Below are 196,800 nucleotides of genomic sequence, written 5' to 3' on the forward strand. Positions count from 1 at the left end.
TCGGCCTCCTCGGCCGACGTCTCCCGACTCGGCGCCCGGCTGCGCCAGCGGGGAGCCGCTCTCGTCGTCCTCGGCGAGTGGCCCCAGGCCGAGGCCCGGCTCAGCATCCGCAGCAACCGGTGGGAGGGGCTCGGGGCCGGCCACGGCTACCTGCGCTCCCGGGAGGCTCTGGTCGATGTGGTCGGTCGAGCCGGCACCCGGGTCCGCACGGTGCGGATGAGCATGCCGGGAGCCGATCCGGCCTTCGGAGTGCTCGACGAGCGCTCGCGCCTGCGAGAGCAGGCGGTCTGACATGACGACCGCACCCGAGCTGCGCCGCACGATCCTCGTGTGGTGCCCGGACTGGCCGCTGCTGGCCGCAGCGGGGGACGCCGGGATGCCGTTCGAGGCGCCGCTGGCGCTCACCGAGAAGAGCCGCGTCTTCGCCTGCTCCCCGGCGGCACGGTCCGAGGGCGTGCGACGGGGCATGCGGATCCGCGAGGCGCAGTCGCGCTGCACGGGCCTGACCGTCCTGCCCTACGACCCGGTCCTCGATCACCGCGCCTTCGAACCGCTCGTGCAGGCTCTGGAGGAGATCACCCCCGGTGTCCAGCTGATCCGCCCCGGACTGTGCGCGATCCGCGCTCGAGGGCCCCGCCGCTACTACGGGAGCGAGCAGTCCGCCGCCGAGGCGATCCTCCGCCGCCTGGCCGGGCTCGGGGTCGAGCGCGCCCGCATCGGCATCGCCGACGGGCTCTTCGCCTCGGAGCTCGCCGCCAAGCACTCGGGCGAGCCGGTCGCGATCGTGGCGGCCGGAGCCACCGCGGAGTTCCTCGCACCGCTGCCCCTGGAGGCACTCGGCACGGAGGCCGTCGGAGCACCCGTCGTCCGCCCGAAGCCGGTGCGGGGCGAGGATCTGGTGACCCTCCTGCGCCGGCTCGGGGTGCGCACCCTCGGAGCCTTCGCGGCGCTGCCGGCCGAGGACGTCGCGGCCAGGTTCGGTCCCGAGGGCGCGCGCTCCCACCTCCTCGCCCGAGGAGCCGAGACGGAGGCCGTCGTCCCGCGGCTGCCCCCCGAGAGGCTGGACCGGTTCCTCGAGTTCGAGCCCCCGCTCGACCGCATCGACCAGGCCGCCTTCGCCTTCCGCATCGCGGCGGAGGAGTTCGTCGCGGGCCTCACCCGATCTCAGCTGGTGGCCACGGCGATCCGCATCGACGTCACCAGTGATCGTGGCGAGCTCTCGACCCGCACCTGGCTGCACCCGCGCTGGTTCACCCCGGGAGACGTCCTCGACCGGGTGCGCTGGCAGCTGCAGGGCAGTGGAGCGATCGACACCGGCCTGCGCTCCCCGATCGCCCGCATCGGCGTCGAGCCCGAGGCCGTCGATGCGATCGGCAACCACGAGCAGGGACTCTGGGGCACTGCACCCGAGGAGCGGGTCCACCACGGCCTCAGCCGGGTGCAGAGCATGCTCGGGCACGAGGCGGTCGTGACCGCGTCGATCGGGGGCGGCCGGGCGCTCCGCGACCGGCAGCACCTCGTGCCCTGGGGCGATCGGGAGCCCGGGGACGCCCGGCCCAAGGAGCTGCCCTGGCCGGGCTCGCTCCCGCCGCCCCTGCCTCCCACGGTGTTCACCGAGCCCTCAGCGGCCCTGGTGCGCGGCCCGCGGGGCGAGCCCGTGTCGGTGGACGATCGCGGCGCGCTCGTCTCCGTCCCCGTCTACTTCGCGCTCGGAACCTCGCAGGCACGGCTCGAGCCCATCAGTGGCTGGGCCGGCCCCTGGCCCGTGGACGAGCGGTGGTGGGACGCACGGACGGCCACGCGCTACGACCGGTTCCAGGTCGTCGATGCGGCCGGCACCGCCTGGCTCCTGCTCTGCCGCGACGGGGAGTGGGCCGCGGAGGCCCGGTACGACTGACGGCCCTCCTCCTCCTCCTCCTCCGACCGCGCTCGACCCCACCTCTCAGAAGGAGCCCCATGGGCTGGAACAACCCGCCGATCCCCTGGTCGGAGTTCGAACGACGCCTCTCCTCGGGACGCAGGGCCGATGGCAGCCCCGTCCAGGGGGACGGAGGGGACAGCCCCGCATGGTCGCACAAGCGGCCGGCCTACACGGCGGGCGACGACGTCCGCTCCCCCGATCGGAAGGTGCCCTACGCCGAGCTGCACGCCCACTCCAACTTCAGCTTCCTCGACGGAGCGAACCGGCCCGAGCAGCTGGTCGAGGAGGCGGTCCGTCTCGGCATCGACACCCTCGCCCTGACCGACCACGACGGCCTGTACGGGATCGTCCGGATGGCCGAGGCGGCGCAGGGGCACCCCGTCCGGACCGCGTTCGGCGCCGAGCTCTCGCTCGGACTGCGCGCTCCCCAGAACGGCGTCGCCGATCCCGAGGGCTCCCACCTGCTGGTGCTCGCGCGTCGCGAGGAGGGCTACCACCGGCTCGCCCGCGCCCTGACGACCGCTCAGCTCGCCGGCGCCGAGAAGGGCAAGCCCAGCTACGACCTCGAGGAGCTCGCCCGGGCGGCAGGGGGCCACTGGATCGTCCTCACCGGATGCCGGAAGGGCGCTGTGCGCCAGGCGCTGGTCGCGAGCGGGGAGTCGGCGGCCGAGGAGGAGGTGCGCGAGCTCGTCCGCCTCTTCGGAGCCGCCAACGTGATCGTCGAGCTGTACGACCACGGCGATCCGCTCGCCTCGCTGCACAACGACCAGCTCGCCGGAATCGCGGAGCGCCTCGGACTGCGACGGGTGGCGACCGGGAACGTCCACTACGCCCGCCCCGAGGACCGTCCGCTGCAGACCGCGCTGGCGGCCGTCCGAGCACGGCGCAGCCTCGACGAGATGGACGGCTGGCTGCCCGCCGCCGCAGGAGCGCACCTGCGCTCCGGAGCCGAGATGGCCGAGCGGTTCGCGCGCTACCCGGGCTCCGTCGAGACAACGGTCCTCGTGGCCGACGAGATCGCCTTCGAGCTGGGCCGGGTCAGACCCCGGCTGCCCCGCCAGGAGGTCGGGGACGGGCACACGCCGATGAGCTGGCTGCGCGAGCTCGTGCGCCGCGCCGTGCCCGAGAAGTACCCGCAGGCCGACTCCGACGTGCTCGACCGGCTCGAGAAGGAGCTGGCGGTCATCGAGGCCAAGGACTTCCCCGGCTACTTCCTGATCGTCCACGACATCGTGCACTTCGCCAAGGGGAAGGGGATCCTCTGCCAGGGCCGCGGCTCCGCCGCGAACTCCGCGGTCTGCTACGTCCTGGGCATCACGGCGGTGGACTCGATCTTCTACGACCTCCCGTTCGAGCGCTTCCTCTCGAGCATCCGCGATGAGGAGCCCGACATCGACGTCGACTTCGACTCGGAGCGGCGCGAGGAGGTCATCCAGCACGTCTACGAGAAGTACGGCCGGCTGAACGCCGCGCAGGTGGCCAACGTCATCACCTACCGACCCAAGTTCGCCGTCCGCGACATGGCGAAGGCCCTGGGCTACAGCCCGGGCCAGCAGGACGGCTGGTCGAAGCAGGTCGAGTCCTGGGGTGCGATCGTCGAGAGCACCGACCACGACATCCCCGACGACGTCGTCGCCCTCGCCACCCGCGTCCTCGGCGCACCCCGGCACCTCGGGATCCACTCCGGCGGCATGGTGCTCACCGATCGCCCGGTGGGCGAGGTGTGCCCGATCGAGCCCGCGCGGATGGAGAAGCGGACCGTGCTGCAGTGGGACAAGGACGACTGCGCCTGGATGGGCCTCGTCAAGTTCGACCTGCTCGGTCTCGGGATGCTCGCCGCCCTGCAGTACACCTTCGACCTCGTCGCCGAGCACGTCGGCGAGAAGTGGGACCTCTCCACCCTCCCGCGGGAGGAGAAGGGCGTCTACGACCAGCTCTGCCGCGCCGACTCGATCGGGGTGTTCCAGGTCGAGAGCCGCGCCCAGATGGGCACCCTCCCCCGGCTGCAGCCGCGCCGCTTCTACGACCTGGTGATCGAGGTCGCCCTCATCCGTCCCGGCCCCATCCAGGGCGGAGCGGTGCACCCCTACATCCGGCGCAAGCTCGGCGAGGAGCCGGTGACGTACCAGCACCCCCTCCTCGTCACCCCTCTCAAGCGCACCCTGGGCGTCCCGCTCTTCCAGGAGCAGCTCATGCAGGTGGCCGTCGCGGTGGGCGACTGCAACGCCGAGGACGCCGACCTCCTGAGGCGGGCCATGGGGTCCAAGAGGGGCACGGAGAAGATCGAGACCCTGCGCGAGCGGCTCTACCAGGGCATGGAGCGCAACGGCATCACCGGCGAGGTGGCCGACGACATCTACACCCGGATCCAGGCCTTCGCGAACTTCGGCTTCGCCGAGAGCCACGCGATCAGCTTCGCCCTGCTCGTCTACGCGAGCGCGTGGCTCCGGCTCCACTACCCGGCGGCGTTCACGGCGGCCCTGCTCCGCGCGCAGCCGATGGGGTTCTACGCCCCGCACACGCTCGTCGCCGACGCCCGGCGGCACGGGGTGCGCGTCGAGTCGCCCGACGTGAACCGCTCGCTCGCGCACCCCGGACTCGAGGCGGCGGAGGAGGCGCCGCGTCCCCGACGTCGCGGGGCGGGGTACGGCCGGGAGGAGTGCCTCTCCCCTCATCAGCCGCCGACGGGTCTCTTCGACAGGTCGGAGCACTTCGACACCGACGACCACCGCCGTGACGCGCACTTCGTCATCCGGCTCGGGCTGGCCGGCGTGAAGGGCATCGGGGACGCCCTCGCCGAGCGCATCGTGGCCGAGCGCGAGCGGGGAGGCGCGTACGCGAGCATGTCCGACCTCTCGAGGAGGGTGGGGGCGAACGCGACCCAGCTCGAGGCGCTCGGCGCGGCGGGGGCGTTCGACTCGCTCGGCCTCGATCGTCGCCAGGCCCTCTGGGAGGCCGGGACGGCCGCCTCGGACCGCGAGGAGTTCCTCGCGGGATCGGTGGTCGCGGTCCAGCCCCCGCTGCTGCCGATGCTCTCCGCACAGGAGCGCGTCGTCTTCGACTTCTGGGCGACCGGCGTCTCGCCCGACGACCATCCGCTCCGTCACCTCCGCACCGATCTGCAGGCTCGTGGAGCGCGCTCCACGGCCGACCTCCCCGGCACCTCCTCCGGAACGCGGATCGAGGTCGCCGGGGTGGTGATCCACCGCCAACGTCCCTCCACAGCCGGCGGAGTGACCTTCATGAACCTCGAGGACGAGCACGGGATCCTCAACGTGATCTGCTCCGTCGGAGTATGGAACCGCTACCGGCGCATCGCCCGGGAAGCGCCCGCTCTGCTCGTCCGCGGAGTCCTCGAGCGCTCCCGGGAAGGCGTCACCAACCTGATCGCCGACCGCTTCGAACCCCTCTCGGTCGGCGCTCGAACGACCTCCCGCAACTTCCGATGACCACTGGCACCCGGCGACGACCGCTCCCGCGATCGCACGCTCCACGAGAAAGCGATCCGATGACCACCACCCACTCCGCCGGTCCGCTCCCGCACCTGGATGCGCCGCTGCTCGACGACAGGGATCTGCGCGAGCGGGTGTCCTCGCTGATCGGCCCGGCCTACCGCCGAGCCCTCTGGCCGATCCTCCTCGACCGCGAGGGCTTCCAGCTGCCGATCCTCTATCCCGTCGACGGGCTCCCGGTGCACCCCGACGAGGCGCGCACCGAGAGGATCGTCGCGACGCTCGCCAAGGCGGTCGCCCATCAGGAGGTCGGCTCGCTCGCCTTCGCGCTCGAACGGCCGGGCCGGGCCTTCCTCGGCGAGACCGACCGGGTGCTCGCCCGCTACCTGGCCGCCGCTTGCCACCGCCGCGCCATCCCGCTCCGAGCGCTGCTGCTCGTGCACGACGACGGCGTGCGCGTCGTCGCCGCCGCCGAGTACACGGCGACGCTGCGCTGACCGCCGACGACGGAGGGACGACCCGCCGCGAGGCGAGCCGTCCCTCCGCGGCGGTTCGAGGAGCCCCGGATCAGTCCGCGGTCGTGAGGGTGATCAGCAGCGAGGAGGCGCCGAGATCGACCTCGGTGTCGCCCGGCTGCACCGCGTACTCGCCGACGCCCAGGAGCGACTCGGCGACCTCGGGCAGCGGCACGCGCGTCGCCGCGTCGCCGACGTTGATCGCGATCGTCACCCGGCCGCGGCCCAGGGTCAGCCAGCGCTGCTCCTCATCGACGTCGACGACGAGCGAGCCGAACCGCGGATCGGTCAGCTCGGGGAATCGACGACGCAGGGCGCCGAGCTCGCGGTACACGCCGAGGATCCGGGCGTGCCGCCCCTCCTCGGCCTCGGACCAGTCGAGCCGCGATCGGGTGAAGGTCTCCGGATCCTGCGGGTCGGGAACGACCTCGGGGTCCCAGCCCATCTTCGCGAACTCCGCGATGCGGCCCTTCGCCGTCGCCTCGCCCAGGTCCTTCTCGGGGTGCGAGGTGAAGAACTGCCAGGGAGTCGACGCGGCCCACTCCTCGCCCATGAAGAGCATCGGAGTGAACGGGCCGAGCAGGGTGAGCGCCGCAGCGATCGCGAGCCGGCCCTCGTCGAGGGTCGCCGTGAGGCGGTCGCCGATCGCCCGGTTGCCGATCTGGTCGTGGTTCTGGCTGCAGACCACGAGACGCCAGGCGGGCATCCGCTCGGTGTCGATCGGCCGACCGTGGTGACGACCCCGGAAGGTCGAGAGGGTGCCGTCGTGGAAGAACCCGCGGGTCAGCACCTTCTCGAGGGCTCCGAGCGGGGCGAAGTCCTCGTAGTAGCCGGTGGTCTCGCCGGTCAGGGCGACGTGCACCGCGTGGTGGAAGTCGTCGCTCCACTGGGCGTCGAGACCGTAGCCGCCCGCCTCGCGCGGGGTGATCAGCGTCGGATCGTTGAGGTCGGATTCGGCGATCAGCGTGAGCGGGCGTCCCACGTGCGCCGAGAGGACCGCCACCTCCGACGCCATCTCCTCGAGCACGTGCACCGCCCGCTCGTCGACCAGCGCGTGGACCGCGTCCAGCCGCAGCGCGTCGACGTGGTAGTCGCGCAGCCACATCAGGGCGTTGTCGATGATGTAGCCGCGGACGACGTCCGAGCCCTCACCGTCGAGGTTGACGGAGCTGCCCCACGTGTTGGCCTTCTCGCTCTTGAGGTAGGGGCCGAACTCGGGGAGGTAGTTGCCGCTGGGACCGAGGTGGTTGTAGACCACGTCCTGGATCACGCCCATGCCGGCGCGGTGCGCCGCGTCGACGAACCGCTGGTACGCCTCCGGTCCCCCGTACGGCTCGTGGACGGCGTACCAGAGCACACCGTCGTAGCCCCAGTTGTGCGTGCCGTTCACCGCGTTGACCGGCAGGATCTCGATGAAGTCCACGCCCAGCGAGCGCAGGTGGTCGAGCTTGCCCGCCGCGGCGTCCAGCGTCCCCTCGGGGGTGAACGTGCCGATGTGCAGCTCGTAGATCACCGCTCCGGCCAGCTGGCGGCCCGTCCAGGCTCCGTCCTGCCACGCGTGCGCGGCCGGGTCGTAGGTGCGCGACAGCTCGTGCACCCCGCCGGGCTGGCGTCGCGAGCGCGGGTCCGGGAACGGCCCGGAGCCGTCGACGCGGTAGCCGTAGTCGACCTCACCGTCGGGAACGGAGCCGGAGACGCGCCACCAGCCCTCCTCGCCCCTCCTCGTCATCGCGACGGGGTCGCCGCCCTCGATCACGAGCTCGACGGCCGAGGCCTCGGGGGCCCAGACGTCGAAGCGGTCCGGCCCGGTGGTGGCGAGGGCGTAGCGGTAGGGGGTCGTACTGATCACGGGGAGCTCCTGAGCGGTTCGGCAGACGGGAGGAGGGGTGCCGGCCGGGGCGGAGAGCCCCGGCCGGAGGGTCAGGCGACCGGGACGAGCAGCGCGACCGGGAGTCCGCCGCCGAGGATCTCGGCGACGGGAGTGGTGCCTCCCGCGAAGGTGCGCCCGGTGAGCAGGTCCTGCACGGGGTGCCCCGGCAGCACGAGCACGGTCCCGCCCCACCCGCCGGACTGCTCGAGGCCGTGCGGGAGCCGCGTGGCGACGGTCAGGGCGCCTCCGCGATCGAAGGCGATGACGTGCTCCCGCGCCTCTCCGATGGCGAGGACCGGGGCGTAGCGCGTGAACAGCTCCGGACGGTCGCGGCGCAGTCGCAGCGCCCGCGAGGTGACGAGCAGCTTCGCGGCGCCCTCCTCGTCGATCCCGGGGACCCATCCTCCGTCGATCCGCTCGAGCAGGGAGCGCCGCTCGGCGAAGTCGACCGGACGGCGGTTGTCCGGATCGACGAGGGAGGTCTCCCAGAGCTCGCTGCCCTGGTAGACGTCCGGGATGCCGGGCGCCGTCAGCTGCACGAGCTTGGCGGAGAGGCTGTTCGACCAGCCCGTCGCCTGCACGCGGGCGACGGTCTCCTCGACGAGACGGCGGACCTCCGCGTCGTCGAACGCGGCGTCGACCGCCGCGTGCATCCGCTTCTCGAACGCCTCGTCGGGAGCGGTCCACTTCGTCGAGCTGCCCGCCTCCCGCGAGGCCTTCTCGGCGTAGGCGTGCAGGCGCTCGCGCGACGCGGGCCACGATCCGACGATCGCCTCCCAGAGGAGGTGCTCGACGGGTCCGTCCCCGAATCCGACCAGCGAGTGCAGCGCTCGCAGGGTCCCGGCCCAGACCTCGGGCTCCTCCGCGAGGGCCGTGATGCGCGCCCTCGTGTCCTCGCCCCGCTTCGTGTCGTGCGTCGAGAGGGTGGTGAGCGACGCCGGGAAGGAGGCCTGGCGCACGCCCTGACGGCGGTGGAACTCCTCGAGCTCGATGGAGAACTCCTCGGGGTCCGCCCCGACCTCGTTCAGCGACGTGAGCCGGCTGTACCGGTAGAAGGCCGTGTCCTCGACGCCCTTCGCCATCACCATGCCGGAGGTCTGCTGGAAGCGGACGGAGACGGGAGTGCCGGTCTCGCCGAGCAGCTCCGCGACCCGGTCGATCGTGCGGGCGATCTCCGGGCGGCGGTGCACGGCGTCGACGCGGGCGTGCTCGAGGTGCTCCGCTCCGTACGGGAGATAGCTGCGGTACACCGGGAACGTCGCGAGCAGCTCGGCGAGCGCGTCGTCCGCCCCGTCGACCTCGGGGATCAGGCGGGCGAGCCGCAGGACCTCGGAGCGGAGGATCCCGTCCGCGATGCCGCGCTTGGTGTCGTGGATCAGATCGGCCCAGACGACGGGCGAGCCGCCGCCGCCGAGCTCCGCGTCCAGTCCCTCCAGCACGGGCCGCGAGTCGGCGTCCACCAGGACCCGGTCGATGTCGGCGAGTGCGTCGTAGCCGGTCGTGCCCACGGTGGCCCAGTGCGCCGGAAGCGTCTCGTCGCCCTCGAGGATCTTCTCGACCCAGACCGGCGCTCCGCCGATGGCGCGCGCGAGGTCGTCGAGGTACCCGCCCGGGTCGGCGAGGCCGTCCGGGTGATCGACCCGGAGGCCGTCGGCCAGCCCCTCCGCGAACCAGCGGACGATCTCGCGGTGCGAGGCGTCGAACACCTCGGGTCGCTCGACGGTGATCGCGGCGAGGGTGTTCACCGCGAAGAAGCGGCGGTAGTTGAGCTCCGCGTCCGCCCGGCGCCAGTTCACCAGCTCGTAGCTCTGACGCTCGTGCACCACCCGACCGGAGTCGCCGGGCTCGGCGGTGCCGGGCGCGATCGGCAGGCGGTTCTCGTAGTAGTGCAGCTCGTCGCCGACGACCTCGAGGGCGTCGAGCTCGCTGTCGCTGTCGCCCTCGCTCGCGCCGTCTCCCAGGATCGGGACGCGCAGCTTGCCGCCGCCCGCCTCCCAGTCGACGTCGAACGCCGTCGCGTAGCGGGACGACGTCCCGTTCTTCAGGAGGTCCCACCACCAGGAGTTCTCGCTCGGCGTCGCGACGCCCATGTGGTTCGGCACGATGTCGATCAGGACGCCGAGGCCCTCGGCCCTGGCGGCGGCCGCGGCGCGGGCCAGGCCCTCGCCTCCGCCGCGCGCCGGATCGACCTGCGAGTGGTCGACGACGTCGTAGCCGTGGTCGGAGCCGGACTCGGCCGTCAGCAGCGGGGAGAAGTAGAGCCAGTCGGCGCCGAGCGAGCGCACGTAGTCGGCGATCTGCGCCGCCTCGTCGAGATCGAAGCCGGAGCGGATCTGGAGTCGGTAGGTCGAAGCGGGCAGTCGCACGTCAGGCTCCTGTCGAAGAGGCGGTCGCGGAGTCGGTCGACTCCGCGTGGGGGCTGGTGGTTCCGACGATCGGGATCGCCGAGGTGGCGGCGAGCGAGGCGAGGGAGGCGGCGACGGAGTGGTCGACCTCGGGCTCGGGCGCGCTGTGCTCCTGGAGGATCACGAGCGACTTCGCCTGGACGGTGAGCATCGCCCCCGCCGGACGCGGCACGGAGTCGGCCTCGGCACCCGCCGTGTCGACGAGCACCGCCCACGCCAGCGCGTACTCGTCGCTCGGGATCGTGAACTCGACGTCGACGTCATCGGCGTTGAAGTAGAGGAGGAAGCTGTCGTCGGTCACCGGCTGGCCGCGCTCGTCGCGCTCGCGGATGCCGTTGCCGTTGAGGTAGATGCCCACCGAGCGGTCCAGACCGGAGTCCCAGTCCGACGGCGTCATCTCGGTGCCGTCCGACTTGAACCAGACGATGTCGGGCAGGGGCTCCTCGGAGCCGCGCAGCACGGGGCGTCCGTCGAAGAAGCGGCCGCGGCGGAACGTCGGGTGCTCGGCGCGGAGGCGGATCAGCGCCGCCGTGAACTCCAGCAGCGGGCGGTCGGCGGTCGACCAGTCGATCCAGGTCAGCTCGCTGTCCTGGGCGTAGGTGTTGTTGTTGCCGTTCTGGGTGCGCCCGAGCTCGTCTCCGTGCAGGATCATCGGGACGCCCTGCGAGATGAGCATGGTCGCCAGGAAGTTGCGCTGCTGCCGCGCACGCAGTCCGAGCACGGTCGGGTCGTCGGTGGGGCCCTCGACGCCGTGGTTCCACGAGCGGTTGTGGGACTCGCCGTCGTTGCCGTCCTCCCCGTTCGCCTCGTTGTGCTTCTCGTTGTACGAGACCAGGTCGCGCAGGGTGAAGCCGTCGTGAGCGGTGACGAAGTTGATCGACGCGACCGGGTAGCGGCCCGATCGGGCGTAGAGGTCGGCCGACCCCGTGAGGCGCGAGGCGAACTCGCCCATCGTGGAGGGCTCCCCGCGCCAGAAGTCGCGCACCGTGTCGCGGTACTTGCCGTTCCACTCCGTCCACTGCGGGGGGAAGTTGCCCACCTGGTACCCGCCGGGGCCCACGTCCCAGGGCTCGGCGATGAGCTTCACCTGCGAGACCACGGGGTCCTGCTGCACGAGCTCGAAGAAGGTGGAGAGGCGGTCGACGTCGTAGAACTCCCGGGCGAGCGCCGAGGCGAGGTCGAAGCGGAATCCGTCGACGCGCATCTCGGTGACCCAGTACCGCAGCGAGTCCATGATCAGCTGCAGCGAGTGCGGGTGCCGGACGTTGAGGGTGTTCCCCGTGCCGGTGTAGTCCATGTAGTAGCGCTTGTCGTCGTCCACGAGGCGGTAGTACGCCTCGTTGTCGATGCCGCGGAAGGACAGCGACGGACCGAGGTGGTTGCCCTCGGCGGTGTGGTTGTACACCACGTCGAGGATGACCTCGATGCCGGCCGCGTGCAGAGCGCGCACCATGCTCTTGAACTCCTGGACCTGCTGGCCCTGGTCGCCCGTGGAGGAGTAGGTGTTCTGCGGCGCGAAGAAGCCGATGGTGTTGTAGCCCCAGTAGTTCGACAGCCCCTTCTCGATCAGCGTCGAGTCGTTGACGAACTGGTGCACGGGCATCAGCTCGATCGCCGTGATGCCCAGGTGCTTGAGGTGCGCGATGACCGCGGGGTGAGCGACGCCCGCGTACGTGCCGCGCAGCTCCTCCGGGATGTCGGGGTGGCTCTTGGTGAGGCCCTTCACATGCGCCTCGTAGATGACCGTGCGGTCGTACGAGATGCGCGGTCGGCGATCGCCGGCCCAGTCGAAGAACGGGTTGATGACGACGCCCATCATCATGTGCGGCGCCGAGTCCTCGTCGTTCGTCGAGTCGGGATCGCCGAAGGTGTACGAGAAGAGCGACTGGTCCCAGTCGATCTCGCCCGCGACGGCCTTCGCGTAGGGGTCGAGCAGCAGCTTGTTCGGGTTGCAGCGCTGACCGGCGGCCGGGTCGTACGGACCGTGGATGCGGTAGCCGTACTTCTGACCGGGCTGCACCTGCGGCAGGTAGCAGTGCCAGACGTAGGCGTCCGACTCGAGCACGTCGACTCGCGTCTCGGTGCCGTCGTCGTCGAAGAGGCAGAGCTCGACGCGATCGGCGATCTCGCTGAAGAGAGCGAAGTTCGTGCCGCTTCCGTCGAAAGTGGCGCCCAAGGGGTAGGCGGTTCCGGGCCAGGTCTCCACGAGACTCCTCTGGGGTGTGGTCTCGGGCGATCCGGATGAGGCCGTCGTTCGGTCCGCGGATGCCCGACGTCGGGGGTGGTGGTCCCTCGCCTCAGCGACGGACCGACTGCCCACCTTAGCGAGGGACTCCTCCGCCTCAGCCGGGAGGCCCGGGCCGGCGGCGGTCACGAGCGGCCGTCCTCGTCACCGATCGCGGAGGCCGGGCGGGGGCGCGACGATCGGATCGGGAGGAGCGGCGAGGTCACGCTTGGAACAGTACGGGCGGTGCCGATCCTGCCGGAGGGGCTGGCGCCGCGCCCGGATGATCGGCTAGCGGGGCGCTCCGGGTCAGTGCGAGCCGATCCTGCGCCGCAGCAGGTCGATGCGGGCCTGCAGCTGCGTCACGCTGGCCTGCGCGACCGCCGGGCCGCCGCAGAGCCGGCGCAGCTCGGTGTGGACCTGCCCGTGGGTCTCCCCCGTGTTGCGGGCCCACAGCCCGACGAGCGAGTTCAGGAGGCTCCGCTGCTCCTTGAGCGTGCGGTAGAGGGGGGCCGGGATCTCGCTCTCCTTCGCCTCGGGCGCGGCCGCAGCCGCACCCGGGCGGGTGCCCGCGCGCTTCGCCTGCCGCTGCTGGCGGTGCTGCAGGAGCTCGCGCACCTGATCCGGCTCCAGGAGCCCGGGCAGGCCGATGAAGTCGAGCTCCTCCTCGCTCTCGACCTCGACCTCCATCCCGAACTCGGCGCCCTCGTAGACGACCCGGTCGAACGTCGCGGCGGAGCCGAGCGACTCGAAGCGCCCCTCCTCGAGGAGCTCGGAGGACGCCTTCTCCTGCCGCTCGGCGTCGGCCATCAGGTCGGCCTCGGGGTACTCCTCGTCGTCCGAGCTCTTGCGGTCCAGCGCGTGGTCGCGCTGCTGCTCCATCGAGCTCGCCAGCGCCAGCAGACCCGGCACGTTGGGGAGGAAGATCGACGCGGTCTCGCCGCGGCGGCGGGCGCGCACGAATCGGCCGATCGCCTGGGCGAAGAACAGCGGAGTCGAGGCCGACGTCGCGTACACGCCGACGGCGAGTCGCGGCACGTCGACGCCCTCGGACACCATGCGCACGGCGACCATCCACCGGCTCGTGTCCTTCGAGAACTCCTCGATCCGGTCGCTCGCCTCCTTCTCGTCCGAGAGGACGACGGTGACGGGCTCGCCGCTGATCTCGCGGAGCATCGCGGCGTAGGCGCGGGCCGCGTAGTGATCGGTGGCGATGATCAGGCCGCCGGCGTCGGGGATCGCCCGGCGCACCTCGCTCAACCGGGTGTTCGCGGCCCGCAGCACCGAGGGGATCCAGTCGCCCTTGGGGTCCAGCGCCGTCCGCCAGGCCTGCGAGGTGATGTCCTTCGTGTTGCCCTCGCCGAGGCGCGCCTCCATCTCGTCGCCCGCCTTCGACTTCCAGCGCATCTGCCCGGCGTAGACCATGAACAGGACGGGACGGACGACTCCGTCGGCGAGTGCGCGGCCGTAGCCGTAGGCGTAGTCCGTCAGGGACGTGCGGATGCCCTCCTCGTCGGGGAGGTAGCTGACGAAGGGGATCGGCGCGGTGTCGGAGCGGAACGGCGTGCCCGTCAGGGAGAGCCGGCGCACCGCGGGCTCGAACGCCTCGCGGATCGCGTCGCCCCAGCTGAGCGCGTCGCCGCCGTGGTGCACCTCGTCGAGGATCACGAGGGAGCGCCCCGAGAGCGTGAGCTCGCGGTGCAGCTCGGGGCGGACCGCGATCTGGGCGTACGTCACGGCGACGCCGTGGTAGTGACGGGCGTGGCGCCCCATCCTGTTCGTGAAGGTGGGGTCGAGCCGGATGCCGACCCTGTGCGCGGCCTCCGCCCACTGTCGCTTGAGGTGCTCGGTCGGCGCGACCACCGTGATGCGGTCGACGGTGCGGTTGTGCAGGAGCTCGGCCGCGAGTCGGAGCGCGAAGGTGGTCTTGCCGGCGCCCGGCGTCGCCGCGGCGAGGAAATCGCGCGGCTCGGTCTGGAAGTAGGCCTCGAGGGCCTCCGCCTGCCACGCGCGCAGCTTGTTCGCCGTGCCCCACGGAGCGCGTCCGGGGAACGACGGGGACAGGTGCTCCGCAGCGGAGGTGCCGACCTGATGACCGAAGCTCGAGGGACTGTTCACGTGCGCCAACGCTAGCCGACGGCACCGACACCGGCTCCCCGGCCGCGCGATCGAGCGCCGCTCGGCGCGGTGGGCGGGCGTGTCGCGATCGTCCGCACGACGGATCCCGCCGCGCCGGTCCCGGAGCAGAATGGAGGGATGGTCGAGCAGCGTCATCCGTGGTCCCGCTACGTCGCCCTCGGCGACTCCTTCACCGAGGGGATCGGCGATCCGGAGCCCGCGAGCCCCGGCGGGCACCGCGGCTGGGCCGACCGGGTGGCCGAGGTCCTCGGCAGCCAGGTCGACGACTTCGCCTACGCCAACCTCGCCGTCCGGGGGAAGCTGCTGCAGCAGATCCTCGACGAGCAGATCGAGCCGGCGCTGGCGCTGCGTCCCGACCTCGTCACGATCTCCGCGGGCGGCAACGACGTCATCCGCCCGGGGACCGACCCGGACGACATCGCGTCGCGGTTCGAGGCGGGGCTCGCCCGCCTGCGCTCGGACGACGCCACGGTGGTGCTCTTCACGGGCGTCGACGTCGGCTTCTCCCCCGTCTTCGGCCGGATCCGGGGCAAGGTCGCGATCTACAACGAGAACCTGCGCGCTCTCGCGAAGCGCTACGACTGCATCGTCGCCGACCAGTGGTCGCTCCAGGAGATCCAGGACGTGCGGATGTGGGCGCCCGACCGCCTGCACCTCAACCCGCACGGGCACCACGAGGTCGCGCGCATGGTCCTCGACGCGCTCGCCGTCGAGAACTCCCTGCGGCCCCTCGCACCCGAGCCGCTGCCGACGCCCACCTGGCGCGCCGCGCGGACGGAGGACGTCAAGTGGGCGAGGGAGTACCTCGTCCCGTGGGTCCTGCGCCGGGTGCGGCACCAGTCCTCGGGCGACTTCATCACGGCCAAGCGGCCGTCGGCCGAGCCCTACCGCAGCGATGCCGACCGGGCGCAGCCCGCTCCGTCGGCCCCCGGGTCCGCCGCTCCCGGCAACGCGACGCCCGAGCAGGTCGCCGCCGACATCGCGACCGCCGGCGTCCGCATCGTCGTCGACGGCGCCGATTAGCCGAGCAGCTCGGCCGGGTGCGTCAGGCGCCAGCCGAATCCGGGGTCCTCGATCGCGCCGTCGGCCACGAGGGGCAGCTCGTACGGCGTGCCGTCGACCTCGACGGTGACGGTCCCGACGCTCGATCCGTCCGAGACGGTCTCGAGCGGATCGAGGGCGACGGTCGTGCTCGTCGTCGCGGCGCCCCAGGTCAGCACGGACCGCGCCTCTGCGGTCTCCGCCACCGCCGAGTCCCCCCAGAGGCTGGTGTACGAGCCGAAGTCCTGCCCGTCGGCCGCCAGCGGGAGCGTGCGGAACCCCGCCTCCACGCTCGGGAGCAGCGTCAGGATGTCGGCGGCGAGCTGAGGATGCGTGCGCGCACCCACGACGACTCCCACGAGCGTGACCGGCTGACCCTCGACCGTCGTGTCGACCGAGAACAGCAGGCAGGACCCCGCCTCGTCCGTCGTCCCGGTCTTGATCCCGTCCACTCCCCCGCGGCCGAGCAGCGTGTTCGTGTTCTCGATCGTGCCCACTCCGGGGATGTCCGCGGTGGGCAGGGCGACGATCGGCGCCAGCACCGGATCGGCGACGAGGAGCTCGCCCAGCCGCACCATGTCGGCGGTCGTGCTCACGGTCTCCGGGGAGAGCCCGCTCGTGTCGGTGACGACCGTGCGGGCGAGGCCCTGCCCGTCGAGCCAGGCGCGCGCGGCGGCGAGGTACGCCTCCTCCGACCCGAACGCCCAGATCGCGAGCGACTTGGAGTAGTTGTTCGCGGAGGGGAGCATCAGCACGGTCAGCGCCTCGCGCTGGGTGAGCTCGAGTCCGGCCGACACCGGGGCGACCGAGCCGTTCTCGGCCAGTGACTCGGCGTAGTAGCCGACGTCCGCGTCGGTGAACGTGATCGTCTCCCCGTCGGTCCCCTCGGCGATCGGCTTCGCGGAGAGGATCACGAGCGCCGTGACGACCTTCGCGATGCTGCCCGTCGGCACCGGATCGGCGGAGCCGTAGCGCGCGAGGACGCCGTCCTGCTCCGCGCCGTCGAAGCCGAGCGCGGTGATCGCTCCCGAGCCGTACGACGGCCACGCGAGGGCGGGATCCTCGAGCACCGTGGGGGACGTCCGCGCCACCAGGGCGGTGGCCTCCGGCAGATCGGCGCTCGCCGCCGTCGCCGCGTACGCCCCGCCACCGCCGACGACGACCGCGGCGAGCACCGCGGCCACGATCGCCGCCGGGCGGACGCGGCGGCGCGGGGCGGAGGCGGGAGGGGCCGGGTTCTCGGCCTCCACTGCTCCGAAGACGTCGAGCGGCGAGTTGTCGGGTCGCGTCGGGGAGCTCACCCCGTCATCGTAGGCGGGGCGCGCCGCGCTGCCGGGGACCCCGCCGGGACGGTCGCGCCTCAGCGTGCGCCCGGTCGCGTCAGCGCCCAGAGCGCCACGGCGCCCGCGGACGCCACGTTGAGCGAGTCGACCCCGTGCAGCATCGGGATCGTGACGACGGTGTCCGCCGCGTCCAGCGCCGCGCGGCTCAGTCCGTCGCCCTCGGCCCCGAGCACGACGGCGACCCGCTCGGGCCGACCGGCCGCGTACGCGTCCAGCGGCACCGCGTCGGGGGCGAGCGCGAGCGCGGCGATGGAGAAGCCCGCCGCCAGCAGCTCCTCGCGCGCCGGTCCCCACTCGGGCGTCCTGGTCCACGGCACCTGCAGGACGGTTCCCATGCTGACCCGGACGCTCCGGCGGTAGAGCGGATCGGCGCAGCGCGGCGTGACGAGGACCGCGTCGGCCCCCATCCCCGCGGCCGCGCGGAACACCGCGCCGACGTTCGTGTGGTCGACCAGGTCCTCCAGGATCACGACGAGCCGCGCGTCCGCGAGCAGCTCCGTCACGGAGGGGAGCACGGGCCGGTGCATCGAGGCCAGCGCCCCGCGGTGCAGGTGGAAGCCGGTGAGCTCCTCGATCATCGCGTCCGGGGCGACGAAGACGGGGACCTCGGGGAAGCGCTCGAGCACCTCCGCGGCGTCCGGCAGCCGCTTCTCCTGGACCAGGACCGACCGCGGACGGTGCCCCGCGTCGAGCGCGCGGCCGATCACCTTCGACGACTCCGCGATGTAGAGGCCGCCCTCCGGCTCCAGCACCCGCCGCAGGGCGACATCGGTCAGCCGGTGGTAGTCGGCGAGGAGGGGGTGGTCGAGGTCCGCGATGTGCACGATCGGCATCCCGGCACCCTAGGGCACCGGGGCGCTCTAGACTTCGAGACGGGCCCGTCGCACTCGCGGGGCCCGCTGACGGGAGGCGCGGATGGAGTCGAGTCCGACACCGGACGCCGACGGCACGCGTGCCGAGGCTATCGAGCAGGCCGTCGAACTCCTCAGCGGACGCCGCATCGCCGCCGTCACGGGGGCGGGCGTCAGCACCGACTCCGGCATCCCGGACTACCGCGGGGCGGGAGCGCCCGTGCGCACTCCGATGACCTACTCGCAGTTCGTCGCCGACCCGGAGTACCGCAAGCGCTACTGGGCGGGCAGCCAGATCGGCTGGCGGCGCTTCACGAGCACCCTGCCCAACGACGGGCACCGCGCGCTGGCGCGCCTGGAGGAGAACGGCGTGCTCACCGGGGTCGTCACGCAGAACGTCGACGGTCTGCACGTGCGCGCCGGGTCCCGACGCGTGGTCGATCTCCACGGCTCCGCCGACCGCGTGCGCTGCATGACCTGCGGGCAGTACTTCGCCCGCGACGCCGTGGCCGACCGCATCGCCGAGGCGAACCCCTGGCTCGACGACCCGGGAGTCTCCTCCCTGAACCCCGACGGCGACGCCGAGGTCCACGACGTCTCGGCCATGACCGTGCCCGCGTGCACCGTCTGCGGCGGGATCCTCAAGCCGGACATCGTCTTCTTCGGCGAGTTCATCCCGACGGAGCGGTTCCAGGAGGCGCGCGCCATCGTCGCGGGCGCCGACGCCCTCCTCGTGGCCGGCTCGTCCCTCGTCGTGAACTCGGGCATCCGCTTCCTCGAGATCGCCCGTCGCGGCAAGATGCCGATCGTCATCGTCAACCGCGGCACCACCAAGGGCGACTCCCGCGCCGCGATCAAGATCGACGGCGGCACGAGCGAGGTCCTCCGCGCCCTCGCCGACCGCCTGCCCGCCCGCTGACGAGGGCGTCGCCCTCCCCGCTCCTCGAGAGGCTCCCCGTGACCCAGCTCACCCTCGTCCGCCACGGTCAGACCGACTGGAACGCCGCCCGCCGCATCCAGGGCGCCAGCGACATCCCCTTGAACGACACCGGCCGGTCCCAGGCTCGCGCCGCCGCGCGGATCCTGGGCGAGCGCTCCTGGGACGCGGTCGTCTCGAGCCCGCTGCAGCGCGCCCACGAGACCGGCGCGATCATCGCCCGCGGACTCGGACTGCCCGAGCCGGTCGTGGTGCCCGGCCTCGCCGAGCGCGCCTACGGCGAGGCGGAGGGGATGACCGGCGACGACCTCCGGGCGCTCTTCCCGGGCGGCATCGAAGGAGCGCGGATCCCCGGCTGCGAGACGCGGTCCGAGGTGGTCGCCCGGGCCACGGAGGCTCTGCTCGAGGTCGCCGAGCGCTTCCCCGACCAGCGGGTGATCGTCGCGACGCACGGAGCCGTGATCGGCAGCCTCCTCCGCTCGCTCAGCGAGGACGCTCTGCCGCCCCAGGGCATCACCGTCGGCAACGGCTCGCGGCACGACTTCGCGATCGTCGACGGCGCGCTGCGGATCGTCGCGTTCGACGACTCCGGCGACGTGGTCGTGGTGGACGCCGATCTCGACGACGTCCTGAGCCCGACCGCGGGCTGAGGACCCCGGCTCTCAGCGGCGGCCGAGGTCCGTCAGCAGCTCGAAGAGCGTGCGGGCGGAGTGCCGCCACGAGTACGCCGCGGCGCGCTCGCGCGAGCGGGCGGATCGCTCCCGCCAGAGCACCGGGTCCTCGAGGGTCCGCACGCCCCGCGCGACATCCTCGGCGCTCGTGGGATCGACCAGCACCGCGGCGTCTCCGGCGATCTCGCGGAAGATCGGGATGTCGCTCACTACGACCGGCGTGCCGAGCGCCATGGCCTCGACCAGGGGGATCCCGAATCCCTCGTCCCGGCTCGCGCTGACGAGCGCGCTCGCCCGGGCGAGCACCGAGCGGTAGGTGGCGTCGTCCGCCCCCTGGTGGAACACCAGCTTCGCCGTGGGCGCGAGCGAGCGCAGCGTCTCGACGGTCTCCTCGCTCGCCCGGCTCATCAGGTGCAGCTCGTAGTCGGGCAGGAGGCGCATGGCGCGCGCCAGCGTCTCGACGTTCTTGTAGGGCATGTACGAGCCCATGTAGACGAGCGAGCGCGCCCCCGAGCGATCGGGCAGCGAGGCGGCGAGGGCTGCGCTGGCCTCGTCCGGAGCCGACGCGGCGTTCGGGACGACGACGACGGGTCGCGTGGTGAGGCGGTGCTCCCGGATCAGGGTGCGGGTCGTCTCCGACACCGTCACCACGGCGTCCGCGCGCTGCAGGAGCCGGCGCTGCGGCCACCAGGCGAGGTGGTACAGCCGCCACAGTCCCCGCACGGGCAGCGGCAGATCGCGCGGAGGCGTGCGGTGGCGGTAGTAGATGAGGTCGTGGACCGTGAGCACGAGCCGGTAGCGGCGACCGAGCGACCCCATGGTCTGCATCGGCGAGAAGACCACGTCGGGTTTCAGCCGGTTCACGAGCAGCGCGACGAACGGCTCGAACGGGCCCGTCGGGGACGTCACCCTCTCCCACGGCAGATCGGGCAGCATCGCGAGCTGCCGGCGATCGCTGATCAGCATCGTCACGTCGTGCAGGGCCGACAGCTCGCGCACGAGCTCGGCCGTGTAGCGGCTGATGCCGTCGTGGCGCTCGAGGCGGGTGTACCGGCAGTCGACGACGATCCTCATCGGTCGATCCCCTCCTCGAGGGCGCGGCGGACGACGGCGGCGGCCTCGTCGGGGGTCTCGTAGTGGATGAGGTGGCCGACGCCGTCGATCACGTGCAGGCGCGCGTGGGGCAGCGCCTCGAGGAGCCGGTGCTGCGCGGCGATCGGCGTGATGTCGTCCTGCGCGGCGGCGATGAGCTGCGTCGGCACCGTGATCCGGGCGGCGTACTCGCCGACATCGTGCGAGACGGAGGCGCGGAAGGCCTCCAGCACCGTGTCGCGCGACGCGAACGCGCTGAAGTAGCGGTCGTGCTGATCGTGCACGAAGCGCCGCAGAGCCGGCTCCCTCGTCTTCACCATCGAGAGGCTCATGATCCGCACGACGAGCGGATCGCGCAGGAGCCGGTAGCCCAGCGCCCGCGGGAGCACGGCGCCGAGCCGGTAGTAGAGAACGGCCAGCCGGGTGAGCACCCCGCGGGGCCCGGCGAGCGCGGGGGCGGAGATCGGATTCACCAGCACGAGCAGGGGGGTCGGCAGCCCGCCCGCGACGGCCGCGGCCGCGACGATCGAGCCGAAGGAGTGACCGAGCACGACCGCCTCGCCGCGCAGCCCCAGCGCGCCGAGGAACTCCCCGAGCCAGGCCGCGTAACCGTCGACGTCGTGCGCGTGGGCGGTCATCGGCGGCGAGGCGCCGAAGCCGGGCAGGTCAGGGGCGATAACCCGGACGTCCGCCCCGCCGGCCAGCAGCCGGGCGATCACGGGCTCGAGGCCGTGGTGCTCGCCGCGGAAGCCGTGCACCAGGACGATCACCGTCGCAGCATCGTCGGAACCGTAGGTCCAGTAGGCGGTGGACGCCCCGGAGACGGCCGCGGAGGCCTCCCGGATCGGGAGTCGTCCGAGGTCGGCGGCGTAGGGCGAAGCGACGGTCATCTCGGTACCCCATCGTAGGCAAAGCTCCCCGAACTTCTCGCCGCAACGCCTTGCGTGGCCGCGATCCGAGCCGGGAGCATGAACACGCGCTCGCATCGCGACGCACCGCCCCGTCCTCGTGACGGTCATCCGCTCAGGCAGCAGCAGAAGGAGCACCGTGAGCTTCACGTCGCCGATCCAACTCCCCGGACTCGCCCTCGATCCCCAGTGGTACCGCCGTGCGGTGTTCTACGAGGTCATGATCCGGTCGTACTACGACTCGAACGGGGACGGCGCCGGCGACATCAACGGACTGGCGTCCAAGCTCGACTACCTGCAGTGGCTCGGCATCGACGCGCTCTGGCTGCCGCCCTTCTACATGTCGCCGCTGCGCGACGGCGGCTACGACGTCTCGGACTTCAAGGCGATCCTCCCCGAGTTCGGCACGATGGAGGACTTCCGCGATCTGGTGCGCAAGGCGCACGAGCGCAACATGCGCATCGTCATGGACTTCCCGCTGAACCACACCAGCGACCAGCACGAGTGGTTCCAGCAGTCGCGATCCGACCCCGAGGGCCCCTACGGCGACTTCTACGTCTGGAACGACACCGACGACCGCTACCCCGACATCCGCATCATCTTCGTCGACACCGAGGACTCGAACTGGGCCTTCGACTCCGAGCGCCGCCAGTTCTACTTCCACCGCTTCTTCTCGCACCAGCCGGACCTCAACTTCGAGAACCCGGCCGTGCACGAGGCGATCCACGACGTGGTCAAGTTCTGGCTCGACCTCGGTGTCGACGGCATCCGCCTGGACGCGATCCCGTACCTCTACGAGTCCGACGAGGGCAACGGCGAGGGCGAGCCGCCGACGCACGACTTCATCAAGAACCTCCGCCAGATGGTCGACCGCGACTACCCCGGCCGGATCCTGATCGCGGAGGCGAACCAGTGGCCGCGCGAGGTCGCCGCGTTCTTCGGCACCGAGGAGGAGCCGGAGTGCCACATGGCCTTCGACTTCCCGGTCATGCCCCGCATCTTCTACTCGCTCCGCGCGCAGACGGCCAACGAGCTGAAGAAGGTCCTGTCCGAGACCTTCGACATCCCCACCGGAGCCGCGTGGGGCGTGTTCCTGCGCAACCACGACGAGCTCACGCTCGAGATGGTCTCCGAGGAGTACCGCCAGGCGATGTACGGCTGGTACGCCTACGACCCGCGGATGCGCTCCAACATCGGCATCCGGCGCCGCCTCGCGCCGCTGCTCGACAACTCCCGCGCCGAGCTCGAGCTGATCAACGCCCTGCTCTTCTCGCTCGCGGGCAGCCCGTTCCTCTACTACGGCGACGAGATCGGGATGGGCGACAACATCTGGCTCAACGACCGCGACGCCTCCCGCACGCCGATGCAGTGGACGCCCGACCGCAACGCCGGCTTCTCGGCTGCCGACCCCGGCAAGCTCGTGCAGCCGATCGTGCAGTCGCTCGTCTACCACTACAACCAGGTCAACGTGGAGGCGCAGCTCGCCCAGTCCCGCTCCCTCCTGCACTGGATGCGGAACGTGCTGCACGTGCGCCGCGGGCACCCGGCCTTCGGCCTGGGCTCCATGCGCGTGCTCGAGACCGACCACGAGTCGGTGCTCGCCTTCGTCCGCGACTACGCGGGCTCCGGGAGCGCCATGGGCGACCAGCCGGAGGAGGTGCTCTGCGTCTTCAGCTTCAACCACAACCCGGTGTCGGTCACCATCACCGACCCCGAGAACCCGGGATCGACGCTGAGCGATCTCTTCGGCGGCGGCCGCTTCCCCGGCTTCTCCGAGGACGGCACGCTGACCATGACGCTTGGCACACAGGGCTTCTTCTGGCTCCACGTCGCCAAGGCGGGTCACGAGCGCTGACCCGCGCCCGCGGGGCTTCCGGCCGATGTCGGAGGCCCCGCCTAGGCTGTCCGCGTGAGCATCACCGCAGCGACCGAGCCGACCCTGTTCGATCACGACGCGTTCACCGACGGAGTCCTCGGGCACGATGCCGCACCTCTCCGGGGCGGCGCGGAGCTCGCTCCCGCGGAGGGTGCGCCCTGGTTCGATCTGCTGGCCGTCTTCGACCTCGAGACCACGGGCATCGACGTGCGCACGAGTCGCATCGTCACCGCGCACGTGGGCGTGATCGGAGCCGACGGCGAGCCGATCGAGGGCACCACCTGGCTCGCCGATCCCGGCGTCGAGATCCCCGCGGGCGCCAGCGCGGTCCACGGCATCAGCACCGAGCACGCCCGGGCGCACGGCCGCCCCGCGGGCGAGGTCGTCGCCGAGGTGTCGGAGGCCCTGCGCTCCCTGCTCGCTCGGGGCGTCCCGGTCGTCGTCTACAACGCCCCCTACGACCTCTCGCTCCTGGCGCACGAGGCGCGCCGGTGGGGCGTGCCGGTGCTCATCGATCCGAGCCCCGTCATCGACCCGCTCGTCATCGACAAGGCGGTCGACCGCTACCGCAGGGGCAAGCGCACGCTCACCCTCGCCGCCGAGCACTACGGAGTGAGCCTCACCGAGGCGCACGACGCCGGAGCCGACGCCGTCGCCGCCGGTCGGGTCGCCCAGGCGCTGGGCCGCGCGTTCGCCGACGAGCTCGGAGTCGGCGCCGACGCCCTGCACTCCCTGCAGATCGACTGGTGCCGCGACCAGGCCGAGTCGTTCCAGGAGTACATGCGCCGGGTGCGCGACGAGTCGTTCGTCGCCGACGGGGAGTGGCCCGTCCGCCACTGAGCCGCCGCGCTCAGGTGAGCGTGCGGCCGTCGTGCAGCAGCTCGACGTACTCCCTGATCCTGCGCTCACGCGACTCCGGGCGCTTGAGCTGCTGCAGCCGGAAGAGGAACGCGAAGCGCTTCTGCCCGCCGACCGTGTCGAAGAAGGCGCGGGCCGTCGGATCCGCCTCGAGGGCCGCGAGCAGGTCGGGAGGCACCTCCGCGCCCTTCTGCCGATACGCCGCGTCCCAGCGCCCGTCGGTCTTCGCCCGCTCGATCTCAGCGAGTCCGGCGGGCCGGATGCGTCCCTCCTCGAGCAGTCGGGCGACGTGCTCGCGGTTCACCTGCGACCAGGGGCTCGCCCGCCGGCGAGGAGTGAACGCCTGGAGCTTGAACTGCTCGTCGAAGGCTCCCGCCTGCCCGTCGATCCAGCCGTGGCAGAGAGCGACGTCGAGCGCCTCGGCGTAGGTCAGGCCGGGTTCGACGGCCGCCTTCTTCCGCAGCTTCAGCCGCACGCCGCCGGGGTCGGGGGCGTCCGCGAGGTACTCGTCCCACTGCGCGGCGGTGACGAACGGCAGGATCGGCTTGTCGGCGAAGGACACCATGCCCGGACGCTACCACCGCCCGACGGGACGACGAAGGGCCCCCGACCGCGAGGTCGAGGGCCCTTCGGAGGACGTGCTACTTGCCGAAGTTCTTGTAGCGGCTGTTGAACTTCTCGACGCGGCCGGCGGAGTCCATGATGCGCTGCTTGCCCGTGTAGAACGGGTGCGAGGCCGACGAGATCTCGACGTCGATGACCGGGTAGGTGACGCCGTCGAGCTCGATGGTCTTGCTGCTCTTCGCGGTCGAGCGGGTGAGGAAGGTCTCACCGGAGGCGAGGTCGCGGAAGACGATCGCGGAGTACTCGGGGTGGATATCGGTCTTCATGGTCGTGTCCTGTCGCTCGTTGGTCCTGAACCGCACCTGTCGTCGACGGGAACGGGTGGAAGAGGTGGTGGGCGCACGAGAACGGGCCCGAACCAGCTACCGAGAATAGCAGATCGGAGCGGCCCCCAGAAGGAGCGCCCGACCCGATGTCGGCGGGGCGCTCAGCTGCGGGCGCGAGCGGAGTAGCGGCCGTCCTCGCGGGTGAGGGCGATGTCGAGGCCGAAGGTGTCCGACAGGGTCTGCTCGGTGAGGGCCTCGGCCAGCGGACCGGAGGCGACGACCGCGCCATCGCGCAGCAGGAGTGCGTGGGTGAAGCCCTCGGGGATCTCCTCGACGTGGTGCGTGACCATGACGATCGCCGGGGAGGCCGGATCCTTCGCGAAGCCTCCGAGCAGCTGCACGAGCTCCTCGCGGGCGCCGAGGTCGAGGCTCGCAGCGGGCTCGTCGAGCAGGAGGAGCTCGGGGTCGGTCATGATGGCGCGCGCGATCTGCACGCGCTTCTGCTCACCGTCCGAGAGAGTGCCGAAGGTGCGCTCCGCGAGGTGGTCGAGCTTCCACTCGGCCAGCACCCGGCGCGCGCGCCGCTCGTCGACCGCGTCGTACGACTCTTTCCAGCGCCCGGTGACCGAGTAGGCGGCGGTCATCACGACGTCGAGCACCGACTCGTCGGCCGGCAGGCGACGCGCCATCGCAGTCGACGCGTAGCCGATCCGCGGGCGCAGCTCGAAGACGTCGACGCGGCCGAGGGTCTCGTCGAGGATCTGCGCCGTGCCGCTGGACGGGTAGTTCTGCGCCGCGGCGATCTGGAGGATCGACGTCTTGCCCGCCCCGTTGGGTCCGAGGACGACCCAGCGGTCCTCCTCGGCCACGGCCCACTCGATGTGATCGAGGATCCGCTTGCCGTTCCGGACGAAGGAGACATCGGAGAACGAGACGACGCTGGGCATGCGTCCAATCCTAAAGGGAGCGGGCGGAGGGATCAGACGAGCGACTCGTAGATCGCCCGGGTGTCGCGCGCGATCTGCGTCCAGCTGAAGTCGCTCTGCGCGCGCTCGCGACCCGCCGCACCCATGCGCTTGGCGGCTTCCGGGTCCGCCACGACCTCGGCGAGGACCGCCGCGAGGTCGGCGACGTACCTGTCGGGGTCCACCGGCGTGCCGGTGCCGTCGGTCACCTGCTCGATCGGGACCAGGCGCCCGGTGACGCCGTCGACGACGACCTCCGGGATGCCTCCGGTCGCGGTGCCCACGACAGCGGCTCCGCACGCCATCGCCTCGAGGTTCACGATGCCCAGCGGCTCGTAGATCGAGGGGCAGACGAACGTCGTCGCCGCGGTCAGCACAGCGGAGAGCTCGTGGCGGGGCAGGTGGCGGTCGATCCAGACGACGCCGGTCCGCTCCTCCTGGAGCCCGCGCACCAGGGCGGTGACCTCCGCCATGATCTCGGGGGTGTCGGGAGCACCCGCGCAGAGCACGAGCTGCACCTCGGGAGGCAGGGTCGCCGCCGCGCGCAGGAGGTAGGGCAGCCCCTTCTGCCGGGTGATGCGGCCGACGAACACCACGGAGGGGCGAGACGGATCGATGCCGAGTCCCTCGAGCACGGCCGTGTCGTCGACGGGGTGCCAGGCGTCGAGGTCGATGCCGTTGTAGACCACGTGCACCTTCGCCGGGTCCAGCGCGGGGTAGGAGCGGAGGATGTCCGCGCGCATCCCGCCCGAGACGGCGATCACCGCGTCGGCGCTCTCGTACGCCTCGCGCTCGATCCAGCTCGACACGCGGTACCCGCCGCCGAGCTGCTCGGCCTTCCAGGGTCGCAGCGGCTCGAGGCTGTGGGCCGAGACGACGTGCGGGATGCCGTGGAGCAGCTGCGCCAGGCGGCCGGCCGCGTTCGCGTACCAGGTGTGGGAGTGGACGAGGTCGGCGCCCGCCGCGTCCTGCGCGATCTGCAGATCGACGCCCAGGGTCTGCAGCGCTCCGTTGGCCTGCGCGAGCTCCGCCGGCACGGGGTACGCGAACGCCCCGGGCTCGTCCCGCGGGGCACCGAAGCAGCGGACCACGACCTCGAGGTCGCTGCGCAGCGCCTTGGTGAGCTCGGCGACATGGACGCCCGCTCCCCCGTACACCTCGGGCGGATATTCCTTGGTCAGCAGATCGACTCGCACACCCGAACCGTAGTACAGCGGATTCCCCGGCGACAGCCGTGGTCCCGCGCGCGGCCCCACCCCCTACTGTTGAGCCATGCAGTCAAAGAAGATCTTCGGCATCGTCCTCGCCGGCGGCGAGGGCAAGCGGCTCATGCCCCTGACGGCCGACCGGGCGAAGCCCGCGGTCCCGTTCGGCGGCCAGTACCGTCTGATCGACTTCGCGCTGTCGAATCTCATCAACTCGGGGCTCACGCAGATCGTCGTGCTGACGCAGTACAAGTCGCACTCGCTCGACCGCCACGTCTCGCAGACCTGGCGCCTGTCCGGCCTCCTCAACTCGTACGTCGCCTCCGTGCCGGCGCAGCAGCGGCTGGGCAAGCGGTGGTTCAGCGGCTCGGCCGACGCGATCCTGCAGAGCCTCAACCTCATTCGCGACGAGAAGCCCGACATCGTCGTCGTGGTCGGCGCCGATCACGTGTACCGGATGGACTTCTCGCAGATGATCGCCGCGCACATCGCGTCGGGCGCGAAGGCCACGGTCGCCGCGATCCGCCAGCCGATCGAGCTCGCCGACCAGTTCGGCGTCATCCAGCTCGCGGGCGACGAGGCGGGCGACGGGATCGTCCCCACGAAGATCGCCGAGTTCCTCGAGAAGCCCAAGGACCCGGTCGGCCTGGCCGACTCCCCTCACGAGGTCCTGGCCTCGATGGGCAACTACGTCTTCGACGCCGACGCCCTCATCGACGCGGTCATCCGCGACGGCGAGCTCTCGACCTCCGCGCACGACATGGGCGGCGACATCATCCCCGACTTCGTCGCACGCGGCGAGGCGGGCGTCTACGACCTCAAGCTCAACGAGGTCCCCGGGTCCACCGACCGCGACCGCTACTACTGGCGCGACGTGGGCACCATCGACTCCTTCTTCGAGGCGCACCAGGACCTCATCTCGGCCCTGCCCGTCTTCAACCTCTACAACCAGCAGTGGCCCATTTTCTCGTCGCAGCTCAACTCGCCGCCGGCGAAGATCGTCCGCGACGGCAAGGGCAACATGGGCTCGACCGTCGACTCCGTCGTCTCGCTCGGCACGGTGATCTCCGGAGCGCACATCGAGCGCAGCGTCGTGGGCCCGTGGACCGTCATCGAGTCGAACGCGACCGTGAGCGACTCCGTGGTCTTCGACAAGGTCCGCATCGGCCCGGACGCCCTGGTGGTGCGCGCTATCCTCGACAAGGACGTCGTCGTCGAGCCCGGCGCGCGTGTCGGCGTCGACCACGACCACGATCGCGAGCGCGGGTTCACCGTCACCGACTCGGGGATCACCGTCGTCGGCAAGGGCGTCGTCGTCCGCCCGTAGCACCCCAGCGGGCCGAGAGCACTGCGCCTCCGCGCGACCGGCGAGACCGGCGCGCGGCCGACCGATTGGCCCCTCATGAGTGAGCGTCCCGCGACGCCTGCCCGCTTCCTCGTCGTCCTCGACGCCGATTCGACCCTCCTGCAGGACGAGGTGATCGAGCTGCTCGCCGCTCACGCGGGCTCCGAGGAGCAGGTCGCCGAGGTCACCGCGCGCGCCATGCGCGGCGAGATCGACTTCGGCGAGAGCCTGCGCGAGCGTGTCGCGACGCTGGCGGGCGTCCCCGAGAGCGTCTGCGCGAGCGTCCGGGCCGGGCTTCGGGTCACTCCCGGCGTGCAGGAGCTGGTCGCGGGGGTGCACGCGGCGGGCGGCCGCATCGGCGTCGTCTCCGGCGGGTTCCACGAGGTGCTCGATCCCGTCGCCGAGGAGCTCGGGCTCGACTACGCCCGGGCGAACCGCCTCGCCCAGCGCGACGGCGTGCTGACCGGAGCGGTCGACGGGCCGGTCGTCGATGCCCATGCGAAGGCGGCCGCCCTCCTCGAGTGGGCGGCGGACGCCGGCGTGCCCGTACGGCGCACCGTCGCGATCGGCGACGGGGCGAACGACCTCGAGATGATGGCCACCGCCGCCCTCGCCGTCGCCTTCAACGCCAAGCCGCTGGTGCGCGAGCGCGCGGACCTGGTGGTGGACGGCATCGACCTCAGCCAGCTGCTGCCGGTCCTGGGCCTGCGGGGCTGAGGGTGCGCGTCACTCTCCCGCGAGGGCGACGAGCGCGGCGCACGCCAGGGCCAGCGTCCAGCTGACGAGCGAGCCGACCAGGAAGTACTCGGCCTTCGAGCCGCGATCGCCGTCCCGGGAGATCTCGGGGAAGCGCACGATGCCCTTGGCGGCGAAGACGGCGCCGGCGAGCCCGATCGCGCCGGACAGGGTGAGTCCGGCGACCAGGATCCGCTCGAGGGGGCCGATCGCACGACCGCCGCGGAGGTCGGGCTGCGGCACCTCCTGCTCGGCAGGACGTGCGAACCGGGCCCGGAGCGAGAAGCCGCGGCGGACGGTCGCACGCTCGGCGCCCGGCACGGTCTCGCGGTAGAGGGCGGCGCGCACGATCACGTTCCCGGTCTCGAGCAGGAGCAGTGCGGCGCCGACGGCGAGGAGGACCTGCTCGAGCGATCGGCCGCGAGCGGGAGGATCGAGAGCGGTCCAGGCATCGACGAGGGGACCCTCGAGGCCGGGCGCGGCGCGGTCGACGACGGTGAGCGCGAGAACGGCGACCGCCAGGCCGACGACGGCCCGCACCCCTCCGGGCGGGCGGCGCCCGGCCTCGGTGGTGGAGACGAGGAGCCAGAGGGCGGCGAGGCCGACGACGACCACCGCTCCGACGACCGGGGCGCCCAGGCCCGCCACCGCGGCGACCGCCACCGCCGCGCCGAGGACGACGATCGCGATCGTCGCCGCCGTGCGGCCGAGGTGGGTGCGCAGCACGTCCGACCCGCCGACCAGGACGAGCAGCAGGGCCGTCAGCACGCGTCCTCCAGCAGCCTCGACCCGGTGAGCAGAGCCTGTGCGCCGGCCCGGCGCAGGGCCTGCGACACCGCGGACTGCGAGATCGACTCCTGCTCCGCGAGGACCTTCTGCGGGACCGCACGCGCGGTCCCGAGGACGAGCCGGCGGTCACGCGGACTCAGGGGGGCGACGAGCGCGTCCCGTGCGAGCAGGTACGCGTTGACGGCGGCCTCCTCCGGGCCCGGTGAATCGGAGCCGACGAACCATCCGCGTGCGGTGGGCACGGCGCCGTCCTCGAGCCGGTGCGCACGGTCGATCGCCTCTCTCGCCCGCCACCAGCCCGGACCGTCCTGCAGCCCTCCGGCGACTCCGGTCCCGATGACGCGGACCTCGCCTCGGCCGAGGCCGATCCGGCAGTCGACTCCCGCAGGCAGCGAGAGCCGCGCCAGGAGGGTGGCGGCCAGCGCCGCCGGGAGGGTCGAGTAGACGGCCTGGAACTCGTCGCCCACCGTCGGATGGAGCGGCTCGAGCGGCGGTACCGCCTCGTCGACCTCGGCGAACCCGCGCTCGACCTCCCGCTGGACGGCCTCGCGGTCCTCGATGCGGCGCGACCCGACCAGGTCGACCAGGACGGTGATGACCTCGGCTGCGCTCATCGCATCAGCTTAGGGCTGATATCCGACCGATATAAGCCCTGACCTGATCGGTCAGTGGCCCATTCCGAGGCCGCCGTCGACGGGGATGACGGCTCCGGAGATGTACGCCGCCTCGTCCCCCGCGAGCCAGCGCGTGACCTTCGCCACCTCGGCCGCGGTCCCGTAGCGGCCGAGCGGGATGTTCCTCCGGTACTCGGCCTGCTGCTCGGCCGGGAGCTCGGCCGTCATGTCGGTCTCGATGAACCCGGGCGCGACGACGTTCGCGGTGATGTTCCGCGCACCCAGCTCGCGGGTGAGCGACCGCGCGAAGCCCACCAGGGCCGCCTTGGACGAGGAGTAGTTGATCTGCCCGGGCGAGCCGTACAGGCCCACGACGCTCGAGATCAGCACGACACGGCCGAACCGCTGCTTGAGCATGCCCTTCGACGCGCGCTTGACGACTCGGAACGCCCCGGTGAGGTTCGTGTCGAGGACCGAGGTGAAGTCGTCCTCGCTCATGCGCAGCAGGAGCGTGTCGCGGGTGATGCCCGCGTTCGCGACGACGACCTCGACCGGGCCCAGCTCCGCCTCCACCTGGGTGAACGCGGCGTCGACGGAGGCGGAGTCGGTGACATCGGCGACGACGGTCAGCGAGCCGGCCGGTCCCGACCCGGAGCGGGCGGTGACCGCGACCCGGTGCCCCGCGGCCACGAACTCCTCGGCGATCGCGTAGCCGATCCCTCGGTTGCCTCCGGTGACGAGGACGGTGCGGGGCGTGGTCATGGTGTCCCTCCTGCCGACGCGCAGGTGACGCCGGACGACCCGTACATCCTAGGGGCGACCTGCGCAACACATCCGGAGATCCCGTCCTCACCGCTCCGCTCCCACGCGCGCGACGTAGGCTTGTACAGCTGTGAAACCTCGCGAATCGCTCACCTCCCTCCCGCCGTCACCGACCGCGGAGCGCCGTGCGCGCGCGATCAGGTACTCCATCGCGATGGGCATCCGCATGGTCTGCGTGATCTGCCTCATCTTCGCCCAGGGCTGGTGGCTCGCCTTCTTCGCGATCGGCGCGATCGTCCTCCCCTACTTCGCCGTCGTGCTCGCCAACGTGGGCGGGGTCGGCGAGAGCGGGAACGTCCAGCGCCCCGGGGCGATCGTCCTCTCCCGACCCGTGCCGCCGCCCGCACCCGTGCCCGACAGCAGCCCGAGCGCCGAGGGCGGCGAGCCGCCGGCGGACAGGCCGTGATCCCGCTCGGCATGACGCCCGATCAGCACACCTGCTCGCGAGCGGGCTGCACCACGACGGCGACCTGGGCCGTAGAGTGGCGGAATCCGCGGATCCACGCGGAGGACCGGCGCAAGACCTGGCTCGCCTGCGGTGAGCACCTCGAGTTCCTCCGCGAGTTCCTCGCCGCACGGGAGTTCCCGCTCGAGGTGAGACCGCTCTACACGACCGACCGGGGGACGACGCGTTGACCGCTTCCGCGCCGAGGCCCTCCTGGCGCTTCGTCCTCTCCCGTCGGTGGTTCGGCTACCTCGCGCTGGCCGTGGTGTTCGCGGTCGCCTGCGTGCTGCTCTCGCGCTGGCAGGTCGCGCGCCTGGACGAGGCCGCGACGACGAACCGGCTGGTCACCGAGAACTGGACTGCGGATCCCGTTCCGCTGGACGGCCTGATCGGCCGCGACGACCCGTGGGACGACGCGCTCGAGTACCGCCCCGTCGAGGTGACGGGGGTGTACGAGACGCAGGACGAGACGCTCGTCCGCAACCGCCCGTACAACGGCAACCCCGGCTTCGAGGTGCTCACGCCGCTACGGCTCGGCGACGGCAGCGTCTTCGTCGTCGATCGCGGCTGGGTCCCGGTCGGCCAGGAGCAGGACTCCCCCGACGCGGTGCCCGCTCCGCCCGACGGAGAGGTGACCGTCACCGCCCGCCTCCAGCCGAGCGAGGGTCGCATCGAGGGCCGCTCGGCTCCCGCGGGGCAGATCGCGACCATCCAGCTCGAGGACCTCGGCGCGCAGCTGGACGAACCCGTCCGCACGAGTGCTTTCGGCCTGCTCGTCGCGGAGGATCCGCAGCCGATCGACACTCCCCCGCTCGCCGAGCTGAAGCCGGTCGCCGACGAGGGACTGCACATCAGCTACGCCATCCAGTGGGTGCTGTTCGCACTGATGGGCTTCGGCGGTCTCGGTTGGGCGGTGCGGCACGAGTACCGACTGCGCAACGCCGACGATCCCGAGGTCGTGGCGGCAGAGCAGCGGCGGGAGCAGCGGCGCCTGAAGCGCGGCCGCAGCGACGCCGAGATCGAGGACGAGCTCCTCGACGCGCGCCGCTGACCCCGCCCGCTGGCGCGACCGGGCGGCCCGGGCCGTCCTCAGGCCAGCATGATCAGGTCGAGGTAGTCCGAGGTCCAGTGGTCCTCGGTGCCCTCGGGCATGATGAGCACCCGCTCGGGGTTCAGCGCCTCGACGGCACCCTCGTCGTGGCTGACCAGGACGACCGCTCCCTCGTAGTGCGCCAGAGCGTCGAGGATCTCGTCGCGGCTCGCAGGGTCGAGGTTGTTGGTCGGCTCGTCGAGCAGCAGCACGTTGGCACCCGAGACGACGATCATCGCGAGCGCGAGGCGGGTCTTCTCCCCGCCCGAGAGCACGCCCGCCGGCTTGTGGGAGTCGTCGCCCGTGAACAGGAACGAGCCCAGCACGCGGCGCGCCTCGGTCTCGGTGAGGTTCGGGCTGCTCGACACCATGTTCTCGAGCACCGAGCGCTTCACGTCGATGGTCTCGTGCTCCTGCGCGTAGTAGCCGATGCGCAGCCCGTGGCCCGCCTCGATGACCCCGGTGTCAGGAGCGTCCACGCCCCCGAGGATCCGGAGCAGCGTGGTCTTGCCCGCGCCGTTCAGTCCGAGGATCACGACCTTCGAGCCGCGGTCGATCGCCAGATCGACGGCGGTGAAGATCTCGAGCGAGCCGTAGCTCTTCGAGAGGTTCTCCGCCTGGAGCGGGGTGCGGCCGCAGGGCATCGGAGTCGGGAAGCGCAGCTTCGCGACACGATCGACGGCGCGCACCTCCTCGAGGCCGCTCATCATCTTCTCGGCGCGCGCCACCATCTGGTGGGCCGCGGCGGCCTTCGACGCCTTCGCCCCGAAGCGGGCCGCCTGGAGCTGCAGCGCACCGGCCTTCTTCTCGACGTTCGCGCGCTCCTTCTTGCGACGCTCCTCGTCGGCGGCGCGCTGGCGCTGGTAGTTCTTCCAGTTCATGTTGTAGACGTCGATGACCTGGCGGTTGGCGTCGAGGTAGAACACGCGGTTGACCGTCTCGCCGACGAGCTCGATGTCGTGGCTGATCACGATGAATCCGCCGCGGTAGTTCTTGAGGAACTCCCGCAGCCAGACGACGGAGTCCGCGTCGAGGTGGTTGGTCGGCTCGTCGAGGATCAGGGTGCTGGCGTCTGAGAAGAGGATGCGCGCGAGCTCGATGCGCCGCCGCTGACCACCCGACAGCGTCTTCAACGGCTGGTCGAGGATGCGGTCCGGCAGGTTGAGGTTGCTCGCGATGGACGCGGCCTCGGCCTCGGCCGCGTACCCGCCCAGGGCGAGGAAGCGGTCGGTGAGGTTGCCGTACTTCTTCATGCCCGCCGCGCTCACGACCGGGTCGCTGCTCGACATCGCCTCGGTCGCCTCCGTCATGCCGACCACCAGCGAGCCGAGGCCGCGGGCGTCGAGGATGCGCGTGCGGGCAAGCTCCTCCGGGTCTCCCGAGCGCGGGTCCTGCGGGAGGTACCCGATCTCGCCGCCGCGGTCGACCGTGCCCTTCGCGGCGATCAGGTCGCCCGCGAGGACCTTCGTCAGCGTCGTCTTCCCCGCTCCGTTGCGGCCGACGAGGCCCACCTTGTCGCCGTCGCCCACCCGGAAGGAGACGTTCTCCATCAGGAGTCGGGCGCCGACTCGGAGTTCGAGATCGTGCACGCTCAGCACAGTGCTGTCCGTTCTCGCCAAGAATTGGCGGTCGCTTCGGGAGGTCTGGGGCAAAGGGCCGCGATGCGGCAGCCCCCTAGTATATTTCCTGAGCCGCGGAGCGGGTTCACGTCCGCTCAGCGCGGACGGGTGTCCCGTCCTCGGCCGCTCTCGTTCCCCGCTCCTGCGCGACACGGCCTTTGGAGACACTCATGTCCAGCTATTCGCTCGCTCCGTCGCGACCGGTCCTCGCCGACCGCCTGTTCGCACGCTCGATCGTCACCGATCTCGTTCTCGTCGTCGCCGCGGCGGCGCTCACCGCCGGGATGGCGCAGCTCTACATCCCGATGTGGCCCGTCCCGATCACCGGGCAGACCTTCGCCGTGCTGCTCGTGGGCACCACGCTCGGCGCCGTCCGCGGCGCGCTCTCGATGGGCGTCTACGCCCTCGTCGGCGCTCTCGGAGTCCCGGTCTTCACCGAGGGCTCGAGCGGCTGGGCCGTCCTCGCCGGCCCGACGGGCGGGTACATCGTCGGCTTCGTCCTCGCCGCGATCGTGACCGGATGGCTCGCGCAGCGGCAGTGGGACCGTCGCGTGGTCGGCACGCTCGTCACCTTCCTCGCCGGAACGGCGACCATCTACCTGGTCGGTCTCCCCTGGCTGGCGACCGCGCTGAGCTCGCTCGGCTACCCGGCAGACCTCGGCTCGGTGCTGAACGCCGGACTCGTGCCGTTCCTCGTCGGCGACGCCCTCAAGATCCTGGTCGCGGCGGCCCTGCTGCCGACGACCTGGGCGCTGCTGCGACGCCGCTCGAGCTGACACCGCTCGCGGGTACGGCGGAGGGCCGGGAGGATGATCCTCCCGGCCCTTCGCCGTACCCGCCTCAGATCGAGAAGCCGAGCGCGCGCATCATGTCGCGGCCGTCGTCCGTGATCCGCTCGGGACCCCACGGCGGCATCCAGACCCAGTTGATCCGGAACGCCTCGACGATGCCGTCGAGCGACTCGGCGGTCTGCTCCTCGAGCACGTCGGTCAGCGGGCAGCCCGCCGAGGTGAGCGTCATGTGGATGACCAGGGCGTCGTTCTCGTCGTCCCAGCCGAGGTCGTAGATCAGGCCCAGGTCGACGACGTTGATCCCGAGCTCGGGATCCATGACGTCCTTGAGGGCTTCCTCGACCTGGTCGAAGAGCTTCGGCTCGAGCGTCGTGACGGCCATGGTCAGGCCGTCGCCGTCGTGAGGAAGCGGTCGTAGCCCTCGTCCTCGAGTCGCGTCGCGAGCTCCTTGCCGCCCTGCTCGGCGACGCGGCCGGCGACGAAGACGTGCACGAAGTCGGGCTGGATGTAGCGGAGGATCCGCGTGTAGTGCGTGATCAGCAGCACGCCGAGCCCGGTGGTCGAGTGGGCGCGGTTCACGCCCTCCGACACGATCTTGAGCGCGTCGACGTCGAGTCCGGAGTCGGTCTCGTCCAGGACGGCGAACTGCGGGGCGAGCAGCTCCAGCTGGAGGATCTCGTTGCGCTTCTTCTCGCCGCCCGAGAAGCCCTCGTTGACGTTGCGCGCCGCGAAGGACGGGTCCATCCGCAGGTTGCCCATGGCCGCCTTGACGTCCTTGGTCCAGGTGCGGATCGCCGGCGCCTCGCCCGCGATCGCGGTCTTGGCGGTGCGGAGGAAGTTGGTGTTGGTCACTCCCGGGATCTCGACCGGGTACTGCATCGCGAGGAAGAGGCCGGCGCGGGCACGCTCGTCGACGGACATGTCGAGGACCTCGACGCCGTCGAGCGTGATGGAGCCGCCGTCGACGTGGTACTTGGGGTGCCCTGCGATCGTGTACGCGAGGGTGGACTTGCCGGACCCGTTCGGGCCCATGATCGCGTGGATCTCACCCTGGTTGATGGTGAGGTCGACACCGCGGAGGATCTGCTTGGTCCCCTGCTCGGTCTCGACACTGACGTGGAGATCGCTGATCTGGAGAACGGACATTCAGACTTCCTTCGTGACGGTCGGGTCGATGTAGACGTCGCCGTCGATGATCTCGACGACGAAGACGGGGACCGGCTCGTAGGCCGGCAGGTTCAGAGGCGTCCCGGTGCGGAGCGAGAACTGGGACCCGTGCGCCCAGCACTCGAGACTGTCGCCCTCGACGAAGCCCTCGGACAGCGATATCTCGCCGTGCGTGCAGGTGTCGCCGATGGCGTGGATCTCGCCGGCCGAGTCCTGAACGACGGCGATCGCGACCCCGTCGACCTCGACGCGCATGGCCTGGTTCGGGATGAGCTCCGAGACGGAGCAGATCATCGCGGCGTTGCTCATGCGGTCACCGCCGCAGCGTGCGAGGAGCCCGTCTGGCCGGCGCTGCCGGCGAGCTCGGCCTCGATCGCGAGCTGGAGGCGGTCCTCGAGCTCGGCGACCTTGATCTGCTGGACGATCTCGCTCAGGAAGCCGCGGACGACGAGGCGTCGCGCCTCGTCCTCGCGGATGCCGCGGGACTGCAGGTAGAAGAGCTGCTCGTCGTCGAAGCGGCCGGTCGCCGACGCGTGGCCCGCTCCGGCGATGTCGCCCGTCTCGATCTCGAGGTTCGGGATGGAGTCCGCACGGGTGCCGTCGGACAGGACCAGGTTGCGGTTCTGCTCGTAGCTGTCGGTGCCGGTCGCGCTGTTGCGGATGAGCACGTCGCCGATCCAGACGGTGCGCGCGCCCTGACCCTGCAGCGCGCCCTTGTAGGTCACGCGGCTCCGGGTGTCGGGAGCGTCGTGATCGACGTACACCTGCTGTTCGAGGTGCTGCCCGCCGTCGGCGAAGTAGAGGCCGAAGAGCTCGCCGTCGGCGCCGCGCTCGACGAGGTGCGCCGAGGGGTTCACGCGCACGATCGAGCCGCCGAGGGTGACGACGATGTGCTTGAGCTTCGCGTCTCGACCGACGCGGATGAAGTGGTTCGCCAGGTGGCGCGCCTCGTCGTCCCACTCCTGCACCGTGACGACGGTGAGCTGCGCACCCTCGCCGACCAGAATCTCGACGTTCTCGGCGAGCGTCGCCGCGCCCTCGTTCTGCAGGACGACGACCGCACGGGCGTAGGGCGCCGCCTCGATGATCGTGTGCGCGGCGCGGGGAGCGGAGCCGAGACCCGAGCGGACCAGGGTCGCGACCTTCTCGTCCTCGCCCGTGACGCGCACGGAGAGGGCCTGCTCGAAGCTCGACCAGGCGTTGGCCGCGGCGCGGTCCTCGGGGAGTCCGGCGGTGCCGATCCGCTGGTCGTCGCGGCCGACCCACGAGACGTCCACGCCGTCCACCGCGGTGTGCTCGAACGCGGTCGGGGAGCCGTCGAGGGCTCCGTCGATGAGGTCGGCGAGCCGTGCGACGGGCGTCAGCTTCCAGGCGATCTCGCGTCCGGTGACGGCCTCGAAGGCGTCGACGTCAGCCGATGCGAAGCGCTCCGACCGGGTCTGCACGGGCGTGAAGGCCCCGTCGGAGTGGGCGCTGATGCCCAGGCGCTCGGCAGCGGCAGCGCCGTCGATCTCGGGGGTCGCGGCGCTCGTGGGGACCGTCATCAGGCGGTGGTTCCTTTCGGTGGGTGCGGGGCGCCCCGTTCGGGCGCCCCTTCGAGGGGGGAGGCGGGCGTCAACCGACGCTGCCCTCCATCCCCATCTCGATGAGCTTGTTGAGCTCGAGTGCGTACTCCATGGGCAGCTCGCGCGCGATCGGCTCGATGAAGCCGCGGACGATCATGGCCATGGCCTCGTCCTCGGGCAGGCCTCGCGACATCAGGTAGAAGAGCTGCTCCTCGCTGACCTTCGACACGGTGGCCTCGTGGCCGAGCTGGACGTCGTCCACGCGGATGTCGATCGCCGGGTAGGTGTCCGACCGCGAGATGGTGTCGACCAGCAGGGCGTCGCAGCGCACGGTGTTGGCGGAGTGGTGCGCGTTGGCGTCCACTCGCACCTCGCCGCGGTAGCCCGCGCGTCCGCCGCCGCGGGCGATGGACTTGGAGACGATCGACGACTGCGTGTACGGCGCCATGTGGACCATCTTCGCGCCGGCGTCCTGGTGCTGGCCGGGGCCCGCGAACGCGACGGAGAGGGTCTCGCCCTTGGCGTGCTCGCCGACCAGGAAGATCGACGGGTACTTCATCGTGACCTTCGAGCCGATGTTGCCGTCGATCCACTCCATGGTCGCGCCCTCGTGCGCGATCGCGCGCTTGGTGACGAGGTTGTAGACGTTGTTCGACCAGTTCTGGATCGTCGTGTACCGCACGCGGGCGTTCTTCTTGACGATGATCTCGACGACGGCCGAGTGCAGCGAGTCCGACTTGTAGATCGGAGCCGTGCAGCCCTCGATGTAGTGGACGTAGCTGTCCTCGTCGGCGATGATCAGCGTCCGCTCGAACTGGCCCATGTTCTCGGTGTTGATCCGGAAGTAGGCCTGCAGCGGGATGTCGACGTGCACGCCCTTGGGGACGTAGACGAACGAGCCGCCGGACCAGACCGCGGTGTTCAGCGCCGCGAACTTGTTGTCGCCCGCGGGGATGACCGTGCCGAAGTACTCCTCGAAGATCTCGGGGTGCTCGCGCAGGGCGGTGTCGGTGTCCATGAAGATGACGCCCTGCTCCTCCAGGTCCTCGCGGATCTGGTGGTAGACGACCTCGGACTCGTACTGCGCGGCGACGCCGCCGACGAGGCGCTGGCGCTCCGCCTCCGGGATGCCGAGCTTCTCGTACGTGTTCTTGATGTCGTCGGGGAGGTCGTCCCAGGTCTGCGCCTGCTTCTCCGTGGAGCGGACGAAGTACTTGATGTTGTCGAAGTCGATGTCCGACAGATCGGCACCCCACGTCGGCATGGGCTTGCGCTCGAAGAGCTTCAGCGCCTTCATGCGGCGATCGCGCATCCAGGCGGGCTCGTTCTTGAGCGCGGAGATGTCGGAGACGACCTCGGGGGAGATCCCGCGGCGCGCGGACGCGCCTGCGGAGTCGGAGTCGGCCCAGCCGAACTCGTAGACGCCGAGGCTCTCGAGCTCGGGGCGGTCGATCAGGATGTCTGACATGTGTACCTCGTTTCCTACCCACTGCTAACCGGTCGGGTTCCGGAGTCATTCCCCGTGGGGCGACCCGGAGCACATTCCGGCTGGTCGCGATCGTGGTGATGCGCGGGGGCGGTTGATGTGCGTGCCTGAGATGTCCTAAGGAAGTGCTGCGGCGCGTCATCGGGCCGGTGGTCCCGCACGGCGCCGTGTCCGCGCGGATGCCGGGGTCTCACGTCGTGCCTGAACCAACTACTCATTCTACAGAGGAGCGCCGGGATGGGAACCCGCGCACCTGGGTGTCGGCCGGGTACGACGTCCCGCGCCACCAGACCGCGGTGACCATACGGGTGTCGGTGGTCCGTGATGAGGTCTCGGCATGTCGAACGACGATCCGATCCCGCTCCCCGCCCGCCTGCTCCTGGCCGTCGCCCGGCGAGGACTCCCGCCCGCGCAGGCCGACGTCCTCGCCCGTCTCGGAGCGCTGCTCGCGCTCGAGCTGGCGCCCACGGCGCTGCCGATGGCCCTCCTCCGGCTCCGGAGGCACGTGCGCAGCGATCGGCCCGGTCGCTGAGCGCGCCGGCCGGGGTCTCAGCCGACGGGCTGGAGCTCCTCCGCGGCACGGCGGCGCTGCGCTCGCACGGTGAAGAGACGGGGATTCACGTCCAGGAGCACCCGGACCGTGCCGACCCAGACCAGGGCGGATCCGAGCAGGTGGACCGCGACGAGCGCCTCGGGCAGCGCGAGGAGCGACTGCGCGACTCCGACGAGGGCCTGCAGCACCACGACCACGATGTAGGTCGTCACCCGACGGCGCGCGAGCTCCGATCCCGGCGCGCGGCGCAGGAGCGCCAGCAGCGCGATGCCGAGGACGAGCGAGGCCGTTCCGAGGACGCCGTGCACGAGGGTCACGCTCTCCCAGTGGAACCGCATGCGCGGCACCTCGGCGGAGTCGCCGGCGTGCGGGCCTGTCCCGGTGACGAGGGTGCCCACCAGGATCACGAGGAGGGTGACCGCCACCAGCGCGATGCTCACCGAGCGGGTGAGGGCGTCGGGCTCGAACGCCGTCGACTGCGAGCGGTGCGCCCGATGCCAGGTGAGCGAGGTCGTCGTGAGCAGGGCGATCGCCAGCACGAAGTGCCCGGCGACGATGTACGGGTTGAGCCCCGAGTGCACCGTGGCGCCCCCCGCCAGAGCGTTCGCGACCACCAGCCAGAACTGCGACCAGGCCAGTCGCGTCATCGTGCGGTCCCGGGGGCTCTGCAGCCGTGCGGCCGTGATGGCCCACCCGACCGCCACGATCAGTACTCCGGTGAACGCGCGATTGGTGAACTCGATGAAGCCGTGGATCCCGAGCTCGGGCGTCGACGTGAGCGACCCGGCGTCGCAGGCGGGCCAGGTCGGGCAGCCGAGCCCGGAGCCGGTGAGGCGCACCACTCCCCCGAAGAAGATGATGAGGATGCTCGCCACGAGAGCGGCGGTGGTGCCCCAGCGCAGCGCGCGGGGAGACAGGGTGACCCGCTCGGCGAGGAACGAGAAGGGCGTCACCATCAGAACGGCAGCAGGGGGTCGACGCCGACGGCGAGGAACAGCAGCGTGAGGTACCCGATCGAGCCGTGGAAGACCCGCATCGGAGAGACGTGCTCGTGACGGATCGCGAGGCTGTACAGGCGGTGGGTCTCGGCGATGAACCAGACACCGCTCGCCAGGGCGACGACCGTGTAGACGACGCCCATCCCGGCCACGGGGATCAGCAGCAGCGAGCACGCCACGGTCGCCCAGGCGTACAGGATCACCTGCAGTCCGACGATGGTGCGTCCGCGCACCACGGCCAGCATCGGCACTCCGGCCGCCTGGTAGTCGTCGCGGTACTTCATCGACAGGGGCCAGTAGTGCGGCGGGGTCCACAGGAAGATGACCGTGAAGAGGATCACCGGCGCCCAGTCGAGCGAGTTCGTGACGGCGGCCCACCCGATGAGCACGGGCATGCAGCCGGCGATCCCGCCCCAGACGATGTTCTGCGGAGTGCGGCGCTTGAGGAACAGCGTGTAGAAGACGACGTAGATGAGGATCGCCGCGAGCGAGAGTCCGGCCGCGAGCCAATTGGCGGTCAGGCCGAGCCAGACGATCGAGAGCACGCCGATCGTCGTCGCGAAGACCAGCGCCGCGCGATCCGAGATCTCGCCCGTCACGAGCGGACGGTTCTTCGTCCGGTTCATGATGCGGTCGATGTCGCGGTCGAAGTAGCAGTTGAACGCGCCCGCCGAGCCGGCGCTCAGGGCGCCGCCGATGAGGACGTTGAGGACGAGCAGGAGATCCGGGATCCCGCCCTGGGCGAGGATCATCGTCGGCGCCGTCACCACGAGGAGGAGCTCGATCACGCGAGGCTTCGTCAGGGCCACGTAGGCCCTCACCTTGCGCGAGAGGGCCGCTCTGGACGGCTCGCCCCGCTCGATCGCGGTGGTCTCTACGGCTACGTCCATTGCTCCTCTAACGTTCGACAATCCCGAACGAGTGTAATGCGCCCGCCCTGTGCACGGGCCCCGTTCGTCGAGTCCGTCGCAGCGCTCCCCCGGCATGCACGCTTGCCCAAACGACTCCCTACATATGCGACCCCGCAACCCCCGGTCGCGAGGACACCCCCCTCCGTATACTCGGGACTGCTCGCCAGAGCGCCCGGCACGCACCCGAGCCCGCCCGACCGATCGGTCGTGTCGAGGCCCAGAGGGTCGTCGCCGGAGCATCGTGCCGAAGTCGTCGCGCGGCGTGCTCCACCATGCGAGAGGACGGACGGTCTGCGTCTGCCCCACGTCTCGAGAAGGGTCAGTACCAAGTGTCAGAACTGCAATGGGAATCCATTGACGAGAAGGCAGTCGACACGGCGAGGGTCCTCGCCGCGGATGCCGTGGAGAAGGTCGGCAACGGCCATCCCGGGACCGCCATGAGCCTCGCCCCGGCCGCGTACCTGCTCTTCCAGAAGGTCATGCGCCGCGACCCCTCCGACAGCACGTGGATCGGCCGCGACCGCTTCATCCTGTCGGTCGGCCACTCGTCGCTGACCCAGTACGTCCAGTTCTACCTGGGCGGCTACGGTCTCGAGCTCGACGACCTGAAGGCGCTGCGCACCTGGGGGTCGAAGACCCCCGGCCACCCCGAGTACGGCCACACCGACGGCGTCGAGATCACGACCGGGCCGCTGGGCCAGGGTCTCGCCTCGGCCGTCGGCTTCGCCTACGCCTCGCGCTTCGAGCGCGATCTGTTCGACCCCGAGGCCGCCGCCGGCACCTCGCCGTTCGACCACTTCGTCTACGTCATCGCGGGCGACGGCGACCTGCAGGAGGGCGTCACCAGCGAGGCCTCCTCGCTGGCCGGCCACCAGCAGCTCGGCAACCTCGTCGTGATCTACGACTCCAACCAGATCTCGATCGAGGACGACACCAACATCGCCTTCACCGAGGACGTCAAGGCGCGCTACGAGGCGTACGACTGGCAGGTCCAGGTCGTCGACTGGAAGAAGACCGGCGAGTACCACGAGGACGTCGCCGAGCTCCACGCCGCGATCGAGGCCGCGAAGGGCGAGACCGACAAGCCGTCGCTCATCATCCTGCGCACGATCATCGGCTGGCCCTCGCCGAAGAAGCAGAACACCGGCAAGATCCACGGCTCCGCCCTCGGCGCCGACGAGCTCCGGGGCCTCAAGGAGGTGCTCGGCTTCGACCCCGAGAAGACCTTCGACGTGGCCGACGAGGTCATCGAGCACACCCGCAAGGCCGTCGAGCGCGGTCAGGCGCAGCACGCCGAGTGGACCGAGCAGTTCGACGCGTGGGCCGCGGCCAACCCCGAGAAGAAGGTCCTGCTCGACCGCGTGCTCAGCGGCGACCTCCCCGAGGGCGTCGACGACGCGCTGCCCGTGTTCGAGCCCGGCAAGGAGGTCTCGACCCGCGCCGCGTCCGGCAAGGTCATCAACGCCCTCGCCGGCGTCGTCCCCGAGCTGTGGGGCGGGTCCGCCGACCTCGCGGAGTCGAACAACACCACCATCGAGGGAGCGGGCTCCTTCGTGCCGTCCGAGTTCTCGACGCACGAGTGGACCGGCAAGAAGGGCGGCCGCGTGCTGCACTTCGGCATCCGCGAGCACGCCATGGGCTCGATCCTCAACGGCATCGTGCTGCACGGCAACACGCGCCCGTTCGGCGGCACCTTCCTGATCTTCTCCGACTACATGCGTCCGGCGGTCCGTCTCGCCGCGCTCATGAAGGCGCCGGCGATCTACGTCTGGACCCACGACTCCGTGGCCCTGGGCGAGGACGGCCCGACGCACCAGCCGGTCGAGCAGCTGGCCTCCCTCCGCGCGATCCCGGGACTCGACATCGTCCGCCCCGGCGACGCCAACGAGGTGTCCTACGCCTGGAAGACGATCCTCGAGCGCCGCGAGGGCCCCGCGGGCCTCGCGCTGACCCGCCAGAACATCCCGGTGTTCGAGCGCGGCGAGGGCGACGCCGAGGGCGAGACCTTCGCGCACGCCTCGAACGTCGCGAAGGGCGCGTACATCCTGGCCGAGGCTCCCGGCGGCACGCCCGACGTGATCCTCATCGCGACCGGCTCCGAGCTCCAGATCGCCGTCGAGACGCGCGAGAAGCTGAAGGGCGAGGGCGTCAACGCCCGCGTCGTCTCGGCTCCGTCGCTCGAGTGGTTCGAGGAGCAGGACGCCGAGTACCGCGAGAAGGTGCTCCCCGCGTCGGTGAAGGCCCGCGTCTCCATCGAGGCCGGCCTGAGCCTGGGCTGGCAGAAGTACGTCGGCGACGCCGGCCGCTCGGTCTCGATCGAGCACTTCGGCGCCTCGGCCGACTACAAGACCCTGTTCCGCGAGTTCGGGATCACCACGGAGGCGGCACTCGCCGCCGCCAAGGAGTCGCTCGCAGCCTCCTGAGCCGAAGGCCGCGTCCCCACGGACGCGGCCTTCGCCGTCGGGGCTCCGGCTCCTCCCCCGCATCACCTCCGAACGAAGAAGAGAAGAAGAGACATGACCGAGAACACCCCCACCGCAGACCTTTCCGCCGCCGGCGTCAGCATCTGGCTCGACGACCTCTCCCGCACCCGGATCTCCTCCGGCGGGCTCCAGAAGCTCATCGACGAGAAGAACGTCGTCGGAGTGACGACGAACCCCACGATCTTCGCCGCCGCCCTCGCGAACGGCGAGTCCTACGACGCGCAGGTCCGCGAGCTGGCCGCTTCCGGCACCTCCGTGACCGACGCGGTCTTCGAGATCACCACCGACGACGTGGCCGCCGCGTCGGACGTCTTCCGCCCGATCTACGACGCGAGCAACGGCTACGACGGCCGCGTCTCGATCGAGGTCGAGCCGGGCCTCGCCCACGACGCCCAGGGCACCATCGAGCAGGCCAAGGCCCTCTGGGCCAAGGTCGACCGCCCGAACGCGATGATCAAGATCCCCGCGACGGTCGAGGGCCTCGAGGCGATCACCGAGGTCATCGGCTCCGGCATCTCCGTGAACGTCACCCTGATCTTCTCCCTCGCCCGCTACCGCGCGGTCATCAACGCCTACCTCGCCGGGCTCGAGAAGGCCAAGGACGCCGGCATCGACCTGTCGACGATCCACTCCGTCGCCTCGTTCTTCGTGTCGCGCGTCGACACCGAGATCGACAAGCGCCTCGACGCGGTCGGCACCGACGAGGCGAAAGCCCTCAAGAGCAAGTCGGGCGTCGCGAACGCCCAGCTCGCCTACGAGGTCTTCGTCGAGGCGTTCGCCACGGAGCGCGCGCTCCTGCTCCAGGAGTCCGGCGCCAACCGCCAGCGTCCCCTCTGGGCCTCGACCGGCGTGAAGTCGACCGAGCTCCCCGACACCCTCTACGTGACCGAGCTCGTCGCGGCGGGCGTCGTCAACACGATGCCCGAGAAGACCCTTGAGGCGACCTTCGACCACGGCGTGATCACCGGCGACACCGTCACCGGCTCCTACGCCGATGCGAACGCCGTCCTCGACGCCGTCGCCGCTCAGGGCGTCTCGTACGCCGAGGTCACGGAGCTGCTCGAGAAGGAGGGCGTCGAGAAGTTCATCGTGTCCTGGAACGAGCTGCTCGACACCGTCACCACCGCCCTCGAGGGCGCGAAGGCGCAGGCCTGATCATGTCGATCCAGATCCACGTCAGCGGAGACGCCGAGAAGGCCGTCGACCGCGTCGTGCCCGACCTCGTCGCCGACGAGGTCGCCTCGGGCATCACCGCGCAGGTCCCCACCTTCTGGGGAGCCGCCGCGGAGGAGGAGTCGGCCAAGCGCCTCGGCTGGACCGAGTCGACCACCGTCTCCCGTCCGCTCATCCCCGAGATCCTCGCCCTGCGCGAGGAGTTCGCGGCGAAGGGCATCGACCACATCGTCCTGGGCGGCATGGGCGGCTCGTCCCTCGCGCCCGAGGTGATCACCCGGACCGCCGGCGTCGAGCTGACCGTCCTCGATTCGACCGCCCCCGGTCAGGTGCTCGCGGCGCTGAACGACCGCCTCGCCTCGACCGCGGTCGTGATCTCGTCGAAGTCCGGGTCGACCGTCGAGACCGCGAGCCAGAAGAAGGCCTACGAGAAGGCGTTCGCCGACGCGGGCATCGACCCGCTCGAGCGCATCGTGATCGTGACCGACCCCGGTTCGCCGCTGGACCGGTCCTCCCGCGAGGCGGGCTACCGCGTCTTCAACGCCGACCCGAACATCGGCGGACGCTTCTCGGCGCTCTCCGCGTTCGGGCTCGTCCCCTCCGGCCTCGCCGGCGCCGACATCGAGGCCCTCCTCGACGAGGCGGCGGAGGCGTCGCTCGGCCTCGCGGTCGACTCCCCGGAGAACCCCGGACTCGTGCTCGGCGCGGCGATCGCGGCGACCAGCCCGCGTCGCGACAAGCTCGCGATCGTCGCCGACGGGACCCACATCGTGGGCTTCGCCGACTGGGCGGAGCAGCTCATCGCCGAGTCGACCGGCAAGGACGGCACGGGCATCCTCCCCGTCGTCCTCGGGACCCTCGCCCCCGAGCTGTCGGAGGACCTCGCCGACGTGCAGGTCGTCCGGCTCGTCGACGACGCCTCCGCGCTGCACCTGTTCCCGCGCGACCGCCACGAGGGCGAGATCCTGCTCTCCGGTTCGCTCGGAGCGCAGATGCTGACGTGGGAGTACGCGGTCGCCGTGGCGGGACGGCTGCTCGGCATCAACCCGTTCGACCAGCCCGACGTCGAGTCGGCGAAGATCGCGACCCGGGCCCTGCTCGAGAAGCGCCCCGAGCCCGAGGCACCGGCGTTCACCGACTCCGGCATCGAGGTCACGGGCAGCCCCGTCGTCACCGAGGGCGTCTCCACCGTCGCCGAGGCCGTCGACCGCCTCCTCGCCCAGCTGGGCGAGGGCGGCTACGTCGCGATCCAGGCCTACGTCGACCGCCTCGCCCTCCCGCAGCTGGAGGGCGTCCGCGACCTCCTGGCCGCGCAGGCGCAGCGTCCCGTCACCTTCGGCTGGGGACCCCGGTTCCTGCACTCGACCGGTCAGTACCACAAGGGCGGCGCCCCGACCGGCGTCTTCCTGCAGATCACCGAGCGCGCGAGCACGGATCTCGCGATCCCGGACAGCCCGTTCACGTTCGGCCAGCTGATCCTCGCCCAGGCGGCGGGCGACGCGAGCGTGCTCGCCGAGCACGGCCGTCCGGTTCTGACGGTCACGCTGACCGATCCCGACGCCGACCTCGTCGCACTCTTCGAGGCGCTCAACACCTGATCCACCGCGCGCGCCGCTCCGTCCCCCCGCGGGGCGGGGCGGCGCGCGCGTGATCGCACCCCACCCACCTCGTCACCGAGAGCAGTGCGCCGGAGCATCCGGCACACAGAAGGACACTGCACATGTCTGTGGACATCACCCCCGAGTTCAACCCCCTGCGGTTGAGCTTCGACCGGCGGTTGAACCGGATCGCGGGCCCCAGCGGCCTCGTGATCTTCGGCGTCACCGGCGATCTCTCGCGCAAGAAGCTGATGCCGGCGGTCTACGACCTCGCCAACCGCGGCCTCCTGCCCCCCGGATTCGCGCTCGTCGGCTTCGCCCGTCGCGACTGGGACGACCAGGACTTCGAGCAGGTGGTGCACGACTCCGTCAAGAAGTACGCGCGCACCGAGTTCCACGAGGAGGTCTGGACCCAGCTGGCCCAGGGCATCCGCTTCGTGCAGGGCGAGTTCGACGACCCCGAGGCGTTCACCCGCCTCAAGACCGTGGTCGACGAGCTCGACCGCGAGCGCGGCACGATGGGCAACTTCGCGTTCTACCTCTCGATCCCGCCGAAGTCCTTCCCCCAGGTCACCGAGCAGCTGCGCAGCTCGGGCCTCGCGGAGCAGAAGGAGGGCCAGTGGCGCCGCGTCGTCATCGAGAAGCCCTTCGGCAGCGACCTCACCACCGCCCGTGAGCTGAACGCGGTCGTCGAGTCGGTCTTCCCGCCGGACTCGGTCTTCCGCATCGACCACTACCTCGGCAAGGAGACCGTCCAGAACATCCTGGCTCTCCGCTTCGCCAACATGATGTACGAGCCCCTCTGGAACTCGAACTACGTCGACCACGTGCAGATCACCATGGCCGAGGACATCGGAGTGGGCGGCCGCGCCGGCTACTACGACGGCATCGGCGCCGCGCGCGACGTGATCCAGAACCACCTCCTCCAGCTCCTCGCCCTCACGGCGATGGAGGAGCCGATCTCGTTCGATGCCGCCGACCTGCGCGCCGAGAAGGAGAAGGTCCTCGCGGCCGTCCGCCTCCCGAAGGACCTGTCCACCGCCACCGCGCGCGGACAGTACGCCGGTGGCTGGCAGGGCGGCGAGAAGGTGCTCGGCTTCCTCGAGGAGGACGGCATGAGCCCGACCTCGACGACCGAGACCTTCGCCGCGATGCGTCTGGACATCGGCACGCGCCGCTGGGCCGGCGTCCCGTTCTACCTCCGCGCCGGCAAGCGCCTCGGGCGCCGCGTCACCGAGATCGCGGTCGTCTTCAAGCGCGCGCCCCAGCAGCTGTTCGCCGAGAGCCAGACCACCTCGCTCGGTCAGAACGCGCTCGTGATCCGCGTCCAGCCCGACGAGGGCGTCACGATGCGCTTCGGCTCCAAGGTGCCCGGCGCCGGGATGCAGGTGCGCGACGTCACGATGGACTTCGGCTACGGCCACGCCTTCACCGAGGCGAGCCCGGAGGCCTACGAGCGTCTGATCCTCGACGTCCTCCTGGGCGAGCCGCCGCTGTTCCCCCGCCACGAGGAGGTCGAGCTCTCGTGGAAGATCCTCGACCCGATCGAGGAGTTCTGGGAGACCCAGGGCCAGCCCGAGCAGTACCGCCCCGGAACCTGGGGCCCCGAATCCGCCGACGAGCTCCTCGCCCGCGACGGCCGTACCTGGAGGCGTCCATGATCGTCGATCTGCCCGACACCACGACCAGCGAGGTCTCCAAGACCCTCGTCAAGATCCGCGAGGAGGGCGGCGCCGTCGCCCTCGGCCGCGTGCTCACCCTCATCATCGCGACCTCCCGCGGACACGAGGAGGAGGCGATCGACGCGGCGAACGACGCCTCGCGCGAGCACCCCATGCGCGTCATCGTCGTCTCGAAGGACGACGGGCTGACGACCGTGCCCGTCAACGCCGCGCCGCGGGTCGATGCGCAGATCCGGGTCGGCGGCGACGCCGGCGCGAGCGAGGTCGTCGTGCTCCGTCCGTTCGGCGACGCCGCGAACGACGAGGAGAGCCTCGTGACGGGGCTCCTGCTCCCGGACGCGCCCGTCGTCGCCTGGTGGCCGAACAGCGCGCCCGAGAGCGCGTCGAAGTCGCCCATCGGCCGCATCGCCCAGCGGCGCATCACCGACGCCTCGGCCCAGTCGAACCCGGCGGAGGCGCTGCACCACCTCGCCTCCACCTACGCCCCCGGCGACACCGACTTCGCGTGGACGCGGCTCACGCTGTGGCGCGCCCAGCTCGCCGCCGTCCTCGACCAGCCGCCGTACGAGCCCATCACGGCCGTGGAGGTGTCCGGAGCGCCGGACTCGCCGTCGACGATCCTGCTCGCCGCGTGGCTCCAGCTCGAGCTCGACATCCCCGTCGACCACGAGCTCACGATCAGCGCGACCGGCTCCAGCGGCATCCACGGCGTCAAGCTGGTCCGCGCCTCGGGGACCATCGAGCTCGAGCGCTCGGTCCCCAATGTGGCGACGCTGACGCAGCCGGACCAGCCCGTGCACGACATCTCCCTCCCCCGCCGCAGCCTGCGCGACTGCCTGGCCGAGGAGCTGCGCAGGCTCGACCCGGATGACCTGTACGGTGAAGTCATCTCGCGCGGTGTCGACATGCTCACGGAGCAGACCGGCGCCCGCAGCGCTTCCTGACACGGAGCCGACCATCCGCCGATCGGCATTCGAACCCGAAGGAGACCCCTCATGACCACCGAACGTCGAGTGCTCGTCCACCGCGACAAGCAGACCCTCGCCGGGTCGGTCGCCGCCCGCTTCATCACGAAGACGATCGACATCCTCGACGATCTGGGCTCCGCCAACGTGATCCTGACCGGCGGGACGATGGGGGCGGCGACGCTCGCCGAGATCGCGACGTCGTCCGCCTCGGGCAACGTCGACTGGTCGAGGGTCCACTTCTGGTGGGGGGACGAGCGCTGGGTGCCCCGCGGCCACGAGGACCGCAACGACGTCCAGGCGGGCGACCTGTTCACCCGGCTCGACGTCCCGTCCGAGAACGTGCACTCGCTGCCCGCCTCGGACGACGGCATCGAGCTCGACGCGGCGGCGGCCCTGTACGACGCCGAGCTGCGCGCTCACGCGACCGAGGGCCGCGACTACCCGCGGTTCGACATCACGTTCCTCGGTGTCGGGCCCGACGGCCACATCGCGTCGCTCTTCCCCGAGCGCTCCGCGATCCGGTTCGCCGAGCCGGGGGTCCTCGCCGTGCGCAACTCCCCCAAGCCGCCACCCGAGCGCCTCACCCTGACCCTGCCGCTGATCAACCAGTCGGACCGGATCTGGATGGTGCTCGCCGGTGCCGACAAGGCCTCGGCGCTGGGCCTCGCGCTCGCGGGCGCGAACACGAACGAGGTGCCGGTGGCAGGCGCCTTCGGCCGCAAGCGCACCGTGTTCTTCGTCGACCAGGAGGCGGCGGCCGAGGTCCCGGAGTCGCTCATCGCACCGAGCTACTGAGCGGAGCGGGCTGCACGCCCCGCACCGTGGAACGACGAAGGGCCCGATCCGATGGATCGGGCCCTTCGTCGTTCCGGACGGATCCGGATCAGGAGGGGGTGGCGGTGCCGCGTCGTGCGCGCAGCTGCTGCAGCGCCTCCTCGAGGAGCTGAGCCGCCTCCGCCTCGGTGCGGCGCTCCTTCACGTACGCGAGGTGCGTCTTGTAGGGCTCGGTCTTCGCGACCTGCGGGGGGTTGTCGCGATCGCGACCGGCCGGGAGACCGGACTGCGGGGAGTCGATGACCTCGGGGATCTCGTCCTCGGGGAGGGCCGCCGAGAAGTGGCGCACCGTCTCGTTGCCGAGGGCGTCCCAGTAGGACACCGCCACGCGCTCCGCGTGGAAGCCCCGGTCCTGCTCGCCCATGGGTCCCGCGCCGACGCGCGAACCGCGGATTGCACTGCCGCCTGATGCCATTCCGTGTACCCCTATGCTCCGGTGTCGAACTTGGTGATGAGACCGAGCACCACGATGCACGCCAGCCAGACGAGGCCGAGGATCACGGTGATGCGGTTCAGGTTGCGCTCCGCGACGCCCGAGGCGCCGAGGTTGGAGGTGACTCCACCGCCGAACATGTCGGACAGTCCGCCGCCGCGCCCCTTGTGGAGCAGGATCAGCATGGTGAGCAGGAGGCTCGTGATGCCCAGGACGACCTGGAGCACGACCTGGAGGATGTCCACGCGGTACCTTTCGAAGTTCCGGCGCGTTGCGCGCCCCGTCGAGTATAACGGCGCCTGCGAATCTCCGCGGAATCACGACGCCCTGTGTTCTGTCCGCTGTATACGTCGGCGCTGCGACCTCTGAAGACGGGCGGAGGGGGTGGCCTCGTCGCAGCGCCTTCCCGCGCCCTTCGGTCGCCCGCCAGACCCGAGCCGGTCGCCGCGACGAGGCCACCCCCTCCGCCCGCGCCGAGCGCGACGCCCCGACCCCGACCAGAAAGGCGAACATCGAGGAGAAGAGGGTTGGGGGAAGATGGGCCCCGTCCGGACGGTCGGTCGGACGACGGCTCTCGCGCCGCGAGGCCAACCGGCGATTCGCGTGCCAGCGAATCGTCGTGGCCGGACGCAACACGCTCTGCAGAACGGAACCACCCCGACCCGCCGACCGCGCCACGCCGCGCGAAGAGCGGCGTGGAAACAAGCACAGCCGGCGGCGTGGACGACAGAAGGGGCGGGCCCGACGGGCCCGCCCCTTCTGTCGCAGGAACTCAGACCCCGACGTGGTTCCGGAAGCGCGCGATCGCGGCGAACTCGTCGACCTGGAGGCTCGCGCCTCCGACGAGGGCGCCGTCGACGTCGGGCTCGCGCATGAAGCCGGCGATGTTGCCCGACTTCACCGAGCCGCCGTAGAGGATCCGGGTCTTCGCCGCGGTCTCGGCTCCGAGGATGTCGGAGACGACGCCGCGCAGCGCCTTGCAGACCTGCTGGGCCTGCTCGGGCGTCGCGGCCTGACCGGAGCCGATGGCCCAGACGGGCTCGTAGGCCACGACCAGGTCGGCGTCGGCGGGGAGACCGGTGAGGGCCTCCTTCAGCTGCGCGACCGGGACCGCGGACGGTCCGTGCTTCTCGAGGTCCTCGGCGGTCTCCCCGACGCAGACGATCGGCGGGACGCCGTGCTTGACGGCCGCAGCCGTCTTCGCAGCGATGTCCGCGTCCGTCTCGCCGTGGAGCGTGCGGCGCTCCGAGTGGCCCACGATCACGTAGTCGCAGTCGAGCTGCTTCAGGAACTGACCCGAGATCTCGCCGGTGTAGGCCCCGCTGTCGAACTTCGACAGGTCCTGCGCGCCGTACTTGAGCGGCAGCTTGTCGGAGTCGACGAGGATCTGCACCGGACGCAGGTCGGTGAAGGGCGGGAACACCGCGACCTCGACGCCGTCGAAGTCGTGATCCGCGTCCTTCAGGCTCCACGCGAGCTTCTGGACGAAAGCGATGGCCTGGAGGTGGTCCAGGTTCATCTTCCAGTTGCCGGCGATGAGCGGGGTGCGGGTGTCTACTGCCATCCGAGGACCTCCAGTCCGGGGAGGCGCTTGCCCTCGAGGAATTCGAGGCTCGCTCCGCCTCCCGTCGAGATGTGGCCGAACTGCTCGTCCTCGAAGCCGAGGGCGCGCACTGCGGCGGCCGAGTCACCGCCGCCGACGACGCTGAGTCCGTCGACCTCGGTGAGGGCCTGGGCGACGGCCTTCGTGCCGGCCGCGAACGGCTCGATCTCGAAGACGCCCATGGGACCGTTCCAGAACACCGTCTTGGACGCGGCGACGATCTCGGCGAAGCGCGTCGCGGTGTCCGGACCGATGTCGAGGCCGAGACCGGAGGAACCCCACGGGGTGCCCTCGATCGCGTCCGCGGCAGCGGTCTCGTACTCCGCGTCGGCTCCGAACTTCGACGCCACGACGACGTCGGTGGGCAGCACGATCTCGACGCCCAGCTCCTGGGCCTTCGAGAGGTAGCCGAGCACGGTGTCGATCTGATCGGCCTCGAGCAGGCTGGATCCGACCTCGTGGCCCTGGGCCTTGAGGAAGGTGAACAGCATGCCGCCGCCGATGAGGATCGAGTCGACCCGCGGGAGCAGGTGGTCGATGACGCCGAGCTTGTCCGACACCTTCGAGCCGCCGAGCACGACCGTGTAGGGGCGCTCCGGCTTCTCGGTCAGGCGGTCGAGCACCTCGAGCTCGGCGGCGATGAGCGTGCCCGCGGCGCTGGGGAGCAGCTCCGCCAGCTCGTAGACGCTGGCCTGCTTGCGGTGGACGACGCCGAAGCCGTCCGAGACGAAGGCGTCGCCGAAGGCGGCCAGCTTCTCAGCGAAGGCGCGTCGCTCGGTCTCGTCCTTGCTCGTCTCCCCCGGGTTGAACCGGAGGTTCTCGAGCACGACGACCTCGCCCGCGGCGAGGCCCTCGACGGACGCCGCTGCGGACTCGCCGACGGTGTCCTCGGCGAAGGAGACGGGGGCGTCGAGCAGCTCGCCGAGCCGCGCGGCGACCGGAGCCAGGCTGTACTTCGGGTTCGGCTCCCCGTCGGGGCGCCCGAGGTGGCTCACGACCACGACTCGAGCGCCCTCGGAGACGAGCCGCTGGAGGGTGGGCACCGACGCGCGCACGCGGCCGTCGTCCGTGATCGTTCCGTCCTTCAGGGGGACGTTCAGATCGCAGCGGACGACGACGCGCTTGCCTGCGAGGGAGCCCAGCGAGTCCAGAGTGCGGAACGTCACTGGTTCGGGGCCTTAGAGCTTGCCGGCGACGAACTCGGTGACGTCGACGAGGCGGTTGGAGTAGCCCCACTCGTTGTCGTACCAGGAGGCGACCTTGACCTGGCTGCCGATGACCTTCGTCAGGCCGGCGTCGAAGATCGAGGAGTGCGGGTCGGTCACGATGTCGCTCGAGACGATCGGGTCCTCGGTGTACTTGAGGATGCCCTTGAGGTCGCCCTCGGCTGCTGCCTTGTAGGCCGCGTTGATCTCCTCGACCGTGGCGGGCTTCGAGAGCTCGACGGTGAGGTCGGTGATCGAGCCGGTCGGGACCGGGACGCGCAGGGCGTAGCCGTCGAGCTTGCCGACGAGCTCGGGGATGACGAGGCCGAGCGCCTTGGCGGCACCGGTCGACGTCGGGATGATGTTCACCGCGGCGGCGCGCGCGCGGCGCAGGTCGCTGTGCGGGCCGTCCTGCAGGTTCTGGTCGGCGGTGTACGCGTGGACCGTCGTCATGAGACCGCGCTCGATGCCGAAGTTGTCGAGCAGCACCTTGGCGAGCGGCGCGAGGCAGTTCGTGGTGCAGGACGCGTTCGAGATGATGTCGTGTGTGGCGGGGTCGTAGGTGCCCTCGTTCACGCCCAGGACCAGGGTCGCGACGTCGCTGCCGGTGGCGGGAGCGGAGACGATGACCTTCTTGGCGCCGGCGGTGATGTGCTTGCGCGCGTCCTCCGACTTGGTGAAACGGCCGGTCGACTCGATGACGACGTCGACTCCCAGCTCGCCCCAGGGGAGGTTGGCGGGGTCGCGCTCCTCGAGCACGATGATGGGCTTGCCGTTGACGACGATCTTGTCGCCGTCGAGCTCCACCGTGGCGTCCAGACGGCCGGTGATGGAGTCGTACTTCAGGAGGTGCGCGAGCGCCTTGTTGTCGGTGAGGTCGTTGACCGCGACGATCTCGAGGTCGCTGCCCTTGGCGAGGGCCGCACGGAAGAAGTTACGGCCGATACGGCCGAAGCCGTTGATGCCGATCTTTACGGACACAGATTTCTCCTGGTGAGGAAGGGCACCCGGACGGTGCAGTGGAGGGTGGTGACGCAGTGAGGGCGTCCCGGGCCGGGCCCGGGACGCCGACATCGCTACGACAGTAGCAGCAGGCCCGAAGTCTTCTCGCGGGCCTTCTCGAAGCGCGCGGAGACGTCCGCCCAGTTCACGATGTTCCAGAACGCCTTGACGTAGTCGGCCTTCACGTTGACGTAGTCGAGGTAGAAGGCGTGCTCCCACATGTCGAGCAGGAGCACCGGCACGGTCGCCGCGGCCAGGTTGCCCTGGTGGTCGTAGAGCTGCTCGATGATGAGCTTCTCGCCGAGGCTGTCCCAGGCGAGGATCGACCAGCCGGAGCCCTGGATGCCGAGGGCGGACGCGGTGAAGTGAGCGCGGAACTTGTCGAAGGATCCGAACGAGTCGTCGATCGCCGCAGCGAGTTCTCCGACGGGCTTGTCGCCTCCGTCGGGCGAGAGGTTGTTCCAGAAGACCGTGTGGTTCACGTGACCGGCGAGGTTGAACGCGAGGTCCTTCTGCAGCTTGTTCACGTTCGCGAGGTTGTCGCTGTCGCGAGCGTCCTGGAGCGCGGCGAGGGCGGTGTTGGCGCCCGTCACGTAGGTGGCGTGGTGCTTGTCGTGGTGGAGCTCCATGATCCGTCCACTGATGTTCGGCTCGAGAGCCGAGTAGTCGTAGGGCAGTTCGGCGAGCGTGTAGTCAGCCATTCGCAATCTCCTGTTCGTGATCGTCGATCTCGAGGGGTCGACCGGCCTCGATCCGCCTCCCCGCGGAGGGGAGAACGGGCGCCGGAGGCGACCTGAGCGACGTGCCCAGTCTAGTGAGGAGGCCCCTTCGCACTCGGAGTCCCTCCGCCGTTCAACCAGCAGACACTCAGCGTTCGCACGATCGGGAGGACCGCGGATCCGCGGGTCAGAGGTCCTGGAGCTCCGGCGGGAGGTTCGCGTCGGTGCCCGGGATGTCGAGCTCGGAGGCGCGCTTGTCGGCCATCGCGAGCAGACGGCGGATACGCCCCGCCACGGCGTCCTTCGTCATCGGCGGGTCGGCGTGGTGGCCGAGCTCGTCGAGGCTGGCGTCGCGGTGCGACAGGCGGAGCCGGCCCGCGTAGCGCAGGTGCTCGGGGATGTCGTCGCCCAGGATCTCCATCGCGCGCTCGACCCGGGCGCAGGCGGCGACAGCGGCCTGCGCGGAACGGCGCAGGTTGGCGTCGTCGAAGTTGACCAGGCGGTTCGCCGTCGCCCGGACCTCGCGGCGCTGACGCAGCTCCTCCCAGCTCGCGACGGTCGCCGTCGCGCCCATGAGCGTGAGCATCGCGCTGATGCTCTCGCCGTCGCGGACGACGACCCGGTGGACGCCGCGCACCTCGCGCGACTTGGCCTGCACTCCGAGGCGACCCGCCGCTCCGACGATGGCCATCGCCGCCTCGTTGCCGGGGCAGATGATCTCGAGCGCGGCCGAGCGCCCGGGGTCGGTCAGCGACCCCTGCGCCAGGAAGGCGCCGCGCCAGACGGCCGCCAGCTCCTCGCGGGAGCCGGTGGTCAGCCGGTTCGGGAGGCCGCGGACGGGACGCCCGCGCTGGTCGAGGAGGCCGGTCTGGCGCGCGAGGGTGTCGCCGCCCTCGACCACGCGGACGAGCCAGCTGGTCGTGCGACGGGAGCCGCCGGCCGAGACGATGCTCCCCTCGCTGCGGACGCCGTAGAGCTCGGCGAGGTCGCGGCGGACCCGGGTCGCGAGAGGAGCCGAATCGAGCTCGACCTCCACGGCGAGCCGGTTCGAGATGATGTGCAGTCCGCCGGAGAAGCGGAGGACGGTCGCCAGTTCAGCGGCGCGGACGGTGTTCTTGCGCGAGACGATCGCGACCAGTTCGCCCTTGACGTCTGCGGTGAGGGCCACGGAGTCTTCCTTACGTCGGGTGCGCGGCGGAGCGCGCGGGGATCATTCTCGGCCGAGGTCGCGGTGCGCCACGTTGACGGCGACTCCCGGGAGCTCGGCCAGCCGGGCCGCGACACGGCCGGCCACGGCGACCGAGCGGTGCTTCCCGCCCGTGCATCCGACGGCGATGGTCGCGTGGCGCTTGTTCTCGCGCTGGTAGCCGTCGAGCACCGGGCGGAGTGCGCGCGAGTAGGAGTCGATGAACTCCTCCGCACCCTGCTGGGCCAGCACGTAGTCTCTCACCTCTTCGTCGAGGCCGGTGTGCGGGCGGAGCTCGGGGATCCAGTAGGGGTTGGGGAGGAAGCGCGCGTCGGCGACCATGTCGGCGTCGGTCGGCAGACCGTACTTGAAGCCGAAGCTCATGACGGTGACCTGCAGTCCCGCGCGGCCCGCCTCGGCGAAGCGCTCGGTGATCGAGGTCGCCAGCTGGTGGATGTTGAGGTCGGACGTGTCGATGACGATGTCGGCCGATTCACGCAGCTGCGCGAGGCGCGTCCTCTCGGCCGTGATGCCGTCGAGGAGGGTCCCTCGTCCCTGCAGGGGGTGGGGACGACGCACCTGCTCGAACCGGCGCACGAGGGCCGCGTCCGTGGCTTCGAGGAAGACGACCCGGAGGTCGACCCCCGCGCGCAGCTCGCGGACGATCTCGCCGAGGTCGGCGAAGAAGTCGCGGCCGCGGACGTCGACGACGGCGGCGATCTTGGGCAGGGTGTCCCCCGCGCGCTGCGCCAGATCGACGAGCGGCCGCAGCATCTGCGGCGGGAGGTTGTCGACGACGTACCAGCCCAGGTCCTCCAGGGCGTTCGCGGCGGTCGACCGGCCTGCGCCGGACATCCCCGTGACGATCAGCACGTCCTGCTGCTCGCTCTCCGTGCTCATGCGGTCTCCGTGCTCGTGTGTGGGATCTCGGGCCCTCGGTCGGGGCGCGCCCTGGTCTCCAGCCTAGGGCGTGCCTCCTGCGAGGCCGTCCGTCAGGGGTGCAGGTGGGTGTGGATCGCCGCCGCCAGCGTCGGGCCGATGCCCTTCACCTCGGCGATCTCGGCGTCGCTCGCCTCGCGCAGTCGCGCGACCGAGCCGAAGTGCTTCAGCAGGTCGCGGACGCGGGTGCCGCCGAGGCCGGGGACCTCGCTCAGCTGGGAGGAGATGTCGCGCTTGCGGCGCTGCCTCTGGTGCGTGATGGCGAACCTGTGCGCCTCGTCGCGGATCCTCTGGAAGAGGAACAGCGCATCGCTGTTGCGCGGCAGGATCACCGGGAAGTCCGAGTCGGGCAGCCAGATCTCCTCGAGCCGCTTCGCGATGCCGCAGAGCGTGATGCCGGTGACTCCGGACTCGTCGAGAGCCCGCTGCGCCGCGGCGACCTGCGGCTGGCCGCCGTCGACGATCAGGAGGTTCGGCGGATAGGAGAACTTGCGGCGCTTGGCCTCCCCCGTCTCGGGATCGACCGCCGCGGCCTCCACCGGCTCCTTCAGATAGGCGAGCCGGCGGGTCAGGACCTGGTGCAGCGACTCGGTGTCGTCGGTGGAGTCGGCGATGGAGAACCGGCGGTACTGGTCCTTGCGCGCCAGGCCGTCCTCGAACACGACCATCGAGGCGACGATGTTCGTGCCGCTGAGGTGGGAGACGTCGTAGCACTCCATCCGCAGCGGCGCCTCCTCCATGCCGAGGGCGTCGCGGATGTCCTCGAGGGCCTGCGTGCGCGCGGTGAAGTCGGCGGAGCGGCGGGGCTTGTAGAGCATCAGCGAGTGGCCGGCGTTCTGGGTGGCGGTCTCGAGCAGCGCGGCCTTGTCGCCGCGCTGAGCCGCGCGCAGGCGCACGTTAGCGCCGCGCAGTCCGCTCAGCCACTCCTCGAGCGCCTCCGAGTCCTCGGGCAGCTCGGGCACGACGACCTCCCGCGGCGGGATGTCGCCCGTCTCGTAGGCGGCCTGGAGCGCCGTGTCGACGAGCTCCGCGGTCGTCATGTCGAGCTCCTTGTCGACGACCCAGCCGCGCTCGCCCCGGATGCGGCCTCCGCGGACCCGGAACTGCTGGACCGAGGCGGCGAGCTCGTCGTGCACGATCGCGTAGAGGTCGACGTCGACGTTGTCCTTGAGGACGACCGCGCTCTTCGCGAGGACGGCGTCCAGAGCGGACGCCTGGTCGCGGAGCTTCGCCGCGCGCTCGTACTGGAAGTCGGCGGCCGCCTCGCGCATCTCCTTCTCGAGCTCTCCGATCATCCGGCGGTCGTGGCTGCCCATGAACGCCACGAAGCGGTCGACCATCGCGCGGTGCTCGGCGAACGTGACCCGGTGCGAGCACGGTCCGCCGCAGCGCCCGATCTGCGAGGCGAAGCAGGGCTTGCCGCTCTGCATCGCGCGCTTGTAGTTCGAGTCGTTGCAGGTCCTGATCGGGAAGGCCTTGATCATCAGATCGATGGTCTCGTGGATCGCCCAGATCTTGGGGTACGGACCGAAGTAGCGCGCCCCGCGGATCTTGGAGTTGCGGGTCACCATCACCCGCGGCGCCTCGTCGCCCAGGGTCACCGCCATGTAGGGGTACGACTTGTCGTCGCGGAACTTGACGTTGAAGGGCGGGTCGAACTCGTTGATCCAGGTGAACTCGAGCTGCAGCGCCTCGACGTCGGTGCCCACGACGGTCCACTCGACGCCGGACGCCGAGAGCACCATCCGCCGGGTGCGCTCGTGCAGGCTCGGCAGGGGCGCGAAGTAGTTGCTCAGCCGGGCGCGGAGGTTCTTGGCCTTGCCCACGTAGAGGACCCGGCCCCGGGCGTCCTTGAATCGGTAGACGCCCGGGAGGGTTGGTATCTCGCCGGCCTTGGGCCGGTAGTCGACGGTCTGCGTCATGCCTCGGTCTGTCCGTCCACCCCGGTCACTCGAGGATCTCGGCGAGGAACGAGCCGGTGTGGCTCTCGGGCACCTTCGCGACCTTCTCGGGGGTGCCGATCGCGACGACCTGGCCACCGCCCGCACCGCCCTCGGGTCCCATGTCGATCAGCCAGTCGGCCGACTTGATGACGTCGAGGTTGTGCTCGATGGTGATGACCGTGTTGCCCTTGTCGACCAGGCCGTTGAGCACGAGCAGGAGCTTGCGGACGTCCTCGAAGTGCAGACCGGTGGTCGGCTCGTCGAGCACGTAGACGCTCCGCCCGTTGGAGCGGCGCTGCAGCTCGGTCGCGAGCTTCACGCGCTGCGCCTCGCCGCCCGAGAGCGTGGTGGCGCTCTGCCCGAGCCGGACGTAGCCGAGGCCGACGTCGACGAGGGTCTTCAGGAAGCGGTGGATCGCCGTGATCGGCTCGAAGAACTCGGCCGCCTCGGCGATCGGCATGTCGAGGACCTCGGCGATGCTCTTGCCCTTGTAGTGCACGGTCAGGGTGTCGCGGTTGTACCGCGCTCCCCCGCACACCTCGCAGGAGACGTAGACGTCGGGCAGGAAGTTCATCTCGATCTTGATCGTGCCGTCGCCCGAGCACGCCTCGCAGCGGCCGCCCTTGACGTTGAAGCTGAACCGGCCCGGCAGGTATCCGCGCGCCTTGGCCTCGGTCGTCTCGGCGAACAGATTGCGGATGCGGTCGAAGACGCCCGTGTAGGTCGCCGGGTTGGAGCGCGGGGTGCGGCCGATCGGGTTCTGGTCGACGTGCACCACCTTGTCGAGGTTCTCGAGCCCGGTGACGCGGGTGTGCTTGCCCGGCACCTTGCGGGCGCCGTTGAGCTGGTTGGCGAGCACCCGGTAGAGGATGTCGTTGACGAGCGTGCTCTTGCCGGAGCCCGAGACCCCCGTGACCGCGACGAACGCGCCGAGGGGGAACTCGACGTCGACCTTCTGCAGGTTGTTCGCCGAGGCCCCGACCACCTTGATGACGCGCTTGCGGTCGATCTTCCGGCGCTTCTTCGGCACCTCGATCGACTTGCGCCCCGAGACGTAGTCGCCCGTGAGGGAGTGCGTGTTCTCGAGCAGCTCGGCGTAGGAGCCCGAGTGCACGACCTTGCCGCCGTTGACGCCCGCGCCCGGTCCGATGTCGACGATCCAGTCCGCGGTGCGGATGGTGTCCTCGTCGTGCTCGACGACGATGAGCGTGTTGCCCAGATCGCGCAGCTTGATGAGGGTGTCGATGAGGCGGCGGTTGTCGCGCTGGTGCAGGCCGATGCTCGGCTCGTCGAGCACGTAGAGCACGCCGGTGAGGCCGGAGCCGATCTGCGTGGCCAGGCGGATGCGCTGCGCCTCGCCGCCCGAGAGCGACCCCGCGGCCCGCGAGAGGTTGAGGTAGTTGAGCCCCACCTCGATCAGGAAGTCGAGGCGGGCCTTGATCTCGCGGAGCACCTGCGCGGCGATGTGCGCCTCGCGGTCGGTCAGCTCGAGCCTGCCCATGAACTCCTGCGCGTCGCCGAGGCTCAGGTCGGCGACATCGGCGATGCTCGCCCCGTGCACGAGGACCGCGAGGACCTCGGGCTTGAGGCGCGTGCCCTTGCAGACCGGGCAGGCGACCTCGCGGAGGAACTCGGCCCAGCGCGAGCGCTGGACGTCGGTCTCGGCCTGCACGTACTGCCGCTCGATGTAGGGGACCACGCCCTCGAAGCCGGACGTGTAGCTCATCTCGCGGCCGTAGCGGTTCTTCCACTTGACCTTGACCTCGAAGTTGTCGCCGTGGAGGACGGCCTGCTGGACCTCGGAGCTCAGTCGCTTCCACGGGGTGGACAGCGAGAACCCGAGATCGCGCGAGAGGCCGTCGAGCAGCTTCTCGTAGTACTGGAAGAGGCCCTTGCCCTGGGTGGTCCAGGGGATGATGACGCCCTCGGCGATGCTGAGGTCGGGGTCGCCGAGCAGGAGCTCGTCGTCGACGGACATGCGGGTGCCGAGGCCGGAGCACTCGGGGCACGCTCCGAACGGCGCGTTGAACGAGAAGGTGCGCGGCTCGATCTCGGTGAGCGAGATCGGGTGGTTGTTGGGGCAGGAGAGCTTCTCGGAGTAGGTGGTCCACGCGCCGTCGCCCTCGCCGTCGACGAAGTTGATCTGCACGATGCCGTCGGTGAGGCGCAGCGCGGTCTCGAGCGAGTCGGTGAGCCGCCCGAGGATGTCGGGCCCGGCGACCAGGCGGTCGACCACGACCGAGATGTCGTGCTTGAACTGCTTCTTGAGCGTCGGCGGGTCGCTGAGCTGGATCAGCTTGCCGTCGACCATGGCGCGCGAGTAGCCGCCGGCGGTGAGCTCCTTGAACAGGTCGACGAACTCGCCCTTCTTCTGCGAGACGACGGGGCTGAGGATCTGGTAGCGCGTGCCGGCGTCGAGCTCCATGAGCTGATCGGCGATCTGCTGGACGGTCTGGGCCGAGATCCTCTCGCCGCAGACCGGGCAGTGCGGGACTCCGATGCGCGCCCAGAGCAGGCGCATGTAGTCGAAGATCTCGGTGATCGTGCCGACCGTGGAGCGCGGGTTGCGGTTGGTCGACTTCTGGTCGATCGACACCGCCGGGCTAAGGCCCTCGATGAAGTCGACGTCCGGTCGGTCGACCTGGCCGAGGAACTGACGCGCGTACGCGGAGAGCGACTCGACGTAGCGGCGCTGACCCTCCGCGAAGATCGTGTCGAACGCGAGGGAGGACTTGCCGGACCCGGAGAGTCCCGTGAAGACCACCATCGAGTCGCGGGGGATCTCGAGATCGACGTCCTGCAGGTTGTGCACCCGGGCGCCGCTGACCACCAGCTTCGAGACGGAGTCGTCCAGCTGGGAGACGAACCGGTGGGGGTGGTGGGAGTGCTCGGAAGGGGCGGGAGCGGGGTCTTTGACAGCGTTCGAGATCGACACCTCGAAAGTGTATGCGGAGCCACCGACATCGCCGGCTGGCGTTCGCTGGGCGCTGATCCGCCCCCTCCGAGCTTGCGGATCAGGTCAGGTGACCGGCCTTCTCCATCTGCCGCAGCTCGCGCTTGAGTTCCGACACCTCGTCGCGAAGTCGCGCTGCGAGCTCGAACTTCAGCTCCCCGGCCGCCTGCAGCATCTGGCCGTTGAGGTCGCCGATGATCGCCTCGAGGTCGTTGCCCCCGTTGGCGGCGAGACCCTGGCGTCGCAGGTTCGGGGTGGGGCTCTTCTTCTTGGCGTCGCGACCCGCGAGCAGCTTCGCGGTGTCGGCGCCCTCGCGGGCGAGGACCTCGGTGATGTCGGCGATCTTCTTGCGCAGCGGAGTCGGATCGATGCCGTGCTCGAGGTTGTACGCCACCTGCTTCTCGCGTCGGCGATCGGTCTCGTCGATGGCGAGCCGCATCGAGTCCGTCACCTTGTCGGCGTACATGTGCACCTCGCCCGACACGTTGCGCGCCGCGCGCCCGATGGTCTGGATGAGCGACGTCGAGGAGCGCAGGAACCCCTCCTTGTCGGCGTCGAGGATCGCGACGAGCGAGACCTCGGGCAGGTCGAGCCCCTCGCGCAGCAGGTTGATGCCGACGAGGACGTCGTAGACGCCGGCGCGGAGCTCGGACAGCAGCTCGACACGGCGGAGGGTGTCGACGTCGGAGTGCAGGTAGCGCACGCGGACGCCCGCCTCCGTCAGGAAGTCGGTGAGCTCCTCGGCCATGCGCTTGGTGAGCGTGGTGACGAGGATGCGCTCGTCGCGCTCGGTGCGGCGCGTGATCTCCTCGAGGAGGTCGTCGATCTGGCCCTTCGTCGGCTTCACCACGATCTCGGGGTCGATCAGGCCGGTCGGGCGGATGATCTGCTCGACGATGCCGTCGGCGATTCCCATCTCGTAGCGTCCCGGGGTCGCGGAGAGGTAGACCGTCTGACCCACGCGCTCCTTGAACTCCTCCCACTTCAGCGGGCGGTTGTCCATCGCGGAGGGGAGGCGGAAGCCGTGCTCGACGAGCGTGCGCTTGCGGGACGCGTCGCCCTCGTACATTGCGCCGATCTGGGGCACGGTGACGTGCGACTCGTCGATGACGACGAGGAAGTCGTCGGGGAAGTAGTCGAGCAGGCAGTGGGGGGCCTCTCCCGACTGGCGCCCGTCGATGTGGCGCGAGTAGTTCTCGATGCCCGAGCAGAAGCCGATCTGCTGCATCATCTCGAGGTCGAAGGTGGTGCGCATGCGCAGGCGCTGGGCCTCGAGGAGCTTGTTCTGCTTCTCGAGGTCGGCCAGCCGCACCTCGAGCTCCTGCTGGATCGTGTCGATGGCGCGGTGCATGACGTCCTGGCTGGCGACGTAGTGCGAACCGGGGAAGACCGAGACGGAGTCGAGCTTGCGCACGATGTCACCGGTCAGCGGGTGCAGCGTGTAGAGCGCCTCGATCTCGTCGCCGAACATCTCGATGCGGATCGCGAGCTCCTCGTACATCGGGATGATCTCGATCGTGTCGCCGCGGACGCGGAAGGTGCCGCGGGCGAAGTCGACGTCGTTGCGCGCGTACTGCATCGACACGAACTTGCGGATGAGGCGGTCGCGGTCGACCCGCTGGCCGACCTGCAGCGCCACCATCGCCTCGAGGTACTGCTCGGGCTGGCCGAGGCCGTAGATGCACGAGACCGTGGAGACGACGATGACGTCGCGGCGGCTGAGCAGCGAGTTGGTCGTCGAGTGCCGCAGGCGCTCGACCTCGGCGTTGACCGAGCTGTCCTTCTCGATGAAGGTGTCGGTCTGCGGGACGTACGCCTCGGGCTGGTAGTAGTCGTAGTACGAGACGAAGTACTCGACGGCGTTGTTCGGGAAGAGCTCGCGGAACTCGTTCGCGAGCTGAGCGGCAAGGGTCTTGTTGTGCGCCAGGACGAGCGTGGGGCGCTGCACGGCCTCGACGAGCCAGGCGGTGGTCGCGGACTTGCCGGTGCCGGTGGCGCCGAGGAGGACCACGTCGGTCTCGCCTGCGGTGATGCGGGCGCTCAGATCGGCGATGGCGCGGGGCTGGTCACCGCTCGGCTTGTATTCGCTGACGACCTCGAACGGGTGCACGGCACGGGTTGGCTCCATGAGTCGAAGCGTAGCCGCGACCACCGACACCGGATGCGGCGTGCGCTCCGGGCGAACGCCTCCTCCGCCGGCGCGGGGCGCTCACCGCGCCCGGCTCAGCTCCGCCCACAGCTCGTCGGCCCGGGCGAGCGTCTGCTCCAGCGATCCGCTCGAGTCGAGGACGCGGTCGGCCAGCGCCAGCCGCTCCTCATCGCTCGCCTGGGCGGTGACGCGCGAGCGCGCCTCCGTCTCGGTGAGACCCCTCAGGGCGATCAGCCTCTCGATGCGCGTCTGCTGCGGAGCGTGCACGACCACGACCTCGTCGAACTCGGCCGAGCCCCTGCCCTCGGCGAGCAGGGGGACGTCGTAGACGACGACCGCCGCCGGATCCGCCGCACCCGCCTCGGCGAAAAGCCGCTGCGACCGGGCCGTGACCGCCGGATGGGTGATGGCGTTCAGATCGGCGCGTGCCGCGGAGTCCGAGAAGATCACCGCCCCGAGGGCCGGGCGGTCGAGCGTGCCGTCCTCCCGGATCATCGATGCGCCGAACCGCTCGGCGATGGCCTCGAGAGCCGGCTCCCCCGGCTCGACGACCTCGCGGGCGAGACGATCGGCGTCGACCACCACGGCTCCGTGCTCGGCGAGGCGGCGGGCGACGGTCGACTTGCCCGAGGCGATGCCTCCGGTCAGGGCTACGAGATGCACGCGGCCACCCTACCCAGCCCTCCCGGAGCGTCTCCCCGCAACGCCGAACGGCCGGCCCCCGTGAGGGGACCGGCCGTTCGTGGAGTGCACTCGATCAGTTGTTCGAGGACAGCTTCTCGCGCAGCGCGGCGAGCGACTCGTCGTCGGCGAGGGTGCCGCCGGTGGTCGACTCGTTGGTGAAGCCGCCGCCGACCGAGACGCCCTCGGAGACGGTGGCCGCCTCCTCCTGCGACTTGGCGACCTGAGCCTTGTGGGCCTCCCAGCGGGCCTGCGCCGCTGCGTACTCGAGCTCCCAGGCCTCGCGCTGGGACTCGAAGCCCTCGCGCCACTCGTTGGTCTCCGGGTCGAAGCCCTCGGGGTACTTGTAGTTCCCCTGGTCGTCGTACTCGGTGGCCATGCCGTAGAGCGCCGGGTCGAACTCGGTGCCCTCGGGGTCGACGTTCTCGTTCGCCTGCTTGAGCGAGAGCGAGATGCGACGGCGGTCGAGGTCGATGTCGATGACCTTGACGAACACCTCTTCACCGACCGACACGACCTGCTCGGCGAGCTCGACGTGCTTGCCCGACAGCTCGGAGATGTGGACGAGGCCCTCGATGCCGTCCGCGACGCGGACGAACGCACCGAACGGCACCAGCTTCGTGACCTTGCCCGGGGCGACCTGACCGATCGCGTGGGTGCGGGCGAAGACCTGCCACGGGTCCTCCTGGGTCGCCTTGAGCGAGAGCGACACGCGCTCGCGGTCGAGGTCGACCTCGAGGATCTCGACGGTGACCTCCTGGCCCACCTCGACGACCTCGGAGGCGTGCTCGATGTGCTTCCAGGAGAGCTCGGAGACGTGGACGAGACCGTCGACGCCGCCGAGGTCGACGAACGCGCCGAAGTTGACGATCGAGGACACGACGCCCTTGCGGACCTGACCCTTGTGCAGGTTGTTCAGGAACGTGGTGCGGCTCTCGGACTGGGTCTGCTCGAGGAGCGCACGACGCGACAGGACCACGTTGTTGCGGTTCTTGTCGAGCTCGAGGATCTTCGCCTCGATCTCCTGGCCGAGGTACGGCGTGAGGTCGCGGACGCGGCGCAGCTCGATGAGCGAGGCCGGGAGGAAGCCGCGGAGGCCGATGTCGACGATGAGCCCGCCCTTGACGACCTCGATGACCGAACCGGTGACGACACCGTCGGACTCCTTGATCTTCTCGACGTCGCCCCATGCGCGCTCGTACTGCGCACGCTTCTTCGAGAGGATCAGGCGACCCTCCTTGTCCTCCTTCTGCAGGACGAGGGCTTCGACGCTGTCGCCCACGTTGACGACCTCGGAGGGGTCGACGTCGTGCTTGATGGAGAGTTCGCGCGAGGGGATGACGCCCTCGGTCTTGTAGCCGACGTCGAGGAGGACCTCGTCGCGGTCGATCTTCACGACGGTGCCTTCGATGAGGTCTCCGTCGTTGAAGAACTTCAGAGTCTTTTCGACCGCGGCAAGAAAGTCTTCAGCAGACCCGATGTCGTTGATCGCGACCTGCTTGGCTGCCTTTTCGGTCGTTGCGGTTGTCATTAAGGGATGCTCCAGGATGGATGGGTATCGGGCGGCGGGCACCGGCGCGGCTCTCGACGCGAGCGAGTGGTGACCACCGCGGTGTATGAGGGGATGTGCCGTCGTCCGGCGGCGGCTCCGACGCGACCGGGCCGTGACCCGGAGCCTCTTCGCACGCCGTGGCACGGCGGCGCCACAAACGTGACGGTCAAGCCTATCGAACCCGGGAGCGCAGTGGCAATCGCCCGCGGTTCCGCTCGGAGCGATCCGGGAGTGGCACCCCGGACCGGATCAGGACGCGAGACTCGCGCGCAGAGTGTCCAGACCGACCCCGCCGAGGTCGAGCGCCCGCCGGTGGAACGCCGAGAGCGAGAACGCCTCCCCCTCGCGGGCCGCGGCGTCGTCGCGCAGCTGCTCCCAGATCCGCTGGCCGACCTTGTAGGACGGCGCCTGTCCCGGCCAGCCGAGGTAGCGGTTCACCTCGAAGCGGATGAACGCGTCGTCCATGTTCACGTTCCGCCTCATGAAGGCGAGGGCCGAGTCCGCGGTCCAGATCTCGTCCGTCCCCGGCATCCGCTTGCCCAGGTGCACGCCGATGTCCAGGACCACGCGCGCGGCGCGCATCCGCTGGCCGTCGAGCATGCCGAGACGGTCGGCCGGGTCGTCGAGGTACCCGAAGCCCTCCATCAGCCGCTCGGCGTAGAGCGCCCAGCCCTCGGCGTGGCCCGAGCTCCCGGCGAGCTGGCGCCGCCAGGTGTTCAGGCTGGCGCGGTTGCAGACGGCCTGACCCACCTGCAGGTGGTGCCCGGGGACGCCCTCGTGGTACACGGTCGTCAGCTCCCGCCAGGTGGCGAACTCCGTCACGCCCTCGGGCACCGACCACCACATCCGGCCCGGCCGAGCGAAGTCGTCGCTCGGGCCCGTGTAGTAGATGCCGCCCTCGTGCGTCGGCGCGATGAGGCACTCGAGTCGGAGCAGCTCCTCCGGGATGTCGAACGCCGTTCCGGCGAGCTCGCGGACGGCGCGGTCGCTCGTCTCCTGCATCCAGCGCTGCAGGGCGTCGACGCCGTGCAGGGTGCGGGAGGGGTCGGCGTCGAGGTGCGCGATAGCCTCGGCGACGGAGGCCCCCGGCAGGATCTCCCGGGCGATCGCCTCCTGCTCGGACGTCATCCGGGCCAGCTCCTCGATCCCCCACTCGTACGTCTCGTCCAGGTCGACGACCGCTCCGAGGAAGCGGCGGGACTGGAGCGCGTAGTGCTCGCGGCCGACGGCGTCCTGCTCGGTCGCGGCAGGAGCGAGCTCGCTGCGGAGGAATCGCTCGAGCTCGCCGTAGGCGGCGGCGGCGCGCCTCGCGCCCTCCTCGAGCCGACCGGCGAGCGAGGCGGGCAGGGATCCCCGGGTCGGCGCCGCGTCGGCGGCGAGCTCGGCGAAGAAGCCGCGGGGCGCCGCGATCTTCGCGGCCTGCTCGGCGACGAGGCCGACCTGGCGACGAGCGGGGACCACTCCCCTGCGGATCCCTTCGCGGAGGGTCTCGGCGTACCCGGTGAGCGCGGCCGGCAGAGCGTGGAGGCGCTCGGCCACGTCCTCCCAGTCGCGGACCTCGGCGACGGGCATGAGATCGAAGACGTCGCGCAGCTCCTGGACCGGTGAGGCGATGACGTTGAGATCGCGCAGCGGCAGACCCGCCTCGTGCGCCTCGAGCGTCAGCCGGAGCTCGGCACCGAGATCGGCGACGGTGACGCGGTCGACGGCGTCGACGGGGGCGGTGGACTCCAGCTCGGCCAGCGCGGTCGCGGTCGCGGCACGGGCGCGTTCGAGCCCGTCGGGCGAGAGATCGGCGAGGCCTCCCCCCGGCCGTCCGAGCCAGGTCCCCACCGCGGGGTCGAGCTCGACGAGGGTGTCGACCCAGCGCTCGGCGACCTGGTCGACGGCGGAGGGCTCACGGAGGTCTGCAGTCATGCTCCGAGCCTAGCCAGGACGCGTGGACGCCCGCCGCGAGCCGTCAGTGCGCGGCGGCGTCCCAGTTCGCTCCGTGCCCGACCTGGACCTCGAGCGGGACCGAGAGATCCGCGGCGTGCGCCATCCGGTTCCGCACGACCACCTCGAGCGCGTCCTCCTCGCCGGGGGCGACGTCGAAGATGAGCTCGTCGTGCACCTGCAGGAGCATCCGCGAGCCCAGGCCCTGCTCGTCGAGATCGGACTGCACGCCGATCATCGCGATCTTCATGATGTCCGCGGCGGAGCCCTGGATCGGCGAGTTCAGCGCCGCGCGCTCCGCGTTGTCGCGGAGCACGCGGTTGGCGCTCTGCAGGTCGGGGAACGGACGGCGGCGGCCGAAGATCGTCTCGGTGTAGCCTGTCTCGCGCGCCTGCTCGACGACGCTGCGCAGGTAGTCGCGCACCGCGCCGAAGCGCACGAAGTAGTCGGTCATCAGCTGCTTGGCCTCCGCGCTCGAGATGCGGAGCTGCTTCGACAGGCCGAACGCGCTGAGGCCGTAGGCGAGCCCGTAGGACATCGCCTTGACCTTGTTGCGCATCGCCGAGGTGACGTCGCCCGGCTCGACGCCGAAGATCCGCGAGCCGACGAAGCGGTGCAGGTCCTCGCCGCTGTGGAACGCCTCGATCAGCCCGGCGTCGCCCGAGAGGTGCGCCATGATCCGCATCTCGATCTGCGAGTAGTCGGCGGTGAGCAGAGTGCTCGCGTCGTCGCTGTGCACGAAGGCGGTGCGGATGCGGCGCCCGACCTCGCTGCGCACCGGGATGTTCTGCAGGTTGGGATCGTTCGAGGAGATGCGGCCGGTGGCCGTGCCCGTCTGGTCGTAGCTGGTGTGGATCCGGCGGTCGGGCGTCACCGACTTCTCGAGGGTCTCGATGATCTGCTTGAGCTTGGTCGCGTCCCGGTGCTCGAGCAGGAGGCCGAGGAACGGGTGCGGGTGCGACTCCTGCAGGTCGGCGAGAGCGGAGGCGTCGGTCGTGTAGCCCGTCTTCGTCGCCCGGGTCTTCGGCATCGCGAGCTCCTCGAAGAGGACCTGCTGGAGCTGCTTCGGCGAGCCGAGGTTCATCTCGTGGCCGATCTCGGCGAACGCGCGGCTCGCGAGGTCGGCGGACGTCGTGGTCAGCTCGCCCCGGAGTCGCGCGAGCACCTCGGGATCGATCGCGACGCCGGTCAGCTCGACGGTCGCGAGGACCTGCACGATCGGCAGCTCGATGTCGACGAGGACCGACAGCATGCCCTCTCCGAGCATCTCGGTGAGGACCCCGACGAGGCGGAACGCGTACCACGCCTCGGTGGCGGGGCTCATCGGCTCGACGGTCGGCACGAGCTGGTTCGGGTCGCCCTGCGCCATCGTCTCGTCGAGGTACTGGGAGACCTGCGCCGGCAGCGTCGCCGCATGGCCGGTGGGCTGCAGGAGCCACGCCGCGATGCGGGTGTCGAACGCGAGGCCTGCGACCGGGAGGCCGGCGGTGCGCAGTGCCTTCACCTGCGGCTTGGCGTCGGCGAAGTACTTGGGAGCATCGCTCGCGAGCCACTGCTCGAGACCGGTGTAGTCGGGACGGTCCGCCGCCCACGGGACGAACGCCGACTCCTTCTCGACCGACAGGCCGATGCCCTCGAGGCCGTCGGGACCGACCTGCGCCTGCACGGCGACGGGGGTCGTGCCCTTCGCGGAGACGGTGTCGAGCCAGTGCGCGAGCTCCTCGTCGACCATCGTCCGCACCGCGGGCGCCGCGGTCGTGACGGTGTCGCCCGCGAGAGCGGCGGCCGCTCCCTCGACGCCCTCGTCGGCGGCGATCGTGAGGACGCGCTCCTGGAGGGTCTTGAACTCCAGGCGCGAGAAGATCTCGCGGACCGCGTCGGGATCGATCGGCTGCCGCGCCAGATCGGTGGGACCGAGCGGGAGCTCGACATCGGTGACGAGGCGGTTCAGCCTGCGGTTGCGGAGGGCGTTCTCCTTCTGCTCCCGCAGCTTCTCTCCGACGACGCCCTTGATCTCGTCGGCGTGGGCGATGATGTCGGCGACCGTGCCGTACTGGTTGACCCACTTGGCCGCGGTCTTCGGACCGACCTTGTCGACTCCGGGCAGGTTGTCGCTCGTCTCGCCGACCAGGGCCGCGATCTCGGGGTACTGGTGGGGCTCGACGCCGTACTTCTCGAACACCTTGTCGCGGTCGTAGCGGGTGAGCTGCGAGACGCCCTGCGTCGACGGGTAGAGGAGGGTCACGTCGGGGGTGACGAGCTGGATCGTGTCGCGATCGCCCGAGACGACGAGCACCCGGTAGCCGGCCTCCGCGCCCTGCTTCGCGAGCGTGGCGAGGATGTCGTCGGCCTCGAAGTCCTCCTTCGAGACGGTGCGGATGTTCATCGCGTGCAGCGCCTGCTCGAGGAGCGGGACCTGCCCCTTGAACTCGGGCGGGGTCTCACCGCGCGTGCCCTTGTACTCGGGGTACTCGCGGGTGCGGAACGAGTAGCGCGAGATGTCGAACGCCACGCCGAGGTGGGTGGGCTTCTCGTTCTTCAGCAGCAGGATCAGCATCGACAGGAAGCCGTGGATGGCGTTCGTGTGCTGGCCGTCGCGGGTCTGGAAACTGTCGACCGGGAGCGCGTAGAACGCCCGGAACGCCAGGGAATGGCCGTCGACGAGCAGGAGGGTAGGCTGTTCCGGATCTGACACACGGCAAGACTACACAGCGCCTCCGACACCGGATCCGGACGGCTCCGAGCCGCTGGTCGAGGGCCTCGCAGGACGCGACGACGAGGAGATCCGTGACCGACTCAGCCCCCCTCGACACCCCCTGGGTCCGTCCCCCCGCGATCGACCTCGTGGCCGGCATCGGCCGCGGCATGGGCGAGCTCGCCGAGCGGATGGGCATCGTCTGGCACGAGCTCTCGCCGCAGCACTCCGTCGCCTCCATGCCGGTCGAGGGCAACCGCCAGCCCGTCGGGATCCTCCACGGCGGGGCGCACGTCGTGCTGGCCGAGTCGATGGGCTCGATCGCCGCGAACATCCACGCGGGCGAGGGCCGGATCGCGATGGGGATCGAGCTGAACGCGAGCCACAGCCGCTCGGTCCGCTCCGGCTTCGTCATCGCCACCTGCGACGCGATCCACCTCGGGGGCACGCTGGCGACCCACGAGATCGTCGTCCGCGACGAGGCCGGTCGCCGGCTCTCGACGGTGCGGATCACCAACATCCTGCGCTGAGGCGACCGGCAGCGGCTCGGTCCGCAAGCCCCGGTCGTGTCGCGGTCCGGAGCCTAGGCTCGCTGCGTGACCTTCCGCGACCTCCTCAAGAGCCTCCCGTCCATGCCCTCCGAGCTGCCGTCCTTCGACGCCGACGCCGCGCCGGACGAGCCGCTCGACCTGTTCGGCCGGTGGCTGCAGGACGCCGCGTCCGCCGGCCAGCTGCTCCCCCACGGCGCCACCCTCTCGACGGCCGGCGCCGACGGCAGGGTCGGCGCCAGGGTGCTCGTCCTCAGGAACGTCGACGAGCAGGGCTGGGCCTTCTCCACCCACGCCACGAGCCCCAAGGGGCGGGAGATGGAGGAGAACCCGCACGCGGCGCTCACCTTCTTCTGGCCCGTGCAGGGCCGTCAGGTGCGCGTCGAGGGGCGGGTCGTGCGCGGCTCCGCGGCCGAGTCGGCCGAGGACTTCCGTCGCCGATCGGAGGCGGGCCGCACCGCGCTGCTCGTCGGACGGCAGAGCGAGCCGATGGCGACCGCCGCCGACTTCGGCCTCGTCACGCTGCAGACCAGCGTCGTCGTCGGGTGCTCCCCCGCGACGATCGACCGCGAGTGGGCCGTCTACCGGGTCGTGCCCGAGCGGATCGAGTTCTGGCAGGGCTCCTCCGCGCCCGAGCAGGACCACGTCCGCCTCGAGTACCGACCGGGAACGACGGAGGCGGGCGGCTCCCCGTGGGGGCGCACCCGCCTCTGGCCGTGATCGGGGCTGACGCCCCGACGGCTACTTCTTCGGACTGAGCTGCTCGATGATCGCCTGCGCGACGTCGTGCATGGTGAGCCGGCGGTCCATCGACGCCTTCTGGATCCAGCGGAACGCCTCGGGCTCGGTGAGGCCCATCTTCTCGTTGAGCAGGCCCTTGGCCCGGTCGACGAGCTTGCGGGTCTCGAAGCGCTCGACCATGTCGGCGACCTCGGCCTCGAGGGTCAGGATCTGGGCGTATCGAGAGAGGGCGATCTCGATCGCGGGCAGCAGGTCGTTCGGGGTGAACGGCTTGACCACGTAGGCCAGCGCGCCGGCCTCGCTCGCGCGCTCGACGAGCTCCTTCTGGCTGAACGCCGTGAGGAGGACGACCGGCGCGATGTGCGCCTTCGAGAGGCGCTCGGCGGCGGAGATGCCGTCCAGCTGGGGCATCTTCACGTCCATGATCACCAGGTCGGGCCGGAGCTCGGTGGCGAGGGCCACGGCGGTCTCGCCGTCGCCCGCCTCGCCCACGACCTCGAAGCCGTTGTCGCGGAGGATCTCCACGATGTCGAGGCGGATGAGCGATTCGTCTTCGGCGACGACGACCCGACGGGGTGCGGTCGGCGCGGTTTCCTGGTCTGTCACGCCGATGAGCCTACGGTATTCTCGACGGGCTCGTGATGAGCCGGTGTGGCGGAATGGCAGACGCGGGGCACTCAAAATGCTCTGTCCGAGAGGGCTTGTGGGTTCGAGTCCCACCACCGGTACCACCCGATCGCGTGCCTCCCCGGGGTCCGCTAGCGTCGTCGGATGACCGCCCCGGCACCCCTCTGGCCCCTGTTCGATCTGGTGCTGCGCACTCCCCGGCTGGAGCTGCGCCCGGTGCGGGACGAGGATCTCGCCGGTCTCGCGGCCGCCGCACTCGCCGGGATCCACGAGCCGGGGCGATCGCCGTTCCCGGCTCCGTGGGCCGAGGCGCCCGCCGGTGAGCTGCCCGCGAACCTCGCCCGGTACCACTGGTCGCTCCGCGCCGAGACCACGCCGGACGCCTGGCGGATCGCGTTCGCGATCCTCGAGGACGGAGTCGTGATCGGCTGCCAGGACCTCCTGGCCGACCGGTTCGCGGCCACGCGCTCCGTCGCCTCCGGATCGTGGCTCACGCGGTCCGCCCACGGTCGGGGTCTCGGCCGGGAGATGCGGGCGGCCGTGCTGATGCTGGCCTTCGACCACCTCGGGGCGGAGGTCGCCGAGAGCAGTGCACTGGCGTGGAACACCGCCTCGATCCGCGTGTCGACGGCGCTCGGCTACGAGCGCAACGGCAGCAGCCGCACGGTGGGCGCAGACGGGGCGGGCGTCGAGGAGACGCGGTTCCGCGTCACTCCGGAGACCTTCGTGCGACCCGGATGGGGACTCGGGGTCGAGGGGGTCGAGGCCGCGCGCCGGCTCCTGCTCGGCTCCGCAGCCGGTTAGACGCCGCCCAGGCTCCTCCGCAGCCCGCCGCCCGGATGCGCGCGACGCAGGATCCCGCGGCGGCGCAGGATCGGGACGAGCTCGTCGAGCATCCGGTGCAGCGTCACGGGGTGGAAGTCCCCCGAGAAGGCGACGCCGTCGTTGTCGGCGTCCTCGCCCAGCTCCTCGATGAAGTCGGCGATCTCCTCCGCGGTGCCGACGAGGCCCCGCCGGTCGGCGACGAGCCCGAGCCGGGCCTTCGCCGTCAGCAGCTCGCGCAGCGGAGCGTCCGGACCGGCCGAGCCGTAGAGGCCCGAGATGCTCCCCCGCGAGACGTGCCCGCCGAAGACGGCCGGATCGATCGGCCGATCGAGGTCCAGCGCGGTGAGGTCGGTCTCGAGGTCGCTCGAGTAGGCGGAGGCGAGCGCGAGCAGAGCGGACTCGTCGGGATGAGCGGACGCGGCGACGAGCCGCTCCGCCTCCTCCCGGCTCGAGACGACGATCGGCTTCACGACGAAGAGGACGGTCAGGCCGTCCGGGTCGCGCCCGTGCGAGGCCGCTGCGGCGCGCGCCCGCTCCCGGTAGGCGCGGACGGTGGCGACGTCGAGCGACGCGAGTGCCAGCTGGACGTCGGACTGCGCGCCGGCGAAGTCGATGCCGCGGGGCGAGCCCCCGGGAGAGACGACGACGGGCTCGCCCGTCTCGAACGGCAGCGCGTTCAACGGGCCGTCGAAGGAGTAGTGCTCCCCGCGGTGCCGGACCGGGCGCAGGCGCGTCCCGTCGGCGAAGAGGCCGGTCGCGGCGTCCTGGAGGAGCGCGCCGTCGTCCCAGCTGCGCCACAGCTCGCGGATCGAGTCCAGCCACTCGTGCGCCCGGTCGTAGGCGCGGTCGTGCGGAAGCGGCTCCAGCCCGAAGTGGCGGCTGCTGCCCACGTCGGTGACGACGTTGATGCCGAGGCGGCCCCCGCTGAGGTGCTGCAGCGTCGAGAACTGGCGCGCCGCCTGGTAGGGGCTCCACGCCATCGGATTCACGGTCGGCGCGACGCCCAGGTGCCGGGTCGCCTCGAACAGGTACGGCGCGAGCAGGAGCGGATCGTGCTTGGGTCCGCCGTAGGCGCGGCGCACCCGCAGGTCGAGGGTGTCGGCACTGCCCAGCGACAGCGCGTCTTCGATGATCACGAGGTCGAAGCCGGCCTGCTCGAGCTCGCGCGCGCTCTGCCGATAGAGCTCCGGCTCCGTCCAGCGGCGGTCCCAGTCCCAGTCCGGCCGCCCCCACGCCTGCGGTCCGAAGCCGCGCGAGAGGAACCAGGCGAAGTGCTGCAGCCGGCTCACGACGCCGCCGCCAGCACGAGCGGAGCGGCGGAGGCGAGGAGCCCGGTCTCGAGGTCGTCGATCAGATCCTCGACGTCCTCGATGCCGATGGAGAGCCGCAGCAGGCCCGGTCCGATGCCGGCCGCCTCGCGCTCCTGGACCGTGCGGCGGGTGTGGGTCGTGCTGGCGGGATGCAGGACGAGCGACCGCACGTCGCCGAGGTGGGTCATCCGCGTGAACAGCCCGAGGGCGTCCGTGAAGCGGCGTGCCGCCTCCAGTCCCCCGCGCAGGGTGAAGGAGAAGACCGAGCCCTGTCCGCGCGGCAGGTACCGCCGCGCGAGGTCGTGCGACGGGCTGGACGCCAGGCCGCTGTAGTCGACGCTCTCGACCTCGGGTCGCGCCTCGAGCCACTGGGCGATCTGCAGAGCGCTGCGCGACTGGTGCCGCACGCGCAGCGACAGCGTCTCGAGCCCCTGCTCGAGGAGGAACGCGGTGAGCGGGGAGACGGTCGGGCCCATCCGGCCGGCGACGACGTCACGGGCGTAGTCGAGGAGCGCCCGCTCGGGAGCGGCCCCCGCGTCGGCGAGGTGCGGGAACCGGTCGGCCTCGGCGCGCCAGTCGAAGCGGCCCGCGTCCACGACGGCACCCGCGATGACCGCGCCGTGGCCCGCGAGGAACTTGCTGGCGGAGTGCACCACGACATCCGCCCCGTGCTCGATCGGACGGAGCAGGTAGGGGGTCGCGAAGGTGTTGTCGACGACGAGGGGCACGCCGTGGCGGTGCGCGACGTCGGCGACGAGCCGCAGGTCCACCACGTCGTTCCGCGGATTCGGGATCGACTCGACGAGCACCGCCCGGGTCCGCACGGTGATCGCGTCCTCCCAGGCCAGCGGGTCGTCGGCGTCCTCGACGAAGGTCGTGGTGATGCCCAGGCGCGCCAGGTTCTCGAGGAGCAGATTCCGTGTGCCCTCGTAGAGGCTCGCCGCGGCGACGACGTGCTCGCCCGCCGAGACGAGGGCGAGCAGGGCGACGGACAGAGCCGCCTGGCCGCTGCCCACGAGGAGCGCCCCGGAGCCGCCCTCGAGCGCGGCGAGACGGCGCTCGACCGCGTCCGTCGTCGGGTTCCCGACCCGGGTGTAGGTGTAGCCGTCGGCACCGGCGAAGCGGTCGCGCGCGTCGTCGAACGAGTCGAAGCTGAAGCCCGCGGTGAGGTAGATCGGGGTGCGCCGCGCGTGGAGCGCGTCCTCGGCCGATCCCGCGTGCAGCTGGCGGGTCGAGAACCCCCAGGCGTCCGTCCGCTCGCTCATCCCGCTCCGCCTCCCGCCCCGTCGCTCGGGGTGCCCCACGATGACACGGAGGTGCTCCGCCGGTCGCGGAGGTTACCCGGCGTGACGCTCACAGCACCGCCCCACCGCTCTGCGCCAGGCTGTCGGCGGTGCCGTCGGCGCCGGAGGGCGGACACATGGCAGGCGCACGAGGGATCACGGTCCCCACTCTCGGGCTGGCGGCGGAGCGGGGCAGGGAGCCTGCGAAGCCGGCCGTCGGTCGGGGTCGGCGCTTCGTCGAGCTGGTGCGGCTCGCGCGGCGCAACGGCCTGCTCCCCTGGACGGATCTGGACTTCGGCACCGATCCGTCCCGCTCGTCGCTGCGCCGCGAGCAGGCGGAGGGTCTCCGCAGCGCTCTCGAGGAGGCGGGCGGTGCCTTCGTCAAGCTCGGCCAGCTGCTCTCCACCCGATCGGATCTGCTGCCCGAGGAGTGGGTGAGCGCCCTCTCCGCTCTGCAGCGCGATGTGGAGCCGGCCCCGTGGCCCGAGGTGCGGGCCGAGCTCGAGGCGTCGTTCTCCGGCCCGCTCGAGCGCGTCTTCTCCTCGTTCGAGGAGGTGCCGGTGGCGGCGGCCTCGATCGGCCAGGTCCACCGCGCCCGCCTGCACGACGGGCGGCTCGTCGCGGTGAAGGTCCTCCGCCCCGGGATCACCCCCGAGGTGCGCCGCGACGTCGACGTCGCACTGCGCGCCGTGCGGCTGATCGAGCGCGCGTCGCCGCAGGCTCGGCAGCTCGGGATGCGCGCGATCGCCGAGCAGTACGGCGCCGACCTGATCCGCCAGCTCGACTTCCGCCTCGAGGCCCTGAATCTGCAGGCCCTGCGCGCGGTCCAGGCGCGGTCACCCCGCTCCGACGAGCTGGTCCTGCCCGAGCTGGTCGAGGAGCTCTCGGACCACCGCGTGCTGGTGATGGACTTCGTCGAGGGCGAGACGATCACGTCCGTGACCGCGAGGGGCGGGGAGTCGCCCCGGGTCCTCGAACCCGCGCTGCGGTCGGTCCTGCGCGCCTTCGTGCGGCAGGTGGTGCTCGACGGCGTCTACCACTCCGATCTGCACCCCGGGAACATCCTGCTGCTGCCCGACGGCCGTCCCGCCCTCGTCGACTTCGGCTCCGTGGGACGGCTGGACCGCGAGCTGCGCGAGCGCGCCCAGGATCTGCTGATCGCCTACCTGCAGTCCGACAACCGTGCGTTCGCGGACGCCCTGCTGGGCGTGGCCTCGCTCGAGGAGGGCGCGGACGAGGACGCGTTCCGGCGGGAGCTGAGCGCCTTCCTGACCCTCGAGCTCGGGCCCGGTGCGCGCGTCGACGTCGCGACCGTGGACGCCCTCGTCAAGGTCGTCACCGCGTACGGGCTGGCGGTCCCGGCGGAGGTGGTCGCTGCGGGACGTGGAGCCGCGGTGCTCGAGGGCACCCTCCGAACGTCGGTCCCGCAGATCGACCTGCTCGACGAGGCGAAGGCGCTCGCCGCCGAGCAGATCCGCGACCGCCTCGCTCCGACCGCCCTGCGCGAGACGCTCGCGGGCGAGGCCCTGGCGCTGCTGCCGGGCCTGCGGCGCCTCCCCCGCCGCCTCGAGCGGATCGGCGCCGCCGTCGAGGACGGAGAGCTCACGGTCAACATCCGGGTCCTCGCCGACAGCAGGACGCGGCGCCTGGTCGCCGCGGCGGTCCGCCAGGCGCTGCTCGTCGCGGTCGGCGCGGTCGGCGGAGTCACCGCGCTGGGCTACCTGACGTCGCCCGGCTCGGGAGGCGGGGTGCTCGACCCCGCGACCGTCGGCACCTGGCTCGGCGCGGGCTCGCTGGTCGCGCTCGCCGCGGCGGCCGTGGACGTGGTCCGCAGCCGGCGCTGACGGCGCACGGGGCGGATCACCAGAACATCGTGCCCGGGGCCCCCTTGAAGGGACCGACGACGCGGGACGGGATCCAGCCGCCGTAGAAGTCGCCCGGCTGCGGCTGGACGGTCTCGCCGTCGACGGTGCAGGAGTCCATCCGACCCGGGTAGAGCGCGACGGTGCCGCGCAGCTCCTCGAAGCCCGCCATCGGCTCCGGGTAGGTCCAGCCGGCGCTCTCGGCGACCGCCGAGCCCCCTCGCACGCTCAGGTAGGACGCCGCGCCCTTGAACTCGCAGATGCTGCGGCCCGGAGCCGGCTCGAGCGCCCCGTCGACGAACGCGTCGCGAGGGAGGTAGTAGACGGGCGGATGGCTGGTCTCGAGCACCCGGAGCGCCTCGCGGCTCTCGGCGACGACCACGCCGCCGAGCCGGACGATCACGTGCTCGGAGGTGGGCTCGACCCGCGGGGGCCTCGGGTAGTCCCAGACGGATTCCTGGCCCTCAGCGGGCGGTACGCGCTTCATCCCTCCACGCTACGCGCCGTCCGCCCGAGGTCGCCGAGAACCCGGCGAACGCCCGGCGGGTCCGCGTCCGACGACCGCGGATCACCGCCGGGGCGGCACGCGGGCCCCGCGGTCGCGTAACGTCGTCCTTGCGCCGGACCCCCCGAGACCGTGCGCAGAAGGATCCAGCGTGCCCACCGAATGCATCCACGGCCTCGACATCGCGCTCTGCGACGTCTGCTCCCCCGCCAAGGCTCCCGAGCCCGCGGCCGGGCGCACGCGCACCCCCGCGCGCGTTCCCGGGACCTCCCGCGCGGCCACCGCGCGAGCGGCGGCACGGGGCACGGCCCGCGAGAAGCCGCTGCCCAAGGTCGACATCGCCGCCCAGCGCATCTACCACGTCACGCACATCGACAACCTGGCCGCGATCGTGGCCGCCGGCGCCATCATCGCCGACGAGCAGCTGCCCGAGCGCCCCGCGATGGACGTGAGCGCCGAGACCACGCGCGAGCACCGCCGCGCGGTGCAGGTGCGCGACGGAGCGAGCGTCGCCGGATTCGTCCCCTTCTTCCTCTCCCCCGACGCCGCGCTCTGGGCCGATCTGCGCGGGGAGCGCGTCGCTCCGCACTGGTCGCCCCGCGCGCACGACACGACCGCGTCGCAGTACGTCGTCCTCGTCGGGTCGCTGGCCTCGGCTCCGGTGCTCAGCGACGGCGACGCCTCGCACGTCCTCACCCGCTTCACCGAGGGCGACGCCCTGGTGCGGACCTTCGCGCGTCTGCTCGTCGACGAGCCCGCGCTCCGCAGCGCCGAGGCGCTCGTGCCCGAGCGCTTCCCGCTCGAGGAGATCGCGGTCGTCGGAGTCCCGTCGGTGACGACGCGCAACAAGGTCAAGGCGCTCTTCGAGGGCAGCTCCGCCTCGCCCCGGGTCGCGGTCTACCCGCCGTGGTTCCACCCGGTGGCCGAGGAGGAGTGACCCCTCAGGGGCCGGACTGCAGATCGATGCGCTCCGAGAGGTAGCGCTCGATCGGCATCAGTCCCTGCTCGCCGAGTCCCGGCGCCCAGCGCACCATGACCTCATCGTGGCGCAGCGCCAGCGGCTCGGGGTCCGCGAGCAGCCCGTCGGCGTCCAGCGCGAGCCTCCGCCAGCCGTAGTTGACGATCTCCCCCTCGCGGAACGGGCCGTCGAAGGCGGCGCGACGGATCTCGCGGCGCGCCTCCTGCGACTCCGACTGGTTGTTCGCATGCAGCGGTGCGACCGCGCGCGTCACCGAGCCGGTGGCGAAGAGCGCGCCGGAGCGATCGAGCAGCAGGACGCCGACCCGCCAGGCGCGCGTCACCGGGGCCATCACCGGTGCGCGGCGGAAGCCGAGGATCGCCCTCGGGCGCCGCAGCTCGGCCAGAGCCTGGTCCTCGGCTCCGCGCTCCACGAGCTCGGCGACCGCCGAGGCCAGCACCTCGGTGAGCCGGGCGGCCGCCCGGGTCGCCTGCGTCGCGTCCGTCATGCGCCTCCTCCGTGCATCGCCACCAGCCTAGAACGGGTGGCACGCGCGCTCCGAATCGCGCAGCCCGGTCCGCAGGCCCGGCTACGATCGCCTGACGACACCGAGGGAGGACGAGCGATGCGCGTCATCATGATGGGGCCGCCCGGCGTGGGCAAGGGTACGCAGGCGGCGATCCTGGCCGACTCGCTCGGCGTGCCGGCGATCTCGACGGGAGAGCTGTTCCGCGCGCACGTCGCCGATGGGACCGACCTCGGCAGACGCCTGCGGACGATCGTCGAAGCCGGTCAGTACGTGCCGGACGAGATCACGAACACCCTGGTCGCCGAACGGCTGGACGAGCCCGACGCTCACGACGGCTTCATCCTCGACGGCTATCCCCGCACGCTCGCGCAGGTCGGCGAGCTGGACCGGATGCTCGAGGAGCGCGGTGCGGAGCTCGCGCGGGTGGTGCTGCTGACCGCCGCCACCGAGACGGTGGTGGGCCGGCTGCTCTCGCGCGCCGCCCAGCAGAAGAGGGCCGACGACGACGCCGAGGTGATCCGTCACCGGATCTCGGTCTACGAGCAGGAGACGGCACCGCTCGAGGGGGTCTACGCCGAGGCGGGGCTGCTCGTGCGGGTCGACGGGAGCGCCGACCAGGACGAGGTCGCCCGGCGGGTGGCCGCGGCGTGCCGGACCGAATGACCGGTCACGCCGCGGCGTCGGATCAGATCGCCGAGGCGAGGACCTCGTCGAGCTTGGCCGAGGCCTCCTCGTCGGTGCCCTTGAGCGCGAGCGACAGCTCGGACACCAGGATCTGACGGGCCTTCAGCAGCATGCGCTTCTCGCCCGCCGAGACTCCGCCGGCCTGCTCGCGGCGCCACAGGTCGCGGACGACCTCGCTGACGCGGTAGACGCTGCCGCTGGCCATCTTCTCCTGGTTGGCCTTGAAGCGGCGGGACCAGTTGCTGGCCTCCTCCGCGACATCGCTGCGCAGGACGTCGTAGACGGCCTGGACACCGGCGTCGTCGATGATCTCGCGGACGCCGACGAGCTCGGCGTTCTCGACGGGCAGGGTGATCGTGAGCTCGCTGGTGTGCACGTTCATCGTCATGAACGTCTTCTCGACGCCCTTGACCGAGCGCTTCTCGAGCCCGGTGATCGTCACCGCTCCGTGGTGCGGGTAGACCAGGGTCTCGCCGACCTCGAATGTCATCATGTCGTGCCTTTCATCGTGGGGCCTTCAGTGGGAGGAACAGGGGATCCGAGCGGCGCATCGGCCAGCCACGGAGGAAGGAGGGCGACGAGCTGCTCGACGAGCTCCTCGTCGGTGCCGTCGAGGGAGCCGGCGAGCCACGCTCCGACGACGGCGAGCACTCCGCCGGCGGCGAAGGTCGCGGTCAGCTCCGGATCGACGCTCGCGGGGACGTCCACCCGGGCGAGGACCTCGCGGTGCAGGGCCAGGACGGTGCCGAGCACCGCGTCGTCGGAGGCGACGCGCGCCGAGGCGCGGGCGCGCAGCCGTGCGTGGAACGCATGGCGGTCGACGAGCCGCTCGACGAGCCGCGCGTAGCCGCGGCGCAGAGCCGTCGCTCCGCTGCGGTCCTCGGCGTCGCCCTCGGCGACCTCGGCGACGACCAGGTCCTCGCGCAGCAGGGCGGAGGCGACGGCGGCCGCGTCCTCGAAGTGCGCGTAGAAGGAGCTGCGGCTGATGCCGGCCTCGCGGACGATGTCGCTGACGGCGATGCCCTCGGTGCGCTCCTCGCCGTCGTGCATCACGAGGCGCTCGACGGCGTCGAAGACGCGGCGGCGGGTGCGCCGCGCGCGCGGATCGGCCGAGGTGGGCGTCGAGGAGGGACCCGCTCCGTGCAGGGAGGCGACGCGAGCGGAAGTCATCGACGACAGTCTACCACTTCCCGGACAGGTGTTCGGGAGTCGGGTCGAAGACGTCGATCAGGGCAGCCGGTCGGCCTGCGAGCGGTCGAGGCGGGCGCGCGCCGCCCGTTCGCTGGGCGAGACGGAGCCGAGGTACGACTCGAGGCCGCGCATCAGGAGCCGGTTCGCCGTGATCGCGGGCCACCAGGGGCGGCGCAGCCCCAGGAGGCGTCGGATCTCCGGACGCAGCGATGCGACGGCGCCGGCGAAGAGGAGCGGGTACACGAGACCGGCCTCGCCGGGGAGGCGGACCGCGCGCAGGAACCCGACGGCTTCACGGACCCGCGCGTCGGGCTTGAGCTCCGAGGCGAAGCCGTCCAGCTGCGCCCGCAGCTCCGCGACGCTCTCGGGCGGGTTCGGGACCCCCAGGAGCCGACCGGACTCGGCCCACTCGCGGACGTAGGCGTCGGGTCCGCCGGGGATCGGACCGCCCCAGATCGCGTGCGTGCCGAGGAACGCGTCGGTGAAGGCGTCGTGCACCCAGAGCAGCAGACGCGGATCCTGCGCGGAGTAGGGTCGCTCGGAGCCGGCGGCGTCCTCGTACGTGCCCGTGATCCGCCCGTGGACGCCGGTCACCCAGCGGGCGGCTCCGGCAGCGGCGGCGCGATCGCCGAAGCTGGTCGTCAGCACCCAGCGCACCGTGTTGTCGAGGCGGCCCATCGGGTCCTCGCGGTAGCGGGAGTGGTCGTGCACACCGGCCATGGCGCCCGCGTGCAGGGTCTGCATCAGCAGGGCGCGGACCCCCGCGATCATCGTGGGCATCGCGCCGTTGACGGCCCAGACCGCGCTGCCGGGGCCGAAGAGGCCGGGACCCTCGCCCTGCTCCAGCGCGAGGACCCAGTCCGGTCGGGGGCGGGGTCGGCGAGGGCTCATCGGGTCAGTGTGCGCGCGCATCCTGTGCCGGGGCTGTCTGTCCCCCCTCCGGGGCGGGCCGGCCGTCCTCCGGGGCGGGCCGATCACGCGCCACCTGCCGGTCAGGCGCGGGGTCACTCCGCCAGCAGCTCGCGCACGTCGTCCGCGGTGAGCGCCTGCGCGAACAGCTCGCCGTCGTCGAGAGTCGCCGCCCCCAGGCGGGCCTTGCGCTCCTTCAGTCGCACGATCTTCTCCTCGATCGTGTCGCTGGCCACGAGGCGGTACACGTTGACACGGCGCTCCTGCCCGATGCGGTGCGCCCGGTCGACCGCCTGCGCCTCGGCGGCGGGGTTCCACCAGGGATCGAGGATGAAGACGTGGTCCGCCTCGGTGAGGGTGAGCCCGGTCCCGCCCGCCTTCAGGCTGATCAGGAACACCGGAGCGTCGCCCGAGCGGAACGCGTCGATCACCCCGGCCCGGTCGCGCGTCGAGCCGTCGAGCTGCACGAACGGGACGCCCCTGGCGCGCAGCCGCTCCGCCGCGCGCTCGAGGTAGGAGGTGAAGGTGCTGAAGACGAGGGCGCGGCGCCCCTCGGCGAGGACGTCGTCCAGGTGCTCCACGAGCGCGTCGAGCTTGGCCGAGGGGACGTGGCGGTAGGACGGATCGACGAGGGAGGCGTCCAGGGCCAGCAGGCGCAGCAGGGTGAGCGAGCGGAACACGGTGAAGCGCTGCCGGTCGAGGTCCTCGACCAGCCCGAGCAGCTTCCTCCGCTCGCGCTGCAGGTACCCGTCGTAGAGGACCCGGTGCGCTGGGGCGAGAGCGACCTCGATCGTCTGCTCCTGCTTCTCGGGGAGCTCCGGCGCGACCGCCTCCTTGGTCCGCCGCAGCAGGAACGGCCGGATGCGCCGGCGGAGGCGGTCGAGACGGCGTCCGGCCCCCTCCTCCTGCGAGAGGGTGCGGCCCTCGGAGAGATCGGGTGAGACGATGCCGACCGGTGCCTGGGCGTGCTGGATCGGCCGGGTGTACTCCTCCTGGAACCGGCGCAGCGGAGGAAGCAGGCCCGGGGCCGTGAGCGCGAGGATCGCCCAGAGCTCGTCGAGGGAGTTCTCGAGCGGCGTGCCCGTCAGCGCGAGCGTGATCGGCGCGGCGATCGAGCGGGCCGCCCGGTGCGTCTGCGACGAGGAGTTCTTGACGAACTGGGCCTCGTCGAGGATCAGGGCCGACCAGGACCGGGTCGACCACTCCTCGGCGGCGAGCCGGAGGACGGCGTAGCTGGTGAGCACCACGTCGACGTCGTCGGGGATCCCGGCGAGACCGGCCCGGGTGCTCGACACGGTGTGCACCCGCAGATCGGGCGTGAAGCGGGCCGCCTCGGACGCCCAGCCGGGCACGACGGAGGTCGGAGCGACCACGAGGAACGGCGTGAGGCGCTCCCCCGCCGCCTGTGCCTGCTCGAGCGCCTCGAGGATCATCGCGAGCGCCTGGAGCGTCTTGCCGAGCCCCATGTCGTCGGCCAGGACGCCGCCCAGACCGTTCCGGCGGCGGTGGACGAGCCAGGAGTACCCGGCCTCCTGGTAGGGGCGGAGCTCGGCTCGCAGGCCAGAGGGTGCCGGCACGGGGACGGGCGCTCCGGCCGCCAGGGCCTGCTCGAGCACGCGCCTCCAGGCGTCGGAGGCGACGGTGTCGTCGGCGAGCTCCTCGAGCTCGTCCCACAGCCCGGTCTGGTGCCGGCCGAGCCGCGGCCCGGTCTCCCACTCCTCGAGCTGGTCGGCGCGGTTCAGCAGCTCGCGGAGCCGGTCGAGGCCCGGATGGGCGAGCGAGAGGTAGGAGTGGTCGACGAGCCGGACGCGGTCGCCTCCGGCCGAGAGCGCGCGGAAGAGTGGCAGGAACGGCACGGTGACGTCGCCGATCCTGACCTCGACCGCGAGGTCGAACCAGTCGGCGTCCTCCGTGTCGACGGCGGTGACGGTGAGCGTCAGATCGCCGGTCAGGAGGCGGTAGTCGGGCGGGACGCCCTCCCGCTCGATGCGCACTCCCCCGACCTCCTCGAGGCGCGGCAGGTGCTCGACGACGAAGACGGCGGCGTCGGCTCCGCGCAGCAGCGTCGGGGAGGCGAGGTCGGGGACGACCTTGGCGCCCGCGTCGGCGAGTACTGAGGCCGCCCGTCGGAGGATCGCCGCTTCGAGTGCTCCGCTCCCGCCACCGTCGATCTCGCCGGCGCGGTCGGCGGAGCGCCGCCAGCGCCAGCTGACGCGGGCCGCCCGCCGGGGCTCGAACGACACCGTGCAGACCAGCCGCGGCGGTTCCGGCTCGTCGAGCTCGAGGCCGGGACCGTCGGCTCGCACCGCGACGCGCGCACGCAGCGCAGGCAGGTGGTCGCGGTGGAACTCCGCGACGTCCGCCTCGGGGACGATCGTCTCCTCCGGATGCCGCAGCAGGCGCAGCTCCTCGTCGTCGAGGGGCGCCGTGACGGGCGAGAGCACGAGCGCTGAGGGATCGCCGCCGTCGACGACGTACACGCCGTGCCTCGCGACGGAGCGGACGTGCTCGAGCGGCCGGTCGCCCTCCTCCGAGCGCAGGACCGGGCGCAGCACGACGTCTCCTGCGCGGTCGGCGGCGAGGAGCGCGACGTGACCGGCCGGAGCGAGGCGGACCGTCCGCTTCTCCGGCGCCAGCAGCGGGATGCCGAGCGCCCCCGCCTGCTCGAGGAGCCGCCAGAGGAGGGGGCTCTCGTAGTCGTCCAGCTGGATCCAGTCCGGGTCCTGACCGAGGTGCACGGTGCGCGTCGCACGGTGCAGGGCCGCGAACTCGGCGAACCAGCGCTGATGGGCGGGATCGAGGGAGAGCCGGTGGGTCTGGAAGTTGAGCGACTTCCAGGTGAGGGTGGAGCGGTTCCACGCTCCCCCGCGGCCGGCCACCACAGGCCGTGCGGCGAGGCGGTGGTCGTCGCGACCGGCCGGGTCGTAGTCCTTCGCCGTCACTCGCTCGCCCACCGGCGCCCGCCACGGGTCGTCGGCCCGGCGCACGAGGCGCCGCAGCTCGAACTGCAGGCCGATGGGCGTCAGAGGGCCGGGAACGGCGTCGAGGCGCTCCTCGGCCGCGCTGAGCTCGCCGACGCGCGCTCGCCACGAGGACGGGAGGGGTTCGGGAGGCACCGCCCCATGCTCCCACGCCCCTCCGACACGGTCGCCGATCCCCCGCGGAGCGCTCCGGACGGGGAGAATCGACGCATGCCCTCGAGCGACTCCTCAGCCCCCCCCCGCCTCGATCTCGGCGGGGACGACCTCCGCGTGACCGTCACCACGGCCGGCGCCGAGCTGGTCTCGCTGCGCGACGCCGCGGGCCTGGAGTACCTCTGGCAGGCAGGTCCCGAGTGGCGTCGCCACGCTCCCGTCCTGTTCCCGATCATCGGACGACTGCCGGATGACACCCTGCACCACGACGGCGTCGACTATCCCATGGGCCAGCACGGCTTCGCCCGCGACCGCGACTTCGAGCTCGCCGGCGTCTCGGGCGACGAGGCGGTGTTCCGGCTCCGCAGCGACGCGGCGACACGCGAGGTCTTCCCCTTCGACTGGACGCTGCTCGTCGCGTACGCCGTGACCGGGTCGTCCCTGCGCATCACGCAGACGGTCGAGAATCGCGGCACCGGCCCGCTCAGCGCCTCGGTGGGCAACCACCCGGCGTTCGCGCTGCCGATCCCCGGCGCGTCGGGCGAGCACCGGATCCGCTTCGGGCAGGAGGAGCCGGAGGGCTTCCGGCGCGCGCCCGGCAATCTGATCGCCGCCCCGCGCTTCCCCTCGCCTCTCGACGCCGGCGCTCTCACGGTCGACGACGCCTGGTTCGAGGAGGACGTGATGATCTTCGACACCCCGCGGCGGCGCGTGCTCACGCTCGAGGCCGACGGGGCGCGCTCCCTCACCGTCGACTCGGGCGACTTCGACGTCGTCGGGGTCTGGAAGCCGGTCGGTGCGCCGTTCGTGTGCATCGAGCCCTGGAGCAGCGTGCCCACGCCCGCGGACTGGGACGGCGACGTGCTCGACAAGCCGGGCCACTTCGTCCTGGCTCCGGGCGAGCAGCGCGCCTTCTCCTACAGCATCGCGCTCAGCTGAGCGTCCTCGCGCTGCAGCTGCGCGTCGAGGAGCTCGAACCGGCGGATGATCAGCCCCTCGCGGGTCGCCCAGGGGCAGATCACGAGCTTCTCGACGCCCAGAGCGTCCATGGCCGCCTCGGCGACGATCGCGCCTGCGAGCAGCTGCGGTGCGCGGAGGGCGGACACCCCGGGCAGGGCGGAGCGGTCGGCCGCGCTGATCGCGGCGAGGCGCGAGCTCCACAGCCGCAGGTCCACGAGGTGCAGCTCGCGGCGGACGAGCGGACCGGATGCGCTCGGGGCCGCACCGGTGATGCGGGCGAGTGAGCGGAAGGTCTTCGACGTCCCGGCGACCAGGTCGGGACGGCCGAGTGCCAGGAAGGCACGGGCGGGCTCGGCCAGGACGTCGCGGGCGTGCCGACGGGCGGCTCTGACGCTGACCGCCGACGGAGGATCGCCCTGCAGCAGGTCGCGCGTCACCCGTCCGGCGCCCAGCGGGACCGAGAGCGCGAGCTCGGGGACCTCGTCCACGCCCATCGACAGCTCGAACGACCCGCCGCCGATGTCGAGGTCGAGGATCGAGCCGGCGCCCCAGCCGAACCAGCGGCGCACGGCGAGGAAGGTCGCCGAGGCCTCCGCCTCTCCACCGAGCTCCTGGAGGTGCACGCCGGTCTCGGCGCGGACGCGAGCGAGGACGTCGGCCCCGTTCCCCGCCTCGCGGATCGCCGAGGTGGCGAAGGCGAGGACGTCCTCCGCCCGGTGCTCCCGCGCGACGTCCCGTGCCTCCGCGACGAACGAGATCAGCTCGCGCTGCCCCTCCTCGGTGATGTCGCCTCGCGCGTCGAGGTGGGCGACGAGCGCGAGGCTGCGCTTGTGGGAGCGGTACGGCACCGGTCGTGCGCCGGGGTGGGCGTCGACGAGGAGCAGGTGGACCGTGTTGGAGCCGATGTCGAGCACGCCGAGTCGCATGCGCCCACGGTAGCGCGGCGCCGAGCGGGCGCCGGACACGCGGGTGCCTCTCGCCCCGCCCCGAACGGAGTCGGCTCCGCCTCCTGCGCAAGGCTCGGGGTCCCGTGCGGCACCCGGAGCAGTTCCCGCCCTCGGTTCCGTGCTCCAGAGAGCGGGACCGGACGCAGGCGAGCACCCCGAACCGCCCCAGCCGGCCTCACCTGCCGCGCCGAACCGCGGTCCCGCGCTGGAAGCGGCCGCGCACGTCCGCCCGGTCGGTGCCCGGAACTCGGGTGGACGCGTGTCTCGATACGGCGCTCCGCGCCTACTCGACCAGCAGGCGGCGGAGCGGTCGCCGGGCCCCTCCGCACGACGCGTTTTCCCAGCAGCACTGCTGAAGGACGTGGTCTCGATACGGCGCTCCGCGCCTACTCGACCAGCAGGAGGCGGAGCGGGCGCCGGCCCCCTCCGCACGACGCGTCTCCCCAACAGCGCTGCTGAAGGACACGGGTCTCGATACGGCGCTCCGCGCCTACTCGACCAGCAGGAGGCGGAGCGGTCGCCGGCCGCATCCGCACGACGCGCCTCACCAGCAGCACTGCTGAAGGACGTGGGTCTCGATACGGCGCTCCGCGCCTACTCGACCAGCAGGCGGCGGAGCGGGCGCCGGCCGCATCCGCACGACGCGTCTCACCAGCAGCACTCCTGAAGGACGTGGGTCTCGATACGGCGCTCCGCGCCTACTCGACCAGCAGAGGCGCGCAGACTCCTGCTCCAGCAGTTCCGCGGACGACCACCCAGCCCCTTCCAGGGTCACCGGCGATCCGCGTGCGAGCGGATCGTCGTACCCGGAACGCACCCCGCTCCGCGATCCGCGACCGCCCGCACGAGCCGACCGCGCGACGGCCGACGAGGAACGAGGAGAACGTCGAACAAGCAGAGCCCCGACCGCGCGACGGCCGACGAGCAACGAGGAGGACGTCGAACAAGCACCGCCCGACAGCGCGACGGCCGACGAGGAACGAGGGGGACGTCGAAAAGGGCCCGGCCGCGATGCGGCCGGGCCCTTCTCAGGAACTCAGTGGTCCCAGTTCTCCACGGGCTCCACGGAGCTGGAGGAGCCGACGACGTGCACGCGCATGTCGTTCGTAGTGCCGGCGCGCCCGGGGGGCGATCCGGAGACGACGACGACCGTCTCGCCCGGCTTGGCGAGGCCCTTGTTGAGGAGCACGGCGTCGACCTGCGCGAACATCGCGTCGGTGTGGTTCACGCGCGGGGTCACGAAGGACTGGACGCCCCAGTTCAGCGCCATGCGGCGTCGGACCGCGGGCTCCGGCGTGAAGCCGATGATCGGGATGCCGTGGCGCAGACGCGTCATGCGGCGCACCGAGTCGCCCGACTCGGTGAAGACGCAGAGGAACTTCGCCTCGACGAACTCGGCGACCTCGGCGGCGGCCAGCGTGACCGATCCGCCCTGGGTGCGCGGCTTGCTGCCGAGCGGGGGGATCCGCTCCAGGCCGTGCTCCTCGGTCGACTCGACGATGCGCGCCATGGTCTGGACGGTGACGACCGGCCAGGCTCCGACGCTGGTCTCGCCCGAGAGCATGACCGCGTCGGCGCCGTCGAGGATCGCGTTCGCGACGTCCGAGGCCTCAGCGCGGGTGGGGCGCGGGCTCTCGATCATCGACTCGAGCATCTGGGTCGCGACGATGACCGGCTTGGCCCAGCGGCGCGCGAGCTCGACGGCGTGCTTCTGCACGATCGGCACCGCCTCGAGGGGCAGCTCGACGCCCAGGTCGCCGCGGGCGACCATGATGCCGTCGAAGACGTCGATGATCTCCTGCAGGTTGTCGACCGCCTGCGGCTTCTCGATCTTGGCGATGACCGGGGCCTTGCGGCCCTCCTCCGCCATGATCTCGTGCACGCGGGTGATGTCGCTGGCGTTGCGGACGAAGGACAGCGCGATGATGTCGGCTCCGAGGCGGATCGCCCAGCGGAGGTCGTCCTCGTCCTTCTGCGACAGCGCGGGGACGTTCACCGCGACGCCGGGCAGGTTGATGCCCTTGTTGTTCGAGACGTTGCCGGGGACGACGACCTCGGTGACGACGCGGGGGCCCTCGACGGCCGTGACGCGGACCGCGACCTTGCCGTCGTCGATGAGGAGCATGTCGCCCGGGTTCACGTCGTCGGGCAGGCCCTTGAACGTGGTGCCCGACAGCTCCTTGGTGCCGACGACGTCCTCGGTCGTGATGGTGAAGACGTCGCCCTCGGCGAGGGCGTACGGGCCGCCCTCGAACTTGCCGAGGCGGATCTTCGGGCCCTGGAGGTCGACCAGGATCGCGACCGCGCGGCCGGCGTCGTCTGCCGCCTTGCGGACGATGCGGTAGATGCCCTCGTGGACGTCGTAGCTGCCGTGGCTGAGGTTCATGCGGGCCACGTCCACGCCGGCGTCGATGATCGCACGAATGGTCTCGTACGACGACGTTGCCGGGCCGAGGGTGGCGACGATTTTCGCTCGTCTCATTGAGGGGGTGCTCCGTTGTTCTGCGCCCGGAGGCGCGTCGTTAGCGGGGAGGGTGAGCAGGGATTGCCAGCGCGAGACTATCGCCTCGGCGCGACTAGAGGGTGAAGCCGCGGTCGTTCGGGCCGACGGGTGCGGGGAGCTGCGTGGTCCCCTCGAGGTAGCGGTCGACCTCGGCCGCGACGGAGCGGCCCTCGGCGATCGCCCACACGATGAGGGACTGGCCGCGACCCGCGTCGCCCGCGACGAACACGCCGGGGGCGGTCGTCTCGAAGTTCGCGCCGCGGTCGACGTTGCCGCGGTCCGTGAACGGGACGGCGAGCTGACCCGCCAGGTGGTCCGACTCCGGGCCGGTGAAGCCCAGGGCCAGAAGGACCAGGTCGGCCGGGATCTCGCGCTCGGTGCCGCTCTTGGGGACGCGGCGTCCGTCGAGGTACTCGGTCTCGGCCACGCGCACCGCGCGGACCTCGCCGACCTCGTTCGAGAGGAACTCCACGGTGGAGGCGAGGAACATCCGCTCGCCGCCCTCCTCGTGGGCGCTCGAGATCTCGAACACGGTCGGGTCCATCGGCCAGGGCTGGCTGTCCGGGCGCTCCGACGGCGGCTGCTTGCCGATCGCGAGGTTGGTGACGGACGCGGCCTTCTGACGGTGGGCCGTTCCGATGCAGTCGGCTCCGGTGTCGCCGCCGCCGAGGACGACGACGTGCTTGCCCTCGGCGCTGATCTGCTCGAACACCGTGTCGCCGGCGAGCACGCGGTTGGACTGGACCAGGTACTCCATCGCGAAGTGCACGCCCGAGAGGTCGCGGCCCGGGATCGGGAGATCGCGCGGCACGAGCGCACCGGTGGCGACCACGACGGCGTCGTAGCGCGCCCGGAGGTCGTCCCAGGTGATGTCCGAGCCGATGTCGACGCCCGCGCGGAAGCGGGTGCCCTCGGCCTTCATCTGGTTGAGCCGCAGCTCGAGGTGCTTCTTCTCCATCTTGAAGTCCGGGATGCCGTACCGCAGGAGTCCGCCGATGCGGTCGTCGCGCTCGTACACCGCGACCGTGTGGCCCGCCCGGGTCAGCTGCTGAGCGGCGGCGAGCCCGGCGGGGCCGGAGCCGACGACCGCGACGGTCTTGCCCGTGAGGCGCTCGGGCGGGTGCGGCTGCACCCAGTCGTTGCCGAAGGCCTGATCGATGATCGAGACCTCGATCTGCTTGATCGTGACCGCGGGCTGGTTGATGCCGAGCACGCACGACGACTCGCACGGGGCCGGGCAGAGCCGGCCCGTGAACTCCGGGAAGTTGTTGGTCGCGTGCAGGCGCTCGATGGCCTGGCGGCCCTCGCCGCGCCACATCAGGTCGTTCCACTCGGGGATCAGGTTCCCGAGCGGGCAGCCCTTGTGGCAGAACGGGATGCCGCAGTCCATGCAACGTCCGGCCTGACGGCGCAGCACGGCGGAATCGCCCTGCTCGTACACCTCTTTCCAGTCCATCAGCCGCACGGAGACGGGGCGCCGCTTGGGCAGCTCCCGGTCCTGCACCTTCAGGAACCCCTTGGGATCAGCCACCGGTCACCTCCAGAATCCGTCCCCAGACGACGTCGCCGTCGGGGTCGAGCCCCTCTTCGACAGCGGATGCGCGCGTCGCGAGCACCGCGGCGAAGTCGCGGGGCAGTACCTTGACGAAACGCGAGACGGTTCCGTCGAAATCGTCGAGCATGCCCTGGGCCAGGGTGGACTCGGTCTCGGCGACGTGGCGCTCGAGAAGGTCGCGGAGCATCTCGACATCGGCGCTGTCGAGCGCCGAGAGCGTGAGCTCTCCGGAGGCGAGGGCGTCGCGGTTGACGAGCTCGCGCTGGAGGCCGTGCACGTAGGCCGTGCCGCCGGACATGCCCGCGCCGAGGTTCCGGCCCGTGTCGCCGAGGATCACGGCCAGACCGCCGGTCATGTACTCGAGCGCGTGGTCGCCCACGCCCTCGACGACCGCCGTCGCCCCGGAGTTGCGGACGAGGAACCGCTCGCCGACCATGCCCCGGATGAACATCGTGCCCTGGGTCGCCCCGTAGCCGATGACGTTGCCCGCGATCACGTTCGTCGAGGCGTCGAAGGTGCTGCGGCGGTCGGGCCGCACCACGATCTGGCCGCCCGAGAGGCCCTTGCCGACGTAGTCGTTCGAGTCGCCCTCGAGCCGCAGGGTGATGCCCGCGGGGAGGAAGGCGCCGAGCGACTGCCCGGCGGAGCCGCGCAGCGACACGACGATGGAGTCGGCCGGCAGGCCGTTCTCGCCGTAGCGCACCGTGACCTCGTGGCCGAGCATGGTGCCGACCGCGCGCTCGGTGTTCTTGATCTCGCGCTCGATCCGGACGGTGCCGCGGTGATCGAGCACGTTCGCCGCGAGGCGGATGAGCTCGTTGTCGAAGTGCTTCTCGAGCTCGTGCTCCTGGACGCGGCCGTGGCGACGGGGCTCCTCGGCCGTGAAGACGGGGCCGACGAGGATCGGCGTGAGGTCGAGGCCGCTCGCCTTCCAGTGCTCGATCGCCTGGTTGACGTCGAGGAGCTCGCGGTGCCCGACGATCTCGTCGATGCTCCGGTAGCCCAGCTGCGACAGGTACTCGCGCACCTCCTGGGCGATGAACTCGAAGAAGTTGACGACGAACTCGGGCTTGCCCGAGAAGCGCTTGCGCAGCTCCGGGTTCTGCGTGGCGACGCCGACGGGGCAGGTGTCGAGGTGGCAGACGCGCATCATGATGCAGCCCTCGACGATCAGCGGAGCGGTCGCGAATCCGAACTCCTCCGCTCCGAGCAGCGCGCCGATGACGACGTCGCGACCGGTCTTCATCTGGCCGTCCACCTGCACCACCACGCGGTCGCGCATGCCGTTGAGCATGAGGGTCTGCTGGGTCTCGGCCAGGCCGAGCTCCCACGGCGTGCCCGCGTGCTTGAGCGAGTTGACCGGGCTCGCGCCCGTGCCGCCGTCGTGACCCGAGACGAGGATGACGTCGGCCAGGGCCTTCGCCGTCCCCGCGGCGACCGCGCCGATGCCGGACTGGCTGACCAGCTTGGCGTGGATGCGGGCGGAGGGGTTCGCGCGCTTGAGATCGAAGATGAGCTGCTTGAGGTCCTCGATCGAGTAGATGTCGTGGTGCGGGGGCGGCGAGATGAGGCCGACCCCGGCGGTCGCGTGGCGGGTGCGCGCGATCCACGGGTACACCTTCGTCGGCGGCAGCTGACCGCCCTCGCCCGGCTTGGCGCCCTGGGCGAGCTTGATCTGGATGTCGTCGGCGTGGGTGAGGTACATGCTCGTGACGCCGAAGCGGCCCGAGGCGACCTGCTTGATCGCGGAACGGCGCTCGGGGTCGAGCAGTCGCTCCGTGTCCTCGCCGCCCTCGCCGGTGTTCGACTTGGCGCCGAGCCGGTTCATCGCGATGGCGAGCGTCTCGTGCGCCTCCGGCGAGATGGAGCCGTAGCTCATCGCCCCGGTGGAGAAGCGCTTCACGATCGACTCGACCGGCTCGACCTCGTCGATGGGGACCGGCGTCCGCCCCTCCGTGTCGAGCGAGAACATGCCGCGCAGCGTCATGAGGGAGCTCGCCTGGTCGTCGACCATCTTCGTGTACTCGCGGAACACGTCGTAGCGGCGGTTGCGCGTGGAGTGCTGCAGGCGGAAGACGGTGTCGGGGTTGAAGAGGTGCGGGGCGCCGTCCCGGCGCCACTGGTACTCGCCGCCGACGGCGAGGCGCTCGTGCGCGACGACCGCGCCGTCCTCCGGGTACGCGGCGCGGTGGCGCGCGGCGTTCTCCTCGGCGACGACGTCGATCCCGATGCCGCCGAGCTTGGAGACGGTGCCGGTGAAGTACTGGTCGACGAAGGCCTGGCTCAGCCCGACGGCCTCGAAGGTCTGCGCTCCCGCGTAGCTCGAGACGGTCGAGATGCCCATCTTGGACATGATCTTCAGCACGCCCTTGCCGAGCGCCTTGATCACGTTCTTGACGGCCTTCTCGGGCGAGATGTCCGAGAGCATGCCGCTGCGCACGAGCTGCTCGCAGGTCTCCATAGCGAGGTAGGGGTTCACCGCGGACGCGCCGTAGCCGATCAGCGTGGCGACGTGGTGCACCTCGCGGACGTCGCCGGCCTCGACGACCAGCCCGACGCGCATCCGGTTCTCGGTGCGGATGAGGTGGTGGTGCACGGCGGCGAGCATCAGCAGGGACGGGATCGGAGCGAGGTCCTTCGTGGAGTCCCGGTCGGAGAGCACGAGGAACTGCGCCCCCGCGGCGATCGCGTCGTCGGCCTCGCTGCACATCTCGTCGATGCGGTCCTGCATCGCACGCGGACCGGCGTCGACGCGGTAGAGCCCGCGGATCGTCGTCGTGATGTGGCTGAGCGGACGCGGTGCGATGTGCTGGATCTTCGCGAGCTCGTCGTTGTCGATCACCGGGAAGTCGAGGACGACCTGGCGGGCGTGCTCGGCACCGGCCGAGAGCAGGTTGAGCTCGGGACCGAGCCCGAGGCGCAGCGACGTGACGACCTCCTCGCGGATGGAGTCCAGCGGCGGGTTCGTCACCTGGGCGAACGCCTGGGTGAAGTAGTCGAAGAGCAGACGCGGGCGCTTGGACAGCACGGCCACCGGGGTGTCCGAGCCCATCGCACCCAGCGGCTCCGCGCCGGCCTTCGCCATGGGCAGCAGGAGGAGGCGGACCTCCTCCTCCGTGTAGCCGAAGGTGCGCTGGCGGCGGGTGACCGAGGCCGGGGTGTGCACGATGTGCTCGCGCTCGGGGAGGTCCCTGAGGTTGATGCGGCCCTTGTCGAGCCACTCCTCGAAGGGACCGGAGTCGGCGAGCTGCGCCTTGATCTCCTCGTCCTCGACGATGCGTCCCTGCTCGGTGTCGACCAGGAACATGCGGCCCGGCTGGAGACGGCCCTTGCGGACGACCTTCGCGGGGTCGATGTCGAGCACGCCGATCTCGCTCGCGAGCACGACGAGGCCGTCGTCGGTGACGACGTAGCGGCCCGGACGGAGCCCGTTGCGGTCGAGGGTGGCGCCGACGAGCTCGCCGTCGGTGAAGACGATGGCGGCGGGGCCGTCCCACGGCTCCATGAGCATCGAGTGGTACTCGTAGAACGCGCGGCGCTTCTGGTCGATCGCGGCGGCCTGGTTCTCCCACGCCTCCGGCACCATCATCATAATCGCGTGCGGCAGCGAGCGGCCCGCGAGGTTCAGCAGCTCCACGGTCTCGTCGAACGAGGCCGAGTCGCTGCGCCCGGGCGAGACGATCGGGAACAGCGGCGAGAGGTCGCCGAGCTCCTTGCTCTTCAGCTGGGACTGGCGTGCGCGCATCCAGTTGCGGTTGCCCTGCACCGTGTTGATCTCGCCGTTGTGCGCGATCATCCGGAACGGCTGCGCGAGCGGCCACGACGGGAACGTGTTGGTCGAGTAGCGCGAGTGCACGAGCGCGAGCTTCGAGGTGAAGCGCTCGTCCTGGAGGTCCGGGTAGAACGGCTCGAGCTGGAGGGTCGTCACCATGCCCTTGTAGACGAGCGTGCGGCTCGAGAGCGACATGAAGTACACCTCGAGCTCGCGCTCGACGCGCTTGCGCAGGCGGAAGGTCAGCCGGTCCAGGCGCACGGAGGAGAGCGGGGTGCCGGTCTCGTCGGTGAGGTCGCTGCGGACGTAGAGCTGCTCGATCGCGGGCATCGCCGCGCGGGCGAGCGTGCCGATCTCATCCGGCTGCACCGGGACGGACCGCCACCCCACGACGGTGAGGCTCTCCTCGCGGGCGATGTCCGCGATCGTCGACTTGACGCGCTCGCGCTCGAAGACGTCGACCGGGAGGAACGCGTTGCCGACGGCGTACTGCCCGAGCGGCGGCAGCTCGAACGCCGCGACCGCACGGAGGAAGTCGTCCGGGATCTGCGTGATGATGCCGGCGCCGTCCCCGGTGCCCGCGTCCGAGCCGACCGCGCCGCGGTGCTCGAGGTTGCGCAGGGCGTCGAGGGCCGCGTCGATGATGTCGTGCCCGGCGGTGCCGCGCATGGTGGCGACCATCGCGAGACCGCAGGCGTCCTTCTCGGCCGCAGGGTCGTACATGCCCTGAGCGGGCGGAGTGCCGAGGAACGGCACGACGGGGACGCGGGGCGAGGGCTGGGCGGGTGCCATGTCAGGAACCGTCCTCACGAGTGTTGTGGCGGATGGGGACGTCGCTGGCCCGCAGGTGGTGATGGAGGGTCGGCTCCCCGATCGGGAGGGCCGTGTCGTGGGGGTCACGCGCCGTCGGCGTGACCGCACGGACGACACGCGGCAGCGCTTGTGGCTGAGCCGTGGAGTGCGATCGTGCGGTTGTCGGGCACCGGATCATCGGCCGCGGGGGTCCCGCGGCCTCCGTCAGGTGCGGGAGACCGTCGGCTTCTCGGCGTCGTCGCCGGAAGCAGCAGTGGTGGGTGCGTGCGAGTCGGACTCGACGTCCTCGAATTCTACCGCAGCCTCGGCCGGCTTCCACTCCTTGCCGGGGCGGTAGGCGGAGGGTTCTGCGCCGGTGTGCTCGCGCTTCTGCACGATCACGAGGACGAGGCCGATCACGACGGCGAGCAGCGCGGCCCAGACGTTCGTGCGGATGCCCCAGAAGACCTCGCTCGGGTCGACGCGGATCGACTCGAACCAGACGCGGCCGACGCCGTACCAGATCAGGTAGGCGGCGAAGACGGTGCCCCACTGCAGCTTCAGGCGGCGCTCGAGCAGCAGGATCACCGCGATGCCGACGACGTTCCAGAGGATCTCGTAGAGGAAGGTCGGGTGGAACAGGGTGCCCTCGGGCAGCCCCACCGGGTAGGCGGGGTTCGAGGTCGGGACCTCGAGGCCCCAGGGCAGCGTCGTGGGCAGTCCGTAGAGCTCGACGTTGAACCAGTTGCCGAGTCGGCCGAGGGCCTGGGCGGCGAGCATGCCGGGCGCGAGGGCGTCCGCGAAGGTCCAGAAGCGGACCCCGGTCCAGCGGCAGCCGATCCAGGCGCCGACGGCGCCGCCGATCAGCCCGCCGAAGATGGCGTTGCCGCCCTCCCAGATGTAGAGCGTGCGGAGCAGATCCGCGCCCTCGTAGAAGTAGTCGCCCGGGTGGGTGAGCACGTGGTAGATCCGCGCCCCCACGATGCCCAGCGGGACCGCCCAGATGATGATGTCGAGCACGACCCACGGCTCGGCGCCGCGGCGCTTCAGCCGCGCGTTCGTCATGATCGTCGCGACGACGATGCCGGCGAGGATGCACAGCGCGTAGGTGTGGATCGAGAAGGTCCGCTCGAAGAGCGTGAAGTCGTACTGACTCCACGCCTCGGGCGGGCTCGGGATGCTCAGCGGTACGGACACCGGTACGTCGACCTTTCGAACGGAGGGGTTCCCCGGGCACGACGACGTCGCGCCCCGACGGGCACTGCGATTGTAGTGGGAGCCGTCAGGCGCGCAGGCGCGTGCCGTCGGCCAGACCGCGTGCCGTCTCCAGCACGGCGTCGACTCCTCCGGACGCGAGAGCGCGCACCAGGGCGGAGCCGACGATGGCGCCGTCGGCGTAGGCGAGGATCTCGGCGACCTGCTCCCCCGTCGAGATGCCGAGGCCGACGCAGGCGCTCTCGGACCCGGCGGAGCGGAGGCGGTCGACGAGCGTCCGAGCGGCGGTGTCGACGTCGGTGCGCGCTCCCGTGATCCCCATGGTGGACACCGCGTAGACGAAGCCCCGGCTCGAGGAGACGGCCTGGCGCAGGCGCTCGTCGGTCGAGGACGGTGCGGCGAGGAACACCCGGTCGAGACCCAGGCGCTCGGAGACGGCGATCCACTCGGCGCCCTCGTCCGGGATGAGGTCGGGCGTGATGAGGCCCGACCCGCCCGCCTCGGCGAGGTCGGTCGCGAAGCGCTCCACCCCGTACTGCAGCACGGGGTTGTAGTAGGTCATGACCAGCACGGGCACGTCGACGCGGGAGCGGATCTCGCGCACGGCCTCGAAGCCGTGACGCAGCTTGAAGCCGCCGGCGATCGCGGTCTGCGTCGCCTGCTGGATCACCGGCCCGTCCATGACGGGATCGGAGTAGGGCAGGCCGAGCTCGATCGCGTCGACGCCGTTCTCGGCCATGGCGACCGCGGCGTCGATGCTCGTCGCGAGGTCGGGGAAGCCCACGGGGAGGTACCCGATGAGGGCCCCCGCGGCCTCCGTGTTGCGCCGGCGGACGGTCTCGGCGACGCTCGGTCCTACTCCGCTCACGACTGCACCGCCCCCTGGTCCATGAGGCCGAAGTAGTGCGCGGCCGTCGTCATGTCCTTGTCGCCGCGTCCCGACAGGTTGACGAGGATCGTCGCCTCCGGTCCCAGCTCGCGCCCGAGCACCAGGGTGCCGGCGAGGGCGTGCGCGGACTCGATCGCGGGGATAATGCCCTCGGTGCGGCTGAGGAGCTTGAGCGCGTCCATCGCCTCGCCGTCGGTCACGGCGCGGTAGTCGGCGCGGCCGATGCTCGCGAGCCACGCGTGCTCGGGGCCGACGCCGGGGTAGTCCAGGCCCGCCGAGATGGAGTGCGACTCGACGGTCTGCCCGTCCTCGTCCTGGAGGAGGAAGCTGCGCGCGCCGTGCAGGACGCCGGGGCGCCCCTTGCTGATCGTCGCCGCGTGGCGCGGGGTGTCGATGCCGTCGCCGCCGGCCTCGAAGCCGACGAGGCGGACCTCGGGGTCGTCGAGGAACGCGTGGAAGATGCCCATGGCGTTCGAGCCGCCGCCCACGCAGGCCGTGACGGCCGTGGGGAGCGATCCGGTGAGCTCGAGGACCTGCTCGCGCGCCTCCTCGCCGATGATCTTCTGGAAGTCGCGCACGAGGGCGGGGAACGGGTGCGGACCCGCGACCGTGCCGAAGATGTAGTTGGTCGACTCGACGTTGGTGACCCAGTCGCGCATGGCGTCGTTGATCGCGTCCTTGAGGGTGCGCGATCCGGTCGTCACCGAGACGACCTCGGCGCCGAGCAGTCGCATGCGGGCGACGTTGAGCGCCTGGCGCTCGGTGTCGACCTCGCCCATGTAGACGACGCACTCGAGGCCGAACAGGGCCGCGGCCGTGGCCGTGGCGACGCCGTGCTGGCCCGCTCCGGTCTCGGCGATCACGCGGGTCTTGCCGATGCGCTTGGTCAGGAGGGCCTGGCCGAGCACGTTGTTGATCTTGTGCGAACCGGTGTGGTTGAGGTCCTCGCGCTTGAGGATGATGCGCGCACCGCCGGCGTGCTCGGCGAAGCGCGGCACCTCGGTGATGATCGAGGGCCGGCCCGTGTAGCTGCGGTGCAGCTCCATGAGCTCCGCGTGGAACTCGGGGTCGACCTTCGTGCGCTCGTACTCGGCGCTCAGCTCGTCGAGCGCCTCCACGAGGGATTCGGGGACGTAGCGACCGCCGAAGTCGCCGAAGTAGGGGCCGAGCTCGTCTCGGAGGGCCATGGCAGTACCGCCAGTCGGTGTCAGTGCGCCAGGAAGCTGGCGAGGGTGGAAACGGGGTCGCCGCCGGTGACGAGGGCCTCCCCGACGAGGACGACGTCGGCGCCGGAGCGCCTGTAGTGGGCCACGTCGTCGGCGGAGAGGACCGCCGATTCGGCGACCTTCACCGCGTCGGCGGGGAAGCGCTCGGAGAGGCGGCCGAAGAGGTCGCGGTCGAGCTCGAAGGTGGACAGGTCGCGGGCGTTCACGCCGATGAGGCGGGCGCCGAGGTCGGAGGCCCGCTCCAGCTCGTCGGCCGAGTGGGTCTCGACCAGCGGGGTCATGCCGAGATCGAGGATCAGGGCGTGGAGCTCGCGCAGGACGCTCTGCTCGAGCGCCGCGACGATGAGGAGCACGAGATCGGCTCCTGCGGCGCGGGCCTCGAGCACCTGGTAGGGCTCCGCGATGAAGTCCTTGCGCAGGACGGGGATCGACACCTGCGCGCGGACCGACTCGAGATCGGCGAGCGAGCCCTTGAACCGGCGCTCCTCGGTGAGGACGCTGATCGCGCTCGCTCCGCCCTGCTCGTACTGCGACGCCAGGGCTGCGGGGTCGGGGATCTCGGCGAGGGCGCCGCGGGACGGGCTGGACCGCTTCACCTCGGCGATGATCCGGACCCGCTCGGCCGGAGCCAGCGCGGCCAGCGCATCGATCGCGGGGGCGCGCAGAGCGGCGCGCCGCTCGACCTCGGCGAGCGGGACGGTCTCGCGGCGCTTCGCCGCATCGGCCAGGGAGCCGGCGGTCAGATCGGTCAGCACCTAGGCGCGCGCCTTCGGGTTGGCCTTGGAGCCGTTCACTCCGTAGCCGGCCCTGGCCATGCCCATTCCGACGAGGAGTCCGACGACCACGAGACCGGCGGAGAGCCACACGACGAGCGGGACGTCGAACCAGAAGGCGATCGTGCCGATCGTGAACCCGACCAGCATGATGACGACGGCCGTCCACGCGGCCGGCGAGTGGCCGTGGCTGTCTTCGTCGTGCTCGGTGCTCATGGTTCTCCTCCTGGACGTGCATCGGGACCCCACGAGTCTAGCGGCTCGCGCCCGAGGGCTCCCCCGCGCTCGGGGCGGGTCGTCAGCGTCCCGACGTGGGGTCGTCGCCCCGGGAGAGCTCGTCCCAGGAGACGACGGGATCGATCGTGCCGTCGTCCGTCTCGACGGTCGAGGCGCCGTGCCCGTAGCCGTCGGCGGGCTCGAAGCGGGAGACGCGCTTCTTCTTCCGCGCGTCCGGCCAGCGGCGCACGGTCGCGAGCACTCCGACGCCCAGCACGGCCGTCAGGACGCCCGCGACGAGGGCGACGACGGGCCACGCGGTCGCGCTCGAGGATCCGACGAGGGCGGCCACCGACTGCTCGCCGGCGATGGCCGTCGCCTCCGTGACGACGGAGGATCCCGCGCGCACCGGGTCGCCGAGGGCCGTCGACGCCGCCAGGACCACGGAGCCGCCGAGCACGACCTGCAGGAGGCCGAGCACGATGCGGAACGCCGGACCGGCGATGGCCAGGGCCGCCGCGAGCGCGAGACCGGCGAGCGCGAGCGCCGAGAGCGCGGGAGCCGCCACCGTGCCCACGACGTCCAGACCGGTGGTCGCGCCGGCGAGCGTCAGCACGAACCACGTCTGCGTCGAGGAGGTCAGCTCGAGCGCGGCCAGCAGCACGATCCCGAGGATCGCCCCGTACTTGAGCCGGCGCGCGCTCACGGCTCCTCGGAGGTGACCGCGTCGAGCGGGTCGACGTCGAAGCAGGAGTGCTCCCCCGTGTGGCAGGCGGCGCCGATCTGCTCGACCTGCACGAGGAGCGCGTCGGCGTCGCAGTCGAGGGCCGCTCCGCGCACGTACTGGGCGTGGCCGGACGTGTCGCCCTTGCGCCAGTACTCCTGCCGCGAGCGCGACCAGAAGGTGACGCGGCCCTCGGTGAGCGTGCGGCGCAGGGCCTCGCGGTCCATCCAGCCCATCATCAGCACCTCGCGGGTGTCGTGCTGCTGGATGATCGCGGGCAGCAGCCCGGCGGCGTCGAAGGTCGCGCGGTCGAGGACGGCGTCGAGCTCGGGATCGGTCATCGTCGGATCTCCAGGCCTGCGCCGTCGAGGGCGCGCTTCACGTCGCCGATGGTCATCTCGCGGTTGTGGAAGACCGAGGCCGCCAGCACCGCGTCGGCGCCCGCCTCGATCGCGGGCGCGAAGTGCTCGACGGCACCGGCGCCTCCGGAGGCTATGACCGGCACCGAGCTGACCTCGCGCATCGCGGCGACCAGCTCCAGGTCGAAGCCCTGCTTGGTGCCGTCGGCGTCGATCGAGTTGACGAGCAGCTCGCCGGCCCCGCGCTCGACGGCCTCCGCCGCCCATGCGAGGGCGTCGACCGTGGTCTCGCGGCGACCGCCGTGGGTCGTGACGACGAACCCGGACGGCGTGGCGCCGCTCCGCTTGACGTCGAGGGAGAGGACGAGCACCTGCGCGCCGAAGACGTCGGCGATCTCGCCGACGAGCGCCGGACGGGCGAGAGCGGCGGAGTTGACGCCCACCTTGTCGGCGCCGTGCGCGAGCAGACGGGACACGTCGTCGACGCCGCGCACGCCGCCGCCGACCGTCAGCGGGATGAAGACCTGCTCGGCCGTCGCGCGGACCACGTCGTAGGTGGTGGAGCGGTCGTCGACCGTCGCGGTCACGTCGAGGAAGGTCAGCTCGTCGGCGCCCTGCTCGAAGTAGAGCCGGGCGAGCTCGACCGGGTCGCCGGCGTCGCGGAGGTTCTGGAAGTTGACACCCTTGACCACGCGCCCGGCGGCGACGTCGAGGCACGGGATGACGCGGACGGCGAGGCTCATCGCTGCCGTCCTAGAGGCGCGCGGCGTGGATCGACGTGACCAGGATGGCGCGGGCGCCCAGGTCGTACAGGCGGTCCATCACCTGGTTCATGTCGGCGCGCGGCACCATCACGCGGACGGCGACCCAGTCGGCGTCGTGCAGCGGCGAGACGGTCGGCGACTCGAAGCCCGGAGCGATGTCCGTCGCGGTCTCGAGGAGGGCGACGGGGCAGTCGTAGTCGAGCAGCACGTACTCGCGGGCCACCAGCACGCCCTGGAGGCGGCGCAGCAGGACGGGGATCCCCTCGGGCTCCCCCGCGGCCGAGACGAGCACGGCGGTGGAGTCGAGGATGACCGGTCCGAAGATCTCGAGGCCGGCCTTGCGGAGCGTGGTGCCGGTCTCGACGACGTCGGCGATCACGTCGGCCACGCCGAGCTGGATCGCGGACTCGACCGCTCCGTCGAGGCGGATGAGCGACACCTCGACCCCGTGCTCGCGGAGGAAGGACCCGACGAGGCCGGGGTAGCTCGTCGCGACGCGCAGGCCGTCGATCTCGGAGAGGTCCGTGTAGCGGCCCGCGGGGCCGGCGAAGCGGAAGGTCGAGTTCGCGAAGCCCAGGCTCGCGATCTCGCGCGCCTGCGAGCCGGAGTCGATCAGGAGGTCGCGGCCCGTCACTCCGACGTCGAGGGCGCCGGAGCCGACGTAGGTCGCGATGTCGCGCGGACGGAGGTAGAAGAACTCGACGCCGTTGCGCTCGTCGACGACGTGCAGCTCCTTGGGGTCGCGGCGGCCGGTGTAGCCGGCCTCGGCCAGCATCTGGCCGGCGGTCTCGGAGAGCGAGCCCTTGTTGGGCACGGCGACGCGCAGGAGCGCGGGCGGGGTGGTGGTCACGGCAGGACGTCCTCTGGAGCTCGAGGGTGATTCGGTGAGCGGCGGTCTCGTCGTCGACACGGCGGTCGCGGACGCGCCTCGATGTGCGTGGGAGCGCGCGGCGACGGAGCGTCGGCGGACTCCGGCGACCGGAGGGAGGCTCACAGATGTCGGTAGACGTCGGCCGTCGTCAGGCCCTTCGCCAGCATCAGCACCTGGAGGTGGTAGAGCAGCTGCGAGATCTCCTCGGCGGTGCGCTCGTCGCCCTCGTACTCGGCGGCCATCCAGACCTCGGCGGCCTCCTCGACGATCTTCTTGCCGATGAAGTGCACGCCGGCGTCGAGCTCGCGGACCGTGCCCGACCCCTCGGGGCGCGCGGCGGCCTTCTCGCCCAGCTCAGCGAAGAGGTCGTCGAAAGTTTTCACCGGGGAAGTCTATACGCGCCGCGCGCTGCGGAGCGGCCCGTTCAGTGGCGGTGCAGGATCGCGGAGGCGCTGTCGCGCAGGGCGGCGATCGCCTTCTCGGGGTCGTCGGCGCCGAACACGGCCGAGCCGGCGACGAACGTGTCCGCGCCCGCCTCGGCGGCGATCTCGATCGTGCCGGGGGCGATGCCGCCGTCGACCTGGAGCCAGACGTCGAGACCGGAGGCGCTGACGGCACGACGGAGCGCGTGCAGCTTGGGCATCGTCTCCTCCATGAACGACTGGCCGCCGAAGCCCGGCTCCACGGTCATCACGAGCACCTGGTCGAACTCGGGCAGCAGGTCGAGGTACTCCTCGACGGCGGTGCCCGGCTTGAGCGCGATGCCCGCGCGCGACCCGATCTCCCGGAGCCGGCGGGCGAGCGCCACGGCGTCGCGGGCCGCCTCGGCGTGGAAGGTGACGGAGTAGGCGCCCGTCTCGGCGTACCCGGGCGCCCAGCGGTCCGGGTCGTCGATCATCAGGTGCACGTCGAGCGGGCGCGGCGTCACCTCCTGGAGGCGCTGCACCATCGGCAGCCCGAACGTCAGGTTCGGGACGAAGTGGTTGTCCATGACGTCGACGTGCACGAGGTCGGCCGATGCGATCCGCTGCAGCTCGGCCTCGAAGTTGACGAAGTCGGCGGAGAGGATGCTGGGGTTGATCCGTGCGGGCATGCCGACCAGCCTAGGAGATCGACTCGGACGTCCCCGCACGACGCAGCAGCTGGATGAACATCGCATCGGTGCCGTGCCGGTGCGGCCAGAGCTGCACGTGACGGGCTCCCTCGGGAAGATCGAGCTCGTCGAGCGTCACGCGGCGGAGGACCTCCGGGGTGTCCATCAGCTCGAGTCCGTCGCCGTAGCGCTCCTGGGCGAGAGCGAGGACCCGTCGCGTCTCGCCGAGGTGCGGCGAGCACGTGACGTAGGCCAGCACGCCGCCCGGGGCGAGAGCCTGCAGCGCCGAGTCGAGCAGCTCGCCCTGGAGGGACGCGAGCGGCTCGACGTCGGCCGCCGTCTTGCGCCAGCGCGCCTCCGGCCGCCGGCGCAGGGCGCCCAGCCCGGCGCAGGGGGCGTCGAGGAGGATGCGGTCGAACGCGCCGGGCCGCTCGGCGCCGAGATCACGGCCGTCGCCCGTGCGCACCTCGACGTCCGGGTCCACCGCGGCGAGGGCCTGGCGGACGAGACCGGCGCGGCCGGGCACGACCTCGTTCGCGAGGAGCGAGACGCCGCCCAGGCGCGCCTCCGCCGCGAGCAGGGCGGCCTTGCCGCCGGGGCCGGCGCAGAGATCGAGCCAGCGCTCGCCCTGGCGGACCGGTAGTGCTCGGGACAGCGCGAGCGCCGCCAGTTGCGAGCCCTCGTCCTGCACCCGCACGCGCCCCTCGCGCACGGCGTCGACCGCCTCGGGGTCGCCTCCCGTGCTCACGAGGCCGACCGGGGACCAGCGGTCGGCCGCGGCATCGGGCACGTCCGCGGCGGCGGCGAGACCGGGCAGCGCGACGAGGTTCACCCGCGGAGCGGCGTTGTCGGCCGCGAGAAGGGCGTCCAGCTCGTCGGCGCGGCCCTCCGCCGCGAGAGCGCGCCGCAGCGCCTTGACGATCCAGAGCGGGTGGGAGCTGAGTGCCGCGATGCGGTCGTCGGCCGAGACGGCCGCGGCCGAGACGCGCTCGCGCCACTGGTCGGCCGAGCCCCGCGAGACGCTCCGGAGCACGGCGTTGGCGAAGGAGACCGCTCCCCGGGAGGCATCGGCGGCCACGAGGGCGACGCTCTCGTTCACCGCGGCGTGCGGAGCGACCCGGGTGCCGAGGAGCTGGTGCACACCGAGGCGGAGTGCGTCGAGGACGGACGCGTCGATCGACTCGATCGCCCGCCCGGCCGCGAGCACGATCACGCGGTCGTAGTAGCCCGACAGGCGCAGCGTCCCGTAGCAGAGCTCCGTGGCGAGTCCGGCGTCGGCCGGGGTGAGGCCCGCGGCCCGGATCCGGCCGGGGAGGACCAGGTTGGCGTACGCGTCCGACCCGCTGACGGCGCGCAGCACGTCGTAGGCGACCCGGCGGGCGGGGGCGACGTCGCGACGGGCGGTCATCCGAGCACCGTGCTCTCGCGCAGACCCCTGGCCCAGTCCGCGGCGGCCATCGGCTTCTTGCCCGCGGGCTGGACGGTGAGGAGCTCGACGGCTCCGTCACCGGTGCCCACGAGCGCACGGCCCTGCTCGACGAGGACGCGGCCCGGCTCGAGCAGCGGCGCCTCCTGGATCGCGCGGGCGGCGAGGACCTTCAGCCGCGCCTCGCCGAGGGCGGTGGAGGCGCCCGGCTCCGGCGTCGTCCCGCGGATCAGGGCGAGGAGGCGACCGCTCGGCGCGCTCCAGTCCAGGCGCCCGTCGGACACGTCGAGCTTAGGGGCGAGCGTCACCTCGCCGGACTGCGGCACGGCGACCGCGGTGCCGGCGGCGACGGCGTCCACCACCTCGGTCGTGAGCGCGGCGCCCGACGCCGCGAGGACCTCGAGCAGCTCCCCCGCCGTCCGGCCGCGCACGTCCTCCGCCAGCTCTGCGAACACGTCGCCGGCGTCGAGCTCGGCGACCAGCTGGAACACGCTCGCGCCGATGGTCTCCTCCCCCGCCATCAGGGCCCGCTGCACCGGAGCCGCTCCCCGCCAGCGCGGGAGGAGGGAGAAGTGCAGGTTGATCCAGCCGTGCGCCGGCACCGCGAGCAGTCGCGCGCGCACGAGCCCGCCGTACGCGACGATGACGCCGAGATCGGGCGCGAGGGCCTCGATCCGGTCGGTGACGGCGTCGTCCAGGCGGTTCGCCCTGAGGACGGGCAGGCCGAGCTCCTCGGCGACGACGGCGACGGGAGAGGGCGTGAGCACGCGCTTGCGGCCCACGGGGGCGTCCTCGCGGGTGACGACGGCGACCACCTCGTGGTCGGAGGCCACGAGGGCCCGCAGGGTCGGGACGGCGGGGGCCGGGGTGCCGGCGAAGACGAGGCGCACGGGGTGGGCTCCTGAGTGGCGGTGGTGCGGGCGGATCTAGAGGATGTCGGGATCGTCGAGGCGGACCCGCAGCTTCGGGGCCGGCCGGAAGCGGCCGGGAGTGGTCGGGGGCCGGCGGCGACGGGTGGCGTTCCGGACGACCGCGGACCGGAGCCGGGCGGCCACCTCCGCACCGCGAGCGTAGTCGAAGCGCACGATGGCCCGGACGGAGCCGTCCTCGAGCCCGACCGGGCCGAGGACCTCGTGCCGGTCGCTCTCGTCCAGCGCCTCGAGCGCCTCCTCGACCGCGTGCGCGTCGCCGCTCACCGTGGCCAGGCGCACCGCGGGCGGGAAGCGCAGGGCCCGGCGCTCGAGCAGCTCGGCGCGCAGGTACTCGGCCTGCCGCCAGGTGGCGAGGGCGGTGGCGATCCGCCCGCCGACCCCGACGAGCAGAACCGGGGCCCCGGGCTTCGCCAGCGCGGCGGCGTTCGACCACGTGCGCAGGGCGTCGTCGGCGACCCGCAGGCTCTCGCGCGCCAGCATCCGCTCGCCGTCGAGGAGGAGGACGGCGTGGTAGCCGCCGTCGGCCCGCGGTTCGGCGCCCCGGGTCGCGACGACGAGCGCCGGCTCGTCGCTCAGGGTGAGCACCGGCCTCTGGCCGTCGGCGACGACCACCTTGGCTCCGGGGAAGGCGCGGCCGAGCTCCTCCGCGGTGCGCCCGGCGCCGAGTGTCACGAGACGGAGCGAGGTGGCCTCGCAGACGGAGCAGCTCCACTCCGCCGCGATCAGCCCGCACCAGCCGCAGCTGGGCCGCGCACCCGCCGAGTGCACGGCCAGCGGTCCCTGGCAGCGGTTGCAGCGCGCGACCGTGCGGCAGCGGGCGCAGGCGACGACCGGCGCGTACCCGGGCCGCGCGACCTGCACCAGCACCGGACCGGAGTCGAGGCCGATGCGCGCCTGCCGCCAGGCGGAGGACGGGATGCGGGCCGCGGCGTCGTGCTCGTCGGCCGCGGACTGCTGGGCGGTGGGGACGACGTGGGGGCGGCGCGCCGGCCGCGGCTCGACCTCGGCGGCGAAGCCGATCTCGACGAGGCGCTCGACCTCCACGGTGCGGGTGTGGCCGAGCAGGACGAGGCCGGCTCCGCTCTGCTCCTGGCGGACGAGGGCCACGTCGCGGGCATGGGCGTAGGGGGCGAGCGGCTCGGCGAAGAGCGGATCCCCGTCGTCCCACAGCGCGATCAGCCCCGGCGACGCCGAGGGCGCGTAGAGGACGGAGCGGTTGCCGACGATCACGCGCGGTCCGGGACCGAGGCAGCGCAGGAACGCGGCGTACCGCTCGGCGCCCTTCTGCCGCGCGTCGAGCCGCACCACGAGCTCCGCCGGCAGCAGGTCGGCCAGGGCGAGCTCGAGCTGCTCCTGGTCCCGGTAGTCGGGCACGGCGAGGATCGCGTCGCCGCCCGCGACGACCGCGTTGCGCGCGAGCTCGGCGAGGGTCAGTGCCCAGCCGCCGATCCAGGTCCCGGTGGAGAGCTGGACGGGCGCGGGCACGGCTCCGACGGCGAGCCTCCCGCCGAGCGCCAGCGCGTCGAAGGCGCCGTCGGCGTAGCCGGCGACCGGCGCGGACGCCACCGGGACCGGAACGACCGGCCTCTCCGCCGCGAGGTGCGACTTCTCGACCCGCACGTGCCGACGCGGCACCGCGAGGCGCAGGACGTCGCTCGCTCCTCCGGCGGCGCGGTCGGCGACGCGGCGGGCCAGAGCCCACACCTCGGGGGTGAGGACCACCACCGGCGAGACGAGCTCCTCGAGCTCGCTGAGCGCACCCGCGTGCTCGGAACCCTCGCCGACCTCCACCACGAAGGCGTCGGCGATGCGGCCGCCGGTGCGCAGCGGGACGCGCACGCGGACACCGGGGCGCACCTGCTCCGTCAGCGGTGCGGGAACCGCGTAGTCGAGGAGCCGGTCGAGCTGGGGCAGCGGCGAGTCCAGGAGGACGCGGGCGACGACGGCCGACGCGCCGGAGGGGGTCTCCACCGCCTGCGCCGCGCCCGCTACGAGAGACCCGCGGCGGAGCGGAGGTCGTCGACGCGGTCCAGGCGCTCCCAGGTGAAGTCGGGGAGCTCTCGGCCGAAGTGCCCGTAGACCGAGGTCTGCGAGTAGATCGGGCGCAGCAGATCGAGCGCGTGGATGATCGCGGCGGGGCGCAGGTCGAAGACGGAGCGGATCGCCTCGGTGATCCGCTCGTCGGGAACGGTGCCGGTGCCGAAGGACTCGACGTAGAGGCCGACAGGAGCGGCCTTGCCGATCGCGTAGGCGACCTGCACCTCGAGGCGGCGGGCGAGCCCGGCCGCGACGGCGTTCTTGGCCACCCAGCGCATCGCGTAGGCGGCCGAGCGGTCGACCTTCGACGGGTCCTTGCCCGAGAAGGCGCCGCCGCCGTGCCGCGAGGCGCCGCCGTAGGTGTCGACGATGATCTTTCGGCCGGTGAGCCCGGCGTCGCCCTGCGGGCCGCCGATCTCGAAGCGTCCGGTGGGGTTGATCAGCAGCCGCACCGCGGAGGAGTCGAGGTCGACCGTCTCGAGGACGGGTCGGATCACGTGGGCCTCGATGTCGGCGTGGATCGTCTCGGTGCTCACGTGCTCGGCGTGCTGGGTCGAGAGGACCACCGTGTCGATGGAGCGGGGCGTCGTGCCGTCGTAGCCGATGGTCACCTGGGTCTTGCCGTCGGGACGGAGGTAGTCGAGCTCGCCGGACTTGCGGACGGCGGCGAGGCGCTCGGCGAGACGGTGCGAGAGCCAGCTCGGCAGCGGCATGTACTCGGGGGTCTCGTCGGTGGCGAAGCCGAACATGAGCCCCTGGTCCCCCGCTCCCTGGCGGTCGAAGGCGTCGTCGTCGGACGAGTCGGTGCGGACCTCGAGTGCGGTGTCGACGCCCGCGGCGATCTCGGGCGACTGCTGGCCGATCGAGACCGAGACGCCGCAGGAGCGACCGTCGAACCCCTTCTCGGAGGAGTCGTAGCCGATCTCGACGATCGTGTCCCGGACGATCTTGGGAATCTCGACGTAGCCGGAGGTCGAGACCTCGCCGGCGACGTGCACGAGCCCGGTGGTGACGAGCGTCTCGACGGCGACGCGGCTCCTCGGGTCCTCGCGGAGCAGGGCGTCGAGGATGCGGTCCGAGATCTGGTCGCAGATCTTGTCGGGGTGCCCCTCGGTCACGGACTCGGAGGTGAAGAGGCGCAGGGGTCCGGAGGAGGTCATGGGAGGTTCTCGTTTCGTTCCGGGGGCTGGTCGGCCGGGGCGTCGGAGCCCGGGCGGCCCACGGGGACCACCGGCGACGGCAGCGGGGCGCGGGGCCGTGCGGACACGGGGAACCGGGCTCGGGTCTTGTGCGCCCCGACCGGAGGGACCGCCGCTCCCGGACCTGCTCCGCGCATGCGCGGGACCGCCTGAGAGCAGCCGCCGTCGGCTAGCGCGCGACCACGTCGAGGACGCGATCGGCCACCGACGCCTTGGTGCCGGAAGCCTCGATCACTATATCCCCGGCCCGATCGAGGACCACGACGGTGTTGCTGTCGCTCTGGAAGCCCTCGGTCCAGCCCACCCTGTTGAGGACGAGCAGGTCGCAGCCCTTCCGCGCGATCTTGGCGCGGCCGAGGGCCAGCATCGCGTCGCGGTCGGGCTCGGTCTCGGCCGCGAAGCCGACGACGAGCTGGCCCTGCGTCCGGGCCGCCGCGATCTCGGCGAGGATGTCGGGGTTCTTCACGAGCTCGAGGACGAGACGATCGCCCTGCTGCTCCTTCTTGATCTTCGACTCCGAGACGTCCGCGGGCCGGTAGTCGGCCACGGCGGCGGCCATCACGACGATGTCCGACTCGGCCGAGGCGGAGAGCGCCGCCTCGCGGAGCTCGAGGGCGGTGCCGACGGGGACGACCGTCACGCCGCGCGGCGCCTCGATGTCGAGGTTCGCCGCGAGGAGGGTCACGCTCGCTCCTCTGGCCGCCGCCGCGAGGGCGAGGGCGACGCCCTGCCGGCCGCTCGAGCGGTTCCCGACGAAGCGGACCGGGTCGAGCGGCTCGCGGGTGCCGCCCGCGGTGACGAGGACGCGCAGACCCTCCAGGTCGCGCTTCGCACCCGTCGCGCGGCGGTGGACGGCCAAGGCCTCGGCGACGATCGTCGCCGGCTCCTCCATCCGTCCGGCACCGGAGTCGGTGCCCGTCAGCTGACCGACGGCCGGTCCGACGAGGTGCACCCCGCGCGAGCGGAGCGTCTCGACGTTCGCGACGGTGGCGGGATTCGCCCACATCTCGGTGTGCATGGCCGGGGCGATGACGAGCGGAGCGGTGCTCGCGAGCACGGTGTTGCCGAGCAGGTCGTCGGCGAGGCCGGTCGCGAGCTTCGCGAGGGTGTGCGCCGTGGCGGGAGCGATCACGATCAGGTCGGCCGCCTGGCCGATCGCGACGTGCCGCACCTCCGCGACGCCCTCGTAGAGCTCCGTGTGCACGGCGTTCCTCGAGATGGCCTCGAGCGTCGGCTTGCCCACGAAGCGCAGGGCGGCCTCGGTGGCCACGACGTGGACGTCGTGGCCCTCGAGGACCAGGGCGCGCACGACGCCGACCGCCTTGTAGGCGGCGATGCCGCCGGTGATGCCGACGACGACGTTCAACCGCCGAGCGGCCTTCCGGGACGAGCGCACCCGCGGGGAGCCGTGCTACTCGGCGAGGGGCTGGGCGACGAGCTTGTCCTCGTTGATCTCGTGGAGAGCGACCGAGAGCGGCTTGTCGTCGATGGTCGAGTCGACCAGCGGGCCGACGTTGTCGAACAGGCTGCCCTCGTGGAGGTCGGCGTAGTAGTCGTTGATCTGGCGCGCGCGCTTGGAGGCGAAGATCACCAGCGCGTACTTCGAGTCGACCTTCGAGAGGAGCTCGTCGATGGGCGGGTCGATGATGCCGAGGTTGTTGGCCATGGTGTCTCCTTGTTGGCTTGTCAGCGCTGCGGGGCGCGTGAGCGCCGATCTGCGGCTCCGGAGGCGCTCGACGCGGCGGCGCCTGGGGGCTGGGCCCTGTCGGCGGTCGGGGCGTCGGCCCGGAGGTGGTCGGTGGCCCGGACGTCAGCGGCCCGGGTCGGCGGGCGCGCCGTCGGAACGAGGCGACATCAATTCTACGACCTCGCGGGCCGCTTCGGGCACTGTGCTGTTCACGACCGCGAAATCGAACTCGTCCTGCGCGGCCAGCTCGACGCGTGCCGTGGCCAGCCGGCGCTGCTGCTCCTCCGGGCTCTCGGTGCCCCGGCCGACCAGGCGGCGCACGAGCTCGTCCCAGCTGGGCGGCAGGAGGAAGACCAGCCTGGCGTCCGGCATCCGCTCGCGGACCTGCCGCGCGCCCTGGATGTCGATCTCGAGCATGACCTGCCGGCCCTGCGCGAGCGCGGCGTCGATCGGGCCGCGCGGCGTGCCGTAGCGGTACGCGTTGTGCACCGTGGCGTACTCGAGGAACTCCCCCGCCTCGACCATGCGGTCGAACTCGGCGTCGTCGATGAAGTAGTAGCTGACGCCGTCGACCTCCCCGGGACGCGGCGCCCGGGTGGTCGCCGAGACCGACAGCAGGACCTCGGGGTAGTTCTCGCGGATGTAGGTGGAGACGGTGCCCTTGCCGACGGCCGTGGGGCCGGCGAGGACGACGAGGCGGGTGCGCTCCCCGCGGCGCTGGCGCGCCTCCCGCTGCTCGAGGAAGGAGTTCAGACCCTCGACCTGGCGCCGGCCGAGTCCGCCGAGGCGCTTGGACGGGGCGATCTGGAGCTGCTCCATCACCCGCGGGGTCTTGACCACTCCGAGAGCCGGCACCGCGCGCAGCAGCTCGCTCACGCGCATCCGCCCCTCCACTCCGGCGGGGTCGGTCTGCGCAGCGGCGAGGACGGCGGTGGCCGGACGCTCGCCCGAGGCGACGTCCTTCTTCACGCTCGCCCGGGCGCGCCGGGCGGCGATCGCGGCGGCGGACGCGGCGAGACGGTCGACCTCGGGAGGCGACGGACGGCGGCTGCCGGTCGTGACCGGTCCGGTCTCGGCGGGGCTCACGGCTTCAGCGGACAAGGGTCTCCTGGATGTCTCGGGCGCGGCGGTCGATCTCGGCGGCGATCCCCTCGGGACCGGCGCCGAGGACACTGCGCGACTCGCTCACGAGCGTCGTGGCCGCGAGGGCCCCGAACAGCCGGGGCGCATCCGCGAGGGACGCGCCCTGGTGACCGAAGCCCGGTGCCAGCACGGGGAGCCCGGGTGTGAGCACGTCGTCGGTCCGGATGCCGTAGTCGCCGAGCGCGACGGTGGCTCCGAGCACGACGCCGACCGAGCCGATCGGCGAGCGCGCGTGTCCCGCGTTCCAGGATGCCACGTCGGCGAGCACGGCGCCGGCCAGCGGCGACCCGGCGTGCTCGCCGTCCTGCACGAGGGCGCGCTGCACGGCGCCCGCCTCCGGATTGGAGGTGGCGGCGAGGACGAAGACGCCCTTCCCCGCCTCCTCCGCGAGCTCGAGCATGCCGTCGAGGGAGCCGAGCCCCTGATAGGCGGAGGCGGTCATCGCGTCGGCCTCCAGGGGCGAGCCCGGGCGCAGCCACGCCTCGGCGTAGGCGGTCACGCTCGTGCCGATGTCGCCGCGCTTGACGTCGGCGATCACGAGGAGCCCGGCCGCCCGCGCGTCGGCGAGCACGCGCTCGAGCGCGAGGTAGCCCGCCGAGCCGTGGCGCTCGAAGAACGCGACCTGCGGCTTGACCACGCCCACGCGGCCGGCCGCGGCCTCGACGACCCGGCGGCCGAACGACTCCAGGCCCGCCGCGTCGTCGTCGAGCCCCCACGCGTCCAGGAGGAACGCGTGGGGGTCGATGCCGACGCAGAGCTGTCCGTGCTCGTCGAAGGCGCGCTCGAGGCGCGCCCCGAAGGACTCGGTCACGCCAGGCGCTCCGCCCGACGCAGTGCGTAGTCCTGCAGGCTGGTGACCTCGAAGGGCTCGCCGGCCACGTCCAGCGAGGCGACGGCGGCCGCCAGCTGGGCGATGGTGGTGAACAGCGGCTTGTCGGCGGCGACCGCGGCCGCGCGGATCTCGTAGCCGTCGGCGCGGGACGCTCCTCCGCTGGGGGTGTTGATCACGACGTCGACCTCGTCGCGGCTGACGAGCTCGACGATCGACGGGGAGTCGTCGACGGACTCCTCGCTGTACTTGCGGACGACCCGCGTCCGGATGCCGTTGCGGTTGAGCACCTCCGCGGTCCCCTCGGTCGCGAGGATCTCGAAGCCGAGCTGGCGCAAGCGCAGCGCCGGCAGCACGATCGCGCGCTTGTCGCGGTCGGCGACCGAGATGAAGACGGTCCCGCTCGAGGGCATGCCGCCGTAGGCCGCGTCCTGGCTCTTCTTGAAGGCCCGGGGGAAGTCGCGGTCGATGCCCATGACCTCTCCGGTCGAGCGCATCTCGGGGCCGAGGAGCGAGTCGACGATCTGGCCCTCCTTGGTGCGGAAGCGCTTGAAGGGCAGCACCGCCTCCTTGACAGCGATCGGCGAGTCCATCGGCACGTCGGAGCCGTCGCGCTCGGGCAGCAGACCCTCGGCCTTGAGCTCGGCGATCGTCTCGCCGACCATCAGTCGCGACGCCGCCTTTGCGAGCGGGATGCCGAGCGCCTTCGAGACGAAGGGCACGGTCCGGGAGGCGCGCGGGTTGGCCTCGAGGACGTAGAGCACGCCCTGCCCGATCGCGAACTGCACGTTGAGCAGGCCGCGCACGCCGACGCCCTGCGCGATGGCGAGGGTCGCGTCGCGCACCTCGTCGATCTGCCGGCGTCCGAGGGTCACCGGCGGGAGCGTGCAGGCCGAGTCGCCGGAGTGGATGCCGGCCTCCTCGATGTGCTCCATGACTCCGCCGATGTAGAGCTGCTCGCCGTCGTACAGCGCGTCGACGTCGATCTCGATCGCGTCGTCGAGGAACCGGTCGACCAGCAGCGGGTGCGTCGCGTCGATGATGCCCTGGTCGGCCATCCGCTCGAAGTAGTCCTCGAGCTGCGCGGCGCCGTAGACGATCTCCATCCCGCGACCGCCGAGGACGAACGACGGACGGACGAGCACCGGGAAGCCGATCCCGGTCGCGACGCCGAGGGCGCCCTCGAGGTCGATCGCGGTGCCGTTGCGGGGCGCGAGCAGGCCCGCCTCGTTGAGGATGCGCGAGAACGCGCCGCGCTCCTCCGCCAGGTCGATCGCGGCGGGGGTCGTCCCGAGGATCGGGACGCCCGCCTCCTCCAGCCCCTTGGCGAGGCCCAGAGCGGTCTGCCCCCCGAGCTGGACGACGACGCCGACGAGCTCTCCCGACTGCGACTCCGCGTGGATGACCTCGAGGACGTCCTCGAGCGTCAGCGGCTCGAAGTAGAGCCGGTCCGACGTGTCGTAGTCGGTCGAGACCGTCTCGGGGTTGCAGTTGATCATGATCGTCTCGTAGCCGGCCGCCGAGAGGGCGAACGAGGCGTGCACGCAGGAGTAGTCGAACTCGACGCCCTGGCCGATGCGGTTCGGGCCGGAGCCGAGGATGACGACCTTGCGGCGGTCGGCGGCGACGACCTCGGTCTCCTCGTCGTACGAGGAGTAGTGGTAGGGCGTGAGCGCGGGGAACTCCCCCGCGCAGGTGTCGACCGTCTTGAAGACGGGTCGGACGGCCAGCTCGTAGCGCGTCGCGCGCACCTCGGCCTCCTCCAGGCCGCGGAGCTCCGCGATCTGGACGTCCGAGAATCCGTGGTCCTTCGCGAGGCGCAGCAGGCCCGCGTCGAGCGCCGGGTGCTCGCGCACGAGGTCGGCGATCTCGTTGATCAGCACGATCTGGTCGAGGAACCAGGGGTCGATCTTCGTCGCCTCGAACGCCTGCTCGACGCTCGCGCCGAGACGCAGCGCCTGCTGGACGGTGACGATGCGGCCGTCGGTCGGCGTCCTGGCGATCTCGAGCAGCTCGTCGACCGAGTGCTTCTGCTCGCCCCAGTGGAAGGAGGAGCCGCGCTTCTCGAGCGAGCGGAGCGCCTTCTGCAGGGCCTGGGCGTAGTTGCGGCCGATCGCCATCGCCTCGCCCACCGACTTCATGGTGGTGGTCAGCGTCTTGTCGGCGGCGGGGAACTTCTCGAAGGCGAAGCGCGGCACCTTGACCACGACGTAGTCGAGCGTCGGCTCGAAGCTCGCCGGGGTGACCTTCGTGATGTCGTTGGGGATCTCGTCGAGGCGGTAGCCGATGGCGAGCTTCGCCGCGATCTTGGCGATCGGGAACCCGGTCGCCTTCGAGGCGAGGGCCGACGAGCGCGAGACGCGAGGGTTCATCTCGATGACGATGATCCGGCCGTCGGCGGGGTCGACCGCGAACTGGATGTTGCAGCCGCCGGTGTCGACGCCGACGTCGCGGATGATCCGGATGCCGATGTCGCGCAGCTTCTGGTACTCGCGGTCGGTCAGGGTCAGCGCGGGAGCGACCGTGATGGAGTCGCCCGTGTGCACGCCCACCGGGTCGACGTTCTCGATCGAGCAGACGACGACCGTGTTGTCGGCCGTGTCGCGCATGAGCTCGAGCTCGTACTCCTTCCAGCCGAGGATCGACTCCTCGAGGAGCACCTCGGTGGTGGGGCTCTGGTGCAGTCCGTCGCCGACCATGCGCACGAGCTCCTCGCGGGTGTACGCGAAGCCGGAGCCGAGGCCGCCCATGGTGAAGGACGGGCGGATGACGAGCGGATAGCCGAGGTCCTCGGCGTACTCGATCGCCTCCTCGACGGTGTGCGCGATGTAGGACTTCGCCACGTCCGCGCCCGCGTCCAGCACGAGCTGCTTGAAGATCTGGCGGTCCTCGCCGCGGTTGATCGCCTCGAAGCTCGCGCCGATGAGCTCGACGTCGTACTTCTCGAGGATCCCGAGGTCGTGCAGCTGGATGGCCGCGTTCAGAGCGGTCTGGCCGCCCAGGGTCGGCAGGATCGCATCCGGCTTCTCCTTGGCGATGATCGCCTCGATCGCCTGCGGGGTGATCGGCTCGACGTAGGTGGCGTCGGCGAAGTCGGGGTCGGTCATGATCGTCGCCGGGTTGGAGTTGACGAGGATCACGCGCACCCCCTCGGCGCGCAGGACGCGGCAGGCCTGCGTGCCCGAGTAGTCGAACTCGACCGCCTGGCCGATGACGATCGGGCCGGAGCCGATGACGAGGACGCTGTTGATGTCTTCCCTGCGCGGCATTACTTCTGCTCTCCGGTGGTGCTGGTCGAAAGGATGTCGTTCGCGGGCTCGGCGCCGCCCTGCTCGGCCGTGCGCTGCACGACCATGGCGCGGAAGCGGTCGAACAGGTAGTTCGAGTCGTGCGGTCCGGCGGCCGCCTCGGGGTGGTACTGCACCGAGAACGCGGGGATGTCGAGGCAGCGCAGGCCCTCCACGACGGAGTCGTTGAGGCTGTAGTGGCTGACCTCGACGCGGCCGAAGCCCTCGGGCGAGTCGAGCTCGCCGTCGATGGGCGCGTCCACCGCGAAGCCGTGGTTCTGCGCGGTGATCTCGACGCGGCCGGTGAGCTTGTCGAGCACCGGCTGGTTGATGCCGCGGTGACCGAAGGGCAGCTTGTAGGTGCCGAAGCCGAGCGCGCGGCCCAGGAGCTGGTTGCCGAAGCAGATGCCGAAGAAGGGCAGGTCGGCGCGCAGCGTCGTGCGCAGCAGGTCGACGTGGCGGTCGGAGGCCTCCGGGTCGCCCGGTCCGTTCGAGAAGAACAGGGCGGACGGGTCCAGCGCCAGGACCTCGTCGGCCGTGACCGACTCGGGCAGCACGTGCACGTCGAAGCCGCGCTGGGACAGGTAGTGCACGGTCGAGGTCTTCACGCCGAGGTCGATGACGGCGACGGAGCCCACGCGCTCGCCCTGGGCGGGCACCGTGTACTGCTCGGTCGTCGAGACGGCGGAGGAGAGGTTCATCCCCTCCATCTGCGCGCCGCCGAGGACCAGCGCGAGCTGCTCCTCCTCGCCCAGGGCGAGGTCCTCGCCCGAGAAGACGCCGGCCCGCATCGAGCCCGCGGAGCGGATGTGGCGCGTGATCGCGCGGGTGTCGATCCCCGAGATGGCGACGATGCCGTCGGCCTCGAGGTCGTCGTCGAGCGAGCGCTGGGCGCGGAAGTTCGACACGACGCGGGAGGGGTCGCGGACGACGTAGCCGGCGACCCAGATGCGGCGCGACTCCTTGTCCTCGTCGTTCGTGCCGGTGTTGCCGATGTGCGGTGCGGTCTGCACCACGATCTGGCCGGCGTAGGACGGGTCCGTCAGCGTCTCCTGGTAGCCGGTCATGCCGGTCGCGAAGACGATCTCGCCGAGGGTGCGCCCGCGCGCGCCGTAGGCCTGACCCGAGAATCGTCGCCCGTCCTCGAGGACGAGGACGGCGGTGGGTTCGGTGCTGAGGCGTGACGTTGGCACGGACTAGGAGCCCTTCTGGTTCGGGGAGGAGTCGCCGTCGGCGACTCCCGGGATGGAGGGGGAGGAATCGGGGCCGGCGAGCCGGCGGAGCTCCGCGACGAGGTGCCGGCGCACAGCCGGCTCGGCGACGCGGAGGTAGGAGTCGACCGTCTCGGCGCCGCGCGGCGACCACGAGAGCACGAGCAGGCCGCCCTCCTCGACGGCGCGGTCGATGGCGTAGCTGCCCTCGCCCGCCCCGCGCAGCAGGGCCGCGGGGATGACGGTCTCGCGCTCGCCGACCGGCGCGAGGACGACGCCGCGCTCGTGCAGCCGCAGCGACGCCTTCCCGCGGAAGCCCAGGCCCGGCAGCACGACGCGCTCGAGCGGCTGCTCGAAGCGGGTGGTGGCGACGTAGGGCAGTTCGACCGACTCGAGCTCCGCACCGAGCGACTCGGCGGGGACGGCGTGGGGCACGAGGTCGGCGGAGCGGCGGCGGCGCGAGCGCCACGACAGGATCATCCCGGCGAAGACCAGGACGACGACCGCGGCGATCACGATCGTGATCGCGGTCCTATCCACGGGCGGACCTCGCGGCTCCTGCGACCACCGCGGCATCGACGAGCTCGCCGTCGAGGACCGTGGGGTAGCCGTCGTGGAGCGTCGCGACGACGCGACCGGGCAGCTCCCGACCGAGGTACGGGGAGTTGGTGCTGCGCCCGCGGAGGTCGGCCGTCGAGAAGCTGCGGCGCACCTCCGGGTCGTAGAGCGCGATGTTCGCCGGCGCGCCGACCGCGATGCCGCGGTCGTAGCCGTCGAGCCGCCCGATGCGGGCGGGCGCCTGCGACAGCACGCGAGCGACGTCCGCCCAGGTCATCCGACCGTCGTCGACGACGGCGGCGTGCACGACCGACAGGGCGCTCTCGAGGCCGACCATGCCGAACGCCGCGGCGTCCCACTCGCAGTCCTTCGCCTCGACCGGGTGCGGGGCGTGGTCGGTCGCGACGATGTCGATGGTGCCGTCGGCGAGGGCCTCGCGCAGGGCGAGCACGTCCTCGTCGCGGCGCAGCGGCGGGTTCACCTTGAACCGCGCGTCGTAGCCGCCGCCCTCGCCGTTCGCCGCGATCAGCTGCTCGGTGAGCAGCAGGTGGTGCGGGGTGACCTCGGCGGTGACGTCGATGCCGCGGGCCTTCGCCCAGCGGATCACGTCGACCGAGCCGGCGGTCGAGACGTGGCAGACGTGCAGCCGCGAGCCCACGTGCTCGGCGAGGAGGACGTCGCGCGCGATGATCGCCTCCTCGGCGACCGCGGGCCAGCCGGCGAGGCCGAGGGCGCTCGAGACGGCTCCCTCGTTCATCTGCGCGCCGACCGTGAGCCGCGGCTCCTGGGCGTGCTGCGCGACGACGCCGTCGAACGCCTTCACGTACTCGAGCGCGCGGCGCATCAGCAGCGCGTCCGAGACGCACTTCCCGTCGTCCGAGAAGACGCGGACCGCCGCGCGGCTGCGGGCCATCGCGCCGAGCTCGGCGAGGGACTCCCCCGCCAGGCCGACGGTCACGGCGCCGATCGGCCGCACGGTCGCGTAGCCTGCGTCGTCGCCCAGGCTCTGCACCTGCTCGACCACGCCCGCGGTGTCCTGCACCGGGGACGTGTTGGCCATCGCGAAGACGGCGGTGAAGCCTCCCGCGGCGGCCGCGCGCGACCCGGTGAGGACCGTCTCGCTCTGCTCGAAGCCCGGCTCGCGGAGGTGGGTGTGCAGATCGACCAGGCCGGGCAGTGCCAGCAGGCCGTCGGCGTCGATCACGCGGGCGCCGCGCGAGTCGAGGTCGGTGCCGATCTCGACGACGACTCCGCCGTCGACGAGGACGTCGGCGGTGCTGTCGTCGGCGAGCGTCGCTCCCGAGATCAGGATCCGCCGGGGGCTCTCGGTGCTCATCAGTGGACCTCCCGTTCGCCGGACAGCAGCAGGTAGAGCGCGGCCATCCGGACCGAGACCCCGTTGGTGACCTGTTCGAGCACCGTGGAGCGGCTCGAATCGGCGGCGGCCGAGGAGATCTCGACGCCCCTGTTCATGGGTCCGGGGTGCATGACGATGGTATCGGGGCCCAACCGGGCCAGGCGCTCGTCGTCGAGACCCCAGAGGCGCGCGTACTCGCGGCCGTTGGGGAAGAACCCGCTCGACATCCGCTCGAGCTGGATGCGCAGCAGCATCACGACGTCGGGGAGCCCGGAGTCGATCGCCTCGTCGAGGTCGAAGCGGATGCTCGCCGGCCAGTCGACCGTGTCGACCGGGACGAGCGTGGGCGGCGCGACCAGGGTGACCTCGGCGCCGAGCGCGGTGAGCAGCCACACGTTCGAGCGGGCGACCCGCGAGTGCAGGATGTCGCCGACGATCGTGACCGCCACCCCGTCGAGTCCCTTGCCCCGCGAGGCGGTCGGGCCGTGCAGTCGGCGGCGGATCGTGAAGGCGTCGAGCAGCGCCTGGGTCGGGTGCTCGTGCGTGCCGTCGCCGGCGTTCAGGATCGACGCGTCGATCCATCCGCTCGCCGCGAGCACGGCGGGGGCTCCGGAGGCGCTGTGCCGCACCACGACCCCGTCGGCCCCCATCGCGGCGAGGGTCTGCGCGGTGTCCTTCAGGCTCTCGCCCTTCGAGACGCTGGAGCCCTTGGCGCTGAAGTTGATCACGTCGGCCGAGAGCCGCTTGGCGGCCGCCTCGAACGAGATGCGGGTGCGGGTCGAGTCCTCGAAGAAGAGGTTCACGACCGTCTTCCCGCGCAGCGTGGGCAGCTTCTTCACCTCGCGGTTCTGCACGTCGGCCATGTCCTCGGCGATGTCGAGGAGGCCGATCGCGGAGGAGCGGTCGAGGTCGCGGGTCGAGAGCAGGTGCTTCATGCGGTGCCCCGTCCGCCGGTGGACTCGTCCACCGGGCGCGTCGACTCGATGGCGACGAGGTCCTCGCCGTCGACCTCGACGAGGCGGACGTTGATCCGCTCGCTGAGACTGCTCGGCAGGTTCTTGCCCACGAAGTCGGCCCGGATCGGGAGCTCGCGGTGACCCCGGTCGACCAGCGCGGCGAGCCGGACCGCCCGGGGGCGGCCGATGTCGCTCAGGGCGTCGAGCGCGGCGCGGATGGTGCGGCCCGAGAAGAGGACGTCGTCCACCAGCACCACGGTGCGTCCGTCGATGCTCGCCGGCACGGCGGTCCGCGCCGGGGTGCGCACGGGGTTCCGGGAGAGGTCGTCGCGGTACATCGTCACGTCGAGGGAGCCGGCGAAGACGGGAGCCGCCTCCGGCTCGATCCGCGCGATGGTCTCGGCGATGCGCCGGGCGAGGACGACGCCGCGGGTCGGGATCCCGAGGATCACCAGCGACTCCGCTCCCCGGTTGGACTCGAGGATCTCGTGGGCGATGCGCGTCAGAGCGCGCGAGATGTCAGCGCCGTTCAGCACGATTCGTGCCGTCACACCGACCTCCTTCCCCGTCTCTCCGGACGGCCTTAAAGGAAATGTCTCGATGAGTATAGGGGCGCGGCGCCCCGCGCTCGGGCGCGCGGCCCGCTCCCGTCTCGCAGGAGCATGCCCGGCCCGCCGCGCCGCCGGTCACTGCTCGGACGGACGCAGCGAGCCCGGCCGGACGCACGCGGGCCGGACCGGGCGGGCCGGAGCGGCCTGCGCTCGCCCGGACCGCGTCCGGGGAGTCAGACCGCCGTGCGCGACTCCGCGACGGAGGCGAGCAGCCCGTTGATGAAGCCCGCCGAGTCGTCCGTCGAGAGGACGGTGGCGGCCTCCACGGCCTCCGAGATCGCGACGCCGTCGGGGACCTGGTCGTTGTGCAGGATCTCCCACACCCCGATGCGGAGGATCGCGCGGTCGACGAGGGGCATCCGCGCGAGGGTCCAGCCCTTCGAGAGCCGCTCGATCAGCCCGTCGATCTCGGCGGAGTGGTCGATGACGCCGTCGACGATCTCACGGGCGTAGAGCCAGGAGGCCTCGCGAGCGGGCTCGTGGACCGCCCGCTCCGCTTCGGCCCGCAGCGACTCCGCGAACGGGATCTGCCGGACATCGGCGTTGTAGATGATGTCGAGGGCGCGCTTGCGCGCCTTCGTGCGTGCACTCACGGACGCCCCGGCTCAGCTGACGCGGCCGAGGTAGTCGCCCGTGCGGGTGTCGACCTTGACCTTCGTGCCCTGCTCGAGGAAGAGCGGGACCTGGATCTGGTAGCCGGTCTCGACGGTGGCCGGCTTGGTGCCGCCGGTCGAGCGGTCGCCCTGGAGGCCCGGCTCGGTGTAGGTGATCTCGAGCACCACGGACGCGGGGAGGTCGATGTAGAGCGGGTCGCCGTCGTGCAGCGCGAGAGTGACGTTCTGGTTCTCGAGCATGAAGTTGGCGGCGTCGCCGACGACGGCCTCGGGGACCGTGATCTGGTCGTAGTCGGACGTGTCCATGAACACGAAGTCCTGGCCGTCGCGGTAGAGGTACTGGAAGTCGCGGCGGTCGACGTTGGCGGTGTCGATCTTGGCCCCGGCGTTGAACGTCTTGTCGACGACCTTGCCGGTCAGGACGTTCTTCATCTTGGTGCGGACGAACGCGCCGCCCTTGCCCGGCTTGACGTGCTGGAAGTCGATGACGTTCCAGAGCTGACCGTCGATGTTGAGGACGGTGCCGTTCTTGATGTCGGTGGTAGAGGCCATGCGAAGGGGGATCCGTTTCGGTGGAAGTCTGCTGCCGGTGGGCCCGGCTCCGGGCGCGGCGATATCGGCCGGTACGGCTGACCCGTCGAGTGTAGTCGATCGCCCCGCCCGGGCCGAGGGAGTCCGGGCGAGCGGCCCCGATGCTCCCGGAGACAGGTCCGCGCGGGAGAGGATGGGAGGACGTCTCGAGAGGAGGCCTGCCGTGAACGACGTCCCGACCCCCATCGACACCGGCGCGCTGAACGCCGCGTTCGCCGTGGTCCCGATCGTGATCGCCGCCGTCGTGGTCCTGATCGCGGTCCTGATCGTCGTGAACCTCCGCCGCGCGAGGAAGCTCGGCGTGAATCCGCTCACCCTGGAGACGGACATCGCCGCGAAGCTCGCCACCGGCGGATTCGGCGCCGAGCGTCCCCTGGGCGAGCGCCTCGCCGAGCTCGACGGGCTGCTGGCTGCGGGCACGATCACCGAGCAGGAGCACGCCGCCGCGAGACGAGCGGCGCTCGAGGGCCGCGCCTGAGGCCGGCCGGCTCCTAGGAGCCGATCTCCTGGTACGCCGCGAACAGCAGCGAGGTCTCGGGTCCCTGGAGGATGCTGGGCCGCGCGATGTCGTCCAGCACCACGAACCGGAGGATCCCCGCGCGGGACTTCTTGTCGCGCTGCATCGCGGCGAGCAGCGTCTCCCACCGGCCGAGCGGGTAGCTCGTGGGCAGGGTCAGCGACTCGAGGACGCTGCGGTGGCGGTCGACCGCCGAGTCGCTGAGCGAGCCGGTGAGACGCGACAGCTCCGCGGCGAACACCATCCCGACCGAGACGGCGGCACCGTGACGCCATTGGTAGCGCTCGGCGTGCTCGATCGCGTGCCCGAGGGTGTGCCCGTAGTTCAGGATCTCGCGAAGCCCCTGCTCCGTGAAGTCCTCGCCGACGACCCGGGCCTTGATGCCGATCGAGAGCTCGACGAGTCGGCGGAACTCCTCCGAGCCGGGGTCGGTCGCCAGATCGACGTCCGACTCGATGATGTCCAGGATCTGCGGTTCGGCGATGAAGCCGTACTTCACGATCTCGCCGAAGCCGGCGAGGATCTCGTTGCGCGGCAGGCTCGAGAGCACGTCGAGGTCGGCCACGACCGCGCGCGGGGCGTGGAAGGCGCCGACGAGGTTCTTCCCCTCTGCCGTGTTGATGCCCGTCTTGCCGCCCACGGCGGCGTCGACCATCCCGAGGACGGTCGTGGGCACCTGCACGAGGCCGACGCCCCGGAGCCAGGTGGCGGCCACGAACCCGGCCAGATCGGTGATCGCTCCCCCGCCGAAGCCGACGACGACGTCGGTGCGGGTGAAGTCGGACTGGCCCATGACCTGCCAGCAGAACGCCGCGACCTCGACGCGCTTGGCCGCCTCGGCGTCCGGCACCTCTGCCAGCAGCACTTCGTAGCTCTCGAGCAGGCTCTCGCGGATCTCGGCGGCGAGGACCGCGAGCGTGGGCGGGTGCACGATGAGCACCTTCGCGGCGCGCGGGCCGATGGCGTCTGCGAGCCCGTCGAGCAGCCCGCGGCCGACGGTGATGTCGTAGCCGGTGGAGCCGGGCACGGTGATGGCGGTGGAGCCGTCGTTCATGGAAGTCTTCCGCTCGGGCGGCCGGAGTCGGCCGCCGGGTCTGCTGCGCTTCCGCCGGCGGCGGTCGCGTCGTGGGTTCGGGGGTCTCGGGCCGGTCGGGCGCGCACCCAGTCGGCGATCTCCGCGGCGATCGCGGTGATGGGCCGGCGGGAGGTGTCGAAGACGACGTCCGCGAGCGCCTCGTAGAGCGGGCGCCGCTGCTCGTGCAGACGGGTCCAGTCGGCGACGCCGCCGCGGACGAGGGGTCGGCTCCCCGAGCCCAGCCGATCCCGGACGGCCTCGGCCGTCGTCGTGAGCAGGACCACGGGGACCTCGGCCAGATCGGCCCGCGTCCGTGGATCGAGCACGGCTCCCCCGCCGAGGGCGAGCACGACGTCGCGGCGGACCGCGCTCTCGACCACGAGGCGCTCCTCTCGGCGGAAGGCGGCCTCGCCGTGCGCGTCGAAGTACGCCGCGATCGGGCCGTGGCCCGCGACGAACTCCGCATCGGAGTCGACGAACGCCGCCGCCAGGGACTTCGCGACCCGCTTCCCGATCGTCGTCTTGCCCGCCCCCATGGGGCCGATGAAGACGACGCGGGCGCGGGCCGCGCCGGTATCGTGCCCGGCCATCAGCGCTCTCGCCCGAGGGCGGATCCGCGGATCACGACACGCCCAGGGCGGGGTTGCTCGCGCTCGCCGTCCGCAGCTCCGCCGGGATCGCCTCGAGGTAGCCGCGCAGGTTGCGGCGGGTCTCGGCGACGCTGTCGCCGCCGAACTTCTCGAGCACGGCGTTCGCCAGGACGAGGGCCACCATCGCCTCCGCGACGACTCCCGACGCGGGGACGGCGCAGACGTCGGAGCGCTGGTGGTGGGCCCCGGCGGCCTCGCCGGTCGCCACGTCGACCGTGCGCAGGGCGTGGGGAACGGTCGCGATCGGCTTCATCCCCGCGCGCACGCGCAGGACGGTGCCGGTGCTCATCCCGCCCTCGGTCCCCCCGGCGCGGTCGCTGGAGCGCGAGATGCCCGCGGCGTCCTGGAACAGCTCGTCGTGCGCCTCGGACCCGCGGCGGGTCGTCGTGAGGAAGCCGTCGCCGACCTCCACGCCCTTGATGGCCTGGATGCCCATGAGAGCCGCGGCGAGCTGGGAGTCGAGCCGCCGGTCCCAGTGGACGTAGGAGCCGAGTCCCGGCGGGAGACCGTAGGCGAGCACCTCGACGACGCCGCCGAGCGTGTCGCCGTCGTCGTGGGCCCGGTCGACCTCGGCCACCATCAGCGCGCTCGTCGCGGCGTCGTGGCACCGCAGCGGATCGGCGTCCAGCGAGTCGACGTCGGCCGCCGTCGGCAGCGGGGACCCCTCGGGCACGCGCACCGGGCCGATGGCGAGGGTGTGGCTGACGAGCTCGATGCCGAGCTCGCCGAGGAACCGCCGCGCGATGGCGCCCAGGCTCACCCGGGCCGCCGTCTCGCGCGCGGAGGCCCGCTCGAGGACGTTGCGCGACTCGGCGAAGCCGTACTTCTGCATGCCGACGAGATCGGCGTGTCCGGGCCGGGGCCGGGTGAGCGCGGCGCCGCGGCCCTTCGGCAGGGTCTCGGGGTCGCGCGGCTCCGCCGACATCACATCGACCCAGCGGGGCCACTCGGTGTTGCCGATGCGCAGCGCGATCGGGCTGCCCATGCTGGCACCGTGGCGGATCCCGGACGAGACGGTGAGCTCGTCCTGCTCGAAGTTCATCCGCGCGCCGCGGCCGTAGCCGAGCTTGCGCCGGGCGAGATCGGTGCGGATGTCCTCGAGGGAGACGGGGACCCCCGCGGGGAGTCCTTCGAGGACGGCGATGAGTTCGGGGCCGTGGGATTCCCCGGCCGTGAGCCAACGGAGCATCCACAGATTCTCGCACACGGGGCGGGGCCGCACCGCCGGGCCGGCTCCGCCCCTGCACCTCGCGTCAGGAGCCGTCGGGCACGGCCGCGCGCATCGCGGCGAGCACGTCGTCCTCCCGGGGCAGCGCGCGGGCCGGATCGCCGCCGACGAAGACGCGCACCTGGACGAGCGCCTGGTGCAGCAGCATTCCGAACCCCGAGACCACGGGCGACCGCCCGGCGCGCCAGCGCGTCGCGAGTGGGCTCGGCCACGGGGAGTACGCGACGTCGAAGAGGGTGGACGCGGCGACGACGTCGTCGGGCACCGCGAGCTCCTGGGCAGCGGACCCGGGCAGCGTCGACACGACCAGCGGATGCGGCTCCCCCGCAGACCACTCGTCGAACGACCGGATCTCGAGCACGGTGCCCAGCGTCGCGGCGACCGCGCGCAGCGGCTCGGCCCGAGCGGGAGCCCGGACGGTCGCGGTGACGTGGGACGCGCCGAGCTCGGCGGCGGCCGCGATCGCCGACGCCGCCGTCGCTCCCCCGCCGAGCACCTCGACGCGGTCGACGCGGGTGACGCCCGCGTCGACCAGCGCCCGGACGATGCCCGCCACGTCGGTGTTGAAGCCGCGACGGCGGACCGAGGAGCCGTCCCGCTCCAGCAGCACCGTGTTGACGGCCCCGGTGGCCCGGGCGACGAGGTCCTCCTCGTCGAGCAGCGGACGGACGGCGTGCTTGAGCGGCATGGTGAGCGAGAGGCCGTGCCAGCGGGCGACCGGGTCCTCGAGGACGGCCGCGAGGGTCTCCTCCGTCGTCTCGAGGGCCGTGTAGCTCCAGTCCAGGCCCAGCACGCCGTAGGCGGCGGCGTGCAGGGCCGGCGACTTCGAGTGCGCGATCGGTGAACCGAGGACCGCGAGGCGGCGCCCGGACGCGGTCACTGGTACTCCGGGTGGTCCCGCATCCAGGCCTGCCACTGCGCCACCGCGGCGTTGTGCTCGGCGTCGGTCGTCGAGTACACGGTCTCGCCGGTCTCCAGGTTCACGGTGACGAAGTACATCCACGTGCCCTCCGCCGGTCGCAGCACCGACTCGATCGCGATGTCGCCCGGGTTCGAGATGGGGGCGGGCGGGAGGCCGTCGCGCTGGTACGTGTTGTAGACGTTGTTCACGTCGCCGCGCTCGGCGTCCGTCGTCGTCACGCGGTCGGTCGCTCCGGTGCCGTAGGCGACGGTCGCGTCCGACTGAAGGCGCCAGCCCTGGTCGAGCCGGTTCTGGAACACCCGCGCGACCTTCGGGAAGTCGTCGGCGATGCGCGCCTCCCTCTGCACGAGCGAGGCGAAGACGATCACGCGGTAGCGGTCCTCGACCGGCACCTGCGCCTCGTCGAGAGCCTGGTACATGCGGTTCACGAGCGTCTGGAGGATGTCGTGGGCCGGAGTGCCCGGGTCGACGTCGTAGGTGGCCGGGAAGAGGAAGCCCTCGAGGCTCGTCGCCTGGGCGGGCAACCCGAACGAGCCCCAGTCGGCCGCTGCCGCCTGGAGCTCCTCGACGGGCACCCCCGTGCCGTCGGCGATGAGGGGCAGTGCGGAGGCGAGGGCGGTGCCCTCGGGGATCACGAACGTGTTGGCGAGTCGGGTGGACTCGGAGTCGAGCAGCGCGGCGAGAGCCGACTTGGCGCTCATCTCGGCCTTCATCGAGTAGGCGCCCGGCTGGAACACCGGCTCCGGCGTCGTCGAGACCAGGAGCTCGTAGAACGGCGCGTACGACTTGATGACGCCGTCCGAGACGAGGTTCTCCGCGATGTCGCTGCCGCCGTCGCCCTGGTGGATCGTGAAGACGACCTCGCTCGTGCCCGTGCCGGCGAAGTCGGTGGCCTCCGGCTCCGCGAACAGCGCCCGGACGGGCTCGAGGAAGACGGTCACGGCGACCGCGACCAGGGCGGCGAAGACGCCGAAGGCGAGCAGTCCGCCGATCAGGCCTCGGTGGTTGCGCCGCTTCCGCGGTGCTCCGGCCGCCTGCCGGCGACGACGGCGGGTCGACGCCTTCGCCTCCGGATGCGCGGCAGCGACGGCCTCGCCGCGATCGCGCGGAGCGGGCACGTCGGGCCCGGAGAATAGCCGGTCGAGAGGATCGTGGCCGGACTGCTCCGTCGGGCCGTCACTCGAGACGGGGTGCTCCTGAGGAGGCGTCGGGAGCTGGTTCTGCTGATCGGCCTCGGTGGCGCGGGCGGCGCGGCGGCTCGGGGGGACGTCGGTCACGGGTAGGTCGTCCTTCGTTCGGTTCGAGCGGGATCCCGGCGGGGGTGCCGGAGGAGCGCTCGGAATCGATGGCGTGCTGCAGGATCACCACGGCGGCGACCTGGTCGATCACGGCGCGGGATCCGCGCGTGTCGCGTCCGGAGCGGTGCAGGGCGCTCTGCGCGGTCACCGTCGACAGGCGCTCGTCGACGAGTCTGACGTCGGCGTCGGGGACCGCTCGCGCCAGTCGGCCGGCGAACTCCCGCGCGTCGTCGGTGGACGCGGTCTCGGCGCCCGAGAGCGACAGCGGCAGCCCGACCACGACCGCGACCGCGGCGTGCTCCTGCGCGATCGCGGCGATGCGGGCGATGTCGGTGCCGATTGCGGCGCCCTTCTCGCGGGCGACGGTCTCGACCGGCACCGCGAGCAGACCGTCGGCGTCGCAGCGGGCGACACCGATGCGGGATCGTCCCACATCGATGCCGAGCCGGACGCCGAACCGGTCCATGCTCAGCGCGTCGCTTCCGCGACGACGGCCTCGAGCGCGGCGCCGATCGCCGACACGTCGGAGCCGCCGCCCTGGGCGAGATCCGGCTTGCCGCCGCCGCCTCCGCCGAGGACTCCCGCGGCGAGCTTGGCGAGGGGTCCCGCCTTCGCTCCGGCGTCCCGAGCGGCCTGGTTGGTCGCGACGATCACAGCGGGCTTGCCCGACACGTCGGCGGCGAGGGCCACCAGAGCGGCCTCGGAGCCGAGCCGCTCGCGCACCGAGGTGACCAGCGAGCGCAGCTCGTCCGCCGATCCGGCGGCGCCGACGTTCTCGGCGACGACGGTCAGCCCGTTCACCCGCCGCTGATTCGCGACGATCGCGGGGACGCGGTCGGCGAGGGCGCGGGCCTCGAACGCGGCGATCCTCTTCTCGGCCGCCTTGAGACTCGCGACGAGGTCCGCGATGCGCTCGGGGAGCTGCTCGCGCGGCGTCTTGAGCGAGGACGAGATCGTGCTCACGAGCGCCCGTTCGGCCGCCAGGTCCTGGAACGCCTCGCGACCCACCAGCGACTCGACCCGGCGGTTCGTGGATCCGACCGACGACTCGCTGACGAGGCTGATGAGCCCGATCTCGGACGAGCTCCCGACGTGGGTGCCCGCGCAGAGCTCGCGCGACCAGGGCCCGCCGATGTCGACGACGCGGACGACGTCGCCGTACTTCTCGCCGAAGAGCGCCATGGCGCCGAGCGCCTTGGCCTCGTCGAGCGGCAGCTCGCGCGTGACGACCTCCAGGTTGTCGCGGATCGCGGTGTTCGCGATGTCCTCGATCTCGCTGCGGGTCTCGAGCGACAGCGCCTGGTTCCAGGAGAAGTCGAGACGGAGGTAGCCGGCCTTGTTGTAGGAGCCGGACTGGTGCGCCTGCGGGCCGAGGACCTGGCGGAGAGCCGCGTGGATCAGGTGCGTGCCGGAGTGCGCCTGCGTGGCCCCGCGCCTCCAGTCGCGGTCGACGACCGACGTCGCCGCGTCGCCGACGCCCACCTCGCCGCTCGCGACCTGGACGGTGTGGCTGATGAGCCCCTTCACGGGCTTCTGCACGTCGAGGACCTCGAGGTCGAAGCCGCTGCCGACGATGCGGCCGGCGTCGGCCTCCTGGCCGCCCGACTCCGCGTAGAGCGACGTGGCCTCGAGGATCACCTCGGCGATGTCGCCGGCCGAGGCCTTGGTCACCGAGCGCCCGCCCACGACCAGGCCGACGACGCGCGACTCGGTGTCGAGCACGTCGTAGCCGGTGAAGAGCGTCTCGCCGTGCGCGCGGAACGCCGCGTAGACCGAGAGGTCGGCGAGGGCCGACTTCTTCGACTTCGCGTCGGCCTTGGCGCGGGCGCGCTGGGCGGACATCAGCGAGTCGAAGGCCTCGCGGTCGACGCTGAGCCCGGACTCCTCGGCGATCTCGAGCGTGAGGTCGATCGGGAAGCCGAAGGTGTCGTGCAGGAGGAACGCCGTGTCGCCGGGGAGGGTCTCGGCGTCGGCCTTCTTGGTCTTGAGCACCGCGAGGTCGAGGATCTCGGTCCCGGCGGCCAGGGTGCGCAGGAACGCCTCCTCCTCGCCGAACGCGCTGGTCGACAGCCGCTCGTACTCGGTCTGCACCTCGGGGTAGGCGGCGGCCATGGCGTCGCGCGACGCGGCGAAGAGCTCGGGGAACACGGCGGTGTCGACACCGAGCAGACGCATGGCGCGCACCGTGCGGCGCATCAGTCGCCGCAGGATGTAGCCGCGACCCTCGTTCGACGGGGTGACCCCGTCCGACAGCAGCATGAGCGAGGAGCGCACGTGGTCGGCGATGACGCGCATCCGCACGTCGTCCTCGTGATCGGCGCCGTAGCGTCGGCCCGAGAGCTCGGACGCGCGGTCCAGCACCGGGCGCACCTGGTCGATCTCGTACATGTTCTCGACGCCCTGCTTGAGGAACGCGACGCGCTCGAGCCCCATGCCGGTGTCGATGTTCTTGCGCGGCAGCTCGCCGAGGATGTCGAAGTCGACCTTGCTCGTCCCCTCCCCGCGGAGGTACTGCATGAAGACGAGGTTCCAGATCTCGACGTAGCGGTCGTCGTCGGTGGCGGGGCCGCCGTCGATGCCGTAGGCCGGACCGCGGTCGAAGAAGATCTCAGAGCAGGGGCCCGCCGGTCCGGGCTGTCCGGTCGACCAGTAGTTGGTGTCCTTGTCCAGGCGCTGGATCCGCTCGTCGGGCAGGCCCGCGATCTTCTTCCACAGCGAGATCGCCTCGTCGTCGTCCTTGTAGACGGTGACCCACAGGTCCTTCTCGTCGAACCCGAGTCCGCCGTCGGCCTCCGTGCCGGTGAGCAGCTCCCAGGCGTAGCCGATCGCACCCTCCTTGAAGTAGTCGCCGAAGGAGAAGTTGCCGTTCATCTGGAAGAACGTGCCGTGGCGAGGGGTCTTGCCGACCTCCTCGATGTCGTTGGTCCGGATGCACTTCTGCACGCTGGTCGCGCGCGGGTACGGCGCGGGGACGACCCCGGTGAGGTACGGCACGAAGGGCACCATGCCGGCGACGGTGAAGAGGAGGCTCGGGTCCTCGCTGACGAGCGAGGCGGAGGGCACCACGGTGTGGCCGCGGCCTCCGAAGAAGTCGAGCCAGCGGGTGCGGATTTCAGCGGTCTGCATGGGGTCCGTTACGTGTTCGGTCGGTGTCGACGCGGGGGTCTGATGGGGGCCGGGCGGCCGGGGCGGAGAGGGCGGGTCAGCCCTCGCCGATGGCGGCCTTCAGCTCGGCCTCGCGCTGGTGGTAGCCCTCGGAGACGGCGTCGCCGAGCTCCTTCGCCGTGCGGTTGAGGTCCTCGAAGAGGCGGGCGCCTGCGGCGGTGCGGGCGACCTGATGCGCGAGCGCGAAGCCGAGACCGATCCCGACGACGACCAGGACGAAGTTCTTCACGGAGGTTCCTTCCACGGCGGGGGCGACGGGCGACGCGTCCGAGCGCGACGGCCCAGTCGATTGTAGGGCGCGAGTCTGCGGCTACCGGGAGGAGGGCCTGCGGGCGCGCTTGGAGCGCTTCGCCGCCGTCTTCCCCGCCGCCTCGCCGACCGCGTCCGCCGTGCGACCGGCCACCAGGACGGCGCGGACGCCCGCGGTGAAGCCCGCGAGCTTGATCAGCGGACCGCCGATCGTGGCCGCCGTGAGGGCGACGAGGGCGTTCACGTTGCCGGTGACCTCGGCGACGTCCTTCGTGATCGTGTCGACCCGCGCGAGCTGCTGGTTGGCCTCGCGGAGGGTGGAGGCCGACTCGTCCAGGATCGGGGTGAGACCGTCGCTGGCCTGCTTGATCGCCTCGCTGGTGCTGTCGAACACGCGACCCAGCTTCCACAGCGGGATCGCCGCGATCGCGACCAGGATCGCGAACACTCCTGCGGCGATGAGTCCTGCGATGTCTCCACCGGTCACGGTGACCTCCGTTCGGCGCCGCCCGGTGCGGCACTCCAGCCTAGCGACGCTCCGCGGAGCGCTGCGGCAGGGGCGGTGTCGTGCCGTGCCCCGGGACGACGGAAGGCCCCTGCGGTGAGCAGGGGCCTTCCGGGACGACGGTCGTGCGACCGGGTCAGGAGTGGATCAGCGGGCGGCGTAGTACTCGACGACCAGCTGGACCTCGCAGGTCACGGGGACCTCGGCGCGCTTCGGGCGGCGCAGCAGCGTCGCCTGGAGCTTGTCGATCTCGACCTCGAGGTAGCCCGGGGTCTTGGGCAGCACGTCGACGTGCCCACCGGCGGCGGCGACCTGGAAGGGCTCGGTGCCCTCGGAGCGGGTCTTGACGTGGATGACCTGGCCCGGCTTCACGCGGAAGGAGGGGCGGTCGACGGTCTTGCCGTCCACCATGATGTGGCGGTGCGTGACGAACTGGCGCGCCTGCGCGGTGGTGCGGGCGAAGCCCGACCGCAGGACGAGGGCGTCGAGGCGCATCTCGAGGAGCTCGACCAGGTTCTCACCGGTCAGGCCCTGGGTGCGGCGCGCCTCGGCGAACGCGATGCGGAGCTGCTTCTCGCGGATGCCGTACTGGGCGCGCAGACGCTGCTTCTCACGCAGGCGGACCGCGTAGTCGGAGTCGGCCTTGCGCTTCGAGCGGCCGTGCTCACCGGGAGCGTAGGGACGCTTCTCGAGGTAGCGGGCCGCCTTCGGGGTCAGCGGGATGCCGAGGGCGCGCGAGAGGCGCGTCTTCGAACGGGAACGGGAGGTCGTCGACACTGTGGTCCTTCCAAGGTCTGAGAGGTTCGATCGCAGCTCTCGCCTGCGCACTCCGGGAGGAGAGCGGACGCCGTGGTCGTGTCCGGTCGCGGGTGCGTCCGGAAGGGTGACCGCGGTGACGAGCTGCGCGATTCAGAGGGATGCGCTGCGCCGCTCGGCTACAGAGCGGTGGGCAACCGCAGAAGACTATCACGGACGGCCGCCGTGCGCGGATCTCACCCGCCGCGGATGATCCGCATCAGCTTGGCGAGTCGGGCCGACACGTCGCGCTCGTTGCCGTGCTCCGTCGGGTCGTAATACCGGGCGCCCTCGAGCGCGTCGGGGAGGTACTGCTGCTGCAGCACGCCGAGGTCGGCGTCGTGCGGATAGCGGTACCCCTTGCCGTGCCCGAGCCGCTTCGCGCCGGGGTAGTGCGCGTCGCGCAGATGCGGAGGCACCCGGCCGGCCTTCCCCGCGCGAACATCGGCGATCGCCGCGTCGAGCGCCGTGTACGAGGCGTTCGACTTGGGCGCGGTCGCGAGGTGCACCACGGCCTGCGCGAGCGGGATGCGCCCCTCGGGCATCCCGATGAGCTGCACCGCATCGGCAGCGGCGACCGCGATGACGAGCGCCTGCGGATCGGCCATGCCGATGTCCTCCGATGCCGAGACGATGATGCGCCGGGCGATGAAGCGCGGGTCCTCCCCCGCCTCGATCATGCGGGCCAGGTAGTGCAGCGCCGCATCGACGTCGGAGCCGCGGATCGACTTGATGAAGGCGCTGATGACGTCGTAGTGCTCGTCGCCGTTGCGGTCGTAGCGCAGCAGAGCGCGATCGACGGCTCGGGCGACGATCTCGGTGGTGATGAGCGGGAGCTGGGGCTCCCCGGGCGAGTCGTCCTCGACGGGCGGGTCGTCGTCGTCGTCCTCGCCCTCCTGCTCGGCCGTCCGGGCGGCACGGTCGGCCTCGCGGGCGTCGGACCTGGCGGAGGTGGCCGCCGCCTCGAGCGCGGTGAGCGCCCGTCGGGCGTCTCCGGAGGCGAGGCGGATGATGCTCGCCCGCGCCTCAGCGTCCAGCGCCACCGTCCCCCGCAGGCCCCGCTCGTCGACGAGGGCGCGGTCGACCAGCAGCCCGAGGTCGTCGTCGCTCAGCGGCTCGAGGGTGAGCAGCAGCGAGCGCGACAGCAGGGGCGCGATCACCGAGAAGGACGGGTTCTCGGTGGTCGCGGCGATCAGGATGACCCAGCCGTTCTCGACGCCGGGCAGGAGGGCGTCCTGCTGCGCCTTGGTGAAGCGGTGGATCTCGTCGAGGAAGAGCACCGTCGAGGTGCCGTAGAGGTCGCGGGTCGAGAGCGCCTCCTCCATCACCTGGCGCACGTCCTTCACTCCGGCGGTGACGGCCGAGAGCTCGACGAACCGGCGGCCGCTGGAGTGGGCGACAGCCTGCGCGAGCGTCGTCTTGCCGGTGCCGGGCGGACCCCACAGGATCACCGACACGGCACCGCGCTCGCCCGTGGTGTCGGCTGCGAGGGCGACCAGCGGCGAGCCCCGCGTGAGCAGGTGGCGCTGACCGGCGACCTCGTCGAGGCTGCGCGGGCGCATCCGCACCGCGAGCGGAGTCGCGCCGGAGCGGAGTCCGGCCTGCTGCATGGTCATGCCCGCAAGCGTAACGACGGCCCCCGACACCCGCGTGGGGCGGCGGAGCGGCGTGTGGAGTCGCCGCGCCGATTCTCGTAGGCTCGTCGCGGTCTGCGCCCCGCGCGGACCGCCGCGCCGACCGGGGCGCGATGGGAGACGTCGGAGGAACACGTGGTTCAGGGCAAGTCGAACGACCGCGAGGCGCGCACCCGGCTGAGGGCTTACCAGGCCCGGCAGGCCCTGCACCGCACCCGATCCGCCCGCCGCCGGCGCGACAACGTGATCGCGGCGATCGCGGGCGTCGTCGTGATCGCCCTCGCCGTCGTCGCCCAGCTCCTCTACTTCTCCGCAGGCCCGGGAACCCCCGTCGCCGAGCCGTCGTCCAGTGCGAGCGCGACTCCCGCGCCCACGGCGACCGGGCAGAACACCGGCGACGTCCCCTCGAGCGACATCGCGGAAGGCCGCGACTGGACCGGCGAGATGACGATCAACACCGACGCGCTCGGCATCACGCTGGCGGGCGCCGCGGCTCCGCAGGCCGTCTCCTCCTTCCTCTCCCTCGCGCAGTCGGGGTTCTACGACGGAGTCTCCTGCCACCGCCTGACCACCGAGGGACTGTTCGTCCTGCAGTGCGGCGACCCCGACGGCGACGGCACCGGAGGACCGGGCTACAGCTACGGCCCCGTCGAGAACGCCCCCGAGGACGGCCTCTACCCGGCCGGCACGATCGCGATGGCCCGCCAGTCGGGCAACGGCTACAGCCAGGGCAGCCAGTTCTTCGTCGTCTACGAGGACACGACGCTCCCCGCCGACGCCGCCGGCGGCTACACCGTCATCGGGCAGGTCACCTCGGGCCTGGACGCCCTGGTCGCCGACGTCGTCGCGAAGGGCACCGCCGACGGATCCGCGGACGGCGCGCCCGCGGAGCCGGTGGCGATCACGTCCGTCACGGTGCAGTAGGCGCGGCGCGACCCCCGCCCGACCGGGGTGCAGGAGCCGGGGGCGCCCCCGTGCAATAGGCTGAACGTCACTGCCCGTTCGCGGCCGAGCGCGGTACCCGGCCTACCGGCCGTCGAGCCCGATCGGCCACCGACGCGACGGACATCGAACAGCACGACATCGAACAGCAAGGTGAGGCTCCGAGCGATGAGTGACCAGCAGCCGTGGGGACGAGTCGACGACGACGGGACGGTCTACGTCCGAGTCGGAGACGGGGAGCGCGAGGTCGGCCAGTACCCCGATGCCACCCCAGAGGAGGCGCTCGCCTACTACGAGCGCAAGTACACCGAGCTGGCCGGGCAGGTCTCCCTGCTCGAGCAGCGGGCGAAGCGCGGTGCTCCCGCCGCCGACGTCGCCCGGACGGTCCAGTCGCTGACGGCGGCGATCGCCGAGGCGCACGCGGTCGGTGATCTCGAGGCGCTGCAGACGCGCGTCAGCGCGCTCAGCGGCTCGGTCGAGGACCTCTCCGAGCAGCAGGCCGCCGAGTCCAAGGCCGTGCTGGCCGAGGCTCTCGCGTACCGCGAGGCGATCGTCGCGGAGGCGGAGGCCCTGGCCGCCGTCGATCCCGCCAAGACGCAGTGGAAGCAGGCGAGCGCGGCGATCGACGAGCTGTTCGCCCGCTGGCAGAGCCACCAGCAGCAGGGGCCCCGCCTGCCCAAGAACGAGGCCAACGAGCTGTGGCGCCGGTTCCGCGGTGCCCGCACGACCATCGAGCAGAACCGCAAGGCGTTCTTCGCCGACCTCGACTCCGCGCACCGCGAGGCCAAGGCCGCGAAGCAGGCGCTGATCGACCAGGCGGAGGCCCTCGTGCCGCGCGGCGCCGAGGCGATCCCCGAGTACCGCACGCTCCTCGAGAGCTGGCGGGTCGCCGGTCGAGCGGGCAAGCGGTTCGACGACGCGCTCTGGGCGCGGTTCAAGGCCGCCGGCGATGCGATCTACGGCGCCAAGGCCGAGATCGTCGCCCAGGAGAGCGTCGAGTACACCGAGAACCTCGACCGCAAGCTCGCACTGCTCGAGGAGGCGGAGCCCCTCCTGCAGGAGCAGGACCGCGAGAAGGCGAAGCGCACTCTGCTCTCCATCCAGGAGCGCTGGGACGAGATCGGACGCGTGCCGCGCGAGCAGGTCCGCACGATCGAGGACCGGCTCCGCAAGGTCGAGGCGCACGTGCGCAAGCTCGACGAGGAGCACTGGAACCGCAGCAACCCGGAGCGCAAGGCCCGCTCGGAGGGTCTCGCCTCCCAGCTGACCTCGGCGATCCAGAAGCTGCAGGACGAGCTCGACGAGGCGAAGGCCCGCGGCGACCGCGCCGCCATCGCCCAGGCGCAGGAGGCCCTCGACGCCCGCAAGGTGTGGCTCGACGCCCTGGGCTGATCCCCGAGAGCCGATCCGGACGGGGCTCCTCCTCCACGGTCCGGATCTCTCCACAGATCCGCAGAAGCGCCTCCGGAGGGGAGTCGCGTCGTCCACTCTCGTGGGATGACGCGACTCCCCTCCGTTCTGCTTCCCGGACACCTCCCCCTCGCCGAGCTGTGCGCGGCCCGACTCGACGGGGAGCTGCGGGCCCTCGACGAGGGCTTCGTGGTGTCGGACCTGCCGACGGGCACCGCCGAGCGCGGTGCCGCGCTCCTGGCGGTGCTCCCCCGCGGCACCGTGGCCGACAGGCTCAGTGCCGCCTGGGTCCACGGAGCGACGACGGAGGCACCGTCCGTGCACAGCGCGTCGATCGACCGCCGCCACCGGCTGCACCCGCCGCGGATGGCGCGACTGCGCTACCACGAGGTGCGCCTGTCCGACGCCGAGGTGGTCACCCTCGGCGGGTGCGCGGTCACGACTCCCGTGCGCACCCTCGTCGATCTGGCGAGGATCGCGACGGCGTGCGACGACGACCTGCTCCGCTCGCTCGCGGCCGTCAGCGGGACGGCGCTCGACGACGTGCTCGCGCATCTCGCCGCGGCGGGCTCGGCCGTCGCCGGTCGCCGCATCGCCGAGAACCGGCTGACGGCCGCGCTCGATGCGCGGCCGCCGAACCCGCGGTCAGCCCGCGCTGACCCGGTAGACGTCGTAGACGGCGTCGATGCGGCGCACCGCGTTCAGCACCCGGTCGAGGTGCGTCGTGTCGCCCATCTCGAAGACGAAGCGGCTGATCGCGAGCCGGTCGCTCGAGGTCGAGACGGTCGCCGAGAGGATGTTCACGTGGTGCTCCGAGAGCACGCGCGTCACGTCGCTGAGCAGTCCGGAGCGGTCGAGGGCCTCGACCTGGATCTGCACCAGGAAGATGCTCTTGGACGACGGCGCCCACTCGACGTCGACGATGCGCTCGGGCTCCTTCAGGAGCTCCTGCACGTTGTGGCAGTTGGCCTGGTGCACCGAGACGCCCGCACCGCGTGTGACGAATCCGACGATCTGATCGCCCGGCACCGGGGTGCAGCACTTGGCGAGCTTGACCAGGATGTCGGGGGCGCCCTTGACGAGGACGCCGGACTCACTGCTGCGGCTGCGCGGACGCGGGGAGCGCGGGAGGGTGACCTCGTTCTCGTCCGACTCCGGATCGCCCTGGATCGAGGCGACGACCTTCTCGAGCACCGACTGGGTCGAGACGTGCCCCTCGCCGACGGCCGCGTAGAGGGCCTCGACGTCGTTGTACCGCAGCTGGCTGGCCACCTCGGTGAACGTGTCCTGGCTCATCAGCTTCTGCAGCGGCAGGTTCTGCTTGCGCATGGCCCGGGCGATCGAGTCCTTGCCCTGCTCGATGGCCTCGTCGCGCCGCTCCTTGGTGAACCACTGGCGGATCTTGTTGCGCGCCCGGGGGCTCTGCACGAAGTTCAGCCAGTCCTGGCTAGGCCCGCTGTCGGGGTTCTTCGAGGTGAAGACCTCGACGACGTCGCCGGTCGTCAGCGAGGACTCCAGCGGCACCAGACGGCCGTTGACCTTCGCGCCCATGGTGCGGTGGCCGACCTCTGTGTGCACCGCGTAGGCGAAGTCGACGGGGGTCGCTCCGGTGGGCAGTCCGATGACCCGGCCCTTCGGAGTGAAGACGTAGACCTCCTTGGCGCCGATCTCGAAGCGGAGGGAGTCGAGGAACTCGTTCGGGTCCGTCGTCTCGGACTGCCAGTCCGAGAGGTGCGCGAGCCAGGCGAGGTCGGTGTCGTTCGAGCCGGACGTGGGCACCTTGCCCGTCGCCATCTGCTCCTTGTACTTCCAGTGCGCCGCGATGCCGAACTCGGCGTGCTGGTGCATCTCGTTGGTGCGGATCTGGATCTCGACCGCCCGGCCCTTGGGGCCGACCACCGTCGTGTGCAGCGACTGGTACAGGTTGAACTTCGGGGTCGCGATGTAGTCCTTGAAGCGGCCCGGCATCGGGGTCCACCGCGCGTGGATCGAGCCCAGCACCGCGTAGCAGTCGCGCACCGAGTTCACGAGCACGCGGATGCCCACGAGATCGTAGATCTCGTCGAACTCGCGACCCCGCACCACCATCTTCTGGTAGATCGAGTAGTACTGCTTCGGACGGCCGACGACCCGGCCCCGGATCTTGCCGGCGCGCAGATCCTCGCCGATGAGGTCGATCACGCTCTGGACGAACTCCTCGCGCTGAGGGGTCCGGCGCTTCACGAGGCTCTCAATCTCGTTGTAGATCTTGGGGTACAGCACCGCGAACGACAGGTCCTCGAGCTCCCACTTGATCGCCTGGATGCCCAGGCGGTGCGCGAGGGGCGCATAGATCTCGAGGGTCTCGGTGGCCTTGCGCGCGGCGGACTCCGCCGGCACGAAGCCCCAGGTGCGCGCGTTGTGCAGCCGGTCGGCGAGCTTGATGATGAGGACGCGGATGTCCTTCGACATCGCCACGATCATCTTGCGGACGGTCTCGGCCTGGGCGCTGTCGCCGTACTTGACCTTGTCGAGCTTGGTGACGCCGTCGACCAGCATCGCGACCTCGTCGCCGAAGTCGGCGCGGAGCTCGTCGAGCTTGTAGTCGGTGTCCTCGACCGTGTCGTGCAGGAGGGCCGCGGCGATGGTCTTCGAGCCGATGCCGAGGTCGGCCAGGATCTGCGCGACCGCGAGCGGGTGAGTGATGTAGGGCTCTCCGCTGCGGCGCTTCTGCCCCGCGTGAGCCCGCTCCGCCACGGAGTAGGCGCGCTCGATCAGCGCGATGTCGCTCTTGGGGTGATGCATCCGCACCGTGCGCACGAGGGTGTCGACCGCGCCGCTGGGCTGAGCGCGCGAGAAGATCCGGGGGACCAGTCTGCGCAGGGCAGCTGTCGACGACGTGGTCGTGGTTTCCGTCACGCGGGCATCTCCATCGCCCCATTATCGCGCCTGCGGAGCGCTCCGATGACCCATCCGCTCAGGGCGGACCCGGCGGGCGTCAGTCGATGCGACCGGGACGGCCCTCGTCGTCGACCACGTCGCCGCCGGCGGCCGCCCAGGCGGTCATCCCGGCCTCGACGTTCGCCGCCTCGTATCCCGCACCCTCGAGCGCCTGGACGACCATCGCCGACCGGACGCCGGAGTGGCAGACGACGAGGATCGGGGCCTCGGCGGGCAGCTCGTCCTGCCGCGCACCGATCGAGTTCATCGGGATGTGATGGGCGGCGGCGGCGTGCCCGAGCGCCCACTCGTCCGGCTCGCGCACGTCCAGGAGCCACACCTCGTCGCGGGAGACGAGACCGATCGCGTCGGCCGCCGAGACCTGCGAGTACTCGGCCATCAGGCGCCCTCGACGACCGGCGTGCCGGCCTTGAGTCGGGCGGCCTCCACGCGCTTGTCGTGCCGGGACACGTCGACCTCGCGACTGCGCAGCTGCGCGTACAGCGGCGCCGCCACGAAGATCGTCGAGTAGGTGCCGACGATGATGCCGATCAGCAGAGCGAGCGAGATGTCGCGGAGCGTGCCGGCCCCGAGCACGAACGCGCCGATCACGAGGATCGCGCCGACCGGCAGCGCCGCCACGATCGAGGTGTTGATCGAGCGCACGAGCGTCTGGTTCTCGGCCAGGTTGACCGTCTCGGAGAAGGTCCTCGTCGTGCTGCCGAGTGCCTCCACCGTGTTCTCGCGGATCTTGTCGAAGACCACGACGGTGTCGTAGAGCGAGTAGCCGAGGATCGTCAGCAGGCCGATGACCGCGGCCGGCGACACCTCGGTGCCGGTGATGCCGTAGACGCCGGCGACGATCACGAGGTCGTGCACGAGCGCGACGATGGCCGCGAGCGACATCTTCCAGGTGCGGAAGTACGCCCACATAGCCAGGGACGCCAGCACCACGAAGATGATGAGGCCGCGCAGGGCCTGCTGCGTGATGTCGTTGCCCCACGACGCTCCGATGAAGGAGGAGGTGACCTGGTCGTTGCCGACCTCGTACGCCTCGGCCAGCGAGTTGCGCACGGCCGTCGACTCGTCGGTCGAGAGCTGGTCGGTCTGGACGCGGATCGAGTCGTCGCCGACGACGGAGACGCGCGGCACGGTCTCGGGCGAGACGGCGGTGACCGCGTCCGTGGCGGTCGCCTGGTCGAGGCTCGACGGCGAGGACACCGTGAACTCGGATCCGCCGGTGAACTCGATGCTGAAGTTGAACCCGCCGCGAGCGACGGTCCCGAGGACGGTGATCAGGATCAGGACGAGCGAGATCAGGTACCAGGTGCGCCGCCGGCCGACGAAGTCGATCGAGCGCTTGCCGGTGTAGAGGTCGTTGCCGAACTGCGAGAAGCTGGCCATCACGCGTCCTTGGTCGAGTCGGAGGAACCGGCGGTGCGGGCCGCCTCGGCGGCCTTGCGCTCGGCGATGGTCTGGCGCTTCGCCGCTTCGCGGGCGGCGGAGGAGCCCTTGCCCGCCACCACGGCGTCCTGCGGACGGAACGCCGCCCGGCCGCGGTAGACCGCGCCGAGAGCCCGCGGATCGAGGCCGGACAGCCGGTGCCCGTCCGAGAAGAACTTCGTCGTCGCGAGCAGCTGCAGCATCGGGTGCGTGAAGAGGATCACGACCACGAGGTCGATGAGCGTCGTGATGCCCAGCGTGAAGGCGAAGCCGCGGACGCTGCCCACGGCGAGGATGAACAGCACCACGGCGGCGAGCAGGTTCACCATGTCGGAGGCGAAGATCGTGCGCAGGGCGCGACGCCACCCGGCCTCGACCGCGGACTCCAGCCCCCGGCCGTCGCGCAGCTCGTCGCGGATGCGCTCGAAGTACACGATGAACGAGTCCGCGGTGATGCCGATCGCGACGATCAGGCCCGCGACGCCCGCGAGCGACAGCCGCAGACCCTCCCGCCAGGACAGGAGCGTCACCACGAGGTAGGTGACGACGGCCGCCACGATCAGCGAGGCGATCGTGACCGCTCCGAGCACCCGGTACTGGGCGAGGGAGTAGACGACGACGAGGACCAGTCCGATCACGCCGGCCAGCAGGCCGCTCGCGAGCTGGGCGGTGCCGAGGGTCGCCGAGATGCTGTCCGAGCTCTGCACCTGGAAGCCGATCGGCAGTGCGCCGTACTTGAGCTGGTCGGCGAGGGTCTTGGACGACTCCTGGGTGAAGGACCCGGTGATCTGGGCGTTGCCGTCGGTGATGGCGGCGTTGGTGGACGGGGCCGAGATGACGCGGCCGTCGAGGACGATCGCGAACTGGTTCTGGGCGCCCTGCAGCGCGACGAGGCGCGTGGTCACGTCCGAGAACGCCGTGGTCCCGGCGTCGTCGAAGGAGAGGTTGACCGCCCACGTGCCGGTGCTCGCACCGGACTGGGTCGTCACCAGGCCGTTGGAGGCGTCGGCGATGTCCTCGCCCGTCACCTCGACGGGGCCGAGGATGTACTTCACCGTGCCGGTGTCGTCGCAGGTGATCAACGGCTGGTCCGCCTGCGCGAGGTTGGGGTCCTGGCTGTTCAGGAACGCGCAGTCGAAGGCGGTGTACTGCGCCTCGAGCGCCGGCGTGATATAGGCGAGGTCGCTCGCGTCCGTCGGCTCGGCGGTGGGCTCCGTGGCGAGCGAGGGGTCGACGGGCGTCGGGGTCGGCGAGGACGTCGCCTCGCCGCCGACCGCGGTGTTCGTCGCCTGGCTGCCGACGAGGACCGGGCGGAAGTCGAGCTTCGCGGACGCCTCGATGCGCTGGAGCGTCTCGTCGTCGGGAGTCCCGGGGATCGAGACGACGATGTTGCTCGAGCCCTGGGTCGTGATCTCGGCCTCGGAGACGCCCGACGCGTCGATGCGCTGTCGGATGATCGAGACGGCCTGGGTCAGCTGCTCGGACGAGACGGTGTCACCGTCGTTCAGCTGCGGCTGGAGGACGATCTGCGTTCCGCCCTCGAGGTCGAGGGCGAGCTTCGGCGTCCAGGACCCGCCGCCCCAGAGGACGGCGGCGGTGTTCAGTCCGACGAGAGCCAGGATCAGGACACCGAGCCAGCTCAGGGAGCGCCGGGCCTTCCGGACGGGGGTTGATGCGGCCACCCAGGGCTCAGCTTTCTCTTCGGTCGACGATGACGGCCCGGATCCGGGCGGACAGGAAGGGCGGGCCGGACGCTCTCGCGCTCCGGCCCGCCCTGGAGACTACTGCGCGTCCGGCTTGCGGTCGCGCTCGATCGGGTCGACCAGCGGGTCGCCCTGGTGCGCGGCGTCGCGCTCGCCGAACGCGGGAGCGGCGCCCTCGACGGCGACGGTGCCGTCCTCGTCGGCCGCGACGACGTTCTCGCTCGGGTCGATCAGGCGCGCGATGGCCTGGCGGTGGATCGTCAGCAGCGTGCCGGGGGTCGACTCGATGACGATCTTGTTGGCGTCCTCGTCGATCGACACGACGGTGCCGAAGAGGCCGGAGCCCGTCATCAGCTCGACGCCGGGGACCAGGTTGTTCTTCATGTTCTCCGCGTCGCGCTGGCGCTTCTTGTTGTTGCGGAACATGAAGATGATCATCACGGCGAGCAGCAGGACGAGCAGGATGATCGTCGGATCCATGGGTGAGCCTTCCGGAGTGGGTGGCGAGCCCGCGCGGCGTCTCAGCCGGATGCGCAGGATCGAGCGGCCCGTCGGGCCTTGAAGATTATAGGTCATCCCCGAAGAGCGGCTGCTGGGAGGCGGCGGCGCCGCGCGGGTCGAGCCCGAAGTGGCGCCAGGCCGCGGGAGTGGCGACGCGCCCCCGCGGGGTGCGCGTCAGCAGGCCGATCCTGACGAGGAAGGGCTCCACCACGGCCTCGACCGTCTCGGACTCCTCGCCCACCGAGACGGCGAGCGTGTTGAGGCCCACCGGTCCCCCGTCGAAACGGGTGAGCACGATCTCCATGACGGCCCGGTCGAGGCGGTCCAGGCCCAGCGGATCGACGTCGTAGAGGTCGAGCGCGGCGCGGACGGCGGCGATGTCGGCACGTCCGCCGTGCACCAGGGCGAAGTCGCGCACGCGGCGCAGCAGCCGGTTCGCGATGCGGGGAGTGCCCCGGCATCGACCGGCGATCTCGGCGATCGCCTCGGTGTCGATGTCGAGCTCGAGAAGGCGCGCCGCGCGGGCGAGGACCTGGCGCAGCTCGTCCTCGGCGTAGAACTCGAGGTGGGCCGTGAAGCCGAAGCGGTCGCGCAGGGGATTGGGCAGCAGACCCGAGCGGGTCGTCGCGCCCACGAGGGTGAAGGGGGCGAGATCCAGCGGGACGGAGGTCGCTCCGGCGCCCTTGCCGACCATGATGTCGATCCGGAAGTCCTCCATCGCCAGGTAGAGCATCTCCTCCGCGGAGCGCGCCATGCGGTGGATCTCGTCGATGAAGAGGATCTCGCCGGGCAGGAGGGACGACAGCACCGCGGCGAGGTCGCCGGCGTGCTGGATCGCCGGTCCGCTGGACAGCCGCAGGGGCGACGAGCTCTCCTCGGCGACGATCATCGCCAGAGTCGTCTTGCCGAGACCGGGCGGGCCCGCGAGCAGGATGTGGTCGGGCGTGCGGCCCTGCATCGCCGCGGCCTTCAGCAGCAGCTCGAGCTGGCCGCGGACCTTCCGCTGGCCGACGAACTCGCTGAGGCTCTTCGGGCGCAGGGCGCCCTCGAACGCGATCTCGGCCTCGGAGACGACCTCCGGTCCGAGCAGACCGTCGCCGCTCACGCGCGGGCCGCCGGGCCGAGTCGGGCGAGGGCGAGGCGCAGGAGCGCCTGCACGTTCGCGGCGTCGGACGCCTGGGCGTCGAGGAGGATCTCGTCGACGACCTCGGCGGCGATGCGCTCGGGCCAGCCGAGTCCGACGAGGGCGGAGAGCACGCTCTGCGCGGCGGTCGCCCCGGGGCCGCTGCCGCGGGCCGCGCGCGGCCGGACGGCGAGCTTGCCCGCCAGGGACAGGATGATGAGCTTCGCCGTCTTCGGGCCGATGCCCGACACCTTGCGGAACACCGCGTCGTCCTCGTCGGCGACGGCCTGCGCGATGCGCTCGGGCTCGACGGCGCCGAGGACGCCCAGTGCCGACTTGGGACCGACCCCGGTGACCGCGATGAGGAGCTCGAAGATCTCGAGCTGCTCCGCGTCCGGGAACCCGTACAGGGTGAGCGAGTCCTCGCGGACGATGAGGGTGGTGGTGACCGTCGTCTCGTCGCCGACGCGCATCTCGAGCGCGTGCTGCGGAGTCACGTTGACCGCGTAGCCGACGCCGTGGACGTCGATCACGGCGAGACTCCCGCGGGCGGAGAGGACGGTGCCGCGGAGGGAGGAGATCACCGCGTCAGTCTAGGTGCTCGAACAGGCGTTCGAGAGGAGGCCTCGGCCGCGCGCCACGCGCGCTGCGCCGGCGTCTCCCCCTCGGCCGCCGACGACGGCCCGGAGGCGAGCGGGGCCCGCCACGCGTGGCAGACCGCGAGGGCGAGCGCATCGGCAGCGTCGGCCGGAGTCGGTGGCGCGTCCAGGCGGAGCACGCGCTGGATCATCGCGGTGACCTGCCGCTTGTCGGCGGCTCCGTAACCCGTGACCGCGGCCTTCACCTCGCTCGGGGTGTGCATGCCGACCGGGAGGGAACGGCGTGCGGCCGCGACGAGCGCGACTCCGCTGATCTGGGCGATGCCCATCACCGTGCGCACGTTGTTCTGCGCGAAGACCCGTTCGATCGCGACGGCGTCGGGACGGTGCTCGTCGAGGAGCGCCTCGATGCCGTCGCCCAGGGCCAGCAGGCGCCGCTCGAGCGGGTCGTCGACCGGAGTGCGCAGCACGCCGACGTGCACCAGGGTGGCCCGCCGGTCGCGGGCGACGTCGACGATGCCGACGCCGCACCGGGTGAGCCCCGGATCGATCCCGAGGACGCGCATCAGCGCGACCCGAGCGGGCGATCCGGGGTCACCGGGTCACTCCTCGTTCTCGAGCTCGGCGCGCACCTCGGGGGTGATGTCGAGGTTCGTGTAGACGTTCTGCACGTCGTCGGAGTCCTCGAGCGCGTCGATGAGGCGGAACACCTTGCGGGCGGTCTCGGCGTCGGCCTCGACCTGCAGCGAGGCGACGAACTCGATGTCGGCGGAGTCGTAGTCGATGCCCGCCTCCTGCAGCGCCGAGCGCGCCGGGACGAGCTCGCTCGGCTCGACGCGCACCTCGAAGCTCTCGCCGTGGTCGAGGACGTCGTCGACGCCGAAGTCGAGGACCGCGCCCAGGACGTCGTCCTCGGTGACGCTCTCGCCGTGGGGCACGCTGATGACGCCCTTGCGCGCGAAGTTGTACGCGACGCTGCCCGGGTCGGCCATGGTGCCGCCGTTGCGGGTCATGGCCGTGCGCACATCGGCCGCGGCGCGATTCTTGTTGTCGGTGAGGCACTCGACGAGCAGGGCGATGCCGTTCGGGCCGTAGGCCTCGTACATGATCGTCGTGTAGTCGATGACCTCGCCGGTGAGGCCGGCGCCGCGCTTGATCGCGCGGTCGATGTTGTCGTTCGGGACCGACGTCTTCTTCGCCTTCTGCACGGCGTCGACGAGCGTCGGGTTGCCCGACAGGTCGGCTCCGCCGATCTTGGCGGCGACCTCGATGTTCTTGATCAGCTTGGCGAACGACTTCGCGCGACGCGAGTCCTTGATCGCCTTCTGGTGCTTGGTCGTGGCCCACTTGGAATGCCCGGACACGGTGCTCCCTCGGAAAATCGTCGTGTGCGACCCCCGCGGGCGCCGCTGATAGCTGAGCCAGTCTAAACCGGGGCCGGTCCCTGCCCGCTTCCCGAGGCGGTTGCGCAGGTGGAGCGTCCTGCGTCCGGCTACGCCGATCCGCTGACACGCGGATCGACGGTTCGCCTCGGCCTGGAGGGAGTCGGTCCCCGCCCGGCTCCGCGCAGTCAGCGGCGCTCGTCCGGAGCCGGTCCTCCCAGGCTCCGCGCAGTCGAATTCGGGGGGGGTGGTCGCGCAGGAAGAGCGTCGTGCGCGGCTACGCGGATCCGTTGCCGCGCGGATGGACGAGTCGCCTCGACTGATGCAGGCCGCTGTCATACTGACCCGCGTCCTGTCTGCAACCGAGGTCGGGAGGGCTCGCGAAGTCCGCTCGAGGCGTCCGGACGCTTCCCGACCTCGGTTGCAGACCACTCGGCCCGCGGAACGAAGGCTGAGCGCTCGGATCCGAGTGCGACTCACCCGATCGCGTCATGGAGCCTCACTTCTGAGGTGCACCCGGGAACCCCGACGCCGCCCGAGCCGGACGTTCTGTGTGATGACGCGCAACAGCAGTCGGGAACGGGCGCAGACGCCATCGTGGCCGACGAGCCGTCCTGGCCGAGGTTCTCACGAACGATCAGGCATCATCACAGACCACACCACCATCCTCGCGGAACCAGTGATCGTCCGGTCAGCACGCCGATGGCGAACAGCCAGAGACCCACCACCCAAAGGGCGAAGCGGTCCTGCCGCGCTCCACGCGTTACCTCGACCAGCATGTGCGCGTTCCCGAACTTGCGGACAACGGATCGGCGACCACCCGCGAGCCGAACCGGCGATTCGCGTGCCAGCGAATCGCCGTAGGCGTTCGCAGGACGCTCCACCCGCGCGACCATCTCTAGGAGCCGACTGCGCCGAGCCGGGCAAGGACCGGCTCGGACGCGGTTGCTGAAGCAGCCGGCGACGCCGGCTACTTCAGCAACCGCGAGAGGACCCGGTCGGCGAGGGGCTTCCCGCCGGTCTGGCAGGTGGGGCAGTACTGGAGGGTGGAGTCCGCGAAGATCACCTGGCGGATCGTGTCGCCGCAGACCGGGCAGGGCTCGCCCGTGCGACCGTGCACGCGCATGCCGAGCTTCTTCTCCTTCTTGAGGTCGGCGGCGTGCAGTCCCTCGGCTCGGCCGAGCGCCTCCTCGAGCGTGTACCGCAGCGCGGAGTAGAGGCGGTCGAGCTCCTCGGGAGTGAGGGTCGCCGGTTTGAACGGGGACATGCGCGCGACGTGCAGGATCTCGTCGGAGTACGCGTTGCCGATGCCGGCGATGCGCGACTGATCGCGGAGGACGCCCTTGAGCTGTGCACGGCCGGCGGTCGCGAGGATCGCGCCGAGGATCTCGCGCGTGAAGGCGGGGTCGAGCGGATCGGGGCCCAGTCGCGCGACCCGGTCGACGTCGCGCGGATCGGCGACGATCGACAGGGCGAGGCTCTTCTTGGTGCCGGCCTCGGTCACGTCGATCCCGGAGCCGTCCTCGAGGATCAGGCGCGCGGCGAGCGGTCCGCGGCCCGGCTTCACCGGCGCCGTGGGGCGCTCGGGACGCCAGCGCACCCAGCCAGCCCGGGCGAGGTGGAGCAGCACGTGCACGTCGCCGATCGAGAGGTCGAGGAACTTGCCGTGCCGCTGGACGCCGTGGATCGTCTGACCGGCGAGGGAGGACGGCGGGATCGCCACCGTCTTGAGCGCCGAGATGGCGAAGACGTCGAGCCGCTCGAGGACGTGTCCTCCGAGCCGCTCGTCGAGATCGCGGGCGAGGGCCTGCACTTCGGGGAGTTCGGGCATGCTCCCACTGTGCCGGTCACCACCGACAGGGGCCACCCCTGGCGGAGTCGCCCGATCAGGCCCCGAAGCGCGTCGCCGCGACCTTCCGCAGGAACAGCTCGTGGAAGCGGTAGTCGCCTGTGATCTCGGGGTGGAACGACGTGCCCATCAGGTTGCCCTGCTCGACCGCCACGACCCGGCCGTCCGCGATCGCGGCGAGGGCGGTCGCCCGCTCCCCCAGCTCCTCCACGATGGGCGCGCGGATGAAGACCGCGTGCACGGGAGGGTCGCCGATCACCGGCACGTCGAGGTCGGTCTCGAACGAGTCGAGCTGGTTGCCGAACGCATTGCGTCGCACGGTCACGTCGAGCCCGCCGAAGCTGTGCTGCCCGTCGATCCGGTCCAGCACCCTGTCGGCGAGCATGATCAGCCCGGCGCAGGTGCCGTAGACGGGCAGGCCCGCCTCGATCGCCTCGCCGATCGGCTCCGCGAGTCCGAACAGGCGCGAGAGCTTGTCCATCACCGTCGACTCGCCGCCGGGGATGACGAGCCCGGCGACGGACGCGAGCTCGGCGGGACGGCGCACGAGCACCACCTCCGCGCCGAGCTCGCGCAGCACGTTCGCGTGCTCGCGGAAGTCGCCCTGGAGTGCGAGGACGCCGACCCGCAGCCCCTCGAGGGACTCGCGGGTCTCCCCCTCCCCCGCGACGCGGGGCCCGGTGCTACCAGCCACGCTCGGAGAGGCGGTGCGGCGCGGGGACGTCGGACACGTTGATGCCGACCATGGCCTCGCCGAGTCCGCGGGACGCCTCCGCGATGACCTTCGCGTCGTCGTAGAAGGTGGTCGCCTTGACGATCGCCGCGGCGCGCTTGGCCGGGTCGCCCGACTTGAAGATGCCGGAGCCGACGAAGACGCCGTCGGCGCCGAGCTGCATCATGAGCGCCGCGTCGGCCGGGGTGGCCACACCGCCCGCGGTGAACAGCACGACCGGCAGCTTGCCGGTCTGCGCGATCTCGGCGACGAGGTCGTAGGGGGCCTGGAGCTCCTTGGCCGCGACGTACAGCTCGTCCTTGGTCATCGCCTTGAGGCGGTTCACCTCGGCCGAGATGGTGCGGATGTGCTTGGTGGCCTCGGACACGTCGCCGGTGCCGGCCTCGCCCTTCGAGCGGATCATCGCGGCGCCCTCGGTGATGCGGCGCAGCGCCTCGCCCAGGTTCGTTGCTCCGCAGACGAAGGGGACGGTGAACCTCCACTTGTCGATGTGGTTCACGTAGTCGGCCGGCGAGAGGACCTCGGACTCGTCGATGTAGTCGACGCCGAGCTCCGAGAGCACCTGCGCCTCGACGAAGTGGCCGATGCGGGCCTTCGCCATGACGGGGATCGACACGGACGAGACGATCGCGTCGATGAGGTCGGGGTCGCTCATCCGCGCGACGCCGCCCTGCGAGCGGATGTCGGCGGGGACGCGCTCGAGCGCCATGACGGCCACGGCGCCGGCGTCCTCGGCGATGCGGGCCTGCTCGGCGGTGACGACGTCCATGATCACGCCGCCCTTGAGCATCTCGGCGAGACCGCGCTTGACGCGGCTCGAGCCGAACTGCTCCGAGGCAGCGGACGAGGAGGGAGTGGGGGTGTCGGTCATGATCGCGGGTCCTGTTTCTCTGCTCTGTCTCCAGCCGACGGCTGGGCTCTGTCTCCAGCCGACAGCGCCGTCGAGTCTACCGAGGTCCGCCTGCGCGGACCCCGCTCACGCCGCGGGCCAGGCGGCGGCGATGCTGGCGCGGACGTCGCCGAGGAGCTGCGGCAGCGCCTTCGTGCGCGCGATGATCGGGAAGAAGTTCGCGTCCGTCGCCCAGCGCGGCACCACGTGCTGGTGCAGATGCGCGGCGATCCCGGCGCCGGCGACCGCGCCCTGGTTCATCCCGAGGTTGAAGCCGTCGTTGTTCGACACCTCGCGGATCACGCGCATCGCGGTCTGCGTGAGGGCGCCGATCTCGGCCACTTCTTCCGGGGTGGCCTCGTCGTAGAGCGGGATGTGCCGGTACGGGCAGACCAGCAGGTGCCCGGAGTTGTAGGGGAACAGATTGAGCAGGACGTAGGCGTGCTCGCCGCGGGCGACGATCAGCGCCTCCTCGTCGCTCAGCGTGGGCGCGACGCAGAACGGGCAGTCGTCGGCGCCGGGCTGCCCCTTCTGGATGTAGACCATGCGGTGCGGGGTCCACAGCCGCTGGAACTCGTCCGGCACGCCGGCGAGGTGCGCGGAGCCCTCCGCGCCGTCCGGGACGAGATCGTCGTCCACGCTCACACCTGCGCCTTCGAGGCGATCGCCTCGCGGATGCGCGCCACGGCGTCGGCGACCGGGATCCCGTTCTCCTGCGTGCCGTCGCGGAAGCGGAAGCTGACCGCCCCGGCGTCGCGGTCCTTCTCGCCGACGATGATCTGGAAGGGGACCTTCTGCAGCGTGGCGTTGCGGATCTTCTTCTGCATGCGGTCGCTGGAGTAGTCGATCTCGGCGCGGACGCCGGAGCGCTTGAGCTCGCCGACGACCTCCTCGAGGTAGGGGAGGTACTCGTCGGCGATGGGGATGCCGACGACCTGCACGGGAGACAGCCAGACCGGGAACGCGCCGGCGTAGTGCTCGGTGAGGATCGCGAAGAAGCGCTCGATCGAGCCGAACAGCGCGCGGTGGATCATCACGGGCCGCTTCTTCGAGCCGTCGGACGCCGTGTACTCGAGCTCGAAGCGCTCGGGCTGGTTGAAGTCGAGCTGGATCGTCGACATCTGCCAGGTGCGGCCGATCGCGTCGCGGGCCTGCACCGAGATCTTGGGGCCGTAGAACGCCGCTCCGCCGGGATCGGGGACCAGCTCGAGACCCGACTCCACCGCGACCGCGCGGAGGGACTCGATGGCCGCCTCCCACTGCTCGGGGGCGCCGACGAACTTCGGGTTCCCCTCCTCGTTGGTCGAGAGCTCCAGGTAGAAGTCGTTCAGGCCGTAGTCGCGCAGCACCTGGAGGACGAACTCGAGGTTGCGGGTGAGCTCGGCCGCCACGTCCTCCTGCGTCACGTAGATGTGCGCGTCGTCCTGCGTGAGCCCGCGCACGCGGGTGAGGCCCTGCAGGGTGCCGCTCTTCTCGTAGCGGTAGACGGTGCCGAACTCGGCCAGGCGCAGGGGCAGCTCGCGGTAGCTGCGTCCGCGCGAGCGGAAGATCAGGTTGTGGAACGGGCAGTTCATGGGCTTGAGGTAGTAGTCCTGGCCCTGGCGGGTGATGTTCCCGTCCTCGTCCTGCAGCTCGTCGAGGTGCATCGGGGGGAACATGCCCTCGGAGTACCACTGCAGGTGCCCGCTGGTGGTGAAGAGGTCGCCCTTGGTGATGTGCGGCGTGTAGACGAGCTCGTAGTCGTGCGCGAGCAGCTGCTCGCGCATGTACTGCTCGATCTCGTAGCGGATGATGCCGCCCTTGGGGTGGAAGACCGCGAGACCGGAGCCGATCTCGTCGGGGAACGAGAAGAGGTCGAGCTCGTGGCCGAGCTTGCGGTGGTCGCGGCGGGCGGCCTCCTCGAGGCGCGCCTGGTGGGCGCGGAGCTCGTCCTTCGTCGGCCAGGCCGTGCCGTACACGCGCTGCAGCTGCGGGTTCTTCTCGGAGCCCCGCCAGTACGCCGCGGCGTTGCGGGTCAGCGCGTAGCCGTTGCCGATCATGCGGGTGTTGGGCAGGTGGGGACCGCGGCAGAGGTCCTTCCAGACCGTCTCGCCGGTGCGCGGGTCGACGTTGTCGTAGATGGTGAGCTCGGCGCCGCCGACCTCGACCGACTCGTCGTCCGCTCCCCCGCCCTTGAGGCCGATGAGCTCGAGCTTGTAGGGCTCGGCGGACAGCTCGCTCCGGGCCTCCTCCTCGGTCACCACGCGCCGCACGAAGCGCTGGCCCTGCCGGATGATGCGGTCCATCGCCTTCTCGAGCGCCTTCATCGCCTCGGGCGTGAAGGGCTCCTCGACGTCGAAGTCGTAGTAGAAGCCGTCGGTGACGGGCGGGCCGATGCCCAGCTTCGCCTCCGGGTTGCTCTGCTGCACGGCCTGCGCGAGGACGTGCGCGGCGGAGTGGCGGAGGATGCTCAGCCCGTCGGGCGAGGAGATCAGCACCGGCTCGATGCGGTCGCCGGGGACGACCTCCGCCGCCAGGTCCTTCAGCTCGCCGTTGACGCGGATCGCGACGACGGCCCGGTCGGAGAAGTGCGTGAAGCCCGTCCCGGCCTCGGTCACCACCGCGGGGGACTCGTTCTCGGACGGATTCGACGGTTCGTTCGACACGCGCGGACACTCCTCAGGGCTTCGCCAACCCCTCGACTTTAGCCGCCCGCCGGGCAGGGCTCGTCCGCGGCCGACGGCCCGCGGCGAGCGTCCGGCGCCCTAGTCGAGGACGGCGCGCACGCGCTCGTCGAGACCGCGCAGGGCGTCGAGCAGCTCCCCGCGGTCGGCGCCCGGGAGCAGCAGGTCGTTCTGCACGAGGTGGCGGATGAGCACGGTCTCCACATCCGACGGCAGGCCGCCCGACGCGAGGGCGCCCTCCAGCACGGCGAGGACCGAGATCAGTGCCAGTGCGTCGTCGACCGCGAGCGGGTGCTCACTGCTGTCCGTGTCCATGCGTCCGTTCCCGGGCGCCGGAGCACCGGCACCCGTCGAGGTTCCCGACCAGCCTGGCGAAGACGACGGCCCGGAGTGGCGACGCCCCGGCGGGACTTCGTTTCCCGTACAGCGGTCGGGACGGGCGCCCCTCGGCGAGGAGGACGGCCCCGATGCCCGGAACAGCGCCTGGTACGCTGTACCGTCTCCCGCTGGCACGCCGTGCCGGTACGGCGTGCCGGATCCGGTCCGCGACCGGGGAGGAGCCGATCAGGGGGGCGATCCGATGGACCGGCGCGAGCAGATCCTCGAGGCGGCCCGATCGGTGGTCGCCGAGTCCGGCGTCGCCGCCCTGAGCGTCCGGACGGTCGCCGCGCGCGCGGGGATCGGCGCCAGCACGCTGCGCCACCACTTCCCCACCCAGCGGGGTCTGTACGACGCGGTGGTCGCCGAGCTCTTCCACGCCGGCCTCGAGGACCACCGGATCGCCGACCGTCGCCTCGATCCGCTGGAGCGCCTCGTCGAGTGCGTCGGGCAGTTCCTGCCCGCGGCGGACGCTCCTCCCGCCCTGAGCGGCTGGTTCGCGCTCCACGCCGCCGGGCTCGGAGTGGGAGCGACCGATCAGGGCCGGGTGCTGCTCGAGGCGGTCGCCGCGAGCAGCCGCGCGAGCACTGCGCGGTGGATCGACGTGCTGTCGGAGGAGGGCGTGCTGCGACGGGGGCCTCTCGAGCAGCACGTCGAGCTGATCCTCGCTCTCGTCGACGGGCTGAGGATGCGGATGCTCACGCCCGGCAGCCGCGTCGGTCCCGGCGAGGCGCTGGGTCTCCTCGAGGCCGCTCTCGAGAGGGCCGTCATCCGGGACTGAGGATCAGGGGCGGGCGCTCACCCGCTCGGCCGGTCCGTTCAGCTCCCGTCCCAGGGATGCCGACTCCTCGGCCGCCGGAGCGTGGGCGAGCCGCCGCAGCTCCTCCCCCTCGAGCGCCCCGTCCTCGACGAGCTCCGCCGCCAGGCGGGTGAGGGCCGCGAGCGCGGACGCTCCGTGCCGGTCCGGTCCGTTCATCACGCCTCCTCGCGTCGGGACCGTCCTGTGCGCCCGGCGGTGGACGGCGCAGCCCCGCTGCGCCGTCCGGACAGCCGAGCACGCAACCCCTTGTCGACCCTGCGGCGAGGGCGTGGGCTGGGAGCACCCGTCGCCCCGAGCGACTCCTCGACGAAAGGTGCACCCGTGCTCTCCGACTCCCCGATCGGCCCCGTCCTGCTCTCGACCGATCTCGCCGCCTCGCGCGCGTTCTACGCCGACGCGCTCGGCCTCGAGGTGATCGAGGAGAGCGACTCCGCCGTCGCCTACCTCACCGGCGGGACCCGCCTCACCGTGACCGCCAGCAGCACCGGTTCCAAGGACGAGCAGACCAAGGCGTCCTGGCGCGTCGCCGACCTGCGCGCCGAGCTCGACGCCCTCGCCGAGCGCGGCGTGACCCCCGAGGACTACGACACCGACGAACTGCGCACCGAGAACGGCGTCGCCGATCGGGGCAGCGTCTGGTCGGCGTGGATCCTCGACCCGGACGGCAACGCTCTCGGCATCGAGCAGCCCAAGGACTGACCCGCCGGGCTCGGCCCCGCACCCCGGGTGCCGAGCCCTAGAATTCCCCCATGTCCGACGAATCCCCTCGCACTCCGGCGCCCGGGTGGTACCCGCACCCCGCCGACCTCGGCTCGGAGCTCTACTGGGACGGATCCGCCTGGACCGACCGGTCCCGTCCGGCCGCCCCGCAGCCGCCCGCTGCTCCGATCTACGGCACTCCGGACGCCGCCTCCGGCGGTCCGGCGCCCTCGGCGGATCCCGGCTACGGGACCGCACCCTCCGGAACGGGCGGCGCCGCCGGCGATCCGTACTCGTCCGATCCGACGGCGACGAACCCGTACGCGACGAACGCGTACTCGTCCAACCCCTACGCGACGAACCCGTACGCGTCGCCCGCGGCCTCCGGCCGGAACCCGATGGCGATCGCGAGCCTCGTGCTGGGCGTCCTCAGCCTCCTCGTGAACCCGCTCTTCGTCCCCTCCATCCTCGCCATCGTGTTCTCGGTGCGCGGCCGCGCCGCCGCCGCAGTCACGGGTATCGGCCGCGGCATGGCGACCGCCGGCCTGGTGACGGGGATCGCCGGCATCGTCTTCGGCGGCATCGGCTTCCTCGTCAACCTCGGGGGCTTCCTCTCCCAGCTCGGGTCCTGACCGCGGTGCGCGGCCGCCGCTTCGCACCCGCCCCGATGCGTCGATGACGCCGCGTCGGAGCGCCCCCTGGCTCTTCGTCGTCGCCGTCGCCCTCGTCGCACTGGTCCTGCGCGGGCCGATCGTCGCCGTCGCGCCCGTGATCGACTCGATCCGCGACGACCTGTCCCTCTCCTCCGGGCAGGCCGGCGTCCTGACGAGCATCCCCGTGCTCTGCTTCGCCCTGGCGACGCCGCTCGCCCTGCTGGTCATCCGCCGCGCCGGGCCCGACGCCGCGGTGACGGTCACCGTGCTCGGGGTCGCACTCGGCACGATCGTCCGCTCGTCGGGCGACACCGTCGCCGTCGTGGCGGGCACCGTGCTCATCGGCGTCTTCATCACCATCGGCAACGTGGTCGTCCCCGTCGTGATCCGCCGGGACGTCTCCGCCGCACGGGTCGATCTCACCACGGGCGTCTACACGGCCGCCCTCAACATCGGCTCGACGATCACGTCCCTGGGCACGGCGCCCCTCGCCCTCCTCCTGGGCTGGCGCGGCGCCCTCCTGGTCTGGCTCGTCCTCACCCTGCTCGCGCTGCTCGGCTGGCTCGCCGCGGTCGGCCCCTGGCGAGCCGTCCGTCCCGTGCCGCGCACCCCGTCGCCCGATCGCCGCACGGAGGCTCCTCCGCGCATCTGGCGGAGCGCCACGGTGCTCGCGCTCGCGGTCTGCTTCTCCAGCCAGGCGTTCTCGTACTACGGAGTGACCGCGTGGCTGCCGAGCCTCCTCGTCGACCGCAACGGCTTCTCGGTCGAGACCGCCGGAGCGAGCTCCTCCGTCTTCCAGCTCGCAGCGGTCGTCGGCGCACTGGGCGTCCCGCTCCTGGTGCGCCGGCTGCGGCCGCTGGGCAGCATCGCCCTCGTCGGCTCCCTCTGGTGCACGGTGCCGGCGGGGCTCCTGCTGGCACCCGATCTGTGGGCGCTGTGGTGCGCGCTCGGCGGCGTCGCCCAGGGCGGCGGATTCACGGTCGTCTTCGTCCTCGTGGTGCGGCTGTCGCAGTCGGACGCCCATGCATCACGGCTCTCGGCGACGGTCCAGGGGATCGGCTACGCCGTCGCCGCCACCGCCCCCACGGTCCTCGGGTTCGCGCACGACGCGAGCGGCGGCTGGGACGCCCCGCTCCTCCTCGTCCTCGGCGCGACCTGCTCCTTCCTCCTCTTCGGAGTGCTGGCGGCGGCGAGGCAGGGGCGCGGACCGCGCGTCGCACCGTCCGCCTGAGCGCCGCCTGACAGCGCGGGGCACCGGCGTCAAGGGCCACCGCGCACCCGCCGAGCGCCGTAGCGTGGCGGCATGGCCGAGAAGAGCACGACCCGAGAGAAGACCGCGCCCGAGCCCGACGACGCGCGCAAGCCGGACGAGCTGAGCGATCTGACGAAGCGCTCGTGGGGCTACGTGCTCAAGAAGACGATGCGCGAGTTCGGCGCCGATCAGTGCACCGATCTCGCCGCGGCCCTCACCTACTACGCGGTCCTGGCGCTGTTCCCGGCGCTGCTGGCGATCGTCTCGGTGCTGGGGCTCTTCGGCCAGGCTCAGGCGACCACCGACACCGTGCTCGAGCTGATCGGGAACCTCGCGTCCACGCAGGTCGTGGACGTGCTCCGCGACCCGATCGAGTCGCTCACCAGCTCCCCCGCCGCCGGTGTCGCGTTCGTCACCGGTATCCTCGGCGCCCTCTGGTCCGCCTCGGGATACGTCGGGGCCTTCGGCCGTGCGATGAACCGCGTCTACGAGATCGACGAGGGGCGTCCCTTCTGGAAGCTCCGTCCGACGATGCTCGGCGTCACCGTGGCGACGGTCGTCCTGATCGTCGTCGCCGCCCTGATCCTGGTGCTCAGCGGACCGGTCGCCGAAGCCGTCGGTGACGTGGTCGGGCTCGGCCCCGCCGCCCTCACGGTGTGGAACATCGCGAAGTGGCCCGTGCTCCTCGTGATCGCGATCGTGATCGTCGCGATCCTCTACTACTGGGCGCCGAACATCCGCCAGCCGAAGTTCCGCTGGATCGGCGCGGGCTCGATCATCGCCCTGCTGATCTGGCTCATCGCCTCGGTCGGCTTCGGCTTCTACGTCGCCAACTTCTCGAACTACGACCGGACCTACGGCTCGCTCGGCGCGGTCATCGTGTTCCTCCTCTGGATCTGGATCACGAACATCGCGCTCCTGTTCGGCGCCGAGTTCGACGCCGAGCTCGAGCGGGGCCGCGAGCTCCAGGCGGGCATCGAGGCGGAGGAGACCATCCAGCTCCCGCCGCGCGACACCGCCGCGAGCGACAAGAAGGCCGCCGTGCACGAGCAGGACCTGCGCGACGGCCGCTGGCTGCGCCTGGCGTCCGAGAACAAGAAGGGCTCGGACCAGGACAAGGCCGCGGAGGACGGCTCGGCCGGCTGAGCCGCCGGATCAGGACTCGGCGGTCCAGAGCGCTCGGACGTCGACCGTGCCGCTCCACTCGCCGCTGTCGCTGAGCACCGTGTTCGGGGCGCAGGCGTCGCCGTGCACCAGGACCGGATCCTCGAGGGCGGGGACGGCGCCACCGCGCACGGAGCGGTGGAACCAGGAGTCGTGGGCGAGCTCCTCCGGCAGCTCCCGCACCGGAACGTCGTGCAGCGCTCGCAGGTTCCGCGCGACGGCGCGCACCGCGGTCTCCGGACGGGCGATCCACTGCGGATCGACGGCGCTGCGGCCCTCGAGCGCCTCCGTGAGCAGCCACTGACCGCCGTCCTCCTCCCCCGCGTCGAGCACCCGCGGCACCGGATGCCGGCCCTGCAGCCAGCGCAGCCGCGCCGTCTCGCGCCTCAGGTCGATGCCGCTGCCCGCCGGGTTCCACGTGAGAGAGCCCGATGCCACGCGGAACGTCAGACCGTCGGCCTGATTCCGCCACGCCAGCTCCGGTGACGGACCGCCGATGCGGCGTACGACCGCCGGGACGACGACGCCGTCGAGCGAGTACTGCCTCGAGAGGTCGGGTCCGGTCATCCGGCCAGCCTCGGCACCGCCCGCTCACCGATGGTCGAGTCACCTGCTGCGGTGTGGTCAGACCACATGCTACGGTGTGGTCTGACCACAGAGGGAGGCGGCGATGAGCGACACGGAGCGCGCCTGGGAGGCCGTCCTCGCGCATGTCGAGGGCCTGCTCCTCACCGGCGCCCTGGGCCCCGGCGACCGTCTCCCCGCAGAGCGCGCACTCGCCCTCGAGCTCGGCGTCGGCCGCTCCTCCGTCCGCGAGGCCGTCCGCGTCCTCGAGGTGATGGGGCTCGTGCGCACCCGAGCCGGTTCCGGCCCCGCGGCCGGCGCCGTCATCGTCGCCCGGCCGACGGGAGGCATGAGCGCCCTCCTGCGACTGCAGGTCGCCGCGAGCGGATTCGCCGTGGAGGACGTCGTCCGCACCCGCCTGGTCCTGGAGACGGCCGTGGTCGACGACCTGGCGCGCACCGCGTCGATCCCCCTGGGCGAGAGCCGCGAGCTCCTGGACGCGATGGACGCGGACGCGATCGATCACGACGCCTTCCTGGCGCTCGACCAGCAGTTCCACCTCTCCCTCGCCGAGGCGTCCGGCAACGCCGTCATCGCCGCCATGACGGCAGGGCTGCGCGACGCCGTCGAGAGCTACGTGCTCGCTGCCGCTCGGACCCTGCCCGACTGGCCGCGCACCCGCGACCGCCTGCGGAGCGAGCACCGAGCCCTGGTCGCCGCGATCGCGGCCGCCGACCCCGACCGCGCCCGCGCGCTCGTCGAGGCCCACATCTCCGGCTACTACGCCGAGACCCACCTGACACCCAGCGAAGCGGAGAAGGACTGACCATGGTCGACCGACGAATCCCGAAGGTGCGCGATCTCGCGCCCCTCATGCAGTTCAAGAAGCCCGAGCTCGACCTCAAGAAGGCCCGGCTCGACAAGGCGCTGACGATCCACGATCTGCAGCGCATCGCGAAGCGGCGCACACCCAAGGCCGCGTTCGACTACACGGAGGGCGCCGCCGAAGCCGAGATCTCGCTCGGCCGCGCTCGCCAGGCGTTCGAGGACATCGAGTTCCACCCGGCGATCCTCCGCGACGTGTCGGAGGTCAGCACCGGCTGGGACGTCCTCGGCGCTCCGGTCTCGCTCCCCTTCGGCATCGCGCCGACGGGCTTCACCCGCATGATGCAGACCGAGGGCGAGATCGCCGGCGCGCGCAACGCGGCCAAGTGGGGCATCCCCTTCTCCCTCTCCACGATGGGCACCACCGCCATCGAGGACGTGAAGGCCGCCAACCCCGACGGACGCAACTGGTTCCAGCTCTACATGTGGAAGGACCGCGACCGGTCGATGGCGCTGGTCGACCGGGCCGCCGCGTCCGGCTTCGACACCCTCCTCGTGACGGTCGACGTCCCGGTGGCCGGCGCCCGCCTCCGTGACAAGCGCAACGGCTTCTCGATCCCGCCGCAGCTCACGCTGGGCACCGTCGTGAACGCGATGCCGCGCCCGTGGTGGTGGGTCGACTTCCTCACCACCGAGCCGCTGTCGTTCGCGTCGCTGGACCGCTGGTCGGGCACCGTCGGCGAGCTGCTCGACACCATGTTCGACCCGACCGTGGGCTTCGAGGACCTGGCGTGGATCCGCGACCAGTGGCCGGGGAAGATCGTCGTCAAGGGCATCCAGACCGTCGACGACGCCCGCCGCGTCGCCGAGCTCGGCGTGGACGGCATCGTGCTCTCGAACCACGGCGGCCGCCAGCTCGACCGCGCGCCCATCCCCTTCCACCTCCTCCCCGAGGTGGTCCGCGAGGTCGGCACCGGCAGCACGTCCGGCATGGAGGTCCACCTCGACACCGGCATCATGTCCGGCGCCGACATCGTCGCGTCGGTCGCGCTCGGCGCCCGCTTCACGCTCGTCGGCCGCGCCTACCTGTACGGCCTCATGGCCGGCGGCGAGGCGGGCGTGAACCGCATGATCGAGATCCTCTCCGAGCAGATCACCCGCACCATGCGGCTGCTGGGCGTCAACTCCCTCGAGGAGCTGAACCCGTCGCACGTCACGCAGCTCCAGCGCCTGGCGCCGCGCAGCGTGTCGCCGCAGTTCGTGCTGGCGGACTAGCGACCCGCGCGACCTGCGCGCCGCGCGTCAGCGGGCGCGCAGGTAGCGCAGCAGGAGGGTGTCTCCGGAGGCGAGGACGTGCGCGAGGCGCTGCGTCCTCGCCTCCAGTGCGTCCCCGCGGGCGATGCGCCCGGCGTCGCCCGACTCCAGCGTCGGGCTGATCGTCAGATCGAGCTCGTCGACCACGTCGTGGGCGAGGAGGGTGCCGAGCAGCGCCGGCCCGCCCTCGCAGTGGATGCGGCCCAGTCCGCGCTCGGCGAGGGCGTCCCTCATCCGCGCGGCGTCCAGCGCCTCCTCCCCGCAGACGAGCACATCGGCCACCTCGCCGAGCTCCGAGCGCTTGCGCGACGGGGACGACCCCGTGGTGACGACGACCGGGCGCACGGGCGCCTCGGTGAAGATCCGCGACGCCGGATCGAGCTCGAGCGAGCCCGAGACGATCGCGAACACCGGATGCGGCTCCCGGCCCTGGGCGGATCGCGCGCGCGCCGACGCCTCCCCCAGCACCATCGGCCCGTAGCCCTCGGTGCGCACCGTGCCGGCCGCGACGAGCACCACGTCGGCGAGTCGGCGCAGCAGATCGAAGACCCGCTCGTCCGCCTCGCCGCCGAGCGCGCCCGAAAGCCCCTCGCGGGTCACCGCCCCGTCGATGCTCGAGACGAAGTTGACCCGCAGCCACTCGTCGGCCGAGTCCTCGGAGTAGAGCGCGAGGAGCGCGTCGTCGTCCAGCGCGCGCAGCGGCGACGGGAGCAGTCGATCGATCGCCGCGCTCATGCGACGGGCTCGATGTTGTGGCGGAGGAAGGCGGGCGCCCGCCAGCCGAGCACCGCCTCGGTGAGCCGCACCGCGTCCACCGCCTGCCGCACGTCGTGCATCCGCACGATCCTCGCTCCGTTCAGGATGCAGATCACGGCGGCGGCCAGCGAGCCCTCCAGCCGCTCCCCCTGCGGGCGGTCGAGCGTCTCGCCGATGAAGTCCTTGTTCGAGACCGCCGCGAGCACAGGAAGGCCCAGGGCCGCCACCTCGCCGAGCCGGCGCGTGAGCTCGAGCGTGTGCAGGGTGTTCTTGTTGAGGTCGTGGCCCGGGTCGACGATGATCCGCTCGCGCGGGATCCCGCCCGCGAGTGCCCGCTCCACCCGCTCGCGCACGTGCTCGATCACCGAGGCGACGACGTCGTCGTACTCGGGTCGAAGGGGCTCGCTCCGCGGCTCGCCCAGGCTGTGGGTGATCACGAGCTGGGCGCTCGAGGATGCCACCGTCTCGAGCATCGCCGGATCGTGCAGTCCGCTCGTGTCGTTGACGACGGAGGCGCCCTCGGCGATGCTCAGCCGCGCCACCTCGGCACGGGTGGTGTCGACCGACACGACCACGTCGCTCCGCTCGTGGATCCCGGCCACGACCGGGACCACCCGGTCGATCTCCTCCTGCAGCGACACGGCGGGTCCGCGCCCGAAGGGCACCCCGCCGATGTCGACCCAGTCGGCGCCCTGCTCGGCCGCGCGCACCGAGGCGGCGACCGCTCTGTCGAGCGCGAAGGTCGAGCCCTTGTCGTAGAAGGAGTCGGGGGTGCGGTTCACGACCGCCATCACGGCGACCTGCCGCTCGAAGTCGAACTCACGTCCGCCGATGGTGCGGGTCATGCTCCAGCCGTCCCTCTCGGTCCGTGCGCCGGTCGATCGCCGGTGCGGCCGCCGCCCACCCTAGACGTTGCGGCTCGGAGAGGCCTGCGGTCCGGGCGGCACAAGGGGCGCCTCGTCCGAGAGCTCCAGCAGGCGCTGGAAGAGGATGTGGTCCTGCCACTCCCCCGCGATGCGCAGGTACCGCCGGGCGACGCCGATGCGCTCGAAGCCGTTGCGCTCGAGCACGGTCTGCGAGCCGACGTTGTGCAGCAGAGTCCCCGCCTGCACCCGGTGCAGATTCAGCTCGTCGCGGGCGAGGCGGACGGCCTCTCCGACGGCGCGGGTCATCAGCCCGCGCCCCTCCAGATCGGCGTCGAGCCAGTAGCCCATCTCGGCGCTCTCGAAGGCGCCCCGGAGGATGTTCGAGAGCGTGATCCGGCCGACGATCGCGTCGCCCTGTGCGAGGACCAGGGGCAGGACGCTCCCGGAGCGGTGCGCGAAGAGGGAGTCGGCGATCGCGTCGGTCTGTCCGCCCGCCTCGAAGAAGCGCGTCGACCGCAGCGGCTCCCAGGGCGCGAGGTGCCGGCGGTTGCGGCGGTACGCGGCCGAGAGGGCGGGGCCGTCCTCGCGGGCGACGAGACGGAGGATCGTGCTCTCGTCGAGACGGATCGCAGCAGGCACGTCCCCGAGGGTAGCCCGGGTGCCGGGTGCGCAGGACCTCGCCGGACGGGTCCCGAACGGGTTCGACCGAGGGGCGGCGCTCCGGCGGCACGGAGTCGCCCTTAAACAGCGGAACCCCGGCCGAGGGCCGGGGTTCCAGGTGGTGGGCGATACTGGGATCGAACCAGTGACCTCTTCCGTGTCAGGGAAGCGCGCTACCGCTGCGCCAATCGCCCGTTGCTCCGCGAGGAGCGCCTCGTTCGTCGGAACGATCGAGGTGGATACGGGATTCGAACCCGTGTATACGGCTTTGCAGGCCGCTGCCTCGCCTCTCGGCCAATCCACCGTGTATTGGGTTCGGTGTCGGCGGCCCGCGAGGCGAGCCGACCGGGTGGAGAGAGCCCGGAGGCCCTCTCAGAAACATCGGCCCGGAGGCCGATATTCGAGCGGATGACGAGATTCGAACTCGCGACCCTCACCTTGGCAAGGTGATGCGCTACCGCTGCGCCACATCCGCATGTAGGTCGTATTCAGTTGCTTACCGTACTGCTTGTCTTCATACTGCCTTGTCGGTCGCACATCTTGCCGGATGTGCTCCCCTGCCTCCCCGGCGCTTTCGCTGCCCGGCTCGACCTAGAAGACTTTATAGGACGGCTGCGCGAGAAACCAAATCGAGCGGACGCGAATCCGGTGCGGATCGGCTGCTCGCCCGTCTTTCCGCCGGAAACCGGCCCGTCACATCCCGTTCACCCGGGCGTGGCGCGCCGTGCGCGTGCGTCGGACGCCCGAGGATCCGCTAACATCGTCTCTCGGGTCGTCCACAAGACGCCCCTCTGGGCGATTGGCGCAGTTGGTAGCGCGCTTCCTTCACACGGAAGAGGTCATCGGTTCGAGTCCGGTATCGCCCACCCTCACCCCCGGCCCGTGCTCAGCACGTTTCCCGGGGGTTCTCTCGTGGCCCTCCCCGGTGCGCCCGAACCTGCAGACGAGGTGCCTCCCGCCGTGATGGGCCGTTCCCACGCCGTGTCCGGCGCCCTCGCCTGGTCGGTCGCGACGACCGTCCCGGCCCTCGCCGGTCCCCTCGGAGTCGCCGACCTGCCGCTCGACATCCGCCTCGTGGGCCTCGGCGTCGCCGCGGGCTGGGCGCTCGCCCCCGACGCCGACCACGCGCGGGCGACCATCTCCCGTTCCGCGCCAGGGGCCTCCCTCCTCACCGCGACCGCCGGCCGCATCAGCGGCGGCCACCGCCACGGCATGCACTCCTTGCTGGCGATCGCGGTCGTCTGGTACCTCGTCCCGGTGCTCACCGCGATCCGCTTCCCGCTGCCGCCGCTGGGCACGGTCTCCCTCGCCGCGGTGCTGACGCTCCCCGCCCTGGCCTTCGCGGCGAAGGCGACCGCGATCGCGCGCTCCTGGCCGCTCGCGTGGGCGGCGGCCGCGGTGGTCACCGGGCTGCTCGTCGGCCTCGCCGACGGCAGCTGGGCGTGGCTGCGGGTCGCGGCGACGCTCGGCTACCTGGTGCACATCGCCGGCGACGCCCTCACCACCGGGGGCATCAACTGGCTCTGGCCGCTGCGGATCCGCGCCCCCCGCCTCGTCCGCCGCACGCCGGTGATCCGCCGGCTCTGGACCTCCGGCGGGTACGCGGCTCTGCCGGTGCTCGGCTCGGCCGGCTCCTGGCGCGAGACGATCCTCTACTGGCTGATGTCGACCGCGACCCTCGTGCTCACCGCCGCTCTCCTGGCGGGCGGGCTGCTGCCCGCCTGACGCCTCAGAAGACCTTGCCGGGGTTCATGATCCCGAGCGGATCGAACACCGCCTTGATGCCGCGCTGGAGGGCGGTGGAGTCCTCGCCCAGCTCCTCCTCGAGCCAGCGCCGCTTGAGCAGGCCGACGCCGTGCTCCCCCGTCAGGGTCCCGCCGAGCGCCACGGCCGTGCGGAACAGCTCGGCGGCCGCCGCCCAGACGTCCTCGCCGACGACCTGCGCCCCGGGCGGCAGCACGAAGTTCGGATGCAGGTTGCCGTCGCCCGCGTGGGCGACCGTCGGGATCCGCAGACCGGTCCGCTCCTCGATGCCCCGGATCGCGGCGAACATCGCCGGCAGCGCCGAGCGCGGGACGCAGACGTCCTCGATCAGCACCTCCCCCTCGGCCTCGAGCGCCGGGTGGAAGGCGCGCCGCACCGCGAGAAGCGCCTCGCCCGCGACCGGGTCCTCGGTGGCTTCGGCGTCTCCTCCGGCTCCCGCGATGATCGCGAGGACGCGCTCCGCCTCGTCCCGCGCTCCCCCGCCGTCGGTCTGCACGAGCAGGTACGCGGCGCCCCGGTCCATCGGCACGCCCGTGTACCGGCCGATGGCGGCGAGCGCCGCCTCGTCCATCAGCTCCATCACCGCGGGCCGGAGCCGCGCGGCGGTCACGGCGGCGGAGGCGGCGGCCGCCGCCACCACGCTGGGGAACCAGGCGGCGACGGTGACGACCGGCCCCTGCGGAATCGGCCGCAGGCGCACGGTCGCCTCGACGATCACGCCGAGCGTGCCCTCCGACCCCGTGAGCAGCGCCGTCAGGTCGTAGCCGGTGACGCCCTTGACGCTGCGCCGGCCGGTCCGCACGAGGCGGCCGGCGGGGAGCACCACCGCGAGTCCGAGCACCGCCTCGCGGGTCACCCCGTACTTCGCGCAGAGCAGGCCTCCGGCGTTCGTGGCGATGTTGCCCCCGATGCTCGAGATCGCCTTGCTGGCGGGATCCGGCGAGAAGATCAGCCCGTCCGCGGCGACGGCGTCCGAGAGCGCCTGGTTGATCACGCCGGGCTCCACCACCGCGAGCTCGTCCTCGAGCGAGATCTCGAGGATCCGGTCCATCCGGGCGGTCGAGAGCACGATCGCTCCGGCGGTCGCGACCGCGCCGGCGGCGAGACCCGTCCCCGCACCGCGGGGGACGACCGGCACGCGGTGCTCGGTGGCGATCCGCAGCACGGCCTGGACGTCGGCGATCGAGCGCGCCTGCACCAGCGCGAGCGCCCGCTCCCCCGTCACGAAGCCGGACTTGTCGGTGTGCACCGCCTCGAACTCCGGGCCGGAGACGACGATCGTCTCGTGGACGGCGGCGTCCAGTGCCCGCAGGACGGCGGTGCTGCTCATGGTCCACTCCGTGCGCTCGTGGTCGGTCCCTCGATCCTTCCACGCGGGCACGGCAGGATGGAGGGATGGACCGGAGCCCGCGATGACCGCCCCGACGAGCGCGGGCCTCCTGCTGCACCGCGGCACCGCGGACGGACTCGAGGTGTTCCTCGGGCGCATGGGCGGACCGTTCTGGAGACGGCGGCCCCGCGCCTGGTCGATCCCCAAGGGGCAGCACACCGTCGAGGAGGCGCCGCTGGACGCCGCCAAGCGCGAGTTCGAGGAGGAGATCGGGGCTCCCCCGCCCGACACCGACTACCGGCTCCTCGGGGCGTACCGGCAGGGGTCGGGCAAGATCGTCACCGTCTTCGACGGCCCGGGCGACGACTCCGTCCGCTTCGTCGCGAGCAACACGTTCACCCTGGAGTGGCCGCGGGGCTCGGGCCGGATGCGCGAGTACCCCGAGATCGAGACAGCGCGCTGGATGCCCCTCGAGCAGGCCAGGGTCGAGCTCGTCGCAGGCCAGGTGCCGGCGCTCGACGCGCTCGTGGCGCTGGTGTCCGGCGAGCGGGCCTCCGACTCCTAGAAGAGCTCTCCGTCGGCTGTCACGAGCGGCACCGAGACGTCGTCGTCGGAGTAGACCGGCGACGGACCCTGGAGGTGCCCGGCTCGGCCGCGGAGGTCGGACACGAGCGCGTCGTCGACGATCTCGTCCGCCCGCGTGTCCTCCTCGGTCACGAGCATCTGGCTCGCCGGTCCGAGCAGCAGGCGGACGGGGCGGACCGAGTCGTCGTGGAGGGTCGGCAGTTCGATGGTGTCGGCGGTGGAGGTGACCGCGAGCATGCGCGCGTACTCGATCACGGCGTCCGCGATCTCGTCCCCCGTGACGATGCTGTCCTCCGCGTAGTGGATGCGTCTCACGGTGTCTCCCTCTGCGGCGGGGAACCGTGTCCCTGCCCGCGCTCCCAGGGTGGCACGCGCTCCGGCGGGCGCCGCCTGCACGACGGATGTCCGGAGGGGGCTTCCCACGGGGCGGCACGTCGTGCAGGCGCGGGACTCAGGTGTAGAGCGACAGGGGCTGCACCTCGCCCGTGAGGAACGCCGCTCCGACCTCGAGCTTCTTGTAGTCGACCGGATCGTGCAGCGAGTGGGTGCGGACGTTCCGCCAGTACAGGTCCAGGCCCACCGAGCTCTTGGCGGAGCTCGAGCCGGTCGCCTCGTAGACGCGGGAGGCGGCGTCCAGGGCGAGGTCGTTCGTCACGACTTTCACCTTGGCGATCTCGATCGCGAGCGCCGCGCGGGAGGCGGCCGTCACCGCGTCGCCCTTCGCGATCTCGGCGTCGTGCAGCACGGCGACCCGGTCGGCGAGCGCCTCGGCGGCCGCCGTGTGCGCGACCAGCTCGCCGTAGAGGCGCCGCACGAAGGGGTCTTCGGAGTAGCGGTCGACCCCGCTGAGGAACCAGGCGTTCGGACGGGCGACCGTGATCTCGCGGGCGCGAGCGAGCACCCCCTCCGCGATCCCGAGGTAGAGGTTGCCGAAGCCGAGCTGGATGCTCGGAGTGATCAGCGTCGCGAACGGCTCGTCGGTGAGCGGTCCGAGCAGGTCCTCCGGCTCGACGCGCACCGAGGTGAAGCGCACCGAGCCCGAAGCGCTCTGCCTCTGACCGAGGTAGTCCCAGTCGCCCAGCGGCTCGACGCCGTCGCGATCGCGCTCGATGACGAACGCGATCGCGGTGCCCGCGTCGGGTCCCTCCGCGACGCCCGCGTTGACCAGGGCCACGTCGCCCGCCGAGACGCCCGTCGAGAAGCGCTTCAGCCCGTCGAGCCGGTAGCCGTCGCCGTCGGGCGTCAGCCGCAGATCGGGGTCCACGGGATTCACGGAGTCGCCCCACAGGTGCCGCCCGTCGATGGTGGCGCGGTAGAAACGCTCGCGCTGCTCCGCCGGCGCCGTGAAGGCGATGTTCGCCGAGTTCACGAAGTGGTACAGCAGCAGCTGCGCGAGGGACGCGTCGGCGCGGGCGAGGATCCGCACGACGCGGAACGCGGTGGACCAGTGGGCGCCGCCTCCCCCGAGCTCCGAGGGGTCGAGCAGATTCACGAGGCCCGACTCGCGCAGCGGCGCGAGCTCGACGGTCGGGTCCTGTCCCGCGCGGTCGCGCTCGAGCACGTCGGCGGCGAGGACGCGCCCCACCTGCTCGGCGATCGCGCTCCAGTGCGCCGTCTCCTGGGCGGAGGCGGTGCCGATCCAGTGCGTGCGCGGGCGGGCGAGGGTGCTGTCGAGCGTCATCGTGCGGACTCCTGATCGGGGACGGGGGCGGCGGCGGGCTCCGGCGGCAGGACCGCCAGGACCTCGGGGGGCAGGCCGTCGGCGGCGGACGGACCGCCGGCGTAGGCGCCGCGGTACGCCGCGGCGGGGTGGCTGTCGGCGACCCGAGCGCTGCCGGGCCCCTGCAGGTACTCGCGGAGGGTCGATCCCTCGTACTCGTCCCAGACGCGGCCTCGGCGGCGCAGCTCCGGGACCGCCAGGTCGACGAAGTCCTCGAAGGTCCCGGGCGTGACCACGTAGGCGAGGTTGAAGCCGTCGAGGCCGCCGACGTCGACCCAGCGCTCGAGCTCGTCCGCGACGGTGCTCGGACTGCCGACGATCACGGGGCCGATGCCTCCGATCGCGAGGAAGTCGGCCACGTCGTCCGGTGTCCACTCGCGGGTGGGATCCGCCTTCGTGAAGATCGAGAGCGCGCTGCGCACCGCCTCGGTGTCGACGTAGCGCAGCGCCTCCTCCGGGTCGTAGAGCGAGAGGTCGAGGCCCGACCAGCCGCCGTAGAAGGTCAGCGCCCCCTCGCGGCTGGCGTAGCCCAGGTACTCCTCGTGCTTGGCGCGCGCGGCCTCGTCGGTCTCGGCCACGATGACGGTGGCGAGCACGAGGATCCTGATCGCGTCCCGGTCGCGGCCCGCCGCCTCGGTGCGGTCGCGGATGTCGTCCGTCGTCCGCCTCGTCAGCTCGGGGGTGACCCCGTTGATGAAGACCGCCTCACCGTGGCGTGCGGCGAAGTCGCGGCCGCGCGGCGACGCTCCGGCTTGGAACACGACCGGGGTGCGCTGGGGCGAGGGCTCGGCCAGGTGGATGCCGGGGACGCGGTAGAAGCGGCCCTCGTGCGCCACCGGGTGCACCTTGCGCGGATCGGTGAAGACCCCGCGCTCGCGGTCGCGCAGCACGGCGCCCTCCTCCCACGAGCCCTCCCAGAGCTTGTACGAGACGTCGAGGAACTCCTCCGCCAGCTCGTAGCGGTCGTCGTGCGGCATCTGGGACTCGAGACCGAGGTTCGTCGCGGCGCTCTCGAGGTAAGAGGTGACGACGTTCCAGCCGATCCGCCCCTTCGTCAGGTGGTCCAGGCTCGAGAGCCGGCGGGCGAGGGCGTAGGGCTGCTCGTAGGTGGGGGCGATCGTCACGCCGAAGCCGAGGTGCTCGGTGACCGCCGCCATCGCCGGGATCTGCAGGACGGGATCGCCGACCGGGATCTGCGCCGAGTCGATCAGGGCGGGGCCGGCGGAGTCGCGGTACACGTCGTAGACGCCCAGCACGTCGGCGAGGAACAGGGCGTCGAAGGTGCCGCGCTCGAGCGTGCGGGCGAGGGACGTCCAGTACTCGAGGTCGGTGTACCGGTGCGCCTGGCTGTCGGGGTGGCGCCACAGCCCGGGCGCCTGGTGCCCGACGCACGTCATGTCGAAGGCGTTGAGCACGATGCGGCGCGGGCGTCCGCTCGAGGGGTCGTGTGCGAGCGGTGCGTCGTCGCTCGGGGTGTCCTGGGGCAGCGGGACGTCCTGGGGCATGGCGGGATCCTCTTCGTCGCGGGCGGCGCGGCAGCGCCTCGGCGGGCTCGACCGTAGCCCCGGCCGACGACGCACTCGGCCGCGCGGCGCAACCTTTCGTCACACGCGGGGTGTGTGACGAATCGTGAAGCGGCGGCGCGACGCGGGGCCCCGCCGTCCACCACGATCGGTGCCGACTCCCCACGACGACCCGGCCCCGGCCCGACGATCAGGACAGACCATGCGATCCACCCTCACCGCCTCCGTGGCGCTCCTCGGAGCCGCCGCGCTCGTCCTCTCGGGCTGCAGCCTCAAGACCGGGGCCGCCGCCGACGACTCGGCCGCCGACGCCGCTCCGGCCGCGGCGAGCGCAGCCGTCGACGTGCCGAGCCTCGAGGGGAAGACCATCGGCGTCGCGGCGAAGGACATCGTGCACGACTTCAGCCGCATCGTGTACGAGAGCGTCCAGGACCGGATCGAGGCCCTCGGCGGCGAGGTCGTCGCCACCCAGGCCGAGGCCAAGGACGACAAGCACGTCAGCGACATCGAGAACCTCGTCGCGCAGGAGCCCGACGCCATCATCGTGATCCTCGGCGACGCGACCACCCTCGCTCCGGCGCTGCAGGAGGTCGACGACGCGGGCATCCCCCTGTTCACGATCGACAACGTCTCGCCGCTCTCGGTCAACAACGCGACGAGCGACAACTGGCAGATCGGATCGACGCTCGCCCGCACCATCGCCGAGGACATCGGCGGCCAGGGGCGGATCCTCGTCTTCAACGGCTTCCCCGGAGTGGCGCCCTGCCGCATCCGCTACAACGAGCTGGCTCTCGTGCTCGAGGACTACCCCGGCATCACGCTCATCCAGCCCGAGCTCCAGGACAAGTACGAGGGCACGATCGAGGACGCGAAGCAGCAGATCACCGACGCCCTCTCCCGCTACCCCGAGGGCGAGATCTCGGCGATCTGGTCGTGCTGGGACACCCCGCAGATCGGCGCAGCGCAGGCGGTGGACGCCGCGGGCCGTGACGAGATCAAGATCTACGGAGTCGACGCCGACCAGGGCGCGCTGGACCTGATCCTGGACCCCGCGTCCTCCTACACCGCCACGGTCGCCCAGCAGACAGAGGCCATCGGCAGCGGCTCGGCCGAGAACGTCGCCCGGTTCCTGGGCGGCGAGGAGGACAGCGTCCCCACCACCAGCTACTTCGCCCCGGTCCTGATCACGAAGGAGAACGCGGCGGCGACGATCCAGGAGCTCGGTCTCGGTGGCTGAGCCGCTCCCGTCCGGACCGGCACTGTCGATGCGCGGCATCGGCAAGGCGTTCGCGGGCGTGCCCGTCCTCCGCGACGTCGGGCTGGAGCTCGCGGCGGGCGAGATCGTGGCGCTCGTCGGCGAGAACGGCGCGGGCAAGAGCACCCTGATCAAGATCCTGACCGGCCTCCACTCGTCCGACGCCGGATCCATCGCGATCGACGGCGCGCCCGTCGCGATCGCGAGCCCACGCGACGCCGAGCGAGCCGGTGTGCAGGTCGTGCATCAGGACCGCCACGTCGCGGGCCGTCTGAGCGTCGCCGAGCAGCTCTTCCTCGGCCGCTCCGAAGGGCGCCGGGGCCTGGTCTCTCCGCGCGCCCTGCGCCGGCGGGCCGAGCGCGAGCTGCTCGAGCGCGTCGGACTCGCCCTCCGCGGCGACACGCTGGTCGACGACCTGACCGTCGCCGAGCAGCAGCTCGTCCAGGTGGCGCGGGCCCTCTCCAGCGGCCCCCGGGTGCTGGTCCTCGACGAGCCGACGGCGCCGCTGGCCTCGGAGGAGGTCGAGATGCTCTTCTCGGCGCTGCGCCGTCTGGCCGCTCGCGGCACGGCGGTCGTCTACATCTCGCACTACCTGCAGGAGGTGCGCCGCATCGCCTCCCGGGTCGTCGTCCTCCGCAACGGCGCGAACGCGGGCGAGGTCCTCCTGCACGGGGCGCCCGGCGAGCTGGACGACGTCGTGCGGCTGATGATCGGCCGCGACGTCGAGGAGTTCGCCGAGGGCCCCGGGCGCGTCCCCGCCCCGGACGCCGACGCCCTCCTCGAGCTCGACGCGCTCTCGGCGCCCGGGCTCGACCCGCTCTCGCTGGCCGTCCGCCCCGGCGAGGTGGTCGGGGTGACGGGACTCGTCGGCTCCGGGGTCGAGCTCCTCGCCGATGCCGTCGCCGGAGTCGTGCCGCACGGCGGCCGGGTTCTCGTCGGCGGCCGCCGCGTCGCCTCCGCCCGCGCCTTCGTGGCGGCCGGCGGTGCGTACGTGCCGAGCGACCGCCGTCGCGACGGGGTACTCGTCCGTCACACCGTCGCCGAGAACCTCTCCCTCGCCGCGCTGGGCGCCGTCTCGCGCCTGGGCTTCGTCTCGGACCGCCCCCGGGAGCGGGCGCTCGCCGCGGAGTGGATCCGGACCCTCGACATCCGTCCCGCCGACCCGGACGCCGTCGTCGGCACCCTGTCGGGCGGCAACCAGCAGAAGATCGCACTGGGCAAGTGGCTCGCCGCCGGCTCCCGCGTCTTCGTGCTCGACTCCCCCACCGCCGGCGTCGACATCGGCGCGCGCACGGCCCTCTACCGGCGGATCGAGGCGCTGGTCGACTCCGGCGCCGCCGTCCTGCTGATCAGCCTCGACCTCGAGGAGCTCGTCGGGCTCTCGGATCGCGTCGTGGTGCTGCACCGCGGAGCCGTCCGCGCCGAGCTCCCGCGCCGCGCCGCGACCGGCGACCGCATCCTCGCCCTCGCCTCCGGCGCCGACGACGCGCCCGTCCCCCAGGAGTCCCGATGACCGCCCTCGCCGCATCCCGCGCCCCCGTGGGCACCGCGCCCCGTCGGCGCGGCCTCGGCGCCCTCGCCGTGATCGGCTACCTCGTCGTCGCCGCCGAGATCCTCCTCTTCTCCCTCGCCTCGCCGTCCTTCGCGACGCCGGGCAACGCCGCGACGATCCTCCTGCAGGCGGCCGTGCCCGCCATCGCGGGCTTCGGTCTCGCGATCGTCGTCATCACCGGGGGCGACAACGTCGTCACCGGCGGCATCGACCTCTCCTCCGGCCCGGTCGTCGGGCTCTCCGGGGTCGTCGCCGCCGTCGCCGTGCAGTCGGGCTGGCCCGCGCCGGCGGCGATCGGGCTGGCGCTCGCGGTGAGCACCGGCTTCGGCGCCGTCAACGGCACGGCCGTTGTGCTCGGCCTCCGTCCCCTGCTCGCCACGCTCGCGACCTCCGGGATCGTCACGAGCACCGTCTTCCTCGCCACGGACAACGTCAAGGTGCCGCTCGAGGATCCGCTCTTCGTGTGGCTGCGCTCCGGAGCCGTCCTCGGAGTGCCCGCTCCCGTGCTCGTTCTCGGCGTCACGGCACTGCTCGCAGGCGTCGTGGTGGGACGCACGCCGTGGGGGATCCGCAGCTACGCCGTCGGGCAGAACCGCACGGCCGCAGCCGTCGCGGGCGTCCCCGTCTGGCGGTACGTCGGCGGCAGCTACGTGATCGCGGGACTCCTGGCGGGAGTCGCCGGCATCCTGCTCGCCGCACGCCTCGCCGCCGCGGTACCCGGGATCGGCGCGCAGATCCTGCTCGACATCATCCTCACCGCCTTCCTCTCCGTCGTCTTCTCCCGTCGCCTCGTCGTGACGATCGGGGGCACGCTGCTCGCGGCGGTCTTCGTCGCCGCACTGGGCAACGGCTTCACCCTCCTCGGGGTCGGCAGCCAGTGGGTCGGCGCCATCAAGGGGATCCTGATCCTTCTGGTCCTCGGCCTCGCGGCCGTCCGAGAGCGAGGCGCCCGCCGATGAGCACGATCACCGAGACCCCTGCCGCCGCACCCGCCGACCTCGCTCCGGCGGTCCTGTCCGAGCGGCGGCGCGCCCTCGCGGTGCGCCTGCTCGCTCCGGGGACGGTCGCCCTGATCCTGCTGGTGTTCGGCACGCTCGCCCCCGGCTACTTCGCCGCCGGGAACCTGCTGAACGTGCTCAGCGCCGGCGCGATCCTCCTCATCGCCGCCACCGCCATGACCGTCGTCGTCCGCACCGGCGGCATCGACCTCTCCATCGGAGTCGCGATCGACCTCGCGGCGCTCGGCGCCTCCGGGCTCATCGCCGACGGCTACGTGGGCTGGTTCGCCGTCTCGATCGGCCTGGCCTTCGGAGCGCTCGCCGGACTCGTCAACGCGGTCCTGATCGTCGTCCTGCGCATCCGCGCCTTCCTCGCGACGCTGAGCGTCTGGTTCATCGGCACGAGCGTCGAGCAGCTGCTGACGGGCGGCGGCGCCCCGGTCTACCTCCGGCGGACGGGAACGCCCGACGACTTCGCGGCGATCGGCAACGCGACGCTCGCCGGGGTGCCGGTGCCCGTCGTCACCGCCGCTCTGCTGGGAGTCGTGGTCTGGCTGCTGCTGGACCGCACCCGCTGGGGACGCGTTCTGACCGCGACCGGCGAGCAGCCCACGGCGACGCGCATCGCCGGCCGCCGCACCTCGCTGGTGCTCGCCTCGGCGTACGTCGTGGCGGCCCTCATCGCCGCGGTCGGCGGGATCGTCCTCGCATCCCGCAGCTACGGCTTCTCCCCCGCGGGCGGACAGCCCTACGTGCTCGACGCCATCGGCGCCGTCTTCATCGGCGCCACACTCAGCCGGCTCGGCCGCCCCACGGTCCTCGGCACCGCGGTGGGCGTGCTGATCTTCGGCCTCCTCAACAACGGCATGGTGCTGATCGGTCTGTCCTTCTACTGGCAGGGCCTCCTGCGCGGGGTCGTCCTGCTCGCGCTGCTGCTGGCCACGGCGGCCCTGCGGCGCGAGAGCATCGCTCCTGCGCTGCGCTCGCTCTCCGGCGGGGGTCTGCTCGGTCGGCGACGGGCGCGTCAGTCCGCGGTGGAGTAGACGCGCAGCGCGAGGCGCACGATCCGCACCGACGCCTCCTCGTAGCCGTCCCGCCGCCCGTCGAAGACCTCGGTCTCGCCGTCGTGGGCCCACCCCGGGTCCTCGCCGGCGTCGCGGCGCACCGAGATCGTCAGAGCGTCGGTCGAGTACGACTCCACGACCGGTGCGCGCCAGCCGGGCACCCGCCCGACGATCGGAGTCGCCGTGCGGCCCAGCACGAGCGAGATCGCCCCGCGGGTGCGCGGCCGTCGTCCCGCGTGCAGGATGCGCACGTCCAGCTTCCCGTCGTCGAGCCGGCGGCGCGCGAGCGGCGCGGCCGTGCGGGGGTGCTCCTGATTGACGCCCACGAAGTACGACCAGACGAGCTCGCTCCGCCCGTCCCGCCGCAGCTCGAACGGATCCGTGCTGCGCACGACCCGCAGGGCCGCGAGGACGGCGGACACGGGCTTCCCGAGCACCTTCTCGTGCTTCTCCCGCGCGGCGACGAATTCGGGGTAGACGCCGACCGACACCGTGTTGAGCACCGTGATCGGCCCCGAGTCGCCCGCCACGACCTCCGCCACGTCGACGTCGCGGCGCTGGCCGTGGGCGGCGGCGTCCAGGGCGTCCTCGATCGTGAGCAGTCCCAGCGCCTTCGCGAAGTGGTTCATCGTCCCGCCGGGCAGAACGAGCAGGGTCATGCCCTCCGCCCGGGCGAGCGCCGCGCCGACCGACATCGTGCCGTCGCCGCCGTAGACGCCGAGCACCTCCGGAGGCGTCCCGCCCGACCGGGCCTCGCGCACGACGTCCGCGAGCTCCTCCCCGTCCGCGAGTCGGTGCACGCGGGCGCGCGGGAAGCGCTCGAGGATCATCGGCTCCGGATCGGGGCGGTGCGAGTCGCGGCCCGCCCCCGGGTTCAGCACCACGAGCAGCGACGCCCCGTCGCCCAGCGGCCGGGTGTCGACCGGCGGCAGGAGCGCGCGCTCCGAGACGGGCACGTGCCGGGGGGTCGCCGGGACCAGCACGCGCCCGAGCGTCGCGACGGTCGCGCCGAGCGCCGCGCCGCCGAGCACGTCCGAGAGCCAGTGCACCCCGACGTGCAGGCGCGAGAACGCCACCGCCGCGGCCAGCGGCACGACGGCGGCGCCCACCTTCGGGTTCTCCAGGGCGGCACCGACGGCGAAGGCGGCGGCGCTCGCCGCGTGACCGGAGGGGAACGAGGGCGACGCGGGCACGCGGGCGAGCCTGCGCCCCACGGGCACGTCGACGACCAGCGGCCGGGCGCCGCCGAAGACGCGCTTGCCGATCAGGTTGGCCACCGCGCTCGCGACGCTCAGCGACAGCACGCCGCGCACCGCCTCCCGGGGACGGCCCGCCGCCAGCAGCACCGCTCCGAGCGCGAACCAGAGCACCCCGTGATCCGCCGCCCGCGACGCAGCGACGAGGGCGCCGTCCACGACGGCCGGAGAACGTCGAGCGTTCAGGCGCCGCGCCGCGCGGGCGTCCGCACGGCGCACCGCCCTCGGCACGCCCTGAAGACGCCGGAGCAGGACGAGTGGGGATCGTGTTCCGCGCAGGGCCATGGCCTCAGCCTAGGAGTCCGGGCCTGACCCGGTGCCGACCGCTCAGACCTCGCCGAAGCCCGATTCGACGAGGTCGCCGAGCCGGCCCACCGCCTCCTCCGCCTGCGGTCCGGTGGCCGAGATCACGACCTCGTCGCCCCGGTCCAGGCCCAGCGACATCACCCCCAGCAGACTCGTCGCGTCCTTGCCGTTCGCGTCGATCCGCGCGTCGAAGGTGGTCGCGAGCTTCACGAAGTCGGCGGCCGGGCGGGCGTGCAGCCCGTTGGGATTGACGAGCACCACGCTGCGGCGCACTCCCGCGGTGTCGGGCGGCTCCTCGGTCGCCGGCGCACCGGCACCGCGGGCCGATTCGGCGGCGCGGACGACCTCCTCGAGCGAGGCACCCGTCTCCGCCGCCACCGCCGCGGCGACCGCGCCCTCGACGAGCGGAGCGTCGACGAGGCGCACGCGCCCCCTCGCCTCGTCGTCGAGGAACTCCAGTGCCGTCTCGGCCGTCATGATCGCCGAGCCCAGATCGCAGAGCACCACCGCGCCCTCGCCGGAGTCCGCCTCGCCGAGCGCGGCCGAGATGCGGTCGAAGCTCGTCCCGATCCCGCCCTCGTCCGTGCCGCCGGCGGCGACCAGTGCGACCGACGGCGCCATCTGCGCCGCCAGCTCCACGAGCCCCTCGGCGAGCCGCGCGCTGTGCGAGACGAGGACCAGCCCGACGCTCACGCGGCCGCCTCGGCCGCCGCGCGCAGCAGCAGCACCGTCGAGACGCTCCCGGGGTCGCGGTGCCCGACGGCCCGCTCCCCCAGGTAGCTCGCCCGGCCCTTGCGCGCGACGAGCGGATCGGTGGCCTCGGCCCCGGTCTGCGCCGCCTCGGCGGCAGCGGCGAGGACCTCGGCCGGCGCCGCTCCCCGGGCGACCGCGGTCTCCGACGCCTGCACCGCCGGGATCCACGCGTCGACCATGGTCTTGTCGCCCGCCTCCGCCTTGCCCCGCAGCACGATGCCGTCGCGGGCCGCGGTCAGCAGTGCGACGAGGGCGTCGCCGTCGAGCGACTCCTTCCCGGCGACCGCCGCCGAGGCCTTGAGGAACGCCGTGCCGAAGAGCGGGCCGGACGCGCCTCCCACCGTCGAGATCAGGGTCGTCGCCACGAGCTTCAGCACCTCGGCCGGGGTCGACCCGCCGCCCGCCGCGTCGAGCTTCGCGACGACGGCCTGGAAGCCGCGGTCCATGTTCTCGCCGTGGTCGCCGTCGCCGATCGCCCGGTCCAGGGTGATGAGCTCCACCCGGTGCTCCGCGATCGACTGCGCCGCCGCCCGCACCCACTGGATCGCCCACTCGGCGTCGAGCGCCGTCCGTCCGTCCTGCATCGTTCCCTCTCCTGCGGCCGCTCCCACGGCCGTCGTGTCGTCTGCGTCCCGAGCGCCGCGCGCGTCGATCAGCGTCCCCAGCGCAGCGCGGCGGTCTCGACCGGTGCGTCCCAGAGCTCGGTCATCGCCGCATCCAGCTTCAGCACGCTCAGCGAGAAGCCCTGCATCTCGAGCGACGTGACGTAGTTCCCGACCAGGCTGCGGGTGACCTCGATGCCCTTCTCGGCGAGCACCTCCGCGGCACGGCGGTAGGCGATGTAGAGCTCGACCAGGGGCGTCCCGCCCATGCCGTTGACGAAGAGCAGCACGCTGTCGCCGGAGGAGAACGGCAGGTCCTCGAGGATCGGGCCGAGGATGCGGTCGACGATCCGGTCCGCCGGCTCGAGCGCGATCTTCTCGCGGCCGGGCTCGCCGTGGATCCCGATGCCGATCTCGATCTCGTCGTCGCCGAGCTCGAAGCTGGGCTCCCCCGCGTGCGGGACGATCGACGGCGAGAGCGCGACGCCCATCGAGCGGACGTTCGCGTTCACCGCCTCGGCGATCGCGGCGACCGCGTCGAGGGAGTCGCCGCGCTCGGCGGCCGCTCCCGCGATCTTCTCGACGAGCACCGTCCCCGCCACTCCGCGGCGGCCCGCCGTGTAGAGCGAGTCCTTGACCGCGACGTCGTCATCGATGACGACGGACCGGACCTCGATGCCCTCGGCCTGGGCCAGATCGGCCGCGGTCTCGAAGTTGAGCACGTCGCCCGTGTAGTTCTTGACGAGGTGGAGCACTCCCGCGCCGCCGTCGATGGCCTGCGTCGCCGCGACGATCGGATCCGGGGTGGGCGAGGTGAACACCGGCCCCGGCACCGCCGCGTCTAGCATCCCGTGGCCGACGAAACCGGCGTGCAGCGGCTCGTGGCCGCTCCCTCCCCCGCTGACGATCCCGACCTTGCCGGGGCGGGGTGCGTCGACGCGCACGACGAACAGCGGGTCCGTCTCGACCCGGACGAGATCGGCGTGCGCGAGGCCGAAGCCGGCCACGGACTCGGCGACGACGTTCTTGGGGTCGTTGATGAGCTTCTTCATCGAGGTCTCCTCCAGGGTCCGTCCACCGCTCGACGTCCGGGGCGATCCGGCTCGGGGTGGATCGCGGTCCGCTCCGTCGCGGACAGCAGTGCCACGTTACGCCCTGGCGCCGCGGGGGCCCAGGGTCCGCGAGGCGGGTCGGGGACGCTCAGTCCTCCCGCTGCGTCTCGGCGACCCATGCGTCGAGCTTCGCGGCGGCGGCTCCGGAGTCGACGGCGTCGGCCGCCCGCTCCATCGCCGAGCGGAAGCGCTCCAGGATCGCGGTCTGGATGAGCGACGGGTCGCGGGCCAGGTCGTAGGCGATGAGCCCCGCCGCCGCGTTGAGCAGGACGATGTCCCGGACGGGTCCCCCGTCTCCTGCCAGGACCGAGCGCACCACCTGCGCGTTGTACGCGGCGTCCTTGCCGCGGAGCTGGTCGATGCTCGCCCGGCGGAGCCCCAGGTCGCGCGGATCGAGGTCGTGCTCGACGACCAGGCCGCGCGACACCTCCCAGATGTGGCTGTGCCCCGTGGTCGTCAGCTCGTCGAGCCCGTCGTCGCCGCGGAAGACGAGCGCCGTGGCGCCGCGCGTCTGGAACACGCCGACGAACAGCGGCACGCGATCGAGGTGCGCCACCCCCACCGCCGACGCCTCGGGACGCGCCGGGTTGCACAGCGGACCGAGGAAGTTGAAGACGGTCGGGACCCCGAGCTCGGCCCGCACCGCTCCCGCATGGCGGAACCCGGGGTGGAACATCGCGGCGAAGACGAAGGCGATGCCCGTGCGCCGGAACGCCTCGGCGACGCGCTCGGCCGACAGCCCCAGGTCGACGCCCAGCGCGGCGAGGACGTCCGAGGACCCCGACGAGGAGGACGCGGCCCTGTTGCCGTGCTTGATCACGGGAGTGCCCGCCGCCGCGGCGATGATCGACGCGGTGGACGAGATGTTGACGGTGCCGAAGCGGTCGCCGCCGGTGCCCACGATGTCCAGCGCCATCGGGTCCACGTCCAGAGGAACCGCGTGCTCGAGGATCGCGTCGCGGAAGCCCACGATCTCATCCACGGTCTCGCCCTTGGCCCGCAGTGCGATCAGCAGTCCGGCGAGCTGCGCCGGGGTCGCCTCGCCCTGCATCACCCGCTCCATCGCCCACGTCGCCTCCGAGACGCTCAGATCGGAGGAGTCGAGCAGAGAGCTGAGAAGACGCGGCCAGGACAGGGTTTCCGACATGGCACTCAGATTATCCGGGTAGGAACGCCGTACGGGAAGTGCGAATCACCCCTCCGACCATCGTCCATAATGGTCTGTGTGACGAGCAGCACTCTTACCCCCACGGCCACCGCGCCCGTAGTGAACCGACCCAACCCGGTCGCGGTCGGAACGATCGTCTGGCTGGGCAGCGAGGTCATGTTCTTCGCGGGCCTGTTCGCGATCTACTTCACCCTGCGCAGCACCTCCCCGGAGCTGTGGGAGGCCGAGACGAGCATCCTCAACGTGCCGTTCGCGAGCGTCAACACGGTGATCCTGGTCGCCTCCTCGTTCACGTGCCAGTTCGGCGTGTTCGCGGCCGAGCGCCTGCAGGCGCGGTCCACGGGGCTCAGCCCGTTCAAGTGGGGCATGGTCGAGTGGTTCTTCCTCACCTACGCCCTCGGCGCGATCTTCGTCTGCGGCCAGGTCTTCGAGTACGCGACCCTCGTCTCCGAGGGCGTCAGCCTCTCGAGCAACGCCTACGGCTCCGCCTTCTACCTGACCACCGGCTTCCACGCCCTGCACGTCACCGGCGGGCTCATCGCCTTCCTCCTCGTCATCGGCCGCGCCTTCGCGGTCAAGAACTTCGGTCACAAGGAGGCGACGAGCGCCATCGTCGTCTCGTACTACTGGCACTTCGTCGACGTCGTCTGGGTCGGCCTCTTCGTGGTCATCTACTTCCTGAAGTGATGCGTGCCGCTCCGATGAACTCCCCCACCCCCGACCCCCGCAGGAAGGTTGCCTCGATGGCCTCCCCGAAGACGAAGAGCCGTGCCAAGAAGGGTCGCCGTCACCCTCTGGCCACGCTGGCCCTGATCGCCATCGGCCTCGGTCTCACCGGCGGCACCTACGCGGCCGTCGGAGTCGCCACCTCGGCGTCCGCCGAGACGTCGGCGAACAGCCAGCAGACGATCGACGAGGGCTCGAAGCTCTTCGCCGCGAACTGCGCCACCTGCCACGGCCTCGACGCCGCAGGCACGGACAACGCCCCGTCGCTGATCGGCGTCGGAGCGGCCTCCGTCGACTTCCAGGTCGGCACCGGCCGCATGCCGATGCAGATGCACGGCCCGCAGGCGCTCGAGAAGCCCGTCCAGTTCACCGACGAGCAGGTCGCCGAGCTGGCCGCCTACGTCGCGTCCCTGGCGCCCGGTCCCGCCATCCCCACCGGCGAGGTCCTCGACGGCCAGGGCGACACCGCCAACGGCGCCGAGCTGTTCCGCATCAACTGCGCGATGTGCCACAACGTCGCCGGCGCCGGCGGCGCGCTGACCGAGGGCAAGTTCGCTCCCCCGCTGGGCGGCGTCACCGAGGCGCACATCTACGAGGCGATGGTCACCGGCCCGCAGAACATGCCGGTCTTCAACGACCTGAACATCTCGCCCGAGGACAAGCGCGACATCATCTCGTACCTCAAGTACATCGAGGCGAATCCGTCCCCGGGCGGATTCGCGCTCGGCTCCCTCGGGCCGGTGGCGGAGGGCCTCTTCCTCTGGATCTTCGGACTCGGCGCGATCGTCGCGCTCACGGTGTGGATCACCGCCCGCTCGAACTAGCAGACATCAGCGCCCTGACGGGCGTGACAACCCCCACGGCCCCGTACGGAGCCGATAGGCGTGAAAAGGAGAACCATGGCAGAGCACGATGAGGGTGGCACGGACCTCGCCACCTCGTCGGCCACCGGGCACGGTTCGGCTCCGGCCGGCACCGCGGTCGTCACGCGGGGCCGGGTCCAGGACCCGGGCCTCCCGCCGCACCGCCCCCGGATGACCGATCTCGACCCCAAGGTCGAGAAGCGTGCCGAGCGCACGGTGTACACGCTCTTCTACCTCTCCTTCGCGGGATCCCTGTTCGCGGTCGCCGCGTACATGGCCTTCCCCATCACGGAGGAGATCGAGTCCGTCCGCCTGAACACGCTGTTCATCGGACTGGGCATGTCCCTCGCCCTGCTCGCGATCGGCATCGCCGCTGTCCACTGGGGCAAGCAGCTGATGTCGGACCACGAGGGCATCGACATCCGCCACCCGGTCCGCTCCTCCGAGGACACCCGCGCGCGTGCGCTCGAGATCTTCGACCAGTCCGACAAGGAGTCCGGCTTCGGTCGGCGCTCGGTCATCCGCAACAGCCTGATCGCGTCGCTCGTCGTGTTCCCGCTGCCCGCGGTCATCCTGTTCCGCGGCCTCGGCCCGCAGGACCAGAACCCCGTCGCACTCCTCAAGACCACCATGTGGAAGGAGGGCACCCGGCTCACGCTGGACCCCTCCGGTGCCCCGATCCTCGCGTCGGACGTCACCCTGGGCTCCGCCTTCCACGTGATCCCCGAAGGCCTCGACCAGGTCGAGGGCAAGCTCGAGGAGAAGGCCAAGGCCTCCGTCCTCCTGATGCGCCTGAAGCCCGAGGACCTCGTCGTCAGCGAGGGTCGCGAGACCTGGAACTACGACGGAATCGTCGCCTATTCGAAGATCTGCACGCACGTCGGCTGCCCTGTGGCGCTGTACGAGCAGCAGACCCACCACCTGCTGTGCCCGTGCCACCAGTCGCAGTTCGACATCAAGCACGAGGCTGCCGTCATCTTCGGCCCGGCGAAGCGCCCGCTTCCGCAGCTGCCCATCACCATCGACGACGAGGGCTACCTGGTCGCGCAGAGCGACTTCACGGAGCCCGTCGGACCGTCCTTCTGGGAGCGATGACTCACATGTCCACCACCACACCGTCACGACCCGCGTCGTCGCCCCAGGGCGACGGCGACGGCGTCATCCTCGGCAGCGGCAAGCTTCAGAAGGGCTACGTCGGAGCCGCGTCGAACTACATCGACGAGCGGACGAGCATCTCGGCCGTCGTCAAGGAGTTCGGCCGCAAGATCTTCCCCGACCACTGGTCCTTCCTCCTCGGCGAGGTCGCGCTCTACAGCTTCGTCATCATCCTGCTGTCGGGCACCTTCCTCACGTTCTTCTTCCAGGCCTCCATGGTCGAGACGCACTACGAGGGCAGCTACCTGCCGATGAAGGGCATCGAGATGTCCGCGGCGATGGCCTCGTCGCTCGACATCTCGTTCGACATCCGCGGCGGCCTGCTGATGCGCCAGATCCACCACTGGGCGGCGCTGCTGTTCGTGGCCTCGATCGGCCTGCACATGCTCCGCATCTTCTTCACCGGTGCGTTCCGCAAGCCGCGCGAGCTCAACTGGGTCATCGGCTTCGTCCTCTTCATCCTCGCGATGGCCGAGGGCTTCACCGGCTACTCGCTCCCCGACGACCTGCTCTCGGGCAACGGCCTCCGCATCATCGACGGCATGGTCAAGGGCATCCCGATCGTGGGCACCTGGATCTCGTTCCTCCTCTTCGGCGGCGAGTTCCCGGGAACCGACATCGTCGGCCGCCTGTACACCCTGCACATCCTGCTGCTGCCGGCGCTCGTGCTCGCGTTCATCGCGCTGCACCTCGTGTTCGTGGTCGTCCACAAGCACACCCAGTTCCCCGGTGCCGGCAAGACCGAGCAGAACGTCGTCGGCTACCCGGTCCTCCCGGTGTACGCGGCCAAGGCCGGTGGGTTCTTCTTCATCGTCTTCGGTGTCGTCGTCCTCATCGCGTCGCTGTTCACGATCAACCCGATCTGGAACTACGGCCCCTACGACCCCTCGCCCGTGTCGGCCGGCACCCAGCCCGACTGGTACATCGGCTTCGCGGACGGCGCGCTGCGCCTCGTCCCGCCGGGACTCGAGTGGGCCATCCCGGGCATCGGCACGCTGTCGTTCAACATCCTCATCCCGCTCGTCGGTCTGGGCCTGTTCATCGTCGCGGTCATGCTCTACCCGTTCCTCGAGGCCTGGATCACCGGTGACAAGCGCGAGCACCACCTGCTCGACCGCCCGCGCAACGCCGCCACCCGCACCTCGATCGGCGCCGCCGGAGTCACGTTCTACGCCGTCCTCTGGGCTGCGGCGTCCTCGGACATCATCGCCACGCACTTCCACCTCACGATGGAAGGCGTCATCCACGCCCTGCAGTTCAGCCTGATCGCCGGCCCCTTCATCGCGTACTTCATCACGAAGCGCATCTGCCTCGCCCTGCAAAAGAAGGACCGCGAGATCGCCCTGCACGGCTTCGAGTCCGGCCGCATCGTCCGCCTCCCCGGCGGCGAGTTCATCGAGGTGCACCAGCAGCTCGACGAGTACGAGCGCTGGAAGCTGGTCAGCCAGGACGAGTACGAGCCGCTGATGATCCGCCCGGACTCGCGCGGCCGCATCACCGCCCCGCAGCGCGTCCGCGCAGGCCTGTCCCGCTGGTTCTTCGAGGACCGCATCACCCCCGTCACCCAGAAGGAGCTCGAGAGCTCGCACAGCGAGCACTGACCCCCTCCCCCGAAGGGCCCGGACGATCCGTCGTCCGGGCCCTTCGTCGTACCCGGCCCCCACCGCTCTGCGTCCACCGCTGCCCGGTCGCGAGCATCCGGGGCGCGTGCGGCGGCGCCCTCTGCGGCGGCACGTGCCCTCGTGCCGTCCTGCGAGGAGACGATCGCCTCGAGAGGCGGCCGCGGCCCGTCGGCCACGACGTCGGGCTGCACAGAGCCGGCAGCGACGGCCCAGAGCGACCCGGGTGACCGTGATGTCGTCGCGAGTGGGGTCGACGAGCAGCACGCGGTCGGAGCGCCTCACCGGATGACGTCCGCGCTGCTGCCCGTCCTCCCCGCGGTGACCGGGGGACGCGGCCGGGTCCTGCGGGCTCCGTCACGGCTCTCGACGATCCTCGCTGCCACCCGGAACGTCGTCGCTCCGGTGGCCCTTGCAGGGCGCGGCGGGGCGTCCCGCCCGCCGCTCGAGGGGCTCAGCCGCCACCTCGGTCGCCGCTTCCCGGTCCCTCGTCGCGCGCCCCGTCGACGTCGGCGTCGGTGCTCCGACACGAGTACACCTCCTGCGGGACCTCGCTGGCTCTGGAGCCGACCGGCGCGGAGAGGACGCCGCCACCAACGGGCACCAGCGGGCAACCTGCGACCTTAAGGAGTAGCACGAGCTGAACCGGGAAGCGCCCCCGCCCAGCGGAGCCTGGGCCGTCGTGGGTCGACTCGCTCGAAGCGGCAGCCGCCTCCGGTGAGTCCGACTCCGCCCGGGCGATCGACTGCGCCTCGACCGCTGCCACCCTCGTGCGCGGCGGGACCGCTGCCGGTTCCGAAGGCTGAGGAGCTGGCACCCGATCGCTGATCGAGGCGTCGCCGACGACTGACCGCCCTCACGAGATGAGCGGTCTCCTCCACCGGGAGGCGCGAGAGATCGTCGTCAGCGCCTCCGCAGTGACCGTCGAGCGAGGTCGCGGCCGAGGCGGCGAGTGCGCTCGGGACGGCGGGGAGGGGCACGCGTCGAGCTCTCACGACAGGGCCCGGACCTGCGGACGAGACCGAGCCCGCGGAGTCACCGCCCTGAGGTGCAGTGGACCGATCGGCCTCGGATCGGGGAGACGAGTCGGGCGTGGAGGTTGAGCAGAGCCGTCCTGGAGCCGCTCGGCTCCCCTTGCCTCCGGAGCGCTCCTCCCCCGTCACGGCACGACGGACGCCCCGTACCGAACAGCGATCGTGTGGAACACCGCACGCCGGCCGGCGTCCGAGCACACGCACTGCCGGGGACAGAAGAAGGGCCGGGCACCGTGGGCTCTCACCCACTGCACCCGGCCCTCCGCCGAAGTCCTCCGCCTAGCGCGCGAAGTAACCGCGGTAGTACTCGTACACCCAGCCCGTGATCGAGATCAGGAAGATCCCGGCCGCGATGTAGGTGATCCAGATGCCGACGGCGAGACCGAGGAAGGCGAGCGCCGCGGCGCCGGCCAGGATCAGCGGCCACCAGCTCCAGGGGCTGAAGAAGCCCAGCTCCGGGTCTCCATCGTCGATGTCGGCGTCGAGGCGGTCCTCGGGCAGCTCAGCGCCCTGCGCCTTGTGCACCCGGCCGACGTAGAACGCGATGAACGCGCCCAGCACGGCCGAGAGGAAGATGCCGACGGTGCCGACCCACTCCACCTGCTCGGTGTCGATGAGCGACCAGGTCGTGTAGGCGACGGCCGCGAGGAGGAAGAAGCCGGCCAGGAGCCAGAACAGATTGACGTTGGCGCGCATGGCCCTACTTCACCGTGCCTTCGGACTTGTCGTACGTGGGAGCGTCCGGAGCGTCCTTCGCCGGACCGATGCCGACGGGGATGCCGGCCTCGGGGTGGTTGAGGTCGAAGGCCGGAGCCTCGCTGCGGATGCGCGGGATGGAGGTGAAGTTGTGGCGGGGCGGCGGGCACGAGGTCGCCCACTCGAGCGACCGCGAGAAGCCCCACGGGTCGTTCACGGTGACCTTGGGCGCCTTGCGGGCCGTGATGTACACGTTGAGGAAGAACGGGATCAGCGAGACCGCGAGGATCATCGCTCCGACCGTCGACAGCTGGTTCATCCAGGTGAAGCCGTCCTCGGGGAGGTAGCTCGCGTAGCGGCGGGGCATGCCCACGACACCGAGCCAGTGCTGGATGAGGAAGGTGGTGTGGAAGCCGATGAACAGCAGCCAGAAGTGCCACTTGCCCAGCGTCTCGTTGAGCATCTTGCCCGTCCACTTGGGCCACCAGAAGTAGAAGCCGGAGAACATCGCGAAGACGACGGTGCCGAAGACCACGTAGTGGAAGTGCGCCACGACGAAGTACGAGTCCGAGACGTGGAAGTCGAGCGGCGGCGAGGCGAGGATGACGCCCGTGAGGCCACCGAAGGTGAAGGTGATCAGGAAGCCGATCGCCCAGATCATCGGGGTCTCGAACGTGACCGATCCGCGCCACATGGTGCCGATCCAGTTGAAGATCTTCACGCCGGTCGGAACCGCGATGAGCATCGTCATCAGCGAGAAGAACGGCAGCAGGACGGAGCCGGTGACGTACATGTGGTGCGCCCACACGGTCACGGACAGCGCCGCGATCGCGATGGTCGCGTAGATCAGCGTCTTGTAGCCGAAGATCGGCTTGCGGCTGAAGACCGGGAAGACCTCGGAGACGATGCCGAAGAACGGCAGCGCGATGATGTACACCTCGGGGTGGCCGAAGAACCAGAAGAGGTGCTGCCAGAGCAGGACGCCGCCGTTGGCCGCGTCGTAGATGTGCGCGTCGAACACGCGGTCGGCGCCGAGCGCGAACATGGCGGCGGCGAGGACGGGGAAGGCCAGCAGCACGAGGATCGACGTCACGAGGATGTTCCACGTGAAGATCGGCATGCGGAACATGGTCATGCCCGGCGCGCGCATCGTGATGATCGTCGTGATGAAGTTCACCGCGCCGAGGATCGTGCCGAAGCCGGAGAGGCCGAGTCCGAAGACCCAGAGATTGCCGCCGAGCCCTGGCGAGAACGTCGTGCTCGAGAGTGGCGCGTAGGCGAACCATCCGAACGAGGCGGCGCCCTGGGGGGTGACGAAGCCGGCGACCGCGATCAGCGAGCCGAAGCTGTAGAGCCAGTAGGCGAACGCGTTGAGTCGCGGGAACGCGACGTCGGGAGCGCCGATCTGCAGCGGCATGAGGACGTTGGCGAAACCGGCGAAGAGCGGCGTCGCGAACATCAGCAGCATGATCGTGCCGTGCATCGTGAAGAGCTGGTTGTACTGCTCGCGCGTCTCGACGACGGCCAGGCCCGGTTCGAACAGCTGGGCGCGGATGACCAGGGCCATCACTCCCGCTATGCAGAAGTAGATGAACGAGGTGATCAGGTACATGTACCCGATGACCTTGTGGTCGGTGGACGTCATCCAGCGAACGAGAACGTTCGCCTTGCGCTCGACGGGGGGTGTTCCGAAGGTGCGGGACGACGGGGCGGGTGCGGTGGCGGTGCTCATGCTCCCCTACTCCTCGTTCTCGGTGCGGACCGGCGCACCGGTTCCGGGAAGGTTGCTGTTGCGGTCGTACTCGGCGCCCAGCTGGCCGGTCTGGCCCGCGTCGCGGAGCGACTGGATGTAGTCGTCGTAGGTATCGCGATCGACGACCTCGACGTTGAAGAGCATCGCGGAGTGGTACTCGCCGCAGAGCTCGGCGCACTTGCCGGCGTACGTGCCCTCCTTGAGCGGCGTGACGTACATGTAGTTCGTCTTGCCGGGGATCATGTCCTTCTTGTAGAGGAAGTCCACGACCCAGAACGAGTGGATCACGTCGCGCGCGTCGAGCTGGATCTTGATCTTCTCGCCCACGGGCAGGTACAGCGTCGGCACCTCGGACTCGACGAGCGAGCCGTTCGCGTCGCCGTCCGCGCCCTCGTACTGGCCCTGGATGCCGGCCGAGTAGACGTCCTCGTCGACGTAGTTGAAGTCCCACGCCCACTGCTTGCCGTAGACCTGGATGGTCTCGTCGGGGTTCTCGTAGGGCTCCTCGATCGCGGCCTGGTCGCGTGCCGTGAAGGCGAAGAAGCCGATCACCAGGATCAGCGGCACGATCGTGTAGAAGATCTCGATCGGCATGTTGTAGCGCAGCTGCACCGGGAGGCCCGTCTGACCCTTGCGGCGGCGGTACACGACGACGGCCCAGATCGTGAGTCCCCACGTGACGACGCCGACGGCGAGGAGGACGATCCAGGAGGTGACCCAGAGTCCGATGACCCGGTCGACGTGGTTCGTCGTTCCGGGTTCGGTGGGGAGCCAGCCCTGGAGCTGCTCCTGCGTGCAGCCCGCGAGAACGAGGGCGAGGGCTCCTGCAACGGGTGCAGCGACCCATCTGCGGATTCGGCGATTGAAGCGCACCGGTGACCTTTCGGAAGACTGGGGACCAGTTCACACGAAACTGTATTAGACCGGCTCCAGCCTACCTTCCCCCCGGCGGCCGGAGTGCACGGGACCCCGCTCTTGACCTGTGGACCCGAGGGTGCGAGGACGACGAACGGCGCCCGACGGGCCGCAGGTGCGGGCCGTCGGACGCCGTCCGGAGGAGCGGGAGCGGCGTGTCGCCGCTCGAGCGTCAGTGGAAGCTGTCGCCGCAGGCGCAGCTGCCGCCCGCGTTGGGGTTGTCGATGGTGAAGCCCTGCTTCTGGATGGTGTCCTCGAAGTCGATCGAGGCGCCGTCGAGGTAGGGGACGCTCATCTTGTCGACCACGAGGCCGACCCCTTCGAACTCGACCGCGGCGTCGCCCTCGAGGGTGCGCTCGTCGAAGTAGAGCTGGTAGATCAGGCCGGAGCAGCCGCCGGGCTGGACGGCGACGCGCAGGCGCAGGTCGTCGCGGCCCTCCTGCTCGAGGAGGCTCTTCACCTTGGCGGCGGCGACGGGGGTCATCGAGACGCCGTGCGCCGCGGTCGTCTGGTCGACGGTCAGTGTCGTGTCGGACATGTCACTCCTCGAGAGGTCGGTGCGTGGTGGACGGCGTGATGCCTGTCGATTCTACGGGGGCAACCGCCCGGCGCGGCCGGGTATTCCGGATCCGCCCGCGGTCAGTCCCGGTGGGCGGCGGCGCGCAGGAGGAAGAGCGCCTCCGTCTGCGCCGCCCGCTTGAAGACGCCGAGGTGCAGCGACTCGTTCGGGCTGTGCGCGCGCGAGTCGGGGTCCTCGACGCCGGTCACCAGGATCTGGGCGGCGGGGAACTCGCGCACGAGGTCGGCGATGAAGGGGATGCTGCCTCCCGCGCTGGTCTCGAGGGCCGCACGACCCCACGCGTCGGCCATCGCCTCCTTGACCAGGCCGACCGCCCAGCCCGAGGTGTCGACGAGGAAGGGCTCCCCCGTGTCGACGTCCTCGATGTCGAGGTGCGCGCCGAAGGGGGCGTGGGCGCGCAGGTGGCGCTCGAGCGCCGAGAAGCCCTCCGGCGCCTCCTGTCCGGGCGCGATCCTGGCGCTGATCTTCACGCGCACCGACGGGCTCAGGGTGTTCGACGCGTCGACGACGCTCGGCGCGTCGATGCCGGTCACGGTGATCGACGGCTTCGACCAGATGCGCGAGAGGAAGGGACCGGAGCCGATCGGCGAGACGCCGTCCAGCAGGCCCGCGTCGCGCCGGAGCTCGTCCTCGCTGATCTCGGGGACGGCGCCGTCGTGCTCGCGGAGCCCCTCGACGGCGACGGAGCCGTCGTCGTTCCAGAGCGTGGACAGCAGGCGCACCGTCGCGAGCATCGCATCGGGGACGGCTCCCCCGAGCATTCCGGAGTGCGAGGCGTGATCCAGGGTGCTGACGGTGAGCGTGAAGGTGACGTTCCCGCGGAGACCGACGGTCAGCGACGGGGTGTCGACGTCCCAGTTGTCGCTGTCGGCGACCACGATCACGTCGGCGCGCAGGGCGTCGTGGTGCTCGCGGAGGAACGTCGGGAACGAGCGGGAGCCGAACTCCTCCTCGCCCTCGATGAAGAGCACGAGGCCGAGGTCGTGGTCGTCGCCCGCCACCTCGCGCAGCGCGCGCACCGCGGCGAGGTGCGACACCACTCCGGCCTTGTCGTCGGCGGCGCCGCGCCCGTAGAGCCGGTCGCCGCGGACGGTCGGCTCGAAGGGCGCCGTCTGCCACGCGGACTCCGCGCCCTGGGGCTGCACGTCGTGGTGGGCGTAGAGGAGGACGGTCGGAGCGCCGTTGCGGGCCGCGCGCGTCGCGAGCACCGCGGGCTGTCCGAGGACGCCGGAGTCGCCGATGGTGGAGCGGCGGATCGACACGTCCTCGAAGGCGCCGGTCTCGCGGGCGAGCTCGGCGATCGCCTCGGCGCTCGCGGCCACCCGCGTCGCGTCGAAGCCGTCCCACGAGACGGAGGGGATGCGCACCAGGCGGCCGAGCTCGGCGAGCGAGCGGGGCAGGTCGTCGCGGACCGCGGCCAGGACCGCCTCCTCGGCTGCTGGGAGAGTGGACGTCGGAGTCGGAGCGTCGTGAGCCATGCGGGTAATCTTAAGAGACCCTCGATTCCAAGGACGTTCACCGTGGCCAAGCACCCGATCGCAACCGACACGCCAGACGACGCCGACTCCGCGCCGGTGACCGGCAAGGGCCGGCCGACGCCCACCCGGCGCGAGCGGGAGCTCGCCAACCAGCGGCCGCTCGTGACGACCGACCGCAAGCAGGCCGCGCGCGACGCCCGCGAGAAGGCCGCCGTGGCCCGCGACCAGGCCCGCATCGGACTGGCCGCCGGGGACCAGCGCTACCTTCCGCTGCGCGACAAGGGTCCGCAGCGCAAGTTCGTCCGCGACTACGTGGACGCGCGCTACAGCCTCGGCGAGTTCCTCATCCCCGTGATGGTCGTGGTGCTGCTGCTCAGCTTCTTCCCGCAGCCCGAGCTGCAGTACGTGACCCTGATCGTGCTCTGGGCCTTCTTCGTCGTGGCGGTCATCGACTGCCTGCTGCTGGGGCTGCGCCTGCGCAAGAAGCTGGGCGAGCGCTTCGGCACCGACAAGGTCGAGAAGGGCATCCGCTGGTACGCCGCGATGCGCGCCCTCCAGCTGCGCGTCATGCGCCTCCCCAAGCCCCAGGTGAAGCGCGGGCAGTTCCCGGAGTGAGCGCGGAGCGCTCGTCCTGCGCTCGATTGCTCGGCCTCCGGCCTCGTCGCAGTCGACTGCGTGGGCAGTCGCGTGACAAGGAGCGTCCTGCGTCCGACTAGCTCGATCCGCTGACACGCGGATCGACCGTTCGCCTTCCGCGGCGCGGCGGGTCAGTCCACTGGTCGTTCGGACGTCCATCGCTTCACCGGACCCGAGGAGAAAGGCGTGTCACGCCGGTCTCTCGGGCACGTCTCCGCGGGCGTCTCCGGCGTCACCTGCCTCGGGATCCCACCGTTCCGGCTGTGCCCGGAGAGCCCCTGCGGAGCAGGGTGACCCCCTCCGACGCGCGATGACCCGGAGGATCGAGCACACGACCGGCCGAAGCTCCGCCGAGCTGTCACCGCAGATCGGGTGCGCGGCCTCCCGGACGGTGAGGCCCTCGAGGCGCACCGCCGTTTCGCGTGCAAGCGAATCGCCGTAGCCGAACGCGCGACGCTCTGCAGAACGCGCCCACCTCGCGAAGCCGACCGCGCCGAGCCGGGCGAGGACCGGCTCGGTCATCAGCACCGCGGGCGAGGACCGGCTCGGCGGTCACTGCGGCATCAGGACCTGTTGATCGCCCGGGCCCACAGAGGGCCCTCGTAGATGAAGGCCGTGTAGCCCTGGACCAGGGTGGCGCCGGCGGCGAGGCGCTCCCGCACATCCGCCGCGGTCTCCACGCCGCCGACCGAGATGACGCAGAACTCCGCCGGGACGACGCCGCGGATCACGCGGAGGACGGCGACCGAGCGCGCGGCCAGCGGGGCGCCGGACAACCCGCCCGCGCCGGCGGCGTCCAGGACGGAGGCGGTCGTCTCGAGGCCCTCGCGGGAGAGGGTCGTGTTCGTGGCGATGATGCCGTCGAGCCCGAGGCGCACGGCCAGCTCCGCGACGCGCACGACCTCGTCGTCGGAGAGGTCGGGGGCGATCTTCACGAGCAGCGGAGTCGCATCGGCCGCGTCCTTGACCGCCGCGAGCAGGGGTTCGAGCCTGTCGATCTCCTGCAGGCCTCGGAGCCCGGGGGTGTTGGGCGAGCTGACGTTGACGACCAGGTAGTCGGCGAGCGGCGCGAGCATCCGCGCACTGACCAGGTAGTCCTCGACGGCGTCGTCGACGCTGACAATCCGGCTCTTGCCGATGTTGACGCCGATGACGGGGCGTCCGCGCACGCCGCGGAGGCGGGCGAGCCGACCGGCGGCCGCTCGTGCTCCGCTGTTGTTGAAGCCCATGCGGTTGATCAGCGCGCGATCCGCGACGAGCCGGAACAGGCGGGGACGGTCGTTGCCCGGCTGCGGGCGCGCGGTCAGCGTGCCGACCTCGACGTGCCCGAAACCGAGCGCTCCGAGCCCGAGGACGGCGGTGGCGTCCTTGTCGAAGCCCGCGGCCACTCCGAACGGGGTGGCGAACCGCAGTCCGAGCGTCTCGACCGAGCGGTCCTCCTTCGGCAGAGTGAAGCGTCGGACAACGGGGGCGACGATCCCCAGCGCTCGGATGACCGGGAAGGCGAGGTGGTGCGCGCGCTCGGGGTCGAGGCGGCGCAGGACGGTCCGGAACAGGACCGGGTAGATCGCGGGCATCAGAGCTCGCCTCCCTGCACGGCCTCGGTGCGCTCGGCACGCAGGAGGGTGATGGCCGATTCGAAGTCGTCGAGCGAGTCGAACGCCTGGTAGACGCTCGCGAAGCGGAGGTAGGCCACCTCGTCGAGCTCGCGCAGCGGCGCCAGGATCGCGAGGCCGATGTCGTTCGCGTCGATCTGCGACGCACCCGTCGAGCGGATGCTCTCCTCCACGCGCTGAGCGAGCACCGCGAGGTCGGAGTCCGTCACGGGGCGCCCCTGGCACGCCTTGCGCACCCCGCTGACGATCTTCTCGCGGCTGAACGGCTCGACGACTCCGCTGCGCTTGATCACGACGAGGCTGGCCGTCTCGGTGGTCGAGAAGCGGCGGCCGCAGGACGGGCACTGCCGGCGGCGCCGGATCGAGAGGCCGTCGTCGCTGGTGCGGGAGTCGATCACCCGGGAGTCGGGGTGCCGGCAGAACGGGCAGAACATCGGGAGGTGCCTCTCGGTCAGGCGAAGCGCGCGTCGACGGCGTCGCCGTGCGCGGGGAGCGCCTCGGCGTCACTGAGCGCGCGGATGTGCGGGGCGACGCGCTCGAGGGCGGCGCGGTCGTAGCTGATGAGCTGCTGCGGGCGCAGGAACGTGTAGGCGCCGAGCCCGGAGGAGAAGCGCGCCTGACCCAGGGTCGGCAGCACGTGGTTCGACCCGGCCAGGTAGTCGCCGAGGCTGACCGGCGACGTCGGCCCGAGGAAGATCGCTCCCGCGTCGCGGATGCGAGCCGCGGTGGCGGCGGGGTCGGCGGTGTGCAGCTCGAGGTGCTCGGGGCCGTAGGCGTCGCTGAAGGCGCAGGCGGTCTCGAGGTCGTCCACGATCACGAGGGCGGACTGCGGTCCGTCGAGGGCGATCGCCACGCGCGCGGAGTGCGTGGTCGTCGCCGCCTGCCGCTCGATCTCCGCGCCGACCGCGCGGGCCAGCTCGGCGTCGTCGGTGACCAGGACGGCCGAGGCGGCCTCGTCGTGCTCGGCCTGGCTGACCAGGTCGGCGGCGATCAGGCGGGGATCACCCGTGGAATCGGCGATGACGAGGATCTCCGTCGGACCGGCCTCGGAGTCGATCCCGACCTGGCCGAGCACCTGCCGCTTCGCGGTGGTGACCCAGATGTTGCCGGGGCCGGTGATCATGCCCACCGGCTCGAGGCCGATCGACTCGACTCCGTAGGCCAGGGCGGCGACCGCGCCCGCGCCTCCCGTGGCGTAGACCTCGTCGATGCCCAGCAGGCCCGCGGCCGCGAGGATCGTCGGGTGTACCGCTCCGCCGAACGCCTTCTGCGGCGGGGAGACGATGGCGATGGATTCGACGCCCGCGATCTGCGCGGGGACGGCGTTCATGACGACGCTCGACGGGTACACGGCCTTGCCACCGGGGACGTAGAGGCCTGCGCGGGCGATCGGGGTCCAGCGCTGGACGACGGTCGCCCCGTCGTCGAGGACGGTGCTGCGCTCGGGCGGGACCTGCGCCGCGCTCGCCCGGCGCACGCGAGAGATCGCCTCGTCGAGGGCGGCGCGGATCGCGGGATCGAGGTCGCGGACGGCGGCCGAGATCTGCTCGGCCGGCACGCGCAGGTGCGGCGGACGGACCCCGTCGAGGCGCTCGGACTGGTCGAGGAGCGCGTCGGCGCCGCGCGCCCGCACGTCGGCGATCAGCTCGGCGACGACCGGACCGACGTCGGCGGAGGTGCCCGGGTTGCGCGGCACGAGGGCGAGCAGCTCGGCGGCGGAGGGACGACGGCCGCGGAGGTCGAGAGTCTGGATCATGGCCGCCCCAGTCTACCGGCCGCCCTCGCCGCCCTCCGGCGCCGCTGGCGAGGGAGGCCGCTCCGTGGACCGCGGCCCGCCGCGCGGGACGTCACGCGCAGGACCTCGGCCAGCAGTGGAACTCGATCGCCATCGCGGCCGATGTGCGTCGCCGGCCGACGTCCCGTCGATCGTGGTTCGCTCCGAGCGCGCTCCGCCATCCGCCGGGCTGCACCGGATCCGCTCCGCGGGTGCAGGGGTCTCGATACGCCGCTCCGCGGCTACTCGACCAGCAGGAACCGCCACTCGATGCGCAGGGAACCTCCACTCGACCAGCAGAGCACCGCCTTCACCACCCGAGGGTCGGCGAGGGAACCCGCGCCGCCGCGGGCGCGCCTCCCCACTTCGCGCCCTCTTCGAGGCGAACCGCCGATCCGCGTCCCAGCGGATCGCCGTAGCCGTCCGCACCCCGCTCCACGGAACGCACCCCGTCGCGAAGCCGACCGCGCCGAGCCGGCCAGGGACCGGCTCGCCATCAGCACAGCGACCGCGCGAAGCCGGGCAGGGACCGGCTCGCCACCTCCGAGGCGAACCGCCGATCCGCGTGTCAGCGGATCGCCGTAGCCGAACGCACCCCGCTCCCCGGAACGCACCCCCTCGCGAAGCCGACCGCGCGAAGCCGGGCAGGGACCGGCTCGCCACCTCCGAGGCGAACCGGTGATCCGCGTGTCAGCGGATCGCCGTAGCCGTCCGCACCCCGCTCCCCGGAACCCACCCCGTCGCGAAGCCGACCGCGCGAAGCCGGGCAGGGACCGACTCGCCACCTCCGAGG

Annotated in this window: 176 protein-coding genes, 5 tRNA genes and 1 pseudogene; 52 read left to right on the forward strand and 130 right to left on the reverse strand. The window is 71.7% G+C overall.

Going from position 1 to position 196,800, the window contains the following annotated elements; all coding sequences use genetic code 11:
• The 4 genes and pseudogenes from NB037_RS00005 to NB037_RS00020 all read left to right on the forward strand — a co-directional run.
• A pseudogene (locus NB037_RS00005) lies at nucleotides 1-291 on the forward strand (hypothetical protein); the annotation flags it as partial.
• A gap of 1 nt (nucleotide 292) precedes the next feature.
• On the forward strand, nucleotides 293-1,897 hold the full coding sequence (locus NB037_RS00010; RefSeq protein ID WP_251942463.1) for a DNA polymerase Y family protein: 1,605 nt from the start codon (nucleotides 293-295) through the stop codon (nucleotides 1,895-1,897).
• 59 nt (nucleotides 1,898-1,956) lie between these two features.
• Nucleotides 1,957-5,370: an error-prone DNA polymerase gene (locus NB037_RS00015; RefSeq protein ID WP_251942464.1), complete on the forward strand. Its 3,414-nt coding sequence runs from the start codon at nucleotides 1,957-1,959 to the stop codon at nucleotides 5,368-5,370.
• Nucleotides 5,371-5,429: 59 nt separating this feature from the next.
• Nucleotides 5,430-5,870, forward strand: coding sequence for a hypothetical protein (locus tag NB037_RS00020; protein ID WP_251942466.1), 441 nt, complete (start codon nucleotides 5,430-5,432; stop codon nucleotides 5,868-5,870).
• A 70-nt stretch (nucleotides 5,871-5,940) separates the two neighbouring features.
• On the opposite strand, the gene treZ is transcribed toward NB037_RS00020, so the two are convergent.
• The 4 genes from treZ to NB037_RS00040 form a co-directional block, all read right to left on the reverse strand.
• The gene (gene treZ / locus NB037_RS00025) at nucleotides 5,941-7,737 is read right to left on the reverse strand and encodes a malto-oligosyltrehalose trehalohydrolase (protein ID WP_251942468.1); all 1,797 of its coding nucleotides are present in this window, start codon (nucleotides 7,735-7,737) and stop codon (nucleotides 5,941-5,943) included.
• A gap of 71 nt (nucleotides 7,738-7,808) precedes the next feature.
• Nucleotides 7,809-10,124, reverse strand: coding sequence for a malto-oligosyltrehalose synthase (gene treY / locus NB037_RS00030; protein WP_251942470.1), 2,316 nt, complete (start codon nucleotides 10,122-10,124; stop codon nucleotides 7,809-7,811).
• 1 nt (nucleotide 10,125) lies between these two features.
• Nucleotides 10,126-12,369 carry a glycogen debranching protein GlgX gene (gene glgX, locus NB037_RS00035; RefSeq protein WP_251942472.1) on the reverse strand — a complete coding sequence of 748 codons (2,244 nt, stop codon included), beginning with the start codon at nucleotides 12,367-12,369 and terminating at the stop codon, nucleotides 10,126-10,128.
• 327 nt (nucleotides 12,370-12,696) lie between these two features.
• On the reverse strand, nucleotides 12,697-14,505 hold the full coding sequence (locus NB037_RS00040; RefSeq protein WP_251942474.1) for a DEAD/DEAH box helicase: 1,809 nt from the start codon (nucleotides 14,503-14,505) through the stop codon (nucleotides 12,697-12,699).
• Nucleotides 14,506-14,643: 138 nt separating this feature from the next.
• On the opposite strand from NB037_RS00040, the gene NB037_RS00045 reads away from it, so the two are divergent.
• Nucleotides 14,644-15,549 carry an SGNH/GDSL hydrolase family protein gene (locus NB037_RS00045; protein ID WP_251942476.1) on the forward strand — a complete coding sequence of 302 codons (906 nt, stop codon included), beginning with the start codon at nucleotides 14,644-14,646 and terminating at the stop codon, nucleotides 15,547-15,549.
• On the opposite strand, the gene NB037_RS00050 is transcribed toward NB037_RS00045, so the two are convergent.
• Together NB037_RS00050 and NB037_RS00055 are read right to left on the reverse strand one after the other, a co-directional pair.
• Nucleotides 15,546-16,868, reverse strand: coding sequence for a D-alanyl-D-alanine carboxypeptidase family protein (locus tag NB037_RS00050; RefSeq protein WP_251942478.1), 1,323 nt, complete (start codon nucleotides 16,866-16,868; stop codon nucleotides 15,546-15,548). The two genes, NB037_RS00045 and NB037_RS00050, sit on opposite strands and share 4 nt — an antisense overlap.
• A 59-nt stretch (nucleotides 16,869-16,927) precedes the next feature.
• Nucleotides 16,928-17,743, reverse strand: a complete 816-nt coding sequence (locus NB037_RS00055) for a TrmH family RNA methyltransferase (protein WP_251942480.1) — start codon at nucleotides 17,741-17,743, stop codon at nucleotides 16,928-16,930.
• Between the two features lie 82 nt (nucleotides 17,744-17,825).
• Between NB037_RS00055 and NB037_RS00060 the strand changes: the two genes are divergently transcribed.
• Nucleotides 17,826-18,680 (forward strand): Sir2 family NAD-dependent protein deacetylase, encoded by an 855-nt coding sequence (locus NB037_RS00060; RefSeq protein WP_207402588.1) that lies wholly within the window; start codon nucleotides 17,826-17,828, stop codon nucleotides 18,678-18,680.
• Between the two features lie 38 nt (nucleotides 18,681-18,718).
• Complete coding sequence (locus NB037_RS00065; RefSeq protein ID WP_251942482.1) at nucleotides 18,719-19,348, forward strand: histidine phosphatase family protein; 630 nt, start codon at nucleotides 18,719-18,721, stop codon at nucleotides 19,346-19,348.
• Between the two features lie 12 nt (nucleotides 19,349-19,360).
• On the opposite strand, the gene NB037_RS00070 is transcribed toward NB037_RS00065, so the two are convergent.
• Both NB037_RS00070 and NB037_RS00075 read right to left on the reverse strand, forming a co-directional pair.
• Nucleotides 19,361-20,443 (reverse strand): glycosyltransferase family 4 protein, encoded by a 1,083-nt coding sequence (locus tag NB037_RS00070; RefSeq protein ID WP_251942484.1) that lies wholly within the window; start codon nucleotides 20,441-20,443, stop codon nucleotides 19,361-19,363.
• Entirely contained in the window at nucleotides 20,440-21,351 is a 912-nt protein-coding gene (locus NB037_RS00075) for an alpha/beta fold hydrolase (protein ID WP_251942486.1), read from the reverse strand. The genes NB037_RS00070 and NB037_RS00075 overlap by 4 nt, the downstream gene beginning before the upstream one ends.
• Before the next feature lie 157 nt (nucleotides 21,352-21,508).
• Here NB037_RS00075 and treS point away from each other — a divergent pair, with 157 nt between their 5' ends.
• Nucleotides 21,509-23,224, forward strand: coding sequence for a maltose alpha-D-glucosyltransferase (gene treS, locus NB037_RS00080; RefSeq protein WP_207402592.1), 1,716 nt, complete (start codon nucleotides 21,509-21,511; stop codon nucleotides 23,222-23,224).
• A gap of 189 nt (nucleotides 23,225-23,413) precedes the next feature.
• The gene (locus NB037_RS00085; protein ID WP_251942748.1) at nucleotides 23,414-24,085 is read left to right on the forward strand and encodes a 3'-5' exonuclease; all 672 of its coding nucleotides are present in this window, start codon (nucleotides 23,414-23,416) and stop codon (nucleotides 24,083-24,085) included.
• Nucleotides 24,086-24,095: 10 nt separating this feature from the next.
• On the opposite strand, the gene NB037_RS00090 is transcribed toward NB037_RS00085, so the two are convergent.
• From NB037_RS00090 to glgA, 4 genes are all read right to left on the reverse strand, one after another.
• Nucleotides 24,096-24,668: a YdeI/OmpD-associated family protein gene (locus NB037_RS00090; RefSeq protein ID WP_251942488.1), complete on the reverse strand. Its 573-nt coding sequence runs from the start codon at nucleotides 24,666-24,668 to the stop codon at nucleotides 24,096-24,098.
• Between the two features lie 76 nt (nucleotides 24,669-24,744).
• Nucleotides 24,745-24,993 (reverse strand): type B 50S ribosomal protein L31, encoded by a 249-nt coding sequence (locus NB037_RS00095; RefSeq protein ID WP_068253003.1) that lies wholly within the window; start codon nucleotides 24,991-24,993, stop codon nucleotides 24,745-24,747.
• Between the two features lie 161 nt (nucleotides 24,994-25,154).
• A complete protein-coding gene (locus NB037_RS00100) occupies nucleotides 25,155-25,940 on the reverse strand; it encodes an ABC transporter ATP-binding protein (protein WP_251942491.1) in 786 nt (261 codons plus the stop codon).
• A gap of 32 nt (nucleotides 25,941-25,972) precedes the next feature.
• Nucleotides 25,973-27,154, reverse strand: coding sequence for a glycogen synthase (gene glgA, locus NB037_RS00105; RefSeq protein ID WP_251942492.1), 1,182 nt, complete (start codon nucleotides 27,152-27,154; stop codon nucleotides 25,973-25,975).
• A gap of 76 nt (nucleotides 27,155-27,230) precedes the next feature.
• On the opposite strand from glgA, the gene NB037_RS00110 reads away from it, so the two are divergent.
• Together NB037_RS00110 and serB are read left to right on the forward strand one after the other, a co-directional pair.
• On the forward strand, nucleotides 27,231-28,490 hold the full coding sequence (locus NB037_RS00110; protein ID WP_251942495.1) for a glucose-1-phosphate adenylyltransferase: 1,260 nt from the start codon (nucleotides 27,231-27,233) through the stop codon (nucleotides 28,488-28,490).
• Between the two features lie 75 nt (nucleotides 28,491-28,565).
• Entirely contained in the window at nucleotides 28,566-29,225 is a 660-nt protein-coding gene (gene serB / locus NB037_RS00115; RefSeq protein WP_251942497.1) for a phosphoserine phosphatase SerB, read from the forward strand.
• 9 nt (nucleotides 29,226-29,234) lie between these two features.
• On the opposite strand, the gene NB037_RS00120 is transcribed toward serB, so the two are convergent.
• Genes NB037_RS00120 through NB037_RS00130 form a run of 3 tightly spaced genes read right to left on the reverse strand, consistent with a single transcriptional unit; the run spans nucleotide 29,235 to nucleotide 31,408 of the window.
• Complete coding sequence (locus NB037_RS00120) at nucleotides 29,235-30,011, reverse strand: hypothetical protein (RefSeq protein ID WP_251942499.1); 777 nt, start codon at nucleotides 30,009-30,011, stop codon at nucleotides 29,235-29,237.
• On the reverse strand, nucleotides 30,005-30,646 hold the full coding sequence (locus tag NB037_RS00125) for a SatD family protein (protein ID WP_251942502.1): 642 nt from the start codon (nucleotides 30,644-30,646) through the stop codon (nucleotides 30,005-30,007). Before NB037_RS00125 ends, NB037_RS00120 begins: the two co-directional genes overlap by 7 nt.
• Nucleotides 30,647-30,697: 51 nt before the next feature.
• Nucleotides 30,698-31,408 carry a beta-ketoacyl-ACP reductase gene (locus tag NB037_RS00130; RefSeq protein WP_251942504.1) on the reverse strand — a complete coding sequence of 237 codons (711 nt, stop codon included), beginning with the start codon at nucleotides 31,406-31,408 and terminating at the stop codon, nucleotides 30,698-30,700.
• A 130-nt stretch (nucleotides 31,409-31,538) separates the two neighbouring features.
• On the opposite strand from NB037_RS00130, the gene NB037_RS00135 reads away from it, so the two are divergent.
• Genes NB037_RS00135 through NB037_RS00145 form a run of 3 tightly spaced genes read left to right on the forward strand, consistent with a single transcriptional unit; the run spans nucleotide 31,539 to nucleotide 32,964 of the window.
• A complete protein-coding gene (locus tag NB037_RS00135; RefSeq protein WP_251942506.1) occupies nucleotides 31,539-31,874 on the forward strand; it encodes a DUF3099 domain-containing protein in 336 nt (111 codons plus the stop codon).
• 11 nt (nucleotides 31,875-31,885) lie between these two features.
• Entirely contained in the window at nucleotides 31,886-32,104 is a 219-nt protein-coding gene (locus NB037_RS00140; protein WP_251942508.1) for a hypothetical protein, read from the forward strand.
• Complete coding sequence (locus NB037_RS00145) at nucleotides 32,101-32,964, forward strand: SURF1 family cytochrome oxidase biogenesis protein (protein WP_251942510.1); 864 nt, start codon at nucleotides 32,101-32,103, stop codon at nucleotides 32,962-32,964. Before NB037_RS00140 ends, NB037_RS00145 begins: the two co-directional genes overlap by 4 nt.
• Nucleotides 32,965-33,002: 38 nt before the next feature.
• Here the strand turns inward: NB037_RS00145 and abc-f are convergent, their stop codons facing one another.
• Nucleotides 33,003-34,601: a ribosomal protection-like ABC-F family protein gene (gene abc-f / locus NB037_RS00150; protein WP_251942512.1), complete on the reverse strand. Its 1,599-nt coding sequence runs from the start codon at nucleotides 34,599-34,601 to the stop codon at nucleotides 33,003-33,005.
• Between the two features lie 191 nt (nucleotides 34,602-34,792).
• Here abc-f and NB037_RS00155 point away from each other — a divergent pair, with 191 nt between their 5' ends.
• Nucleotides 34,793-35,398 (forward strand): biotin transporter BioY, encoded by a 606-nt coding sequence (locus NB037_RS00155; protein WP_251942514.1) that lies wholly within the window; start codon nucleotides 34,793-34,795, stop codon nucleotides 35,396-35,398.
• Between the two features lie 64 nt (nucleotides 35,399-35,462).
• Here the strand turns inward: NB037_RS00155 and NB037_RS00160 are convergent, their stop codons facing one another.
• From NB037_RS00160 to sufB, 5 genes are all read right to left on the reverse strand, one after another.
• Nucleotides 35,463-35,795: a metal-sulfur cluster assembly factor gene (locus NB037_RS00160; protein ID WP_055792004.1), complete on the reverse strand. Its 333-nt coding sequence runs from the start codon at nucleotides 35,793-35,795 to the stop codon at nucleotides 35,463-35,465.
• Between the two features lie 2 nt (nucleotides 35,796-35,797).
• A complete protein-coding gene (sufC, locus tag NB037_RS00165) occupies nucleotides 35,798-36,559 on the reverse strand; it encodes a Fe-S cluster assembly ATPase SufC (protein WP_251942516.1) in 762 nt (253 codons plus the stop codon).
• A complete protein-coding gene (locus tag NB037_RS00170) occupies nucleotides 36,560-36,889 on the reverse strand; it encodes a non-heme iron oxygenase ferredoxin subunit (protein WP_077222834.1) in 330 nt (109 codons plus the stop codon).
• On the reverse strand, nucleotides 36,886-38,124 hold the full coding sequence (sufD, locus tag NB037_RS00175) for a Fe-S cluster assembly protein SufD (protein ID WP_251942518.1): 1,239 nt from the start codon (nucleotides 38,122-38,124) through the stop codon (nucleotides 36,886-36,888). Before sufD ends, NB037_RS00170 begins: the two co-directional genes overlap by 4 nt.
• A gap of 70 nt (nucleotides 38,125-38,194) precedes the next feature.
• Nucleotides 38,195-39,613, reverse strand: coding sequence for a Fe-S cluster assembly protein SufB (gene sufB / locus NB037_RS00180; protein WP_207402608.1), 1,419 nt, complete (start codon nucleotides 39,611-39,613; stop codon nucleotides 38,195-38,197).
• Between the two features lie 355 nt (nucleotides 39,614-39,968).
• Between sufB and NB037_RS00185 the strand changes: the two genes are divergently transcribed.
• Nucleotides 39,969-40,163 (forward strand): hypothetical protein, encoded by a 195-nt coding sequence (locus NB037_RS00185; RefSeq protein ID WP_251942520.1) that lies wholly within the window; start codon nucleotides 39,969-39,971, stop codon nucleotides 40,161-40,163.
• A 17-nt stretch (nucleotides 40,164-40,180) separates the two neighbouring features.
• Here NB037_RS00185 and NB037_RS00190 read toward each other — a convergent pair whose 3' ends face one another.
• Together NB037_RS00190 and NB037_RS00195 are read right to left on the reverse strand one after the other, a co-directional pair.
• The gene (locus NB037_RS00190; protein ID WP_251942522.1) at nucleotides 40,181-41,140 is read right to left on the reverse strand and encodes a COX15/CtaA family protein; all 960 of its coding nucleotides are present in this window, start codon (nucleotides 41,138-41,140) and stop codon (nucleotides 40,181-40,183) included.
• Complete coding sequence (locus NB037_RS00195; RefSeq protein ID WP_251942524.1) at nucleotides 41,140-42,072, reverse strand: heme o synthase; 933 nt, start codon at nucleotides 42,070-42,072, stop codon at nucleotides 41,140-41,142. The genes NB037_RS00190 and NB037_RS00195 overlap by 1 nt, the downstream gene beginning before the upstream one ends.
• A gap of 350 nt (nucleotides 42,073-42,422) precedes the next feature.
• Here NB037_RS00195 and tkt point away from each other — a divergent pair, with 350 nt between their 5' ends.
• The 6 genes from tkt to pgl all read left to right on the forward strand — a co-directional run bounded on the left by tkt (nucleotide 42,423) and on the right by pgl (nucleotide 50,792).
• Nucleotides 42,423-44,516, forward strand: coding sequence for a transketolase (tkt, locus tag NB037_RS00200; RefSeq protein ID WP_251942526.1), 2,094 nt, complete (start codon nucleotides 42,423-42,425; stop codon nucleotides 44,514-44,516).
• Nucleotides 44,517-44,609: 93 nt separating this feature from the next.
• On the forward strand, nucleotides 44,610-45,731 hold the full coding sequence (tal, locus tag NB037_RS00205; protein ID WP_207402613.1) for a transaldolase: 1,122 nt from the start codon (nucleotides 44,610-44,612) through the stop codon (nucleotides 45,729-45,731).
• 2 nt (nucleotides 45,732-45,733) lie between these two features.
• A complete protein-coding gene (locus NB037_RS00210) occupies nucleotides 45,734-47,347 on the forward strand; it encodes a phosphoglucose isomerase-related protein (protein ID WP_251942528.1) in 1,614 nt (537 codons plus the stop codon).
• A 122-nt stretch (nucleotides 47,348-47,469) separates the two neighbouring features.
• Nucleotides 47,470-49,008, forward strand: a complete 1,539-nt coding sequence (gene zwf, locus NB037_RS00215) for a glucose-6-phosphate dehydrogenase (RefSeq protein WP_251942530.1) — start codon at nucleotides 47,470-47,472, stop codon at nucleotides 49,006-49,008.
• The gene (locus tag NB037_RS00220; protein ID WP_251942532.1) at nucleotides 49,005-49,973 is read left to right on the forward strand and encodes a glucose-6-phosphate dehydrogenase assembly protein OpcA; all 969 of its coding nucleotides are present in this window, start codon (nucleotides 49,005-49,007) and stop codon (nucleotides 49,971-49,973) included. Before zwf ends, NB037_RS00220 begins: the two co-directional genes overlap by 4 nt.
• A gap of 51 nt (nucleotides 49,974-50,024) precedes the next feature.
• Nucleotides 50,025-50,792, forward strand: coding sequence for a 6-phosphogluconolactonase (gene pgl / locus NB037_RS00225; RefSeq protein WP_251942534.1), 768 nt, complete (start codon nucleotides 50,025-50,027; stop codon nucleotides 50,790-50,792).
• Nucleotides 50,793-50,880: 88 nt separating this feature from the next.
• Here the strand turns inward: pgl and NB037_RS00230 are convergent, their stop codons facing one another.
• The 15 genes from NB037_RS00230 to polA form a co-directional block, all read right to left on the reverse strand.
• A complete protein-coding gene (locus NB037_RS00230; protein WP_207402618.1) occupies nucleotides 50,881-51,246 on the reverse strand; it encodes an RNA polymerase-binding protein RbpA in 366 nt (121 codons plus the stop codon).
• An 11-nt stretch (nucleotides 51,247-51,257) separates the two neighbouring features.
• Nucleotides 51,258-51,509, reverse strand: a complete 252-nt coding sequence (gene secG, locus NB037_RS00235; RefSeq protein ID WP_123733087.1) for a preprotein translocase subunit SecG — start codon at nucleotides 51,507-51,509, stop codon at nucleotides 51,258-51,260.
• A gap of 527 nt (nucleotides 51,510-52,036) precedes the next feature.
• A complete protein-coding gene (gene tpiA / locus NB037_RS00240; protein WP_251942536.1) occupies nucleotides 52,037-52,828 on the reverse strand; it encodes a triose-phosphate isomerase in 792 nt (263 codons plus the stop codon).
• Nucleotides 52,819-54,033 (reverse strand): phosphoglycerate kinase, encoded by a 1,215-nt coding sequence (locus tag NB037_RS00245; protein WP_251942537.1) that lies wholly within the window; start codon nucleotides 54,031-54,033, stop codon nucleotides 52,819-52,821. The genes tpiA and NB037_RS00245 overlap by 10 nt, the downstream gene beginning before the upstream one ends.
• Nucleotides 54,034-54,045: 12 nt before the next feature.
• Nucleotides 54,046-55,053 carry a type I glyceraldehyde-3-phosphate dehydrogenase gene (gene gap, locus NB037_RS00250; protein ID WP_107575247.1) on the reverse strand — a complete coding sequence of 336 codons (1,008 nt, stop codon included), beginning with the start codon at nucleotides 55,051-55,053 and terminating at the stop codon, nucleotides 54,046-54,048.
• Nucleotides 55,054-55,148: 95 nt separating this feature from the next.
• Nucleotides 55,149-55,775, reverse strand: coding sequence for a superoxide dismutase (locus NB037_RS00255; protein ID WP_077223065.1), 627 nt, complete (start codon nucleotides 55,773-55,775; stop codon nucleotides 55,149-55,151).
• A 205-nt stretch (nucleotides 55,776-55,980) separates the two neighbouring features.
• Entirely contained in the window at nucleotides 55,981-56,961 is a 981-nt protein-coding gene (whiA, locus tag NB037_RS00260) for a DNA-binding protein WhiA (RefSeq protein ID WP_207402622.1), read from the reverse strand.
• Between the two features lie 42 nt (nucleotides 56,962-57,003).
• The gene (rapZ, locus tag NB037_RS00265; RefSeq protein WP_251942539.1) at nucleotides 57,004-57,879 is read right to left on the reverse strand and encodes an RNase adapter RapZ; all 876 of its coding nucleotides are present in this window, start codon (nucleotides 57,877-57,879) and stop codon (nucleotides 57,004-57,006) included.
• Between the two features lie 92 nt (nucleotides 57,880-57,971).
• Entirely contained in the window at nucleotides 57,972-59,840 is a 1,869-nt protein-coding gene (gene uvrC, locus NB037_RS00270; protein ID WP_251942541.1) for an excinuclease ABC subunit UvrC, read from the reverse strand.
• Nucleotides 59,841-59,865: 25 nt separating this feature from the next.
• A complete protein-coding gene (uvrA, locus tag NB037_RS00275; RefSeq protein WP_251942756.1) occupies nucleotides 59,866-62,715 on the reverse strand; it encodes an excinuclease ABC subunit UvrA in 2,850 nt (949 codons plus the stop codon).
• A 160-nt stretch (nucleotides 62,716-62,875) separates the two neighbouring features.
• Entirely contained in the window at nucleotides 62,876-64,942 is a 2,067-nt protein-coding gene (gene uvrB, locus NB037_RS00280; RefSeq protein WP_251942543.1) for an excinuclease ABC subunit UvrB, read from the reverse strand.
• 81 nt (nucleotides 64,943-65,023) lie between these two features.
• Nucleotides 65,024-65,626 (reverse strand): dephospho-CoA kinase, encoded by a 603-nt coding sequence (gene coaE / locus NB037_RS00285; protein WP_251942545.1) that lies wholly within the window; start codon nucleotides 65,624-65,626, stop codon nucleotides 65,024-65,026.
• 94 nt (nucleotides 65,627-65,720) lie between these two features.
• Nucleotides 65,721-67,175, reverse strand: a complete 1,455-nt coding sequence (rpsA, locus tag NB037_RS00290; protein ID WP_207402627.1) for a 30S ribosomal protein S1 — start codon at nucleotides 67,173-67,175, stop codon at nucleotides 65,721-65,723.
• Between the two features lie 270 nt (nucleotides 67,176-67,445).
• Entirely contained in the window at nucleotides 67,446-69,113 is a 1,668-nt protein-coding gene (locus NB037_RS00295; RefSeq protein ID WP_251942547.1) for a DUF885 domain-containing protein, read from the reverse strand.
• A 43-nt stretch (nucleotides 69,114-69,156) separates the two neighbouring features.
• The gene (gene polA, locus NB037_RS00300) at nucleotides 69,157-71,826 is read right to left on the reverse strand and encodes a DNA polymerase I (RefSeq protein WP_251942549.1); all 2,670 of its coding nucleotides are present in this window, start codon (nucleotides 71,824-71,826) and stop codon (nucleotides 69,157-69,159) included.
• Between the two features lie 170 nt (nucleotides 71,827-71,996).
• Between polA and NB037_RS00305 the strand changes: the two genes are divergently transcribed.
• Entirely contained in the window at nucleotides 71,997-72,356 is a 360-nt protein-coding gene (locus NB037_RS00305) for a PaaI family thioesterase (protein WP_055793093.1), read from the forward strand.
• A gap of 66 nt (nucleotides 72,357-72,422) precedes the next feature.
• Nucleotides 72,423-73,094, forward strand: coding sequence for a pyridoxine/pyridoxamine 5'-phosphate oxidase (locus NB037_RS00310; protein ID WP_251942551.1), 672 nt, complete (start codon nucleotides 72,423-72,425; stop codon nucleotides 73,092-73,094).
• A 21-nt stretch (nucleotides 73,095-73,115) separates the two neighbouring features.
• Here the strand turns inward: NB037_RS00310 and NB037_RS00315 are convergent, their stop codons facing one another.
• Entirely contained in the window at nucleotides 73,116-73,721 is a 606-nt protein-coding gene (locus NB037_RS00315) for an ANTAR domain-containing response regulator (RefSeq protein WP_055791910.1), read from the reverse strand.
• A gap of 39 nt (nucleotides 73,722-73,760) precedes the next feature.
• Between NB037_RS00315 and NB037_RS00320 the strand changes: the two genes are divergently transcribed.
• Together NB037_RS00320 and NB037_RS00325 are read left to right on the forward strand one after the other, a co-directional pair.
• Nucleotides 73,761-73,846: transfer RNA gene (locus NB037_RS00320), tRNA-Leu, on the forward strand.
• A gap of 40 nt (nucleotides 73,847-73,886) precedes the next feature.
• Nucleotides 73,887-74,546, forward strand: coding sequence for a GNAT family N-acetyltransferase (locus NB037_RS00325; RefSeq protein ID WP_251942553.1), 660 nt, complete (start codon nucleotides 73,887-73,889; stop codon nucleotides 74,544-74,546).
• Here the strand turns inward: NB037_RS00325 and NB037_RS00330 are convergent.
• The gene (locus tag NB037_RS00330; protein ID WP_251942555.1) at nucleotides 74,543-75,856 is read right to left on the reverse strand and encodes an NtaA/DmoA family FMN-dependent monooxygenase; all 1,314 of its coding nucleotides are present in this window, start codon (nucleotides 75,854-75,856) and stop codon (nucleotides 74,543-74,545) included. The genes NB037_RS00325 and NB037_RS00330 overlap by 4 nt on opposite strands.
• Entirely contained in the window at nucleotides 75,853-77,142 is a 1,290-nt protein-coding gene (locus NB037_RS00335) for an O-acetylhomoserine aminocarboxypropyltransferase/cysteine synthase family protein (protein ID WP_251942557.1), read from the reverse strand. Before NB037_RS00335 ends, NB037_RS00330 begins: the two co-directional genes overlap by 4 nt.
• 155 nt (nucleotides 77,143-77,297) lie before the next feature.
• Between NB037_RS00335 and NB037_RS00340 the strand changes: the two genes are divergently transcribed.
• Nucleotides 77,298-79,004, forward strand: a complete 1,707-nt coding sequence (locus NB037_RS00340) for an ABC1 kinase family protein (protein WP_251942559.1) — start codon at nucleotides 77,298-77,300, stop codon at nucleotides 79,002-79,004.
• A gap of 16 nt (nucleotides 79,005-79,020) precedes the next feature.
• Here the strand turns inward: NB037_RS00340 and NB037_RS00345 are convergent, their stop codons facing one another.
• The gene (locus tag NB037_RS00345) at nucleotides 79,021-79,509 is read right to left on the reverse strand and encodes a DUF427 domain-containing protein (RefSeq protein WP_251942561.1); all 489 of its coding nucleotides are present in this window, start codon (nucleotides 79,507-79,509) and stop codon (nucleotides 79,021-79,023) included.
• Nucleotides 79,510-79,678: 169 nt separating this feature from the next.
• Between NB037_RS00345 and NB037_RS00350 the strand changes: the two genes are divergently transcribed.
• Nucleotides 79,679-80,464: a DarT ssDNA thymidine ADP-ribosyltransferase family protein gene (locus NB037_RS00350; RefSeq protein ID WP_251942563.1), complete on the forward strand. Its 786-nt coding sequence runs from the start codon at nucleotides 79,679-79,681 to the stop codon at nucleotides 80,462-80,464.
• 4 nt (nucleotides 80,465-80,468) lie between these two features.
• Here the strand turns inward: NB037_RS00350 and NB037_RS00355 are convergent, their stop codons facing one another.
• On the reverse strand, nucleotides 80,469-80,993 hold the full coding sequence (locus tag NB037_RS00355; protein WP_251942565.1) for a hypothetical protein: 525 nt from the start codon (nucleotides 80,991-80,993) through the stop codon (nucleotides 80,469-80,471).
• Between the two features lie 117 nt (nucleotides 80,994-81,110).
• Between NB037_RS00355 and NB037_RS00360 the strand changes: the two genes are divergently transcribed.
• Entirely contained in the window at nucleotides 81,111-81,677 is a 567-nt protein-coding gene (locus NB037_RS00360) for an adenylate kinase (RefSeq protein ID WP_251942567.1), read from the forward strand.
• 22 nt (nucleotides 81,678-81,699) lie between these two features.
• Here NB037_RS00360 and NB037_RS00365 read toward each other — a convergent pair whose 3' ends face one another.
• The 4 genes from NB037_RS00365 to NB037_RS19755 all read right to left on the reverse strand — a co-directional run bounded on the left by NB037_RS00365 (nucleotide 81,700) and on the right by NB037_RS19755 (nucleotide 86,914).
• The gene (locus NB037_RS00365; RefSeq protein ID WP_068257183.1) at nucleotides 81,700-82,188 is read right to left on the reverse strand and encodes a CarD family transcriptional regulator; all 489 of its coding nucleotides are present in this window, start codon (nucleotides 82,186-82,188) and stop codon (nucleotides 81,700-81,702) included.
• Nucleotides 82,188-82,868, reverse strand: a complete 681-nt coding sequence (locus tag NB037_RS00370) for a TetR/AcrR family transcriptional regulator (protein ID WP_251942569.1) — start codon at nucleotides 82,866-82,868, stop codon at nucleotides 82,188-82,190. The genes NB037_RS00365 and NB037_RS00370 overlap by 1 nt, the downstream gene beginning before the upstream one ends.
• Before the next feature lie 57 nt (nucleotides 82,869-82,925).
• Nucleotides 82,926-83,780 carry an oxygenase MpaB family protein gene (locus tag NB037_RS00375; protein ID WP_251942571.1) on the reverse strand — a complete coding sequence of 285 codons (855 nt, stop codon included), beginning with the start codon at nucleotides 83,778-83,780 and terminating at the stop codon, nucleotides 82,926-82,928.
• Between the two features lie 113 nt (nucleotides 83,781-83,893).
• Nucleotides 83,894-86,914, reverse strand: a complete 3,021-nt coding sequence (locus NB037_RS19755; protein WP_251942573.1) for a DEAD/DEAH box helicase — start codon at nucleotides 86,912-86,914, stop codon at nucleotides 83,894-83,896.
• 75 nt (nucleotides 86,915-86,989) lie between these two features.
• On the opposite strand from NB037_RS19755, the gene NB037_RS00385 reads away from it, so the two are divergent.
• Nucleotides 86,990-87,871 carry an aldose 1-epimerase family protein gene (locus NB037_RS00385; RefSeq protein WP_279308435.1) on the forward strand — a complete coding sequence of 294 codons (882 nt, stop codon included), beginning with the start codon at nucleotides 86,990-86,992 and terminating at the stop codon, nucleotides 87,869-87,871.
• On the opposite strand, the gene NB037_RS00390 is transcribed toward NB037_RS00385, so the two are convergent.
• From NB037_RS00390 to efp, 31 genes are all read right to left on the reverse strand, one after another.
• Nucleotides 87,850-88,818, reverse strand: coding sequence for a Ppx/GppA family phosphatase (locus NB037_RS00390; protein WP_251942577.1), 969 nt, complete (start codon nucleotides 88,816-88,818; stop codon nucleotides 87,850-87,852). The genes NB037_RS00385 and NB037_RS00390 overlap by 22 nt on opposite strands.
• A gap of 1,057 nt (nucleotides 88,819-89,875) precedes the next feature.
• The gene (gene pyk / locus NB037_RS00395) at nucleotides 89,876-91,321 is read right to left on the reverse strand and encodes a pyruvate kinase (protein WP_056867201.1); all 1,446 of its coding nucleotides are present in this window, start codon (nucleotides 91,319-91,321) and stop codon (nucleotides 89,876-89,878) included.
• A gap of 94 nt (nucleotides 91,322-91,415) precedes the next feature.
• The gene (locus NB037_RS00400; protein WP_251942579.1) at nucleotides 91,416-92,873 is read right to left on the reverse strand and encodes a glutamate synthase subunit beta; all 1,458 of its coding nucleotides are present in this window, start codon (nucleotides 92,871-92,873) and stop codon (nucleotides 91,416-91,418) included.
• Complete coding sequence (gene gltB, locus NB037_RS00405) at nucleotides 92,866-97,461, reverse strand: glutamate synthase large subunit (protein WP_372490658.1); 4,596 nt, start codon at nucleotides 97,459-97,461, stop codon at nucleotides 92,866-92,868. Before gltB ends, NB037_RS00400 begins: the two co-directional genes overlap by 8 nt.
• 225 nt (nucleotides 97,462-97,686) lie before the next feature.
• Nucleotides 97,687-98,658, reverse strand: coding sequence for a prolipoprotein diacylglyceryl transferase (lgt, locus tag NB037_RS00410; protein ID WP_251942580.1), 972 nt, complete (start codon nucleotides 98,656-98,658; stop codon nucleotides 97,687-97,689).
• An 85-nt stretch (nucleotides 98,659-98,743) separates the two neighbouring features.
• Nucleotides 98,744-99,544 (reverse strand): tryptophan synthase subunit alpha, encoded by an 801-nt coding sequence (gene trpA, locus NB037_RS00415; RefSeq protein WP_251942582.1) that lies wholly within the window; start codon nucleotides 99,542-99,544, stop codon nucleotides 98,744-98,746.
• On the reverse strand, nucleotides 99,541-100,752 hold the full coding sequence (gene trpB / locus NB037_RS00420) for a tryptophan synthase subunit beta (protein ID WP_251942584.1): 1,212 nt from the start codon (nucleotides 100,750-100,752) through the stop codon (nucleotides 99,541-99,543). The genes trpA and trpB overlap by 4 nt, the downstream gene beginning before the upstream one ends.
• A gap of 20 nt (nucleotides 100,753-100,772) precedes the next feature.
• Nucleotides 100,773-101,546 carry an indole-3-glycerol phosphate synthase TrpC gene (trpC, locus tag NB037_RS00425; RefSeq protein WP_251942587.1) on the reverse strand — a complete coding sequence of 258 codons (774 nt, stop codon included), beginning with the start codon at nucleotides 101,544-101,546 and terminating at the stop codon, nucleotides 100,773-100,775.
• On the reverse strand, nucleotides 101,547-101,780 hold the full coding sequence (locus NB037_RS00430; protein ID WP_251942589.1) for a DUF6704 family protein: 234 nt from the start codon (nucleotides 101,778-101,780) through the stop codon (nucleotides 101,547-101,549).
• Between the two features lie 82 nt (nucleotides 101,781-101,862).
• Nucleotides 101,863-102,486, reverse strand: coding sequence for a Trp biosynthesis-associated membrane protein (locus tag NB037_RS00435; protein WP_251942590.1), 624 nt, complete (start codon nucleotides 102,484-102,486; stop codon nucleotides 101,863-101,865).
• Nucleotides 102,483-102,845 (reverse strand): phosphoribosyl-AMP cyclohydrolase, encoded by a 363-nt coding sequence (gene hisI / locus NB037_RS00440; protein WP_251942592.1) that lies wholly within the window; start codon nucleotides 102,843-102,845, stop codon nucleotides 102,483-102,485. The genes NB037_RS00435 and hisI overlap by 4 nt, the downstream gene beginning before the upstream one ends.
• Complete coding sequence (gene hisF / locus NB037_RS00445) at nucleotides 102,842-103,606, reverse strand: imidazole glycerol phosphate synthase subunit HisF (protein ID WP_251942594.1); 765 nt, start codon at nucleotides 103,604-103,606, stop codon at nucleotides 102,842-102,844. Before hisF ends, hisI begins: the two co-directional genes overlap by 4 nt.
• Before the next feature lie 10 nt (nucleotides 103,607-103,616).
• Nucleotides 103,617-104,477, reverse strand: coding sequence for an ATP phosphoribosyltransferase (hisG, locus tag NB037_RS00450; protein WP_308202027.1), 861 nt, complete (start codon nucleotides 104,475-104,477; stop codon nucleotides 103,617-103,619).
• A 140-nt stretch (nucleotides 104,478-104,617) separates the two neighbouring features.
• A complete protein-coding gene (locus NB037_RS00455) occupies nucleotides 104,618-104,881 on the reverse strand; it encodes a phosphoribosyl-ATP diphosphatase (RefSeq protein ID WP_055791842.1) in 264 nt (87 codons plus the stop codon).
• A 41-nt stretch (nucleotides 104,882-104,922) separates the two neighbouring features.
• A complete protein-coding gene (gene rpe, locus NB037_RS00460) occupies nucleotides 104,923-105,591 on the reverse strand; it encodes a ribulose-phosphate 3-epimerase (protein ID WP_251942596.1) in 669 nt (222 codons plus the stop codon).
• 10 nt (nucleotides 105,592-105,601) lie between these two features.
• Complete coding sequence (locus NB037_RS00465; RefSeq protein WP_251942598.1) at nucleotides 105,602-106,999, reverse strand: RsmB/NOP family class I SAM-dependent RNA methyltransferase; 1,398 nt, start codon at nucleotides 106,997-106,999, stop codon at nucleotides 105,602-105,604.
• Nucleotides 106,996-107,907, reverse strand: coding sequence for a methionyl-tRNA formyltransferase (fmt, locus tag NB037_RS00470; RefSeq protein ID WP_251942600.1), 912 nt, complete (start codon nucleotides 107,905-107,907; stop codon nucleotides 106,996-106,998). The genes NB037_RS00465 and fmt overlap by 4 nt, the downstream gene beginning before the upstream one ends.
• A gap of 36 nt (nucleotides 107,908-107,943) precedes the next feature.
• Entirely contained in the window at nucleotides 107,944-109,920 is a 1,977-nt protein-coding gene (locus tag NB037_RS00475; protein WP_251942602.1) for a primosomal protein N' family DNA-binding protein, read from the reverse strand.
• Between the two features lie 17 nt (nucleotides 109,921-109,937).
• The gene (gene metK, locus NB037_RS00480) at nucleotides 109,938-111,146 is read right to left on the reverse strand and encodes a methionine adenosyltransferase (RefSeq protein ID WP_251942604.1); all 1,209 of its coding nucleotides are present in this window, start codon (nucleotides 111,144-111,146) and stop codon (nucleotides 109,938-109,940) included.
• A gap of 208 nt (nucleotides 111,147-111,354) precedes the next feature.
• Entirely contained in the window at nucleotides 111,355-112,581 is a 1,227-nt protein-coding gene (gene coaBC / locus NB037_RS00485) for a bifunctional phosphopantothenoylcysteine decarboxylase/phosphopantothenate--cysteine ligase CoaBC (protein ID WP_504971419.1), read from the reverse strand.
• Nucleotides 112,582-112,596: 15 nt separating this feature from the next.
• The gene (gene rpoZ, locus NB037_RS00490) at nucleotides 112,597-112,851 is read right to left on the reverse strand and encodes a DNA-directed RNA polymerase subunit omega (protein WP_055791825.1); all 255 of its coding nucleotides are present in this window, start codon (nucleotides 112,849-112,851) and stop codon (nucleotides 112,597-112,599) included.
• 144 nt (nucleotides 112,852-112,995) lie between these two features.
• On the reverse strand, nucleotides 112,996-113,958 hold the full coding sequence (gene gmk, locus NB037_RS00495; protein ID WP_251942608.1) for a guanylate kinase: 963 nt from the start codon (nucleotides 113,956-113,958) through the stop codon (nucleotides 112,996-112,998).
• A 4-nt stretch (nucleotides 113,959-113,962) separates the two neighbouring features.
• Nucleotides 113,963-114,826, reverse strand: a complete 864-nt coding sequence (gene pyrF / locus NB037_RS00500) for an orotidine-5'-phosphate decarboxylase (RefSeq protein ID WP_251942610.1) — start codon at nucleotides 114,824-114,826, stop codon at nucleotides 113,963-113,965.
• Entirely contained in the window at nucleotides 114,823-118,113 is a 3,291-nt protein-coding gene (gene carB / locus NB037_RS00505) for a carbamoyl-phosphate synthase large subunit (RefSeq protein ID WP_251942612.1), read from the reverse strand. The genes pyrF and carB overlap by 4 nt, the downstream gene beginning before the upstream one ends.
• Nucleotides 118,113-119,324 (reverse strand): glutamine-hydrolyzing carbamoyl-phosphate synthase small subunit, encoded by a 1,212-nt coding sequence (gene carA / locus NB037_RS00510; RefSeq protein WP_251942613.1) that lies wholly within the window; start codon nucleotides 119,322-119,324, stop codon nucleotides 118,113-118,115. The genes carB and carA overlap by 1 nt, the downstream gene beginning before the upstream one ends.
• A gap of 3 nt (nucleotides 119,325-119,327) precedes the next feature.
• Nucleotides 119,328-119,882: a PH-like domain-containing protein gene (locus tag NB037_RS00515; RefSeq protein WP_251942616.1), complete on the reverse strand. Its 555-nt coding sequence runs from the start codon at nucleotides 119,880-119,882 to the stop codon at nucleotides 119,328-119,330.
• Nucleotides 119,875-121,236: a dihydroorotase gene (locus tag NB037_RS00520; RefSeq protein WP_251942618.1), complete on the reverse strand. Its 1,362-nt coding sequence runs from the start codon at nucleotides 121,234-121,236 to the stop codon at nucleotides 119,875-119,877. The genes NB037_RS00515 and NB037_RS00520 overlap by 8 nt, the downstream gene beginning before the upstream one ends.
• Complete coding sequence (locus NB037_RS00525) at nucleotides 121,236-122,192, reverse strand: aspartate carbamoyltransferase catalytic subunit (RefSeq protein WP_251942620.1); 957 nt, start codon at nucleotides 122,190-122,192, stop codon at nucleotides 121,236-121,238. Before NB037_RS00525 ends, NB037_RS00520 begins: the two co-directional genes overlap by 1 nt.
• Nucleotides 122,189-122,764 (reverse strand): bifunctional pyr operon transcriptional regulator/uracil phosphoribosyltransferase PyrR, encoded by a 576-nt coding sequence (gene pyrR / locus NB037_RS00530; RefSeq protein ID WP_251942621.1) that lies wholly within the window; start codon nucleotides 122,762-122,764, stop codon nucleotides 122,189-122,191. The genes NB037_RS00525 and pyrR overlap by 4 nt, the downstream gene beginning before the upstream one ends.
• Before the next feature lie 233 nt (nucleotides 122,765-122,997).
• Nucleotides 122,998-123,417, reverse strand: coding sequence for a transcription antitermination factor NusB (gene nusB / locus NB037_RS00535; RefSeq protein ID WP_251942623.1), 420 nt, complete (start codon nucleotides 123,415-123,417; stop codon nucleotides 122,998-123,000).
• Between the two features lie 12 nt (nucleotides 123,418-123,429).
• Nucleotides 123,430-123,990 carry an elongation factor P gene (gene efp / locus NB037_RS00540; RefSeq protein ID WP_055791792.1) on the reverse strand — a complete coding sequence of 187 codons (561 nt, stop codon included), beginning with the start codon at nucleotides 123,988-123,990 and terminating at the stop codon, nucleotides 123,430-123,432.
• 202 nt (nucleotides 123,991-124,192) lie between these two features.
• Here efp and NB037_RS00545 point away from each other — a divergent pair, with 202 nt between their 5' ends.
• Complete coding sequence (locus tag NB037_RS00545) at nucleotides 124,193-124,507, forward strand: hypothetical protein (protein WP_251942625.1); 315 nt, start codon at nucleotides 124,193-124,195, stop codon at nucleotides 124,505-124,507.
• Nucleotides 124,508-124,520: 13 nt separating this feature from the next.
• Here the strand turns inward: NB037_RS00545 and aroB are convergent, their stop codons facing one another.
• The 11 genes from aroB to NB037_RS00600 form a co-directional block, all read right to left on the reverse strand.
• A complete protein-coding gene (aroB, locus tag NB037_RS00550; protein WP_251942627.1) occupies nucleotides 124,521-125,600 on the reverse strand; it encodes a 3-dehydroquinate synthase in 1,080 nt (359 codons plus the stop codon).
• Nucleotides 125,597-126,211 carry a shikimate kinase gene (locus tag NB037_RS00555; RefSeq protein WP_251942629.1) on the reverse strand — a complete coding sequence of 205 codons (615 nt, stop codon included), beginning with the start codon at nucleotides 126,209-126,211 and terminating at the stop codon, nucleotides 125,597-125,599. The genes aroB and NB037_RS00555 overlap by 4 nt, the downstream gene beginning before the upstream one ends.
• Before the next feature lie 31 nt (nucleotides 126,212-126,242).
• Nucleotides 126,243-127,460: a chorismate synthase gene (aroC, locus tag NB037_RS00560; RefSeq protein ID WP_251942630.1), complete on the reverse strand. Its 1,218-nt coding sequence runs from the start codon at nucleotides 127,458-127,460 to the stop codon at nucleotides 126,243-126,245.
• A gap of 64 nt (nucleotides 127,461-127,524) precedes the next feature.
• Nucleotides 127,525-128,379 carry a shikimate dehydrogenase gene (locus NB037_RS00565; RefSeq protein WP_251942632.1) on the reverse strand — a complete coding sequence of 285 codons (855 nt, stop codon included), beginning with the start codon at nucleotides 128,377-128,379 and terminating at the stop codon, nucleotides 127,525-127,527.
• Entirely contained in the window at nucleotides 128,376-129,698 is a 1,323-nt protein-coding gene (gene mltG, locus NB037_RS00570) for an endolytic transglycosylase MltG (protein ID WP_251942634.1), read from the reverse strand. Before mltG ends, NB037_RS00565 begins: the two co-directional genes overlap by 4 nt.
• Nucleotides 129,598-130,185, reverse strand: a complete 588-nt coding sequence (gene ruvX / locus NB037_RS00575) for a Holliday junction resolvase RuvX (RefSeq protein ID WP_372490661.1) — start codon at nucleotides 130,183-130,185, stop codon at nucleotides 129,598-129,600. The genes mltG and ruvX overlap by 101 nt, the downstream gene beginning before the upstream one ends.
• Nucleotides 130,186-130,187: 2 nt before the next feature.
• The gene (gene alaS / locus NB037_RS00580; protein ID WP_251942636.1) at nucleotides 130,188-132,845 is read right to left on the reverse strand and encodes an alanine--tRNA ligase; all 2,658 of its coding nucleotides are present in this window, start codon (nucleotides 132,843-132,845) and stop codon (nucleotides 130,188-130,190) included.
• Nucleotides 132,846-132,921: 76 nt separating this feature from the next.
• Nucleotides 132,922-133,113 (reverse strand): hypothetical protein, encoded by a 192-nt coding sequence (locus NB037_RS00585; protein WP_251942638.1) that lies wholly within the window; start codon nucleotides 133,111-133,113, stop codon nucleotides 132,922-132,924.
• Nucleotides 133,114-133,194: 81 nt separating this feature from the next.
• A complete protein-coding gene (locus NB037_RS00590) occupies nucleotides 133,195-133,620 on the reverse strand; it encodes a DUF948 domain-containing protein (protein WP_251942640.1) in 426 nt (141 codons plus the stop codon).
• A gap of 165 nt (nucleotides 133,621-133,785) precedes the next feature.
• Nucleotides 133,786-134,415 carry a 30S ribosomal protein S4 gene (rpsD, locus tag NB037_RS00595; RefSeq protein WP_207404936.1) on the reverse strand — a complete coding sequence of 210 codons (630 nt, stop codon included), beginning with the start codon at nucleotides 134,413-134,415 and terminating at the stop codon, nucleotides 133,786-133,788.
• 215 nt (nucleotides 134,416-134,630) lie between these two features.
• A complete protein-coding gene (locus NB037_RS00600) occupies nucleotides 134,631-136,049 on the reverse strand; it encodes a replication-associated recombination protein A (RefSeq protein WP_251942641.1) in 1,419 nt (472 codons plus the stop codon).
• Between the two features lie 153 nt (nucleotides 136,050-136,202).
• On the opposite strand from NB037_RS00600, the gene NB037_RS00605 reads away from it, so the two are divergent.
• Nucleotides 136,203-136,991 carry a peptidylprolyl isomerase gene (locus tag NB037_RS00605; RefSeq protein ID WP_251942643.1) on the forward strand — a complete coding sequence of 263 codons (789 nt, stop codon included), beginning with the start codon at nucleotides 136,203-136,205 and terminating at the stop codon, nucleotides 136,989-136,991.
• 186 nt (nucleotides 136,992-137,177) lie between these two features.
• Nucleotides 137,178-138,401: a DUF349 domain-containing protein gene (locus tag NB037_RS00610; protein WP_251942644.1), complete on the forward strand. Its 1,224-nt coding sequence runs from the start codon at nucleotides 137,178-137,180 to the stop codon at nucleotides 138,399-138,401.
• Nucleotides 138,402-139,064: 663 nt separating this feature from the next.
• Here the strand turns inward: NB037_RS00610 and NB037_RS00615 are convergent.
• The 16 genes from NB037_RS00615 to NB037_RS00690 all read right to left on the reverse strand — a co-directional run bounded on the left by NB037_RS00615 (nucleotide 139,065) and on the right by NB037_RS00690 (nucleotide 154,538).
• Complete coding sequence (locus tag NB037_RS00615; protein WP_308202028.1) at nucleotides 139,065-141,317, reverse strand: RelA/SpoT family protein; 2,253 nt, start codon at nucleotides 141,315-141,317, stop codon at nucleotides 139,065-139,067.
• Nucleotides 141,318-141,396: 79 nt separating this feature from the next.
• Nucleotides 141,397-141,738 carry a rhodanese-like domain-containing protein gene (locus NB037_RS00620; protein WP_251942655.1) on the reverse strand — a complete coding sequence of 114 codons (342 nt, stop codon included), beginning with the start codon at nucleotides 141,736-141,738 and terminating at the stop codon, nucleotides 141,397-141,399.
• Nucleotides 141,738-142,742, reverse strand: a complete 1,005-nt coding sequence (gene secF, locus NB037_RS00625; protein ID WP_251942656.1) for a protein translocase subunit SecF — start codon at nucleotides 142,740-142,742, stop codon at nucleotides 141,738-141,740. The genes NB037_RS00620 and secF overlap by 1 nt, the downstream gene beginning before the upstream one ends.
• Nucleotides 142,742-144,463 (reverse strand): protein translocase subunit SecD, encoded by a 1,722-nt coding sequence (secD, locus tag NB037_RS00630; RefSeq protein WP_251942658.1) that lies wholly within the window; start codon nucleotides 144,461-144,463, stop codon nucleotides 142,742-142,744. Before secD ends, secF begins: the two co-directional genes overlap by 1 nt.
• A gap of 99 nt (nucleotides 144,464-144,562) precedes the next feature.
• Nucleotides 144,563-144,964: a preprotein translocase subunit YajC gene (gene yajC / locus NB037_RS00635; protein WP_251942660.1), complete on the reverse strand. Its 402-nt coding sequence runs from the start codon at nucleotides 144,962-144,964 to the stop codon at nucleotides 144,563-144,565.
• Between the two features lie 85 nt (nucleotides 144,965-145,049).
• Entirely contained in the window at nucleotides 145,050-146,090 is a 1,041-nt protein-coding gene (gene ruvB / locus NB037_RS00640; RefSeq protein WP_251942662.1) for a Holliday junction branch migration DNA helicase RuvB, read from the reverse strand.
• A complete protein-coding gene (ruvA, locus tag NB037_RS00645; protein ID WP_251942664.1) occupies nucleotides 146,087-146,692 on the reverse strand; it encodes a Holliday junction branch migration protein RuvA in 606 nt (201 codons plus the stop codon). The genes ruvB and ruvA overlap by 4 nt, the downstream gene beginning before the upstream one ends.
• Nucleotides 146,689-147,273, reverse strand: a complete 585-nt coding sequence (gene ruvC, locus NB037_RS00650; RefSeq protein WP_251942666.1) for a crossover junction endodeoxyribonuclease RuvC — start codon at nucleotides 147,271-147,273, stop codon at nucleotides 146,689-146,691. Before ruvC ends, ruvA begins: the two co-directional genes overlap by 4 nt.
• 36 nt (nucleotides 147,274-147,309) lie before the next feature.
• Nucleotides 147,310-148,071, reverse strand: coding sequence for a YebC/PmpR family DNA-binding transcriptional regulator (locus NB037_RS00655; protein WP_207404959.1), 762 nt, complete (start codon nucleotides 148,069-148,071; stop codon nucleotides 147,310-147,312).
• Between the two features lie 665 nt (nucleotides 148,072-148,736).
• Nucleotides 148,737-148,985 carry a hypothetical protein gene (locus NB037_RS00660; RefSeq protein ID WP_251942667.1) on the reverse strand — a complete coding sequence of 83 codons (249 nt, stop codon included), beginning with the start codon at nucleotides 148,983-148,985 and terminating at the stop codon, nucleotides 148,737-148,739.
• A 74-nt stretch (nucleotides 148,986-149,059) separates the two neighbouring features.
• Complete coding sequence (locus NB037_RS00665) at nucleotides 149,060-149,920, reverse strand: Fpg/Nei family DNA glycosylase (protein WP_251942669.1); 861 nt, start codon at nucleotides 149,918-149,920, stop codon at nucleotides 149,060-149,062.
• Between the two features lie 55 nt (nucleotides 149,921-149,975).
• Nucleotides 149,976-150,569 (reverse strand): pyridoxal 5'-phosphate synthase glutaminase subunit PdxT, encoded by a 594-nt coding sequence (gene pdxT / locus NB037_RS00670; protein ID WP_251942764.1) that lies wholly within the window; start codon nucleotides 150,567-150,569, stop codon nucleotides 149,976-149,978.
• 52 nt (nucleotides 150,570-150,621) lie between these two features.
• Nucleotides 150,622-151,542 (reverse strand): pyridoxal 5'-phosphate synthase lyase subunit PdxS, encoded by a 921-nt coding sequence (gene pdxS, locus NB037_RS00675; protein WP_207404963.1) that lies wholly within the window; start codon nucleotides 151,540-151,542, stop codon nucleotides 150,622-150,624.
• Nucleotides 151,543-151,647: 105 nt separating this feature from the next.
• Nucleotides 151,648-152,199: an HIT family protein gene (locus NB037_RS00680; protein ID WP_251942672.1), complete on the reverse strand. Its 552-nt coding sequence runs from the start codon at nucleotides 152,197-152,199 to the stop codon at nucleotides 151,648-151,650.
• Between the two features lie 2 nt (nucleotides 152,200-152,201).
• The gene (thrS, locus tag NB037_RS00685; protein WP_251942766.1) at nucleotides 152,202-154,160 is read right to left on the reverse strand and encodes a threonine--tRNA ligase; all 1,959 of its coding nucleotides are present in this window, start codon (nucleotides 154,158-154,160) and stop codon (nucleotides 152,202-152,204) included.
• Nucleotides 154,161-154,304: 144 nt separating this feature from the next.
• Nucleotides 154,305-154,538, reverse strand: a complete 234-nt coding sequence (locus tag NB037_RS00690; RefSeq protein ID WP_251942674.1) for a hypothetical protein — start codon at nucleotides 154,536-154,538, stop codon at nucleotides 154,305-154,307.
• A 265-nt stretch (nucleotides 154,539-154,803) separates the two neighbouring features.
• Here NB037_RS00690 and NB037_RS00695 point away from each other — a divergent pair, with 265 nt between their 5' ends.
• Nucleotides 154,804-155,382 (forward strand): TetR/AcrR family transcriptional regulator, encoded by a 579-nt coding sequence (locus NB037_RS00695; RefSeq protein WP_251942675.1) that lies wholly within the window; start codon nucleotides 154,804-154,806, stop codon nucleotides 155,380-155,382.
• 3 nt (nucleotides 155,383-155,385) lie between these two features.
• Here the strand turns inward: NB037_RS00695 and NB037_RS00700 are convergent, their stop codons facing one another.
• Entirely contained in the window at nucleotides 155,386-155,577 is a 192-nt protein-coding gene (locus NB037_RS00700; RefSeq protein WP_251942677.1) for a hypothetical protein, read from the reverse strand.
• Nucleotides 155,578-155,742: 165 nt separating this feature from the next.
• Between NB037_RS00700 and NB037_RS00705 the strand changes: the two genes are divergently transcribed.
• From NB037_RS00705 to NB037_RS00720, 4 genes are all read left to right on the forward strand, one after another.
• Entirely contained in the window at nucleotides 155,743-156,120 is a 378-nt protein-coding gene (locus NB037_RS00705; RefSeq protein ID WP_251942679.1) for a VOC family protein, read from the forward strand.
• Nucleotides 156,121-156,170: 50 nt separating this feature from the next.
• The gene (locus tag NB037_RS00710; RefSeq protein ID WP_251942681.1) at nucleotides 156,171-156,752 is read left to right on the forward strand and encodes a DUF4190 domain-containing protein; all 582 of its coding nucleotides are present in this window, start codon (nucleotides 156,171-156,173) and stop codon (nucleotides 156,750-156,752) included.
• 43 nt (nucleotides 156,753-156,795) lie between these two features.
• Complete coding sequence (locus NB037_RS00715; protein ID WP_251942683.1) at nucleotides 156,796-158,004, forward strand: MFS transporter; 1,209 nt, start codon at nucleotides 156,796-156,798, stop codon at nucleotides 158,002-158,004.
• Nucleotides 158,005-158,076: 72 nt separating this feature from the next.
• Nucleotides 158,077-159,171 (forward strand): YihY/virulence factor BrkB family protein, encoded by a 1,095-nt coding sequence (locus tag NB037_RS00720; protein WP_251942686.1) that lies wholly within the window; start codon nucleotides 158,077-158,079, stop codon nucleotides 159,169-159,171.
• Between the two features lie 9 nt (nucleotides 159,172-159,180).
• Here NB037_RS00720 and NB037_RS00725 read toward each other — a convergent pair whose 3' ends face one another.
• Nucleotides 159,181-159,756: a phosphotransferase gene (locus tag NB037_RS00725; protein WP_251942688.1), complete on the reverse strand. Its 576-nt coding sequence runs from the start codon at nucleotides 159,754-159,756 to the stop codon at nucleotides 159,181-159,183.
• 103 nt (nucleotides 159,757-159,859) lie between these two features.
• On the opposite strand from NB037_RS00725, the gene NB037_RS00730 reads away from it, so the two are divergent.
• Nucleotides 159,860-160,579, forward strand: coding sequence for a FadR/GntR family transcriptional regulator (locus NB037_RS00730; protein ID WP_251942690.1), 720 nt, complete (start codon nucleotides 159,860-159,862; stop codon nucleotides 160,577-160,579).
• 2 nt (nucleotides 160,580-160,581) lie between these two features.
• A complete protein-coding gene (locus NB037_RS00735) occupies nucleotides 160,582-161,853 on the forward strand; it encodes an alpha-hydroxy acid oxidase (RefSeq protein WP_207404983.1) in 1,272 nt (423 codons plus the stop codon).
• Nucleotides 161,854-161,880: 27 nt separating this feature from the next.
• Here the strand turns inward: NB037_RS00735 and NB037_RS00740 are convergent, their stop codons facing one another.
• From NB037_RS00740 to NB037_RS00765, 6 genes are all read right to left on the reverse strand, one after another.
• On the reverse strand, nucleotides 161,881-162,627 hold the full coding sequence (locus NB037_RS00740) for a pyrimidine reductase family protein (protein WP_251942692.1): 747 nt from the start codon (nucleotides 162,625-162,627) through the stop codon (nucleotides 161,881-161,883).
• Nucleotides 162,624-163,493, reverse strand: coding sequence for a dihydropteroate synthase (folP, locus tag NB037_RS00745; protein ID WP_251942694.1), 870 nt, complete (start codon nucleotides 163,491-163,493; stop codon nucleotides 162,624-162,626). Before folP ends, NB037_RS00740 begins: the two co-directional genes overlap by 4 nt.
• A 60-nt stretch (nucleotides 163,494-163,553) precedes the next feature.
• Complete coding sequence (locus NB037_RS00750) at nucleotides 163,554-164,153, reverse strand: GNAT family N-acetyltransferase (RefSeq protein WP_251942696.1); 600 nt, start codon at nucleotides 164,151-164,153, stop codon at nucleotides 163,554-163,556.
• Between the two features lie 140 nt (nucleotides 164,154-164,293).
• A tRNA-Val gene (locus NB037_RS00755) sits at nucleotides 164,294-164,368 on the reverse strand.
• Between the two features lie 39 nt (nucleotides 164,369-164,407).
• A tRNA-Cys gene (locus tag NB037_RS00760) sits at nucleotides 164,408-164,478 on the reverse strand.
• Nucleotides 164,479-164,577: 99 nt separating this feature from the next.
• A tRNA-Gly gene (locus tag NB037_RS00765) sits at nucleotides 164,578-164,649 on the reverse strand.
• A gap of 318 nt (nucleotides 164,650-164,967) precedes the next feature.
• Between NB037_RS00765 and NB037_RS00770 the strand changes: the two genes are divergently transcribed.
• Nucleotides 164,968-165,040 (forward strand) — tRNA-Val (locus NB037_RS00770).
• A 97-nt stretch (nucleotides 165,041-165,137) separates the two neighbouring features.
• Nucleotides 165,138-165,899: a metal-dependent hydrolase gene (locus NB037_RS00775; protein WP_251942698.1), complete on the forward strand. Its 762-nt coding sequence runs from the start codon at nucleotides 165,138-165,140 to the stop codon at nucleotides 165,897-165,899.
• A 4-nt stretch (nucleotides 165,900-165,903) separates the two neighbouring features.
• On the opposite strand, the gene NB037_RS00780 is transcribed toward NB037_RS00775, so the two are convergent.
• The gene (locus NB037_RS00780; RefSeq protein ID WP_251942700.1) at nucleotides 165,904-167,268 is read right to left on the reverse strand and encodes an FAD-binding oxidoreductase; all 1,365 of its coding nucleotides are present in this window, start codon (nucleotides 167,266-167,268) and stop codon (nucleotides 165,904-165,906) included.
• 82 nt (nucleotides 167,269-167,350) lie between these two features.
• Here NB037_RS00780 and NB037_RS00785 point away from each other — a divergent pair, with 82 nt between their 5' ends.
• Entirely contained in the window at nucleotides 167,351-167,833 is a 483-nt protein-coding gene (locus tag NB037_RS00785) for an NUDIX hydrolase (protein ID WP_251942702.1), read from the forward strand.
• Here the strand turns inward: NB037_RS00785 and NB037_RS00790 are convergent.
• The 3 genes from NB037_RS00790 to NB037_RS00800 form a co-directional block, all read right to left on the reverse strand.
• The gene (locus tag NB037_RS00790) at nucleotides 167,830-168,168 is read right to left on the reverse strand and encodes a hypothetical protein (protein ID WP_251942704.1); all 339 of its coding nucleotides are present in this window, start codon (nucleotides 168,166-168,168) and stop codon (nucleotides 167,830-167,832) included. The two genes, NB037_RS00785 and NB037_RS00790, sit on opposite strands and share 4 nt — an antisense overlap.
• 136 nt (nucleotides 168,169-168,304) lie before the next feature.
• Nucleotides 168,305-169,534, reverse strand: coding sequence for an acyl-CoA dehydrogenase family protein (locus NB037_RS00795; RefSeq protein WP_251942706.1), 1,230 nt, complete (start codon nucleotides 169,532-169,534; stop codon nucleotides 168,305-168,307).
• Complete coding sequence (locus tag NB037_RS00800; protein ID WP_279308437.1) at nucleotides 169,531-171,078, reverse strand: LLM class flavin-dependent oxidoreductase; 1,548 nt, start codon at nucleotides 171,076-171,078, stop codon at nucleotides 169,531-169,533. The genes NB037_RS00795 and NB037_RS00800 overlap by 4 nt, the downstream gene beginning before the upstream one ends.
• A 220-nt stretch (nucleotides 171,079-171,298) precedes the next feature.
• Between NB037_RS00800 and NB037_RS00805 the strand changes: the two genes are divergently transcribed.
• The 4 genes from NB037_RS00805 to NB037_RS00820 are packed head-to-tail and all read left to right on the forward strand — an operon-like array spanning nucleotide 171,299 to nucleotide 175,944.
• Nucleotides 171,299-172,333 carry a sugar ABC transporter substrate-binding protein gene (locus NB037_RS00805; protein WP_251942708.1) on the forward strand — a complete coding sequence of 345 codons (1,035 nt, stop codon included), beginning with the start codon at nucleotides 171,299-171,301 and terminating at the stop codon, nucleotides 172,331-172,333.
• Complete coding sequence (locus tag NB037_RS00810) at nucleotides 172,326-173,864, forward strand: sugar ABC transporter ATP-binding protein (protein ID WP_251942711.1); 1,539 nt, start codon at nucleotides 172,326-172,328, stop codon at nucleotides 173,862-173,864. The genes NB037_RS00805 and NB037_RS00810 overlap by 8 nt, the downstream gene beginning before the upstream one ends.
• A complete protein-coding gene (locus NB037_RS00815; RefSeq protein ID WP_251942713.1) occupies nucleotides 173,861-174,862 on the forward strand; it encodes an ABC transporter permease in 1,002 nt (333 codons plus the stop codon). Before NB037_RS00810 ends, NB037_RS00815 begins: the two co-directional genes overlap by 4 nt.
• The gene (locus tag NB037_RS00820; protein ID WP_251942715.1) at nucleotides 174,859-175,944 is read left to right on the forward strand and encodes an ABC transporter permease; all 1,086 of its coding nucleotides are present in this window, start codon (nucleotides 174,859-174,861) and stop codon (nucleotides 175,942-175,944) included. The genes NB037_RS00815 and NB037_RS00820 overlap by 4 nt, the downstream gene beginning before the upstream one ends.
• Here NB037_RS00820 and NB037_RS00825 read toward each other — a convergent pair.
• The 5 genes from NB037_RS00825 to trpD form a co-directional block, all read right to left on the reverse strand.
• A complete protein-coding gene (locus NB037_RS00825) occupies nucleotides 175,926-177,506 on the reverse strand; it encodes a bifunctional phosphatase PAP2/diacylglycerol kinase family protein (RefSeq protein ID WP_251942717.1) in 1,581 nt (526 codons plus the stop codon). The genes NB037_RS00820 and NB037_RS00825 overlap by 19 nt on opposite strands.
• A 42-nt stretch (nucleotides 177,507-177,548) precedes the next feature.
• Nucleotides 177,549-178,220, reverse strand: coding sequence for a dihydroxyacetone kinase phosphoryl donor subunit DhaM (gene dhaM, locus NB037_RS00830; protein WP_251942719.1), 672 nt, complete (start codon nucleotides 178,218-178,220; stop codon nucleotides 177,549-177,551).
• On the reverse strand, nucleotides 178,217-178,864 hold the full coding sequence (dhaL, locus tag NB037_RS00835; RefSeq protein WP_251942721.1) for a dihydroxyacetone kinase subunit DhaL: 648 nt from the start codon (nucleotides 178,862-178,864) through the stop codon (nucleotides 178,217-178,219). Before dhaL ends, dhaM begins: the two co-directional genes overlap by 4 nt.
• A gap of 68 nt (nucleotides 178,865-178,932) precedes the next feature.
• Nucleotides 178,933-179,934 (reverse strand): dihydroxyacetone kinase subunit DhaK, encoded by a 1,002-nt coding sequence (gene dhaK, locus NB037_RS00840; protein ID WP_251942724.1) that lies wholly within the window; start codon nucleotides 179,932-179,934, stop codon nucleotides 178,933-178,935.
• 148 nt (nucleotides 179,935-180,082) lie between these two features.
• A complete protein-coding gene (gene trpD / locus NB037_RS00845) occupies nucleotides 180,083-181,141 on the reverse strand; it encodes an anthranilate phosphoribosyltransferase (protein ID WP_251942726.1) in 1,059 nt (352 codons plus the stop codon).
• Nucleotides 181,142-181,210: 69 nt separating this feature from the next.
• Here trpD and ctaE point away from each other — a divergent pair, with 69 nt between their 5' ends.
• The 4 genes from ctaE (at nucleotide 181,211) to qcrB (ending at nucleotide 185,507) form a co-directional block, all read left to right on the forward strand.
• Nucleotides 181,211-181,849 carry an aa3-type cytochrome oxidase subunit III gene (ctaE, locus tag NB037_RS00850; RefSeq protein ID WP_251942728.1) on the forward strand — a complete coding sequence of 213 codons (639 nt, stop codon included), beginning with the start codon at nucleotides 181,211-181,213 and terminating at the stop codon, nucleotides 181,847-181,849.
• Between the two features lie 56 nt (nucleotides 181,850-181,905).
• Nucleotides 181,906-182,712 (forward strand): cytochrome bc1 complex diheme cytochrome c subunit, encoded by an 807-nt coding sequence (gene qcrC / locus NB037_RS00855; protein ID WP_243590518.1) that lies wholly within the window; start codon nucleotides 181,906-181,908, stop codon nucleotides 182,710-182,712.
• 75 nt (nucleotides 182,713-182,787) lie between these two features.
• On the forward strand, nucleotides 182,788-183,846 hold the full coding sequence (gene qcrA, locus NB037_RS00860; RefSeq protein WP_207405026.1) for a cytochrome bc1 complex Rieske iron-sulfur subunit: 1,059 nt from the start codon (nucleotides 182,788-182,790) through the stop codon (nucleotides 183,844-183,846).
• A 5-nt stretch (nucleotides 183,847-183,851) separates the two neighbouring features.
• A complete protein-coding gene (qcrB, locus tag NB037_RS00865) occupies nucleotides 183,852-185,507 on the forward strand; it encodes a cytochrome bc1 complex cytochrome b subunit (protein WP_251942730.1) in 1,656 nt (551 codons plus the stop codon).
• A 1,331-nt stretch (nucleotides 185,508-186,838) separates the two neighbouring features.
• On the opposite strand, the gene NB037_RS00870 is transcribed toward qcrB, so the two are convergent.
• The 5 genes from NB037_RS00870 to NB037_RS00890 form a co-directional block, all read right to left on the reverse strand.
• A complete protein-coding gene (locus tag NB037_RS00870; RefSeq protein ID WP_251942739.1) occupies nucleotides 186,839-187,255 on the reverse strand; it encodes a cytochrome c oxidase subunit 4 in 417 nt (138 codons plus the stop codon).
• Nucleotides 187,256-187,259: 4 nt separating this feature from the next.
• A complete protein-coding gene (ctaD, locus tag NB037_RS00875; protein ID WP_207405033.1) occupies nucleotides 187,260-188,987 on the reverse strand; it encodes an aa3-type cytochrome oxidase subunit I in 1,728 nt (575 codons plus the stop codon).
• 6 nt (nucleotides 188,988-188,993) lie between these two features.
• A complete protein-coding gene (gene ctaC, locus NB037_RS00880; protein WP_207405035.1) occupies nucleotides 188,994-189,881 on the reverse strand; it encodes an aa3-type cytochrome oxidase subunit II in 888 nt (295 codons plus the stop codon).
• Nucleotides 189,882-190,095: 214 nt separating this feature from the next.
• Nucleotides 190,096-190,461: an iron-sulfur cluster insertion protein ErpA gene (erpA, locus tag NB037_RS00885; RefSeq protein WP_207405037.1), complete on the reverse strand. Its 366-nt coding sequence runs from the start codon at nucleotides 190,459-190,461 to the stop codon at nucleotides 190,096-190,098.
• A gap of 101 nt (nucleotides 190,462-190,562) precedes the next feature.
• The gene (locus tag NB037_RS00890; protein WP_251942742.1) at nucleotides 190,563-191,981 is read right to left on the reverse strand and encodes a dipeptidase; all 1,419 of its coding nucleotides are present in this window, start codon (nucleotides 191,979-191,981) and stop codon (nucleotides 190,563-190,565) included.
• Nucleotides 191,982-192,023: 42 nt separating this feature from the next.
• Here NB037_RS00890 and NB037_RS00895 point away from each other — a divergent pair, with 42 nt between their 5' ends.
• Nucleotides 192,024-192,596, forward strand: coding sequence for a DUF3043 domain-containing protein (locus NB037_RS00895; RefSeq protein ID WP_251942744.1), 573 nt, complete (start codon nucleotides 192,024-192,026; stop codon nucleotides 192,594-192,596).
• A 584-nt stretch (nucleotides 192,597-193,180) separates the two neighbouring features.
• Here NB037_RS00895 and NB037_RS00900 read toward each other — a convergent pair.
• Genes NB037_RS00900 through hisD form a run of 3 tightly spaced genes read right to left on the reverse strand, consistent with a single transcriptional unit; the run spans nucleotide 193,181 to nucleotide 195,989 of the window.
• On the reverse strand, nucleotides 193,181-194,185 hold the full coding sequence (locus NB037_RS00900) for a quinone-dependent dihydroorotate dehydrogenase (RefSeq protein ID WP_251942770.1): 1,005 nt from the start codon (nucleotides 194,183-194,185) through the stop codon (nucleotides 193,181-193,183).
• Between the two features lie 8 nt (nucleotides 194,186-194,193).
• Entirely contained in the window at nucleotides 194,194-194,667 is a 474-nt protein-coding gene (gene nrdR / locus NB037_RS00905) for a transcriptional regulator NrdR (protein WP_207405041.1), read from the reverse strand.
• Between the two features lie 17 nt (nucleotides 194,668-194,684).
• Nucleotides 194,685-195,989, reverse strand: coding sequence for a histidinol dehydrogenase (gene hisD, locus NB037_RS00910; RefSeq protein ID WP_251942746.1), 1,305 nt, complete (start codon nucleotides 195,987-195,989; stop codon nucleotides 194,685-194,687).
• Nucleotides 195,990-196,800: the final 811 nt, after the last annotated feature.

It is taken from the genome of Rathayibacter rubneri (assembly GCF_023743255.1).
GTDB classification, from domain to species: Bacteria; Actinomycetota; Actinomycetes; order Actinomycetales; family Microbacteriaceae; genus Rathayibacter; species Rathayibacter rubneri.

Excerpts from the sequence above, each read along its gene's own strand:
- NB037_RS00140 (WP_251942508.1), top strand. The coding sequence starts at position 31,886 with ATGACGCCCGATCAGCACACCTGCTCGCGAGCGGGCTGCACCACGACG.
- rpe (WP_251942596.1), bottom strand. The coding sequence starts at position 105,591 with ATGCCCGCACGGATCAACCCCAGCATCCTCTCCGCCGACTTCGTCAAC.
- NB037_RS00730 (WP_251942690.1), top strand. The coding sequence starts at position 159,860 with ATGAGCGACACGGAGCGCGCCTGGGAGGCCGTCCTCGCGCATGTCGAG.
- NB037_RS00010 (WP_251942463.1), top strand. The coding sequence starts at position 293 with ATGACGACCGCACCCGAGCTGCGCCGCACGATCCTCGTGTGGTGCCCG.
- tal (WP_207402613.1), top strand. The coding sequence starts at position 44,610 with ATGACCGAGAACACCCCCACCGCAGACCTTTCCGCCGCCGGCGTCAGC.
- sufC (WP_251942516.1), bottom strand. The coding sequence starts at position 36,559 with ATGTCCGTTCTCCAGATCAGCGATCTCCACGTCAGTGTCGAGACCGAG.
- NB037_RS00870 (WP_251942739.1), bottom strand. The coding sequence starts at position 187,255 with ATGCGCGCCAACGTCAATCTGTTCTGGCTCCTGGCCGGCTTCTTCCTC.
- NB037_RS00360 (WP_251942567.1), top strand. The coding sequence starts at position 81,111 with ATGCGCGTCATCATGATGGGGCCGCCCGGCGTGGGCAAGGGTACGCAG.
- NB037_RS00665 (WP_251942669.1), bottom strand. The coding sequence starts at position 149,920 with ATGCCCGAACTCCCCGAAGTGCAGGCCCTCGCCCGCGATCTCGACGAG.
- sufD (WP_251942518.1), bottom strand. The coding sequence starts at position 38,124 with ATGACGGTCCCCACGAGCGCCGCGACCCCCGAGATCGACGGCGCTGCC.
- NB037_RS00820 (WP_251942715.1), top strand. The coding sequence starts at position 174,859 with ATGAGCACGATCACCGAGACCCCTGCCGCCGCACCCGCCGACCTCGCT.
- NB037_RS00740 (WP_251942692.1), bottom strand. The coding sequence starts at position 162,627 with ATGAGCGCGGCGATCGATCGACTGCTCCCGTCGCCGCTGCGCGCGCTG.
- NB037_RS00295 (WP_251942547.1), bottom strand. The coding sequence starts at position 69,113 with ATGACTGCAGACCTCCGTGAGCCCTCCGCCGTCGACCAGGTCGCCGAG.
- erpA (WP_207405037.1), bottom strand. The coding sequence starts at position 190,461 with ATGTCCGACACGACACTGACCGTCGACCAGACGACCGCGGCGCACGGC.
- NB037_RS00090 (WP_251942488.1), bottom strand. The coding sequence starts at position 24,668 with ATGGTGTCCTTCGCCGACAAGCCGATCCTGCCGTTCGTCACCGCCGCG.
- qcrA (WP_207405026.1), top strand. The coding sequence starts at position 182,788 with ATGGCAGAGCACGATGAGGGTGGCACGGACCTCGCCACCTCGTCGGCC.
- NB037_RS00795 (WP_251942706.1), bottom strand. The coding sequence starts at position 169,534 with ATGACGCTCGACAGCACCCTCGCCCGCCCGCGCACGCACTGGATCGGC.
- NB037_RS00340 (WP_251942559.1), top strand. The coding sequence starts at position 77,298 with ATGGCAGGCGCACGAGGGATCACGGTCCCCACTCTCGGGCTGGCGGCG.
- NB037_RS00130 (WP_251942504.1), bottom strand. The coding sequence starts at position 31,408 with ATGACCACGCCCCGCACCGTCCTCGTCACCGGAGGCAACCGAGGGATC.
- aroC (WP_251942630.1), bottom strand. The coding sequence starts at position 127,460 with ATGCTCCGTTGGCTCACGGCCGGGGAATCCCACGGCCCCGAACTCATC.
- NB037_RS00045 (WP_251942476.1), top strand. The coding sequence starts at position 14,644 with ATGGTCGAGCAGCGTCATCCGTGGTCCCGCTACGTCGCCCTCGGCGAC.
- pdxS (WP_207404963.1), bottom strand. The coding sequence starts at position 151,542 with ATGACCGACACCCCCACTCCCTCCTCGTCCGCTGCCTCGGAGCAGTTC.
- metK (WP_251942604.1), bottom strand. The coding sequence starts at position 111,146 with ATGACCTCCTCCGGACCCCTGCGCCTCTTCACCTCCGAGTCCGTGACC.
- tpiA (WP_251942536.1), bottom strand. The coding sequence starts at position 52,828 with ATGGCAGTAGACACCCGCACCCCGCTCATCGCCGGCAACTGGAAGATG.
- NB037_RS00125 (WP_251942502.1), bottom strand. The coding sequence starts at position 30,646 with ATGAGCGCAGCCGAGGTCATCACCGTCCTGGTCGACCTGGTCGGGTCG.
- NB037_RS00100 (WP_251942491.1), bottom strand. The coding sequence starts at position 25,940 with ATGCCCAGCGTCGTCTCGTTCTCCGATGTCTCCTTCGTCCGGAACGGC.
- carB (WP_251942612.1), bottom strand. The coding sequence starts at position 118,113 with ATGCCGCGCAGGGAAGACATCAACAGCGTCCTCGTCATCGGCTCCGGC.
- efp (WP_055791792.1), bottom strand. The coding sequence starts at position 123,990 with ATGGCCTCTACCACCGACATCAAGAACGGCACCGTCCTCAACATCGAC.
- pgl (WP_251942534.1), top strand. The coding sequence starts at position 50,025 with ATGACCACCGAACGTCGAGTGCTCGTCCACCGCGACAAGCAGACCCTC.
- NB037_RS00695 (WP_251942675.1), top strand. The coding sequence starts at position 154,804 with ATGGACCGGCGCGAGCAGATCCTCGAGGCGGCCCGATCGGTGGTCGCC.
- NB037_RS00720 (WP_251942686.1), top strand. The coding sequence starts at position 158,077 with ATGGCCGAGAAGAGCACGACCCGAGAGAAGACCGCGCCCGAGCCCGAC.
- NB037_RS00190 (WP_251942522.1), bottom strand. The coding sequence starts at position 41,140 with ATGGTGACGCCCTTCTCGTTCCTCGCCGAGCGGGTCACCCTGTCTCCC.
- NB037_RS00620 (WP_251942655.1), bottom strand. The coding sequence starts at position 141,738 with ATGGCCGAGTACTCGCAGGTCTCGGCGGCCGACGCGATCGGTCTCGTC.
- NB037_RS00185 (WP_251942520.1), top strand. The coding sequence starts at position 39,969 with ATGTCGAACGACGATCCGATCCCGCTCCCCGCCCGCCTGCTCCTGGCC.
- NB037_RS00110 (WP_251942495.1), top strand. The coding sequence starts at position 27,231 with ATGCAGTCAAAGAAGATCTTCGGCATCGTCCTCGCCGGCGGCGAGGGC.
- NB037_RS00725 (WP_251942688.1), bottom strand. The coding sequence starts at position 159,756 with ATGACCGGACCCGACCTCTCGAGGCAGTACTCGCTCGACGGCGTCGTC.
- NB037_RS00735 (WP_207404983.1), top strand. The coding sequence starts at position 160,582 with ATGGTCGACCGACGAATCCCGAAGGTGCGCGATCTCGCGCCCCTCATG.
- yajC (WP_251942660.1), bottom strand. The coding sequence starts at position 144,964 with ATGGATCCGACGATCATCCTGCTCGTCCTGCTGCTCGCCGTGATGATC.
- nrdR (WP_207405041.1), bottom strand. The coding sequence starts at position 194,667 with ATGTTCTGCCCGTTCTGCCGGCACCCCGACTCCCGGGTGATCGACTCC.
- NB037_RS00160 (WP_055792004.1), bottom strand. The coding sequence starts at position 35,795 with ATGGCCGTCACGACGCTCGAGCCGAAGCTCTTCGACCAGGTCGAGGAA.
- rapZ (WP_251942539.1), bottom strand. The coding sequence starts at position 57,879 with ATGAGCACGGAGAGCGAGCAGCAGGACGTGCTGATCGTCACGGGGATG.
- hisI (WP_251942592.1), bottom strand. The coding sequence starts at position 102,845 with ATGACCGATCCCGAGCTCGACGCCGTCCTCGACCGCGCGACCTTCGAC.
- dhaK (WP_251942724.1), bottom strand. The coding sequence starts at position 179,934 with ATGAAGAAGCTCATCAACGACCCCAAGAACGTCGTCGCCGAGTCCGTG.
- NB037_RS00335 (WP_251942557.1), bottom strand. The coding sequence starts at position 77,142 with ATGAGCGAGCGGACGGACGCCTGGGGGTTCTCGACCCGCCAGCTGCAC.
- trpB (WP_251942584.1), bottom strand. The coding sequence starts at position 100,752 with ATGGCCCTCCGAGACGAGCTCGGCCCCTACTTCGGCGACTTCGGCGGT.
- NB037_RS00775 (WP_251942698.1), top strand. The coding sequence starts at position 165,138 with ATGGGCCGTTCCCACGCCGTGTCCGGCGCCCTCGCCTGGTCGGTCGCG.
- NB037_RS00815 (WP_251942713.1), top strand. The coding sequence starts at position 173,861 with ATGACCGCCCTCGCCGCATCCCGCGCCCCCGTGGGCACCGCGCCCCGT.
- NB037_RS00220 (WP_251942532.1), top strand. The coding sequence starts at position 49,005 with ATGATCGTCGATCTGCCCGACACCACGACCAGCGAGGTCTCCAAGACC.
- NB037_RS00365 (WP_068257183.1), bottom strand. The coding sequence starts at position 82,188 with ATGACATTCGAGGTCGGCGAGACCCTGGTCTACCCGCACCACGGAGCG.
- NB037_RS00660 (WP_251942667.1), bottom strand. The coding sequence starts at position 148,985 with ATGGTCGCGCGGGTGGAGCGTCCTGCGAACGCCTACGGCGATTCGCTG.
- NB037_RS00390 (WP_251942577.1), bottom strand. The coding sequence starts at position 88,818 with ATGCGACTCGGCGTGCTCGACATCGGCTCCAACACGGTCCACCTGCTC.
- ctaD (WP_207405033.1), bottom strand. The coding sequence starts at position 188,987 with ATGAGCACCGCCACCGCACCCGCCCCGTCGTCCCGCACCTTCGGAACA.
- sufB (WP_207402608.1), bottom strand. The coding sequence starts at position 39,613 with ATGTCAGACATCCTGATCGACCGCCCCGAGCTCGAGAGCCTCGGCGTC.
- NB037_RS00465 (WP_251942598.1), bottom strand. The coding sequence starts at position 106,999 with ATGACCGCCCGTCGCGACGTCGCCCCCGCCCGCCGGGTCGCCTACGAC.
- serB (WP_251942497.1), top strand. The coding sequence starts at position 28,566 with ATGAGTGAGCGTCCCGCGACGCCTGCCCGCTTCCTCGTCGTCCTCGAC.
- NB037_RS00355 (WP_251942565.1), bottom strand. The coding sequence starts at position 80,993 with ATGACGGACGCGACGCAGGCGACCCGGGCGGCCGCCCGGCTCACCGAG.
- zwf (WP_251942530.1), top strand. The coding sequence starts at position 47,470 with ATGTCTGTGGACATCACCCCCGAGTTCAACCCCCTGCGGTTGAGCTTC.
- NB037_RS00230 (WP_207402618.1), bottom strand. The coding sequence starts at position 51,246 with ATGGCATCAGGCGGCAGTGCAATCCGCGGTTCGCGCGTCGGCGCGGGA.
- NB037_RS00690 (WP_251942674.1), bottom strand. The coding sequence starts at position 154,538 with ATGGACACGGACAGCAGTGAGCACCCGCTCGCGGTCGACGACGCACTG.
- NB037_RS00020 (WP_251942466.1), top strand. The coding sequence starts at position 5,430 with ATGACCACCACCCACTCCGCCGGTCCGCTCCCGCACCTGGATGCGCCG.
- rpoZ (WP_055791825.1), bottom strand. The coding sequence starts at position 112,851 with ATGGCCAACAACCTCGGCATCATCGACCCGCCCATCGACGAGCTCCTC.
- hisF (WP_251942594.1), bottom strand. The coding sequence starts at position 103,606 with ATGAGCCTCGCCGTCCGCGTCATCCCGTGCCTCGACGTCGCCGCCGGG.
- NB037_RS00075 (WP_251942486.1), bottom strand. The coding sequence starts at position 21,351 with ATGACCGTCGCTTCGCCCTACGCCGCCGACCTCGGACGACTCCCGATC.
- NB037_RS00015 (WP_251942464.1), top strand. The coding sequence starts at position 1,957 with ATGGGCTGGAACAACCCGCCGATCCCCTGGTCGGAGTTCGAACGACGC.
- NB037_RS00195 (WP_251942524.1), bottom strand. The coding sequence starts at position 42,072 with ATGGACGTAGCCGTAGAGACCACCGCGATCGAGCGGGGCGAGCCGTCC.
- alaS (WP_251942636.1), bottom strand. The coding sequence starts at position 132,845 with ATGCAGACCGCTGAAATCCGCACCCGCTGGCTCGACTTCTTCGGAGGC.
- secF (WP_251942656.1), bottom strand. The coding sequence starts at position 142,742 with ATGGCCAGCTTCTCGCAGTTCGGCAACGACCTCTACACCGGCAAGCGC.
- folP (WP_251942694.1), bottom strand. The coding sequence starts at position 163,493 with ATGACCCGCACCATCGGCGGACGTGAGTTCGACTTCGAGCGGCAGGTC.
- NB037_RS00210 (WP_251942528.1), top strand. The coding sequence starts at position 45,734 with ATGTCGATCCAGATCCACGTCAGCGGAGACGCCGAGAAGGCCGTCGAC.
- hisD (WP_251942746.1), bottom strand. The coding sequence starts at position 195,989 with ATGATCCAGACTCTCGACCTCCGCGGCCGTCGTCCCTCCGCCGCCGAG.
- NB037_RS00385 (WP_279308435.1), top strand. The coding sequence starts at position 86,990 with ATGCCCTCGAGCGACTCCTCAGCCCCCCCCCGCCTCGATCTCGGCGGG.
- NB037_RS00825 (WP_251942717.1), bottom strand. The coding sequence starts at position 177,506 with ATGGCCCTGCGCGGAACACGATCCCCACTCGTCCTGCTCCGGCGTCTT.
- NB037_RS00800 (WP_279308437.1), bottom strand. The coding sequence starts at position 171,078 with ATGCCCCAGGACGTCCCGCTGCCCCAGGACACCCCGAGCGACGACGCA.
- NB037_RS00520 (WP_251942618.1), bottom strand. The coding sequence starts at position 121,236 with ATGAGCACCGAGAGCCCCCGGCGGATCCTGATCTCGGGAGCGACGCTC.
- NB037_RS00325 (WP_251942553.1), top strand. The coding sequence starts at position 73,887 with ATGACCGCCCCGGCACCCCTCTGGCCCCTGTTCGATCTGGTGCTGCGC.
- qcrC (WP_243590518.1), top strand. The coding sequence starts at position 181,906 with ATGGCCTCCCCGAAGACGAAGAGCCGTGCCAAGAAGGGTCGCCGTCAC.
- dhaL (WP_251942721.1), bottom strand. The coding sequence starts at position 178,864 with ATGCAGGACGGACGGACGGCGCTCGACGCCGAGTGGGCGATCCAGTGG.
- aroB (WP_251942627.1), bottom strand. The coding sequence starts at position 125,600 with ATGAACGACGGCTCCACCGCCATCACCGTGCCCGGCTCCACCGGCTAC.
- NB037_RS00610 (WP_251942644.1), top strand. The coding sequence starts at position 137,178 with ATGAGTGACCAGCAGCCGTGGGGACGAGTCGACGACGACGGGACGGTC.
- NB037_RS00890 (WP_251942742.1), bottom strand. The coding sequence starts at position 191,981 with ATGGCTCACGACGCTCCGACTCCGACGTCCACTCTCCCAGCAGCCGAG.
- NB037_RS00555 (WP_251942629.1), bottom strand. The coding sequence starts at position 126,211 with ATGGCCGGGCACGATACCGGCGCGGCCCGCGCCCGCGTCGTCTTCATC.
- NB037_RS00805 (WP_251942708.1), top strand. The coding sequence starts at position 171,299 with ATGCGATCCACCCTCACCGCCTCCGTGGCGCTCCTCGGAGCCGCCGCG.
- NB037_RS00155 (WP_251942514.1), top strand. The coding sequence starts at position 34,793 with ATGTCCAGCTATTCGCTCGCTCCGTCGCGACCGGTCCTCGCCGACCGC.
- NB037_RS00715 (WP_251942683.1), top strand. The coding sequence starts at position 156,796 with ATGACGCCGCGTCGGAGCGCCCCCTGGCTCTTCGTCGTCGCCGTCGCC.
- NB037_RS00600 (WP_251942641.1), bottom strand. The coding sequence starts at position 136,049 with ATGACCATGCAGCAGGCCGGACTCCGCTCCGGCGCGACTCCGCTCGCG.
- NB037_RS00095 (WP_068253003.1), bottom strand. The coding sequence starts at position 24,993 with ATGAAGACCGATATCCACCCCGAGTACTCCGCGATCGTCTTCCGCGAC.
- NB037_RS00060 (WP_207402588.1), top strand. The coding sequence starts at position 17,826 with ATGGAGTCGAGTCCGACACCGGACGCCGACGGCACGCGTGCCGAGGCT.
- NB037_RS00070 (WP_251942484.1), bottom strand. The coding sequence starts at position 20,443 with ATGAGGATCGTCGTCGACTGCCGGTACACCCGCCTCGAGCGCCACGAC.
- rpsA (WP_207402627.1), bottom strand. The coding sequence starts at position 67,175 with ATGACAACCGCAACGACCGAAAAGGCAGCCAAGCAGGTCGCGATCAAC.
- NB037_RS00525 (WP_251942620.1), bottom strand. The coding sequence starts at position 122,192 with ATGAAGCACCTGCTCTCGACCCGCGACCTCGACCGCTCCTCCGCGATC.
- ctaE (WP_251942728.1), top strand. The coding sequence starts at position 181,211 with ATGGTCTGTGTGACGAGCAGCACTCTTACCCCCACGGCCACCGCGCCC.
- NB037_RS00785 (WP_251942702.1), top strand. The coding sequence starts at position 167,351 with ATGACCGCCCCGACGAGCGCGGGCCTCCTGCTGCACCGCGGCACCGCG.
- ruvX (WP_372490661.1), bottom strand. The coding sequence starts at position 130,185 with ATGGACCGGTTCGGCGTCCGGCTCGGCATCGATGTGGGACGATCCCGC.
- qcrB (WP_251942730.1), top strand. The coding sequence starts at position 183,852 with ATGTCCACCACCACACCGTCACGACCCGCGTCGTCGCCCCAGGGCGAC.
- pyk (WP_056867201.1), bottom strand. The coding sequence starts at position 91,321 with ATGAGACGAGCGAAAATCGTCGCCACCCTCGGCCCGGCAACGTCGTCG.
- uvrC (WP_251942541.1), bottom strand. The coding sequence starts at position 59,840 with ATGACGCAGACCGTCGACTACCGGCCCAAGGCCGGCGAGATACCAACC.
- uvrB (WP_251942543.1), bottom strand. The coding sequence starts at position 64,942 with ATGGAGCCAACCCGTGCCGTGCACCCGTTCGAGGTCGTCAGCGAATAC.
- NB037_RS00170 (WP_077222834.1), bottom strand. The coding sequence starts at position 36,889 with ATGAGCAACGCCGCGATGATCTGCTCCGTCTCGGAGCTCATCCCGAAC.
- NB037_RS00345 (WP_251942561.1), bottom strand. The coding sequence starts at position 79,509 with ATGAAGCGCGTACCGCCCGCTGAGGGCCAGGAATCCGTCTGGGACTAC.
- NB037_RS00370 (WP_251942569.1), bottom strand. The coding sequence starts at position 82,868 with ATGACTTCCGCTCGCGTCGCCTCCCTGCACGGAGCGGGTCCCTCCTCG.
- gltB (WP_372490658.1), bottom strand. The coding sequence starts at position 97,461 with ATGGCACCCGCCCAGCCCTCGCCCCGCGTCCCCGTCGTGCCGTTCCTC.
- NB037_RS00055 (WP_251942480.1), bottom strand. The coding sequence starts at position 17,743 with ATGCCGATCGTGCACATCGCGGACCTCGACCACCCCCTCCTCGCCGAC.
- NB037_RS00305 (WP_055793093.1), top strand. The coding sequence starts at position 71,997 with ATGGGCGAGCTCGCCGAGCGGATGGGCATCGTCTGGCACGAGCTCTCG.
- NB037_RS00430 (WP_251942589.1), bottom strand. The coding sequence starts at position 101,780 with ATGAGCACCGAGCACGACGAAGACAGCCACGGCCACTCGCCGGCCGCG.
- NB037_RS00255 (WP_077223065.1), bottom strand. The coding sequence starts at position 55,775 with ATGGCTGACTACACGCTCGCCGAACTGCCCTACGACTACTCGGCTCTC.
- NB037_RS00710 (WP_251942681.1), top strand. The coding sequence starts at position 156,171 with ATGTCCGACGAATCCCCTCGCACTCCGGCGCCCGGGTGGTACCCGCAC.
- NB037_RS00700 (WP_251942677.1), bottom strand. The coding sequence starts at position 155,577 with ATGAACGGACCGGACCGGCACGGAGCGTCCGCGCTCGCGGCCCTCACC.
- trpD (WP_251942726.1), bottom strand. The coding sequence starts at position 181,141 with ATGTCGGAAACCCTGTCCTGGCCGCGTCTTCTCAGCTCTCTGCTCGAC.
- NB037_RS00780 (WP_251942700.1), bottom strand. The coding sequence starts at position 167,268 with ATGAGCAGCACCGCCGTCCTGCGGGCACTGGACGCCGCCGTCCACGAG.
- NB037_RS00375 (WP_251942571.1), bottom strand. The coding sequence starts at position 83,780 with ATGAGCCCTCGCCGACCCCGCCCCCGACCGGACTGGGTCCTCGCGCTG.
- ruvC (WP_251942666.1), bottom strand. The coding sequence starts at position 147,273 with ATGCGCGTCCTCGGGATCGATCCGGGGCTCACCCGGTGCGGCGTCGGC.